The organism is Streptomyces sp. NPDC102406, assembly GCF_044765725.1.
GTDB lineage: Bacteria > Actinomycetota > Actinomycetes > Streptomycetales > Streptomycetaceae > Streptomyces.
In genome coordinates this window covers 998,733-1,228,728 of record NZ_JBIWKP010000001.1, presented here as the reverse complement: position 1 = coordinate 1,228,728, position 229,996 = coordinate 998,733, and the positions used below count along the sequence as shown (strand labels likewise).

At 71.6% G+C, this 229,996-nt stretch carries 197 protein-coding genes, 4 tRNA genes, 2 pseudogenes and 1 CRISPR repeat array (2 of these 204 only partly in view); of the genes and pseudogenes, 102 read left to right on the top strand and 101 right to left on the bottom strand.

Annotation, left to right across the window (positions count from 1 at the left end):
* The 3 genes from ACIRF8_RS05640 to ACIRF8_RS05630 all read right to left on the bottom strand — a co-directional run.
* Positions 1-378, bottom strand: the start of a protein-coding gene (locus ACIRF8_RS05640) for an MlaE family ABC transporter permease (RefSeq protein ID WP_404211149.1). The gene continues 462 nt to the left of window position 1, outside the view; the window shows 378 of its 840 coding nt (coding positions 1-378); its start codon is at positions 376-378; its stop codon lies beyond the left edge, outside the window.
* Positions 379-589: 211 nt separating this feature from the next.
* Entirely contained in the window at positions 590-1,576 is a 987-nt protein-coding gene (locus ACIRF8_RS05635; RefSeq protein WP_404211147.1) for an ABC transporter ATP-binding protein, read from the bottom strand.
* Between the two features lie 412 nt (positions 1,577-1,988).
* A complete protein-coding gene (locus tag ACIRF8_RS05630; protein ID WP_404211145.1) occupies positions 1,989-2,924 on the bottom strand; it encodes a hypothetical protein in 936 nt (311 codons plus the stop codon).
* 431 nt (positions 2,925-3,355) lie between these two features.
* Here ACIRF8_RS05630 and ACIRF8_RS05625 point away from each other — a divergent pair, with 431 nt between their 5' ends.
* From ACIRF8_RS05625 to ACIRF8_RS05615, 3 genes are all read left to right on the top strand, one after another.
* Positions 3,356-3,958, top strand: coding sequence for a hypothetical protein (locus ACIRF8_RS05625; RefSeq protein ID WP_404211143.1), 603 nt, complete (start codon positions 3,356-3,358; stop codon positions 3,956-3,958).
* A gap of 94 nt (positions 3,959-4,052) precedes the next feature.
* Positions 4,053-5,618, top strand: a complete 1,566-nt coding sequence (locus ACIRF8_RS05620; RefSeq protein ID WP_404211142.1) for a DUF6801 domain-containing protein — start codon at positions 4,053-4,055, stop codon at positions 5,616-5,618.
* A gap of 142 nt (positions 5,619-5,760) precedes the next feature.
* The gene (locus tag ACIRF8_RS05615; RefSeq protein ID WP_404211140.1) at positions 5,761-6,969 is read left to right on the top strand and encodes a helix-turn-helix domain-containing protein; all 1,209 of its coding nucleotides are present in this window, start codon (positions 5,761-5,763) and stop codon (positions 6,967-6,969) included.
* Here ACIRF8_RS05615 and ACIRF8_RS05610 read toward each other — a convergent pair.
* The 3 genes from ACIRF8_RS05610 to ACIRF8_RS05600 are packed head-to-tail and all read right to left on the bottom strand — an operon-like array spanning position 6,957 to position 10,180.
* The gene (locus ACIRF8_RS05610; protein ID WP_404211138.1) at positions 6,957-7,289 is read right to left on the bottom strand and encodes a DUF397 domain-containing protein; all 333 of its coding nucleotides are present in this window, start codon (positions 7,287-7,289) and stop codon (positions 6,957-6,959) included. The genes ACIRF8_RS05615 and ACIRF8_RS05610 overlap by 13 nt on opposite strands.
* A complete protein-coding gene (locus ACIRF8_RS05605; protein WP_404211136.1) occupies positions 7,258-8,103 on the bottom strand; it encodes a helix-turn-helix domain-containing protein in 846 nt (281 codons plus the stop codon). Before ACIRF8_RS05605 ends, ACIRF8_RS05610 begins: the two co-directional genes overlap by 32 nt.
* Positions 8,104-8,134: 31 nt before the next feature.
* Complete coding sequence (locus ACIRF8_RS05600; RefSeq protein ID WP_404211134.1) at positions 8,135-10,180, bottom strand: bifunctional glycosyltransferase 87/phosphatase PAP2 family protein; 2,046 nt, start codon at positions 10,178-10,180, stop codon at positions 8,135-8,137.
* A gap of 398 nt (positions 10,181-10,578) precedes the next feature.
* Here ACIRF8_RS05600 and ACIRF8_RS05595 point away from each other — a divergent pair, with 398 nt between their 5' ends.
* Positions 10,579-11,964, top strand: coding sequence for an MFS transporter (locus ACIRF8_RS05595; protein WP_404211132.1), 1,386 nt, complete (start codon positions 10,579-10,581; stop codon positions 11,962-11,964).
* A 26-nt stretch (positions 11,965-11,990) separates the two neighbouring features.
* A complete protein-coding gene (locus ACIRF8_RS05590) occupies positions 11,991-12,674 on the top strand; it encodes an O-methyltransferase (protein ID WP_404211130.1) in 684 nt (227 codons plus the stop codon).
* 3 nt (positions 12,675-12,677) lie between these two features.
* On the opposite strand, the gene ACIRF8_RS05585 is transcribed toward ACIRF8_RS05590, so the two are convergent.
* On the bottom strand, positions 12,678-13,079 hold the full coding sequence (locus ACIRF8_RS05585; protein WP_404211128.1) for a hypothetical protein: 402 nt from the start codon (positions 13,077-13,079) through the stop codon (positions 12,678-12,680).
* Between the two features lie 90 nt (positions 13,080-13,169).
* Here ACIRF8_RS05585 and ACIRF8_RS05580 point away from each other — a divergent pair, with 90 nt between their 5' ends.
* Positions 13,170-13,487, top strand: coding sequence for an antibiotic biosynthesis monooxygenase family protein (locus tag ACIRF8_RS05580; RefSeq protein WP_404211126.1), 318 nt, complete (start codon positions 13,170-13,172; stop codon positions 13,485-13,487).
* A gap of 55 nt (positions 13,488-13,542) precedes the next feature.
* Complete coding sequence (locus tag ACIRF8_RS05575) at positions 13,543-14,175, top strand: glyoxalase (protein ID WP_404211124.1); 633 nt, start codon at positions 13,543-13,545, stop codon at positions 14,173-14,175.
* Between the two features lie 10 nt (positions 14,176-14,185).
* On the opposite strand, the gene ACIRF8_RS05570 is transcribed toward ACIRF8_RS05575, so the two are convergent.
* On the bottom strand, positions 14,186-14,740 hold the full coding sequence (locus ACIRF8_RS05570) for a hypothetical protein (RefSeq protein ID WP_404211122.1): 555 nt from the start codon (positions 14,738-14,740) through the stop codon (positions 14,186-14,188).
* Between the two features lie 7 nt (positions 14,741-14,747).
* Positions 14,748-15,389, bottom strand: a complete 642-nt coding sequence (locus ACIRF8_RS05565) for a hypothetical protein (protein ID WP_404211120.1) — start codon at positions 15,387-15,389, stop codon at positions 14,748-14,750.
* A 163-nt stretch (positions 15,390-15,552) separates the two neighbouring features.
* On the opposite strand from ACIRF8_RS05565, the gene ACIRF8_RS05560 reads away from it, so the two are divergent.
* Entirely contained in the window at positions 15,553-16,050 is a 498-nt protein-coding gene (locus ACIRF8_RS05560) for a GNAT family N-acetyltransferase (protein WP_404211118.1), read from the top strand.
* A 13-nt stretch (positions 16,051-16,063) separates the two neighbouring features.
* Here the strand turns inward: ACIRF8_RS05560 and ACIRF8_RS05555 are convergent, their stop codons facing one another.
* Positions 16,064-18,139 (bottom strand): DHA2 family efflux MFS transporter permease subunit, encoded by a 2,076-nt coding sequence (locus ACIRF8_RS05555; RefSeq protein WP_404211116.1) that lies wholly within the window; start codon positions 18,137-18,139, stop codon positions 16,064-16,066.
* A 171-nt stretch (positions 18,140-18,310) separates the two neighbouring features.
* Between ACIRF8_RS05555 and ACIRF8_RS05550 the strand changes: the two genes are divergently transcribed.
* Positions 18,311-19,165, top strand: coding sequence for a peptidoglycan-binding protein (locus ACIRF8_RS05550; RefSeq protein ID WP_404211114.1), 855 nt, complete (start codon positions 18,311-18,313; stop codon positions 19,163-19,165).
* A gap of 69 nt (positions 19,166-19,234) precedes the next feature.
* On the opposite strand, the gene ACIRF8_RS05545 is transcribed toward ACIRF8_RS05550, so the two are convergent.
* Positions 19,235-19,903, bottom strand: a complete 669-nt coding sequence (locus tag ACIRF8_RS05545) for an HAD-IA family hydrolase (protein WP_404211112.1) — start codon at positions 19,901-19,903, stop codon at positions 19,235-19,237.
* A gap of 278 nt (positions 19,904-20,181) precedes the next feature.
* On the opposite strand from ACIRF8_RS05545, the gene ACIRF8_RS05540 reads away from it, so the two are divergent.
* The 3 genes from ACIRF8_RS05540 (at position 20,182) to ACIRF8_RS05530 (ending at position 23,200) form a co-directional block, all read left to right on the top strand.
* Positions 20,182-20,844: an HNH endonuclease family protein gene (locus ACIRF8_RS05540; RefSeq protein ID WP_404211110.1), complete on the top strand. Its 663-nt coding sequence runs from the start codon at positions 20,182-20,184 to the stop codon at positions 20,842-20,844.
* Positions 20,845-20,938: 94 nt separating this feature from the next.
* Positions 20,939-22,585: an alkaline phosphatase D family protein gene (locus tag ACIRF8_RS05535; protein ID WP_404211108.1), complete on the top strand. Its 1,647-nt coding sequence runs from the start codon at positions 20,939-20,941 to the stop codon at positions 22,583-22,585.
* A 177-nt stretch (positions 22,586-22,762) separates the two neighbouring features.
* Positions 22,763-23,200, top strand: a complete 438-nt coding sequence (locus tag ACIRF8_RS05530; protein WP_404211106.1) for a DoxX family protein — start codon at positions 22,763-22,765, stop codon at positions 23,198-23,200.
* A gap of 62 nt (positions 23,201-23,262) precedes the next feature.
* Here the strand turns inward: ACIRF8_RS05530 and ACIRF8_RS05525 are convergent, their stop codons facing one another.
* A complete protein-coding gene (locus tag ACIRF8_RS05525) occupies positions 23,263-23,796 on the bottom strand; it encodes a superoxide dismutase family protein (protein WP_404211104.1) in 534 nt (177 codons plus the stop codon).
* A gap of 219 nt (positions 23,797-24,015) precedes the next feature.
* Between ACIRF8_RS05525 and ACIRF8_RS05520 the strand changes: the two genes are divergently transcribed.
* Entirely contained in the window at positions 24,016-24,645 is a 630-nt protein-coding gene (locus ACIRF8_RS05520) for a DedA family protein (protein WP_404211102.1), read from the top strand.
* Here the strand turns inward: ACIRF8_RS05520 and ACIRF8_RS05515 are convergent.
* Positions 24,633-24,866, bottom strand: a complete 234-nt coding sequence (locus ACIRF8_RS05515; protein WP_404211100.1) for a DUF2277 domain-containing protein — start codon at positions 24,864-24,866, stop codon at positions 24,633-24,635. The two genes, ACIRF8_RS05520 and ACIRF8_RS05515, sit on opposite strands and share 13 nt — an antisense overlap.
* A 178-nt stretch (positions 24,867-25,044) precedes the next feature.
* Between ACIRF8_RS05515 and ACIRF8_RS05510 the strand changes: the two genes are divergently transcribed.
* On the top strand, positions 25,045-25,344 hold the full coding sequence (locus ACIRF8_RS05510) for a hypothetical protein (RefSeq protein WP_404212293.1): 300 nt from the start codon (positions 25,045-25,047) through the stop codon (positions 25,342-25,344).
* Positions 25,345-26,086: 742 nt separating this feature from the next.
* Here the strand turns inward: ACIRF8_RS05510 and ACIRF8_RS05505 are convergent.
* Positions 26,087-26,632, bottom strand: a complete 546-nt coding sequence (locus ACIRF8_RS05505) for a flavoprotein (RefSeq protein WP_404211098.1) — start codon at positions 26,630-26,632, stop codon at positions 26,087-26,089.
* Positions 26,633-26,764: 132 nt separating this feature from the next.
* Between ACIRF8_RS05505 and ACIRF8_RS05500 the strand changes: the two genes are divergently transcribed.
* Both ACIRF8_RS05500 and ACIRF8_RS05495 read left to right on the top strand, forming a co-directional pair.
* Complete coding sequence (locus ACIRF8_RS05500) at positions 26,765-27,943, top strand: helix-turn-helix domain-containing protein (RefSeq protein WP_404211096.1); 1,179 nt, start codon at positions 26,765-26,767, stop codon at positions 27,941-27,943.
* A 97-nt stretch (positions 27,944-28,040) separates the two neighbouring features.
* The gene (locus ACIRF8_RS05495) at positions 28,041-28,382 is read left to right on the top strand and encodes a hypothetical protein (RefSeq protein ID WP_404211095.1); all 342 of its coding nucleotides are present in this window, start codon (positions 28,041-28,043) and stop codon (positions 28,380-28,382) included.
* 401 nt (positions 28,383-28,783) lie between these two features.
* On the opposite strand, the gene ACIRF8_RS05490 is transcribed toward ACIRF8_RS05495, so the two are convergent.
* Together ACIRF8_RS05490 and ACIRF8_RS05485 are read right to left on the bottom strand one after the other, a co-directional pair.
* Entirely contained in the window at positions 28,784-28,942 is a 159-nt protein-coding gene (locus tag ACIRF8_RS05490; protein WP_404211093.1) for a helix-turn-helix transcriptional regulator, read from the bottom strand.
* Positions 28,943-29,587: 645 nt separating this feature from the next.
* A tRNA-Val gene (locus ACIRF8_RS05485) sits at positions 29,588-29,659 on the bottom strand.
* 218 nt (positions 29,660-29,877) lie between these two features.
* Between ACIRF8_RS05485 and ACIRF8_RS05480 the strand changes: the two genes are divergently transcribed.
* The 3 genes from ACIRF8_RS05480 (at position 29,878) to ACIRF8_RS05470 (ending at position 32,488) form a co-directional block, all read left to right on the top strand.
* A complete protein-coding gene (locus tag ACIRF8_RS05480; RefSeq protein WP_404211091.1) occupies positions 29,878-30,666 on the top strand; it encodes a DUF4097 family beta strand repeat-containing protein in 789 nt (262 codons plus the stop codon).
* 54 nt (positions 30,667-30,720) lie between these two features.
* Complete coding sequence (locus ACIRF8_RS05475; protein ID WP_404211089.1) at positions 30,721-32,187, top strand: hypothetical protein; 1,467 nt, start codon at positions 30,721-30,723, stop codon at positions 32,185-32,187.
* Between the two features lie 73 nt (positions 32,188-32,260).
* The gene (locus tag ACIRF8_RS05470) at positions 32,261-32,488 is read left to right on the top strand and encodes a zinc ribbon domain-containing protein (protein ID WP_404211087.1); all 228 of its coding nucleotides are present in this window, start codon (positions 32,261-32,263) and stop codon (positions 32,486-32,488) included.
* A gap of 28 nt (positions 32,489-32,516) precedes the next feature.
* On the opposite strand, the gene ACIRF8_RS05465 is transcribed toward ACIRF8_RS05470, so the two are convergent.
* The 3 genes from ACIRF8_RS05465 to ACIRF8_RS05455 form a co-directional block, all read right to left on the bottom strand.
* Positions 32,517-33,248 (bottom strand): HAD family hydrolase, encoded by a 732-nt coding sequence (locus tag ACIRF8_RS05465; RefSeq protein WP_404212291.1) that lies wholly within the window; start codon positions 33,246-33,248, stop codon positions 32,517-32,519.
* A gap of 80 nt (positions 33,249-33,328) precedes the next feature.
* Positions 33,329-35,755 carry a phosphoribosyltransferase gene (locus ACIRF8_RS05460; protein ID WP_404211085.1) on the bottom strand — a complete coding sequence of 809 codons (2,427 nt, stop codon included), beginning with the start codon at positions 35,753-35,755 and terminating at the stop codon, positions 33,329-33,331.
* Positions 35,752-36,915 carry an HpcH/HpaI aldolase/citrate lyase family protein gene (locus ACIRF8_RS05455; RefSeq protein WP_404211083.1) on the bottom strand — a complete coding sequence of 388 codons (1,164 nt, stop codon included), beginning with the start codon at positions 36,913-36,915 and terminating at the stop codon, positions 35,752-35,754. Before ACIRF8_RS05455 ends, ACIRF8_RS05460 begins: the two co-directional genes overlap by 4 nt.
* 209 nt (positions 36,916-37,124) lie before the next feature.
* Between ACIRF8_RS05455 and ACIRF8_RS05450 the strand changes: the two genes are divergently transcribed.
* Positions 37,125-37,901, top strand: a complete 777-nt coding sequence (locus ACIRF8_RS05450; RefSeq protein WP_404211081.1) for a TerD family protein — start codon at positions 37,125-37,127, stop codon at positions 37,899-37,901.
* A gap of 1 nt (position 37,902) precedes the next feature.
* Here the strand turns inward: ACIRF8_RS05450 and ACIRF8_RS05445 are convergent, their stop codons facing one another.
* The 6 genes from ACIRF8_RS05445 to ACIRF8_RS05420 all read right to left on the bottom strand — a co-directional run bounded on the left by ACIRF8_RS05445 (position 37,903) and on the right by ACIRF8_RS05420 (position 42,497).
* Complete coding sequence (locus ACIRF8_RS05445) at positions 37,903-38,649, bottom strand: Tellurium resistance (protein WP_404211079.1); 747 nt, start codon at positions 38,647-38,649, stop codon at positions 37,903-37,905.
* A 158-nt stretch (positions 38,650-38,807) separates the two neighbouring features.
* Positions 38,808-39,953: a DUF475 domain-containing protein gene (locus tag ACIRF8_RS05440; protein ID WP_404211077.1), complete on the bottom strand. Its 1,146-nt coding sequence runs from the start codon at positions 39,951-39,953 to the stop codon at positions 38,808-38,810.
* 81 nt (positions 39,954-40,034) lie between these two features.
* The gene (locus ACIRF8_RS05435) at positions 40,035-40,610 is read right to left on the bottom strand and encodes a TerD family protein (protein WP_404211075.1); all 576 of its coding nucleotides are present in this window, start codon (positions 40,608-40,610) and stop codon (positions 40,035-40,037) included.
* 105 nt (positions 40,611-40,715) lie between these two features.
* Positions 40,716-41,291 carry a TerD family protein gene (locus tag ACIRF8_RS05430; protein ID WP_404211073.1) on the bottom strand — a complete coding sequence of 192 codons (576 nt, stop codon included), beginning with the start codon at positions 41,289-41,291 and terminating at the stop codon, positions 40,716-40,718.
* A gap of 139 nt (positions 41,292-41,430) precedes the next feature.
* A complete protein-coding gene (locus ACIRF8_RS05425) occupies positions 41,431-41,889 on the bottom strand; it encodes a peroxiredoxin (RefSeq protein ID WP_404211071.1) in 459 nt (152 codons plus the stop codon).
* A 176-nt stretch (positions 41,890-42,065) separates the two neighbouring features.
* Positions 42,066-42,497: a DUF3052 domain-containing protein gene (locus ACIRF8_RS05420; protein ID WP_404212289.1), complete on the bottom strand. Its 432-nt coding sequence runs from the start codon at positions 42,495-42,497 to the stop codon at positions 42,066-42,068.
* A gap of 444 nt (positions 42,498-42,941) precedes the next feature.
* Between ACIRF8_RS05420 and aceE the strand changes: the two genes are divergently transcribed.
* Positions 42,942-45,689, top strand: coding sequence for a pyruvate dehydrogenase (acetyl-transferring), homodimeric type (gene aceE / locus ACIRF8_RS05415; RefSeq protein WP_404211069.1), 2,748 nt, complete (start codon positions 42,942-42,944; stop codon positions 45,687-45,689).
* Between the two features lie 659 nt (positions 45,690-46,348).
* Here the strand turns inward: aceE and ACIRF8_RS05410 are convergent.
* The 3 genes and pseudogenes from ACIRF8_RS05410 to ACIRF8_RS05400 all read right to left on the bottom strand — a co-directional run.
* Positions 46,349-46,657, bottom strand: a complete 309-nt coding sequence (locus ACIRF8_RS05410) for a small hydrophobic protein (protein ID WP_404211067.1) — start codon at positions 46,655-46,657, stop codon at positions 46,349-46,351.
* 83 nt (positions 46,658-46,740) lie between these two features.
* The gene (locus ACIRF8_RS05405; protein WP_404212287.1) at positions 46,741-47,118 is read right to left on the bottom strand and encodes a peptidase inhibitor family I36 protein; all 378 of its coding nucleotides are present in this window, start codon (positions 47,116-47,118) and stop codon (positions 46,741-46,743) included.
* Positions 47,119-47,393: 275 nt separating this feature from the next.
* Positions 47,394-49,056 (bottom strand): annotated as a pseudogene (locus ACIRF8_RS05400) (MFS transporter); the annotation flags it as partial.
* 109 nt (positions 49,057-49,165) lie between these two features.
* Between ACIRF8_RS05400 and ACIRF8_RS05395 the strand changes: the two are divergent.
* From ACIRF8_RS05395 to ACIRF8_RS05365, 7 genes are all read left to right on the top strand, one after another.
* Positions 49,166-49,807, top strand: a complete 642-nt coding sequence (locus ACIRF8_RS05395) for a TetR/AcrR family transcriptional regulator (RefSeq protein ID WP_404211065.1) — start codon at positions 49,166-49,168, stop codon at positions 49,805-49,807.
* Between the two features lie 182 nt (positions 49,808-49,989).
* Entirely contained in the window at positions 49,990-51,201 is a 1,212-nt protein-coding gene (locus ACIRF8_RS05390) for an alpha/beta hydrolase (RefSeq protein ID WP_404211063.1), read from the top strand.
* Positions 51,202-51,277: 76 nt separating this feature from the next.
* Positions 51,278-52,156 (top strand): DUF4429 domain-containing protein, encoded by an 879-nt coding sequence (locus ACIRF8_RS05385; RefSeq protein WP_404211061.1) that lies wholly within the window; start codon positions 51,278-51,280, stop codon positions 52,154-52,156.
* A 103-nt stretch (positions 52,157-52,259) separates the two neighbouring features.
* Positions 52,260-53,645 (top strand): sensor histidine kinase, encoded by a 1,386-nt coding sequence (locus tag ACIRF8_RS05380; RefSeq protein ID WP_404211059.1) that lies wholly within the window; start codon positions 52,260-52,262, stop codon positions 53,643-53,645.
* Between the two features lie 15 nt (positions 53,646-53,660).
* Positions 53,661-54,335, top strand: coding sequence for a response regulator (locus tag ACIRF8_RS05375; RefSeq protein ID WP_404211057.1), 675 nt, complete (start codon positions 53,661-53,663; stop codon positions 54,333-54,335).
* Positions 54,336-54,581: 246 nt separating this feature from the next.
* The gene (locus ACIRF8_RS05370; protein WP_404211055.1) at positions 54,582-55,712 is read left to right on the top strand and encodes an alpha/beta hydrolase; all 1,131 of its coding nucleotides are present in this window, start codon (positions 54,582-54,584) and stop codon (positions 55,710-55,712) included.
* Positions 55,709-56,938: an acyltransferase gene (locus ACIRF8_RS05365; protein ID WP_404211053.1), complete on the top strand. Its 1,230-nt coding sequence runs from the start codon at positions 55,709-55,711 to the stop codon at positions 56,936-56,938. The genes ACIRF8_RS05370 and ACIRF8_RS05365 overlap by 4 nt, the downstream gene beginning before the upstream one ends.
* A gap of 360 nt (positions 56,939-57,298) precedes the next feature.
* On the opposite strand, the gene ACIRF8_RS05360 is transcribed toward ACIRF8_RS05365, so the two are convergent.
* On the bottom strand, positions 57,299-58,360 hold the full coding sequence (locus ACIRF8_RS05360; RefSeq protein ID WP_404211051.1) for an aldo/keto reductase: 1,062 nt from the start codon (positions 58,358-58,360) through the stop codon (positions 57,299-57,301).
* Complete coding sequence (locus tag ACIRF8_RS05355; protein WP_404211049.1) at positions 58,357-58,878, bottom strand: MerR family transcriptional regulator; 522 nt, start codon at positions 58,876-58,878, stop codon at positions 58,357-58,359. The genes ACIRF8_RS05360 and ACIRF8_RS05355 overlap by 4 nt, the downstream gene beginning before the upstream one ends.
* Positions 58,879-58,973: 95 nt before the next feature.
* Between ACIRF8_RS05355 and ACIRF8_RS05350 the strand changes: the two genes are divergently transcribed.
* Together ACIRF8_RS05350 and ACIRF8_RS05345 are read left to right on the top strand one after the other, a co-directional pair.
* On the top strand, positions 58,974-59,459 hold the full coding sequence (locus ACIRF8_RS05350) for a GNAT family N-acetyltransferase (RefSeq protein ID WP_404211047.1): 486 nt from the start codon (positions 58,974-58,976) through the stop codon (positions 59,457-59,459).
* 10 nt (positions 59,460-59,469) lie between these two features.
* Positions 59,470-60,279, top strand: coding sequence for a serine hydrolase domain-containing protein (locus ACIRF8_RS05345; protein WP_404211045.1), 810 nt, complete (start codon positions 59,470-59,472; stop codon positions 60,277-60,279).
* 99 nt (positions 60,280-60,378) lie between these two features.
* Here ACIRF8_RS05345 and ACIRF8_RS05340 read toward each other — a convergent pair whose 3' ends face one another.
* Positions 60,379-61,068 carry a pirin family protein gene (locus ACIRF8_RS05340; RefSeq protein ID WP_404211043.1) on the bottom strand — a complete coding sequence of 230 codons (690 nt, stop codon included), beginning with the start codon at positions 61,066-61,068 and terminating at the stop codon, positions 60,379-60,381.
* A gap of 130 nt (positions 61,069-61,198) precedes the next feature.
* Between ACIRF8_RS05340 and ACIRF8_RS05335 the strand changes: the two genes are divergently transcribed.
* The 5 genes from ACIRF8_RS05335 to ACIRF8_RS05315 all read left to right on the top strand — a co-directional run bounded on the left by ACIRF8_RS05335 (position 61,199) and on the right by ACIRF8_RS05315 (position 66,198).
* Entirely contained in the window at positions 61,199-62,431 is a 1,233-nt protein-coding gene (locus ACIRF8_RS05335; RefSeq protein WP_404211042.1) for a PucR family transcriptional regulator, read from the top strand.
* An 89-nt stretch (positions 62,432-62,520) separates the two neighbouring features.
* The gene (locus ACIRF8_RS05330) at positions 62,521-63,444 is read left to right on the top strand and encodes an ACP S-malonyltransferase (RefSeq protein WP_404211040.1); all 924 of its coding nucleotides are present in this window, start codon (positions 62,521-62,523) and stop codon (positions 63,442-63,444) included.
* Positions 63,445-63,461: 17 nt separating this feature from the next.
* On the top strand, positions 63,462-64,493 hold the full coding sequence (locus tag ACIRF8_RS05325; RefSeq protein WP_404211038.1) for a ketoacyl-ACP synthase III: 1,032 nt from the start codon (positions 63,462-63,464) through the stop codon (positions 64,491-64,493).
* 96 nt (positions 64,494-64,589) lie between these two features.
* The gene (locus ACIRF8_RS05320; protein ID WP_404211036.1) at positions 64,590-64,838 is read left to right on the top strand and encodes an acyl carrier protein; all 249 of its coding nucleotides are present in this window, start codon (positions 64,590-64,592) and stop codon (positions 64,836-64,838) included.
* A gap of 88 nt (positions 64,839-64,926) precedes the next feature.
* On the top strand, positions 64,927-66,198 hold the full coding sequence (locus tag ACIRF8_RS05315) for a beta-ketoacyl-[acyl-carrier-protein] synthase family protein (protein ID WP_404211034.1): 1,272 nt from the start codon (positions 64,927-64,929) through the stop codon (positions 66,196-66,198).
* Between the two features lie 69 nt (positions 66,199-66,267).
* Here ACIRF8_RS05315 and ACIRF8_RS05310 read toward each other — a convergent pair whose 3' ends face one another.
* Positions 66,268-66,762, bottom strand: coding sequence for a DUF3145 domain-containing protein (locus ACIRF8_RS05310; RefSeq protein WP_404211032.1), 495 nt, complete (start codon positions 66,760-66,762; stop codon positions 66,268-66,270).
* A 330-nt stretch (positions 66,763-67,092) separates the two neighbouring features.
* Here ACIRF8_RS05310 and ACIRF8_RS05305 point away from each other — a divergent pair, with 330 nt between their 5' ends.
* Positions 67,093-68,010 carry an SGNH/GDSL hydrolase family protein gene (locus tag ACIRF8_RS05305; RefSeq protein ID WP_404211030.1) on the top strand — a complete coding sequence of 306 codons (918 nt, stop codon included), beginning with the start codon at positions 67,093-67,095 and terminating at the stop codon, positions 68,008-68,010.
* 31 nt (positions 68,011-68,041) lie between these two features.
* Positions 68,042-69,037 (top strand): aldose epimerase family protein, encoded by a 996-nt coding sequence (locus ACIRF8_RS05300; RefSeq protein ID WP_404211028.1) that lies wholly within the window; start codon positions 68,042-68,044, stop codon positions 69,035-69,037.
* 17 nt (positions 69,038-69,054) lie between these two features.
* On the opposite strand, the gene ACIRF8_RS05295 is transcribed toward ACIRF8_RS05300, so the two are convergent.
* The 5 genes from ACIRF8_RS05295 to ACIRF8_RS05275 form a co-directional block, all read right to left on the bottom strand.
* Positions 69,055-71,502: a beta-glucosidase gene (locus ACIRF8_RS05295; RefSeq protein ID WP_404211026.1), complete on the bottom strand. Its 2,448-nt coding sequence runs from the start codon at positions 71,500-71,502 to the stop codon at positions 69,055-69,057.
* A 218-nt stretch (positions 71,503-71,720) separates the two neighbouring features.
* A complete protein-coding gene (locus tag ACIRF8_RS05290) occupies positions 71,721-72,050 on the bottom strand; it encodes a YrdB family protein (RefSeq protein WP_404211024.1) in 330 nt (109 codons plus the stop codon).
* Positions 72,047-72,868, bottom strand: a complete 822-nt coding sequence (locus ACIRF8_RS05285; protein ID WP_404211022.1) for an EI24 domain-containing protein — start codon at positions 72,866-72,868, stop codon at positions 72,047-72,049. The genes ACIRF8_RS05290 and ACIRF8_RS05285 overlap by 4 nt, the downstream gene beginning before the upstream one ends.
* A 39-nt stretch (positions 72,869-72,907) precedes the next feature.
* Positions 72,908-73,330: an organic hydroperoxide resistance protein gene (locus ACIRF8_RS05280; RefSeq protein ID WP_404211020.1), complete on the bottom strand. Its 423-nt coding sequence runs from the start codon at positions 73,328-73,330 to the stop codon at positions 72,908-72,910.
* A 130-nt stretch (positions 73,331-73,460) separates the two neighbouring features.
* Positions 73,461-74,486 (bottom strand): NADP-dependent oxidoreductase, encoded by a 1,026-nt coding sequence (locus tag ACIRF8_RS05275; RefSeq protein ID WP_404211018.1) that lies wholly within the window; start codon positions 74,484-74,486, stop codon positions 73,461-73,463.
* 98 nt (positions 74,487-74,584) lie between these two features.
* Between ACIRF8_RS05275 and ACIRF8_RS05270 the strand changes: the two genes are divergently transcribed.
* Positions 74,585-75,022: a MarR family winged helix-turn-helix transcriptional regulator gene (locus ACIRF8_RS05270; RefSeq protein WP_404211016.1), complete on the top strand. Its 438-nt coding sequence runs from the start codon at positions 74,585-74,587 to the stop codon at positions 75,020-75,022.
* 40 nt (positions 75,023-75,062) lie between these two features.
* On the opposite strand, the gene ACIRF8_RS05265 is transcribed toward ACIRF8_RS05270, so the two are convergent.
* Complete coding sequence (locus ACIRF8_RS05265; protein ID WP_404211014.1) at positions 75,063-75,752, bottom strand: hypothetical protein; 690 nt, start codon at positions 75,750-75,752, stop codon at positions 75,063-75,065.
* A 210-nt stretch (positions 75,753-75,962) separates the two neighbouring features.
* On the opposite strand from ACIRF8_RS05265, the gene ACIRF8_RS05260 reads away from it, so the two are divergent.
* The 7 genes from ACIRF8_RS05260 to ACIRF8_RS05230 all read left to right on the top strand — a co-directional run bounded on the left by ACIRF8_RS05260 (position 75,963) and on the right by ACIRF8_RS05230 (position 84,750).
* Positions 75,963-77,120, top strand: a complete 1,158-nt coding sequence (locus tag ACIRF8_RS05260; RefSeq protein WP_404211012.1) for a mandelate racemase/muconate lactonizing enzyme family protein — start codon at positions 75,963-75,965, stop codon at positions 77,118-77,120.
* Positions 77,117-78,121 (top strand): zinc-binding dehydrogenase, encoded by a 1,005-nt coding sequence (locus tag ACIRF8_RS05255; RefSeq protein WP_404211010.1) that lies wholly within the window; start codon positions 77,117-77,119, stop codon positions 78,119-78,121. Before ACIRF8_RS05260 ends, ACIRF8_RS05255 begins: the two co-directional genes overlap by 4 nt.
* A gap of 347 nt (positions 78,122-78,468) precedes the next feature.
* Entirely contained in the window at positions 78,469-79,425 is a 957-nt protein-coding gene (locus ACIRF8_RS05250) for a hypothetical protein (RefSeq protein ID WP_404211008.1), read from the top strand.
* Positions 79,426-79,564: 139 nt separating this feature from the next.
* The gene (gene chvE, locus ACIRF8_RS05245; RefSeq protein WP_404211006.1) at positions 79,565-80,680 is read left to right on the top strand and encodes a multiple monosaccharide ABC transporter substrate-binding protein; all 1,116 of its coding nucleotides are present in this window, start codon (positions 79,565-79,567) and stop codon (positions 80,678-80,680) included.
* Positions 80,681-80,723: 43 nt separating this feature from the next.
* Entirely contained in the window at positions 80,724-82,286 is a 1,563-nt protein-coding gene (gene mmsA / locus ACIRF8_RS05240; protein ID WP_404211004.1) for a multiple monosaccharide ABC transporter ATP-binding protein, read from the top strand.
* The gene (mmsB, locus tag ACIRF8_RS05235) at positions 82,283-83,527 is read left to right on the top strand and encodes a multiple monosaccharide ABC transporter permease (RefSeq protein ID WP_404211002.1); all 1,245 of its coding nucleotides are present in this window, start codon (positions 82,283-82,285) and stop codon (positions 83,525-83,527) included. The genes mmsA and mmsB overlap by 4 nt, the downstream gene beginning before the upstream one ends.
* A gap of 71 nt (positions 83,528-83,598) precedes the next feature.
* Entirely contained in the window at positions 83,599-84,750 is a 1,152-nt protein-coding gene (locus tag ACIRF8_RS05230) for an aldose epimerase family protein (RefSeq protein WP_404211000.1), read from the top strand.
* Positions 84,751-84,825: 75 nt separating this feature from the next.
* Here the strand turns inward: ACIRF8_RS05230 and ACIRF8_RS05225 are convergent, their stop codons facing one another.
* From ACIRF8_RS05225 to ACIRF8_RS05185, 9 genes are all read right to left on the bottom strand, one after another.
* Positions 84,826-86,331 (bottom strand): alpha-N-arabinofuranosidase, encoded by a 1,506-nt coding sequence (locus ACIRF8_RS05225; protein ID WP_404210998.1) that lies wholly within the window; start codon positions 86,329-86,331, stop codon positions 84,826-84,828.
* A 25-nt stretch (positions 86,332-86,356) separates the two neighbouring features.
* Positions 86,357-87,325, bottom strand: a complete 969-nt coding sequence (locus ACIRF8_RS05220; protein WP_404210996.1) for an arabinan endo-1,5-alpha-L-arabinosidase — start codon at positions 87,323-87,325, stop codon at positions 86,357-86,359.
* On the bottom strand, positions 87,322-88,179 hold the full coding sequence (locus tag ACIRF8_RS05215; RefSeq protein ID WP_404210994.1) for a carbohydrate ABC transporter permease: 858 nt from the start codon (positions 88,177-88,179) through the stop codon (positions 87,322-87,324). Before ACIRF8_RS05215 ends, ACIRF8_RS05220 begins: the two co-directional genes overlap by 4 nt.
* The gene (locus ACIRF8_RS05210; protein ID WP_404210992.1) at positions 88,176-89,117 is read right to left on the bottom strand and encodes a carbohydrate ABC transporter permease; all 942 of its coding nucleotides are present in this window, start codon (positions 89,115-89,117) and stop codon (positions 88,176-88,178) included. The genes ACIRF8_RS05215 and ACIRF8_RS05210 overlap by 4 nt, the downstream gene beginning before the upstream one ends.
* A complete protein-coding gene (locus ACIRF8_RS05205; RefSeq protein WP_404210990.1) occupies positions 89,114-90,463 on the bottom strand; it encodes an extracellular solute-binding protein in 1,350 nt (449 codons plus the stop codon). Before ACIRF8_RS05205 ends, ACIRF8_RS05210 begins: the two co-directional genes overlap by 4 nt.
* A gap of 144 nt (positions 90,464-90,607) precedes the next feature.
* Complete coding sequence (locus ACIRF8_RS05200) at positions 90,608-91,447, bottom strand: SMP-30/gluconolactonase/LRE family protein (protein WP_404210988.1); 840 nt, start codon at positions 91,445-91,447, stop codon at positions 90,608-90,610.
* Positions 91,444-92,217: an IclR family transcriptional regulator gene (locus tag ACIRF8_RS05195; protein WP_404210986.1), complete on the bottom strand. Its 774-nt coding sequence runs from the start codon at positions 92,215-92,217 to the stop codon at positions 91,444-91,446. The genes ACIRF8_RS05200 and ACIRF8_RS05195 overlap by 4 nt, the downstream gene beginning before the upstream one ends.
* A 116-nt stretch (positions 92,218-92,333) precedes the next feature.
* A complete protein-coding gene (locus ACIRF8_RS05190) occupies positions 92,334-93,560 on the bottom strand; it encodes a PucR family transcriptional regulator (RefSeq protein WP_404210984.1) in 1,227 nt (408 codons plus the stop codon).
* Between the two features lie 3 nt (positions 93,561-93,563).
* Positions 93,564-93,716, bottom strand: a complete 153-nt coding sequence (locus ACIRF8_RS05185; RefSeq protein WP_404210982.1) for a hypothetical protein — start codon at positions 93,714-93,716, stop codon at positions 93,564-93,566.
* Between the two features lie 185 nt (positions 93,717-93,901).
* On the opposite strand from ACIRF8_RS05185, the gene ACIRF8_RS05180 reads away from it, so the two are divergent.
* The 10 genes from ACIRF8_RS05180 (at position 93,902) to ACIRF8_RS05135 (ending at position 105,758) form a co-directional block, all read left to right on the top strand.
* Entirely contained in the window at positions 93,902-94,927 is a 1,026-nt protein-coding gene (locus ACIRF8_RS05180) for a DUF3068 domain-containing protein (protein WP_404210980.1), read from the top strand.
* A 166-nt stretch (positions 94,928-95,093) separates the two neighbouring features.
* Positions 95,094-96,284 (top strand): glycosyltransferase family 4 protein, encoded by a 1,191-nt coding sequence (locus ACIRF8_RS05175; RefSeq protein WP_404210978.1) that lies wholly within the window; start codon positions 95,094-95,096, stop codon positions 96,282-96,284.
* The gene (locus tag ACIRF8_RS05170) at positions 96,281-97,018 is read left to right on the top strand and encodes a class I SAM-dependent methyltransferase (protein ID WP_404210976.1); all 738 of its coding nucleotides are present in this window, start codon (positions 96,281-96,283) and stop codon (positions 97,016-97,018) included. Before ACIRF8_RS05175 ends, ACIRF8_RS05170 begins: the two co-directional genes overlap by 4 nt.
* Positions 97,015-101,145 (top strand): alpha-(1->3)-arabinofuranosyltransferase family protein, encoded by a 4,131-nt coding sequence (locus ACIRF8_RS05165; RefSeq protein WP_404210974.1) that lies wholly within the window; start codon positions 97,015-97,017, stop codon positions 101,143-101,145. Before ACIRF8_RS05170 ends, ACIRF8_RS05165 begins: the two co-directional genes overlap by 4 nt.
* Positions 101,142-102,455 carry a condensation protein gene (locus tag ACIRF8_RS05160; protein WP_404210972.1) on the top strand — a complete coding sequence of 438 codons (1,314 nt, stop codon included), beginning with the start codon at positions 101,142-101,144 and terminating at the stop codon, positions 102,453-102,455. The genes ACIRF8_RS05165 and ACIRF8_RS05160 overlap by 4 nt, the downstream gene beginning before the upstream one ends.
* Positions 102,452-103,180, top strand: a complete 729-nt coding sequence (locus ACIRF8_RS05155) for a class I SAM-dependent methyltransferase (protein ID WP_404210970.1) — start codon at positions 102,452-102,454, stop codon at positions 103,178-103,180. The genes ACIRF8_RS05160 and ACIRF8_RS05155 overlap by 4 nt, the downstream gene beginning before the upstream one ends.
* Before the next feature lie 6 nt (positions 103,181-103,186).
* Positions 103,187-104,137, top strand: coding sequence for a hypothetical protein (locus ACIRF8_RS05150; RefSeq protein WP_404210968.1), 951 nt, complete (start codon positions 103,187-103,189; stop codon positions 104,135-104,137).
* Positions 104,127-104,354, top strand: a complete 228-nt coding sequence (locus ACIRF8_RS05145) for a Trm112 family protein (protein ID WP_404210966.1) — start codon at positions 104,127-104,129, stop codon at positions 104,352-104,354. The genes ACIRF8_RS05150 and ACIRF8_RS05145 overlap by 11 nt, the downstream gene beginning before the upstream one ends.
* Positions 104,351-105,193, top strand: coding sequence for an FkbM family methyltransferase (locus tag ACIRF8_RS05140; protein WP_404210964.1), 843 nt, complete (start codon positions 104,351-104,353; stop codon positions 105,191-105,193). The genes ACIRF8_RS05145 and ACIRF8_RS05140 overlap by 4 nt, the downstream gene beginning before the upstream one ends.
* Complete coding sequence (locus ACIRF8_RS05135; protein ID WP_404210962.1) at positions 105,162-105,758, top strand: hypothetical protein; 597 nt, start codon at positions 105,162-105,164, stop codon at positions 105,756-105,758. The genes ACIRF8_RS05140 and ACIRF8_RS05135 overlap by 32 nt, the downstream gene beginning before the upstream one ends.
* A gap of 9 nt (positions 105,759-105,767) precedes the next feature.
* Here ACIRF8_RS05135 and ACIRF8_RS05130 read toward each other — a convergent pair whose 3' ends face one another.
* The 3 genes from ACIRF8_RS05130 to ACIRF8_RS05120 all read right to left on the bottom strand — a co-directional run bounded on the left by ACIRF8_RS05130 (position 105,768) and on the right by ACIRF8_RS05120 (position 107,903).
* Positions 105,768-106,646 (bottom strand): RimK family alpha-L-glutamate ligase, encoded by an 879-nt coding sequence (locus tag ACIRF8_RS05130; protein ID WP_404210960.1) that lies wholly within the window; start codon positions 106,644-106,646, stop codon positions 105,768-105,770.
* A gap of 119 nt (positions 106,647-106,765) precedes the next feature.
* On the bottom strand, positions 106,766-107,047 hold the full coding sequence (locus ACIRF8_RS05125; RefSeq protein WP_404210958.1) for a DUF4190 domain-containing protein: 282 nt from the start codon (positions 107,045-107,047) through the stop codon (positions 106,766-106,768).
* Positions 107,048-107,180: 133 nt separating this feature from the next.
* Positions 107,181-107,903 carry a FadR/GntR family transcriptional regulator gene (locus ACIRF8_RS05120; RefSeq protein ID WP_404210956.1) on the bottom strand — a complete coding sequence of 241 codons (723 nt, stop codon included), beginning with the start codon at positions 107,901-107,903 and terminating at the stop codon, positions 107,181-107,183.
* A gap of 130 nt (positions 107,904-108,033) precedes the next feature.
* Between ACIRF8_RS05120 and ACIRF8_RS05115 the strand changes: the two genes are divergently transcribed.
* Positions 108,034-109,500, top strand: a complete 1,467-nt coding sequence (locus ACIRF8_RS05115) for an acyl-CoA synthetase (protein ID WP_404210954.1) — start codon at positions 108,034-108,036, stop codon at positions 109,498-109,500.
* On the top strand, positions 109,493-110,851 hold the full coding sequence (locus ACIRF8_RS05110; protein WP_404210952.1) for a carboxyl transferase domain-containing protein: 1,359 nt from the start codon (positions 109,493-109,495) through the stop codon (positions 110,849-110,851). Before ACIRF8_RS05115 ends, ACIRF8_RS05110 begins: the two co-directional genes overlap by 8 nt.
* Positions 110,852-111,058: 207 nt before the next feature.
* Here ACIRF8_RS05110 and ACIRF8_RS05105 read toward each other — a convergent pair whose 3' ends face one another.
* Entirely contained in the window at positions 111,059-112,000 is a 942-nt protein-coding gene (locus ACIRF8_RS05105) for an LLM class flavin-dependent oxidoreductase (protein ID WP_404210950.1), read from the bottom strand.
* Between the two features lie 413 nt (positions 112,001-112,413).
* On the bottom strand, positions 112,414-116,088 hold the full coding sequence (locus ACIRF8_RS05100; protein WP_404210948.1) for a S8 family serine peptidase: 3,675 nt from the start codon (positions 116,086-116,088) through the stop codon (positions 112,414-112,416).
* 634 nt (positions 116,089-116,722) lie between these two features.
* Between ACIRF8_RS05100 and ACIRF8_RS05095 the strand changes: the two genes are divergently transcribed.
* Complete coding sequence (locus ACIRF8_RS05095) at positions 116,723-117,763, top strand: rod shape-determining protein (protein ID WP_404210946.1); 1,041 nt, start codon at positions 116,723-116,725, stop codon at positions 117,761-117,763.
* 34 nt (positions 117,764-117,797) lie between these two features.
* Complete coding sequence (locus tag ACIRF8_RS05090; RefSeq protein ID WP_404210944.1) at positions 117,798-119,273, top strand: GAF domain-containing sensor histidine kinase; 1,476 nt, start codon at positions 117,798-117,800, stop codon at positions 119,271-119,273.
* An 812-nt stretch (positions 119,274-120,085) separates the two neighbouring features.
* A CRISPR array of direct repeats spans positions 120,086-122,004; the repeat unit is 29 nt; unit sequence GGGACCATCCCCGCAGGCGCGGGGAGCAG.
* Positions 122,005-122,098: 94 nt separating this feature from the next.
* On the opposite strand, the gene cas2e is transcribed toward ACIRF8_RS05090, so the two are convergent.
* The 4 genes and pseudogenes from cas2e to ACIRF8_RS05070 all read right to left on the bottom strand — a co-directional run bounded on the left by cas2e (position 122,099) and on the right by ACIRF8_RS05070 (position 123,874).
* Positions 122,099-122,458, bottom strand: coding sequence for a type I-E CRISPR-associated endoribonuclease Cas2e (gene cas2e / locus ACIRF8_RS05085; RefSeq protein WP_404210942.1), 360 nt, complete (start codon positions 122,456-122,458; stop codon positions 122,099-122,101).
* Positions 122,455-122,976 (bottom strand): annotated as a pseudogene (locus ACIRF8_RS05080) (type I-E CRISPR-associated endonuclease Cas1); the annotation flags it as partial. The gene cas2e and the pseudogene ACIRF8_RS05080, both read right to left, overlap by 4 nt.
* A 260-nt stretch (positions 122,977-123,236) precedes the next feature.
* Positions 123,237-123,644, bottom strand: a complete 408-nt coding sequence (locus ACIRF8_RS05075; protein WP_404210940.1) for a PIN domain nuclease — start codon at positions 123,642-123,644, stop codon at positions 123,237-123,239.
* Positions 123,641-123,874, bottom strand: a complete 234-nt coding sequence (locus tag ACIRF8_RS05070) for a type II toxin-antitoxin system VapB family antitoxin (protein ID WP_073724608.1) — start codon at positions 123,872-123,874, stop codon at positions 123,641-123,643. The genes ACIRF8_RS05075 and ACIRF8_RS05070 overlap by 4 nt, the downstream gene beginning before the upstream one ends.
* Positions 123,875-124,692: 818 nt before the next feature.
* Between ACIRF8_RS05070 and ACIRF8_RS05065 the strand changes: the two genes are divergently transcribed.
* The 6 genes from ACIRF8_RS05065 (at position 124,693) to ACIRF8_RS05040 (ending at position 134,245) form a co-directional block, all read left to right on the top strand.
* The gene (locus tag ACIRF8_RS05065) at positions 124,693-126,324 is read left to right on the top strand and encodes a type I-E CRISPR-associated protein Cse1/CasA (RefSeq protein WP_404210938.1); all 1,632 of its coding nucleotides are present in this window, start codon (positions 124,693-124,695) and stop codon (positions 126,322-126,324) included.
* Positions 126,321-126,905 (top strand): type I-E CRISPR-associated protein Cse2/CasB, encoded by a 585-nt coding sequence (gene casB, locus ACIRF8_RS05060; RefSeq protein ID WP_404210936.1) that lies wholly within the window; start codon positions 126,321-126,323, stop codon positions 126,903-126,905. The genes ACIRF8_RS05065 and casB overlap by 4 nt, the downstream gene beginning before the upstream one ends.
* A complete protein-coding gene (locus ACIRF8_RS05055) occupies positions 126,902-128,239 on the top strand; it encodes a type I-E CRISPR-associated protein Cas7/Cse4/CasC (protein WP_404210934.1) in 1,338 nt (445 codons plus the stop codon). Before casB ends, ACIRF8_RS05055 begins: the two co-directional genes overlap by 4 nt.
* A complete protein-coding gene (gene cas5e / locus ACIRF8_RS05050; protein WP_404210932.1) occupies positions 128,236-129,084 on the top strand; it encodes a type I-E CRISPR-associated protein Cas5/CasD in 849 nt (282 codons plus the stop codon). Before ACIRF8_RS05055 ends, cas5e begins: the two co-directional genes overlap by 4 nt.
* Positions 129,081-129,803, top strand: a complete 723-nt coding sequence (locus ACIRF8_RS05045; RefSeq protein ID WP_404210931.1) for a type I-E CRISPR-associated protein Cas6/Cse3/CasE — start codon at positions 129,081-129,083, stop codon at positions 129,801-129,803. Before cas5e ends, ACIRF8_RS05045 begins: the two co-directional genes overlap by 4 nt.
* Before the next feature lie 632 nt (positions 129,804-130,435).
* A complete protein-coding gene (locus ACIRF8_RS05040) occupies positions 130,436-134,245 on the top strand; it encodes a hypothetical protein (RefSeq protein ID WP_404210929.1) in 3,810 nt (1,269 codons plus the stop codon).
* A 3,705-nt stretch (positions 134,246-137,950) separates the two neighbouring features.
* Here ACIRF8_RS05040 and ACIRF8_RS05035 read toward each other — a convergent pair.
* From ACIRF8_RS05035 to ACIRF8_RS05020, 4 genes are all read right to left on the bottom strand, one after another.
* The gene (locus tag ACIRF8_RS05035; protein WP_404210927.1) at positions 137,951-138,127 is read right to left on the bottom strand and encodes a hypothetical protein; all 177 of its coding nucleotides are present in this window, start codon (positions 138,125-138,127) and stop codon (positions 137,951-137,953) included.
* A gap of 222 nt (positions 138,128-138,349) precedes the next feature.
* Positions 138,350-138,426: transfer RNA gene (locus tag ACIRF8_RS05030), tRNA-Ile, on the bottom strand.
* Positions 138,427-138,610: 184 nt separating this feature from the next.
* Positions 138,611-138,686: transfer RNA gene (locus ACIRF8_RS05025), tRNA-Asn, on the bottom strand.
* A gap of 5 nt (positions 138,687-138,691) precedes the next feature.
* Positions 138,692-138,764 (bottom strand) — tRNA-Asn (locus ACIRF8_RS05020).
* A gap of 147 nt (positions 138,765-138,911) precedes the next feature.
* On the opposite strand from ACIRF8_RS05020, the gene ACIRF8_RS05015 reads away from it, so the two are divergent.
* From ACIRF8_RS05015 to ACIRF8_RS05000, 4 genes are all read left to right on the top strand, one after another.
* On the top strand, positions 138,912-139,214 hold the full coding sequence (locus ACIRF8_RS05015) for a YtxH domain-containing protein (protein ID WP_404210925.1): 303 nt from the start codon (positions 138,912-138,914) through the stop codon (positions 139,212-139,214).
* Between the two features lie 72 nt (positions 139,215-139,286).
* The gene (locus ACIRF8_RS05010; RefSeq protein WP_404210923.1) at positions 139,287-140,717 is read left to right on the top strand and encodes an FGGY family carbohydrate kinase; all 1,431 of its coding nucleotides are present in this window, start codon (positions 139,287-139,289) and stop codon (positions 140,715-140,717) included.
* 113 nt (positions 140,718-140,830) lie between these two features.
* Positions 140,831-142,570, top strand: coding sequence for an ABC transporter ATP-binding protein (locus ACIRF8_RS05005; RefSeq protein WP_404210921.1), 1,740 nt, complete (start codon positions 140,831-140,833; stop codon positions 142,568-142,570).
* Entirely contained in the window at positions 142,570-144,498 is a 1,929-nt protein-coding gene (locus ACIRF8_RS05000) for an ABC transporter ATP-binding protein (protein WP_404210919.1), read from the top strand. Before ACIRF8_RS05005 ends, ACIRF8_RS05000 begins: the two co-directional genes overlap by 1 nt.
* Before the next feature lie 23 nt (positions 144,499-144,521).
* On the opposite strand, the gene ACIRF8_RS04995 is transcribed toward ACIRF8_RS05000, so the two are convergent.
* From ACIRF8_RS04995 to ACIRF8_RS04975, 5 genes are all read right to left on the bottom strand, one after another.
* On the bottom strand, positions 144,522-145,805 hold the full coding sequence (locus ACIRF8_RS04995; RefSeq protein WP_404210917.1) for an RNA polymerase sigma factor: 1,284 nt from the start codon (positions 145,803-145,805) through the stop codon (positions 144,522-144,524).
* A 139-nt stretch (positions 145,806-145,944) separates the two neighbouring features.
* Entirely contained in the window at positions 145,945-147,849 is a 1,905-nt protein-coding gene (gene dnaG / locus ACIRF8_RS04990) for a DNA primase (RefSeq protein ID WP_404210915.1), read from the bottom strand.
* A gap of 34 nt (positions 147,850-147,883) precedes the next feature.
* A complete protein-coding gene (locus ACIRF8_RS04985; protein WP_404210913.1) occupies positions 147,884-149,158 on the bottom strand; it encodes an NAD(P)/FAD-dependent oxidoreductase in 1,275 nt (424 codons plus the stop codon).
* A 137-nt stretch (positions 149,159-149,295) separates the two neighbouring features.
* On the bottom strand, positions 149,296-150,597 hold the full coding sequence (locus tag ACIRF8_RS04980; protein ID WP_404210911.1) for a deoxyguanosinetriphosphate triphosphohydrolase: 1,302 nt from the start codon (positions 150,595-150,597) through the stop codon (positions 149,296-149,298).
* A gap of 49 nt (positions 150,598-150,646) precedes the next feature.
* Entirely contained in the window at positions 150,647-151,513 is an 867-nt protein-coding gene (locus tag ACIRF8_RS04975) for a sirohydrochlorin chelatase (RefSeq protein WP_404210909.1), read from the bottom strand.
* A gap of 196 nt (positions 151,514-151,709) precedes the next feature.
* Between ACIRF8_RS04975 and ACIRF8_RS04970 the strand changes: the two genes are divergently transcribed.
* From ACIRF8_RS04970 to ACIRF8_RS04955, 4 genes are all read left to right on the top strand, one after another.
* Positions 151,710-152,396, top strand: coding sequence for a vancomycin high temperature exclusion protein (locus ACIRF8_RS04970; RefSeq protein ID WP_404210907.1), 687 nt, complete (start codon positions 151,710-151,712; stop codon positions 152,394-152,396).
* Between the two features lie 97 nt (positions 152,397-152,493).
* Entirely contained in the window at positions 152,494-154,605 is a 2,112-nt protein-coding gene (locus tag ACIRF8_RS04965) for a molybdopterin oxidoreductase family protein (RefSeq protein WP_404210905.1), read from the top strand.
* 175 nt (positions 154,606-154,780) lie between these two features.
* Positions 154,781-155,299, top strand: coding sequence for a hypothetical protein (locus tag ACIRF8_RS04960; protein WP_404210903.1), 519 nt, complete (start codon positions 154,781-154,783; stop codon positions 155,297-155,299).
* Between the two features lie 5 nt (positions 155,300-155,304).
* Entirely contained in the window at positions 155,305-155,940 is a 636-nt protein-coding gene (locus ACIRF8_RS04955) for a class F sortase (RefSeq protein WP_404212285.1), read from the top strand.
* Between the two features lie 36 nt (positions 155,941-155,976).
* Here the strand turns inward: ACIRF8_RS04955 and ACIRF8_RS04950 are convergent, their stop codons facing one another.
* Entirely contained in the window at positions 155,977-156,759 is a 783-nt protein-coding gene (locus ACIRF8_RS04950) for a sulfite exporter TauE/SafE family protein (RefSeq protein WP_404210901.1), read from the bottom strand.
* A 183-nt stretch (positions 156,760-156,942) separates the two neighbouring features.
* Here ACIRF8_RS04950 and ACIRF8_RS04945 point away from each other — a divergent pair, with 183 nt between their 5' ends.
* The 5 genes from ACIRF8_RS04945 (at position 156,943) to ACIRF8_RS04925 (ending at position 162,609) form a co-directional block, all read left to right on the top strand.
* Positions 156,943-158,169: an NAD(P)/FAD-dependent oxidoreductase gene (locus ACIRF8_RS04945; protein ID WP_404210899.1), complete on the top strand. Its 1,227-nt coding sequence runs from the start codon at positions 156,943-156,945 to the stop codon at positions 158,167-158,169.
* Position 158,170: 1 nt separating this feature from the next.
* Positions 158,171-160,711: a nitrite reductase large subunit NirB gene (gene nirB, locus ACIRF8_RS04940; RefSeq protein WP_404210897.1), complete on the top strand. Its 2,541-nt coding sequence runs from the start codon at positions 158,171-158,173 to the stop codon at positions 160,709-160,711.
* On the top strand, positions 160,708-161,067 hold the full coding sequence (nirD, locus tag ACIRF8_RS04935; protein ID WP_404210895.1) for a nitrite reductase small subunit NirD: 360 nt from the start codon (positions 160,708-160,710) through the stop codon (positions 161,065-161,067). Before nirB ends, nirD begins: the two co-directional genes overlap by 4 nt.
* Before the next feature lie 44 nt (positions 161,068-161,111).
* Positions 161,112-161,696, top strand: coding sequence for a TetR/AcrR family transcriptional regulator (locus ACIRF8_RS04930; protein ID WP_404210893.1), 585 nt, complete (start codon positions 161,112-161,114; stop codon positions 161,694-161,696).
* 103 nt (positions 161,697-161,799) lie between these two features.
* The gene (locus tag ACIRF8_RS04925; RefSeq protein WP_404210891.1) at positions 161,800-162,609 is read left to right on the top strand and encodes an SDR family NAD(P)-dependent oxidoreductase; all 810 of its coding nucleotides are present in this window, start codon (positions 161,800-161,802) and stop codon (positions 162,607-162,609) included.
* A 42-nt stretch (positions 162,610-162,651) separates the two neighbouring features.
* Here ACIRF8_RS04925 and ACIRF8_RS04920 read toward each other — a convergent pair whose 3' ends face one another.
* Together ACIRF8_RS04920 and ppdK are read right to left on the bottom strand one after the other, a co-directional pair.
* On the bottom strand, positions 162,652-163,578 hold the full coding sequence (locus ACIRF8_RS04920; protein ID WP_404210889.1) for an oxidoreductase: 927 nt from the start codon (positions 163,576-163,578) through the stop codon (positions 162,652-162,654).
* Positions 163,579-163,812: 234 nt separating this feature from the next.
* Complete coding sequence (gene ppdK, locus ACIRF8_RS04915) at positions 163,813-166,542, bottom strand: pyruvate, phosphate dikinase (RefSeq protein WP_404210887.1); 2,730 nt, start codon at positions 166,540-166,542, stop codon at positions 163,813-163,815.
* 508 nt (positions 166,543-167,050) lie between these two features.
* Here ppdK and ACIRF8_RS04910 point away from each other — a divergent pair.
* A complete protein-coding gene (locus ACIRF8_RS04910) occupies positions 167,051-168,430 on the top strand; it encodes an MGH1-like glycoside hydrolase domain-containing protein (RefSeq protein ID WP_404212283.1) in 1,380 nt (459 codons plus the stop codon).
* Here the strand turns inward: ACIRF8_RS04910 and dusB are convergent.
* Together dusB and ACIRF8_RS04900 are read right to left on the bottom strand one after the other, a co-directional pair.
* Complete coding sequence (gene dusB, locus ACIRF8_RS04905) at positions 168,376-169,515, bottom strand: tRNA dihydrouridine synthase DusB (RefSeq protein ID WP_404210885.1); 1,140 nt, start codon at positions 169,513-169,515, stop codon at positions 168,376-168,378. The two genes, ACIRF8_RS04910 and dusB, sit on opposite strands and share 55 nt — an antisense overlap.
* Before the next feature lie 40 nt (positions 169,516-169,555).
* The gene (locus tag ACIRF8_RS04900) at positions 169,556-170,425 is read right to left on the bottom strand and encodes a helix-turn-helix transcriptional regulator (RefSeq protein ID WP_404210883.1); all 870 of its coding nucleotides are present in this window, start codon (positions 170,423-170,425) and stop codon (positions 169,556-169,558) included.
* 148 nt (positions 170,426-170,573) lie between these two features.
* Here ACIRF8_RS04900 and ACIRF8_RS04895 point away from each other — a divergent pair, with 148 nt between their 5' ends.
* Positions 170,574-172,043, top strand: coding sequence for an MFS transporter (locus ACIRF8_RS04895; protein WP_404210881.1), 1,470 nt, complete (start codon positions 170,574-170,576; stop codon positions 172,041-172,043).
* Here ACIRF8_RS04895 and ACIRF8_RS04890 read toward each other — a convergent pair.
* Entirely contained in the window at positions 172,038-172,928 is an 891-nt protein-coding gene (locus ACIRF8_RS04890; RefSeq protein ID WP_404210879.1) for a helix-turn-helix transcriptional regulator, read from the bottom strand. The two genes, ACIRF8_RS04895 and ACIRF8_RS04890, sit on opposite strands and share 6 nt — an antisense overlap.
* Positions 172,929-173,040: 112 nt before the next feature.
* Between ACIRF8_RS04890 and ACIRF8_RS04885 the strand changes: the two genes are divergently transcribed.
* From ACIRF8_RS04885 to ACIRF8_RS04875, 3 genes are all read left to right on the top strand, one after another.
* Entirely contained in the window at positions 173,041-174,471 is a 1,431-nt protein-coding gene (locus ACIRF8_RS04885) for an MFS transporter (RefSeq protein ID WP_404210877.1), read from the top strand.
* Positions 174,472-174,570: 99 nt separating this feature from the next.
* The gene (locus tag ACIRF8_RS04880; RefSeq protein ID WP_404210875.1) at positions 174,571-175,596 is read left to right on the top strand and encodes an aldo/keto reductase; all 1,026 of its coding nucleotides are present in this window, start codon (positions 174,571-174,573) and stop codon (positions 175,594-175,596) included.
* 24 nt (positions 175,597-175,620) lie between these two features.
* Complete coding sequence (locus ACIRF8_RS04875; protein ID WP_404210873.1) at positions 175,621-176,211, top strand: TetR family transcriptional regulator; 591 nt, start codon at positions 175,621-175,623, stop codon at positions 176,209-176,211.
* 24 nt (positions 176,212-176,235) lie between these two features.
* Here ACIRF8_RS04875 and ACIRF8_RS04870 read toward each other — a convergent pair whose 3' ends face one another.
* Together ACIRF8_RS04870 and ACIRF8_RS04865 are read right to left on the bottom strand one after the other, a co-directional pair.
* Positions 176,236-176,442: a hypothetical protein gene (locus tag ACIRF8_RS04870; RefSeq protein WP_404210871.1), complete on the bottom strand. Its 207-nt coding sequence runs from the start codon at positions 176,440-176,442 to the stop codon at positions 176,236-176,238.
* A 99-nt stretch (positions 176,443-176,541) separates the two neighbouring features.
* Positions 176,542-177,924, bottom strand: coding sequence for a glycine--tRNA ligase (locus ACIRF8_RS04865; protein ID WP_404210869.1), 1,383 nt, complete (start codon positions 177,922-177,924; stop codon positions 176,542-176,544).
* Positions 177,925-178,113: 189 nt separating this feature from the next.
* Here ACIRF8_RS04865 and ACIRF8_RS04860 point away from each other — a divergent pair, with 189 nt between their 5' ends.
* The 4 genes from ACIRF8_RS04860 (at position 178,114) to ACIRF8_RS04845 (ending at position 181,288) form a co-directional block, all read left to right on the top strand.
* Entirely contained in the window at positions 178,114-179,103 is a 990-nt protein-coding gene (locus tag ACIRF8_RS04860) for a metal ABC transporter substrate-binding protein (RefSeq protein ID WP_404210867.1), read from the top strand.
* Positions 179,104-179,138: 35 nt separating this feature from the next.
* Entirely contained in the window at positions 179,139-179,915 is a 777-nt protein-coding gene (locus ACIRF8_RS04855; RefSeq protein ID WP_404210865.1) for a metal ABC transporter ATP-binding protein, read from the top strand.
* A 16-nt stretch (positions 179,916-179,931) separates the two neighbouring features.
* Positions 179,932-180,819 carry a metal ABC transporter permease gene (locus ACIRF8_RS04850; protein ID WP_404210863.1) on the top strand — a complete coding sequence of 296 codons (888 nt, stop codon included), beginning with the start codon at positions 179,932-179,934 and terminating at the stop codon, positions 180,817-180,819.
* A gap of 67 nt (positions 180,820-180,886) precedes the next feature.
* Positions 180,887-181,288: a Fur family transcriptional regulator gene (locus ACIRF8_RS04845; RefSeq protein ID WP_383494322.1), complete on the top strand. Its 402-nt coding sequence runs from the start codon at positions 180,887-180,889 to the stop codon at positions 181,286-181,288.
* A gap of 91 nt (positions 181,289-181,379) precedes the next feature.
* Here ACIRF8_RS04845 and ACIRF8_RS04840 read toward each other — a convergent pair whose 3' ends face one another.
* The 3 genes from ACIRF8_RS04840 to ACIRF8_RS04830 all read right to left on the bottom strand — a co-directional run bounded on the left by ACIRF8_RS04840 (position 181,380) and on the right by ACIRF8_RS04830 (position 183,340).
* Positions 181,380-182,210, bottom strand: coding sequence for an isoprenyl transferase (locus tag ACIRF8_RS04840; protein ID WP_404210861.1), 831 nt, complete (start codon positions 182,208-182,210; stop codon positions 181,380-181,382).
* Between the two features lie 43 nt (positions 182,211-182,253).
* The gene (gene recO / locus ACIRF8_RS04835) at positions 182,254-183,003 is read right to left on the bottom strand and encodes a DNA repair protein RecO (protein WP_404210859.1); all 750 of its coding nucleotides are present in this window, start codon (positions 183,001-183,003) and stop codon (positions 182,254-182,256) included.
* 121 nt (positions 183,004-183,124) lie between these two features.
* Positions 183,125-183,340 (bottom strand): hypothetical protein, encoded by a 216-nt coding sequence (locus ACIRF8_RS04830; RefSeq protein ID WP_404210857.1) that lies wholly within the window; start codon positions 183,338-183,340, stop codon positions 183,125-183,127.
* 287 nt (positions 183,341-183,627) lie between these two features.
* Here ACIRF8_RS04830 and ACIRF8_RS04825 point away from each other — a divergent pair, with 287 nt between their 5' ends.
* From ACIRF8_RS04825 to ACIRF8_RS04810, 4 genes are read left to right on the top strand one after another with little or no spacing between them, the layout of a single operon-like run.
* Positions 183,628-185,253, top strand: coding sequence for an ABC transporter substrate-binding protein (locus tag ACIRF8_RS04825; RefSeq protein ID WP_404210855.1), 1,626 nt, complete (start codon positions 183,628-183,630; stop codon positions 185,251-185,253).
* A gap of 30 nt (positions 185,254-185,283) precedes the next feature.
* Positions 185,284-186,243: an ABC transporter permease gene (locus ACIRF8_RS04820; protein ID WP_404210853.1), complete on the top strand. Its 960-nt coding sequence runs from the start codon at positions 185,284-185,286 to the stop codon at positions 186,241-186,243.
* On the top strand, positions 186,240-188,150 hold the full coding sequence (locus tag ACIRF8_RS04815; RefSeq protein ID WP_404210851.1) for a dipeptide/oligopeptide/nickel ABC transporter permease/ATP-binding protein: 1,911 nt from the start codon (positions 186,240-186,242) through the stop codon (positions 188,148-188,150). Before ACIRF8_RS04820 ends, ACIRF8_RS04815 begins: the two co-directional genes overlap by 4 nt.
* Positions 188,147-189,148, top strand: a complete 1,002-nt coding sequence (locus tag ACIRF8_RS04810; protein WP_404210849.1) for an oligopeptide/dipeptide ABC transporter ATP-binding protein — start codon at positions 188,147-188,149, stop codon at positions 189,146-189,148. The genes ACIRF8_RS04815 and ACIRF8_RS04810 overlap by 4 nt, the downstream gene beginning before the upstream one ends.
* Positions 189,149-189,158: 10 nt before the next feature.
* Here the strand turns inward: ACIRF8_RS04810 and ACIRF8_RS04805 are convergent, their stop codons facing one another.
* From ACIRF8_RS04805 to leuA, 3 genes are all read right to left on the bottom strand, one after another.
* Positions 189,159-189,698: a cysteine hydrolase family protein gene (locus ACIRF8_RS04805; protein ID WP_404210847.1), complete on the bottom strand. Its 540-nt coding sequence runs from the start codon at positions 189,696-189,698 to the stop codon at positions 189,159-189,161.
* A gap of 10 nt (positions 189,699-189,708) precedes the next feature.
* A complete protein-coding gene (locus ACIRF8_RS04800; protein WP_404210845.1) occupies positions 189,709-190,407 on the bottom strand; it encodes a TerB family tellurite resistance protein in 699 nt (232 codons plus the stop codon).
* Positions 190,408-190,593: 186 nt separating this feature from the next.
* Complete coding sequence (gene leuA, locus ACIRF8_RS04795) at positions 190,594-192,315, bottom strand: 2-isopropylmalate synthase (RefSeq protein WP_404210843.1); 1,722 nt, start codon at positions 192,313-192,315, stop codon at positions 190,594-190,596.
* Positions 192,316-192,603: 288 nt separating this feature from the next.
* Between leuA and ACIRF8_RS04790 the strand changes: the two genes are divergently transcribed.
* Genes ACIRF8_RS04790 through ACIRF8_RS04780 form a run of 3 tightly spaced genes read left to right on the top strand, consistent with a single transcriptional unit; the run spans position 192,604 to position 194,881 of the window.
* A complete protein-coding gene (locus ACIRF8_RS04790) occupies positions 192,604-193,689 on the top strand; it encodes a M4 family metallopeptidase (RefSeq protein ID WP_404210841.1) in 1,086 nt (361 codons plus the stop codon).
* A gap of 33 nt (positions 193,690-193,722) precedes the next feature.
* On the top strand, positions 193,723-193,989 hold the full coding sequence (locus tag ACIRF8_RS04785; RefSeq protein ID WP_404210839.1) for a protealysin inhibitor emfourin: 267 nt from the start codon (positions 193,723-193,725) through the stop codon (positions 193,987-193,989).
* A 58-nt stretch (positions 193,990-194,047) separates the two neighbouring features.
* Positions 194,048-194,881, top strand: a complete 834-nt coding sequence (locus ACIRF8_RS04780; protein ID WP_404210837.1) for a GNAT family N-acetyltransferase — start codon at positions 194,048-194,050, stop codon at positions 194,879-194,881.
* Here ACIRF8_RS04780 and era read toward each other — a convergent pair.
* Positions 194,878-195,828 carry a GTPase Era gene (gene era, locus ACIRF8_RS04775; RefSeq protein ID WP_404210835.1) on the bottom strand — a complete coding sequence of 317 codons (951 nt, stop codon included), beginning with the start codon at positions 195,826-195,828 and terminating at the stop codon, positions 194,878-194,880. The two genes, ACIRF8_RS04780 and era, sit on opposite strands and share 4 nt — an antisense overlap.
* Before the next feature lie 120 nt (positions 195,829-195,948).
* Between era and ACIRF8_RS04770 the strand changes: the two genes are divergently transcribed.
* Positions 195,949-197,268 carry an ammonium transporter gene (locus ACIRF8_RS04770; RefSeq protein ID WP_404210833.1) on the top strand — a complete coding sequence of 440 codons (1,320 nt, stop codon included), beginning with the start codon at positions 195,949-195,951 and terminating at the stop codon, positions 197,266-197,268.
* Positions 197,265-197,603, top strand: a complete 339-nt coding sequence (locus tag ACIRF8_RS04765) for a P-II family nitrogen regulator (protein ID WP_404210831.1) — start codon at positions 197,265-197,267, stop codon at positions 197,601-197,603. Before ACIRF8_RS04770 ends, ACIRF8_RS04765 begins: the two co-directional genes overlap by 4 nt.
* Before the next feature lie 6 nt (positions 197,604-197,609).
* On the opposite strand, the gene ACIRF8_RS04760 is transcribed toward ACIRF8_RS04765, so the two are convergent.
* The 8 genes from ACIRF8_RS04760 to ACIRF8_RS04725 all read right to left on the bottom strand — a co-directional run bounded on the left by ACIRF8_RS04760 (position 197,610) and on the right by ACIRF8_RS04725 (position 204,831).
* Complete coding sequence (locus ACIRF8_RS04760; protein ID WP_404210829.1) at positions 197,610-198,032, bottom strand: transglycosylase family protein; 423 nt, start codon at positions 198,030-198,032, stop codon at positions 197,610-197,612.
* Between the two features lie 332 nt (positions 198,033-198,364).
* Complete coding sequence (locus ACIRF8_RS04755) at positions 198,365-198,718, bottom strand: cytidine deaminase (RefSeq protein ID WP_404210827.1); 354 nt, start codon at positions 198,716-198,718, stop codon at positions 198,365-198,367.
* Positions 198,719-198,760: 42 nt separating this feature from the next.
* The gene (locus ACIRF8_RS04750; protein WP_404210825.1) at positions 198,761-199,117 is read right to left on the bottom strand and encodes an MmcQ/YjbR family DNA-binding protein; all 357 of its coding nucleotides are present in this window, start codon (positions 199,115-199,117) and stop codon (positions 198,761-198,763) included.
* Positions 199,114-200,409 carry a hemolysin family protein gene (locus ACIRF8_RS04745; RefSeq protein WP_404210823.1) on the bottom strand — a complete coding sequence of 432 codons (1,296 nt, stop codon included), beginning with the start codon at positions 200,407-200,409 and terminating at the stop codon, positions 199,114-199,116. Before ACIRF8_RS04745 ends, ACIRF8_RS04750 begins: the two co-directional genes overlap by 4 nt.
* Positions 200,406-200,903: an rRNA maturation RNase YbeY gene (ybeY, locus tag ACIRF8_RS04740; protein WP_404210821.1), complete on the bottom strand. Its 498-nt coding sequence runs from the start codon at positions 200,901-200,903 to the stop codon at positions 200,406-200,408. The genes ACIRF8_RS04745 and ybeY overlap by 4 nt, the downstream gene beginning before the upstream one ends.
* 12 nt (positions 200,904-200,915) lie before the next feature.
* The gene (locus tag ACIRF8_RS04735; protein WP_404210819.1) at positions 200,916-201,983 is read right to left on the bottom strand and encodes a PhoH family protein; all 1,068 of its coding nucleotides are present in this window, start codon (positions 201,981-201,983) and stop codon (positions 200,916-200,918) included.
* Between the two features lie 179 nt (positions 201,984-202,162).
* A complete protein-coding gene (locus tag ACIRF8_RS04730; protein ID WP_404210817.1) occupies positions 202,163-203,281 on the bottom strand; it encodes a carbohydrate kinase family protein in 1,119 nt (372 codons plus the stop codon).
* A 254-nt stretch (positions 203,282-203,535) separates the two neighbouring features.
* Positions 203,536-204,831 (bottom strand): glucarate dehydratase family protein, encoded by a 1,296-nt coding sequence (locus tag ACIRF8_RS04725; protein ID WP_404212281.1) that lies wholly within the window; start codon positions 204,829-204,831, stop codon positions 203,536-203,538.
* 111 nt (positions 204,832-204,942) lie between these two features.
* Between ACIRF8_RS04725 and ACIRF8_RS04720 the strand changes: the two genes are divergently transcribed.
* The gene (locus ACIRF8_RS04720; RefSeq protein WP_404210815.1) at positions 204,943-205,758 is read left to right on the top strand and encodes an IclR family transcriptional regulator; all 816 of its coding nucleotides are present in this window, start codon (positions 204,943-204,945) and stop codon (positions 205,756-205,758) included.
* Between the two features lie 235 nt (positions 205,759-205,993).
* Positions 205,994-207,337, top strand: coding sequence for an MFS transporter (locus ACIRF8_RS04715; protein WP_404210813.1), 1,344 nt, complete (start codon positions 205,994-205,996; stop codon positions 207,335-207,337).
* On the opposite strand, the gene ACIRF8_RS04710 is transcribed toward ACIRF8_RS04715, so the two are convergent.
* The 9 genes from ACIRF8_RS04710 to hrcA form a co-directional block, all read right to left on the bottom strand.
* Positions 207,289-208,320 carry an adenosine deaminase gene (locus tag ACIRF8_RS04710; protein ID WP_404210811.1) on the bottom strand — a complete coding sequence of 344 codons (1,032 nt, stop codon included), beginning with the start codon at positions 208,318-208,320 and terminating at the stop codon, positions 207,289-207,291. The genes ACIRF8_RS04715 and ACIRF8_RS04710 overlap by 49 nt on opposite strands.
* A 28-nt stretch (positions 208,321-208,348) precedes the next feature.
* Positions 208,349-209,257, bottom strand: a complete 909-nt coding sequence (locus ACIRF8_RS04705) for a ribonuclease Z (RefSeq protein WP_404210809.1) — start codon at positions 209,255-209,257, stop codon at positions 208,349-208,351.
* Positions 209,258-209,263: 6 nt separating this feature from the next.
* Positions 209,264-209,617, bottom strand: coding sequence for a histidine triad nucleotide-binding protein (locus tag ACIRF8_RS04700; protein WP_404210807.1), 354 nt, complete (start codon positions 209,615-209,617; stop codon positions 209,264-209,266).
* Between the two features lie 100 nt (positions 209,618-209,717).
* Positions 209,718-212,939, bottom strand: coding sequence for a S41 family peptidase (locus ACIRF8_RS04695; RefSeq protein WP_404210805.1), 3,222 nt, complete (start codon positions 212,937-212,939; stop codon positions 209,718-209,720).
* 45 nt (positions 212,940-212,984) lie between these two features.
* Positions 212,985-213,557: a hypothetical protein gene (locus tag ACIRF8_RS04690; protein ID WP_404210803.1), complete on the bottom strand. Its 573-nt coding sequence runs from the start codon at positions 213,555-213,557 to the stop codon at positions 212,985-212,987.
* Between the two features lie 56 nt (positions 213,558-213,613).
* Entirely contained in the window at positions 213,614-214,360 is a 747-nt protein-coding gene (locus ACIRF8_RS04685) for a 16S rRNA (uracil(1498)-N(3))-methyltransferase (RefSeq protein WP_404210801.1), read from the bottom strand.
* Positions 214,357-215,430: a nitronate monooxygenase gene (locus tag ACIRF8_RS04680; RefSeq protein ID WP_404210799.1), complete on the bottom strand. Its 1,074-nt coding sequence runs from the start codon at positions 215,428-215,430 to the stop codon at positions 214,357-214,359. Before ACIRF8_RS04680 ends, ACIRF8_RS04685 begins: the two co-directional genes overlap by 4 nt.
* Positions 215,431-215,520: 90 nt before the next feature.
* Positions 215,521-216,657 carry a molecular chaperone DnaJ gene (gene dnaJ, locus ACIRF8_RS04675; protein ID WP_404210797.1) on the bottom strand — a complete coding sequence of 379 codons (1,137 nt, stop codon included), beginning with the start codon at positions 216,655-216,657 and terminating at the stop codon, positions 215,521-215,523.
* The gene (hrcA, locus tag ACIRF8_RS04670) at positions 216,658-217,674 is read right to left on the bottom strand and encodes a heat-inducible transcriptional repressor HrcA (protein WP_404210795.1); all 1,017 of its coding nucleotides are present in this window, start codon (positions 217,672-217,674) and stop codon (positions 216,658-216,660) included.
* A gap of 138 nt (positions 217,675-217,812) precedes the next feature.
* Between hrcA and ACIRF8_RS04665 the strand changes: the two genes are divergently transcribed.
* Complete coding sequence (locus ACIRF8_RS04665; protein WP_404210793.1) at positions 217,813-218,580, top strand: MBL fold metallo-hydrolase; 768 nt, start codon at positions 217,813-217,815, stop codon at positions 218,578-218,580.
* Positions 218,581-218,614: 34 nt separating this feature from the next.
* Positions 218,615-219,439: a DUF3097 domain-containing protein gene (locus tag ACIRF8_RS04660; RefSeq protein WP_404210791.1), complete on the top strand. Its 825-nt coding sequence runs from the start codon at positions 218,615-218,617 to the stop codon at positions 219,437-219,439.
* A 113-nt stretch (positions 219,440-219,552) separates the two neighbouring features.
* On the opposite strand, the gene hemW is transcribed toward ACIRF8_RS04660, so the two are convergent.
* Together hemW and ACIRF8_RS04650 are read right to left on the bottom strand one after the other, a co-directional pair.
* Entirely contained in the window at positions 219,553-220,785 is a 1,233-nt protein-coding gene (gene hemW / locus ACIRF8_RS04655) for a radical SAM family heme chaperone HemW (RefSeq protein WP_404210789.1), read from the bottom strand.
* A gap of 27 nt (positions 220,786-220,812) precedes the next feature.
* Complete coding sequence (locus ACIRF8_RS04650; protein ID WP_404210787.1) at positions 220,813-222,774, bottom strand: SpoIIE family protein phosphatase; 1,962 nt, start codon at positions 222,772-222,774, stop codon at positions 220,813-220,815.
* Positions 222,775-222,899: 125 nt separating this feature from the next.
* Here ACIRF8_RS04650 and ACIRF8_RS04645 point away from each other — a divergent pair, with 125 nt between their 5' ends.
* Positions 222,900-227,042 (top strand): HAMP domain-containing protein, encoded by a 4,143-nt coding sequence (locus ACIRF8_RS04645; protein ID WP_404210785.1) that lies wholly within the window; start codon positions 222,900-222,902, stop codon positions 227,040-227,042.
* 12 nt (positions 227,043-227,054) lie between these two features.
* Positions 227,055-227,633, top strand: a complete 579-nt coding sequence (locus tag ACIRF8_RS04640; RefSeq protein WP_404210783.1) for a two-component system response regulator — start codon at positions 227,055-227,057, stop codon at positions 227,631-227,633.
* A 20-nt stretch (positions 227,634-227,653) separates the two neighbouring features.
* On the opposite strand, the gene ACIRF8_RS04635 is transcribed toward ACIRF8_RS04640, so the two are convergent.
* Together ACIRF8_RS04635 and lepA are read right to left on the bottom strand one after the other, a co-directional pair.
* Positions 227,654-229,543, bottom strand: coding sequence for an AMP-dependent synthetase/ligase (locus tag ACIRF8_RS04635; protein WP_404210781.1), 1,890 nt, complete (start codon positions 229,541-229,543; stop codon positions 227,654-227,656).
* A gap of 258 nt (positions 229,544-229,801) precedes the next feature.
* On the bottom strand, positions 229,802-229,996 hold the 3' end of the coding sequence (gene lepA / locus ACIRF8_RS04630) for a translation elongation factor 4 (RefSeq protein WP_404210779.1). 1,677 nt of this gene lie beyond the right edge of the window; 195 of the gene's 1,872 nt are visible here — the last part of the coding sequence; its start codon lies beyond the right edge, outside the window — the gene reads right to left on this strand; it ends in the stop codon at positions 229,802-229,804.

Genomic DNA, 229,996 nt, shown 5'->3' with positions numbered 1-229,996 from the left:
GCCCGCGCCCGCGATCAGCAGGGCGACGATGAGGGGGCTCGCCTGCTGGATGACGGCGAGCACGCTGGCGCCACCGGTGAAGGACTGCGCCCCCAACTGCTGGGTGAGCGAGCCGACTTGCAGGGCGATGACCGCGCCGAACGGGATCGAGACGAGCGCCGCGGGCAGGATGGTGACGCTCGCGATGAACCAGAACTGCTCGATGAACTCCCGGAACTGGAACGGCCGCCGAAACGTGTCCCGCGCGACCTCCAGAGCGAGCGCGAACAACTTGCCGGTCTGACGGAGCGGGCCGAGGAGGGGGGTGGGGGTGCGGGGGGCGGCGCGTCCGCCTTCGTCGACGACGGGCGGCGCGGACGGCCGAGAGTCGACACTCATACGATCACCACCGCGCCATCCCCAGCCCCTCCAGCGATCGAGAAGCGGGGTCCGTCATTTGCAGCCCCTCCGACGCTTGAGGAGCGACCTCCGCCACACCCAGCCCCTCCAGCGATCGAGAAGCGGGGTCCGTCATTTGGAGCCCCTCCGGCGATTGAGGAGCGGGGGCCGGGGCGGAGCCCCTGGGGCGCACGACAGCGCAGGGCCCCCGTCACGCGACACCGCCGGAGGCCATCGCCTCGGAGCCGTACGTCGCCAAGATCGCCGCCCGCGCCGACTCCGGCAACGTGTCGAGCATCCCGAGCACCCGAGCCCGGCGCCGAGCAACGGCGGCCCGCTCCCCCAGCCCCGGCGACGGCTGAAGCTGCGGCACAAGCGCCCGCGGCTCGACAACCGCCCGACCGCCGGAGGCCTCCGCGGCGAGCGTCGCCGCGTCCTTCTCCTCCGACATCCCGATGGGCCCCGCCTTGCTGGCGGTGAGGAACTGCGCCACGACCGGCTCCCGGCTGGTCAGCAGCACCTCGCGCGGCCCGAACGTCACCAGGTTGCGCCGGAACAGCATCCCCATGTTGTCCGGCACGGTCGCCGCGATGTCGAGGTTGTGGGTGACGATGAGCATCGTCGCGTCGATCTGCGTGTTCAGGTCGATGAGCAACTGGGAGATGAAGGCCGTGCGCACGGGGTCGAGGCCCGAGTCGGGCTCGTCGCAGAGGATGATCTGCGGGTCGAGGACGAGCGCCCGCGCGAGCCCGGCACGCTTGCGCATGCCGCCGCTGATCTCCCCGGGCAGCTTCCCCTCGGCACCGAGCAGGCCGACGACCTCGATCCGCTCCATGACGATGCGGCGGATCTCGGACTCCTTCTTCCTGGTGTGCTCGCGCAGCGGGAAGGCGATGTTGTCGAAGAGGTTCATCGAGCCGAACAGGGCGCCGTCCTGGAACATCAGCCCGAACAGCTTCCGGGCCTCCATGATGTCCCGCTCCGGGCTGCGCGCCATGTCGACACCGTCGACGAGGACGCGGCCCCGCTCGGGCTTGAGCAGGCCGATCAACGACTTGAGGAAGACGGTCTTGCCGGTGCCCGACGGGCCGAGCATGACGCTCACCTCACCGGCGGGCAGGGTGAGGCTGACGTCCTGCCAGATCCTCTGCCGGCTGAAGGACTTGGTGAGTCCCTCGACCTTCACTTCGATTCCCATCGCTTCTCACCTTCAGCGAGCGAACTCGGCAGCGCACGGTAATTCGCTTCGTACGCGCCGGACAAGATCTCGGAACGGCCGCCCCGAAACTTTCTGTGAACTTGTCATCCGGTGACAAGAGACCGGTTCTCTCCTGTCCGACGATGAGTGAAATCACTTCGAGGCGGGGCCCCGCCCCACCGGGGGTACGGCGGAAAGTCGGGGCCCCTCCCCGGTGACACCGGCCGTCAGGAGGATTCCGACCGGGTCTCCTGCAACTCCTGGCCGACGGGGGGCGTCGGCGAGGAGGGGTGGAACTTTTTTCGACGTTACGGCCGAGTAACCTTGCCTAGCAATACCGCTTCGCGAATTTCCAGGACCCGATTCAGGACGGGGAGCCGGTTTATCACTCGGCGACAAGACGGCCGCCGTGTCACTTGACCGCCGAGTGCCAGTACCGGGAGAAGACCTTGCCCTGTTCGGGCGCGGCGGCGCCCGGGTCGTTGAGGGTGCCGAGGTAGGTGGAGGTGCTGTTGAGGGTGAGGCGGTTGCTGCCCGAGGCGGCGGGGAGCCCGGACTTGAGGTTGACGGCCCAGTTGAAGGCGCCGAGCCCGAGGGGACCGCAGCCGCTGGCGCCCGGCGCGGCGAAGGTGAGGTCCTGCTGGGTCGCGCCGGTCAGCGCGAGCCGGCCGAACGGCCCGGCCGGGTCGGGTGTCCCGTCGGAGGCGGCGCTGTCCGCGCCGATGGCGGGTGCCGCGGCGTTCTGCGGACGCAGGACGACGGGGGCGGACTTGGTGCCGATGTAGCAGTTGCCGCCGATGAGCGGGTTCTGGAGGTGGATGCGGACCGGGATCGAGATGATCGGCTGCCCCTCCGAGACACCGGCGAGCAATTGGAAGTCGGAGGGTGTGCCCACGGATTCGACCGTGGCGACGACCCGGTTGAGCGAGGCGTCGGTGATCTTCCCGCAGACGGCGCTGACGACGGGGATGTCGCTCGGGCACATCAGCCCGAGCAGTCCGCCCGGCAGGTTGGCGGGGTCGGCCACGAGCGCGCCGTCCGACGGCGCGACCACCGTGTTGGTGCCGTCGGAGTGGGTGATGATGCCTGCCTGGAGGTCGGTCTTCCCCGTCGGGACGACCGAGGTGCCGATCTTGATGACGCCGCTGGACGAGCTGGAGGAGATGCATGTCGCCTGGTCGTCGATGCCGTCGGCGGCCAGCATGGCGGCGTTGTCGACCGGGCAGCGGTTGAACGGGGCCCAGTTCCCGTTCAGCTGGGTGCCGGCCGCGGAGGACGTGCCGATGGAGGCGATGGTGGCCAGGGCCGCCGTCGCGCCGAGCACGGACATACGTCTGAGAGTGGCCATGCCGGTTCTCCCTTCTCGTAGGGGAATGCGAGCCCGGACGTTACTCACGGGAAACCTTCCGCACAATGGGCCTTGCTGACAGTTCTTCCACTACTCGCGCGTTTAGCAGGAAGTGAGCATTCACGGCGCCCGGATGCGCACCGGGTGAGTATTTCTCGCGGCGCGCCGCAAAGTCGTCACTCACGGACAAGGAAAGTGGCGCGATCTGTACTCGGAGAGACAAGAAAAACTGCGCATTCTGATCCTTCCGAGGAACCTCGGACTTTCTTATTGCGGCTTCCGGTTACTGGCTCGTAACGTCCGTCTGGAAGGCGACGAGGGTCGGTCCGCGGGCCGATTCCTCGTGGCTTGCTGAAGTTGCGACACGGTCGCGTCACCGCGAAGCGGTCACGCTCCCCTCAATTCATCCTCGTTCACGCGGAGGAACCACTGTGCGCAGATTCGCCCGTAACACCGCCATCGCCGCCGCCGCGCTCGCCTCGGCCGTCGGCCTCTCGATCTCCTCGGCCTCGGCGACGGCTCTGGCCACGTACACGGTCACGCCCGGCGGGGCGTTCACGGCCAACGCCACCAATCCCAAGCTGACGGTGGGCACCACCACGCTGAACTGTGCCTCGTCGCAGGCGAAGGGCACGCTGAAGTCGGGTTCCGGCCTGGCCGGCGCCCAGCTCGGCTCCATCACCAGCCTGACCTTCGCCGGTTGCACGGTCGTCGGCATCCCGTTCACGGTCTCCAGCGCCGCGTCGACCTCCACGCCCTTCTACATCAACGCCACGGGCACGACGGCGAACCACATCGACGGCAACATCAGCAACATCAAGGCGACCATCACCGGCACCGGCTGCAACGCGACCTTCGCGGGCACCACCAACGGCTGGTACGAGAACACCACGAAGACCCTGCACGTGACCGGTGGCGGCTCCCTCGCCGCGCAGTCGGGCGCCAGTTGCCTCGGCCTGATCACCGCGGGCGCGCACGCCGACTTCGTGGCCAACTACGTACTGACCGGCCAGCAGACGATCACCTCCCCGTGACCGTGTGACACCGCTCAGCCCGCCGTCGGGTCCCCACCCGGCGGCGGGCGAGCACGTGTTTGCGGGGAGAGGCCGGCACCGGGTGGGAGAGGGCATGACTTCAGGAGGCGAGGACCGGATGGAAGCGCTCGGAAGGCGGACCGGGCTCCGCGCGCGGCGCTCGGTACGGGTGGCGTCGGTCGCCTCGGCCGCGCTGGTGGCCGGGGTGTTGTCCGGTTCCGGCTCGCGGGCCGACGAACAGCCCGCTCCGTCGGTGGAGTTGGCGTACGAGTGCAGCCTGCCCGCGGCAGCGGGTCCGCAGGCCACGGCGGCGCCGGTGAGGTCGGCCGCCACGGTGAAGGTGACCACGCGGTTGCCGACCACCGCTGTCGCGGGACGTCCGATCCAGCCGGGCCCCGTCCAGGTGGAGGCCGTGCTGTCGCGTGCCGGGCTCGCCGATCTCCTTCCCGCCGGGGCCGACGTGACGAGCGAGGCGTCCCTCGGCGTCCAGGTCCGGCGGGCCGACAAGAAGGAGGAGAAGGCGGACACGACCTGGGCCGGTCTGAGCGGCCGGGCCACGGTGCCCGCCGAGGGCGACGACCTGGTCCTGCCGCACACGGGCGAGGTCCCGACCATCACGGTCGAGGCGGCCGGGGATCTCGAACTGATCGCCCGTGATCTCACCCTGACGGTGACCCCGGCGTCCGGCACCCCCGTCACGGCTCTCTGCTCACCGGCCGACGGCGATGATCCGCTGCTGGCGCGGGTGGCCGTCCCCGGGGCCACCGAGACCGAACCGGAGGACACCCCCTCCTCGCAGGCACCGGGTGACAAGGACGGCGGGGACGGCGAGGACGCCCCCGACGGGGTCACCGTGACCCCGAGGGCGGAGCCTGAGCCGGCCGCCACGACCTGCCCCGCCGAGAGGCCCAAGGGCGAACTCGATGTCAGCCAGACACCCAAGCCGCCCGCCGCGATGGAGGTGAGCGTGTACCCGGGCTTCGGGGCGTGCGCCTACGCGATCGGCCTCGCCGGTGTGCGCAAGCAGGACGGCTCGATGATCGTCAACGATCCGAAGGGTTCGCCGGGCCTGATGAACGTGGCCGCGAACATCCAGGCGGGCAGCACCTTCTGGCCCGGGACCGACGACATCTTCCGGCGCTTCGACTCGCTGGGCGAACTCAGCCTGCCCGACGCCGAGTCGACGTTCCTGAGCTTCGGCTTCACTCCCGTGTCGGCGAAGGTCTCCTTCGAGAACACGCCCATCACCATCTCCACCGGGGACCAGCACAGCTACGGGGACCCCAAGTCGTACGCGGTGGCCACCTTCTTCCAGAGCTTGCGCATCCACGACGTCAAGGTGAACGGGACCCCTCTCGACGTCGGCCCCGACTGCCGCACCGCGAAGCGCTTCCGGGTGACGCTGCGGGCCAACGTCGGTGACGGCGGCGGTTACTCCAACGTTCTCTTCGGCGGCATCCTCTCCGGCAAGGTCGACATTCCCGCCTTCTCCGGCTGCGGGACGGGGGGCGAGGACCTCGATCCGCTGTTCACCGCGGCGATCAGCGGCCCGGACAACCTGATCACCATGAACCAGGCGCCGGTCTGCGCACCGGAGCTGTCCTTCGGCTGCCCCCCGGTCATGCCCACCTTCCCCCCGTCGAAGGTGGTCCTCCCCTGAGAACCCGGCACATCTCGGCCACATCCCGCACCACGCGATCAATCCCTGCGCAACTGATGTACAACCCACAGTAGTTGTTCTAACTTCATAGGCCCCATTGGTACGCACCCACCCGGCGCTCGGACGATCGAGGAAAGCGGCCATGCCCCTGCCCGCGCACACGACGGATGTCGAGGACCCCATGGGGCCGCTGCCCCGGGAGTTCGCCCGCATCATGCGTCCCGAACTCCCCGGTCTGATCAAGGAGATCGGGGTGGAGGTCACGCGTGCGTTCCCGGAGTACGCCGCCCTGCTGAGCGGCCCGAACGAGGCGGCGATCCGGCAGGGCGTCGAGCAGAGCCTGAAGGCCTTCGTGGACCGGGTCGCCGACCCCAAGGCGTCCACCGCGACCCGTGACGAACTGCTGCGCACGTTCGGCCGCGTGGAGGCGTACGAGGGCCGGGACCTCAACACGCTCCAGGGCGCCTACCGCCTCGGCGCCCGGGTCGCCCTGCGCCGCGCGAAGGACCTGGGCCGCCGCTTCGACCTCTCCCCCGGTCTCCTGCTGGCCTTCGCCGAGGCCCTCTTCGCCTACGTCGGCGAGCTGGAGGAGCTGTCGCACGAGGGGTACATGGAGGTGCAGTCGCGGGCGGGCGCGGCGGGGGAGGTCCTGCGAAGACGCTTACTCCACCTGCTGCTCGCCGGTACGCCGTTGACGCACACCACCATCAACAGCCTCTGCGAGCAGACCGGTTGGCCGCTGCCCGCCGAGGTGACCGTCATCGCCTTACGGGCCCCCGCCGAGCACGTCCAGGCGGGTCTGGCCATGGACGTCCTCGCGGATCTGAGCGCACCGCAACCGCACCTGCTGATCCCCGGCCCGCTCACCCCGGAGCGCCGCGCCATGCTCGCGGCGGTCGCCCCCGGCAGCTCGTACGCCATCGGCCTGACCATGCCCACCGAGCAGGCCGCCGACTCGCTGCGCTGGGCGCGGCGGGTGCTCCAGCTCGTGGACGACGGGATCGTGCCCGACACCCAGGTCATCGAGGCCGGTGACCATCTGATGACGCTGTGGCTGCTCTCCGATCCGGCCCTGGTCACCCAGCTCGCCGCGCGCGAACTCGCCCCGCTCGACAAGGCGTCCGGCGCACGCCGCGCCCGTCTCGTGGAGACGCTGCACGCCTGGCTGACGACGCGCGGCACCGCGCACGAGGTCGGCAGCATGCTGAACGTGCACGCCCAGACCGTCCGCTACCGCCTGCGCAATCTGGACGCGCACTACGGCGACTGGCTGGAGGACCCGGATCACCGCTTCGCCCTGGAGGCGGCGCTGCGCGCCCTGCACCTCCAGGGCAGGGGTCACGCGGAGTAGACCCGGACGAAGGCGCCGAACGCCTCCGGGGAGAACGTGAGGACCGGTCCCGTCTCGTCCTTGGAGTCCCGTACGGCGACGCCGGCACAGGGCGTTTCGGCGACCTCCACGCAGTCGCCGCCCTGGTCACTGCTGTACGTGGACTTCTGCCAGGCGAGCGCGCCGACGGGAGCGCACTCGACGCAAGAGCCGCCCTGGTCGCCGCTGTAGGAGGACGTGCGCCAGGCGAGCGGTCCGAGCGGCGCGCACTCCACGCAAGAGCCGCCCTGGTCACTGCTGTAACTGGACTTACGCCACTGGATGTTCGTCGACTTCGGCATAGTGCTCCTCCATCACGTACCGGATCAGCTCCGCCGAGTCCCGCACCGACAGGGCAGCGGCTTGCAGGTGATCGTAACGGAGTGAGCAGTCCTTGACGGTGGCCGGATTGGCCGTCGGATGCCCCTGCCCGTACCCCTCGGTGTAGACGATGGCCGGGTCGGAGGGAAAGCGGAACAGGTCAAACGGGCCGGTCATGCCCGCGTGCGGGCCCGTCGGGAACGGCAGTACCTGCACATTGACCCGCGGATCGTTCTCGTAGGACAGCAGGCGCTCGAACTGGCCCCGCATCACCGCCCGTTCGCCGACGCCCATGTCCTGGTACAGCACCGCCTCGCCGAGGACCAGCCACACCACCGGCGGCTCCTCCTTCTCCAGGATGCGCTGCCGGGCGAGCCGGACCTCCGTGCGGTCGTCGAGGTGCTCCTGGTCGAGTGCGCCGAGCACGGCCCGCGCGTACTCCCGCGTCTGGAGCAGCCCGTGCACCAGATGCGTGTGGAAGGCGCAGATCTCGACGGCCCGCGCCTCCAGCTCGGCCACCTGCTGGAACCAGGCGGGCAGTTGGGAGCGCAGCACGAGCCCCACGAGCCGCGAGAAGAAGCCGTCCGTGCCGAGCCCGGCGTCCAGGCGCTCGCTGAACTCCGGCGTCGGCAGCTTGCGGGCCGTCTCGATCTGGCCCACCAGGGACCCCGTGTAGTTGAGGATCGCCCCCAGCTTGTCCTGGGTCAGGCCCGCGGCCTCCCGGTGCCGACGCAGTTCGAAGCCGTAGTAGTCGAGCGGTGAGGCGCTCGGGTCGAGGACGGTGACGTTGGACATGCAGCCCCCTCAGGTCGGCTGCACAGCGTAATCAACTCGCTACGCTCGCACCCGGCTTACGGTCGGAATCCACCTGTGCGGGTGGTTGTTCCGCCGTTCTCACGCGAGGGCCCTGAAGAGCGTAGGTGATGAGGAAGCCGAGTCCGACGACGGTCGCGCCGCCCACCGCGTCGAGGATCCAGTGGTTCCCGGTGGCGACGATCGCGGAGACCGTGCACAGCGGATGGATCAGCCCGAGCGCCTTAACCCACCACCTTCTCGCCAGGACCACGACGACGATGCCGCACCACAGGGACCAGCCGAAGTGCAGCGAGGGCATCGCCGCGTACTGGTTGGTGAGTTCGGTGAGCGTGCCGTAGTCGGGCTTGGAGAAGTCCTGGGCGCCGTGGACCGTGTCGATGAAGCCGAGCCCCGGCATGAGGCGCGGCGGCGCCAGCGGGTACGCCCAGAAGCCGATCAGGGCGAGCAGCGTGGCGAAGCCGAGGGCGGAGCGGGCCCAGCGGTACTCGGCGGGGCGGCGCACGTACATGAGCGCGAGCAGGCTCAGCGGCACCACGAAGTGGAACGACGTGTAGTAGAAGTTGAAGAACTCCTTCAGCCAGGTGGCGTGGTGGAAGACCGTGTGGTTGACCCAGTGTTCGAGGTCGATGTGCAGGAACTTCTCGATCGAGTGGATCTGCCGCCCGTGGTGCTCGGCGGTGGCCCGGCCGCCGGAGATCGTGCCGCCGGTCGCGGCGAGCCGGACCTGCTGGTACGCGGAGTAGCCGACGCGGATGAGGAGCAGTTCCAGGATGAGGTTCGGGCGGGTCAGGACGCGGCGCCAGACAGGGACGAGCGGCACCCACGCCCAGCGGGCGGGCACCGGCTCGGCGTAGTCCGTCGGGAGCGGGCTTCGGTAGAGCGGTGACGTGCGCGGCAGGAAGGGGACGACGCAGGCGGCGGCGAGGGCCGCGATCAGCACCACGTTGTCCCGGACCGGCTCCATGACCGGCATGTTCGGCAGCATCATCTTCGACGGCAGGGTCAGCGCGAGGACGACGAGGACCGGCCACATGTAGCGGTCGGAGGCGCGCTTGCCGACGCGGCCGACGACCGCGAGCAGCACCCACAGGAGCTGGTGCTGCCAGGTCGTCGGCGAGACGGCGACCGCGACACAGCCGGTGATGGCGACGGCGAGCAGGAGCTGCCCGTCGCGCGCGTACGTGACGGCGCGGCGCACCCCGAGCACGGCGACGGCGGCGCCGAGGACGAGGAACAGCAGTTCTTCGAGCGGCCCCTCCAGGCCGAAGCGGAGCAGCATGCCGTGCAGCGACTGGTTGGCGCCCGCGGCCGGGTCGGTGGCCAGGCCCGCGCCCGCCAGGTGGTGCACCCAGTACGTCCACGAGTCGTGCGGCATCGCCGCCCAGGCGAGACAGGTCGCGGCGACGAAGGTGACGCCCGAGGAGAGCGCCGCGCGTCTGCGGCCGGTGAACCAGAGCAGCGGCACGAACAGCAGCACCGTCGGCTGGAGGGCGGCGGCCACGCCGATGAGCACGCCGGACGTCTTCTCGCCGCGTACGGCGAAGCAGCCGAGCAGGACGAGGAGGACCGGGAGGATGCTGGTCTGCCCGAGCGTGAACGCGTTGCGCACGGGCAGGGACAGCATGAGCAGGCTGATCGCGACCGGCGCCGCGAACAGGGACGTACGCCGGGAGACGGGCTGCGGCAGGGCGCGCGCGGCGACCAGACCGAGCGCGACGACGAGGGCGAGCGAGCCGAAGGTCCAGCCCCAGCCGAGCGCCTGCTCGGCGGCGCGGGAGAGCGGTTTGAGGACGAGGCCGGCGAAGGGCGTGCCGGTGAACCGGTCGGGCGCGTCGTACAGGGAGCCCTTGACGTGGAGGACCCCGTTCGGCCCGATCCAGGTCTCCAGATCGGTCAGGCGCTCACCGCGCGGCGTGCTCAGGACGGCGACGAGCTGACGTACGGCGAGTATGGCGGCGATCAGCCACAGGCCGACGCGCACGGCGCTCATCCGCCCTGTCGTCGGCCCCGCCGGTCCCGTCGCCGGTGCTGTCACCGGGTGCTCCACATTCGCCACGCGCTCCTGACCTCCCGCCCCTGTCGGCTCCCGGAGGAAGCCTCATGTCGTCCTGGTCGTCCCTAGTTGTCCCTAGAGGTTCGCACCGCCCCCGGTATGAGACGCACGCAACCCCCACTTCACCTGTCTGTCCACCCGGTTTTGACCGGAAGACGGCGCTGTGAGGCCACTTCGTTGTGCGGGAAACAGGCCCGGTTCCGCGACAAAGATCACAAAATCGTTCGCCGACGCCGCGCGATCCTCGTCGCATTTTCGCAGGCGGGAAGGGATTTTCGCACCGTACGCAGCAGTTTCCGTACAGTGCGTCACTTTCGCGAACGCACCTATGGTCCATATGAGGCCGTTCCCCGTGGACGGCCTCTGCCCTTGGCCCCCACGAAAGGCAGGCGAGCGGATCCTTGGCCAGCGCCACGTCCATCGCAGTCAGTACCGGCAAAGTCTCCGCGCCCGTGCGGAACCGCACGTCGTCCGACGTCACCGTCACCGACCCGTCGCTGGTCAAGCGCGCGGTCAAGGCGGCGGCACTCGGCAACGCGATGGAGTGGTTCGACTTCGGTGTCTACGGCTACCTGACCGCGACGCTCGGCCACGTCTTCTTCCCGACGGCGTCGAGCACGGCCCAGGTGCTGTCCACGCTCGGCACGTTCGCCGCCGCGTTCCTCGTTCGGCCGATCGGCGGCGCCTTCTTCGGCCCGCTCGGCGACCGCATCGGCCGTCAGCGCGTCCTCGCCATCACCATGATCATGATGGCGGCGGGCACGTTCGCGATCGGCCTGATCCCGTCGTACGCCACCATCGGCGTGTGGGCGCCCGTGCTGCTGATCGTGGCACGCATGCTCCAGGGGTTCTCGACGGGGGGTGAGTACGGCGGCGCCTGCACGTTCATCGCCGAGTACGCGCCCGACAAGCGGCGCGGCTTCTTCGGCTCGTTCCTGGAGTTCGGCACGCTCATCGGCTACGTGGCGGGCGCGGGCCTCGCGACGGCCCTGACGACCCTCCTGTCCAACGGCGACCTGTACGGCTGGGGCTGGCGCCTGCCGTTCCTGATCGCAGGTCCGATCGGCCTGGTCGGCCTGTACGTCCGGATGAAGCTGGAGGAGACCCCGGCGTTCCAGAAGCTGGCGGAGGAGGCGGAGAGCGCGCAGAAGGCGCGCCCCAAGCCGAAGCTGAAGGACATGTTCGTCGGCAACGGCAACGCCATGGCGATCTGCGTCGCCCTCGTCCTCGTCTTCAACGTCACCGACTACATGCTCCTCTCCTACATGCCCACGTTCCTGAGCGAGGAGCTGGGCTACGACGCCACGCACGGCACGCTCATCCTCATCGCCGTGATGCTGCTGATGATGTGCGTCCAGATCCCGATGGGCCGGGCCAACGACCGCTACGGCCACCGCGTCGTCATCGGCGCGGCCTGCGCCGGCTTCGTGGTCCTCTCCGTCCCCGCGGTGCTGCTGATCCGCGCGGGCTCCACCTGGGCCATCACCCTCGGCCTCGCCGCCCTCGGCCTGCTCCTGGTGGGCTTCACGTCGTCGATGCCCTCGGCGCTGCCCGCCCTCTTCCCGACGAAGGTCCGCTACGGCTCCCTGTCCGTCGGCTTCAACCTCTCCGTCTCCCTCTTCGGCGGCACCACCCCGCTCGTCGCGGCGGCCCTCATCGCGGCCACCGGCAACCTGATGATCCCGGCCTACTACATGATGGCCGCGGCACTCATCGGCGGCATCGCGGCATGGCGCATGCGCGAATCGGCGGGCCGCCCCCTCCCCGGCTCACCCCCGGCGATCTGACACCGGCCGGGCCTAGGCTGACGGCCATGACCTCTCACCCAGAGTCTCAGCCCGGCCCCGCCGCCACGGTCGACGCCTACCTCAGCGGTCTGCTCGCCCCCGCCGACGAGGCGCTGGCCGCCGCCCTCGCGGACAGCGAGGCCGCGGGCCTGCCCAGCATCAGCGTCTCCGCCACCAACGGAAAACTGCTGCACCTGATCGCCCGCATCCAGGGGGCCCGCCGCATCCTGGAGATCGGCACGCTCGGCGGCTACAGCACCATCTGGCTGGCCCGCGCCCTGCCCGCCGACGGCACCTTGATCACCCTGGAGTACAGCCCGCACCACGCCGAGGTGGCCCGCGCCAACATCGCCCGCGCCGGCCTGGACAAGGTGGTCGAGGTCCGGGTCGGCGCCGCCCTCGACTCGCTGCCCCTGCTCGCCGAGGAGGGCGGCACCTTCGACCTGGTCTTCATCGACGCGGACAAGGTCAACAACCCGAACTACCTGGACTGGGCGGTGCGGCTGACGCGCCCCGGCAGCGTGATCGTCGTCGACAACGTCGTCAGGTCGGGCCGCGTCGTCGACCCCGCCGACACCGACCCGAACGTCACCGGCACCCGCGCCGCGCTCCAACTCCTCGCCGACCACCCGCAGTTGGACGCGACGGCGATCCAGACGGTGGGCGCCAAGGGCTACGACGGCTTCGCCCTGGCCTACGTACAGGGCTGAGCGCTACGGCTCCTGGTAGAACCCCACGTTCACGCTGCGCGGCCCGCCCCGGTCGAGGACGACGACCTCACCGGAGCCGCCGCGCGGCAACCGCGCCGCCCCGCCGTACGCGAGCGGCAGACCCGGGCCCCGCTCGCCCCCGGACCGCACCCGCACCTCCGCGGCCGGATCGCCCTGGGACCCGCGCAGCCAGCAGACGCTCCACTCCCCCTCGGGCCCGCACCGGAACTCCAGATGCACCCGCGACACGAACAGCCAGTCCTGCGGTGTGACGAGCCCGCACACACGCTCGTCCCGCCCCACCCGCAGCACGGCCCCCGGCTCACTGGGCGCCTCGGCCATCGACATCCCGGCCGTGGCCCCCTCGTCACCACCCGCCACGGTGGCCATGGTCAGTTCGAGCACCGCACTCCCCCGACGTCCGTCTTCTCGTAGGGGCCGCATCCTAGTGTCCCGGTGTCCTGTCGCGGGGGCGCTGTGCGGCAGGATGAACCCATGAGCATCGTCAAGATCAACGTTCTGACCGTCCCGGCCGAACAGCGCGAGGTCCTGGAGAAGCGGTTCTCCTCCCGCGCGAGCGCGGTCGAGAACTCCGACGGCTTCGAGTGGTTCGAGCTCCTGCGCCCCGTCGAGGGCACCGACGACTACCTGGTCTACACGCGCTGGCGTGACGAGGAGTCCTTCCAGGCGTGGATGGAGGGCCCGATGAAGGCCGCGCACCAGGGCGGCGGCGACCGCCCGAAGCCCGCCTCGACCGGCTCCTCGCTGTGGTCCTTCGAGGTCGTGCAGCAGGCGGCGCCGAAGACCGCGTAGAGACGGTCAGGAATGAAGAAGCCCCGGCGGCCGGGCCGGACCTAGCGTGAGGTGCATGACCTCCCTCGCATCCGTCACCCTCCAGGTGGACGACACCACGGCCGCCGACCGCTTCTACTCCGCCGCCTTCGGCCTCGGCGGCCCCCATCTGCTGCTGCGGCCCTCCGAGGCCCCGACATCCGGCTTCCGCGGGTTCACGCTGTCGCTGACCGTCTCCCAGCCCGCCGACGTCGACGCGTTCGTCGGCGCGGCGGTCGAGGCGGGCGCCACCACGCTGAAGCCGGCCTCGAAGTCGCTCTGGGGGTACGGCGGCGTCGTCCGCGCCCCGGACGGGACGATCTGGAAGGTCGCCACCTCGGCGAAGAAGAACAGCGGCCCCGCCACCCGGGACATCGACGCGCTCGTGCTGCTGCTCGGCGTCGAGGACGTGAAGGCGAGCAAGCAGTTCTACGTCGGGCAGGGCCTGCTGGTGGGCAAGAGCTTCGGCGGCAAGTACGTCGAGTTCGACGCCGGGACCGGGCCCCTCAAGCTGGCGTTGTACAAGCGTGCCGCCCTGGCCAAGGATGCCGGTGTTCCCGCCGACGGTGCCGGTGCGCACCGGATCGTGCTGGGCGGCACCGCCGGGTCGTTCACCGACCCCGACGGTTTCGCCTGGGAAGCGGCGTCCTTGGCCAGGACGGGCGAGTAGCGGACCGGGATCAGAGGCTGAGCAGCCGCTCCGCCGTCTCCCGGTAGTCGCGCAGGGCGAGACGGAGCTGCTCCGTGTCCTCCTTCGAGTCCTGCCACGTCGTGCGCAGGGCGCTGCGGCGGCCCGCGAGGCTCTCGGTGAGGCGCGTCGTCAGGTCCTCCAGGACGTGGTCGGCCTCCTCGACGGAGGCCCGGGGCTCGTCCACGAAGGCGGCGACGGCGTGCCGCAGCCGTCCTTCCAGGTCCTCACGGGCCTCGTGCGCGACCAGGTCCGAGCGGGCACCGTGGGCCGGTCCTTCGAGGTCGTGGCGCGGCTCGAAGTGGGAGTCGCGGTGCGGGGCGCGGTGGTCGTCCCGGTGGCGGCCGACGCCCTCGTCCGGGCCGGGCCCGGCGAGCGGGTCGCCGCCGAGCGGGGCGCCCGCGCCGGGAACCTGGTTCCCTGGCTCGTGGCGGGGATCGCGCGTGCCGGGCGCCGTCCGGTCGCGCGGCGGGGTCTCCCCCGCGAGCGGACCTTGCTGCCGGTCCGGTGCCGTACCGTCCTGTCGCGTGCGGTTGATGTCGGTCATCCTCTACTCAACTCCCCTTGGCCAGGCGCCCCTTGAGGGGGCTCGTCCGCTCGTGCCGCGTCGTGCCGTCGTCCGCCGTACGGTCCCTCTCGTCCGTCCGGTCCCGGTGTGCGACATGGCCGCCCGTACCGATCAGGTCGTCGAACAGGGCGCGCGCCTCGACCATCGCGGCGCGCAGCTTCTCCGTGCCGGCCGTGCCGTCCGCGTGGTGGACGCGCCGGTAACCGTGCACGTGCGGGCCGTGGTGCACGGAGAGCGCCTCGACCTGCTCCTCGTAGCGGCTGCCGTCGGGGAAGCCGCGCTCCTTCGCGAGGTCGGCGATGAGCAGGTCGGCCTCGGCGACCGCTTCCGCGGGCGACTCGACGAACCGCTCCTGGGCGGCGGCCCAGCGTGCCTGGTACCGCTCGCGGGCGGCGGGCTCCAGTTCGCGGGTGCGCAGCGAGCCGTGTCGCCGCACCCGCTCCGTCAGTTCCCGTTCGGCGGCCTTGGTGTCGCCGTCGTGCCGGGCGACGACCCGCTCGTACTCGGGGCCGAAGCGGCGCTTGAGGCCGCGTCCCCCACGGGGCTTGGTCCGTGCGGCGAACACGCCCGCCGCGACGACGACCACGACCCCCACCACGATCAAAGCGATGATCACGCCTGTGGACATGGGTGTCTTCCCGACCTTCCCGGTATCGTCGAACTTGGGTCAACCGTGCTTACCGTGAACCGGGTTGCCCGCCCCGCCCGCCTCAAACAGTGCGGGCCGCCCGCGGCGGCCGACCGGGGAAATCCGGTTGCGGCGTCCGGCCCCACCGGCCCCACAATGCGAGGTGCGCAACTCCTGGACCATCGCCCCCGAGCCGTACGGCTCCCCCGTCGCCGCCGCCCTGTGGCGTGCGTACTACACGGAGGTGAGCGACCGCTGGTACCTGCTGCACGAGGGGCGCGTCACCGAGCCGGCGGAGCTGGAGCGCGGGATCGCGGCCGAGTCCGGCGCCGAACTCGCGCCGCCGGGCGGCCGGTTGCTCGTCGGGTGGTACGACGGTGAGCCCGCCGGGAGCGCCGGGGTGCGGCTGGTGGACGCGGGCACGGCGGAGCTGACCCGGGTCTTCGTCGTCGAGGAGCTGCGCGGCAAGGGCGGGGCGCCGCTGCTCGTGGCGGCGGCCGAGGATGCGGCGCGGGCCCTGGGCGCCGTGCGCGTCCGCCTCGACACGCGGAGCGACCTGGTCGAGGCGCGCGCCCTGTACGCGCGGCTCGGCTACGAGGAGACCGGGCCGCACAACGACGACCCGTACGCCGAGCACTGGTTCGGCAAGCGGCTGGACTGAGACCCGGGCGGCGTCAGGCGGCGAGTCGCTGGCGTGCGTCGCGTCCGTCGTGCGGTCGTTCCGCGTCCGAGCCGCACAGCTCCGCGTTGAGGTCGCGGACCAACTGGTGCAGGTCCGTGGGGCGTTCGGGGGTCCACCAGTCGCCGAGCAGTTCGGCGAGGGAGTCCTCGCGGGCCTTGCCGAGGCGGGCGGCGACCGCGCGGCCCTCGTCGGTGAGGACCAGGTCGAGGCCCTCCCGTACGGCGAGGCGCCGCTCCTCCACCTGCCGGGCCGCCTCGATGATCACCGGCAGGGGTACGGCGCTGCGTTCGGCGAGGACTGCGGGCTCGGCCCAGCCGTACCGGTTGACGCGCAGGACGAGCCAACTGGCCGCCGGTAGCAGGTCGTAGCCGGCCCGCGCGGTGATCTTCTCGTAGATCTCGCGCCGCCCCTCGCGCGTCCCGAGCGTCGACAGGGCCCGCGCCGCCTCGTCGTAGGAGGAGCGCTCCACGGGGTTGGAGGCGAGCGTCTGGGTCGTGTCGGGGGCGGTGACGGAGGCGCGCAGCTTGTCCTCGCGCAGGAACCAGGAGAGGACGAAGGCGAGCAGGGCGACGGGGACGGCGTAGAGGAAGACGTCGGTGATGGAGGTGGCGTAGGCGTGCAGCACCGGCTGGCGCAGCGCGGGCGGGAGGTCGCCGATGCCGCGCGGGTCGGCCTTGAGCGAGTCCGGGCCGACCCCGGCCGGTGCCTGCCGCCCGGCCAGGGCCGAACTCAGCTTGGTGGCGAGCCGGTTGGCGAAGACGGTGCCGAAGATCGCGACGCCGAAGGAGGCGCCGATGGAGCGGAAGAAGGTGGCGCCCGAGGTGGCGACGCCCAGGTCCTCGTAGGGCACCGCGTTCTGCACGATGAGCACGAGCACCTGCATGACGAGGCCGAGTCCGAGGCCGAAGACGAAGAAGCAGGCGCTCATCGCGGCGGTCGAGCTGGTCTCGTCGAGGTTGTGCAGCAGGAGCAGGCCGATCGTGGTGACGGCGGTGCCCGCGACGGGGAAGACCTTCCAGCGGCCGGTGCGGCTGACGATCTGCCCGGAGGCGGTGGAGGAGAGCAGCAGGCCGATGACCATGGGCAGCATGTGCACACCCGACATGGTGGGTGAGACGCCCTGGACGACCTGGAGGAACGTCGGCAGGTAGGTCATCGCGCCGAACATGGCGAAGCCGACGACGAAGCTGATGACGGCGGCGAGGGTGAAGGTGCGGACCCGGAAGAGTCGCATCGGCAGCACCGGTTCGGCCGCCCGGAGCTCGACGCGTACGAAGACCGCGGCGAGCACGACGCCCAGCACCGCGAGGCCGATGATCTGCGGCGAGCCCCAGCCCCAGGTCGTGCCGCCCAGCGAGGCGACGAGGACGAGGCAGGTGGCGACGGCCGCGATGAGGAAGGTGCCGAGGTAGTCGATGCGGTGCTTTCGCGCGTGCGCCGGGATGTGCAGGGCGGCGGCGATGACGACGAGCGCGACGACGCCGACGGGCAGGTTGACGTAGAAGACCCAGCGCCAGCTCAGATGCTCGGTGAACAGGCCCCCGAGCAGCGGTCCGAGCACGCTCGTCGCCCCGAAGACGGCGCCGAACAGGCCCTGGTACTTGCCGCGTTCGCGCGGTGACACCAGGTCGCCGACGATCGCCATGGACAGCACCATGAGCCCGCCGCCGCCGAGGCCCTGGAGGGCGCGGAAGCCGATGAGCTGGGGCATGTTCTGCGCCATGCCGCACAGCGCCGAGCCGATCAGGAAGATGACGATGGCGAGCTGGAACAGCTTCTTGCGGCCGTACTGGTCGCCGAGTTTGCCCCACAGGGGCGTCGCGGCGGTCGCGGCGAGCATGTAGGCGGTGACGACCCAGGAGAGGTGTTCGAGTCCGCCCAGGTCGCTGACGATGGTCGGCAGCGCCGTGGAGACGATGGTCTGGTCGAGTGCGGCGAGCAGCATGCCGAGCAGCAGCGCCCCGATGGAGACGAGTACGCCGCTGGTCCTGGCCTGCTCGCCGGGTCGGCCCCGATGTGCCCGGGAGCTGCCGCCCCGGCCCGCCGCGCCGATGTCCTGGCTGCTCATGGCCACCTCCGAAGGCACCCCGGGCCGGTCGCGCCGGGGGCTTGGTACTTCCCATCGTGGTGGGTGCGGCGCGGTTTGGCCTGTTGAGTGCCGGTCGAGTTCGCCGCGGCCCTGCGGGCGGGGCCCGGGGTCTGCATAATGCGCTTCAGTTCTCGGGGAGGGGAACCACACATGAGTGGTGAGGTGCGCACGTGTCCGGAGTGCGGGGCGGCGGCGGGGCCGGACGGCGGCGCGGCCTGCGGCTGCGAGGCGGAGGGTTTCGGTCCGCTCCGCGTCCGCCCCTACGTCACCCTCACCGAGCCCTCCCAGCCCCCTCCGCCGCGCGTCCCGGACCCGTACGCGCACCCGCCGCTGCCGCCGGAGCGGCGGCCGTCCGCCGGTGCGGGCCACGACCAGGGAGACGGGAGCCCCGGGGATCCGCCGCGCCGCACCCCGGTGCTGCTGCTGGCCGCGGTCGCGGGTGTCCTGAGCGTGGCGGCGCTGGTGACGGTCCTGATCTCGTCGGGTGACGACGGCACGCCCACCTCCACGCGGGGTGCCGCGGCCCCGCTGTCCACGGCCTCGGCGCCGCCGCGGCCGACCCAGGGGTCGTCGTCGCCGTCGGGGCGTGCGTCACCGCCCGTGTCGCCGTCGGCGCCCGGCTCGGTCTCGGCCGCCGCGCCCCCGGCCCCCACCCGTACGGCGTCCCCGACGCGCTCGGCGCCGAGCGCGTCCGCCTCCTCGTCGCCCTCCTCGGCGTCCCCGACACCCTCCGCGTCCCAGCAGCACACCCGCCCTCCGCGCGAGACGGTCCTGCGCCGGGGCGACCAGGGCCCGGAGGTGGCCGAACTCCAGTACCGGTTGCACGAGTTGAGCCTCTACCCGGATCACCCGGACGGCACCTTCGACGGCCGCACGGAGTACGCCGTACGCGCCTACCAGATGAATCGCGGCATCCAGGAGGACGCCCCGGGCACGTACGGCCCGGCGACGCGCCGGGCGCTGGAGGCGCAGACGCGCCGGGGCGGCGACGGGTGGCAGCGGTGACGGTCCGGGGTCACCAGCCCCGAGCGCCTGTCTTCGAACCCCCGCCGAGGTGACCGGGCCGCCGGGTGCTCACCCGATGTGCAGCAGGATCTCCCCGTCGGCCCCGGCCTCGACCCGTACGGCCGTCAGATCGGGCACGTGGACGGTGGGCCCGTGCGCCCCCGCGCGCGGCCCGACCCCGACCACCCGCATCCCCGCGGCGAGCCCGGCCGCGATCCCCGCGCCCGAGTCCTCGAACACGACGCAGTCCGCCGGGTCGACGCCCAGCTCGGCGGCGCCCTTCAGGAACCCCTCAGGGTCCGGCTTGCTGGCGCCCACGCTCTCGGCCGTCACGCGCACCGCCGGGTAGGGCAGCGCGGCGGCGGCCATCCGGCCGGTGGACAGCGCCACGTCCGCCGAGGTGACCAGGGCGTGCGGGAGCCCGGCGGAGAGAAGCGCGGCCAGGAACGCGGCGGCCCCGGGGACGGGTACGACCCCGTCCATGTCGGCGGTCTCGGCGGCGAGCATGCGGGCGTTGTCGGCGTGGTTCTCCGCCATGGGGCGCTCGGGCAGCAGCAGGGCCATCGAGGCGTGCCCCTGCCGCCCGTGCACGACGCCCATGACCTCGTCGCCGTCGAGGCCGTGGTCGGCGGCCCAGCGCCGCCAGATCCGTTCCACGACGGCGTCGGAGTTGACGAGCGTGCCGTCCATGTCGAGCAGGAGGGCGCGCGCGGAGAGAACGGTGGGCGTGGCCGTCATCGGCAGGCTCCAGAGAACGAAGGGGACAAGGCGGCCCCGCCCACCGGTCAGGGTTCGCGGGCGGGGACCACTTTGTTCCTTCACGGTACAAAACAAACCCGGGTGATCGCCACCCGGGTCCCCGCCGAACCGACGGACTCGCGCCCGCACCCTTGTCCCGCACACCAACTTGACGCGACCCTGTCACCAGCCGCACACCCGGCCGAAACCCCCGCCCCCCACGATGGCCGCACGCGGACCCCGCCCGGCCGACACCCCCACACCGCAAGGGAGTTCACATGCCCAGCCGCTACGCGCGTCACCCCCGCACCAGGACCGCCGCCGCCACCCTCACCGCGACCCTGGCCGCGCTCACCTCCCTGACCCTCCTCGGCGCCCCGCCCGCCCAGGCCGCCCCGCCCACCCCGGTCACCGCCGCCACGGCCCGCACCTACCTCGCGGAGCTGACGGTCAAGGCCGAGGGCTCCTCCGACGGCTACAGCCGCGACAAGTTCCCGCACTGGATCACCCAGTCCGGCACCTGCAACACCCGCGAGGTGGTCCTCAAGCGCGACGGCAAGAACGTGACGACCGGCTCCGACTGCGCCGCCTCGTCCGGCAGTTGGTACTCGGAGTACGACGGCGCCACCTGGACCGCCCCGGCCGACGTCGACATCGACCACGTGGTGCCCCTGTCCGAGGCGTGGAAGTCCGGCGCCAGTACGTGGACGACGGCCCGGCGCCAGTCCTTCGCCAACGACCTCACGCGGCCCCAGCTCATAGCCGTCACCGACAACGTCAACCAGTCCAAGGGCGACCAGGACCCGGCCGAGTGGATGCCGCCGCGCACCGCGTACGCCTGCACGTACCTGCGGATGTACGTCCAGGTGAAGCACTACTACGACCTGTCGGTGGACTCGGCGGAGAAGTCGGCGATCCAGTCGAGGCTGAGCGCCTGCTGACGCACCCCACCCCGCTCCCTCCCGGCGCCCGGATCCATACCGTACGGTCCGACGGGGCATACGGCCCCGAAGCAGGACGAGCGGAGGAGACAACGTGGCGAGGCTGCGCCTGGGACCGCTGTTGAGGTACGTGGACGAGGAGGCGGCGACGGTCTGGGTCGAGGCGAGCCGGCCCTGTACCGCCGAGGTGCGCTGCGCCGACGGCGCGTCGGGCAGCGCGCCGACCTTCCAGATCGACGGCCACCACTACGCGCTCGTCCCGGTCACCGGCCTGACCCCGGGCACCGCGACGGCGTACGAGGTGGCCCTGGACGGCGTCACGGTCTGGCCGGAGCCCGACTCCCGCTTCCCGGCCAGCACCATCCACGCCCCGGCGTACACCGAGGGGAAGACCGTCCGCGTCACCTTCGGCTCCTGCCGCTGGGCCGCGCCGCCCGCCGACGAGCACGACCCCGTGGGCCCCGACGCCCTCGACACGCTCGCCGCCCGGCTCGCCGCCGACCCGACGGCCGAGCGCCCCGACGTCCTCGTCCTCCTCGGCGACCAGGTGTACGCGGACGAGACGTCACCGGCGACGCGGGAGTGGCTGGCCCGCCGCCGCGACCTGACGGAGCCGCCCGGCACCCAGGTCGCGGACTACCAGGAGTACACGCACCTCTATTACGAGTCCTGGCTCGACCCGGAGATCCGCTGGCTGCTCTCCACGGTGCCCAGTTGCATGCTCTTCGACGACCACGACGTGATCGATGACTGGAACACCAGCGCGGCCTGGCTGCGGGAGATGCGCGAGACGCCCTGGTGGCGCGAGCGCATCCTCAGCGGCCTCATGTCGTACTGGGTGCACCAGCACATAGGCAACCTGCACCCGTCGGAACTGGCCGCCGACCCCGTGTACGCGGCGGTGCGCGCGACGCCCGACGGCACGGACGCCCTGCGCGAGTTCGCCGCGCGGGCCGACGCCGATCCGACCTGCGCCCGCTGGAGCTACCGCCGCGACTTCGGCCGCGTACGCCTGCTGATGATCGACACCCGGGCGGCCCGCGTCCTCGACGAACAGAACAGGGCGATGCTCGACCCGGACGAGGAGCGGTGGGTGCGCGACCAGGCCCTGGAAGGACAGGATTCCGCACCCGGCGCCTACGACCACCTCCTCGTCGGCTCGTCGCTGCCCTGGCTGCTCCCCCACCTCATCCACGACGCCGAGGGCTGGAACGCGGCGATGGCCAAGGGCGTACGCGGGGCCCGCTGGGCGCGGTTCGGCGAGAAACTGCGCAGGCGCGCCGATCTGGAGCACTGGGCGGCGTTCCCCACGTCGTTCGACGCGCTCACGGATCTGGTCGCCGAGGCGGGCACGGGCCCCGCCGCGCCCGCGACCGTCTCGGTCCTCGGCGGCGACGTGCACCACGCCTACATCGCCGAACCGACCTGGACCACGGGCGACCCCGCCCCCACCGCCCGCGTCCTGCAACTGACCTGCTCGCCCGTCCACAACACCATCCCGCGCTACATGCGCTTCGGCTTCCGCTTCGGCTGGAGCCGCACGGGACGGTTCATCGGCCGCCGCCTGGCCCGGCACGCGCGCGCCGCGGCGCCCCGCGTCAACTGGCGCAGGACCGGCGGCCCCTGGTTCGGAAACCACCTGATGACGCTCACCCTGCGCGGTCGCACGGCGGACCTCTCGCTCGACCGGGCCGACGCCCGGCGCGGCCTGGTCCGCGCGGACCACCGGACGATCACCTGAGCCGGGAAAGACCCCGAACCGGAAGATGACCATGGCTGAATGTTGAACTTGCAAGCACTGATTAGGTGCACCTAACCTGTGGACCTCCCAAGCCGATGGAGGGGCGACGGCGGCAGCGCCGGTGCCCCTCCATCGGCACATCGGTTACGTCCCCGACCGACCAAGGAGACCCCCACCATGACTGGACGTCTCAACAGCGCCCAGCCCCACGCCATCGGCTTGTTCCGCATAGTCGTCGGCCTGCTCTTCGCCTGCCACGGCGCCGCCTCGCTCTTCGGCGTCCTCGGCGGCAGCTCCGTCGAGGCCGGCACCTGGCCCGGCTGGTACGCGGCCGTCATCCAGCTCGTCGGCGGCGGCCTGGTCCTGCTCGGCCTCGGCACCCGCGCCGCGGCGCTCGTCTCGTCCGGGTCGATGGCCTACGCGTACTTCAAGGTCCACCAGCCCGAGGCCCTGTGGCCGCTCCAGAACGGCGGCGAGGGTGCCGCGATGTTCTGCTGGGCGATGCTGCTGCTCGTCTTCACCGGCTCGGGCGCGTTCGGCCTCGACCGGCTGTTCGCCGGGCGCGGCGAGCAGGCAGGACAGACGCGACCGGAGCACGCCACGGCCGCGGCCTGACCGCACATGGGCGCCCGCCCTCCCACCGGAGGACGGGCGCCCGTTCACGTCGGGACAGGCGCTCAGGGCAGCGACTCGAACGGCACCGTGAAGCAGGCCACGCGCGCCCCCGCCCCGCCCGGCGCGTCATGGATCACGACCGACTCCGCCTCGCCGGCCCGCAGGCCCCACGCCTTGCGCACCTTGACACTCGCCGCCCCGGCCGTGTCGGTGGTGAAATCGAGCCACACCTCGTTCTGGGCGTTCGCCAGTTTCGGGTCCACCACGTGCTGGTAGTGCCCGCCCGCCGCCGCGGGGTCGGCGCCGCACGCCTTCTGGTGCACATGCGCGCCGTAGGCGTGCCCGGCGACGAGACCCCGGACGCTCAGCCCCACGGTCATGCCGTTCGCGTCGCCGCGCTGGGACACCGTGATCGACGCCGCCGCGGGCACCAGCTTCATGTCGTACGTCACCGCGGGCGACGGCAGGAACGCCGTGGGGGGCGAGAAGGTCGCGTCGGCCTTCACCCAGTAGCCGTTCACACCGCCGCCGGGCCCACCGCCCCCTGCCGCCAGCACGGCCGCCGCGAGAGCGCCGGTCACCATTCCTGCCACCATCGCCAGTCCTCCGGTCTCCTCGGTACTGGGTCGTTCGTACGCGACAAGGCCGCCCGGCGCAGCCCGGAACGGTGCACTCGGGTGAACGTGACATGGGGAACATCTGTGCCCCTTGCGTCCTACGAGCCACACTCCGGGCGTACGCTGTAGAGCTGTCATACAGCCGCTCCCGCCTGGAGGAACGGTCCGGGGGAACATCCGTACGGGAGTTGGCCAGCAGTGTGGGAGAGCGTGGGGTCACTGACCGGAAGCCCATGGATCTACGTGATCGTGGCGCTCTCCGTGCTCTTCGACGTCTTCGTGCCGGTCCTGCCCAGCGGGGTCCTGGTGATCACCGCGGCCACCGCCGCCGCGGCCGGTTCGGGCGCGGCCACGGGCGCGGTCCCGCACGGCGTTCCCGACCTCCTCGCCCTGACGCTCAGCGCCGCGACCGCCTCCGTCCTCGGTGACCTCGTCGCATACCGCCTCGCCTGGCGCGGCGGCGCCCGCCTGGACCGCGCCATCGCCCGCTCCCGGCGCCTGACGACCGCGCAGGAACGTCTCGGCGGAGCGCTGGCCCGCTCCAGCGGCGGCCTGCTCGTGATCATCGCCAGGTTCGCACCCGCGGGCCGCTCGGTCGTCTCCTTCGCGGCCGGTACGGCGCACCGCAGGGTCCGCGAGTTCCTGCCCTGGTCCGCCCTGGCGGGCGTGGCCTGGGCGCTCTACAGCGTGGCGCTCGGCTACTTCGGGGCGCAGTGGCTCGGCGCGAGCTGGCTCTCCACCATCGTCTCGCTCCTCGCCCTGGTCGGCGCGGGCCTGGTGGCGGTGTACGTGATGCGCCGCCCGGCCCCCGAGTCTCAGGAAGCCTGAGCCCGGGCGGTCCCGCCCCGCACCTCGATGCCGTCGAGGAGGGCGGCGGTGGCGCGGGCGATCTCGTCCACGGCCCGCTCGAACACCTCCTGGTTGTGCGCGGCCGGCGCCCGGAACCCGGACACCTTCCGTACGTACTGGAGGGCTGCGGCCCTGATCTCCTCCTCGGTGGCTTCTTCCGGGAGGACGGGCGGGCGAAGGGTCTTGATGCTGCGGCACATACGTACAGTCTGCCGCCGCCCCGCCCCCCACCGCCGCCCAACGGCTCGATCACACGTTCGCGTGAACTACCCCGAGTCGCTCGCACCTTGAATTCGAACAGACGTACCATTGAGGGGTGGCAGCGACCGATGATTCCGACTCGATTTTCCTAGCGACCTCCGCGCCGGCCAAGAGGAGCTGCACCAGATCCGGGCCGAACTCCTGGCCCTGCTCAAGCGGCTCCCCTGGTCGGTCGCGCCCCTCGACGCGATCGACGACACCCAGGGCTGGCGCAAACTGGAACGCCCCGCCTCCCCCGGCTGGACGGAGGACGAACAGGCGGAGGTCGAGAAACTCCGCAGGCGCGAGCTGGAGCTGGCCGTCTTCGTGACGTGCCACCGCTACTGGTCGAAGCTGTCGGGCCCCGACGCCGTACGCGCACGGGCCCGCCTCAAGCACGTCCACAAGAACGACGAAGGCCCCCAGGCGATCGCCTGAGGACCTGGGGACCTGCGAGGTACTTATTTCGAACCTCGCCGAGACCCGCCGAGGGGGACATGGGGACTCCATGTGGATTCCGCCCCGCTTCGATCACGCAACGGCCCGGAGTCCACTTCCCTCGCCGCCCTCCCTCGTCAGAGCCGTACGCACACCCTCCTGCGCATACTCGCTCTCGTGGGTGTAGATCCAGGTGACCTTCCCTCCGCGCGTCTGACCGAGGAACGCCTGCGTGTCCACCTCCGCCACACCCGCATGACGCAGGCGGCTCGCGACGTCGTGCCGGTACTCGTACAGCCGCGGCCACCACTCAGTGCGCCCCGTCTCGGGATCGGTCACCCTGCGCGCCACACCGGCCTGCTCGGTCGCCTTCTTCCAGGGACGCGGAACATCACGCCGGATGGCGTCTGCATCTGCGGACCGTGGACGAAGCCCGCTACCCCTCGGTGCGGGTCCTTCTTCACCGCAGCATCCTGCGGGAACGGACGGGCAGGACGGCGTGGACGGCCGGGACGGGGCTGACGGGGCCGACGGAGCGACTCGGTGCCCGGACGGCTACTCATGGCAGGCCCCGGAGGGTGCCCCTGACGCTCCGGTGCGCCGCCGTGCGGGCGCGCCGCCGCCTGAGCAGCCGGATCCGTCGGACGATACGCACCCGCTCGCGGCGGCCCTGAACCCGACCAGACGCCAGTACGTATGAACGTGGCCTCCAGCGCCTGCGAGGGCAGTGGGGGCCGTTTCGTCATGCCCGCTCGGCCAGCTCCCGCGCGGCGGCCAGCGCTGCATCCCACGGGTAGGCCTTCGGCTTCCCAGATCCGGCCGGATTCGGGGTGAACCCACCCTCCCCATACAGCACCGTGACTCCCTGCTCGCGCAGTTCGGTGATGCTCCGGCCCAACGCCCGGTGCTGCGCGTAGGCCGCGTTCACGCACGGCATCGCCACAGTGGGGATGCCCTTGCCGATCCCCTCGGCCACGACACCCACGACGAAATTTGCGGTGAGCCCTACCGCCCACGAGTTGAGCGAGTTGAAGGTGACCGGCGCGAACATGATGACGTCCGCCTTCGGCCAGGCGTCCGCCTCACCCGGCAGCTTGTACTCGCTCCGCACTGGATGCCCGGTCAACGCCGCGAGCCCGTCGAGGCTCTCGTCGAGCCAACGCGCCGCGGTCGGCGTCAACCCGAGGCAGACGTCCCACCCCTCGGCCTGCGCCGACTCGATGACCTTGGCGATGTCGAAGACCGGCGGAGCGGCCGACCCGAACAGATACAGGGTGCGTGAGGACATGACCTCATCCCACCCCGGACGGTTGATCACACGCAACCGCCCCCCATCCAGGAGGAACGAGGGCGATCGCCGGTCCAGCGCCACGGAGCGCGGGTACCGTTCCAAGTGGTGAGCCAGGAACGGAGTTCCAGTATGCCCAGAGACGACCACGCCGGCACCCGTATCGCACACCACCGCAAGCTCGCCGGGTACACGCAAGCAGGCTTTGCCCTGATCATTCCGTACTCGTACAGCCATCTCCACAAGGTCGAGAGCGGCCACAAGAGTCCCTCGCAGGAGTTCATCGCGGCGTGCGCCAAAGCCCTGCACATCGACGTCACGGCCCTGACAGGACAGCCGTACATGACCGAGTTGCAGGAGGATCGACTCGCCGAGTTGATCCGCCCGATCCGCGAGTCCCTTGATCTCTATGACCTCGGTGCGGATCCCGCCGTCATCTCGCGGCGACCGGAGGAACTGATCGATGCTGCGGACCAGTTGTGTCAGCGTGTGCGGGAGACCCAGCTCAACACGGCCGCCCGCGCACTTCCACGACTGATTACAGAGCTGACATCGACCGCCTACGTCAACCCGACCACCGAGGGATGGCGAGCCCTGGCCAGTGCCTACCGCACCGCCCACGACGTGGCCGTGAAGCTCGGCTTCGTCGACCTGTCGACCATCGCCCTGGACCGCATGGACTGGGCCGCACAGCGCGCCTCGGACCCGCTCCTGGCCGCAGTCCGCCAGTACATGAGAGGCCTGGTCTACTTCCGCGAGGGCGAGCACACGATCGGCCTGCGTCTCGTCGCAGCCGGTCATAGAGTGCTCGGCCAGGCAGACCGCGACCGCGAAGCGTTGGCCGTCGCTGGACAGTTGCACCTGGGTGCCACGGTCATCGCGGCCAGGGCGCACGACAAGACCACCGTGGAGACACACCTGTCCGAGGCCCGGGACATCGCGCGCCGGACCGGAGACGCATCCGAGGTGCACTGGCTGTCCTTCGGACCGGCGAACGTGGCCGCGCACCAGGTATCCGCGCTCGGCGAACTACGCGAGTGGGGGCAAGCGGTGGAGAAGGCGCGCAAGGTGAAGCTGCCCAAGTCCTGGGCGGCGTCACGTCGCGCGCACTTCTTCATCGACCGAGCGCGGTCCGAGATGGAGACCGGCCGCTCGGAGGCCGCCTTGAAGTCGCTGGTCAAGGCCCGCGAGATCGCACCGCAGCAGACGCGTTACCACCCGGCCGCACGCGAGACGATCCAAGGCCTTGTGCATCACCAGCGCCGCACTCCGGAGACGCTCAGCCACATGGCTGCGTGGGTCGGGCTGTGATTGTCCCCGACTGTCCCTGAAGAGGGACAGTTGTGGCCCCTGCCGGTCGTCACTCTGGTCTCAGTACCTGATCAGCGCCGACGGCAGGGAGCACACCGTGAATACGCAGACGCCACAGGCAGAGACTCGGGTCCGGCGTGCTGCGTTACTGCAAGCAGCGTTCTCCGCCATCCGCGACCGGCCCGAGACTGCGACGCGTGACGAGCTGAACCTTGCGCTCCGTGCCGAGTTCCGGGTGTTGCTGCCCATCGTGCAGACGCAGATGGAGGCCATCACCCCTCGGACCCGCGACTGGTACGCCCGCGACATGGCCATACACGCGGCAAACGAGGAGCTGGCCAGGGGGCTCAGTCCGAGCCCGTTGGCCGCGTACCTGACGCTCGCCGAGCTTGGCCGGCGCCTGCACGTGCTTGACGTGCTCGCAGGCGGTGGGTCGTGATCCGCCAGTCCGCAGCCGCGTTCGTGCCCATTCCGGGGGTCTGCTTCATCCGTAAGCCAGGCGCGACCATGCGCTGCACGCTGCCGACGGGGCATGACGGCGACCACTTGAACGTGTACGCGGGCACCACGAACAGCGCGGGCATCCGTCCCGGTGCGACCTGGCCGCGCCGCTCAGGCGAGTCACAGGCCGATTGAGACTCCCGCCGCCTCCTCCCTTGTCCCGTTGCTGGCGGCGGGTAGCAGTCGCACTTCACAGCGACTGCGCCCGGTTCGGTACCTCGGCTCAGGACCCGAGCCGGAAGGGGGCGGCCCCGCCACCACGGGGTCGCCTCGCAGACTCCCGCGCCTTCCGGTGCGGGCGGGCGGCGGCGTAACGCGCAAGGAGCGCCGCCGCCCAACTCACACGAGGTCGCGGAGTGGAACGCCGAGCCCATCGGCGATGGAGATCAGGGTGTCAAGGACGGGGCTCTGGTGGCCCCGCCCGATGCGGTTGATCGCCTGCCGGTCAAGGCCAGCGCGCTCGGCGAGGCCTCCTGGGTGAGGTTCGCGTGCATGCATACGGCTCGGATGCGTTCGCCGATGGCTCGCTGGCGGCGAGGACTCGGGGAGACGGCGGAGCGGGTGGCACCCGGTCAATGCTGGCTGCCCCAAGAACGACTGTCTGTAGCGTCAACCGTACATTTTTTGATCACTGTTCGGCCAGGCCTGCAAGGCCCATGCGAATGCAACGCAGGTTCGAGTGAATGCGCGTCCGAAATTAAGGCGCTCGGGGCAACCGGCATACATCGCGCATATGACACACGCCCGAGCATAGACGGCCCACACCGCGAGGTGGGGGCTCGCGCCCCTCAAGATGTATGCGTCCGTCGGGGGGGGGGACGCCCCGCTCTAATTCAGTCAGAGCCGACGCCCCGCCCCCGGACCCCCGGGTGGGGCGTCTACCCCCGGGGGCCACGGCCTGGGGGCGAGGCCTCCCCGCCACGGCACCCCCGGATGTCGACGAGCGCGCATCCGGCACGCGCAGGGAGACACACCAGCCCTCGTCGGACAGCGACCGTACGTACTGTCTCGCCGCGATCGACCCTCGAACAAGTGGTACGCGAGCAAGATCGCGTGGCGTTGTGGACTTCATGGGGACTTCGATCACAGGAAGGGCCCTCCGGTGATCTCACCGGAGGGCCCTTGACCTGCTATTCAGTACCGTGGGCGCGGACGGTTTCGAACCGCCGACATCCTGCTTGTAAGGCAGGCGCTCTACCCCTGAGCTACGCACCCGGGATCCCGGGCTCTCGCGACCGGGACGAGCCGACAGCCTACCTTGCCGGTGCCCGTGCACCGCAAACCCGTAAGCGCCCCGGGCCGCGGCGGGGGTTAACCCCACCTGCGATCCGGTGGCCGGCCGCATCCCGGGCGCCGCCGCGCCGCCGTAGGTTCAGGGCGTGCCGGCCGCCGGTCCGGCGCCGCGACAGCGTTCGTAGCAGGGGGAGTTCACCATGACCGTCCGCCAGACCCGCACCGCCCGTGCCGTTCGCGGGGTGGCCGCCGTGGCGGCCGTGGCCGCTGTCGCCGCCACGGCCACGGCGTGCGGCGCCGACGCCGCCGACGACGACCACCCCGACCACCGCTCCTTCGCCCTGCACGGTGCCACGCTGACCGTCGACTCGGACGACTCGGCCCTCGAACTGGTCCCGGGCAGCGGCGACCGGGTGCGGGTCACCCGCTGGTTCCAGGGCTCCACCGTCATCGGCTCCGACCCCAGGGTGACGTGGACGTGGCAGGGCGACGAGGACCGGCTGACGTTGCGGCTGCACTGCGGCGGCTTCGTCGCCGACTGCTCGGCCCGGCACCGCGTCGAGGTGCCGCGCGGCACCGCCGTCGTGGTCCGCAGCGACGACGGCAGCGTACGGGCGAGCGGTTTCCGCGAAGGGCTCGACATCACGACGCGGGACGGGTCGGTGCACGTGAAGGACGTCTCGGGGCCGCTGCGCCTGCGCGGCGACGACGGTTCGCTGCACGCGTCCGGTGTGGACGCGCGCCAGGTCTCCGTCCGCACCAAGGACGGCGGCGCGCACATCACCCTGCGCACGGTCCCCGACCGCGTCGACGCGACCAGCGACGACGGCTCCCTGACCTTCACGCTCCCGGACACCGCCCGGTACCGGGTGACCACGCGCACCGACGACGGTGGCGTCGACGTGTCCGTCCCCCGCGACGCCCACAGCACGCACCGCGTCTCGGCCCGCAGCCAGGACGGAAAAGTCACCCTGCGAACGGCGAACTGACCGGCCCGTGTATTCGTCCTTCACCGGTGGGAGAATGGACACCGGTCAGGGCTGATGACGGCACGGGCAGCACGGGAGTGGTTGGTGACGACGGCGACGAACGAGGGCCCCGAAGGGGCGAGCCCAGCCACGGCTGAGCCGCGCGCGGTACGCGGACTCGGCCGGGCGGACGCCCGCCCGGCCGCCCACCGTCGTCGCGGCCGTCCCGTGCGCGATCTGCTGACCCTCACGCTGCTGCCCCTGCCCGTGCTCGCGGCGGCGATGAGCACCGCCTTCGCCGGCGGCGGTACGCGGAAGTGGTTCGGCGGCCGTGCCGAGTCCCAGCGCGCGGAGGCGCAGGCGGCCAAGGACGCCGCCGCCGCCGCGTTCTACGAACTGGACACCGCCCAGCGGGACCTGCGCATCTCGATAGAGACCATCACCGCGGTCGACGACTCCCCCGCGGCCCGCCGCGCCGTCGGCGACTTCGAGCAACTCGGCGCGCGCATCGACGAGGTCAGCGGCCAGTACATCACCGCCGTCGACGCCCACGACCTCGACCGTGACGACCTGGAGGCGAGCGTCGCGTCCCGCGCCCGTGCCGATCTGACGCAGGCCAAGGACCAACTGACGCGCACCAAGCAGGACCTGGACAGGTTCGCGCGGGGGCTCGGCCCGCTGCTCGGCAAGGCCGAGACGCAGCTCGCCCGCCTCGCCCCGTCCGTGGAGCGCGCCCGCCAGGCACTCCTCGCGGCGACGACCGCCCTGGACGCGGTCCGGCGGTCGGGGCTGAAGGCCGACGACCTCGCGGGCCGACTCGCCGCCCTCGGCCCCGAGCTGACCAAGCTCAACCAGGGCGCGGGGCAGCACGGCGTACCGGAGACGCTGGAGCGCGCGGAGCGGGTCGCGCGGGACGCGGAGTCGGTGCGGGCGGAGGCCGAGCGCCTGCCCGAGCGGGCCGCCGAGATCGACCGGCGCCTGGTCTCGCTGCGCACGCGCGCGCAGGCCCTGACGACCCGCGCGGGCCAGGTCGAGCCGGTCCTCAGCGAGCTGCGGCGCCGGTTCACCGCGCCGTGCTGGCAGGACCTCCAGGGCGTACCGGAACTGGCCGCGGAGAACGTGCGGCAGGCCGAGACCAAGCTCGCCGAGGCCCGCGCGGCGCGGGACGCCCAGCGCTGGCCCGACGCCACGGCGCTGCTCTCCACGGTCCGCGCCCTGCTGAATGCGACGGACGAGTCGGTCTCCGCCGCCGCCGACCGGCTGCACCGGCTGAACGCGGTGGCCGAGGACCCGCAGCAGGAGATCGACCGCACCCGGTTCGCGATCCGGGACGCCCAGCGCCTGGCGATGGCGGGCCGCAGCACGCCCGACCCGCGCCACGCCCGTCCTCTCGACGACTCGGTGGCGCGTCTGGACCGTGCCGTCGCGGGTCTGGAGGGCCGCCACCCCGACTACTGGCACTTCCTCACCGAGACGGAGGGCGTGCGGCAGACGGTGGGCCGGGTCGTGGCACAGATCCGCGAGGAGCGCGGCGGGGCCTGACCGGCGGGCCCACGGCCGCCGCCCGCCGAAGTCGCCGTGGGCGTCCGGGAGATGCGCCCCGTAACCTTGTCCCATGCCTCGCTACGAATACCGCTGCCGCACCTGCGGCGACACGTTCGAACTCAGCCGCCCCATGGCGGAGTCCGCGTCCCCGGCGACCTGCCCCGCGGGCCACCCGGACACGGTGAAACTCCTGTCGACGGTGGCGGTGACGGGCGGCGCGACGACCGCCTCGGCCCCGGCGCCCGCGGCGGGCGGTGGAGGAGGCGGCGGTTGCTGCGGGGGCGGCTGCTGCGGCTAGCCTCCGTCGTCCCGTCGCGCGGGCGGCGTCACAGCGCGCCCAGGAACCCCCTCAGCACCGCCTCTCCCGCCGTGACCCCGCGCTCGGCGAGCACCGTCACCCCGGGCGCGGTCCAGCCCGCGTCCGCCAGCTCACCGTGGCCGGGGCGCCAGCCCCGGTCCACGACGTTCAGCAGGTCCGCGTCCAGCAGGGAGTCCCCGGCGCCCAGGGTCAGCGTGGCCCCGGTCCGCCGGGCGACCTCCTCGACCGCCGCGCCCTTGGTCAACGGCTTCGGGACGGCGTACACCTTCCGGCCCTGGAGCGACACGCTCCAGCCGACCCCGTCCGCCCACTCCCCGAGCTCCTTGACCCAGTCCGGCGGCAACAACTGCCGGTCCACCACGAGGTACGCGAACAGGTCCTCGGCGACCCGCTCCTTCAGCAGCCACGCCGGATCGGCGGTCGCGACCATCCGCTCCCGCACCTCGCGCAGCGGAGCGCACTGCGCGTCGAGCCGCGTGGCGACGGCGGCGCTCCACTCCGGGTCCGACACCCCGTCGATCAGCAGGTGCCCGCCGTTGGCGCAGATCGCGTAGCGCGGCGCGGGACCGGGCAGGCGCACCCGCCCGTACTGCTCCCGGGTACGCGTGGTCGTCGGTACGAACACCGCCCGCGTCGCCACCTCCGTGAGCAGCGCCGCCGCGTCCTCGGTGACGTACGACAGGGGTCTGCCCTCGTACACCTCGACGCACAGCAGGCGCGGTGCCCGCGCGTCGGGCATGGTCAGGGCGAGGGCCCCGGCCGAGTAGATGAGCGTGCGGTCGAGATCGCTGGCGACGACCGTCACGGCACCGGGATGTGTCACTGCGCCGCCACCGCTCTGCCGTCCCCACCGGTCGCTCCGCGGGTGAACCGCGGGTGGATCAACCCGACGCAGGTGTAGGGGAGTTCGGCCACTTCCTCCACCGGCACCCCGCGCTGTTCGGCGAGCAGACGCACATGGTCGAGATCGGTGCCCGCGCCGGCCCGCGCCAGGATCTTCCACGGCACGCGCCGCAGCAGCACCCGCGTCGTCTCGCCGACCCCTGGCTTGACCAGGTTCACATCGTGGATGCCGTACTCCTCGCTGATCCGCTCGACGGCGGCCCAGCCCTCCCACGTCGGCGAACGATCCGCCCCGAGCAGTTCCTTGACGTCCGCGTCGACCGCGTCCCCGGCCGCCTCGAACCGTCCTTCGACCACGTCCAGGAAGTGCCGCGACACATCCGAACCGGCCAGTTCGGAGTAGAACTTGGCGCCGTGGAAGTCATCGGGGCCGACGAGGTCGGACCGCAGCACGGTGCGCGAGACAAGCCCGGAGACCGTGGAGTTGAGGCAGGCCGAGGGGATGAGGAAGTCCTCGCGCGTCCCGTACGTGCGCACGCACGACCCGGGGTCGGCGAGCACGGCGATCTCCGGGTCGAACCCGTCGAACTCCGCGACCGCGGCGGCCAGTTCACGCGTGATGGCGCCCTTGCCCGTCCACCCGTCGACGAAGACGACGTCCGCCGGGTCGTGGTGCGCGGCGAGCCAGCGCAGCGTGTTCGCGTCGATGCCCCGGCCGCGCACGATGGAGACCGCGTAGTGCGGCAGCTCAAGGCCGTGCCGCCACTTGGCCCAGCGCCGCATCAGCACGCCGACCGGCGTCCCCGCGCGCGCGAGGGAGACCAGGACCGGGCGCGGCGAGCGCTCGGCGAGGACCGTCTCGGTGACCACGCCGACCGCCCGCGCGATCCGGTCGGCCGAGGTGTCGAGCGCGGCGTGGAACAACTCCTGGTACTGCGCGCTCGGTTGGTACTCGACCGGCAGCGACTCGGCGTAGTGCGCGCCCCCGCTCTGGATGGCCTCCTCGCGCTCCTCGGTCGGCGCCTCCAGCGTCACGTCCGAGAGGTCCTGCAACAGCCAGCCGACCTCGTCGGGCGCGTACGAGGAGAAGGCGGGGCCGCGCAGCGGCTCGGGCAACGACATGGAGGGCCTTTCCTGAGGGACGTACGACGGGAGCACGACCACGACCACGCGCGCCGCGTGCTCGGCGACCCGCTCCAACAGACCGCCGGGGGCGGCGAGTTCGGCGCTGTCGCCGACGGAGTCGAGGACGACGACGACCGTGTCGAAGCCGCCGCCCGCCACGTTGTACGCGTACCGCTCACCGGGTCCGTCGGCAGGTGCGTCGTGCGCGGGGAAGACGAGGCGGGTGCGGATCGCGTAGCCCGGGTCGTCGACGGCGAGGACGGGCGAGCGGGTCGTGGTGGAGTACGCGACGTCGGCGCCGGTCGCCTCCAGGGCGGTGGCGAGGCGCAGCGGCGCGTACATCAACTCCTCGTTGCCCAGGACGAGTACGCGTCCGCTGACGTGCGGCGCGAGCCGTTCGGCGAGGCCGGGCAGGGCCGCTTCGAGGCGGGCGCGGTGCGCCGGGGTGAAGCCGTGCCGTCCGCCGTCCGGCACCTCGCGCGGCCAGCCGAGGTCGCCGACCCGGACGATCTCGCCACGCTCACGCCCGGCAGCGGGGACGCCGGCCGCCTCGTGCGCGGCGACGAGCGCCTGCCCCTTCTCCAGGACCCCGTCCGGCAGCCGCACGGTGCCGCGCGCCCTGACGACGAGGTCGATCCGGGCCCCCACCTCCCGCGCGAACGCGTCGAGGCGGCCCTGGTCGCCGGGTGAGCGCATGTCGACGAGCGCGACGATGACGTAGCGGTCGCGGGCGTGCAGTGCGTGCAGCGCGCGGATGGTGTTCAGAACCGTGTTGCCCGTGGAGAACTCGTCGTCGACCAGGACCAACGGGCCGTCGCCCGCGAGCAGCGCGGGGTCCTCGGGCAGCAGCAGATGGGAGGTGGCGTGCGAGTGGGACTCCTCGAAACCGCCCGCTCCCGCCACGCCCTCGACGGGGCGTCGCGTGGAGTGCAGGTACGGGGCGAGGGCGAGGCCGTCGGCGACCGAGTGGCCGAGGCCCGTCGCGGTCTCGGCGTACCCCAGGACGACGGCCCGCGCCGCCGCCTCCTCACCCAGCAACTCCCGCACGCGGACGCCCAGTTCGCGTCCCGTGTCCCAGACCACCGAGGGGCGCTGCGGCACGTGCTTGCCCAGCACGTTCGACACCAGCAGGTGCGCTCGCTTGGGGTTGCGCCGCAGGGCGAGCCCCAGGAGCCCGGTCAGCTCCCGGTCCCCGGCCAGTTCGACCCCGAGCCGCTCGGCGACCCATGTACCCGACCACACCACGTCGTTGTTCTCGTCTCTCGTCGTTCCGGTCATGCGGGCAGCCCGGCCGTCAGCAGTTCCACGAAGCCGACGTCCTCGCGGGCCACACCGAACGCCTCCGCCCGCCGCAGCGTCCGCTCGGCCCAGGCCCGGTGCGGCTTCACCTCGTTCATCTTGTTCGTGTACGCGGACCTGAGGACCCCGCCGCCGCCCCGCTCGGGCCGCAGGATGTCGCGGGCGTCGCTGTACTCCTCGTGGCTGACGACGGACAGCGCGTGCACGGGCAGCACGTGCGAGGGGTGGATGCAGGTCTTGCCGAGCAGGCCGTTGGCCCGGTCCAGCTCGATCTCGCGCAGCAGTCCGTCCATGTCGTGCCGGATCAGCGCCTCCCGCAGCGGTTCGGCGCCCTCCTCCAGGAAGGGGCTGCGGCGGAGCTGCGGCTTGAACATCCGCTCCTGGTGGCGGAAGTACTCCCAGACGGGCCCGGTCACCGTGAAACCGGTGCCGTCGGCCCGGCCCAGCAGGTTGACCACGTCGCCTATGACGGAGGCGACGATCTGCACGTCGTACGCGGTCATGTCCGGCGGCCTGCGCAGCCCGTACGCGGAACAGAAGTCGGTGACGCCGAGCCGCAGCGCGAGGACACGGTCGCGGTACTTGTCGACGGTGCGGGAGATCCCGGCGAGGGTGTCGGCGCGGGTCTCCAGGTGCAGCAGCTCGGGCGACTCCAGGACGGGCATGGCGAAAAGTCGACGCCCGGTGACGGCCTCTGCGGCGGTCAGCGCCTCCAGGAACGGGACTCCCCGCTCCTCCGTGAACTTGGGCAGGACGAATCCGGACAGCAGCTCGACGGAGGGTCCGAGGCGGTGCACGAGGTCGGTGATCTGCTCCGGGGCCCGTACGCGGACGAAGAGCAGCGGCACCTCGGCCCCGCGCGCGGAGAGGTCGGCGAACTGACGGACCAGGTTGTCCTCGGCGTCGCTCACCTCGGAGTCCTGGATGGAGTCCTCCAGGCACAGCACCATGGAGACGACTCCGCGGCGGGCCTGCTTGAGCACGTCGTCCGCGAGGCACGGCCGGGTCGCGGGGCTGTAGAGGGTGGCCCCCAGCGCCGCGGCGAGCATGCGGGGCGCGGAGTCCGAGCCGAACGGCTGCGGCTCCTGATGGAACAGGCGCTCCCGCACCTCAGGGGCGATGTGCCCGAAATGACGCATAAATCTCCCCTGTGCTGCGAGGCCGTCCGGCATGATGTGGCCGGTAATAGTACGTACAAACCTGTGTCAAAAGTTCCCGCGGGCAATGAAATCCTGGTAACCCGTGGATGTCGGGAGGCGCGTTCCGTCCCTCGTGCCCGGGGCACGATCCCCCTGGCTCCCCGTACCCCGCGTTGTCCCGGCCCACCGCGGGAAGGCAGGATGACCGCATGACGCACGCGATGCTCAAGGGGGCGAACGTCCCGCTCGACGCCACGGCGGTACGCGCCGTGCTCCGCTGGACCCCGGGACAGGGCGTGCCCGCGGTGGACGCCTCCGCGCTGCTGCTCGGAGCCGACGGCAAGGTCCGCTCCGACGAGGACTTCGTCTTCTACAACCAGCCCCGGCACCCCTCGGGGAAGGTCTGGCGGCTCGGCCAGAAGCGCGTCGCCGAGGGCATGACGGACACCCTCCAGGCGGACCTGGGCGGCATGCCGCAGGAGATCACCCGGGTCCTCTTCACGGCCTCCGCCGACGAGGTCGCGTTCGAGCACGTGCAGGCGCTGTGCCTGCTCGTCCACGACGCCGCGTCCGACGGCGCCGAACCGATCGCGCAGTTCGACATCAAGCCGGAGACCGGCGCCGAGACCGCGCTGATCTGCGGCGAGCTGTACCGGCGCGGCGACGGCTGGCGGCTGCGCGCGGTCGGCGAGGGCTATTCGAACGGCCTGATCGGCCTCGCCACGGACTTCGGCATCTCGGTCGACGAATCGGCCGGGGCGGAGCAACCCGCCCCGACGTCGCCCGCCCCGGCCCCGGCGCCCGCGGCCCCGTCGTTCCCGCTGCCGCCCCAGCAACCGCCGTCGTACGGCTATCCCGCGCAGCCCGCGACGCAGCCCGCCCCGCCGTCCCAGCCCGCGTACGGCTATCCGCAGCCGGTGGCGGCGACGGCGTACCCGGATCCGGCGTTCCGGCTGCCGCCGCAGGGGCCGCAGTTCATCCGCTGAGCTACCGGCCGCTCACCTTGGACTTGTAGCCCCGGCCCCACTGGAGCCCCCAGCCGTACAGGCGGTCCAGCTCGGCCTGGAACCCGTACACGAACTTCACCTCGCGCCGCACCACCAGGTCGCCCTTGACGTTCTCGATGGAGACGACGGCGCAGGAGCGGGCCTGCGGTGCGCGCTCGTCCAGGCTGATCTCGATGCGCGGACCGTTGCTCGGGTACAGCGTCACGATCGCGTGCGTACGGTCGAACGCCGGGGTCTGGTCGTAGATGTAGACGAAGATCAGCAGCCGCTTGATGGCCTCGCGGTGGTCGAGATTGACGTAGATGGTCTCCCCGGACGCCGAGCCGAACCGGTCGTCCCCGCTGAGCTTCACGTACGGCGGCTCGTTGAGCGCGCCGAAGAAACCGCCGAGCGGCTGTACGACGCCCTTCTCGCCGTCCATCAGCTCGTACAGGCAGCCGAGGTCCAGGTCGACGTTGACCATGGACTCGGTGTGCGCCTGGACGACGTCCGGTTTGAACATGCTGAAGGGATGCCGCAGCAGGCTGTGCTTCTCGAACCCGCCGATGTCCGAGGTCCGCATCCGCCAGGACAGGTTGACCCGCAGATTGCCGGTGGCCGCGCCCTGCTTGGAGAGCGAGACGACCGGATGTCGCTTGGTGAGTTCGATGGCGTTGGTCGCCGCGCTGCCCGAATCGAACTCGAACTGCGCGGAGCGCCCGCGCCACAGTGTGTCCCAGAAGGACATGCCGCCCCCAAATACCGTTCCCGTACTGCCCGTCCCCGCCCGATCATGCCCGTCTTCGCCGAACGGGGCGGCCGCGGGAGGCTCTGCCTCGTACGACCGCCCCGTTCAGAGGGTTCCAGGAATGGACCCCGGATCAAACACCGGGCTCCGGGTTCGGCTCAGACTCCGGAGGAGACCTCGCTCTTGTCCGTGCTTCCCGCGGTGCCCCCCTCGGCCGCGATCCGCTTGTTGCGGCGCACGGAGGAGAAGAACGACCAGGCGATCAGGACGACACCGATGAGGCCCGTGATGATCTCGTTGATCTCGTAGCGGATGGTGACGAGCAGGATCACGGCAAGGGCGCCGATCGCGTAGTGCGCGCCGTGCTCCAGGTACACGTAGTCGTCGAGGGTGCCCTGGCGGACCAGGTAGACGGTGAGCGACCTGACGTACATGGCGCCGATGCCGAGGCCGAGCGCCATGATGACGATGTCGTTGGTGATGGCGAAGGCGCCGATCACGCCGTCGAAGGAGAACGACGCGTCCAGGACCTCCAGGTAGAGGAACATGAAGAACGCGGCCTGACCGGCCAGCACGACGGCCGACTTCGGCTTGCCCTCACGGGCGGCCTTCTCCTCGGCCTCTTGCTCGCGCTCCTCCTCTTCCTCAAGACGGTTCTCGAAGAAGCTGGAGAGCCCGCCGACCACGAGATACGTGATGAGACCCGCGACGCCCGAGATGAGCACGGTGGACTGCTTGTCCGCGTGCACGCCGCCGTGCTGGTGCGCGTGGGTGGCCAGGGTCAGGGCGCAGACGAGGAGCACGATCAGCGCGATGCAGACCGACAGCATGTCGACCTTGCCGAGCTTGGCGAGCGGACGCTCCAGCCAGCCGAGCCACTTGATGTCCCGGTCCTCGAAGATGAAGTCCAGGAAGATCATCAACAGGAACATGCCACCGAACGCGGCGATGGACGGGTGCGCGTCGGTGACGAGCTGCTGATAGCGGTTCGGCTGGTTGAAGGCGAGGTCGACGGCCTCGACCGGCCCCATCTTGGCGCTGATCGCCACGATCACGACCGGGAAGACGAGGCGCATGCCGAACACCGCGATGAGCACGCCGACCGTCAGGAAGATCTTCTGCCAGAAGGCATTCATCTTCTTCAGGATCCCGGCGTTGACCACCGCGTTGTCGAAGGAGAGCGAGATCTCCATGATCGCGAGGATCGCGACGAGACCGAGCGCCGTCCATCCGTCGTAGAAGACCGCGGCGATCAATCCGAGCACGGTGATCGCGAACGACCAGCCGAAGGTTTTCAGGACCACTGACTACCCCATCGTGTGTACGGGTTTCCCCGTGCTGGTTGTACGGGGCTCCCCCGCTCCGTGCACGGCTTTAGCAACGCTTTATGAAACGTTGACTCCGAAGTCTAGAGCGATGCCACGCAGTCCGGACGCGTACCCCTGACCGACCGCACGGAACTTCCACTCCCCGCCGTACCGGTACAGCTCTCCGAAGATCATCGCGGTCTCGGTCGAGGCGTCCTCGGAGAGGTCGTACCGGGCGAGCTCCTGGCCGTCCGCCTGGTTCACCACGCGGATGAACGCGTTGCTGACCTGACCGAAGGTCTGTCCTCTGTTGTCCGCGTCATGGATCGACACCGGGAAGATGATCTTGTCGCAGGTGGCCGGCACCTTGGAGAGGTCGACGAGAAGCGACTCGTCGTCACCCTCGCCCTCACCCGTCAGGTTGTCCCCGGTGTGCTCGACCGAACCGTCGGGGCTCTTGAGCTGGTTGTAGAAGATGAACCACTCGTCACCCATGACCCGGCCGCCGCTGCACAGCAGCGCGCTGGCGTCCAGGTCGAAGTCGGCACCGGTGGTGGAACGCGCGTCCCAGCCGAGTCCGACGAGGACCTGTGTGAGGTTGGGTGCGGCCTTGGAGAGGGAGACATTGCCTCCCTTGGCGAGCGTGACGCCCATGATCGTGATCCTCCCCGCAGGTAAGGCGTTGCTGTGTCGAGCGCGTCCGGCGCCGCACTGAAGGAGTGCGGCGCCGGACGGGTGCTCGTGGTGCGACGTCTCGGCTCAGACGTTGACGCCGAAGTCCTGCGCGATGCCGCGCAGACCCGAGGCGTAGCCCTGGCCGACGGCGCGGAACTTCCACTCCGCCCCGTTCCGGTACAGCTCACCGAAGACCATGGCGGTCTCCGTCGAGGCGTCCTCGGAGAGGTCGTAGCGGGCGATCTCGGCGCCGCCCGTCTGGTTCACGACGCGGATGAACGCGTTGCGCACCTGGCCGAAGGACTGCTGACGGTTCTCGGCGTCGTAGATCGAGACCGGGAACACGATCTTGTCGACGTCGGCCGGGACCGCCGCGAGGTCGACCTTGACCTGCTCGTCGTCGCCCTCGCCCTCACCGGTGGTGTTGTCCCCGGTGTGCTCGACCGAGCCGTCCGCGCTCTTCAGGTTGTTGAAGAACACGAAGTCCTGGTCGTTGCGGACCTTGCCCTGCGCGTTGACGAGAATGGCGCTGGCGTCGAGGTCGAAGTCCGTACCGGTGGTGGTGCGGACATCCCAACCGAGGCCCACGACGACCGCCGTGAGGCCAGGGGCCTCCTTGCTCAGCGATACGTTGCCGCCCTTGCTGAGGCTGACTCCCACGAGTCCTCCCTATGGTCTGTAGGGGCGGGGAGCCCCGTAGTGCGTCTGGTATCGGATCAACGTATGGATCCTAGTGAGGGGTTCCCGCCCCCGGCGAGGCTTCCTACCGGGTGTCGTCGCCGGGAATCCCGCGGAATCCCTAGAGAGCGTCGAGCGCCTTGGCGTACTCGTTCAGGTCGCGCGCGTCCGGCAGCCCGTTGACGACGGTCCAGCGGACCACGCCCTCCTTGTCGATGATGAAGGTGCCGCGCACCGCGCAACCCTTCTCCTCGTCGAAGACGCCGTAGGCGCGCGAGACCTCGCCGTGCGGCCAGAAGTCGCTCAGCAGCGGGTACTCAAGGCCCTCCTGCTCGGCGAAGACCCGCAGGGAGAACGGGGAGTCGTTGGAGACGGCGAGCAGTTGCACGTCGTCGTTGACGAACTTGGGCAGCTCGTCGCGGAGGGCACACAGCTCGCCGGTGCAGACCCCGGTGAAAGCGAACGGGTAGAACAGCAGCACCACGTTCTTCTCACCGCGGAAGTCCGACAGCTTGACGGTCTCCCCGTGCTGATTCCTGAGTTCGAACTCCGGAGCCTTGGTTCCGGCCTCGATCGCCATGGTGAAGCTTCCCTTCGATAGGGCTGTTCGGGTGGCTTCACCCTAGTTGGCGCCGGGAAAGGCTCGCCCACCGCCATGCGGGGACACGCGGCCCGCGCGTATGCGTGAGGCCCTGCGGGCGCGCTCGCACGCCCGCAGGGCCTCACCTGGGGTATCCCGGTCCGCCGGGAGGCGGCTTACCGCTTCTTGGCGGCCGTCTTGGGCGTCACCAGCCTGCTCCCGGTCCAGTCCTTGCCCACGCTGACGCCCTTGGTCTGCGAGAGCCCGGCGGTGGTGGCGGCCTCACCGATCTCACTCGGCTCGACGTAACCCTCCCGCCCGGTCTTCGGCGTCAGGAGCAGGATGTAACCGCCGTCTTCGATGTACGTGGTGGTGTCCACCAGCGCATCAGTAAGGTCCCCGTCGTCCTCACGGAACCAGAGCACCACGGCATCAGCCACGTCGTCATAGTCCTCGTCGACGAGCTCTGTGGTGGTTGTGGCCTCGATGGCCTCACGGAGCTCCTGATCGACGTCCTCGTCGTAGCCGATCTCCTGGACCACCATGTCGGTCTGGAAACCCAGCCTCACGGCAAGGTTCGTCTCCGCGTGGTCCGCGGTCGCGCTCACGGATTGCCTCCTGATCATGTTTACGAAGTTGTCTGCAGCATCGCGCACGCGCGAAGCGTTGGCCGTAGTCCACACGTGCGCGACGGATCGCGCAAGTACCCGGCCGTCGAGACCGCCGAAACGGTGACGTTCCAGGCCGTGCCACCACAACTCCTGTCAAGGATTCCCGCAGGCCGGTGATGTACGCCACAGCATTCTGCCGGGTTTGCCCGCCCTGCCCCCACGCCGAGCGTGATCAGGGCCGAACGGCCCCACGGAACACCTGATCGTAATGGGCGCAAGGTCGCGAATTGTTCACGGCCACCCCAGGGGCTCGCTCCGCGCCCGCGTTTTACCTCTCGGTAGAGATGACGATTCCGATTCCGAGGTACACGATGGACAACGGCGTACCCGGCGGCGCACCCGTCAGGGGCACAGAGGCATCACCGACAGTGAAGGAACAGCGTGGCTTCCGGATCCGATCGCAACCCGATCATCATTGGCGGTCTTCCCAGTCAGGTCCCGGACTTCGATCCAGAAGAGACCCAGGAGTGGCTCGACTCCCTTGACGCGGCAGTCGACGAGCGCGGCCGCGAGCGAGCCCGCTATCTGATGCTCCGCCTGATCGAGCGGGCCCGCGAGAAGCGTGTGGCCGTGCCCGAGATGCGCAGCACGGACTACATCAACACGATCGCCACCAAGGACGAGCCGTTCTTCCCCGGCAACGAGGAGATCGAGCGCAAGGTCCTCAACGCCACGCGGTGGAACGCCGCGGTGATGGTCTCCCGCGCCCAACGCCCCGGTATCGGCGTCGGCGGACACATCGCCACGTTCGCCTCCTCGGCCTCGCTGTACGACGTGGGCTTCAACCACTTCTTCCGCGGCAAGGACGAGGGCGACGGCGGAGACCAGATCTTCTTCCAGGGCCACGCCTCGCCCGGCATCTACGCCCGCGCGTATCTCCTGGACCGCCTCACCGAGGACCAGCTCGACGCCTTCCGTCAGGAGAAGTCGAAGGCGCCTCACGGCCTGTCCTCGTACCCGCACCCGCGGCTCATGCCGGACTTCTGGGAGTTCCCCACCGTCTCCATGGGGCTCGGCCCGCTCGGCGCGATCTTCCAGGCCCGGATGAACCGCTACATGGAGGCCCGTGGCATCGCGGACACCTCCAAGTCGCATGTGTGGGCCTTCCTCGGCGACGGCGAGATGGACGAGCCCGAGTCCCTGGGCCAGCTCTCCATCGCGGCGCGTGAGGGCCTCGACAACCTCACCTTTGTCGTCAACTGCAACCTCCAGCGCCTCGACGGACCGGTCCGCGGCAACGGAAAGATCATCCAGGAGCTGGAGTCCCAGTTCCGCGGTGCCGGGTGGAACGTCATCAAGCTCGTCTGGGACCGCAGTTGGGACCCGCTGCTCGCCCAGGACCGCGACGGCGTCCTGGTGAACAAGCTGAACACCACGCCCGACGGCCAGTTCCAGACCTACGCCACCGAGCCCGGCTCGTACATCCGCCGGCACTTCTTCGGCGACGACCACCGGCTGCGCGCCATGGTCGAGAACATGACCGACGACCAGATCCTCCACCTGGGCCGCGGCGGTCACGACCACAAGAAGATCTTCGCCGCGTTCACGGCGGCCAAGGAGCACAAGGGCCAGCCGACGGTCATCCTCGCCCAGACCGTCAAGGGCTGGACCCTCGGCCCGAACTTCGAGGGCCGCAACGCCACGCACCAGATGAAGAAGCTGACGGTCGACGACCTGAAGGGCTTCCGCGACCGGCTCCACATCCCGATCACGGACGCCCAGCTCGAGGGCGGCGCCCCGCCGTACTACCACCCGGGCCGCGACTCCGAAGAGATCCAGTACATGCACGACCGCCGCCGCGCGCTCGGCGGCTATGTCCCGACCCGCGTCGTCCGCGCGAAACCGCTCCAGCTCCCGGACGACAAGGCGTATGCGACCGTGAAGAAGGGATCCGGTCAGCAGTCGATCGCCACCACCATGGCGTTCGTCCGGCTCCTGAAGGACCTCATGCGGGACAAGGAGATCGGCAAGCGCTTCGTGCTGATCGCGCCCGACGAGTACCGCACCTTCGGGATGGACTCCTTCTTCCCGAGCGCGAAGATCTACAACCCGCTCGGCCAGCAGTACGAGTCCGTGGACCGCGAACTCCTCCTCGCCTACAAGGAGTCCCCGACCGGCCAGATGCTCCACGACGGCATCTCGGAGGCCGGTTGCACGGCGTCCCTGATCGCCGCCGGTTCCGCTTACGCAACACATGGCGAACCCCTCGTCCCGGTCTACGTCTTCTACTCGATGTTCGGTTTCCAGCGCACCGGCGACCAGTTCTGGCAGATGGCCGACCAGTTGGCACGCGGCTTCGTTCTCGGTGCGACCGCGGGCCGCACCACACTGACCGGCGAGGGCCTCCAGCACGCCGACGGCCACTCCCAGCTACTGGCCTCGACGAACCCCGGCTGCGTCGCCTACGACCCGGCGTACGCCTACGAGATCGCGCACATCGTCAAGGACGGCCTGCGCCGCATGTACGGCCCCACGGCCGACGGCAAGCCCGGCGAGGACGTCTTCTACTACCTCACCGTCTACAACGAGCCGATCCAGCACCCCGCGGAGCCGGCCGACGTCGACGTCGAGGGCATCCTCAAGGGCATCCACCGCATCAGCACCGGCACCTCGGGCACGATCCCCGCACAGATCATGGCCTCGGGCGTCGCCGTCCCCTGGGCGCTCGAAGCCCAGCAGATCCTCGCCCAGGAGTGGAACGTACGGGCCGACGTCTGGTCCGCCACCTCCTGGAACGAACTGCGCCGCGAAGCGGTGGACGTCGAGCGCCACAACCTCCTGCACCCCGAGGAGGAGCAGCGCACGCCCTACGTCACGCGGAAGCTGTCCGGCGCGCAAGGCCCCTTCGTCGCCGTCTCCGACTGGATGCGGTCCGTGCCCGACCAGATCGCCCGCTGGGTGCCCGGCACCTACCAGTCGCTCGGCGCCGACGGCTTCGGCTTCGCCGACACCCGGGGTGCCGCGCGCCGCTTCTTCCACATCGACGCGCAGTCGATCGTGGTCGCGGTCCTCACGGAACTGGCCCGCGACGGCAAGGTCGACCGCTCGGTCCTCAAGCAGGCCATCGACCGCTACCAGTTGCTGGACGTCACTGCTGCGGATCCTGGTGCGGCGGGGGGCGACGCGTAGGGGGTGGCGGGTAGCGGGTAGCGGATTGCTTGGGGGCTCGGGTTCGGGTTTCGAGCCTGGGTCTGGGGTTCGGGTTCGGGTCCGGGCTTCGGGTCCGGGCTTTGAACTCGGGTCCGGGGTTCGGACTTCGGGTCCGGGCTTTGAGCTCGGGTCCGGGGTTCGGGCTCGGGTCCGGGCTTCGGGTTCGGGTCGGAGCTTCGGGTCCGGGCTTTGAGTTCGGGTCTGGGCTTCCGGCTCGGGTTCGGGGTTCGGGCTCGGGTCCGAGCTTCCGGTTCGGGTCGGAGCTTCGGGTCCGGGCTTCCGGCTCGGGTCCGGGGTTCGGACTTCGGGTCCGGGCTTTGAGTTCGGGTCCGGGGTTCGGGCTCGGGACCGGGCTTGCGGCTCAGGCTCCGAGGTTCGGGCGGTTGCCAAGGTGTGGGCGGTAGGACTCAGGTTTCGGCGCTCCTCCGCCCCGGGCTCACGGCGAGAGGTCGAGCCGCGTTCGGCGTTCGGGAAGCGAGACCGCGTCGGGAGGCGGAGGTCTCCTGGGCGTTCGGGCCTCCTGGGCGATCCCACCAGGTCCGCATACCGTCGTGCGGGCTTCTCGGCGACGGCCCCGGGGAGGACCCGGGGCCGCGTCGAGTCGACCGCGAAAGGCGGTCAGTCGGTCCTGTTCGGACTCAGAACAGTCCGCCCACCGGTGAGCCGGACATCGAGGCCAGCCAGACGATCGCGAGCAGCGTGTCGATCGCGCCGAGAACGACGGCTATCAGTGCCGGCACCGATTGCGTACCGGTCCAGCGTCGGCCCATGGCCAGCCAGCCGCAGACGACGGCGACCGGTCCCAGCACGATCTGCAGGACGGAGAAACCGGCGATCGCGCTGACGAGTCCGATGATCCCGAGCGTCGCGCGGTCCGGCCCGCTCCGCGATCCTGTGCGGCCGCGTGAGCGGGGGTGTTTGCGCGTGGTGTGACCGAAGCCCGCCATCATCACTCCTCGAGTTCGTCCAGACTCGGGCGATGAATCGGGTACCCCGTCTGCCTCGGTCTACCACCGGCGCCCCCGCTCGTTCATCTCTCCCACACCTTGAACGCCCGTGCCCGGTAGGGTGATTCGGGCTCCCACGTACCGCTTCCCGGGTACGTCTGGAACTCCCCGGTCTCCCCACATTTCGCGGACTGGTAGGTGGTGACGGGACGACCGGTGCGGTTCGCGATGGACGCCACGCTGCTCCCCTCCGGCAGCGCGACGCAGCTCTCGATGTCGATCCCGGCCAACTCGTAGGTCTGCCGGTGTCCTTTGAACCCGGTCTTGTCCCACAGACACAGCTCCCCCGCCGCGCAGGCGCCGAGCGTCGGTGGCGCCGCCGCGGCGAGGCCGGGTGTGAGGGCCATCGCGGCGAGCGCGGTCGCGGCGACGATGACGCTCACGGGCATGGACAGGAACATGGGTTTGGGCCTGGGTCCCGGCCTGGACTTGGCCGCGGGCAGCGGCGTGGGTGTGGGTGGTGTGAGCATGGTCGTACGCATGTGTGTGAACCCCCGTGTCGTGTCGACCAGTTGCGTTCGCGACTGATCGCTTGTCACACACTCTGGCCCGGAGGATCCGGTTCCGGGAAGGGCTGCTGATCAGCGTCACCCGGATAAGCGAAAGCCCCCGGATAGTTCCCGGGGGCTTCCCTCACACGAGCGGTTTCAGCACGGTGTGCGCGGCTGAGGAGGGTGCCGGATTCAGCCGTTGAGCTGGGCTTCGGCACGAAGTCCGTTCGCGCGTCAGATGTGTGCGGCGCCCGCTCCCGCCGCATCCGCGTTGGCGCCGCGCTTGGTCAGCATCGCGACGAGCACCGCGACGACCGCCACCCCCGAGGCCACCAGGCAGGCCAGACTCATGCCGGAGATGAAGGTGTCGTGCGCGACGCCCGTGATCTTCTCGGCGAGCGCCGCCGGCGTACCGGGCGGCACCGGGGCGGCACCGACCTGCACGGCCTCGGATGCCTGGTCCAACTGGTTCGCGGAGAGCGGCGGGAGCTTGGCGTCCGCCCAGTTGCCCGCGAGGTCGTTGTCGACCTTCGACGCCATGACGGCGCCGAGGACGGCGGTGCCGAGGCTGCCACCGATCTGCATGGCGGCCTGCTGGAGGCCGCCGGCGACGCCGGACAGCTCCATCGGCGCGTTGCCCACGATGACCTCGGTGGCGCCCACCATGACGGGCGCGAGACCGAGGCCGAGCAGTCCGAACCAGACGGACATGATGCCGCTGCCGGTGCCCGCCTCCAGCGTGGACATGCCGTACATGGCGATGGCCGTGCACGCCATACCGCCCGCCAGCGGGATGCGCGGGCCGACCTTCGTGATCATCGCGCCCGCCAGCGGTGAGGCGACGATCATCATGCCGGTCAGCGGCAGCAGGTGCAGACCGCTGTCGATCGGGCTCATGCCGTGCACGTTCTGGAGGTAGAAGGTGACGAAGAAGAGGCCACCCATGAAAGCGATGGCCATGAGCACCATCAGCACCACACCGGCCGACAGCGGCACGGAGCGGAACAAGCCCAGCGGGATGAGCGGTTCGGCGACGCGGGTCTCCCAGAGTGCGAACAGTGCGAAACAGAGCACTGCCGCGGCCAGGAACGCCCACGTCAGACCGTCGCCCCAGCCCCATGACGGCGCCTTGATGAGGGCCCAGACCAAGCAGAACATCGCGCCGGACAACAGAACGATGCCGGGGATGTCGAAGGATCGCGGCGCGTTCTTGGCGCGGTGGTCCAGGAGGATGACGAGCCCGAGGACGAGTGCGAGGACACCCACAGGAACGTTGATGAAGAAGACGGACTGCCAGCTCACGTGCTCCACGAGCACGCCGCCGAGGATGGGGCCGCCCGCCGTCGAGGCGCCGATCACCATGCCCCAGATGCCGATCGCCATGTTCAGCTTCTCGGCGGGGAAGGTGGCGCGCAGCAGGCCGAGCGCGGCGGGCATGAGCAGCGCGCCGAACAGGCCCTGGAACACGCGGAACGTGACGACGAGCGCGATGCTGTCGGACAGGCCGATAGCCCCTGAGGCCGCGGCGAAACCGACCACGCCGATGAGGAAGGTCTGTCGGTGCCCGAAGCGGTCGCCGAGCTTGCCCGCGGTGATGAGGGTGACCGCGAGGGCGAGGAAGTAGCCGTTGGTGATCCACTGGACGTCGGCGAAGCTCGCGTCGAGGTCCTTCTGAATGGCCGGGTTGGCGATGGCGACGATGGTCCCGTCGAGGGCGACCATCATCACGCCTATCGCGACGGAGAAGAGCGTCAGCCAGGGGTGGCCGCGCAGCCCCTTGGCCGGTGCCGGGACGGGGTCGGGCTCCGGAACCCGGTCCGTCTTGTCGACAGTGGTCTGACTAGTCATACCTTGAGGCTAGTGACAGTCCCTGACAGTTGACAAAGCATTTCAGTAGTCGGTGGCTGTCAGGTCCCTCACACTACGATGGGCTGCGCAAACAGCCAGAAAGAGGACCATGGCGACGCGATTGAACCTGCGTGAACTCAAGAAGCAGCGCACCCGAGACGCCTTGCTGCGCTCCGCGCTCGAACTCTTCACGTCCCAGGGTTTCGACCGCACCACGGTCGATGAGATCGCCGAGGCCTGCGAGGTCTCTCAGCGCACCTTCTTCCGTTACTTCGCGAACAAGGAAGAGGCCGCTTTCGCGGTGCAGGAGATGGTGGAGTCCCGTTTCGTCGCCGCGCTACGAGAACGCCCCGCCGAGGAGGGCCCGTTCGAGGCGCTGCGGCACACCGTCCTCGGTACGTGGGAGGCGCTGAGCCGCTCGGTGGAGGAGGTCATTCCGGTCGAACTCCACATGCGCACGTACCAGATGATCGAGTCGACACCGGTCCTGCTCGCCGCCCATCTGCGCCGCTCCAGCGAGCTGGAGGAAGAGATCGCGCGCGTGATCGCCGAGCGGGAGGGGCTCGATGTGGACGCCGATCCGCGGCCACGCGTGGCGGTGGCCGCGTTCAGCGGGGTGATGCGCATGACGGGTCGCCTGTGGGGTGCCGGGGAGGACGCGAGCGTCGACGCCATCCGCGCACTCACCGAGTCATATCTCGACCACCTGAAGCCGTCACTGGGCGAGCGATGGAGTCATGACGCGGTGTGAGCGACGCGGGCGCCCCCACGCGACACGGTCTGTCCACGCGCGCGTAGGGCGCCCAGCTTCCTCACAGAGCGTGAACGTCTGTCGAGCAACCGCGTTTACCATTACCCGATTAGGCTGCGGAAAACGTGATCTGCCTCACCCGTGGCACGGTGGTCCGTGTGCTTCTCCTAGGGTGTCCCGCAGTGACTTCCTTCGACTCTCCCCCACAGCTCAACGTCTGGCGCGCGCTGCTTGCGCTGGCCGTCGTGTTCATCATGTTGGCCACCACCGGATGGACCGCGGTGCGTCATCACCGGAACGAGGCATCGCCGCTCCGGGCCGCGCTCACCGCATGGGAGCACGGCAGCCTGAACGGACATGCCCTGCCCGCGCCCGACGGTTCCCCGACTCGCCTCGCACACTTCTTCGCCTCGCTCCCGCCCCACCAGCGCGGTCGCCTCGCCGCCCGTTACCCTCTCGCGGTCGGCAACATGAACGGCGCACCCGTCGAGCTGCGTTATCGCGCGAACAGACTCGCCCTGGACAAGGCCCGCAAGGTCGAGGCCAAACGCGTCCATGACATCCGGTTGTCCGAACGCGGCCACGCCGACGCCAAGCAGCGCATGAAGCGCTTCGCGCTCCTGAGCCGCCCCGACCGCAAGATCCTCGCCTTCGACCCCCTGGGCAACGGCCGGGTCGCCGAGGTCTTCGGTGACCTCGACACAGCGGAACGCGTCTCCGTGGTGGTGCCGGGCGTCGACACGAACGTGCTGACCTTCCAGCGCACCTTCCGCAAGTACTCGGCTCCGGTGGGCATGGCACGCTCGCTGTACGCAGCCGAGCGCGCGGTGAGCCCGCACATCCGTACCGCGGTCATCGCCTGGGCCGACTACACGGCCCCTGTCGGCCTGGGCGTGGACGCTGCCACGTCGATGCGCGCCGACGACGGTGCTGTCCGGCTCAACGCGACGCTGCGCGGTCTGCCCGGCCGCTCCCCCATCACCCTGTACTGCCACAGCTACGGGTCCGTGGTGTGCGGTGTGGCGGCGCGCCACCTGCCGTCGCGGGTCAGCGACATCACGGTCGCCGGCAGCCCCGGCATGCGGGCCGAGAACGCCGCGGACCTGGGCACCCACGCGCGCGTGTGGGCGACCCGAGACAGGGACGACTGGATCCAGGACGTGCCGTACATGGAGGTGGGCGGTCTCGGGCACGGCGCCGACCCCGTCTCCTCGGGCTTCGGAGCACGGGTCATCTCCTCGGCCGACGCCAAGGGGCACACCGGTTACTTCGCCCCGGGCACCGAGAGTCTCAGCAACTTCGCCGAGATCGGGACTGGCTCGTACCGATCGGTGCGGTGCGCGGACGCGGATCCGCACTGTCAGGAGGGTTTTTCCGGTAGCGCCTCCGCCTGACGCGCGTAGAAATCGGTGGAACAGTGGTCCGACGCAACAGGCGACGGAGGGGCGCGTGCCGCATACGATGAGCCGCATGGGTGACGTACTGGCCGGATTTCATGCCGCCTGGGAGTTCGAGTCCGACTCCGTGCTCATCCGCTTCGAACGGGGGATCCGCACGCCGAAGCTGTTCCAGGCGCTCGGCGAGCGCCGCATCCCGCTGGAAGCGATAGCGGCGGTGACGCTGACGCCCGGCAAGCGCGGCACTGTGGTGCTGCACGCCGTGCCGAGACCGGGCGCCGATCCGCTGATGGATGCCGCGGCGGGCCAGCTCAAGGAGGGCAGCGACCCTTACCGTCTGGTCCTGCCCGCCGAGCGGCAGACGCTCGCCGAGTACTACCTGGACGAATTGCGCGGCAGGCTGGTCGACGAGGGAGACGTCAGACCGGACAGGTATCTGGTGGCTCCGCCCGAGGCTCCGCTCCAGTTCAAGGCGTATGACGGCAAGGCGTCCTTCGACGGTGCCTCTGTGTCCTTCCGCTGGTTCTGGACGGGAGCCTCGTCCGCGAAGTGGAAGGCCGGGGACAAGACGTTCCCTGTCGCTGATCTGAGCGGGGTGGAGTGGCGTTCTCCGGAGCTGTTCGAGGGGCACTTGCGCCTTCTGCACCGTGAAGCGGCCGACGAGCAGCCGGGGCAGGCCGACCAGGACCCGGCCGCCGTGGTCTTCGGACTCGGGTACGGGCCGGTGCACGAGTCGCTGCCCTTCGCCGCCTCGGTCCTGGCCGCCGTACGGTCCACGAGTCCCGCGCCGTCGTCCGCCGGTCCCTTGCGCGCCGGATCCGCGTCCGTCGTCCGTCGCGATCCGGCGGACATCGCCGAGCGCATCCGCCACCTCGGTGAGCTGCATCAAGCGGGTCTGGTCACGGACGCGGAGTTCGCGACGAAGAAGACTGAGCTGCTCGCCGAGCTGTGACGGCCGGGCGTCCCCCGCGGGTGCTGATACCTGGGTATGAGGCGCGGTTGAGCACCCCGGTATGACGGCACGCCCTGGGGTCATTGCCTACGCTGATCGGGCGATGAGCACTCAACCGCCTCCTCCCGGCCATGCCCCCCGCCCTCCGGACGAAGAGTCCGGGCGTGGAGGGCGCCGCGCCGTGCCCCGGATTCTGGGCCGCGATTCTCGCGGTGTCGGAGCCCGACTGGTGGCGGCCGGATCCGCGCTCACGGTCGCCGTGGGCGGTGACCGCTCCGAGCCGCTGCTGGCCAAGGCGCCCAAGGCGTGGATGCGACTGCTGCCTTATCTGGTGGCGCTGAGCTTCGTCGCGGTGCTCATCCCGGTCACCACGCAGGTGCTCTCGAACGACTACGGGGTCAACGGCGGACTGGCCGGTGCCATCGGTGTCGCACAGTCCGCGCCCTTGCTTCTCGCGGTAAGCCGTCCCCTGGCCGCCTGGTACATCGTGATCGTCGCCGCCGTGCTGGGCACGATCCCGCTGTTCCACGGCGACGCGCACCACCCCTCGCCATGGACGCCCATGATCGTCGTCGGCTACGTGGTGCTGTGCATAGCCCTCGCGTTGCGGGAGAGCCGCCGCACTCTCATCCGCATCTGGCTGGTCACCGTTGTGGTCAGCATCGCCCTCGGCATGCTCCGCGACAGGTCCAGCCAGGACACGGGCGTCCTGCTCATCGTCCTGAGCGGCGGAGTGCTGCTGCTGGGAGCCCTGTTGAGAGAGCGAGGCGAGACCCGGCGCAAGCTCGTGGAGCAGGAGACGATCAGCGAGGCCGAGCGGACCCGCCGCACGCTGCTGGAGGAACGGGCCAGGATCGCCCGCGAGTTGCACGACGTCGTGGCACATCACATGTCGGTGATAACGGTGCAGGCCGACTCCGCGCCCTACCGGCTTCACGAGCTGACCGACGAGGCCCGCTCGGAGTTCGCGTCCATCGCCGCGGGCGCACGTGAGTCGCTGACCGAGATGCGGCGCCTCCTGGCCGTCCTCCGCAGCGAGGACACACAGGGCGATCTGGCACCGCAGCCCGGCATCGCGCATCTGCGACAACTGGTGGAGGCGACCATACGAGGCGGGGTGCCCGCCGAATTGTCCTATCCGGAGTTGGCCCTCGTGGCCCAACTGGCCGACGTGCCGCCTACGGTGGATCTTTCCGCGTACCGCATCGTGCAGGAGGCCCTCTCGAACGTGGTGCGGCATGCGCCGGGTGCGCGCACACAAATCTCGATCGGCCTGGACGAGGACGCCCTGCTGGTGATCGTGGTCAACGGGCCGGCCCCGGAGCCCGCCTCCCCTCTCGAGTCCACGGGCACGGGGCACGGGCTGGTGGGGATGCGTGAACGCGTACGGTTGGTCGGCGGCACGCTGGACGTGGGGCCGCTGCGTGCCGGGGGTTTCCGTGTCGCCGCCCGGCTTCCGCTGAGCGTGCCCGACTCCCCTCCGGCGTAAAGGAACTCCGCACGTATGACCATCCGCGTGATCATCGTCGACGACCAGAGCATGGTGCGGGCGGGCTTCGCCGCGCTTCTCTCCGCCCAGAGCGACATCGACGTCGTGGGTGACGCCTCGGACGGCAGACAGGGTGTCGAGGTCAGTCGGTCCACTCACCCCGACGTGGTCCTCATGGACGTGCGCATGCCCGAGATGGACGGACTGGCGGCCACACGCGAGCTGCTCGATCCGCCGCCAGGAGTGGTGCACCGCCCCAAGGTGCTCATGCTCACCACCTTCGACGTGGACGACTATGTGTACGCCGCGCTGCGCGCCGGCGCATCCGGCTTCCTGCTGAAGGACGCGCCGCCCGCCGATCTGATCTCCGCCGTGCGCGTCGTCGCGGCCGGGGAGGCGCTGCTCGCCCCGACCGTCACCAAGCGGCTCATCGAGGACTTCGCCAAGACCCGGCCGACGCGCAGGGACCGCTCCTCGCGGCTCAAGGGCCTGACACCCCGTGAGCTGGAGGTTCTGGAGCTGATCGCGCGCGGCCTCTCCAACCAGGAGATCGCCGGGAAGCTGGTCCTGGCCGAGCAGACCGTGAAGACCCATATCGGGCGCTTACTGGCGAAGTTGGGGCTGCGCGACCGGGCGCAGTTGGTGATCTTCGCCTACGAGTCCGGACTCATCACGCCCGGCGATCAGTAACTACTCATACCCGAGTACCGGTTCGCCGGACGTCTTCCAGCCCTCGGGGCGGCTGCCCTCAAGGCCCAACCCCCGTAGTGGCACCTCGTCGTGCCAGATCAGCGCGGCGGAAATGCACCACCCCCTACTGCGGTATGAGACACGGATACCCCAGTAGCAAGCGCGAGTTGGCTCCGCGGTGTGACGTGTCGACCTAAGCCGTCTCTCTACCTTCCCCTCGTCAAGCCAACGGAGGGGAGACGGGCGATGGGCCTGGGTTCTTGGAAACGACGTGGTCGCCGCACTTTGGTCGCCGCCGCACTCACGACGACGATCGCCGCGGGCACGACGGGCTGGGCATCGGGCCATGAGCAGCGTCCGCTCACCGGCCCGCCGCCGGGTACCGCGTCGTGGCGCGCGGACGACACGCTGGGGACGCCACTGCCCGACCCCGCGACCGCGAGCCCCGCGAGTATGGCTGCCTTCTTCCATGGGTTGAGCGCGAGGCAGCAGCACGAGCTGGCCGCCCGCCATCCGTCGGTCGTCGGCAACCTGGACGGCGCGCCGATCCCGCTGCGCTACGAGGCCAACGCCCGGGCGTTGCGGGCTCAGAAAGCCCGGGCCCGCGCCGACGCGCAGGACACGACACTGACCCCGCAGGCGCGGGCGACGGCACGCGCTCTGGCCGAGCGGTGCGCCGATCTCCTCGCTCCGGACCGGCGGATACTCGCCTTCGACCCGCGCGGTCGAGGTCAAGTGGCCGAAGTGCAAGGGGACGTGCGCACCGCCGCACACGTTTCGGTGATCGTTCCGGGATCCGACATCGACCTCAGTTCGTTCGACCGGACCAACGATGTGTACGGGACGCCCGCCGGCATGGCGGACTCCCTGTACGCGGCGGGGGGTGGGCGTACGGCCGTGGTGGCGTGGGTCGGTTACACCACGCCGGTCGGCCTGGGGCCGGACGCCGCCACGGGCCGTCTCGCCGAGGCGGGAGCGCCTCGCCTGGCCCGCTTCGTGCAGGGCCTCACCGCCGTCGGCACACCGGAGCCGACCGTCTTCTGCCACAGCTACGGGTCGGTGGTGTGCGGGCTCGCCGCGTCCCGGCTGCCCGCCTCGGACCTGGTGGTTCTCGGTTCTCCCGGCCTGCGCGCCGACAGCGTGTCCGATCTTCATACGCGGGCCCGTGTGTGGGCGGCGCGCAACGACAGCGACTGGATCTCCAGGGTGCCCCACGTCGAGTTGCTGGGGCTGGGGCACGGGACCGACCCCACCGACCCCGCGTTCGGAGCCCGACGGGTGCCCGCCGAGCGCGCCCAGGGCCACACCGGCTACTTCGCGCCCGGCACCGATTCGCTGCGCGCTTTCACCGACATCGCCACCGGAGCCTCCTCATGACCCTCGCTGCCCTGCGCTCCTCCACCGCCTCTGCTGTCGCCTCCATCGACCGGAGGACTCCCGCTCACCGTGACCGGGCGGTCGACGGGCTGCGCGCTCTGGCCCTGCTCGCCGTCCCGACCGGCCATTGGCTCCTCGGAGGCTTCACCCTGGACAGCCGAGGTGCCCTGCACAACGCGAGTCCGCTGTCCACGTTCGGCTTCTTCGCACCGCTGAGCTGGGTGTTGCAGATGCTCGGCGTCTTCTTCCTCGTGGGCGGATACGCGTCGGTCCTCTCCTACCGCCGGGCGCAGGAGCGGGGCGTGCCGACGGGACACTGGCTCCGTGGCCGACTGACCCGGCTCGGCCGACCGGTGCTGGGAGTGACGGCTGTCTGGGCCGCACTGATCCCGGTGCTGTACGCCCTCGGCGTGCCGGGGACGACGCTGCGGACTGGTTCCACACTGGTGATACAGCCGCTCTGGTTCGTCGGGGTCTACACGGTGATCACCGCGCTCACGCCTTGGTGCATACGAGCCTCCAACCGGCTCGGTGCCTGGGCCGCGGCACCGCTCCTGGCCTCGGTCGCCGCTGTCGACTTCCTTCGGTACGGGCCTTTCGCATCGGCGATGCCGTCCTGGTTGAGCCTGCTGAATCTGCTGCCGGGCTGGATGTTCGCCTACCAACTGGGCGTCTGCTGGAGCGAGAAGAGGCTCGGCAAGCGCGGTGCGTGGGTGCTGCTCGTCGGGGGGACAGCACTGTTCGCGGCGCTGCTGCTCGCCTTTCACTACCCGGCATCGATGGTCGGGGTACCGGGCGAGGCCAGGACCAACTCCCATCCGCCGTCGCTCCTGGTCCTCGCGCTGGCGGCCGCGCAGAGCGGCGCCGCGATACTGCTGCGGGACCGCATCGGCCGTCTGTTGCGTCGGCCCGCGCTGTGGGCTCCGGTCGTGGTGATCAACCTGTCGGCGATGACCATTCTGTGCTGGCACCAGACGGCGTTGCTCGCGGCGGCGGTCCCGGCATCCTTCGCCGGGTCGATACAGGGCCTGACCGCGGGTCCGAGCACGCTGGCCTGGATAGCGGCCCGTCTCGCGTGGCTGCCCCTGTTCGGGGTGCTGCTCGTCCTGATAGGGCGCCATGCGCGGGGCTTCGAATCGCCCTGGAAGCAGGTGAGCCGGGGGCGCCGGGCCCTGGCCGGGCTGCTCGCCGCCGCATTCGCGGTGTTCGCGCTGGGGCTGGCGTGACGGGGCCGGTCGTTCCGCGCGGCCTGGGTCGGACGGCCCGGGCGGAGGGAGCGGACCGGAACAGAGCCGGCGAAGCGGACCGGGTCCCGAGCCCACCCGCCGGGCCGTCGGGGCCACCCCGCAGACCCTGGGCGCCGCACCGCAGGCCGTGGGGGCCACTCGTCGGGCCGTGGGGCCACTCGTCAGGCGACCGTCGAGCAGGCCGTTGGCCGGGCGCTGGAGGCCGGTGGGGCTGGGCGGTCGGAGTCCCCCGTTCTCTCCGTCCGGACGACGGAGGGGCCGGGCGCAAGGTGTCGGTCGTCCCCCGCCCTCCGTCCAGGCGCCCGACGGCGGCCGGTAGCCGTGCGGAGGTCGCTGTGGTTATTCGCGGCCCGCCGAAGTGAAGGACATGTCGGCGTAGCGGTCACCGGACACCTGGGAGGCGATGGGTGCGAGAAGGGCCAGGTCTTCCTCGGTGAGGGTGATGCGGGTCGCCGCGGTGTTCTCCTCGACGCGGCTGCGCTTGCGGGTACCGGGGATGGGGACGACGGGAAGCCCGAAGAGTTCGGCCTGTCGCTGCAACCAGGCCAGGGCGATCTGGCCGGGGGAGGCCCCGTGTGCGTCCGCGACCTTGCGGACCGGTTCGAGGAGGGCCGCGTTGGCGGCGGCGTTGGCGCCGGTGAACCGGGGTTGTCGGCGGCGGAAGTCGTCCTCGGCCAGCTCCTTGTCGGCGCTGACGAAGGCACCGGTGAGGAACCCGCGTCCGAGCGGCGAGTAGGGGACGAGCGCGACACCGAGTTCGGCGGCGGCCGGCACCACCGACCGCTCGATGTCCCGGCTGAACAGCGACCATTCGGACTGCACGGCGGCGATCGGGTGGACGGTGTGAGCGGCGCGCAGTTCGTCGGCGGTGACCTCGCTGAGGCCGAGGTGCTTGACCTTGCCGGCGGTGACGAGTTCGGCCATCGCGCCGACCGTCTCCTCGATGGGCACCTCGGGGTCACGGCGGTGCATGTAGTACAGGTCGACCGAATCGACACCCAGCCGCTGGAGGCTGGAGTCGATGCAGGTCCTGATGTAGGCGGGGTGGTTGTTGATGACGCGCTTGTAAGGGGCGCTGGGATCAAGCCCGAGGGCGAACTTGGTGGCCAGGACGATCTCGTCCCGGTGTGCCTTGACGAAAGGAGCCAGAAACCGCTCGTTCTCTCCGGCGCCGTAGACGTCGGCGGTGTCGTACAAGGTGACACCGAGTTCCAGGGACCGCTCCAGGGTGGCTCGCGCCTCGTCGGTGTCGGTCGGACCGTAGGCCCAGCTCATGCCCATGCAGCCGAGGCCCTGAACGCCCACCACGGGCCCGTTGTTTCCCAACTCAACAGTGGCGATGCGCTCTTCGGCGGGGGCGCGTCCCTCGTCCGTCCGCGGCGTCGACTCCGTGCCGGTCATGCGGCTCCTGTCCTGTCCGGCGCCGGCTCGGCGCCCGCATAGAAGTTGATCTTGTGGTCGAGTACGGCCAAGGTGTCCTCGAGTTCGGCCATGCGGTTCAGGACGTCGCGGCGGGTCGCCTCCAGGAGTTCGCGGCGCTCCCCGAAGGTCTGGTCGCCGAGGCGGACGAGTTCGGCGTAGCGGACCATGTGGGCGACCGGCATGCCGGTGAGCCGCAGTTTGCCCACGAAGGCGAGCCAGTCCAGGTCGCGGTTGGTGTAGCGGCGCTGGCCGGTATGCGAGCGATCGACGTCGGGCATCAGGCCGATCCGCTCGTACCAGCGCAGGGTGTGCGCGGTCAGCCCGGTGAAGGCGACGACTTCACTGATCGTGTACCGGTCCTGGCCGGTCGGACGCGGGTGGGCGCCGGGCGCCGAGGCGCAGGCGTCGACCCTGGTACGACCGATCTCCGCTCGGTCGACCTGGGTACGACCGGCCGTGGTCGGGTTGGGTGCGGGCGGGGTCTCCATCACCGTCATGCCTCCCACGCTAGAACCTTGGAGTGCGCTCCAAGCAAGCGATCTCGGGGAATTCCCGGCGACAGCCGGGTGGCCTCCGCACTACGGTGCGGATCATGCCCCTCGTTCGCCGCGCCGTCCCCGGGGACGCCGAAGAGCTGGTCCGGCTGCGCGAGATCATGCTCGCCTCGATGAATCGCAGCGCCGCCGATACCCCCAGCACCGATGCGAGCTGGCAGCCGACCACGATCGCCGTTCTGCGTTCCCGCCTCGCCGACCCGGGGGGCGAGTTGGCGGCGTTCGTCATCGACGCCCCGGCGGAGGCGGGGCGTCTCGCGGCCTGCGCGACGGGAGCGATCCACCGCGGGCTGGGTGCCCCGGGCAACCCCTCCGGCACCTCCGGGCACGTCTTCAACGTGTGCACCGACCCGGAGTACCGGCGCAAGGGCTACTCGCGCGCCTGCATGGAGGCGCTTCTGGGGTGGTACCGGGAGCGCGGCGTGCGACGGATCGATCTGCACGCGACGGATCAGGGGGAGCCGCTGTACACGTCGCTCGGGTTCACCCGCACCCCCTCACCCGCGATGAGGCTGACGCTTTAGGCTCGTACGTATGCAGAGCCTCGCGTTGATCGAGAACTGGCCGGTCCCGACCGCCGCCGCAGCCGTCGTCCGGGCGGACGGCACGGTGCTGGGCACGCACGGCCCCACGGCCCACCGTTTCCCGCTGGCCTCGGTCACCAAGCCGCTCGCGGCCTACGCGGCACTCGTCGCGTACGAGGAAGGGGCGATTGAGCTCGACGATCCGGCCGGCCCCGAGGGATCGACGGTGCGGCATCTGCTGGCGCACACCAGTGGGCTCGCCTTCGACGAGCACAGGACGACCTCGGCGCCGGGGACACGGCGGTTGTACTCGAACGCGGGCTTCGAGGCGCTCGGGGACCACATCGAGAAGGCGACGGACATCCCGTTCGCCGAGTATCTGCGGCAGGCCGTGCTCGAACCCCTCGGGATGACGGCGACCACGCTCGACGGCTCGCCCGCGAAGGACGGAGTGTCGACGGTGGAGGACCTGGTGCGGTTCGCCGCGGAGGTACAGGCGCCGCGGCTGCTCGATCCGCGGACCGTGGCCGAGGCGATGACGGTGCAGTACCCGGGGACGAAGGGGGTGCTGCCGGGTTACGGGCACCAGAACCCGAACGACTGGGGGCTCGGCTTCGAGGTCCGGGACCACAAGTCGCCGCATTGGACGGGCAGTTCCTCGTCGCCGCGAACGTTCGGGCACTTCGGGCAGTCCGGCACGTTCCTGTGGATCGACCCGGCCGCCGGGGTGGCGTGTGTCGCCCTTACGGACCGGGCGTTCGGGCCCTGGGCGGCCGAGGTGTGGCCGCCGTTCACCGACGCGGTCCTCGCCGAACTCTGACGCGGCCCACCCGGGCCGGACCGGACCCGCGCCCCCTCCTCCGCCCCCCGCTCCCTCGCTCCCCCCGCTCCCCCGCTCTGCCCACATTCAGCCGCCCGTCTACCTCAGCTCCCCCCTCCCCCTCTTCTCCCCCATCTCCCTCATCTCCCAGATCAACAGGTGCGCCTCCTCGGTCGCCAGCGCCTCGGGCCCTGTCGGCTCGGTGATCCGGGCGGCGTCGCCCTGCCGCAACCGCGTGTTCCCGAGCCGGACTTCGCCGTGCACGACGTGGAGGTAGACGTACGGGGCTGTGGGCAGTTCCGTCCGTTCGCCCTCGGCCAGACGCCGGACATGGAGCATCGCGCCGGCCGCGGGGACGTCGTAGGGCGTCGAGTCGGCGATGCCGTGCACCACTTCGTACGCGGGGTCGCCGCCCGGGTCGCGCGGGGCCAGCCACATCTGGATGAAGGTGAGGGGGTCGGTCCCGTCGTTGCGTTCGACGTGGCGGACGCCGCCGCCGGAGCTGAGGTGCTGGACGTCGCCGGGCCGCACGACGGACGCATGGCCGGTGGAGTCGCGGTGGGTGAGTTCGCCGGAGACGACCCAGGTGACGATCTCGGTGTGGCTGTGGGGGTGTTCGTCGAAGCCCGCGCCGGGAGCGAGGCGTTCCTCGTTGCAGGCGAGGATCGCGCCGAAGCGCAGGTTGTCCGGGTCGTAGTGCGGGCCGAAGGAGAAGGCGTGGAAGGACTGGATCCCCGCGCCGGGTTCGCCTCCGGGATAGCGGTCGCCGGAGCGACGTACATCAATCACGCGTTACACGGTAGTCCCCGGGCACGCGCGGTGCGGCGGCCTTGGCGCAGCCCTGGTTTCCGGCCGTCCGCGGCGGTCGCCCCGGACCCTCCACTCCGCTGAGGCGTCCCGGTAAGGCAGTCTTGTCCCCGTGCCCCAATCGGAATCAGCGCAGACTTCAGCGAACGAATCAGCGGACCGCCGTCCGGGCGCCCGTGCGGATCCCCACCCGCACTCGGCGACCCTGAAGCGCCTGGAGAAGTCCTCCGGGGCGCTTGCCGCGCAGGCGATCACGCGCATGGACGAGACGCTGTCCTGGTACCGGGCCATGCCACCGGAGAACCGGTCGTGGATCGGGCTCGTGGCGCAGGCGGGTATCGCCGCGTTCACCGAGTGGTTCCGGCGCCCGGACACCCCGCAGGCCATCTCGACGGACGTGTTCGGGACGGCGCCGCGGGAACTGACCCGGGCGATCACGTTGCGCCAGACCGTGGAGATGGTGCGCACGACGATCGAGGTCATGGAGTCGGCCATCGACGAGGTGGCCGCGCCCGGCGACGAGAGCGTGCTGCGCGAGGCGCTGCTCGTGTATGCGAGGGAGATCGCGTTCGCGACCGCCCAGGTGTACGCGCAGGCGGCGGAGGCGCGGGGTGCGTGGGACGCGCGCCTGGAGTCGCTCGTGGTGAACGCGGTGCTCTCCGGGGAGGCCGACGAGGGAGCGATCAGCCGGGCGGCGGCGCTGGGCTGGAACTCGCCCGAGCATGTGTGCGTGGTCCTCGGCACGGCTCCCGACGGCGACAGCGAGCTGACCGTCGAGGCGATCCGGCGGGCGTCGCGCCACGCCAAGCTCCAGGTGCTGACCGGGGTGCTCGGGGCCCGGCTCGTGGTGATCGCGGGCGGCAGCGACAATCCGCTGGCGGTGGCGAAGTCGCTGATCGGGCCGTTCGCGGCGGGGGCCGTGGTCGCCGGTCCCGTGGTGCCCGACCTGCTGGCCGCCACCCGGTCCGCCCAGGCCGCGGCCGCCGGACTCAAGGCGTGCGGTGCCTGGCAGGACGCTCCCAGGCCGGTGCTGGCGGACGATCTGCTTCCGGAGCGCGCGATCGCGGGAGACCCCTCCGCGCGGGAGCAGTTGGTGGAGGAGATCTACAGACCGCTGGAGGAAGCGGGCTCGGCTCTTCTGGAGACGCTCAGCGTCTATCTGGAGCAGGCGAGCAGCTTGGAGGGCGCGGCGCGGATGCTCTTCGTGCACCCCAACACCGTCCGCTACCGGCTCCGACGTGTGACGGACGTCACCGGCTGGTCGCCGTCGGACGTCCGCTCGGCGTTCACGCTGCGCATCGCGCTCATCCTGGGGCGCTTGGCCGACGCCGATCCTCAGTCATAGGCTTTTGTCGGGGGTCTACAATTCCCCCTTCGGTTCTTCGTCCCTGTCCCCACGGGCGGCCCGACCCTTCCACAAGAGAGAGTGTGAGAGTGCTCGTACTCGTCGCTCCCGGCCAAGGCGCTCAGACGCCCGGCTTCCTGACTCCCTGGCTCGACCTTCCCGGCGCGGCCGACCGCCTCGCCGCCTGGTCCGACGCCATCGGACTCGACCTTGCCCACTACGGCACGCAGGCCGACGCGGACGCGATCCGTGACACGGCCGTGGCCCAGCCGCTCCTTGTCGCGGCCGGGCTTCTGTCGGCGTCGGCCCTCGGCGATGTCACGCCGGGCGCGGTGGCGGGGCACAGTGTCGGTGAGATCACCGCGGCCGCGTTCGCCGGGGTGCTCGACGACACCGCCGCTCTGCGCCTCGTGCGCGGGCGCGGACTGGCCATGGCCGAGGCCGCCGCGGTCACGCGGACCGGCATGTCGGCGCTGCTCGGCGGTGACCCCGAGGTCACCGTGGCACACCTGGAGAAGCTGGGCCTGACCCCGGCGAACGTGAACGGGGCGGGACAGATCGTGGCCGCCGGCACGCTCGAGGAGCTGGCCGCGCTGGAGGCCGACAAGCCCGAGGGGGTGCGTCGCGTGGTGCCGTTGAAGGTGGCGGGCGCGTTCCACACCCGGCACATGGGCCCGGCGGTGGCGAAGCTGGAGGAGGCGGCGAAGGGACTGGCCCCGGCCGACCCCACGGTCGCGTACGTCTCGAACAAGGACGGCAAGACGGTCGCGACCGGAGCCGAGGTGCTCTCCCGCCTGGTCGGGCAGGTCGCGAACCCGGTCCGCTGGGATCTGTGCATGGAGACGTTCAAGGAGCTCGGCGTGACCGCGCTCGTCGAGGTGTGCCCGGGCGGCACCCTCACCGGCCTCGCCAAGCGCGCGCTGCCCGGAGTGAAGACCCTCGCCCTGAAGACCCCCGACGACCTCGACGCGGCCCGCGCCCTGATCGCCGAAGCCTCCCACGCAACGGCCTGACAAGGAGACCGAGCAGCATGTCGAAGATCAAGCCCAGCAAGGGTGCCCCGTACGCGCGCATCCTCGGCGTCGGCGGTTACCGGCCGACGCGGGTCGTGCCGAACGAGGTGATCCTCGAGAAGATCGACTCGTCCGACGAGTGGATCCGTTCGCGTTCCGGTATCTCCACCCGTCACTGGGCGAACGACGAAGAGACCGTCGCGATGATGTCCGTCGACGCGTCCGGCAAGGCCATCGCCGACGCGGGCATCCGGCCCGAGCAGATCGGCGCCGTGGTCGTGTCGACGGTGTCGCACTTCGCGCAGACGCCGGCCATCGCCACGGAGATCGCGGACAAGCTGGGCACGCAGAAGGCCGCCGCGTTCGACATCTCCGCCGGCTGTGCCGGGTTCGGCTACGGGCTGACCCTGGCCAAGGGCATGATCGTCGAGGGCAGCGCGGAGTACGTGCTCGTCATCGGCGTGGAGCGGCTCTCTGACCTGACCGACCTGGAGGACCGGGCGACGGCCTTCCTGTTCGGTGACGGTGCGGGCGCCGTGGTCGTCGGTCCGTCCGACGAGCCCGCGATCGGCCCCACGGTGTGGGGTTCCGAGGGCGACAAGGCCGGGACGATCAAGCAGACCGTGCCGTGGGACCAGTTCAGGATCGGCGACGTGTCGCAGTTGCCCCTGGACTCCGAGGGCAACGTCAAGTTTCCTGCGATCACGCAGGAGGGCCAGGCGGTGTTCCGCTGGGCCGTGTTCGAGATGGCGAAGGTCGCCCAGCAGGCGCTGGACGCGGCCGGGATCAGCCCGGACGACCTGGATGTCTTCATTCCGCACCAGGCCAACGAGCGGATCATCGACTCGATGGTGAAGACTCTGAAACTGCCGGAGCATGTCACGGTCGCCCGCGACGTGCGCACCACCGGCAACACCTCGGCCGCCTCGATTCCGCTCGCGATGGAGCGGCTTCTGGCGACCGGCGAGGCGAAGAGCGGCGACACCGCGCTCGTCATCGGCTTCGGGGCGGGTCTCGTGTACGCCGCCACGGTCGTTACCCTCCCCTAGGCATCCCGTCCGGATCACCTGGTCCGTACGGTCGTCACCCCCTGCCGCTGCCGCGGCGGGCGCCACACGCTGGATACACACCGAAGGAGCGCCACAATGGCCGCCACCAAGGAAGAGATCGTCGCCGGTCTCGCCGAGATCGTGAACGAGATCGCCGGGATCCCCGTCGAGGACGTCGAGACGGACAAGTCCTTCACCGACGACCTGGACGTCGACTCGCTGTCCATGGTCGAGGTCGTCGTCGCCGCCGAAGAGCGCTTCGACGTCAAGATCCCGGACGACGATGTCAAGAACCTCAAGACCGTCGGCGACGCCACGAACTACATCCTCGAGCACCAGGCCTGAGCCACCGGCTCCAGACCGTAGGTCAGTCGCTCCGCCACCCGGCGGTGGCGCCGCTGAATCCCTCGCATCCGTTGGAGAAAGAATTCCTGTGAGCTCGACCAATCGCACCGTGGTCGTCACCGGTATCGGCGCAACCTCACCGCTGGGTGGCGACGCGACAACCACCTGGGAGGGTCTGGTCGCCGGACGTTCCGGTGTCAAGCCCCTCGACCAGGAGTGGGCCGCCGAGCAGGCGGTCCGTATCGCGGCACCGGCAGCCGTGGACCCGAGCGAGGTCATCCCTCGCCCGCAGGCCCGCAAGCTGGACCGCTCCGCGCAGTTCGCGTTGATCGCCGCCAAGGAAGCCTGGGCCGACGCCGGTTTCACCGACAAGGCGGGCGACGACCCGTCCATCGACCCCGACCGTCTGGGCGCCGTCATCGCGTCCGGTATCGGTGGCGTGACCACGCTCCTCGACCAGTACGACGTGCTGAAGGAGAAGGGCGTCCGCCGCGTCTCCCCGCACACCGTCCCCATGCTGATGCCCAACGGCCCGTCGGCCAACGTGGGCCTCGCCGTGAACGCCCGGGCGGGCGTGCACACCCCGGTCTCCGCCTGTGCGTCGGGCGCCGAGGCCATCGGCTACGGCATCGAGATGATCCGCACCGGCCGCGCCGACGTCGTCGTCTGCGGTGGCACCGAGGCGGCCATCCACCCGCTGCCCATCGCCGCGTTCGGCAACATGATGGCGATGTCGAAGAACAACGACGACCCGCAGGGTGCCTCGCGCCCCTACGACACCGCCCGGGACGGCTTCGTCCTCGGTGAGGGCGCCGGCGTCGTCGTCCTGGAGTCGGCCGAGCACGCCGCCGCGCGCGGCGCCCGCGTCTACGCGGAGGCGCTCGGCCAGGGCATCTCCGCCGACGGCCACGACATCGTGCAGCCGGAGCCGGAGGGCCGCGGTATCGCGCAGGCCCTGCGCAACCTGCTGGACAACACCGACCTGGACCCGGCCGAGGTCGTGCACGTGAACGCGCACGCGACGTCGACCCCGGCCGGGGACGTGGCCGAGCTGAAGGCGCTGCGCCTGGTGTTCGGCGACGACGCCGACCACATCGCCGTCTCCGCGACGAAGTCCATGACCGGGCACCTGCTCGGTGGCGCCGGTGGCGTCGAGACCGTGGCGTCGGTGCTGGCCCTGTACCACCGGGTGGCTCCGCCGACGATCAACGTGGAGAACCTGGACCCCGAGGCGGAGGCGTCCGCGGACATCGTCCGCAACGAGGCGCGCAAGCTGCCCGTCGAGGGCAACATCATCGCGCTGAACGACTCGTTCGGCTTCGGTGGGCACAACGTGGTGCTGGCGTTCCGTTCCGTCTGACGCCTCACGAGCGAACGTGCGTGTGGGCCCGCCCGGGATGTCCCGGGCGGGCCCACACGGCTCGGGGCGTCACACCACTTGGTGGAGCCAGCGGACCGGGGCGCCTTCCCCGGCGTAGCGGAACGGCTCCAGTTCGTCGTCCCAGGGCTTGCCGAGGAGCTTGGCGACCTCGGACTCCAGGTCACTCTCGCCGCCGACGGAGCGGGCGAGGGCGGCGCGCAGCCGGTCCTCCGGGATGAGGATGTCCCCGTGGATCCCGGTGACGGCGTGGAAGATGCCGAGTTCGGGGGTGGCGCTGTAGCGCTCGCCCTCGGCGCTGGCGCAGGGTTCGGCCGTCACCTCGAAGCGGAGCAGTTGCCAGCCGCGGAGCGCGGAGGCCAGTTTGGCGGCCGTGCCCGCCTCGCCCCGCCAGGAGAACTCGGATCTCCAGGTGCCGGGCGCCGCGGGCTGCCTGATCCAGTCGAGGCTGACGCGAACGCCTAGGACGCCCGCGACCGCCCATTCGACGTGCGGGCACAGCGCGCGCGGCGCGGAGTGCACGTACAGAACTCCACGTGTCGTCACCGGACCTCCAGTGTGGGTCGAGGGTCGCCTTCCCAGCGGCCTCGCGCCCGTGCCGAGCCTTCTTCCCTCTGTGCCCGGATCGAAAAGGTCCAGACAAAAAGGGACACATCTGACGTGTTGTAATTTAGCGGAACCGGTACAGCGGGGTCCCACCGGGTCGACCGGGGACCCCGGGGCGAGGCTATCGCGCAGCGGTACAAGGAGTGTGACGTACTGTCGGTCCTGGGGTGCGCAAACGTCGACCTTTCACCCGGCGGGGCGCAACCCCGGCCTCGCGTACGGCGGCGACGGCCGTTCACAGACGAGCTCGATCCGGGAGGGGACCACAGGATGCGGAAGCGAGACCGCCGGTCGTCCACCCGCCGGGCCGCCGTCGCCGCGGTGACGGCGGCCGTGCTCGGTGGCGCGGCACTCACCGCGTGCGACGCCTCCGGTGGCAACTCCCCGGGTCCTACGGGCTCCACGGCCGTGCGGCCGTCGCCGAGGCCCACTCCGACATGGGACACGAGCCCGCGTTCCATGGCCGCGGTGGGTGACTCGATCACACGCGGGTTCGACGCGTGCAGTGTGCTGACGGACTGCCCCGAGGTGTCGTGGGCGACGGGTTCGGACGCGCGGGTCAAGAGCCTGGCCGTACGGCTGCTCGGCAAGAGCCGTGCCGGGACGCACAGTTGGAACTACGCGCGGACCGGGGCGCGGATGGCCGATCTGCCGGGACAGATGCGGCGGGCGGGCGCGGGCGGGCCGGAGCTGGTGACGGTGATGGCCGGGGCGAACGACGCGTGCCGGCCGACGGTCGGCGCGATGACGCCGGTGGCCGCTTTCCGGGCCGATTTCGAGGAGGCGCTGCGGCAGTTGCGGCGGGCGGCCCCGAAGACGCAGGTGTACGTGATGAGCGTGCCGGACCTGAAGCGGCTCTGGTCCGAGGGGCGGACCAATGCGCTGGGCAAGCAGGTGTGGAAGCTGGGGATCTGCTCGTCGATGCTGGCCGACCCGGATGCCATGGGCAGTGCCGCGACGCGGCGGCGCGAGGCGGTGCAGGAGCGCGTCGAGGCGTACAACGAGGTGCTGAAGGACGTGTGCGCGAAGGACCGGCGGTGCCGGTCGGACGGCGGTGCGGTGTTCGAGTACCGGTTCGGGGAGAACCAGTTGAGCCCCTGGGACTGGTTCCATCCCAGCAGGGACGGGCAGGCGCGGCTCGCGGCGCTGGCCTATCGCGGGGTGACGGCGAAGGAACCGCTCGGCTGAGCGGACGGGCGGCGGGCGTAGGGTCTCGATCATGCACAGCGAACTCTTCGACGCCCTTCCCGACGGCACCGACGTCCACCGCTGGACCCTGGAACGGGACGGGGTGCGGGTACGCGTCCTGACGTACGGGGGCATCCTCCAATCGGTCGAGGTGCCCGACCGCGAGGGGGGCAGGGACACGGTCGTGCTCGGCTTCCCCGACCTGGGCGCGTACCTCTCGCACCCGGAGCCGTACCTGGGCGCGCTGGTGGGGCGGTACGCGAACCGGATCGCGGGCGGGCGGTTCCCGCTCGACGACCGGACGTACCACCTCGCGCGGAACAACGGGGCGAACTCGTTGCACGGCGGGGAGCGCGGTTTCGACAAGCGGGTGTGGGACGCGGAGGCGGTCGGGGAGCATGCGGTGCGGCTGACCCGTGTCTCCCCGCACGGCGAGGAGGGGTTCCCCGGCCGTCTCGAGGTCTCGGCGACGTACGCGCTTGCCGAGGGTGGCGCCCTGCGTCTCTCCTACGAGGCGGTGACCGACGCCCCGACGGTCGTGAACCTCACCAATCACAGTTACTGGAACCTGGGCGGGGCGGGCTCGGGGAACGCGGTGGGCGGTCACGAGCTGCGGATCGACGCCGGGCGGATGAGCGCCGTGGACGACGCGTTGATCCCGGTGGGCGAGCCGGTGGAGGTCGCGGGGACCCGCTTCGACTTCCGGGAGAGCCGGAAGGTCGACGCCGGGTACGACCACAACTACGTCCTCGACAAGGGCGTCACCACGGCCGCCGTGGACGTCGCCGAGCTGCACGACCCGGCGACGGGCCGGGTGCTGACCGTCGCCACGACCGAGCCGGGGATGCAGCTCTACACCGCGGACGGGTTCGACGGAACGCTGCCGTTCGCGCCGGGTGACGGGATCGCGCTGGAGACGCAGCACTTCCCGGACTCGCCGAACCGGCCCGACTTCCCGTCCACCGTGCTGCGGCCCGGCGAGGTGTACCGCTCGCAGACGGTGTACGGGTTCGGGGTGCGCCGGTAGACCGGCGGGGCGCGGCGTCAGGCGACGAGCGTCTCGCTGACGCGGCCGTCGGTGAGCGAGCGGCCGGCGGTCAGCAGGTAGGTGCCCGGCCGGTGTGCCCAGGCGCCCGCCTCCTCGTCCCAGGTCTCGAAGGCGCGGCGCGACAGTTCGACGACCGCCTCGACGGTCTCGCCGGGGGCGGCCGTGACGCTCGCGAAACCGGCCAGCCAGCGGGCCGGCCGGGTCGCGTCCGGTTCGCTCGGGGACAGGTAGAGCTGGACGACCTCGCGGCCGGGGCGGGGGCCGGTGTTGCGGACGCGGACCGTGGCGGTGGTGCCGGTCACGTCGATCGACTCGTACGTCCAGTCGGTGTAGCCGAGGCCGTGCCCGAAGGGGTACGAGGGAGTGGCCCCGGCCTTGTCCCAGGCGCGGTAGCCGATGAACACGCCCTCGGTGTAGATAAGTCGGCCGTCGGTCGGGGTGACCTCGGTGACCGGGGCCGCGTCGAGCGGGCCCCAGGTGGTGGGGAGCCGGCCGCCCGGTTCCTCGGTGCCGAGGAGGACGTCGGCGAGCGCGTCGCCGCCTTCCTGGCCGGGGAACCAACTGAGCAGCACGGCGGCGACGTCCTCGCGCCACGGGAGTTCCACCGGGGAGCCGGAGTTGACGACCACGACGGTGTGCGGGTTGGCGGCGGCGACGGCGCGCACCAGGTCGTCCTGGCGGCCGGGCAGGCGCAGGTCGGTGCGGTCGAAGCCCTCGGACTCGACGCGTTCGGTGGTGGCGACCACGACGACGGCGACCTCGGCGTCCCGCGCGGCCTCGACCGCTTCGGCGATGAGGGTGTCCGCGTCGCGACGGGGTTCGAGGTGGGTGAGGCTGAACATCACCGCGGGCAGTGGCAGGGCGAGGGGCGCGCCCAGGGGGTGGAGCAGGGAGACATCGACGGGTTCGCCCTCGGTGAGCGTGACCTTGCCGCGCTCCAGCGGGGCGCCGAAGAACGCCTCGAAGGGGTCGGACTCGTCGCCCATCTCCTGGACGCCGTCGTAGAGGACGGTGCCGTCGACGGTGAGGGTGAAGGCGCCGAGGCCGCGGGTGCCGAAGGCGTGGTCGCCGCTGACGCGCGGGGTGAAGGTGCCCTTGATCTCGATGCTGTGCAGCGTCTCGTGGGTGACACCGGCGGGCAGGTCGTCGCCGATCCACTGGAGCTGGCCGCTGGGCAGTGAGCCCTCGCCGATGACCGTGCCGTCGGCGTCGCGGCAGACGGCGCGCAGCTCGAACCCCTGCTCGGCGGCGGCGAGTTCGTCGCTCGGGTCGGCGCCGACGGCGTAGGTGACGGAGTCCGCGACGGCGCGCAGGCCGTCGAGCGGGGAGACGACGTGGTCGGGGAAGACGGTGGCGGAGCCGCCGCCGAGGATGCGGGCGTCGCGGGCGGCGGCGCCGATGAGGGCGATCCTGGTGTCCCCGCGCAGGGGCAGGACACCGGAGTTGCGGACGAGGACGAAGGCGCGGCGGGCGATCTCGCGGGCCAGGGCGACGCCGTCGATCTCTGCCGGTGCCTCGCGGACGGCCGGTTCTGCGCCGTCGAGGGCGCCGACGCGGGCGGCGAGGCGCAGTACGCGGCGCACGGCGTCGTCGACCTCGGACTCCTCGGCCTCGCCGGCCCGTACGGCTGCGGCGAGCGCGGGTCCGTACACGGTCTGCGGTCCCGGCATGGCGATGTCGAGGCCGCCCCGCAGGGCGCCGGTGGTGGAGCGGGCGGCCAGCCAGTCGGAGACGTTGAAGCCGTCGAAGCCCCATTCGCCGCGCAGGACCTCGTTCACGAGGTGGTGGTGCTCGGTCATCGTCGTGCCGTTGACCGTGTTGTAGGCGGTCATGATGCCCCAGGGGCGGGCGTCCGCGACGATGGTCTCGAAGGGGGCCAGGTACAGCTCGCGCAGGGCGCGGGCGGGGACGAGGTTGTCGACGGTGAAGCGGTCGGTCTCGGCGTCGTTGGCGACGAAGTGCTTGACCGTGGTGCCGACGCCGCCGGACTGTACGCCCTGGACGTAGCCGGTGCCGATGGCGCCGGTGAGGTACGGGTCCTCGCTGTACGCCTCGAAGTGGCGGCCACCGAGCGGGGAGCGGTGCAGGTTCACGGTCGGCGCGAGCAGCACGTGGACGCCCTTGCGGCGGGCCTCCTGGGCGAGGAGCGCGCCTGCCCGGCGGGCGAGCGCGGGGTCCCAGGTGGCGGCGAGCGCCGTCGGGGACGGCAGGGCGACGGAGGGGTCGGCGGCGGTCGAGCGCACTCCGCGCACCCCGATCGGGCCGTCGGACATGACCAGGGAGCGCAGGCCGATCGCGGGGATCGCGGGCAGCGACCACATGTCCTGTCCGGCGAGCAGGCGCGCCTTGGTGTCGAGGTCGAGCTTGCCGAGTGCGGCCTCGATCACCGCCTCGCGGGCCGTGGCCCCGTCGTCGCCGTCGAAACCGTCTGCCTGGGTCGCCATGCCGGCCCTCCTCGTCGAGGTCATCATGTGTGCGCGTGTACCGAGCACGTCCATCCTGCACCCGGCCGCCCGGAGCGAGGCGCGACGGGCCGCGATCCTGGGTGGGGTACGACGCGATGCGGCCCGGCGCGGGTGCGGCGCGCCGGGTACGGGGAGCGGCTGCCGAACGGGCGCACGCCGGAGCGGGCCCCGGGAGGACCGAGAGCCCGCCCGCGGACCTACTGGTTCCAGTGCACCGCGAGGGCCTTGCTCAGCGCGCAGACGACGGCGAAGAGGAGCGCCCAGACGTACGCGCCCGAGAGCGCGAGGGCCACGACGCCCGCGCCGAACCAGACGGTCTCGAAGGCCACGCGGGTCGCCCCGCGCGTGGTGTGGCGTGCCTTCGGGGAGCCGAAGAGGGCCCAGGTGGTGATCATGGCTGCGAGGCCGAGCAGGCCGTAGAGCCAGGCCAGCGGCGCCGCCACGTCGCGGGTGAAGCCGTAGGCGCCCACCGCGCCCAGGGCGAGGAGTTCGATGGCGAACAGGACGCCGAGGTTCGCCGTCTTCATGCCGTCGTCCCTTGCGGGGACTGGTCCGCCCCGTCGCTGTGGGAGGCCGGGCGCGGGTGGTCCGCGGACGGTTCCGGCGCGTCCTCGCCCTCCATGTCACGCACCATGAGCGTCGCCCCCGCCACCGCGCCCGGCATCAGGAACACCGCCACCACCGGGACCAGGAACGCCACCGCGAGCGGCGCTCCGAAGCCCCACGCCAGGCCTTTGCGCGAGCGCAACAGGGTGAGGCGGTCGCGGAGCCCGACGCCTCGGCGTTGCAGGGCCACCGCTGTCAGCTCCTCCGTGAGGAAGAAGCCGGTGACGAGGAAGCCGAGGACCGGGATGACCGTCTGGCCGACGAAGGGGAGGAAGCCGAGCGCGAAGAGCAGGAGGCCCCACAGGGCGGCCCGGACGAGGATGCGCAGGCTGTCGCGGGCCGAGATCCACAGCTCGCGCCAGAGCGGCAGGCCGGACTCCGGGGCGTGGCCGCCCTCGGCGATGTCGACCTGCTCGGAGAGGGACTCGTAGAAGGGCTGGCCGATGAGGAGGGTCACGGCCGTGAAGGTGAGGACCGCGAGCAGCAGGGCGAGGGCGAAGAGGACGGCTGTCAGCAGGCCGCGGAAGAGGCCGCCCCACGGGGACGACCAGTCGTCGGCGAAGGGGGTCGCCCAGCCGACGGCGTCGGCGCCCCAGACGGCGAGGCAGACCAGCGCCGCCGCGTACAGGACGAGGGTGATGAGGCCGGGCAGCAGGCTCCAGCCGAACTGTTTGCCGTGCTGGGCAACCCAGCGCTGCCCCTTCATCAGATAGCCGAAGCCCGCCCCGAGATCACGCATGGCGCAAACCTTACGGGACGGGCCGGGGCCGCTTTACGGTCAGACCGAGAGCGTGACCGTGATGTTGCCGCGGGTCGCCTTGGAGTACGGGCAGACCTGGTGGGCCTTCTCGATCAGGGACGTGGCGGTGGCCGTGTCCGTGTTCGGGATGGCCGCCGAGATGTCGACGATCAGGCCGAAGCCCTCGTCGTTCTTGCCGATGCCGACCTTGGCGGTGACGGTCGAGCCGGTGATGTCGATGCCCTCCTGGCGGGCGACGACGGCGAGCGCGCCCTGGAAGCAGGCGCTGTAACCGGCCGCGAACAGTTGCTCCGGGTTCGTGCCGGCACCCGAACCGCCCTGCTCCTTGGGCGGGTTGACGACGACGTCGAGCTTGCCGTCGTCGGTGGAGACGCGACCGTCGCGGCCGTTCTCCGCGGTGGCTACGGCGGTGTAGACGACGTCGGACTGCGTGATGGCCATACCCGTACTCCTCTATTCCAGTATCCGGAAACTTACATCCGTTAGATGGAAACAGCGTAGCGAATGCCGGCCGTGACGAAAGTGGCCCCCGTCACAGAGGACGAGGGCCGCTTCACGGGAAGGCCGGATGTCAGAGCTTGACGACCATCTTCCCGGTGTTGTCGCCGCGCAGGACGCCGAGGAACGCCTCCAGGTTGTTCTCGATGCCCTCGACGACCGTCTCGCGGTACTTGAGCTCGCCGGAGCGGACCCAGGCGCCGACCTCCTGCACGAACTGCGGCTGGAGGTCGTAGTGGTCGCCGACGAGGAAGCCCTCGATGCGGCCGCGGGTCTGGATGAGGCGGGAGAGGTTGCGCGGGCCGGGGGCCGGCTCGGTGTTGTTGTAGACGGAGATCGCGCCGCAGATGGCGATGCGCCCGTCGCGGTTCAGGCGAGCGATGGCGGCCTCCAGGTGGTCGCCGCCGACGTTGTCGAAGTAGGTGTCGATGCCGTCGGGGGCCGCCTCCTTCAGCAGCTCGTGGACGTTGCCCGACTTGTAGTTGAAGGCCGCGTCGAAGCCGTACTCGTCGAGGAGCAGCTTGACCTTCTCGTCCGAGCCGGCCGAACCGATGACCCGCGAGGCACCCTTGAGCTTGGCGATCTGGCCGACCTGGCCGCCGACCGCGCCGGCCGCGCCCGAGACGAAGACGCTGTCGCCCTCCTTGAAGGAGAGCGTGCGCAGCAGACCCGCGTACGCGGTGAGGCCCGTCATGCCGAGCACACCGAGGTACGTCGACAGGGGCGCGGCCTCGGGATCGACCTTCACGGCCTGCTTCGCGTCGAACGTCGCGTACTCGCGCCAGCCGAGGAAGTGCAGGACGTGGTCGCCGACCGCGACACCCTCGTCGTTCGAGGCGATGACCACGCCGACGGCACCGGCCTGCATGGCCTTGCCCAGCTCGTACGGGGCCACGTACGACTTCGCGGCGCTCATCCGGCCGCGCATGTACGGGTCGACCGACACATAGAGGTTCTTGACCAGGACCTGGCCGGGGCCGGGCTCGGCCACGGGGGCCTCACGGAGCTCGAAGTCGGAGGGCTCGGGCCAGCCGACGGGGCGGCTGAGCAGGGCCCACTCGCGGCCGGTGGCGGGGATCTGGGGGGTGTCGGCGGGCATGCGCGGATCCTTCGTCGCAGGGGCAGGTATTTCAGTACGTGAAACAACCATGCTCCTGAATATTTCAGGATGTCAAGTAACTGGGTACCCTGAATGACATGACCAGTACCCGTGTCCGCCAAACGGACCCGCTCACGCTCGAAGTGGTCGAGCTGATCGGCGCCGTCGTCGCGCGCTATCACCAGGAGTACGAGGAGGCGGCCGCGCGGCACGGACTGACCGGGGCGCAGGCGCGCGTACTGAGCCTGCTGGCGCTCGAACCGCTGCCGATGCGGCAGATCGCGCAGCGGCTGAAGTGCGAGCCGTCGAACATCACGGGGATCGTGGACCGCCTGGAGGCGCGGGGGCTCGTGGAGCGGCGTCCCTCACCGGGCGACCGGCGGGTGAAGGTGGCGGCGCCCACGGAGGAGGGGGCGCGCGTGGCGCTGAGTCTGCGGGACTCGCTCGACTTCGCGCGTGAGCCGCTGGCCGGTCTCGAACGGGATCAGCGGCTCGCGCTGCGGGACATGTTGCGGACGATGGTCGGGGCGGAGTGACTTCGCGGCCCCTTCGCCGGGGACCGTAGGCCGCGGGGTCTCAGGTGCACCACCACAGGAAGCGGTCGCACGTCTTCGTCGGGGTCGGCTCGGGGGCCGGGGACGCCGACGCCGGGGGCGCGGTCGTGCCGCTCGGGGTGGCCGTCCGAGTCGGCTGTGAGGTCGACGGGGGGACTGTGGGCGAACCGGCCCCGGGTGAGGGGGAGTTGTCCGGCGACCCGCTCGCGTCCCCCTTGCCTTCGCTTCCGTCGGCGCTCTCGGCGTCCGTCGACGGGGAGCCACTGCTCCGGGATGCGCTCGGTGACGCCGAGGCGGACGCGCCGGGCGAGGCGGAGGCCCGGGCCGCGGCGCCGGAGGGCGAGGGAGCTCCGGCCTCGACGGCGGTGTCGTCCGCCTGCGCCACGGCATCGGTGGTGTCCGGTGCGGCCTGGGCGTCGCCGCCCTTGGCGGACTCGGCGCCGAGTTCCGCGAGGCTGAGGCCGCCCGCCGCGAGGGCGAGGCCCGCCGTCGCGAGGAGGATGCGTCCGCGGCGCCTGCGGTGCGCCCGGCGCGGGCGGCGCCTGCTGCGCGGGCGGACGGGGGCGCCGTCGTCGGCGGCGTCCGGCTCGTCGGCCGCCTCGCGCGCGCCCACCGCCTCGGCGTAGGCCCGCACCGCGTCGGCGGAGGTGCCGCAGCCCGGGCAGGCCAGCGCCCCGTTGAGGTGCCTGCGGCACGGGTGGCAGTAGTCCATGACCTAGGGAGGCTAGGCGCCCGGCAGGTAACGGAAAAAGCCGGTGCTGTGAAACTTCTGTGCGGAACTGCGCGTTCCGAGGGTGCCGCGCCGACAGGAAGCCCGCGAACCTCTGCGCAGACCATTGACACCCCGGCCGGGCCGTCCTTACTGTCACGCCAGCATTTCGAACGAGTGACGAAATATCGAACGGCACAGGGGGCAACTGCCTTGCGCATCACGGGAATCAGCACGCATGTGGTCGGGACGCCGTGGCGGAACCTGACCTACGTCCAGGTGCACACCGACGAGGGGATCACCGGCGTCGGCGAGACCCGCATGCTGGGCCACACCGACGCGCTCATCGGCTACTTGAACGAGGCGTTGGCCAATCACATTGTGGGGTCGGACCCGTTCGCCGTCGAGGATCTCGTACGGCGGATGAAGTACGGCGACTACGGGCGGGCCGGCGAGATCGTCATGTCCGGCATCGCCGTCGTCGAGATGGCCTGCTGGGACATCAAGGGCAAGGCGCTCGGTGTCCCGGTCTGGCAACTGCTCGGCGGGAAGGTCACCGACAAGGTCAAGGCGTACGCCAACGGGTGGTACACCACCGAGCGCACACCGGAGGCGTACCACAAGGCCGCGCAGGCGGTCATGGAGCGCGGGTACAAGGCGCTGAAGATCGACCCGTTCGGGACCGGGCACTACGAGCTCGACCACGAACAGTCGCTGTACGCGGTGTCGTTGATCGAGGCCGTGCGCGACGCCATCGGGCCCGACGCCGAACTGATGCTGGAGATGCACGGGCGCTTCTCCCCCGCCACCGCGATCCGGCTCGCGAACGAACTGGCGCCGTTCAAGCCCGCGTGGCTGGAGGAGCCGGTGCCGCCGGAGAACCTCAAGGCGCTGGAGAAGGTCGCCGCGAAGGTGGAGATCCCGATGGCGACGGGTGAGCGGATCCACGACCGGATCGAGTTCCGGGAGCTGTTCGAGAGCCAGGCCGTCGACATCATCCAGCCCGACGTCGGCCACATCGGCGGCATCTGGGAGACCCGCAAGCTGGCCGCCACCGCCGAGACCCACTACATCCTGGTGGCGCCGCACAACGTGGGCGGTCCCGTGCTGACCGCGGCCTCGCTCCAGGTCGGGTTCACCTCTCCCAACTTCAAGATCCTGGAGCACTTCAACGACTTCGCCGACGCCGAGATCAAGAAGGTCGTCAAGGGCGCGCCGAAGGTCGTCGACGGGTACTTCGAGCTGTCGCACGAGCCCGGCCTCGGTGTCGAGCTCGACGTCGACGCGGCGGCCGAGTTCCCGCAGCAGCAGGCCCGGTTCGACCTGTGGGCCGAGGGCTGGGAGAAGCGCGCGCCCAAGGCGTCCAAGTGACCTCCGCCGTCGTCGTCGAGGCTCCGGGCGAGCACCGGATCGTGGCGCACGAACCGGTCGCGCCGGGGCCCGGCGAGGCGCGGGTGCGGGTGCACGCCGTGGGGATCTGCGGCAGCGACCGCGAGGTCTACCAGGGCAACCGGCCCGAGGGGTACGTCCGTTACCCGCTGACGCCCGGGCACGAGTGGTCCGGCGTCGTGGACGCCGTGGGCGACGGGGTGCCGGGCGGGCTCGTCGGGCGCAAGGTCGTCGGCGAGGGCTTCCGGAACTGTCAGGTGTGCGACCGGTGCCATGCCGGTGAGACCACGCTGTGCACCGCCGGGTACGAGGAGACCGGGTTCACGCGACCGGGGGCGATGGCGGCGACGCTGACGCTGCCGGCGCGGCTGCTGCACGTGCTGCCGGACGACGCCGATCTGACGGCCGCGGCGCTCCTGGAACCCGCGGCCTGTATCGCCGCCGCCGCGATCAAGGCGGAGGCGCTGCCCGGGCAGCGGGTGGCCGTGGTCGGGACCGGCACGCTCGGCATGTTCGCCGTGCAGTTCCTCGCGGCGAACTCGCCCTCGGAGCTGCTCGTGGTCGGGACCCGGGACGAACGGGCCGCGCTCTCCCGGCAGTTCGGCGCCACGGACTTCCGGCTGCGGGACTCACCGCTGCCGGACGACTTCGACGTGGTGATCGAGACCGCGGGGTCGGCCTCGGCCGCGCGGACCGCCGCGTCGCTGCTGCGGCGGGGCGGGCGGCTCGTGCTCACCGGCATTCCGGCGGCGGGGGCCGAGGGGCTCGATCCGACGGACCTGGTGGTGCGGCAGTTGGAGGTGCGGACCGTGTTCGGGGCCGCGCCGGACGCGTGGGCCCATGCGGTGCGGGTGTTCGGGGCGGGGCTGCTCGACCCGATGCCGCTCGTGACGCACGAGCTCCCGCTGGACCGGTTCGCCGAGGCCATCGAGCTGGTCGGGGCCGGAGATCCGAAGGTGGGCAAGGTGCTGCTACGGCCTTGACCGGAACGCGGCCGGATCACCGTCCGGCCACGCGACGGAACGTGGGGGGGCGCGATGCACGGGCGGAACCGAAGGGTCGGGCGGGGCGGGCGCCCGGCCCGGAGCCAGGGCGCGCCGGCCGCGACGGGCGGGAGACGAGCCGGACGTACCGGAGGCACACCCCGGCGCCTCCCGCGCGCACCCCGCGCGCCCCGCGCACGCGACCATCACCGGCACGCCGCACCCGCCCTCCGGCACCGGCACCCGACAGGTGCCCGCTCCCCGTGCCCCACCCCGCTCCACTCCGACCCCAGTACGAGATATCGAACGACACGACGCCCCCCGGCGTACGGACGCAAAGGACTAGCGTGACCGACTCACCCCGCCGACCCGGCGAACACGTCCTCTCCTCGCTCGGGCTGAACGCCCCCGACCTCGACCCGGCGGACACCTCCCCGCACACGTTCCCGGACGGGGGGTCCTGGCGGGTCGAGATCCCCTCCGTCGAGGGGCCCGAGGCCGTCGGGGTCGTCCTCAAGGAGGCCTCCCGGCTCGATGTGCCGATCCACCGGATCAGCCAGGGCAGCGGCGTCTGGATGCTGCGGGACGCCGAGATCGTCGAGATGGTCGAGGCGACCGCCGAACGCGACATCGAGCTGTGCCTGTTCACCGGGCCGCGCGGCACATGGGACACCGGCGCCTCCGTGCGCAGCGACTCGCGCGGCGCGGGGCTGCGGGCCCGCGGGCACGACGCCGTCGCCGGATGCGTCGAGGACGCCGTGCGGGCCACGGAGTTGGGGGTCAAGTGCCTGCTCGTCGCCGACGAGGGCGTGCTGTGGACGCTGCACCGGGCGCGTGTCCAGGGGCTCATCCCGGCCGACACGACGCTGAAGGTGTCCGCGCTGATCGGGCCCGTGAACCCGGCCGCGTACGCCGTCTACGAGCAGCTCGGCGCCGACTCGCTGAACGTGCCGAGCGATCTGACGCTCGCGCACCTCACCGAGATCCGGCGGGTCTCGGGCGCGCCCATGGACATGTACGTCGAGGCACCGGACGACCTCGGCGGATATGTCCGGATGTACGAGATCGCCGAACTGGTCCGCCGCGGCGCCCCGTTGTACCTGAAGTTCGGGCTGGCGAAGGCGCCTGCCATCTATCCGTACGGCGCCCACCTGCGGGACGTCACCCTCGACACCGCCCGGGAGCGGGTGCGTCGCGGGCGGCTCGCGCTCGACCTGCTGGAGCGGCACGGGGCCGGTGCCGGGATGTCGCCGCTGGGCTCCCGGCTGCCCGGTGATCTCCGGCGCTTCGACACGGCCCAATAACGTTCCGGAAACACAACTTCCCAGATTCAGACAAGGCCGCGCAGAATCCGACGCATCTTTACTCGGTCAACCTCCGCTCCAACCAAGCGACTTCGCTCCGCCGACCGAGCTCTGCACTCACACATCAAGGATGATGACCATGCGAAACCGCCGAGCCGCTCTCGCAGCGATAGCCGCCACCGCCTCCCTCGCCCTGACCCTGACCGCCTGCGGGCAGGACAGCGAGGGCGGCGCGGAAGAGGGCAAGAAGAGTGCGGAGGGATCCACTGTCGGCATCGCGATGCCGACGAAGTCCTCCGAGCGCTGGATCGCCGACGGCAACAACGTCGTCAAGTCGCTGAAGGCCAAGGGGTACAAGACCAAGCTGGTCTTCGGTGAGGACGACCCGGACCAGCAGGTCTCGCAGATCGAGAACATGATCACGCAGGGCGTCTCCGCGCTGATCATCGCCGCGATCGACAACAAGTCGCTCAACTCGGTGCTCCAGCAGGCCGCCGACGCGAACATCCCGGTCATCTCCTACGACCGGCTCATCCTCGACACCAAGAACGTCAGCTACTACGCCACCTTCGACAACGAGAAGGTCGGCAGGCTCCAGGCCACCTCCCTGGTCGACAAGCTGGGACTGAGCAAGGGCGAGAAGGGCCCGTTCAACATCGAGCTGTTCGCCGGCTCCAACGACGACAACAACACGCGGTACTTCTTCGGCGGCGCGATGAAGGTGCTCCAGCCCTACATCGACAAGAAGCAGCTCGTCGTCAAGTCCGGCCAGACCAAGCTCAACCAGGTCACCACGTTGCGCTGGGACGGCGCCACCGCCCAGAAGCGCATGGACGACCTCCTGACCTCGACGTACAAGGGCAGCAACCGGGTGGACGCGGTGCTCTCCCCGTACGACGGCATCTCGATCGGCATCCTGTCCGCCCTGAAGTCGGACGGCTACGGCTCCAAGTCCAAGCCGCTGCCGCCCATCTCCGGGCAGGACGCCGAGGTCGCCTCGGTGAAGTCGATCATCTCGGGCCAGCAGTACTCGACCGTGTACAAGGACCTCCGCAAGCTCGCCGCGGTCGCCTCGACGATGGTCGACGACGTGCTGCACGACAAGAAGCCCGAGGTCAACGACGTCAAGAGCTATGACAACGGTGCCAAGGTCGTTCCCTCGTACCTGCTCAACCCGGTCCTGGTCACCAAGGACAACTACGAGAAGGAACTCGTCGACAGCGGCTACTACACCAAGGCCGACCTGGGCCAGTGAGCAGCTCTGTCCGAACACGAACCACTAGCTGAAGGGCACGACCATGGCGGGACCCGTCCTGGAAATGCGCTCGATCGTCAAGACCTTTCCCGGTGTCAAAGCGCTCTCGGACGTCACGCTGACGGTGCGTCAGGGCGAGGTCCACGCCATCTGCGGCGAGAACGGTGCCGGGAAGTCCACCTTGATGAAGGTGCTCTCCGGTCTGCATCCGCACGGAAGTTACGAGGGGGAGATCCTCTTCGAGGGGGAACCCTGCCACTTCAAGGACATCAACGCGTCCGAGAAGCGGGGCATCGTCATCATCCACCAGGAGCTGGCGCTGGTCCCCTACCTGTCGATCGCCGAGAACATGTTCCTCGGCAATGAGCACGCCACGCGCGGGCTGATCGACTGGCGGGAGACGCTGCGCCACGCCACCCGGCAGCTTCGCCGGGTGGGCCTGGAGGAGAACCCCAACACCCGCATCGCCGACATCGGGGTCGGCAAGCAGCAGCTCGTGGAGATCGCCAAGGCGCTCGCCAAGGACGTGAAGCTGCTGATCCTGGACGAGCCGACCGCGTCGCTGAACGACGAGGACTCCGGCAAACTCCTCGACCTGATCCTTGAGTTGAAGGACCAGGGCATCACCTCCATCATCATCTCCCACAAGCTCAACGAGATCCGCCGCGTCGCCGACTCCGTGACGATCCTGCGCGACGGCCGCACCATCGAGACCCTCGACGTGCACGCCGCGGAGACCACCGAGGACCGGATCATCTCCGGGATGGTCGGCCGCGACCTGGAGAACCGCTTCCCCACGCGCACCCCGCACACGCCCGAGAAGGGGGCGGCGCCGGCCCTGGAGATCCGCAACTGGACCGTGCACCACCCCCTGGACCGTGAGCGCAAGGTCGTCGACGACGTCTCCCTGCACGTACGGCGCGGGGAGATCGTCGGGATCGCCGGCCTGATGGGCGCGGGCCGCACCGAACTCGCGATGAACGTCTTCGGGCGGACCTACGGCCGGTACGCGGCCGGCACCGTGCTCAAGGACGGCGCCGAGATCCGCACCAAGACGGTCGCGGAGGCCGTCGGGCACGGCATCGCCTACGCGACCGAGGACCGCAAGCACTACGGCCTCAACCTCCTCGACACCATCAACCGCAACATCTCCCTCGCGGCGCTGCACAAGGTCTCCAAGCGGGGCGTGGTCGACGAGCACGGGGAGCGGCAGGTCGCCGAGGAGTACCGCACGTCGATGAACATCAAGGCCCCCACGGTCTTCGAACCGGCGGGGAAGCTGTCGGGCGGCAACCAGCAGAAGGTCGTCCTCAGCAAGTGGATCTTCGCGGGTCCCGAGGTGCTGATCCTCGACGAGCCGACCCGCGGGATCGACGTCGGTGCCAAGTACGAGATCTACACGGTCATCGACAAGCTCGCGGCCGAGGGCAAGGCGGTGGTGTTCATCTCCTCCGAGCTGCCCGAGCTGCTGGGGATGTGCGACCGCATCTACACGATGAGCGCGGGACGGCTGACCGGTGAGGTCACCCGCGCGGAGGCGACGCAGGAGTCCCTGATGCGCCTGATGACCAAGGACAAGAACGGGACAGAAGAGGTAACGCGATGAGCACGGACGTGATGGACAAGTCCCCGGCCCCCGCGCCGCCGGGCAAGAGCGGGGCCACTGCCGAGAGCGGGCTGCTGCGTCTCGTGCTCGACGGGATGCGCCGCAACATGCGCCAGTACGGCATGCTGCTCGCGCTCGGCCTGCTGGTGGTCGTCTTCGCCGTCTGGACCAACGGCGACCTGATCCTGCCGCGCAACGTCTCCAACCTGGTACTCCAGAACAGCTACATCCTGATCCTCGCCATCGGCATGATGCTGGTCATCATCGCCGGTCACATCGATCTGTCGGTGGGGTCGCTGACCGCCTTCGTCGGGTCGACGGCCGCCGTCCTCATGGTCAGCCATGACGTGCCCTGGCCGGTCGCGGCGGTGATCTGCCTCGCGATGGGCGGCGCCGCGGGCTGCGTCCAGGGCTGGCTGATCGCGTACGGCGGCATACCGTCGTTCATCGTGACCCTCGCGGGCATGCTGGTGTGGCGCGGTCTCACCGAGATCCTGCTGAAGGGCCAGACCCTCGGCCCGTTCCCCGAGGGCCTGGGCAAGCTGGGCAACGGCTTCCTGCCCGAGGTCGGGCCGGACACCAACTACCACAACCTCACCCTGCTGCTCGGCGTCGTGCTCGCCGCGGCCGTCATCGTGCAGGAGCTGCGGGACCGGCGCCGCCAGCAGGAGTTCGCCCTCGACGTGCCGCCGTTCAACCTGTTCGTGCTGAAGCTGATCGCGATCGTCGCCGCCATCGCCGTGGTGACGATGCTGCTCGCCAGCTACAAGGGCGCCCCGGTCGTCCTGCTCATCCTCGGTGTCCTGGTCGTCGGCTACGGCTACCTGATGCGCAACTCGATCTTCGGCCGGCACATCTACGCCATCGGCGGCAACCTCCCGGCGGCGAAGCTCTCCGGCGTGAAGGACAAGAAGGTCTCCTTCTACGTCTTCCTCAACATGGGCGTGCTCGCGGCCCTGGCCGGTCTGGTCGTGGCCGCCCGGCTGAACGCGGCCTCGCCGAAGGCGGGCCTCAACTTCGAGCTGGAGGCCATCGCCGCCTCGTTCATCGGCGGCGCCTCCATGAGCGGCGGTGTCGGCACCGTCCTCGGCGCGATCATCGGTGGTCTCGTCCTCGGTGTGCTGAACAACGGCATGAACCTGCTCGGTGTCGGCTCCGACTGGCAGTCGGTGATCAAGGGCCTGGCCCTGCTCGCCGCGGTCGGCTTCGACGTCTGGAACAAGCGCCGCGCCGGTTCGTGACAGCTCCCGTACGTCGTCAAGAGTCGCACTTCGCACGTCATCAGGCAGTACTCCCCGCTTAGGAGCGTCAGATGGACACGAGCAGACGAACGGTTCTCGCCGCGGCAGCCGCCGCGGGCGTCGCCGCCACCACCGCGGTCGGCGGCACGGCCCAGGCCGCGTCGGGAAAGAAGCCGGTGAAGGAGCCCTTCGGGAAACTCGCCGACGGTACGCGGATCCACCGCTGGTCCCTGGCCAACGGCGGGACCCGCCTGAAGGTCCTCTCCTACGGCGGCATCGTCCAGTCGCTGGAGATACCGGACCGCCGCGGCCGGTACGTGAACGTCTCCCTCGGCTACGACACCATCGAGGACTACGTCGCGGGCACCACGTTCTTCGGCGCCACCATCGGCCGCTACGGGAACCGCATCGCGGGCGGCCGTTTCACCCTGGACGGCACGACGTACCAGCTCTCCGTGAACGACGGGGACAACTCGCTGCACGGCGGCGCGAAGGGCTTCAACACGCGGGTGTGGGACGTGGAGCCGTTCACGTCCGGCTCCGACGTGGGCCTCCACCTGCACTACACGTCCGTCGACGGCGAGATGGGCTACCCCGGCACGCTCAAGGTGCGGGTCACCTACACCCTCACCGCGCGCGGCGACTGGCGCATCGACTACACGGCGACGACGGACAAGGCGACCGTCGTGAACCTCACCAACCACACCTATTACAACCTCGCCGGTGAGGGCAGCGGCGGCATCTACGACCACGAGCTGACCCTCGCCGCGTCCCGGTACACGCCCACCGACGCGGGCCTCATCCCCACCGGCGAGCTGGCGAAGGTCGCGGGCACCCCGTTCGACTTCCGTTCCGGCAAGGCCATCGGCGACGACATCCGGGACGGGCACCCGCAGCTCGTCACGGCGAAGGGCTTCGACCACAACTGGGTGCTCGACAAGGGCGTCACGCGGCAGCCGGTGCACTTCGCGACCCTGCGCGACCCGCGCTCGGGCCGCACCCTGAAGATCGCCACGGACCAGCCCGGGGTGCAGTTCTACTCGGGCAACTTCCTCGACGGCACGCTCGTCGGCCCGTCCGGCCGCACCTACCGGCAGGGCGACGGCCTGTGCCTGGAGACGCAGCACTTCCCGGACTCGCCGAACCAGCCGGCCTTCCCCTCGACGGTGCTGCGGCCCGGCCAGACGTACCGCACGACGACGGTCCACTCCTTCAGCGCCTGACCCACCGCTCCGCCCGTATCCGTGGTGCGCGCCACGGATACGGGCGGAGTCATGTCCGGGACCGGCCGCCGGGAATCAGCCCAGCCGGATCACGTTCCACGACAGCGGTTCGAGGGTCGCCTTCAGCGTGCCTCCGGTCAGCGTCGTGCCCGTGCCGGTGTGCGGGGTGACGCGCTCCGGCTCGGCGAGCGTGTTGCGGGCGTCCGGGTCGGCGTCGGAGAGGACCGAGTGCTCGGCCACCTCGCTCAACTCCAGTCCGTGCAGCGCCACTTCGAGCGGAAGCGGCTCGGTCTGGCTGCGGTTGACCGCGAAGACCGTCACCGTGCCGTCGGCCGCGCGGACCGCCGTCGCGTGCAGCAGGTCGGCGGTGCCGTGGCGCTTCGTGTCGTAGGTCGGGCCCGACACGCGGACGTCCAGGACCTCGCCGCGGCCGTACTTCGCGGCCTGCGCGAAGGGGTAGAACGTCGTCTGGCGCCAGGCCGGGCCGCCGGGCTCGGTCATGATCGGGGCGATGACGTTGACGAGCTGGGCCAGGCAGGCGACCGTGACCCGGTCCGCGTGGCGCAGCAGGGCGATGAGGAGCGAGCCGAAGACGACCGCGTCGGTGACCGAGTAGACGTCCTCCAGGAGGCGGGGAGCCTCCGGCCAGTCGAGCGCGGAGACCTCGGCGTCGGTGCGGGACATGTACCAGACGTTCCACTCGTCGAAGGAGAGGTTGATCTTCTTCTTCGACTTGAGGCGGGCGCCGATGTGGTCGCAGGTCGCGACGACGTTCTCGATGAACGACTCCATGTCGACCGCCGAGGCGAGGAAGGAGTCCCGGTCGCCGTCGTGCTCCTCGTAGTAGGCGTGCAGCGAGATGTGGTCGACCAGGTCGTACGTCTCGGCCAGCACCTTCGCCTCCCATTCGGCGAAGGTCTCCATGGACTGGCCCGAGCTGCCGCAGGCGACCAGTTCGATGTCCTTGTCGATCTGGCGCATCGCGCGCGCCGTCTCCGCGGCGATCCGCCCGTACTCCTCGGCCGTCTTGTGGCCGGTCTGCCAGGGGCCGTCCATCTCGTTGCCCAGGCACCAGAGCCTGATGCCGAAGGGGTCCTTGTCGCCGTGGGCGATCCGCAGGTCGGAGAGGGCCGTGCCCTGGGGGTGGTTGGCGTACTCCTGGAGTTCGATGGCCTCGGCGACGCCGCGTGTGCCGAGGTTGACGGCCATCATCGGCTCGGCCTGCGGGCCGATCTTCTTCAGGAACGCGATGTACTCGGAGAGGCCGAAGCGGTTCGACTCCGTCGTGCGCCAGGCCAGGTCGAGGCGGTGCGGGCGGTCCTCGACGGGGCCGACGGAGTCCTCCCACTTGTATCCGGAGACGAAGTTGCCGCCCGGGTAGCGGATCGCCGTCACCCCGAGCTCCCGTACGAGGTCGAGGACGTCGGTGCGCAGACCCGCCTCGTCCGCCGCCGGGTGGTCCGGCTCGAAGATGCCGGTGTAGACGCAGCGGCCCAGGTGTTCCACGAAGGAGCCGAAGAGGCGGGGGTTGACCTCGCCGACGGTGAAGGCGGGGTCGAGGGTGAAGCGTGCGGTGCTCATGGTTCCCTTTCCTTGAGGAGGCCTGTCAGAGGCCGGGCCAGCCGTCCCGGCCCCACTTCAGCTCGTTCAGGCCCAATGTGGGGGTGCCGGCGTTGTCGGCGTCGTAGTAGTGGTAGGCGAGGACGTCCCGGCCCTTGTCGCGGAAGACGGACTCGCCGCCGGTGCCGGTGAACCGGCCGTGGCCGGCCAGCAGCAGCGTGCCGCCGCCCGCCAGGAGGGGCTTGCCGTCCTTGTCGACGTACGGGCCGGTCACCGAGGTGGCCCGGCCGACGCGGATCTTGTACGTCGAGTTCACGCCCTGGCAGCAGGCGTCGTAGGAGGCAAAGAGGTAGTAGTGGCGGCCGTGCCTGACGATCGCCGGGCCCTCCACCGCGTACGGGGCGTCGGGGCGGGTCGCCAGGTGGTGGACGGTCGCGTCCGTCCTCGCCTTGCCGGTGCGCCGGTCCAGCTCGACCATGCGGATGCCGGACCAGTAGGAGCCGAACGCCATCCAGAGTCTGCCGTCGGCGCGGACGACCGCCGGGTCGATGGCGTTCCAGGTGTCCGTGGTCTCGGAGGCGAAGGCCTTGCCGTGGTCGGTCCAGGTGCCGGGGAGGCCGGAGGGGGAGGTCGCGACGCCGATCGCCGAGTGGTTGGTGCCCCAGGACGAGACGGCGTAGTAGAGCCAGTACCGGCCGGAGCGGTAGGTGATGTCGGGGGCCCAGGGGTCGCCGGTGTCGTTGTACGCGTACCACCAGCTCGGGGGCGTGGCGAAGGCGTTGCCCGCGTCGTCCCAGTGGCTGCGGTCGGTGGAGAGGCGGGCGCCGATGACGCCGCCGGTCGAGTAGGCGGCGTAGCGCCCGTCCTTCAGCTTGATGACGGTCGGGTCGTGGATGACGCGCTGACCCGTGACCGGCTGCGGGTCGGGGTAGCCCCCGCTCGCCAGGGCCGTGTGGGGCAGCAGGGCGAGGAGGGCTGCGGCGGTGAGGGCGGCGAGCGGTCTGCGCGGGGTCACTGGCCCGCCAATCCGGTGTGGGCGACGCCCGCCACGATCTGCCGCTGGAAGAAGACGAAGACGACGATGAGGGGCAGGCCCGCCATCAGGCCGCCGGCCATGAGCTGGGCCCACTGGATGCCGTAGGAGTTCATGACGGTCGCGATGCCGTTCGGCATGGTCATCAGGTCGGGGTTGTTGGTGACCATGTACGGCCACAGGAAGTTGTTCCACGACGCGATGAAGGTGAAGATGCCGACGGCCGCGAGGGAGGGGCGGGCGAGGGGCACGATGATGGTGAAGAAGATCCGCCAGCGGCCCGCGCCGTCGATGAACGCGGCTTCCTCCAGCTCCTTCGGGATGCCCTGGAAGAACTTGTAGAGGATGTAGACCATGGCGGCGGGCGCGCACTGGGGCAGGATCATGCCCCAGTAGGTGTCGACCATGCCCATCTGCTGGACGGTGGTGAACAGGGGGACGCCGAGGACGGCGGGCGAGATCATCAGGCCGGCCATCACCATGCCCATCAGGACGTTCTTGCCGCGGAACTCGGTGCGGGCGAAGCCGTACCCGGCGAGCGCGGCCACGCAGAGCACCACGGTCGTCACGCACACGGAGACGACGAGGGAGTTGACGAACCAGTTGGTGATGTTGCCGCTGTCGAGGAGCGCCTTCCACGCCTGGCCCGTCCAGTCCTTCGGCAGCCAGTGCGGCGGGACCTCGACGGCCTCGGTCTCCGACTTGAGCGAGGTGAACAGCGCCCAGGCCAGCGGTGCCAGGAAGACGAGGGAGACGGCGGCCCCCAGCAGGGTCAGGACGATCTGGCTGGGCGACCAGGGACCGCGGGCCCTCAGCCGTACGTGAGCGCCGCTCATCGCGCGCCCTCCTCTCGGTTGCGCAGCAGCCACATCCGCCCGAGGGCGACGGCCGCGATGATCACGAAGAAGATGATGGAGATGGCGGAGGCGTAGCCCACGCGGTAGCTGGTGAAGCCCTCTTCGAGCGTGTACTGCACGAAGGTGCGGGTCGATCCCTCGGGGCCCGGCAGGAAGTCCATCATCGTGACGGCCTGGTCGAAGACCTGGAGCGAGGCGAGGATCTGGAGGGCGATGACGAGCCCCGTGATGTTGCGCAGCATGGGCAGCGTGATGTGGACCATGCGGTGCCAGGCGTTGGCGCCGTCCAGTTCGGCGGCCTCGTAGAGGTGCGCGGGGATGCCCTGGAGGGCGGCGAGGTAGAGCAGGAAGCTGAAGCCGACCGTCCACCACAGGGTGGTGATGACGATGGCGAGCATGGCGTACGACGTGTCGGTCAGCCAGGGCGTCTCGATGCCGAAGACGTAGTTGATCATGCCGGTGCCGGGGTTGAACAGCCACTGCCACAGGTTGCCCGCGACGGTGGAGGGCAGCAGGAACGGCAGGAAGAAGCAGAGCCGCCACAGCCATTTCCCGCGCTCGATGTGGTGGGCGAGCATCGCGAGGAGGAAGGCGAGGACGGTGATGCAGGGCACGACGAGCAGCGTGAAGAAGGCGCTGTGGCCGAGGGAGTCCCACATGACCGGGTCGTGCAGGGCCTCGCGGTAGTTGTCGAGGCCGACGAAGCCGGGGCTGTCGCCGGAGATGTTGGCGTCGGTGAAGCTGAGGTAGATGCCGCGCAGCAGCGGCCAGATCACGAAGACGCCGAAGAGGGTGAGGAACGGGGCCACGAACCAGCCGCCGTGCTGGAAGCCCTGCTTGCGGCGGACGGTGGCGCCCGCGGCGGCGGTGCGGGCCCGTGGCGCGGCGATGACGGTCTCGGCGCTGGTCGTGGTCATGCGGTGGCACCTCCCTGCGCGGCGGTCCTGCCGTCCATCGGGTTCTTCATGGCGAGGAGCTGGGCGAGGGCGTCCTTCATGCGGCGGGCCGCGGTCTGCGGGCTGGCGGAGCCCATCGTGGAGGCGACGACGATCGGGCCGACGCGCTGGGCGAGGATGCCGGTGGAGCCGGCGAACCACACCTTCGGCTCGGTGGCCTGGTGGTCCATGGCCGTCACGTACTCGTTCTGCGGGTCGAGCTTCTTGTACGCGTCGGTGGTGAGGGTCGGTGTGTAGGCGGGGATGTGGCCGCCGGCCGCCCACTGCTGGGCGTGCTTGACGACGTAGGCGGCGAGTCGGTGTGCGGCCTCGTCGGCGGCGCCGCCGCGGTCCGCCTGGTGGGGCAGCACGAACGAGTGGGACTCGGCGTGCGTGGCCTGCTTGCCGAAGACGGGCGGGAGCGGGGTCGCGCCGTACTCCAGCTTCGCGCCGGAGAAGACCGGCACCGACCAGTTGCCCTCCCAGGTGAAGGGGGCGCCGTTGAGGAACTGTTCGCCGTCGGCGGCGCCCGCGGTCGCGTAGCCGTCGGTGACGTGCTGCCGCAGGAACTCCAGGACCTGCGTCGCCTTGTCGGTGTCGAAGGTGACCTCGGTGTCGGCGGCGTCGAAGTAGGCGCCGCCGAGCTGCGCGTAGAAGGCGACGAAGAACCACCACATGAAGTTCTGGTCGTTGGCGTGCAGACCGAGGGTCTGGAGCCCCTTCTTCGTGGCCTTCTTCGCCTTCTTCAGCAGGTCGAACCACTCACCGGTCGACGTGACGGGCACGATCCGGCCGTCGTCGCCGAGCAGGTCGGCCTTCTTCAGCACGTCCTTGCGGTAGAAGCTGAGCTGGACGTGGATGTCGAGGGGCAGGGCGTAGAGCTTGCCGTCGACGACGGCGCGCTTCCACAGCGCGGGGTTGAAGTCCGCCTCCCGTACGCCGTACTTGGCGAGCAGGTCCACGTCCCAGGGGTCGAGCAGGCGGCCCGGGGAGAACCCGGTGACCCGGCCGAGGTGCATGACACCGAGGTCCGGGGCGCGGTTCCCGGCCGCCGCCATGGCGAGCTTGGTGTAGAAGGGGCTGCCCCACTGGAGGGTGGAGTCCTTGACGTCGATGCCCGGGTTCGCCGCGCGGAAGGCGTCCAGCATCGCGATCATGTTGTACCCGTCGCCGCCGCTGAAGAGGTTCCAGTAGCGCACGCGGGTGTCGGCTCCGGAGGCGAGCGCGTCGGCCCCGGTCCCGAGCGCCGCGAAGCCGAAGCTTCCGGCGACGGTCAACCCGCCGATTCCGGCGAGGAGTTGCCTGCGACTCAGGCCAGGTCGTCCCATGCCCTGCCCTTACTGTTCGTTGTTCGAGATTTCGGCTGCTGCTCGTAACTTCGAACGGGACCGTATTTTCGAAGCGCTTCAACGTCAATGGGTCGCACCGAAAATTTCGGTGCGACCCATGGATGTCGACAAAGAAGGCGGTGGCTACCCGAAGGCCCGCTGCTCCAGACCCCGGCCCGCGTCGGGGAGGACCAGAAGTGAACCCGCGAGCGGCGCGGGCGAGTCGAGACCCACCCGGGCCGTCGAGATGTACAGGTCGGTCAGGGACCGCCCGCCGAACGCGCAGGCCGTCGGGCGCCGGACCGGCAGCGGGACGATCCGGTCCAGGGCGCCGGACGGCGTGTAGCGGCGCAGGGCCGCGCCGTCCCACAGGGCCACCCAGACACAGCCGTCGGCGTCGACCGTCAGGCCGTCGGGGTACCCTGCGCCTTCCTCGACGGTCGCGAACTCCCTTCGCCCGCCGACGTGTTCGCCGTCCACGTCGAAGACGTCGATGCGCCGCGTGGTGGTGTCGACGTAGTACATGCGCGTTCCGTCAGGGCTCCATCCCGTGCCGTTGGAGACGGTGACGTCGTCCAGGACGGTCCGCACCGAGCCGTCCGGCGCGAGACGGATCAGGTTGCCGCCGCCGGGCGTCTCGTCGTACGTCATCGAACCGGCCCACAGGGCGCCGTCGGGGGCGACGGCCGCGTCGTTCCCGCGGCGGCCGGGGACGGGCTCGCGGTGCAGCCAGGTGAAGGCACCGCCGGGCGAGTAACTGCCCACGCCGTCACGGAGGTTGACGACCAGACCGCCGTCCGCCCGCGGTTTGGCGGCGCCCACGTGCTGCTCGGTGGCCAAGACCGTGCGGCGGCCGCTGTCCGGCTCGTAGGTGTGGACGCGCGAGCCGAGGATGTCCACCCAGATCAGCCGGTGCGCGGCCGGGTCCCAGGTCGGCCCCTCCCCCAGCGTCGCGAACTCCCGCACCGCCACCTCGACGCTCATGCCGCGCCCCGGTGGCCGAGCCGCTCCGACAGGTCGGCGGCGCCCTTCGCGGCGAGCTGCGCCAGCTCGTCCTCGCGGGTGTCGCTCCAGCGGATCATCGGTACGGAGATGGAGAGCGCGGCGACGACCCGGTTGGTGCGGTCGCGGACGGGGGCGGCGACACACGAGACGTCCGTGTTCGACTCGCGGCTCTCGACGGCGATGCCGCGCCGCCGGATGTCGGCCAGGTGCGCGAGCAGGGCGTCCGGGTCCGTGATGCTGTTCTCCGTCATGCCGGGCAGCTCGACGCCGGCCGGGATGCGGGTCGCGAGCTCGGACTCGGGCAGCGAGGCGAGGAGCATCTTGCCGACGGAGGTGCAGTGCGCGGGAAGGCGGCGGCCCGCGGCGGAGACCATGCGCACGGCGTGCGTGGAGTCGACCTTGGCGATGTAGATGACGTCGGTGCCCTCCAGGATCGCCACGTGGACGGTCTCGTCGCAGGTCTCGGCGACGGTCCGGGCGACCTGCTGGCCCTCGGCGGCGAGGTCGAGCTGTTCCGCGTACCGGCTGCCGAGCTGGTAGGGGCGCACCCCGAGCCGGTAGCGGCCGGGCTGGGCGGGGACCTGCACGATGTACGAACGGGCGGCCAGCGTGGTGACCAGCTCATGGACCGTGGTGCGCGGTAGCTGTAGCTTGCGGACGATGTCGGGGGCGGACAGCGTGCCGTCCCCGTCCAGGAAGAGCTCCAGGATGTCCAGAGCCCGGGTCACGGCGGGTACGAGGCGTCCCACGACCGGCCCCCTCCTATGTTCGGTATTTCAACAGACGGTCGGTATTGCGAACATAGGCTACGCACAGCGGGGTTGGCCGGGCAATGGGGTGGGTGAAAGCGCAGGTCGGATCGGTGTCAGGGGCCCAGCTCGCCCCGGAGCCGACGGGCCCGCAGCACCAGCTCCAGTTCGAAGCGGCGGTCCGGGTCGTCGACCTCGGCGCCCCACAGCTCCCGGATCTGGCGCAGGCGGTAGCGCACGGTCTGCGGGTGGACGCCGAGCCGGGCGGCGACCTCGGGGGCGCCGCCGCGCGTCTCCAGCCAGGCGAGCAGCGTCTCGGCGAGGCGCCGGGCGTGGGTGGGCCCGCAGTGGGCGAGGGGGGCGAGGGCGCGCCGGGTGAGGTCGTCGAGGAGTTCCTCGGGCTGGAGCAGGACGAGGGCCTGGGTGTGCTCGGTGCAGTGCAGGACGCCGTCGGACGGGAGCAGGCCGCGCTCCATCAGGGCCACCGCCGCCTCGGCCCAGCGCAGCGACTTCGCGGCCCGGGGCGGGGCGACGGGCGGCCCGATCGCACCGCTCCAGCCGGACAGGGCGCGGCGCAGCAGGTCGGGGCGGCCCGCCGCGTCCGGGTCGGGGACGACGAGGCGGGGGCGTTCCGCCTCCATGTCGAGCAGCACGTCGGGGCCGACGGCGGGGGCGACGGCGTCGCGCGCGGGGCGCAGCAGCAGACCGACGGCGACCCGCTCGGGCACCGGCCAGCCGATGCGGGCGGCGCGTTCGGTGAGCGCCTTCACGGGGTCGGGCGGCGTCGCGCTGCGCCCTTCGAGCAGCAGGTCCATCAACGTCCGTTGCAGGCGCAGGCGTTCACCGGCCTGGCGGGCGGCGGCCTCGGCATAGCCGCGGACCGACTGGTCGACGAGGCCGTCCAGGTACTCGTAGCCGGATTCGGCCAGTTCGTACATGGCCGGGGGCGGGATGCGCAGGCGCTGTCCGAGGGCGGCGAGGCGGCGCCAGGCGAGTCTCACGCCGAGCCGGTACATCGCCTGGAGGGAGTCGAGGCTGCGCCCGTGCAGGCTCTGGCCGCGGCCGAACTCCTGGAAGACGGACGGGGGTTGCTGCTCGGACGTGGTGTCGGTGGAGACGTCGGTCAGGCGGCGCACGAAGCCCTCGATGGCGCGGCGGATGCCGACCAGGGCCATGGGTTCGCCGGACTCGTCGAGGACGAGTGGCAGGTGGGGGAATTCGCGGCGGATCTCGTCGAGGATGTCCTGGGCGAGCCGGGGCGCCTCGTCCATGGCGAGCGCGGCGAACTGCTTCACCTGGAGGGGCGGCACGTCGCACCAGGCGGATCGGGTGGCGGCGGGCACGGCTCAGCGCCCCTGCCCCGGCGTCTCGTACGTGACGAGCGGCGTGTTCGGCTGGTCGGGTGTCGCGTTCACCAGCGCGAGCACGCCGAAGGACGCGGCGACGGCGAGCGCCGCCCCGGTGGCCGCGCAGAGTGCGGCGGCGAGCAGTCGGTTCATCGCAGGGTCAGCCTCTCGTCCGTGCTGCGTGCGGAGTGCTGAGTCGGATCCCCACCCTGTGTGTCCCGTCAAGTCCCAAGTCTCAGCAGTGGATTGACACTCCGTCAAGAGTGCGTCTACGGTTCCCGGCCCATGACCGGCCGACCACGGGCACGCCGTGGTGCCCTTCCACCGAGGAGTGCCGGATGCGCCGTACGACATCGAGGACCCTCCCCGCGAAGACTCCTTTCGTCTGCGTGGGGCTCGGCACGTTCCTGCTCGTCCTCGCGGGCATGCTCGCCTGGTACGTGGAGCCGCGCGCCGAGCGCACCAGCACCGACGTGGACGTGACGACCGTGTTCACCGGGACGGGCAGCTATTTCGACACGGACAGGATCAGAACGGTCCGCGGCCGGCACCTGACGATCACCCGGCAGGTCCGCGGCGACGTCGCCGAGAGCGAGCGCAGCGGCCGGGCGGTGTGGGACGTGACGACGTCCGTCGACACGGACCGCACGCTCCCGGCGGCCGATCCGCACGACGCCCTCCAGTGGACCCTGGAGCGCTGGGTCACCGACCGCGCCACCAACGCCCCGGTGCACTGCTGCGGCGAGCAGCCGGTGTTCGAGGGCGAGGCGTACCTGAAGTTCCCCTTCGACGTCCGCAAGCGCACGTACACCTGGTGGGACAACACACTCGGCGCGACGGTCCCGCTCCGCTACATCGGCACGACCAAGGTGCGGGGTTACGAGGGCTACCGGTTCACCGGCACCGTCGCGCCCGCCAGGACCGGCTCACGCCTGGTGCCGGGCCGCATCGTCGGGCAGCCGCTGAAGAGTCAGGTGCTGGCCGAGGAGTGGTACGCCAACCACCGCGTCGAGCTGGTCGCGGACCGGCGCACGGGCCGCATCCTGTACGCGGCGATCGGGCCCCGCAAGACGCTGCGCGCCCCGGGCACGACGAAGGACGCGGCCGTGCTCCTGGACAGTCGGAAGATCGCGTTCACCCCGGCCACCCAGCGCGCGCAGGTCGCTCTCGCCCGGGACGACAACGACCGCCTCACCCTGCTCGGCACCACGCTGCCCATCGGGGCGGGCGTGCTGGGCGCGCTCCTGGTGGCGGCCGGGGCGGTCCTGGTCGTACGGGGCGGGCGCGGTCGACGGAGGCCCGACGGGCAGGGGCGGCCCGATCCCGATTCGTCCCCGACGACCCTGGAAACATCCACGATGTGACGGTACGTCAGATGAACTCGGGCCCAAACTTGTCACCCAAGTGAGTAGCCGCGGCGAACAGTGCGGCGAAAACTGTGCCACCCCACCTTGTGCACCGTCCCCTCTCGGCAGCCCGCCCCCTGCCGAGCCGCCCCCTCGCACGCACCCGAGACGAGTTGGAGCGCCCATGCCCCAGCACGTGCCGTCGTCGCTGCGCACCGCGTCCTCGCGCGGCGCGGGGCCCCACCCGGCCGGCTCTCCGTCGCCGCGCCGCATCGTCTTCCTCGCCCACCGCGACCTCGGCAACCCGGCCGCGGGCGGCTCCGAGCTCCTCGTCGACCGGCTGGCCGACGGGCTGACCGGCCTCGGCCACCAAGTGACGCTGCTGTGCGGCGGACCGGCCGCGTACGGCGCCTTCCGGGACTACCGCGTCGTCTCGGCGGGCGGGCAGACCGCGCACTACCTGCGCGCCCGCTCGGCCTTCGCCCGCCAGGTCGGCGACTGCGATCTGCTGGTCGAGGTCTGCAACGGCATGCCCTACCTGGCCCCGCTCTGGCACCACGGCCCCACCCTCTGCCTCGTCAACCACGTCCACACGGAGCTGTGGCGGATGCGGCTGCGCGGCCCGCTGGCGCCCGCGGCCCACGTCGGCCGAAGACTCGAACAGTGGGCGCTGTCCGGCGCCCAGCGCCGCAACCTGCTCGTCGCGGTCTCCCCGTCCACCGCCGACGCCCTGCACGCCCTGGGCGTCGACCCGGCACGCGTCCGCCTCGTCCCGAACGGCGTCGAGGAGCCAGGGCCGCGCGCGGACCGTTCGGCGGAGCCCCTGTTCCTGGCGATGGGCCGCCTTGTCGAGTACAAACGGATCGACCTGCTGCTCCGCCTGTGGGAGCGGGTGCGCCCGGTGACCGGCGGCCGGCTCGTCATCGTCGGCGACGGCCCCGAGGGCCCGCGCCTGCGCCGACTGGCGGGACCCGGCGTCGAGTTCACCGGCCACGTCTCCGAGGCCGAGAAGCACCGGCTGCTCTGCGAGGCATGGCTGCTGCTGCATCCCTCGGCCGTCGAGGGCTGGGGCCTGGTCGTCACGGAGGCGGCGGCGCGCGGCACGCCCGCGGTCGGCTTCGACGTGCCCGGCGTCCGGGACTCCGTCGAGGACGGCGTCACCGGCCTGCTGGCCCACGGGGAGTCCTCGTTCGCGGCGGCCTGGTGCACGCTCGCCCTGTCCACGCACCGCCGCGAACTGATGGGCAAGGCGGCCGAGGGACGGGCCGCAGGCTTCCGGTGGGCGCGCACGGTCCGGCAGTTCGAGGCGGTCGCGGCGGAGGCGGTGCGGGGGCACGGCCCCGGCGCGGGGACCCCCGGGGGCCGCGGGTCATGACCGCGGCCGGGTTCAGGGACCCGTCGCCCGCCCGGTCCCTCGCGCTCTTCCGGGCGTTCCTGCGCGAGCAGCGCGACCCCGGCGGGTGCTACGCGCTCCTCGCCCGGGACGCCGCCGACCAGGTCGAGGCGTACGGGAAGGTCGCGGGCAAGGTCGTCGTGGACGTGGGCGGCGGCAGCGGGCACTTCACCCGCGAGTTCCGCTCGCGCGGCGCCCACGGCATCCTCTTCGAACCGGACCCCCGGGAGCTGGGACCCGCTCCCGGGGCCGCCACGGTGGTGGCCGACGGATATCTGCTGCCGCTCGCCGACGCCTCGGCGGACGTCACGTTCTCCTCGAACGTCCTGGAGCACGTCGCCGACCGCGACACCTTCCTCAGCGAACTCGTCCGCGTCACCCGGCCCGGCGGCCTCATCTACCTCTCGTTCACCAACTGGCTCTCCCCCTGGGGCGGCCACGAGTGGGCGCCCTGGCACTACCTGGGCGCCGCCCGCGCACAGGCCCGGTACCGGCGGCGGACCGGCAGGGCGCCGAAGCACACCTTCGGCGAGAACCTCTTCGCCCACCACGTCGGCCCGACGCTGCGCCACGTCCGGGCCCGCGACGACGTGGCGCTCGTCACGGCGCGCTCCCGCTACTGGCCGTTCCTCACCGAGGCCGTCGCGCGGGTGCCGGGCGTGCGCGAGTTCGCCACCTGGAACCTCCTCCTCATCCTCAGGCGGTGCCCCCGATGACGACCATGGTCCAGGCCCCACCCGCCGCGCCGACGAGCCCGGACCCCGAGCCGGGCCCGTGCTCGCGCCGCTGGCTGCTGTCCTTCTGGGCCGTGCTGTTCGTCGCGTTCTGCGCGGTCCGTCCGGGCCGGATGACGTTCGAGACGAAGCTCGGCGTCGCCCTCGACCCGTGGCAGTTCATCGCCGATCTCGGGCAGCTCTGGCACGACCGCGCCGGGTTCGGCGGGATCGCGGACCAGTACATCGGCTACGCGTTCCCGATGCTGCCCTACTACGGGCTCGCCGACCTGCTGCGGGTGCCGGTCTGGCTGGCCGAGCGGCTGTGGCTGTCGATCGTGGTGACGGTGGCCTTCTGGGGCGCGCTGCGCCTCATGGAGCGGCTCGGCGTCGGCACCCCGCGCAGCCGCCTCCTCGGCGCGGTCGCCTACGCGCTGTGGCCCACGTTCACCATCGTCATCGGCTCGACGTCGGCGGCGGCGCTGCCGGGCGCGTTCCTGCCCTGGGTGCTGCTGCCGCTGACCGACCCGGTGACGACGCCGCGGATCTCGGCGGTCCGCTCGGCGCTCCTCGTGCCGTTCATGGGCGGCGTCAACGCGGCGGCGACCCTCGCCTCGCTGCTCCCGGTCGGCCTGTACCTCCTGTCCCGGGCGCCGTCCCCGCGCAAGCGGCGCCAGATCGCCTGGTGGTTCCCCTCGGTGGTCCTCGCGACGCTCTGGTGGACGATCCCGCTCGTCCTGCTCGGCGTGTACGGGGAGAACTTCCTGCCCTACGTGGAGAGCGCGCGGACCACGACCGACACGATGGCGGCGACGGAGACCCTGCGCGGCGCCGGCAACTGGGTCGCCTATCTGCATCTCGGTGACGCCTGGCTCCCGGCCGGCTGGACCGTGGCGACCGCCGCCGTCGTCATCGTCTGCTCGGCCCTCGCCGCGGCGCTCGGCCTCGCGGGCCTGGCCCGCCGCGATCTGCCCGAACGCCGCTGGCTGGTGCTCACCGTCATGACGGCGGCGCTCATCACCCTCGCCGGGTACGGGGGAGCGCTCGGCGCCCCCTTCCACGAGACGGTGCGGTCGTGGCTGGACGGCGGCCTCGCCCCGTTCCGCAACGTCTACAAGTTCCAGACGGGTCTCGCCCTCGCGCTGGCCCTCGGCATCGCGCACCTCGTGGGCGTCGCCACCGAACCTCGCGGCGCCCGCCCCCTGCGCGGACGCCGGTACGCCCCGCTGCTGGCCGCCGTCCTGATCCTGCCGGGCCTCGCCTGGCCCTACCTCAACGGCTCGATCCTCCAGCCCGGCTCCTTCAAGAACCTGCCCGCGTACTGGCGGACGACGGCGGACTGGCTGCACACGTACTCCCCCGACTCCCGCGCGCTCGTGGTCCCCGCCACCGCCCACGGCATCTACACCTGGGGCTCCCCCATCGACCAGCCGCTCGACGTCCTCGCGGACTCCCGCTGGGCGCAGCGCGACTACGTCCCCTTCGGCACGCCGGGCAACCGCCGCACCCTGGACGCGATCGAGCAGGCCCTCATGTCGGGCGGCCAGGTCCCGGGGCTCCAGGACTACCTGAGCCGCAGCGGCCTGTATTACGTGGTGGTCCGCAACGACCTGGACCCGGACCAGTTCGGCTACGTCCCCACGGCCACCGTCAAGCGCACGCTGAGCCAGTCCGGGTTCCACCGCGTGACCGGCTTCGGCCCGGCCGTCACGGGTGGCCGGATCGCCGAGGACACCCCGGTCCAGGTCGAGGGCCTCTACCCGCGCTCGCGGGCCGTGGAGATCTACGCGCCCGACGCCGACACCCGCCGCCCCGGGCAGGCGGGACTGCTCCCGGTCCGCTCCACGGCCGAGGTCGGCGGCGGCCCCGAGTCGATCCTGCCGCTCTCCGCCGACCCGGCCTTCCGCGACCGGCCCACGGTCCTGACCGGCGACAACCATCCCGGCATCGGAACCCCCGCGCTGCGGATCGCGGGCGACGGGCTGCGCCGCGCGGACACCCGGTTCGGCCTGGTCAACACCAACACCTCGTACCCGTACACGCCGACGGAGCGCAATAGCACGGGAGCCGAGCAGAACCCGGGCGAGAAACCGAAGCAGATCCTGCCCGGGCGCGGCCTCTCCCATCAGACCACCGCCCGCATCGACGGAGCCCATGACGTCTCCGCCTCCTCCAGCGGCAACTGGCTGCTGTACCTGCCCCAGTTCGACCCCGTGAACGCCTTCGACGGCGACCCGGACACCGCCTGGGCCGAGGGCGCACCGGACTCGGCGAAGGGCGAATGGCTGCGGATCGGCTTCTCGCGCCCCACGCCGATCCCCGCGACGCTCCAGGTGACACCGCTCCCCCAGGACGAGGTACGGGCGGCGCCCACCCGCGTCCGTATCGAGACGGACCGGGGCAGCACCACCGTCGATCTCCGGCCGAACGGCGAGCGGCAGCGTGTCAAGGCACCCGAGGGCGTCGCGCGCTGGCTGCGGGTGACGATCCTGGACACCCAGGCCGCCCGCCCCTCGCTGACCGGCGCGGGCTTCGCCGACATCGCGGTGCCCGGCGTCCGGGCGAGCCGGTCGCTGCACCTGCCCACGGACTCCCCGCGGGCCGACCGGTTCACCTTCCACCGCGCGACGGGGGACGGCACCCTCACCCTCACCGACTGGGCGCCCGCGCTCGACCGGGCCTTCACCACGACCGGCTCGTCCCGCTACACGTTCGAGGCGACGGCGACCCCGACCCCGACCACCGCCCTCGACCGGCTCCTCTACGCCGTCGCGCCCGACCAGCGGCGCGCGATCACGGCCACCGCCGACTCCACGGCCCGCCTCGGCCCCAACACCTCCGCACGCAACCTGACCGACGGGGACCTGACCACGGCCTGGGTCGCGGGCAGCGAGCCGACGATCCACCTGCGCTGGCCGGACAAACAGCCCGTCTCCACCCTCGTCCTGCCCGCCGCCGGCGGCCTGTCCACCCGCCCGGAGAAGATCGAGATCAGCTCGCCCGACGGGGCCGCCGTCGCCGGTGTGGACGAGAACGGCGTGGCCCGCTTCGACCCGATCACCACGGACCGCCTCGACATCACCGTCACCGCCACCGCACCGCTCAAGGTCCACAACCCGGTCGCCGACGAGGACCTCCAGCTCCCCGTCGGCCTGACCGAGGCCTACATCCCCACGCTCGACCAGTACCGGGTCGAACAGCCCACGCCTGAGCGGAAGTTCAGCCTCCCCTGCGGCAAGGGTCCGGCGGTCACGATCGACGGCGTCCGCCACCGCACCTCCGCGACGGGCACCCTCGCCGATCTCACCGAGCGCCGCCCGGTCTCCGTCACCCTCTGCGACACGCTCCGGCTCCCGGCGGGCCCGCACACCCTCAGGACGGGGCACGACGGTCCGCTGGCGCTCACCACCGTCACCCTCACCCGCGCGGAGGCCGCCACCGAAAGCACCGCCGGAACGACCTCCCGCGACCTCACCGTCCGGGACTGGCTCGGCGACCGGCGCGAGGTGCGGGTCGGCGCGGGCGAGGCGACTTACCTGACAACGTACGAGAACGCCAACGACGGCTGGCGGGCCAGCCTGAACGGCAAGCAACTGACCGCCCTGCGCCTGGACGGCTGGCAGCAGGCATGGCTGATCCCCGAGGGGGTCTCGGGCACGGTCAAGCTCTCCTACCAGCCCGCCACCAGCTACGACGCGGCCCTGATCACCGGTGGCGCGGCGCTGCTCACCCTCATCGGCCTGGCCCTGTGGCGGCGCCGCCCGCCGGACCTCCTGGAGGAACCCGTCGGGCCACCGCCCCCCGGTCCGGTCCTCGGCACCGTGGTGCTCACCCTCGTCGGCATCGTGATCGCGGGCCCCTGGGCGGCCCTCGTCCCGGCGCTCGCCCTGCTGTCCTGGAAACGCCACACCCTCCTCGTACCGCTGGCGTTCCTGGCGATGACGGCGGCGGGCATCACGGCGGCGACCGCGGCGGGCGGACCGGTCCGTGACACCGAGGGGGCGTTCAGCGCCCCGGCCCAGCTCTTCGCACTGCTGGCGCTGTTCGCCGCGCTGGTGACGACCCTGCCCGACCACGCCCCCCGGGCGACCGGGGAGCGGGGCACGACCCTGGACAAGGGGCAGCCATGACGACCCTCGACGCCGAGCCCACCCGCACGCCCGGCGGGGAGCGCCTGCCGTTCCCCACCGTCGACGAGATCTCCCGGCACTGCCTCCAGAACGACGAGCCGGAGACGGTCCACATCGAGGTGCACCTCTCCGGCCGCCTTGAGCCGGACCGGCTGAGCGCGGCGTTCGACCGCGCCCTGCGCGCGCACCCCCGCATCCTCATGCGCGAGGCACGCCGCCGCTGGTACACCACTCGTTACGCCTGGGAGCTGACGGACGCCCCCGACGTGTGCCCGGTCTCGTTCCCCGAGCCGGGCCCCGACGCGCTGGTCCTGGCCCGCGCCCGTTCCCTCACCAAGGCCCCGCCGCTCACCGTCGCGCCCCCGGTGCGGCTGGAGTGCGTCGCGCACCCGGAGAGCGGCGACACCGTTCTCTTCCTCACCATCAACCACACGGCGCTCGACGGCCCGGCCTGCCTCCGCGTCCTCGCCACGGCCGCGGAGTTCTACGGCGGCCGGGACAACGCGCCGCCGCCCGCACCGGCCGTCGCCCCGCGCCGCCCGGCCCCGCCCGGCCCGCCCGATCTGCCCTCCTCCTGGGCGCGCCCCGCCCGGGTGGCTCCGGGGGAGCGCGAACCCCGGCCCGGCAACGGCCTCCTCGTCTGCGAACTGGCGGTGCCGCGCCGCCCCAAGGGCGCCCCGTACACGGTGAACGACCAGCTCATGGTGGCCACGGCCCGCACGGTGACCGACTGGAACGACGAACACGGAGCACACGGCGCACACGGCGCCCGCCGCCCCCTGCGCATCACGATGCCGGTCGACGACCGCCCCCGGGACGCCTCAATGCCCATCGGCAACGGCACCCGTCTCGTCGAAGTGCCGCTCACCCCGGCCGAGTTGCGTCAGCCCCTGCCCGCGCTCCTGCGCCTCACCGCCACCCGCACCACAGCCCTCAAGGCGCTCGTGCGGCCCCAACTCGGGCACGGGGCGGCCCTGTTGACCGCGCCGTACGCACCGGTGGCCTGGCGGGCCGCCGCCACTCGCGCGCTGCGTACGGCCGCCGCCCCCTGGACCTCGACGACCCTGCTCAGCAACATCGGCCGCGTCCCGTACCCGCTGGACTTCGGCGACGGGGGCCGGGCGCACGCCGTCTGGTTCTCGGCGCCGGCCCGGATGCCGCGCGGCCTCACCGTCACCACCGCGTCCACGGCGGGCCGTCTGCACCTGGCCCTGCGCTGGTCGCGCACGCTCCTGGGCCACGGCGACGGCGCCCATCTGCGCGACCTCTTCGAGCATCACCTCCACGCGACACAGGAGGAGGCGTCATGACCGCCACGCCGCCCACCCTGACCGGCCTGCGGGACTTCTACGAGGACCCCGCCGTCCCCGTCTCCTCCGGGGCGCCCCGCACGCTGCGCCAGACCCGCACCCTGGCCGCCGCGCTCGCCGGGACCCGGCACGCCACCGTCCTGGACGTGGGGTGCGGCGACGGCAGCGCCGCGGCCGTCGCGGCCCGACTGCTGCCCGGCCACCGCCTCGTCGGCGTCGACTGGTCGCAGGACGCGCTGCGCCGCGCCGCGGGCCGCCTGCCCGACGTCGTACGGGGTGAACTGAGCGGCTACGGGCTGCCGTTCCAAGACGCCGCCGTCGACGCGGTGCTGCTGTCCGAGGTGATCGAGCACCTGGTGGACCCCGACGCAGCCCTCGACGAGCTGCACCGGGTGCTGCGCCCGGGCGGCCATCTGATGCTGTCCACCCCGAACCTGGCCGCCTGGTACAACCGGGTCCTGCTCCTCGCCGGTGTGCAGCCCGTCTTCTCCGAGGTGAGCCTGCGCGCGGTGCACGGCCGCCCCGGCACCGACGTGGTGGGCCATCTGCGCCTGTACACGCGGCGCGCGCTGCGCGAGTTCGTCGCGGCCGCCGGCTTCGACGTCGTACGGGTCACGGGGGCGCCCTTCCACGGTGTGCCCCGCTCGCTGCGGCCCCTGGACCGGCTCGCCTGCGCGGCCCCCTCGCTCGCCTCGATCCTTCTCCTGCACGCCCGAAGGATGTGACGCGCGATGCCCGCCGTGGCATGGGGAGTCGGCGCGGCGCTGCTCGCCAACACCCTCTATTCCGTCGGCTTCGTCCTGGAGAAACGTGCCCTCACGAGCCTCCCCGAGGTCAGCGTGCGCCGCCCGGCCCATCTGCTGCGCCAAGTCGTCACCAGCCCCCTGTGGCTGGCCGGCTCCATCGCCCTCGCCTCGGGGTTCGGCGCCCAACTGGCCGTCTACCGCACCCTGCCCATCGCCGCGGCGCAGGGCATCTTCGTCTCCGGCCTCGTCCTGCTGCTCCTGCTCTCCTCGCGCCTGCTCGGGGAACACACGTCGGGCCGCGAGCGGTACGCCATCGCCGCGATCCTGCTGGCCCTGCTCATGGTGGTGCTGTCCCTGCGCGACACCGGCCACGACCAGGACACGGTCGGCGGCGGCGCCCCGGCCCCGCTCATCCTCACGGTCTGCGTGCCCTCGCTCGCGGCGGGCCTGTACCTGTACGCGGCGGCCGAACGCAGAAGCCGCCACCGGCACCGGATGCCCACCACGGGCGTCGAGTACGGCGTCGCGGTGGGCCTGCTGTACGGGGTCAGCTCCCTGGCCATCAAGGGCGTCTCCGGGGTGCTCCCCGACGTCCCGGCCCTGTTCAGGTCCCCGTACCCGTATCTGCTGCTGTGCACGGGCGCGTGCGGGCTCGTCATGTCGCAGGCGGCGCTCCAGCGCTGCCGGGCCTCGCTGATCGTGCCGGTGTGCACGACGGTGACCTGCCTGTTCACGGCGGTGCTCGGGACCGCCGCGTTCGGCGAGTCGCTGCCGTCCGAGCCGCTGCGCCTCGGCCTGCGCGTGGCCGGGACCGCGCTCGCCGTCGCCGTTCTCCTGCTGATGCCCAAGCACGACACGGCCCCCGCCGCCCCACCTCCGGATCCACCCACCCCACCCCCCAGGGAGTTGCTCCCCCATGCCCCCCATGAGCCCTGACGACCCGCTGCTGCGCATCCTCGCCTGCCCCCTCGACAAGGGGCCGCTGCTGCTGCTCCCGGACGGCGCCGGGCTCTACAACCCGCGCCTGCACCGCCGCTACCCGATCGTCGACGGCATCCCGCAGCTCCTGCCGTCCTCCGGCGAACAGCTCCCCGAGGACGAGCACGAGCAGGTCCTCAAACACCTGGAGCAGGCACGGCGGGCGGCGCCGTGACCACGCTCGCCGCCCGCGTCGGCCCCTACCTCCCCGCCCGCCTGACCGCCGCGACGGCCAGGGCCCTGTACCCGCGCTTCGAGCCCGAACTGGCCCGGCTCGCCGACATGCTGCCCGCGCCGGGCGGCCGGTGCGGCACCGCGGTCGACGTCGGCGGCTGGTACGGGCCCTGGACCCACCGCCTCGCGGCCCGCGCCCGGCGCGTGGTCACCCTGGAACCGGTGCCGCATCTGGCCAGGACCCTCGCCGCCGCCGCGCCCCCGAACGTACGGGTGGTGCGCGCCGCCGCCAGCGACAGACCGGGGGCGGCGCCGCTGTGGCAGCCCCCGCACGACGCGCGCGGGGAGCGCGGCGTCTCCTCCCTGGTCCGCCGGGAGGGACTGCACGCCCCGACCCCGCACCCCGTGCCCTGCGTCACCCTCGACGAACTCGCCCTGCACGACGTCGACTTCATCAAGATCGACGTGGACGGGGCGGAGCTGCCGGTGCTGCGCGGCGCCCACACCCTGCTCTCCCGCGACCGCCCGGCCCTCTTCGTCGAGCTGGAGACGCGGATCCAGCCCATCGCCCCCGTCGTCGGCCACCTGCACGCGCGGGGCTACGCGGGCTGGGTCCTGCCCGCCGACACCTGGCTGCCCCTCACCGACTTCGACCTGCCCGCGCACCAGGACAGCACGGCGCACATCGCCTCGCAGGGGCTGCTGCGCCGCGCCCTCACCCCGGCCGGCCGCCGGCCGCGCTATGTGAACTCGGTGCTGTTCCTGCCGGACGGGCGGCTGCCGGGGCAGGTGCGCGACCATGGGAGACATGCCACGCCCCACGCCCACCGGACCCGCTGAGCCCTTCACGCCGCTCCACTTCCAGCTCGTGCTGCTGCGGCGCATGGCCGACCACAACCCGGAGCTGGTGGAGACCGCCCGCGCCGACCTCGGTGTCTCGGTGGCCGACATGCGGGAGGCGAACCGCCGCTGGCAGGCGATGCTCCACGCCCGCGGCGGCCGTTCGGCGGTCTCCCGGTACCGGTCGATCCTCGGCGCCCCGGAGCGACGGCTCACCCGCACGGTGGGCGACCTGGCCTGCGAGGCCCTGCTGTGGCCGGTCCCGCTCTGGCCCCACCTGCGCTTCGAGGTCCTGCTCTCGCCGACGGGCGCGGTCTGGAACGAGTGGCTGATCCGCGCCCCCGGCACCCCGGGCCCGTCCCTGCGCACCCTCGCCGACCTGACCCCGTGGTCCTGCACGGTCGACGAGGCGGCCCGCGCCTTCGCCCCCGCGCGCCCCCTGGAGGGCTCGGCGCCCACCCGCTGGGGCCTGGCGTTCGCCGCGCCGGACGAGATCTCGGGTGAGCCGCGCCGGGTGCGGGCGGAGTTCACCTGGGGGCTGTTGCAGCGCTGGACCGAGATCTAGACCAGGCCTCTAGGTCGCGGCTTTCACGATGGCTTCGGCGACGGCGCGCACCGACCCCGGGTGCACGCTGCCGAGGAACAGGTTCGGCTCGACCAGTTCCAGCTCCATCACGCAAGGGCGCCCGTCCGCGCCGTCCACGAGGTCGACGCGTGCGTACAGGAGCTGGTCGGAGCCGCCCGGCACGGCGGCCAACGCGGCCTGCGCGACGGCGCGTTCGGCCTCCGTGGGCTGCCACGGTTCGAGCCCGGGGTGGGCGACCTTCCGCTCGTCGTAGGCGACGCCGGGGGTGAGCACGGCGCCCTTGCGGACGGAGTGCAGGAAGGCTCCGCCGTAGAAGAGCACGGCCCGTTCACCGTTCACGTCGATCCCCGAGAGGTAGGGCTGCACCATCGCGGTCAGCCCCTCGGCGTGCATCCGGGCCAGGTGCCGCAGGGCGACGTCCCGCTCGGCCGGTGTGTAGCGGGCTGCGTACCGGGCGCCCGCGCCGGACGCCGGCTTGATCACGTACTCGCCGTCGGCGGGGAGCGCCGGGATCTGGCCGGGCGCGATGTACGAGGTCGGCACGGTGGGCACCCCCGCGCGGGCCAGGTCGCCGAGGTAGCGTTTGTCGGTGTTCCAGCGGAGCACGTCGACGGGGTTGGCGAGCCGGGTGACCGAGGCGCAGTGCGCGGCCCACTCCAGGAACTCCTCGCGCCGCCAACTGTAGTCCCAGGTGGAGCGGATGACGACGAGGTCGAACGCCGCCCAGCCGACCTCGGGGTCGTCCCAGTACGCGACGGTGACGGCGGCCCCGGACCGCTCCAGTTCCGCGGCGAGCAGCGGCAGATCGCGGTCCACACTGATGTGGGGTCCTGGTCGGCAAGTGACGAGGGCGGTGCGGGACGGCATACGGGGTTTCTCCTCCAGGGATTCCGGTCCGGAACTCGAAAAGTCGGCAGGGGAATGCGTGTGGACGCATTCCCCTGCCGACGAGAATGAATTGCACCGGATTTCTCATCCGGCCGCGGTCAGCCGCCGACGTACCAACTGAATCCGCCGTTCGCGGCGACCGCGATCATGACGATGAAGAGGATCACGTCGATGACGCCAAGGATGAGGCCCGCCTTGGCCATTCCGGCACCACCGGCGGCCTTCTGGCGCAGCGCGAGCGCGCCGAAGATGATCGCGAGCGGTCCCAGGACGAAGCTGAGGAAGAACAGCCCGACGATGCCGCAGACGAGTCCGGCTATCGCGAGGCCATTCGTCCGGGAACCGGAAGAAGCAGCAGGACGACTACCGTAGGCCGACATGGTCCACACCCCTTGCAGATCGCTTTACAGGACTTCGTTACGCACCTTCGGGTGCCCCCGAATTCCCTGCACACGCGGCCGACTTATCGAATTTAAGCGGAACGCTCGCTTCACGTCCTGTCCCGACGGCATCTCACGCACCGGAGGCGTCCGGCTCCCAGGTGAGGAGCCGCACCTCGGCCACGGAACGGACGTGCCTGCGCATCGCCGCCGCCGCGCCGCGCCCCCGCCCCGCCTCGATGGCGTCGAGGATCGCCCGGTGCTGGGCGAGCGACCGGCCGGGCCTGCGCGGCTGGCGCAGTGACTCGGTGCGGGACTCCGCGACGGGCTCGTCGATCTCCCGCATGAACGCGGCGAGGAGCGCGCTGTGCGCCGCCTCGGTCACCGCCGCGTGGAACAGCCGGTCGCCCTCGATGCCGAGCCCGCCCGCCTCGATGTCCCGCTCCATGTGGCCGAGGGCCGAGCGCAGCGCCGCCAGATCGGCGTCGGTGCGGCGCTCCGCCGCCAGTTCGGCGAGCTTGGTCTCCAGCGCCTCGCGCGCCTCCAGGACGTCCGGCAGTCGCTTCTTGCGGGCGACGAGACTCTCGACCGGCTCGACGACGACGTTCTCCAGGCTGTCGCGCACGAGGTAGGTGCCGCCGCCGTGCCGCACCTCGACCAGGCCCTGCACCTCCAGGACGACGATGGCCTGCTTCACCGAGGCGCGGCTCACCCCGAGCCGGGCCGCCAGGTCGCGTTCGGTCGGCAGCCGGTCGCCCGCGCGGAGCCCGCCCTCGGCGACGTACGTACGCAGCCGGTCGAGCACCTGCTCGTACAGGCGCGGGCGTGCCGTCATCGGCCGCAGTGCGTCGCTCATCCCCGGCCCCTTCCCGCCCCGGTCGTGTCGTGTCGTGTGCCGGGCAGCGTACGTCCTTGACCTGGGCGGGTACCAGGCGGCACGCTCGGATTGGCTCAGCCACCGAACCAATCCGATCTGGAGCGTGCCCGTGTCCCGACTCCTGCCGGCCCTGGCCGACACCCCCGACCGCCCGGCGGTGCGCTTCGGCGACCGCGCCCTGACCTACGGCGAACTCGCGGCGGCGGCCACGCCGCTCGCCTCCCGGATCTCGGGCGCGTCCCGGGTCGCACTGTGGGCCACACCGACGCTGGAGACCGCCGTCGGCGTGGTCGCGGCGCTGCTCGCGGGCGTCGCCGCCGTCCCGGTCAACCCGAGGTCGGGCGACCGCGAACTGGGCCACATCGTCGCGGACAGCGCCCCCGACGCCGTCCTGGCGGCGCCCGGGGAGCACCTGCCGCCCGCACTCGCCGCGTTGGACCGCGTCTCCATCGACGTACCGACCGCACCGGCCGGTCCCGGACGCCCCGTCGCGCTTCCCGAGGAGCCCGCGGACCCCGAGGCGCCCGCCTTCGTCGTCTACACCTCCGGCACCACGGGCCCGCCCAAGGGGGCGGTGCTGCCGCGCCGCGCCGTCTCCTCGACGCTGGACGCCCTGCGGGACGCCTGGCGGTGGACGGACCGGGACACCCTGGTGCACGGGCTGCCGCTGTTCCACGTCCACGGCCTGATCCTGGGGATCGTCGGGCCGTTGCGCCAGGGCGGCGCGGTGCGGCACCTGGGCCGCTTCGACACGCAGGGCGTGGCGCGGGAACTGGCGTCCGGGGCGACGATGCTGTTCGGCGTGCCCACGATGTACCACCGCCTCGCGGAGGCGCTGCCCACCGACCCGGCGCTCGCGAAGGCCCTCTCCTCGGCGCGGCTGCTGGTCTCCGGCTCGGCGGCGCTGCCGCTCCACGACCACGAGCGGATCGCCGCGGCCACCGGGCAGCGGGTCGTGGAGCGGTACGGCATGACGGAGACGCTGATGAACACCAGCGTGCGGGCCGACGGCCGGTCGCGGCCCGGCAGCGTCGGTGTGCCGCTGCCGGGCGTGGAGCTGCGCCTGACGGAGGACGACGGTACGACCGAGGTCGCCGCCGGTGATCCGGAGGCGGTCGGCGAGATCCAGGTGCGCGGGCCCAACCTGTTCCTTGAGTATCTGAACCGGCCCGACGCGACGGCCGCCGCGTTCGCGCCGGGCGGCTGGTTCCGCACCGGCGACATGGCCGTGCGCGACCCCGACGGCTCGGTCCGCATCATCGGCCGCAGAGCCACCGACCTGATCAAGAGCGGCGGCTACAAGATCGGCGCGGGCGAGATCGAGAACGCGCTCCTGGAACATCCCGGTGTCCGGGAGGCCGCGGTCACCGGAGCCCCCGACCCCGACCTGGGCGAGCGGGTGGTGGCCTGGATCGTCCCGGTCGACGCCCAGAACCCGCCGGGTGAAGGGGAGTTGGCCGAGCACGTCGCCGCGCGGCTGGCCCCGCACAAGCGCCCCCGCACCGTCCACCACCTCGACGCGCTGCCCCGCAACGACATGGGCAAGATCCTGAAGCGGTCCCTCCCCGATGGCTGACGGCACGGGCGCGCGCGCCGTCCTGGCCATGGTCTGCGACCCCGGCACCTTCCGCGAACTCCCGCCGCCCGCGCCACCCGAGAGCCCCGATCCCCTCGGCTGGCCGGGCTACGGGGCGGCGCGGGCGCGGGCGGCGGAGCGGACCGGCGAGACGGAGTCCGTGGTCACCGGCGTCGCGGAGATCGACGGCACGGCCGCCGTCGTCATCGCCTTCGACTTCGGCTACCTGGGCGGTTCGCTCGGCAGGGAGACGGGCGACCGGATCGAGGCGGCCCACGTCCACGCCCGCGCGCACCGCCTCCCCGTGGTCCCGCTCATCGCCACGGGCGGCAGCAGGATGCAGGAGGGCATGGTCGCGCTGACCCAACTCCAGCGTGTGGCGCGCCAGGCGGCGCTGACGCGTGCCGCGGGTCTGCCGCAGATCGCCGTGGTACGTGATCCGACGACGGGCGGCGGCTGGGCCACCCTGGGCGCGGGCGCCGACCTGACGCTCGCGCTGGCGGGGGCCCAGGTCGGCTTCGCCGGGTCCCGCGTACGCCCGCAGGACGCGGACCCGGCGGCGTACACGGCGGAGGCGCAGTTCCGGGCGGGGGCGGTCGACGCGGTCGTGGCGCCGGACGCGCTGCGCGCCGCGCTCGGCCGCCGCCTTCGTCTGCTGACCCGGCCCGCCCAGGGCCCGGCGCCCGTCCCCCGCGCCCTGGGCCGCACCGACCTGCCCGCCACCGGCTGGGAGGCGGTCCAGCGGGCCCGCTCCCCCGAACGGCCGCGCGCCCGCGCCTACCTGGACGCCTACTTCACCTTCCGGGAGGAGCTGCGGGGGGACCGTGCGGGCGGCACCGACGAGGGGATGCTCTGCGGCTTCGGCGAGCGCGAGGGGCGGACGATCGCCTACGCGGCGCAGTGCGGCACGGCCACCACCCCGGCCGGATACCGCACCGCGGCCCGGCTGCTGCGGCTCGCGGGCCGTCTCCGCGTCCCGGTGCTCACCCTGGTCGACACCCCGGGGGCCGCGAGCGGAGCGGAGGCCGAGCGGGCGGGTGCGGGAGCGGCGATCGCCGAGGTGTTCCTCGCGGTCGCCGAGGCGCCGGTGCCGGTCACCACCCTGGTCATCGGTGAGGGCGGTTCGGGCGGCGCGCTGGCGCTGGCCGCGCCCGGCAACACCTGGGTGACCCCGGACGCGTACTTCTCGGTGATCGCGCCCGACCTGGCGGCGGCGATCCTCAAGCGGCCGTCCGACCAGGCCGCGCGCACGGCCGGTGAACTGCACATCCGTCCGCAGGACTTGGTGCGACTCGGTGTCGTACGCGGGGTGGCCGGAGGGAGCACCGGGGGCACGGACAAGATCGCGTAAACGAACAAGCGAGCAGTTGTTCCCGCGAACAGGTGATCGTGGCGCCAGAAATTGCATGAGGCACGGATGACCAACGATGCTTACGGGGCGCAAGCAACGGGCTGCAGACCGTAGTTGTCGCGCACCCGGTCCATGTCCCATACAGGGCCGGGGTGTTGTCCCACACACATGCACCATCGCAAGGAGAACGCGTCACCATGAACCTGCTCACCGACATCCTCGCCGGCATCGTTCACTTCGTCGGCTGGCTGGTGTAACACCGTCGGACGCCAGAGCGGCGCCGTCTCCCCCGGTCCCACGGGGAGGCGGCGCCGTCGCGTCGTCCCGGGCCCGCGCGTCCGCCAGCAGTGCCCACAGCCGCGGCGCCACCTCCTCGCCCACCCGCAGGGCGTCGTCCGGGTCCGGGCGTCCGGAGAGCACGAACTCCTCGACGCCCGAGCGACAGTACGCGTGCAGACGGCGCGCGACCTCGTCGTGGTCGCGGCCATCGGCGGGCAGCCGCAGCGCGAAGCGCAGGGCCGGGTTCCGGCCGCGCAGCCGGGCGACGCGGGCGGCGACGACGGCCGGCGGCTCCTCCGGCTCGCTCCACAGGAGGTGGACGTCGGCGCGGCGCGCGGCGAGGTCCGCGGCGGCCTCCGACACACCGCCCAGGTAGAGCGGCACCTTGTGCTCGACGGCCGGTGCGGTCAGCCGCGCGCCCTGGACCTGGACGTGCTGGCCCTGGAAGTCGATGCGCCGCCCGTCGAGGAGGTCCCGCAGGACGGCCATGACCTCGTCGGTGCGCCCGTAGCGCTGCTCGTGCGTCAACTGCTGTCCTGGAGCGTGGCGTTCGGCCGGGCCGCCGCCCGTGACGACGTTCAGTCGCAGCCGTCCGCCGGTGAACCGCCGGAAGGCGTCCGCCTGTTGGGCGAGGAGCGTGGGGCTGACGGACCCGGCGCGGACGCCGACCAGGAACCCGATGCGCTCGGTGTGACCGGCGAGCACGGAGGCGAGGTGCCACGGGTCGGCGCTCCCGGGCCCCGCGGGCGCGAACAGCGAGGCGAAACCGGCCTGTTCGGCGGCGCGTGCGACGCGCGCGGGTCTGCCGGTGTCGGCCCGGTCCTCTCCGGTGGGCAGGAACCAGTGCAGCAACGGGCGGTTCTCGGGCATGGGCACCTCGGGCCTACGACGGGGTGGCAAGGGCGGGGGCGGCACCCCGGGCGGCCGGGAGCGGCGGGGGGTGCGAGCGGCGGAGAGTCCCCTGGCACACGGCGCGGGGACCTCGGCGGGCAGGCGGGCGGGTGAGCCGGGCGCCGACGAGCGGCGGAGCGCCTCAGCGGCCTGCCGGGCGACGGTGTGCGCAGGCCCGACAGAGCATCGTCGCGACACGCAGCAGATCCACGTGACGGCGTGAGACGAGTACGGGGGCCATGCCCGCATCCTGTCCGGGCCGGGCCCGCCGCCACAACCCGCGGTCCGCATCCCGGACGACGGCGTATCACCCCTTGACACGCCGGAGCCCGGCACGGAGTCGTTCCGAGCCGGGCCCTTCCGCGAAGCCGCCGCTCAGCGGGGCCGCGCGCTCACTTCACGCCCACCGCCCTGATGATCTCCTGGGAGACGGAACCGCCCTTGTCGTCCTTGGCCGAGGCGCGCAGCGAGATGTGTTCCGCGCCGCGCGGCACGCTCAGAGCGCCCTTCCAGGAGGCGCCGCGACCGTCGAGGGCCACCTGCTTCCAGGTCCTGCCGTCGTCGTAGGACACGTCGAGCCTGCCGCCGCCGATGGTGCCGGTGCCGGACGCGTCCTTCACGTACTGGCCGTGGAGCGCGACCGGGACGCGGGTGCCGCCGCGGACATCGCCCGCGAGGTCGGTGTCGACGTCGAAGCCGAGGTTGATCAGCGGCAGGTACGTCCACCGGTCGTCGGGTGTCGCCGCCGACCTGACCGTCCACTCGGCGTGCCCCTCGGTCGACAGCTCCCAGCGCGCGGGGTCGAGCGTGGTGTCGGTGGTGACCTTGTACGTGTGCTCGGCCGGGTCGGCGTCCCACACGTACACCCCGGAACTCTTCCTCCGGTCGACCTGCACCCCGTCCACGGAGACCGACGTGTACTGGTCCATGCCGTTCGTGTCGCCGCTCCACACGTCGCCGAAGCCGGTGTGGTCGGGCCCGGAGTCGCCCCAGCCGGGCGTGTTGAACTGGAGGGTGGAGCCGGAGCGCTGCTGCCCCCAGCCGAGACCGCTGCCCAGCCACGGGTGCCAGACCGGCTTGAACCAGTTCAGCTCCTGGTGCGTACCGCCCTTGTAGGTGGTGAGGCCGCTGCGCTGTTCCAGGTCGGTCGGGCCGGTCTGGACGGATTCGTGCCACGTCTGGCCGGGGCCGGTGGAGACGTAGTCGGTGCGCTCGGCCGGGTAGGCGATCTTCTCCAGGAAGCCGAGTCCGATCGGGAAGGTGTCGGTGATCGAGTACCGGAACTCGCCGCCGTCCTGCACCTTCACCGCGTGGAACTTCGCGTCCAGGACCGCCAGTTCGCGCTGGGCGGGCCGGTACGTCAGGGCGCCCTTCGGCACGGTGCCCTTGTGCTCGTCGGTGAGGTCGTACACCCACGGCGTGTAGCGCGTGCCGGTCATCACCAGGGTCCGCCGCGCCTTGGCGAGCGCGGCCAGCCTCGCACCGTCGGCGGCGTCGACCGAGGCGATCTGGAGCGGCCGGTCGGTGCCGCCGTCCGGCCCGAACCAGGCGCTCAGCCGGCCCGGCGCGTCATCGGTGACGAACAGCGCCTTCGCGCCCGCGTCCTGCGCTGCCTCGGCGAGTTCGGCGGGGGTGAGCGCGGCGCTCCGACGCACGAGGACGGCCTTGCCGCGCACGTTCTTGCCGGTGTAGTCGGCGGGGGCGCCGTCGCCCGCGTCGACGACGCCGAGCCGTGTGCGGCCCTCGATCAGCGAGCCGCCCGCCTGCACGGTGGCCTCGCGCACCCCGTCGACCTGGAGCACCGGCTTGCCGAGGCGCCACACGGTGCGGTACTCGAAGCTGCCCTCGGCGACCTTGTGCGTGGGTGCCGCGAAGACGCTGTCGTACAGGACGGGGAGCTGCACGGCGCTGGAGTAGGCGGCGCCGCCCGCCTCACGGTCGGCCTCCATGACGAGCTGCCGGGTCTGCGTGGTGCGTCCGACGTCGGCGGTGATCTCCTGCAACCGCCGCCCGTCGAGGGTGACCTCACGGTCGCGGTCGAGCGTGATCTCGGGGTCGGCGAGGTACCCGAGGCCGAGCGAGTCCTTGCCGTGGCTGCCGCGCACGTCGAGGTAGGACTCCAGGTGGTACGAGCCGGGCTTCAGCCTCAGCTCCAGCGTGCCGGACTCGCCGACGGTGGCGGGCACCGGGTCGACGCCCGCCGCGAGCTGCTGCACCGCCAGGTAGGCGGCGGTCGGCGCGCCGGACCGGTCCTTCACATGGACGGTCAGCGTGTACCGCTCCTCTTCCTTGACGAGCCCGAACGCCGTGTGGGCGACGGTCTTCCCGCCCGTCTCGGCGACGATCTGCCCGCCGGTGTTGCCGACGGGGGCCTTCGCGCCGTCACCGGTGACGGTGGTGGAGGCGCTGCCGTGGGCGGGGACTCTCAGTGTGCTGTCGGCGAGCGTGGCGACACCGTCGGCCGCGCCCCGCACAGCGAGGCTCAACTCCACCGCCTGGTCGGAGGTGTTGGTGTACGTGAGGGTCTTCGTCACCGCCTTGTTGTCCTCGTAGGGCCATGTGTAGGAGCCGAGGTCGGCGCTGCCGGTGGCGGTGATCCGCGCGTCGATCGCGTCGGGCACGCTCACCCGCCCGGCGCCAAGGGTGTAGACGGAGGCGTCCAGTTGCTTGCTGCTGGACATCAGGGCATCCTTGAGCTGCGCGCCCGTCCAGTCCGGGTGCCGCTGGGCGAGCAGCGCGGCGACACCGGCGACGTGCGGCGTCGCCATCGACGTACCGCTCATCTCGGTGTACGACCCGTCGCCCGCGGCCAGCGAGGAGCGTGCGGCGAGGATGTGCACGCCCGGGGCGGAGACGTCGGGCTTGAGGGCGTTGTCACCGAGGCGCGGTCCCTGGCTGGTGAAGTAGGCGGCCTGGTCGGCGGAGTCGACGGCGCCGACGGTCAGCGCGGCGTCGGCGGCGCCGGGCGAGCCGATGGAGGTGGGCGCTCCGTTGTTCCCGGCGGCGATCACGAAGAGGGCACCGGTCTCGGCGGACAGGGAGTCGACGGCGGCGGCCATCGGATCGGTGCCGTCGCTGGCCTCCTGCGAGCCGAGGCTCATGGAGACGACCTTGGCCCCGATGTCCTCGGCGGCCCACTCCATACCGGCGATGATCTGCGACTCGCTGCCGGAGCCCTCGTTGTCGAGGACCTTGCCGACGGCGAGGGTCGCGTCCGGGGCGACACCCTTCTCCTTGCCGTCGGACGCGGCACCGGAGCCGCCGACGGTCGAGGTCACGTGGGTGCCGTGCCCGTCGAGGTCGGCGACCTCCTCGCCCTCGATGAAGGACTTCGACGCGGTGACGCGCGCGGCGAGATCGGGGTGCGAGGGGTCGTATCCGGTGTCGAGGACGGCGACCTTCACACCCTTGCCGGTGAGCCCGCTCTCCCAGGCCGCCGGGGTGCCGATCTGCGCGTTGCTCTCGGCCATGTCGGCTTCGACGCGCCCGTCGAGCCACACCTTGCCGAGCCCGGCGGCGAAGCCGGTCCCCTTCGGGGCGGTCACGGTGTCCCAGAAGGTCCGTCCCTTGTCGGCGGCGAGGGCGGCGCCGCCGATGCTGGTGAGCGCCCGGGTCCGTTCGGCGCCCCTGGGGACGGCGCGGGCATTGCGGGCCGCCTTGCCGTCGTAGGTCACGATGAGGGGCGTCGCGTCGGCCTCGCCGTCCGCGAGGCCCTGCCGTATCAGCGCGCTGACGTCGAACAGACGGGCGTCGAGGGTGCCCGCGGCCAGGTAGGGCCGGGCCTCGTCGGGCACGACGCTGATGTCGCCGTGCGACACCTGCGTGCGGACGGCGCCGGTCGCGCCCTTCGCCCGGTCCACGGTGACGGTCCTCTTGCCGCCGCCGAGCTCTGTCACGGTCACCTTGTCGCCGGTCACCAGGGTCACGGTGTGCGCGGCGGTCGCGGCCCTCGTCGCCTTCGGTGCGGCCGCGGGGGCGGCCTGGGCGCCGCCGCCGGGCAGCAGCGCGAACGCGATGCCGGCCGACAGCAGGGCCGCGCCGCGTCTCGCGGCAGGTCCTCTGGTCATCGTCGCCTCTCTTCGTAGGCCTCGGATCGGGGGTCACCCGAGTGCTGTGAAGAGTCTCAAGGTGCTTGTGTTGCGGGGATGTTGACGGGCGCTGGCGGGAAGCTGCCCTGGCGCGTTCCCGCCACGGCCCCCGGCGGGACCGGCGCCCGGGCGACAGCGGCCCGGTCCGGCAACCACACCCGGCGGTACCCGGCAAGCGCGGCGGCGGCCCGCACGGGCGGGAGCGCGCGCGGTCCCGGCCCGGCCACCACACCCGGCGCTACCCGGCAAGCGCGGCGGCGGCCCGCACGGGCGGGAGCGCGCGCGGGCCCGGCCCGGCCACCACACCCGGCGGTACCCGGCAAGCGCGGCGGCGGCCCGCACGGGCGGGAGCGCGCGCGGGCCCGGAGCACGGTAGAAGACGGGCCGGTACCGACGAGCAGGCACCACCTCACCCGCCGCCTCACCGCGCGGCCATGCCCGGCCCGGGCGCCCCGGCAGGACACCGGCAGGCGGCGATCATCGAACTTCTCACCCGTCCGGAGCAGCCACGGCCGGCCTATTCCAGCGCGCGCGGCCGGGACGCCGCCCGCACGATGCGAACAGGGCCGCAGTTGCGGTCCGCCCACGGTCTGTGCTCTCGGGAGGATCCGCCATGACCGTCAGTCTGGAGCAGTTGCAGCGCTGCCACTTCGCCGTCGACCTGGGTGCCGCGCGCACCCGCGTCTACGTCAAGGGCCTCGGCCTCGTCGTCGACGAGCCGAGCGCGGCGGCGGTCAACACCCGCACCGGCGCCCTGATCGCGGTCGGCGAACCCGCGGAGAAGATGACCGGCCGCACCCCCGACCACATCCGCGTCGTACGCCCCGTCTCCGGCGGCCGGGTCATCGACATCGACATGGCCCAGCGGATGCTGCGCCACCTGCTCGGCGACAAACTCCGCCGCGCCCTGCGCCGCAAGCCCCGGCTGCGCGCGGCGGTCTGCGCCCCGCACGACGCGGACCCGCTGGCCCGGCGCGCGGCGATCGAGACGCTGGTCGGCCTCGGCGCGCGCCGCGTCGAGATGGTCGACACCCTCATCGCGGCGGCCGTCGGCTGCGGCCTGCCGGTCGAGCAGCCCGAAGCCACCATGGTCATCGTGAGCGGCGCCGCCACGACCCACATCGCGGTGCTCTCCATGGGTGCGATCGTGACGGCCGTGCGGGTCCCGGTCGGCGGTGAGGCCATCGACCAGGCGGTGGTCCAGCACCTGCGCCAGCAGCACGAGCTGATGCTTCCCTCGCAGACCGTACGGCCCTTGCAGCTCGCCCTCAGCGGCAACGGCCTCACGACGCAGGGCCCGGAGCGCACCGAGATCCACGGCCGCGACGTGGTGACGGGCCGGGCGCGCTCCGTCCACGTCGACACGGCGGCGGTCCGGGACGCGATCCACACCCCGCTGACGGCGGTGCTCGACGGCATCGGCAAGGTGCTCCGCGACTGCCCGCCCGACCTGGTCGCCGACCTCGCGGACCGCGGCATCACGATGGTCGGCGGCTCGGCCCGGCTGCCCGGCCTCGACCAGATGATGAGCGACGCGACGGGCATGCCGGTGCGCATCGCCGAGCGCCCCGACGTCTGCGCCGTGCAAGGGCTCGGCGCGATGATCGAGGGCAGGATCCAGCCGATGCGCATTCCGGACCCGCTGGAGGACTGACCGGACCGCGGCGCGACCCACGAGGACGGACACGATGGCCGAGGCAGTGCGCGACCCGGGCGCCCCCTTCGGCCTGTCCGTCCTCCTGGAGGCCGCCTTGAACGTCGGCTCGGAGCTCGAACTGCGCCCCACCCTCCAGCACCTGGTGGACAGCGCGGTCGCCCTGACCGGCGCCCGGCACGGGGTCCTCGGCGTCCTCGACCCGGGCCACGGCGGCCTGGTCGAGGCGGTGGCCACCGAGGACACGCACCCGGCGCTGCCGCCGGACGAGGACCCCGGGAAGGTCCTTCACACCCCGGACCTCCTCGCCGTCCCCATCCACGTGCGGCGGACCCTGTTCGGCCGCCTGCGCCTGACGGGAAAGCCGCCGGGCGAGCGCCCCGGCGGCTTCACCGACGACGACCTGGACCTGGTGCGCATCCTCGCCACCCAGGCGGGCATCGCCCTCGGCAACGCGCGCCTGTACGAGACCACCAGGCAGCGTGAACGCTGGATCGAGGGCGCCGCCGCGGTGACCACCGCACTGCTCACCGGCCGCCCGGGCTCCGCGCTGACGACGGTCGCGGAGCGGGCCAGGCTGCTCGCCGACGCCGCCGCCGGGGTCGTCCTCCAGCCCACCGAGGCGGGCGGCATGGAGATCGTGGCGGCGGCCACGACGGACGACCCGGGGACCCTGATCGGCACGAGGATCCTGCCCGGCAGCCCGGTCCTGGCCCAACTGCTCACCGGAGAACCGGTGTTCATCGAGGACTCGGCGACGGACCCGCGGATGACGACCGAGGTACGGTCCCGTTTCGGCCCCAGCATGATGCTGCCGCTCCAGGCCGACGGCCGTCTGATCGGCACCCTGGCCCTGCCGCGCGGCCGGGGCTCGCGCCCGTACACCTCCCTCGACCACCTCCTGGCCACCCAGTTCGCCACACAGGCGGCGCTCGCCCTGGTCCTGGCGGAGGCGCAGGCGGGGCGCGAGCGGCTCGCCGTCTTCGAGGACCGCGACCGCATCGCCCGTGACCTGCACGATCTGGTCGTCCAGCGGCTGTTCGCGACGGGCATGATGCTGGAGTCGACCCGGCGCCGCACCGATGAGACGGACGTACGGGAGACGCTGGCCGGGGCGGTGGACGAACTGGAGTCGACGATCCAGGAGGTCCGCACCACGATCTTCGCGCTCCAGCAGCCGCCGGCCGACGCCCCGACGACGTTCCGCGGCAAAGTGCTGCGGGAGACGGCGGGCGCCGCGGCGCTCCTCGGCTTCACCCCGTCGGTCCACTTCACGGGCCCGGTCGAGACGGCCCTCGGCGACCCGGTCAAGACCCGGCTCCTGGCTCATCTGCGCAAGGCCCTGGCGACGGCGTCCCGCCGCCCGGCGATCTCCCGCATCGACATCACGATCGACGCCCGCGCACCCCTGCCGGACGGCCGCCCCGGGGTACGGCTGACGGTGACGGACGACGGCACCCGGCAAGGCGGCGAAGCAGCGGCCCCGACGATGTGGCACACACCACTGTGAGACGCCCCGCGCCGACCGGATGACAAGCCGACCGGATGTCAAGAGGGCCGCCACCGTTTACGTGACGGCCAATCAAATTACGTACGCCCTGGTCGCATCGTCTCTGCGCCACGATGCCGGTCTCGTACGCCTTGACCACCTCGTCGAGGACAGCGGCGCGGTTGGTCGGTGTGTGGGGCCCGCAGCAGCAGTGTGTACGTGTGGTCGCGGGCGAGACGGATCAGGAGCAGCCGCGTCGAGAACCCGGCACCTCGTCCCCATCGCGTCCCCATCAGGACTGCATCGGGGTGAACTGAGGGCCGCCGCGTTTACGTGACGGCCCATCAGGTTACAACCACGCTGGTCAGATAGTTTCTGCACAACCAACAGGTGGTGGGGCGGGTGGGACTCGCACCCAAAAGCATGAGGCATCTCACCTGCAGCTTTCTCATTTGAACGGGCAAATCCATCCGTTTCCACCCGGCTGCATCCCGCTCGATCCCGCTTGACCGGGAGTGGTGCAGCGTTCGCTGCACCACATCCTGAAGGCCTGCGTGGAGCGCAACTCTCCGAACCGGCCCGCCCAAAAGAGCCACCTCAGTGCCGCGAGAACGGCCCGAGCTGTAAACCTCGTACCCCCCAGAACGCGTTGCCGAAGACTTCGGCCGCGGTTACCCTCCGTGACACAGACGTCAACGCTCTTCGCGGAGAAACTGCAGACGATGCTGGCCTGCTTGCCGGACTCCATCCGCAGGGTGCGGCCGTATCGCCTGCAGAATGTTGACCAATCGGGCGGGGAGAAAGTAGTCGCGATCTACCTGGGCGGCGTGGTCGGGACCATCCCCGCAGGCGCGGGGAGCAGCCGAGGGCATCGAGCGTGCTCCGCACGAGTCCGCGACCATCCCCCGCAGGCGCGGGGAGCAGTTCTTGGCCCGGGACAGTGCGGTGCGCACGTAGGGACCATCCCCGCAGGCGCGGGGAGCAGGCAGCTCAGCGCGCAGCGCATGGTCCAGCTCGGGGACCATCCCCGCAGGCGCGGGGAGCAGTCGTTCACGGGCCTTCACACGCCCGTGCAGGCGGGACTATCCCCGCAGGCGCGGTGAGCAGGTGTGACCGTCGTCGTCGAGGACACCGTCGTGGGGACCATCCCCGCAGGCGCGGGGAGCAGTTCCCGCACCCCTACGTCACCGCGCGGGTACGGGGACCATCCCCGCAGGCGCGGGGAGCAGAGCGCGCAGGACTGTTTCCGGCGTTGCGAACCGGGACCATCCCCGCAGGCGCGGGGAGCAGCGGATCGTGGGCAGCCAGCCGTTCCTGGTCGCGGGACCATTCCCGCAGGCGCGGGAAGCAGGACTTCGCGTCGAGCCCGCCGAGCGTGATCTTGGGACCATCCCCGCAGGCGCGGGGAGCAGGTGTGCGCCACGCAGCGCAGCGCGCGGGGTGGGACCATCCCCGCAGGCGCGGGGAGCAGACGGAACTTGGCCATCACGGCACCTCGGGCGGGGGACCATCCCCGCAGGCGCGGGGAGCAGGCCATCGGCCAGGAGCCCGCGATCCAGTCGAGGGGACCATCCCCGCAGGCGCGGGGAGCAGTTCTGGCCGCTGCTGAGGCCGTACGTCCGCTGAGGACCATCCCCGCAAGCGCGGGGAGCAGTTCGACCTCAGCCGCACGGTGGCGCGGGACAAGGGACCACCCCCGCAGGCGCGGGGAGCAGGTCATCGTTGCTTCCCTCCCCCGCGTCGCGCAGGGACCATCCCCGCAGGCGCGGGGAGCAGGCGTTGTGCCGGTAGGTCCCGGAGTTGTTCGCGGGACCATCCCCGCAGGCGCGGGGAGCAGCCGTCCGGGAACACTCCGTGGCCGCCGCCCCAGGGACCATCCCCGCAGGCGCGGGGAGCAGCTCGGCCGGGCCTACGCCCATCCGTGGACGATGGGACCATCCCCGCAGGCGCGGGGAGCAGGAATCGCCCCCGCGGGAGCCGTACAAGCCCAGGGGACCATCCCCGCAGGCGCGGGGAGCAGACGACCGCCTCAACGGATCGCACGTTTTGGCTGGGACCATCCCCGCAGGCGCGGGGAGCAGCCGTCGGTGCGGGATGCGGTGACGATGCCGTTGGGACCATCCCCGCAGGCGCGGGGAGCAGTTCCGGTGGACTTCTGCCAGACCGGAAAGGGCGGGACCATCCCCGCAGGCGCGGGGAGCAGGTGGTCGGCGCTCATACGGCACCACCGCGGAGGGGACCATCCCCGCAGGCGCGGGGAGCAGGGGTCAGCTTGCGCGGCGCTCGGGGTGCAGCGGGGACCATCCCCGCAGGCGCGGGGAGCAGGCCCTCGGGCATGGCCCGCATCTTGGCCCACAGGGACCATCCCCGCAGGCGCGGGGAGCAGGTAGAGGTCGCCCGCGGGCGCGGGGTGGTCTAGGGACCATCCCCGCAGGCGCGGGGAGCAGATGTCCGTCCCGCCCCGGGCATGGATCGGGCTGGGACCATCCCCGCAGGCGCGGGGAGCAGTGATTCGGTCCGCTCCAGGCGGTCATCGGATCGGGACCATCCCCGCAGGCGCGGGGAGCAGACTTCCAACTTTGTGGCCAATGTTCGGGTTAAGGGACCATCCCCGCAGGCGCGGGGAGCAGGAGCGGCTGACCATCCTGGAGGAGCGGCTGAAGGGACCATCCCCGCAGGCGCGGGGAGCAGCCATCGAGGCCGCCCACGAGCGAGCACGTGAAGGGACCATCCCCGCAGGCGCGGGGAGCAGACTGAGTGACCTGGGGGTTTTCTAACCACGACCCCTGTTTTTAAGCACTTTCTTCGACCCTGACATACACACCAGAACGAACTTTTCCGCGTTATTAGCGCCCAAAGCGCCGACGCTTGGAGGCCCTGCTCCAGCCTGTCGGCGGGACGGACTGGGGAGGTGTGCTTGTGGCCGAGGGGTTCGGAGCGGGGCGATGAATGAGGGTGAGGCCCTCGTGGTCGGTCGGGTGCCAGGCGTGGTCGTGGGTGCGGAAGGTGAAGCCCTGTTCGTTGTCGGTGGTGTGGGCGAGCAGGGCGCGGCCCTGGGCGGTGTATCGCTCGACTTCATGCCAAAGAGTGTCCCGGATGCGGGCGGAGGGGTTGCCAACGAAGACGCCTGCGGAGATTTCCAGCAGCCAGCGGGTGAGGAAGCCGCGCAGGCCGGCGGGGCAGTTGGTGAGGACGATGACGGTCACCAGAGTTCGTCTCCATAATCCTCGGTTCCGTTGCCGCCGTAGTTGATGCCAGAGGGGACTTGGTGGCCGCCGTCGCTGTGGAGGGTGACCACGTCCTGGTTGGCGCCTGAAGCAGAAGCTGCAGTACTGCTGGCGGTGTCGGGGGGTAGGAGCAGGCGTTGGATGTCGCCTACGCACCGGTCGAGCAGGGACAGTTCCGTGATGCGGTCGCGTAGGGCCCGCCGGGTGCGGGGTCCGGTGTCCTCTTCGCTTTCGGCGGCTACGTCAAACGCAAGGGGAATGCCGATCTCGGTCTTGTAGAGGTCGGCGATGTCCAATACGAAAGAGAGTTCGTGGCCGGAGTGGACAAAGCCGAGGGCCGGGCTGCAGCCCAGGGAGGTGACGACGGCGTGGGCGATGCCGTACATGCACTGGGCGGCGGCGGTGATGGCCTGATTTACAGCGTCGCCGCTGGCGAAGTCGCCGGGCGTGTAGCGGCGGCCGCGCCAGCGAAGGCCGGTGCGGGGAGCACACGATCTGCCGGGCGTAGAACAGGCCACGGTCGGGATCATCCCCGCGGGCGCGGGGCCCAGCCGGTGCGCGGGTTCCAGGCGGCCAGGGTCTTAGGATCACCCCTGCGGGCGCGGGGAACAGACGACCGGCGCGTAGCCGTGGAGCATGGCCGTCGGGAACATGCCCGCGGGTGCGGGGAGCACCGCTTCGCCCTCAGAATGGCTACAGCAAGCGGGGGAACATCCCCCGCGGGCGCGGGGAGAGTCCCGAATGCTCCCGCCAGCAATCAGCGACGTACGTCGCGCTGCTGCACTTCCTTGAGCGCTGCCGCCACCGTGGCGAAGTCGTTGTCCACGTGGAGCACCGTGTGACCGTGATGGACAGCCGTCGCACATACCAAGAGATCGATGGCTCCGGCGGCGCGGTGCTGCCCTTGCTGGGTGAGCTTGTACTGCGCGGTCTCCACCCAGCGCCACGCGCTCTTGGGAACCGACGAGAACTGACAGAGAGCATCCAGCTCTTCGGCCAACTCATCGCGGTGGGCCGGACCTGTGGCCGAGTAGAGGAACTCCGCCCTCGTGGGCTCACAGATATGGAACACGCCTGCGGCGATATGCCCTTCCCAGGGCGGCAACGCCCCTGGGGTGCGAAAGAGGTGCCACAGGGCGGAAGTGTCGAGAAGGTAGGTGATCACTCGAAGGCTGCCCGCCGGGCGCGCTTCGCGGCTGCATGCGCCGCAGCCGCAGCCTCGAACTCGCCCCGCTCACCCCGCGCGGCCAACTTTTCGGCAGCCTCCAGCCGCTTGATGCGCGCCACGTAGTCCCGCAAAGCCCCGTTGACTGTCTCTTTCTTCGTCGAGACGCCCATGAGCCGCATCGCCTCAGCCAGCGCCTCGTCATCGAGATCAACCTGGGTAACAGACATATCAGCCGCCTTTCGCCAAGAGTCCACGATGTACATAACTAAGATACATCACCAACATATCTTGCGGTGTCCATCACGCAGGAGGCAGACACAACCCGATCGCTGGGAGGCCGCAAACCAAGGACGCCACAACACTCCTGGCCGGGCACCGCAACCGAAGAGACGGGACTGTCTCGCCGGGGAACCGAGACTGCGGATGCCCGGTACAGGTGAGCCCCTTACCGGAGGGGTTATGGGACTATCCCCGCGGGTGCGGGAGATACTTTCGCTTCGTGAGGTTCGTGAGGAGGGATCGGGAATCCCTGTGGGTGCGAGGAGCAAGTAACCGTTCTGGCCGTGGGCGAGGACGAGCAAGGAACATCCCCGCGGACGCGGGGATCACTACCTGCACTACGCCGCGCTTGACCTCACCCGGGGAACATCCCCGCGGGCGCGGGGAGCACGCCCTGCTTGCGCTGTCCGAGATGCCCAAGGCGGGAACATTCCCGCGGGCGTAGGAAGCACGATTCCACCCTGGCGAGTCGCGGGAACATCCCCGCGGGCGCGGGGAGCACAGCGCGAAGCGTGATCGTGGGGACCACATCCCAGCGGGTGCGGGGAACGCGCGGCGTGTGACTCGATCGCCCGCTCCCGGTGGAACCGTCCCGCAGGTTCGGTAAGGCATCTGTAAGCAGTACTTTCGAGCGTTGATACACAACCCTTCCGCTCGTCAACTCCCCTCCTCCGCACGGAATTTCACAATCTCTGCGAACCGGTCGTCTCGCATGTCCCCTCCTGCTAGCGTCCCGTCACATGCCAGAAGATAACCGTTAAGAGTAGTGAGGCGGCGACGGAACGTGCCTGACCCAAGCGCCTTACGTGCGAGACCATTTCGGCCCAGATGGGATCCGCGAGAGGTCCCGTGCATCCCGGCGCTGACGCTGGACGACCGGCTTGTCGATGTGAGCCTGGTAGACCTGCTCCACGATGCCGACGGTCTGCGGACTGTGGAAGGCGGCACGCCGGGCGAGAAGGTGGCGGTCATCGAGTTCCTGCTGGCCATCTGCTACGCGTCCGGCACGTATCCGGAGTCGGCTGCGCAGTGGCCTGAGTGGGTGGATCAAAAGGATGCTCTCCGGCCGGCTGCCGAGTGGCTCGCCCAGCGGCCCGAAAGCGAGGTCTGGGACCTCTTCCATCCTGTCGAGCCGCTGGGGCAGAACGCCTTGCTTGCCCCCTACCTTGATGAGCACGGCGCCGGGCCAGCACAACTCGTGATCGAACGCGTCGGTGACTACAACCAGTTCTTCGACCACCACCACCTGGAGCACCCCAGCCCGCTGCCGGTCGCTGCGGCCTTCCGGGCCATGCTCACCCAGCACGTATACGGGCCGGCCGGACGCGCCAGGATCTCGGGGAAGGCGACGCTGGGTGCCACGATCACTAATCTCGCTGCTGCCCGCCTGGGCACGCGCGTCCGGGTCGTCGCGCTCGGGGACACCCTGGGTGAGACGCTGCGCCTCAACCTGGCTCCGGTCAACGGGCCGTGTGGGGAGCTGAACCGTACGTGGACCGTCGGTACGAAGCGACGGGAATTCACCTCCAAGCCCAAGGGCCGGGCGGTGGCGGGCCCGGCCGATCTGCACAGCTATCTCGGCCGGTCGATCCTGCTGCGCCCGACCCCGGACGGCGAGTCCGTGGACCGGGTGCTGCTCGGTGCGGGCGAGCTCCTGTCGCTGACGGACGAGCACATGCAGGATGCGGTGTATGCCACGCGGGCAGACGGCAGCCCCAAACCGCTGTGGGCTTCGGCGACCCGGGCCGTCTGGCGGCAGGCACACGCACTCTACGCCGCGGTGGCCGAGGCCCGCTCGCAGGCCGGCAGCAACGACGGCGGCACCTTGTACCGCAGGCTGGCGCTTTTCCCGGCCGAGGATGTGGCGCCCGAGCCCGGCCAGCAGCCCGCGCGCCGCATTGACTTGTGGGCGGTCGGGCTGGTCGCCAAGCAGACGACCGCCATCGCGTGGGTCGACGGCACGTTCCCGTTCGCCCCCGGGCTGGAAGCCCGCCTGTATCTCGCGTCCTACCGGGGGTCGGAGATCGCCGAACATGTGGCAGGCGCTTTGTACAAGGCGGCGTTCGCGGCGTGGCGCGTGGCGTACCCGAACCCCAAACCGGCCGACAAGAACGGTCAGATCGCTCGGTTCGACGCGCGCGCGCAGCACTGGGCGGCGACGCAGGAGCCGTTCGACGTGCTGATGGAGGAGACGACGCTGGGCGAGGACGTGCGGGCGCTGCTGCTCGAGTATGCGGAAACCACCGCCCTCACCGCGCGGAAGTTTCTGGCCGAATGCCTTGATCCGCTGCCCAGGAGTGCGCAGGGCGCCAGGGCCCGGGCCGCCGCACTGAGGCGGTTCGACGACGAGTTGGCTTCGCCGAAGGCTCCGGCCGAACTGAGAGGGGAGTCCGCATGACCACCAGGCCCGGCGCCGACCCGGAAGCCAGCGACAGCGCCGTCGCGCTCACGGCGTGGCTCGCCAGCCTCGTCCGCAACCACGACTACGCCAGCCTCGCCGAACTCCGGCGCCCCCGCGTCCAGCGCGAACCGCACTTCAGGGCCCTGTGGTTCAGCCCGGACGAGGCGCAGCGTGAGGTCTACGCCCAGGTCGCGTTCCTGTTCGCGGTCTACCACCAGGGGCGCTCGAAGCCCGCCTACGGCTACGGCAGTCTCGGGGAAGCGGCGCGCCGGATCGGCAGCGGGGACAGGCGCGGCCCAGAGGATCCAGGCGCTGCCCGATTGATCGACCGCATCGTCTCCAGTCGCCGCATCCCGTGGCGCCATCTGCAGCATGCCGTCGCACGCCTGCGGGCCTGCGAGCGCCAGCCTCCCTCCTGGCCTCTGCTGGTCGACGACCTCAACCGGTGGCACGACCGCAAGGCCCGGGTCCCCTACGAGTGGGGCGTGGCCTTCCACATCCCCGCGGCCCGGGCTGCCGCCGCGCGTGCCACTGCCCTGCCTGCCGCCTCCTCTCCCGAGAAGGACTCCCTTACGTGAACAGCAACTCGCCTGCCACCGGCAGCCAGTTCCTCTCCCTGCACCTGCTGGAGACCCTGGTGGCCGTGCTCCCGGTGCGTGATGAGAACGGCGCACCCAAGTCCATCGTCTACGGCGGCGCCGAACGCCACATGATCACCAGTCAGGCGCGCCGCCGGGCCGAGCGGATCCACGCCCGCGACCGCGCCAACGCCGGGCGCGGCGCCCTGGCCGGGCAGACCACCGGCATCCGCACCCGCGAGTGGGCGCTACTCACCGCACGCGAGCTCACCTCCGAACACGACTGGCAGCAGGACGAAGCGATCCGCACCGCACGCGCCGTGATCGAGGCCACCGGCCTCAAGTTCGGCGACGCAGACAAGAAGACCGTCGCCAACCTGACCCGGGTTCTGCTGTTCGCGCCGGCGGACGCCGGTACTCGCATCGCCGCCCATATCGCCGAGCACGCCGAAAGTGTGCGGACGTGGAGCGAGGAGTACCTGGCGGCGCAGGCCGCGGCGACGGCCAAGAAGAAGCGGGGCCGCAAGGACACGGTGCCAGAAGAGCCGGAGGAGGACAGCGCAGCAGAGGCGAAGCTGCCCCCGGTGCCGGCCGAGACCCGCGCCGCGGTCCTCACCGCGCTCGCCCCGCGCGACGCCATCGACATCGCCCTGTACGGGCGCTTCCTCGCCGAGATCGCGGACTCCCCCAACGTCGACGGAGCGGTCCAGAGCAGCCACGCCTTCACCGTGCACGAAGCGGAACAGGTCGACGACTTCTACGCCGCAGCCGACGACGCGAAGCTGGACCGCAAGAGAAACGCGCTGGACTTCCTCGACGCGGCCGACGACGCAGGCGCCGGAATGACCGGCTACCAGTCGCTGATCTCGGGCACGTTCTACCGCCACGCGGTACTCGACCGCAGGCGGCTGCGCCGCAACCTGCAGGCGGCCGGAATGAGCGCGCGCGAAGCGGAGGAAGTTGCGGTGGCGGCGGAGGCGGAGTTCGTCACCGCCTTCGTCGAGGCATTCCCCGAGGCGAAGCGGAACTCCACCGCCTCCACCGGCTCCCTGCCCGCCCTCGTCCTCGCCTTCGAAGGCGAGCGCCCCTACAACTACGCGACCGCCTTCCAGACTCCCATCGACGAGAGCCCGCTGGACAAGAACGGCGAAGGCCCCGCCGGGCCGGCCGCGGTCAAACGGCTGCTGAAGCACCACGCCTTCGTCTGCCAGCGCCGGCCCGACATCAGCGCCGGACGCGTGCTGACCTACGACCCGCAGATCAACGAACTCCTGAACACCCTGGACGACACCAGTGTGGCGGCCGTGAATGGCATCGAGGAGCTCACGGCGTGAGCGGGCACGTCCTACTCGTCCGCCTGGCCGCCCCCCTGCAGTCCTGGGGGGTGGCCTCCCGGTTCTCACACCGCGACACCCATCCCCGCCCCACCAAGTCCGCCGTCATCGGCCTGTGCGCCGCGGCCCTCGGCCGGGACCGCACCGAGCCGGTGGACGACCTCGCCGTCCTCACCTTCGGAGTCCGCGCCGACCACCCGGGCACCCCGGTACGCGACTACCACACCGTCGGCGCCGGCCACTTCCCGCTGCGGCCACGCGACCTCATCACCGACCACCGCCGGGCCGCCGCCCTCGCCAAAAGCATGGAAAGTGCCGAGGGAGCAGAGTTCGGCCACCACGAACTCGCCCGCTGGTACGGGGCCCCAAAGAAGATCACCCAAGATCCCGTCTCCGGCACCCTCGTCTCCGCCGAGTTGGCCCGCTCTTCGATGATCACCGAACGCTGGTATCTGTCGGACGCCGCGTTCGTCGCCGCCCTGCACCACCCCGACAGGGCACTGCTGGAGGACATCGCCCACGCCCTGGAACACCCGAAAAGGCTGCTGTGGCTCGGCCGCAAATCCTGCCCACCCTCCGGCACCCTGGCCGCGGAGATCCTGCCCGGCACCATCACCGAAGCCTTCACCGCCAAACGCCTGCTGCCCTATCCGCCGGCCAACGACACCGAGGGCCGACGCCCCTGGGCATGGATCCAGGTCCCCTCCGGCACTCGCGGCGCCCTGCAGATCAACGACCAGCCCGTCAGCTTCGACCCCGGCCGCCGCACACACGCCACCCGCTGGGAGACCCGCACCCGCATCACCATCGCACCGACCGCCACCGAATGGGACATCATCCCGTGACCAGCACCCGGGCCGCCACCGCCCGCTTCGTCGCCACCCACTCCGTCCTCTGCCTCGACGCCCGCCACCCCCTGGTCGCCAAGTCCCTGATCGACGCCCAGGAGATGCACCGGACCGTCATGAGCGGCTTCCGCGGCTGGGTCGAGGACGGCGCCCCCAACCCACGCGCCGACATGGGAGTCCTGTCCACCTGGTCCGTCGACCTCGAAGCCGCCGCCCTCGTCCTCGTCGTCCAGTCCCGCGTCCCCGGCGACTGGACACGCATACCGCGCGCGGCCTTCACCACTGCACCGCACATCATCACCGTCGACCGCACCTTCACCACCGGCGAACCCGTCCCCTTCCGCACGGTCATCAACCCCACCCGCAGCAAACCGTCAGGCAAACCCGTCTCCGAAGGCGTCCGGGGCACCCGCACCGCACACACCACACCCGAGCACGTAAAACGGTGGTTCACCCGGCGCCTACAACCCGCCGGCGAACCCAAGACAGCCCCCGACGGCGTAGCCCGCATCGGCGCCACCACCGACCCCGCCACCCTTGGAATCCGCATGCTGCCGACCATCTCCAGCGCCCACCGCAACAAACCCGTTCGGATCGGCCGAGCCGAGATCCGCGGCACCCTCACCGTCACCGACCCCAACACCCTCGTCGAAGCCCTGGCCAACGGCCTCGGCCACGCCCGCGCCTACAGTTGCGGTCTCATCCTCACCCGCTGAACCCCAGCAACACCGACAACAGGCCCCGTCACGTGCGGGCACACCACGGCCTGGTTGAGGACGCGTGCGGCGGGCCGCGCTTGCGGTGGGCCGGGCCCGCGGCCCGGCGGCCATCCCCGCACACGCGGGAGGGAAAAGACGCAGTGCTCCTAACGGGAGCCATTCCCGCACATCCGCGGAAGGGCTGACGGGGGCCGAGGCTACGCCTGGCGGCCCCGCCAGGACCAGCCCGAAGCACCTCACCGGCCGCCACGGCGCCGCATCAAAATGCTCAGGGTCGCCCGGGCATCACGCCGGCGCTCCGGAGTGCGGAACAGGACAGACGAAGCCGCCACCGTCACCACCGCCGCACAGTAGGCGAACGCAGTGACAGCGGAAAGGCCAACACCCGCCCGGAAAACGGGCTCGACAACACTCAACAGCACGGACATCCAAGTCCCCCTCGGGATCAGCAGCCAGAGGTCCTCTCCCCCGGCGCGGTCCCACAGATATCCACCTATCCGAGGGCATTCAGCAGACTTCACACGGCCGGAAAACCTGCATAGAACCTCGTCAGGGGGCAGATGAAAATGCGTTCAGCGAACTCTTCCGCAGACGACGAAACCGGCGGTGACAGGCAGACACCGACGTTCATGAGCGATCTGAAGACGCTGTACCAGGCCGCGGGTGGCGGCAGCAGCCTCAACTACACGATTCTGGTCCGCGAGGCCGCGGGCTCCGGATACACCGTGGGCAAGTCCAGTCTCACGGCCTGGATGAACACGGACCCTTCGAAGGCGTACCCCCCGACCGAAGAGCGCCACGTCGAGTACGTCCTGAAGAAGCTCATCCCCGACCTGCAGGCACGAGCCGTTCGCCGTTCGCCGTGCTTCGCCTCGATCCAGGAGGGGCCTTGGGCCGCCCGGCTAGGAGCCGCACAGAGAGGCAGTCAGAGCGGCCAAGGGGGCCGCGGAAGCCGGGTTGGCGCAGCCTCAAAGGGCCGTCTGCTGTGCGGTGCCTCCCAGGTCCTGCTGGATGTCCTGCCCGTCGACTTCGTGGGACGCGAGGAGGAACTGGACAGCCTGGAGCACTTCGTCACGGCTCCGCAAGGCTCCCCCAACTACCTGTGGTGGCAGGCCGGGCCCTGGGCCGGGAAGACGGCGCTGCTGTCCTGGTTTGCCGCCCGCTGCCGGCCCGCCGGAGTCGACGTCGCGCACTACTTCATCGCCGGCCGTCTGGGCACCGACCGCCGTGACGGCTTCGTCCGCACCGTCAGTAACCAGCTGGCTGCCGCGGCCGAAGGCAAGCGGCATCCGCCCATCGACCTGCAGCAACCGAACCTCGGCCCGCTCTACGAAGCAGCAGCCCAGGCCTGCGCCGCGCGTCATCGCCGTCTCATCCTCATCGTCGACGGACTCGACGAAGATGCCGATGCCGGTTCCGACTCGGCTGGTATCGCCGGGCTCCTGCCCAAGGACCCGCCCGCCGGGATGCGCGTCATCGTCGCCGGACGGCCCCACCCGCACGTGCCCCAGAAGTTGGCGACGGATCACCCCCTGCGCGACCCTGCCGTCGTCCGGCCACTGGCCGACTCCCCCGCCGCGCGCATCATCCGCGATGCCGCCCTGACCGAGTTACGGACTCTGCTGACTGACCCCGTCGGACAACACCTGCTGGGCCTGCTGGTCACGGCGCGCGGCGCCCTCACCGGCGCGGACCTCGCCGAACTCGCCGAGGTCACCCCTTTGGAGGTGCGCGACAAACTCTCCGGTGTCACCGGCCGTTCCCTGGCCCCCACCCGCACCGATCTGCTGTCCCTGGACGTGCGCACCGAGGCAGAAGCGGACGCGGGACGCCAGACCTTCGTGCTCGCCCACCAAGAACTCCATGTCGCCGCGTATGAGGCACTCGGCCGGCCGTTCCGTGCCGGCTGTGTCACCGCCCTGCACAACTGGGCCCGCCAGTTCGAGGACGAGGGCTGGCCTGAGGACACCCCGAACTACCTGCTCACCGGTTACGCCCGTCTCCTGCAGGCGGAGGGCGACACCGAACGGCTCACCGCCCTGGCTCTCGACGCGCGCCGCCAGCTTTTGCTTGTTGAGCGCGCCGGGGCGGATGTCGCCCTGCGCCACCTTGACTGGGCCGCATCAGCCCAGCCGAACCCCGCACTGGCGCTGGGCACGACTGCGGCGCTCGCCGCCTCCCGGGACATGCTGCTGCCCCACGTGCGACCGCTGGCCCCGGCGGTGGCGCAGACCATCGCCCGGCTCGGCGACGCCCCCCGGGCCCGCGCCCTGACCAGTGCTGCCGGGCTCGCCGCCGACAAGGCGCTGAACCTGGCCGGCGTGGCACGCGTCCTGCACACCACAGGCGACACCCAAGCGGCTGTCACCGCCCGGGAAGCAGCCACGTGGGCACAGCACGCCCTGCGCGAGGCGGGCCGATTCGGCGCCGACGTCGACGAGGCGGAAGGCGCCGCCGGGCACGCGGCTCTCGCCCTGCTGGAAACAGCCCTGGCGAACGACGGTGGTACACGCGAAGGAAGCATGCCTCGCCGACGGCCGGCAGAGTACTGGAACGAGCCCGCCGCCCCGGGCCGGGCTGCACGCGAAGACCGCGAGCGCCAGGCCCTTCTCGAGGAAGGCCTGGCGCTGCTGCGCTACACCCGCGGGACGGGAACAGCCCGCCTGGAAGCCTGGGCGCAGGCCGCCCGCCTCCTGGCAGCGGACCACCCCGAGCGGGCCGCCGAACTCCTGAACACCCTGGAAGAACAAGCCGAAGACCTCGCTTGCGAGGAGCCAACCGAAACAGACGCCGCAATCTGCGCGATCCAGCTCTGGCACACAGCAGCCGGTGCGGCCCCCGACCGCGCAGGCCGCCTCACCGACCGCATCCTGGCCCACGCGCACGAGGTCTTCACCGACGCGCCCACCCTGGAAAACGTCTCCGCCCTCGCGCTCGCCGCCCGCTATGCCGCGCGCCTTCGGCCCGAGCCGGCTGCACGCCTGGTGAGCACCGCCTGCCGCCACCTCGAACACGTCCTGGGCCCGACCGCAGCCCCCCTGACGCCATCTGACGCCTTCCACCTCGAAGTCGGCTTCCCCCACACCCCCGCCCTCCTCGCCGAGGCGCTCCACGCCGTCGGCGCACCGCCCGAGCAGAGCACCCGCGTACGGCACCTCGCCGACCGCCACCTGCCGGCGGAGCCGCACGAGCACGCGGAGCACCCCACCCCGGCCGGGGAGAGGTATCCTGCGGAAGCCATCGAGCTCACCGAGGAGGCCTACCGCCTGGCCGAGACGGCCCGCGGTGACGAGGCCGAGCAGCGGCTGGAGCAGGCGCTGGCGCTCATGCCCGCCAGCATCCCCGGCGGCGGCCGCAGCCCCCTCTGGCTCCCCGACCTGGCAGCCGCCCTCGTCCGCACCGACCCCGACACAAACACCCAGCCCCTCACCGACCTGGCCCAGCACCCCACCGACCGGGCCCGCATCCACGCCGCTCTCGCCCTGGCCTACAGCGACACCCACCAGCCCGCCCTCGCACGCCGCCACGCCCACCAAGCCGCCCACGCCGCCACCAACAGCCCCAACTGGCCGCACGCGGCACAGGCACTGGCCGGCGCCGGCGAGGCACAGGCCGCCATCCGCCTCATCGGACAACACCCACGCTCCCGCGGCGCCGCCGCACGAGCTGCCTGGCGCACCACCGACCGCGCAGCACGCATCACCGTCGCCACGGAACTCGCCCCCCACGCCCCCGAACAGGCCGAGACCCTGCTCCTGCCCCTCCTCGAACGCCTCCACGCCGCCAGCCGCACCATCCGCAGCACCGGCCTGCTCTCCTCACTGGCCGAACTCCTGCCCGCCGCAGACCACCTACCAACAGCCCCCAGACAGCTCCTTGAGACGCTGCTGGAACAAGCCCGCGACCAGACCTCCCGCCACAGCCCCCACTCCTGGCTCCCCGAAGACGTCCTCGTCCACGCACTCCTGCGCCTCAAAGCCGGCGACCACCCCGACCTGCAACTGACCTGGCTGACCCGCGACCTCGCCAGCCGCGGACCCGAACACTTCCCCACCCCCGCCCTCGCCGTCCTCCACGCAACCCTCGGCGACCCCCACACCGCCCTCCACACAGCACAACAACCCACCAACCCGCTCCAACGCGCCCTGGCCCTCACCGCAGTCGCAGCCCACCACGCCCGCCTCCCCCTCCGCCCCCACCCCACCACCGACCCCACCGGACACAGCCACTACACGCGCGCCATTCAGCACCTGGCACACACCGCCACAACCCTGCCCCCCGACCACCAAGCCGCCGCCCAAGCCCTCCACCACGTCCTGACCAGCCCCGCCTGGCACCACGCCATCCACCCCCTGCACAAACTCTCCCCCGAAACACTCACCACCATCCGCAACATCACCATCACCCACCTCCACACACCACCCACACAACCCAACTGAACCGAGAAGCGAAGTCGACGCCACACACCCTTACGCATTCGCGGAGATGGTCCCGACGCCCGGGCCCTGCAGGTGCTCCTCGGAGAATCCCTGTCCACGCCCATGGCACCCGCTCTGAACGACCTGCTTCCCTCACGCGTGAGAATGGTCCCGATACCCGCCCCGGCGGCATCGCCGCCGCAGTCTGTTCCCCGCACGCGCGGGGATGGTCCCGCCCCGGACGTGTTCGGCTGGATTCGCGGGTGCTGCTCCCCGCACCCGCGGGGATGGTCCCCCGATCACCCCCGGACCGTGGCATGCGTTCCCCTGCTCCCCGCACACGCGGGAATGGTCCTGCCGAATTCGAAGCCGCGGCGTTCGGCACCGACTGCTCCCCGCACCCGCGGGGATGGTCCCTGCCAACAACACGGTGGAGTACTCGTTGAAGGTCTGCTCCCCACCCCCCGGGGATGGTCCCGTGCCGCCGACGACGGCGAAGAGGTTCCAGGTCTGCTCCCCACACGCGCGGGGATGGTCCCACGCCGTGCGAGGGCACCACCATCCGGGACTGCTGCTCCCCGCACCCGCGGGGATGGCCCCGCGTCCGCGGCATGCTCCTTTGGTGTCGGCGTCTGCTCCCGCACGCGCGGGAATGGCCCCCCGCCGCATGAGCTGCGGACTTGGGGCGCTCCCTGCCCCCCGCACGCGCGTGGATGGCCCCACCTGGGTGCCGTTGTTGGAGATGGCGCGCGGCTACTTCCGCACGCGCGGGGATGGCCCCCCCCGACGCCCCATGCACGAAACAATCGCCGACTGCTCCCCGCACGCACGGGGATGGTCCCACCATGGCCGACGCCATGTTCGACGCTGGGAACTGCTCCCCGCACCCGCGGGGATGGCCCCCGACAGGGAGACGACCGTTCGACCGGTCGCCGCTGCTCCCCGCACCCGCGGGAATGGCCCCGCTGCGGTACAGCTCCACCGCGCCCTCCCAACCTGCTCCCCGCACGCGCGGGGATGGTCCCGGGCCATGGTCCGACCGGCTCGGCCTCCAGGCGTGCTCCCCGCATCCGCGGTGATGTTCCCGACTACCGGCAGTTCGTCACCCGCGTCGCCGAGTGCTCCCCGCGCATGCGGGAATGGTCCCTTCGGCCTGACCTTCACCGCGCTCGCCGCGCCCTGCTCCCCGCACGCACGAGGATGGTCCCGTCAGACCGTCGTCGGTCGTGTACCCCACCGGCTGCTCCGCGCATCCGCGGGGATGGCCCCTCGGCAAGCCGCTCCTCAACCTTGAGGTGCTGCTGTCCGCACCTGCGGGGATGGCCCCTGGCCCCGCAGCGCTCTGCCACGTAGGCTTCCCTGCTCCCCGCACACGCGGGGATGGTCCCTGCGGGTCCGGGGCGAGAAGGCTCTGCGCCATCTGCTCCCCGCCCCCGCGGGGATGGTCCCCCGATCCCGAAGATTCGCGCCATGGGTGGTCCCTGCTCCCCGCACCCGCGGGGATAGTCCCCGGCAGACCGTCCACGACGACGTGGCGGGGCTGCTGCTCCCCGCACGCGCGGGGGATGGTCCCTTCATCGCGACGATGGCGGCGGCGATCGAGAGCTGCTCCCTGCATGCGCGGGATGGTCCCACGACACGGTTCCTCGACGTCTACTCTCAGGGCTGCTCCGCCGCACGCGGGGAGTTGGTCTCGTCGGCGGCCCGGCCTCGCTCGTGCTCCCCGCACGCGCGGGGATGGTCCCGCTGGGTGGCGCGGTGAGCAGCTCGTCATCGCCTGCTCCCCGCACACGCAGGGATGGCCCCCGGCAGCCACGCTGAATGGGGCGTTGGCACCCTACTCCCCGTGCGGGAATGATCCTGGGTCGTTCTCGGCGTAGACGAACGTCACATGTTGCTCCCTGCACGCGGGGGGATGGTCCCCCATCGAGATCCTTGCCGAACACCTTGGTGAGCTGCTCCCTGCACGCGCGGGGATGGTCTTACCCGCCGTTTCGTGTCGGACCCAGCCGCTACCTGCTCCCCGCACGCGCGGGGATGGTCCCTCGCTGGGGGTCTCGGCCCCGGCGGCACGGACCTGCTCCCGCACACGCGGGGATGGTCCCTCCATCGGGTGCGTCGGCCTCTGGCAGATCAACTGCTCCCCGTGCACGCGGGGATGGCCCCAGCCACAGGCCGCGGGGATACTCTCCGAGGATCTGCTTGCCGCACTCGCGGGGATGGTCCCCTGGCCGCCCGGGTGCCGTCACGGGGCTGACGCTGCTCCCCGCACCCGCGGGGATGATCCCTTATGACGCTGGATGCCGAACTGCCGTGGATCTGCTCCCCGCGCGGGGATGGTCCCGGCCGTCACCCAGACGGTGACTTCCGCGGCACCTGCTCCCCCGCACGCGCGGGGATGGCCCCGCGGCCGCCGTCGCCCTGTACGAGAACCTGCCCCCGGCCCCCGCACGCGCGGGGATGATCCCGAGGGCGGCGTGACCATTACCCCGTCCATCGACTGCTCCCGCACGCGCGGGGATGGTCCCACCACCTTCTCCGGCGAGGCGAACAGCATGTCCTGCTTCCCCGCACGCGCGGGGATGGTCCCTGCTCGGCGGGATGGGTGGCCCCGTTGGTGAGCTGCTCCCCGCACGCGCGGGGATGGTCCCAACTTCGGCCGCATGGTCAAGGGGGTCCCGATCTGCTCCCCGCACGCGCGGGGGATGGTCCCCTCATCGACCGCTACGACGCCATGAACGACAACTGCTCCCCGCGCCCGCGGGGATGGTCCCACCCCGCAGTTAGAGCGACCTTCACCATGATCCTGCTCCCCGCGCCCGCGGGGATGGTCCCTCCACGCCCAGCAGCTCGTAGGTGACCGGCTCCTGCTCCCCGCGCCCGCGGGGATGGTCCCGAGGTTGATCACGCTGTGATCCATCGTCGGGTCTGCTCCCCGCACCCGCGGGGATGGTCCCCCCGTCCGACGGGACCGTGGGCAAGGTGAACCCTGCTCCCCGCACCCGCGGGGATGGTCCCCCGAAGCTGGAGCGCCTTTCCCGACTCTCCGGCTGCTCCCCGCACCCGCGGGGATGGTCCCGCCTCGATGTGCGGACGGGCCCGGCCGGTGAGCTGCTCCCCGCACCCGCGGGGATGGTCCCCACCAGCCCACCGTCGACGGCAAGCCCAACATCTGCTCCCCGCACCCGCGGGGATGGTCCCCGCCCTGGTCATCGACACCCAGGACCCGGAGTCTGCTCCCCGCATCCGCGGGGATGGTCCCTTCGTATTCGTCAAGGCGACCGAGGGAACGTCCTGCTCCCCGCACCCATAGACAAACACGCGGAGCTCCTGGCGGACACGGGTGATCTTGGTCTGAAACCCGGCTGCCAAGAACTTCGTCCTTGAGCAGGGCTGGCCAACTCACGGCCAGGAACGCCAGCTTGGCAACGGCTCGCTGGATGCACCGGTCATGTGGCTCGACCTGGATCAACGTCATGCGCGAATGGACGGCTGACTCCATCGCGGAGGCGAAGGCCGACGGCCGGGCCCTACCGCCAAAGCCGAAGCCGAAGCCGAAGCGCTACCGGGCGACGTGCCAGCACCTTGGGCAGGCGATCGAAGAGAGTCCCGACGACGAGTAGATGTGTCAGCCGAGGACTGCCGTGCAGTCTCAGCCCATCGCATCGATTTCATTCAAGGCCACAGCATCCGCACGCGACCACTGCCCACTCGTAGAGCCTGTGACTATGCAGCGGCCTGCGTCATCTGCGGCCGGCTCCCCAGGGTCTGCCCGAGCGCCCGGTCGACCGAGATCCAGATGACCACCCGCTCAGGGTCCGGGGCGGGCGTGCGACCATATCGCGCTCCGTAGCGGACAACCGCATCCTGCACGGTGGCGTCATCCCTGCGCACCTGCGCCACGCCTTCGAGTGTGGCCCAACGGCCACCGTCAACTCTGCCCCGTACGAGAGCCACCAGTCCGCCACATCACCGTGTAAGAGGGGTCGCCGCTGAGCCGTTCGTTGGTCCTGACGTAAGCCATATGAAGGAGACTACGACGAGTCGGTGCAGCGTTCGTGCAGCGAAGGGTAGTGTCCGACTAGCCTCGAAATGGCGTTTCCGCAGGTCACGACGTTTCTGCAATGGTGGGGCGGGTGGGACTCGAACCCACGGCCGACGGATTATGAGTCCGCTGCTCTAACCGGCTGAGCTACCGCCCCGTACGGCGTGCCGCGCACAAGTGTGCGCGCCTTCTGCCGCAGCATAGCCGCTCATACGATCTCCTGCCTCGAATGGTCCGGCTCTGCACGACCATGAGGACTCCGCGGGCGCGCACACGGTTCCACCAGGCACGCAACCCGTACGAAAAAGCCCTCCGGAGGGTTCTCCGAAGGGCTTGTTCCGTGGCTCTCCCGACTGGACTCGAACCAGTAACCTGCCGGTTAACAGCCGGCTGCTCTGCCAATTGAGCTACAGGAGATCGAGCTCCCCCGACTGGACTCGAACCAGTAACCTGCCGGTTAACAGCCGGCTGCTCTGCCAATTGAGCTACAGGGGAATGCTTCATCTGCTTCGAACGCACCTACCTGGGTACTTGCCAGGCGGCGGGCGCTCGCTGCGACACATACATTAGCGCAAGCAGGGGGGTGCTCCGCCAATCGGTATCCCCTCAGTGATCACGACTAGCTACGGAAGGGTGGCCGCCATGCGCTACCGGCTCACATTCATCGCCGGTCTGGCCCTCGGTTACGTGCTGGGCACGCGCGCCGGGCGCGAGAGGTACGAGAAGCTGAAGAAGACCGCCCGTGAGGTCGCCCAGAACCCCGCCGTGCGCAACACCGCGGAGTCGGCGGCGCAGCAGACGCGGACCTACGCGGGCAAGGCGTTCCAGACGGTGAGCGAGAAGGTCGAGCACAAGGTGCCGGAGTCGGTGGCCGGCCGGGTCCGTTCGCTGCGGGAGCGCGGCGGCACGGGCGAGAGCGACGACTGGGGCACCAGCAACACCTGACGGGGCCCGCCGCGCGCGGCGGAGCGGAAGCCGCGGTACGGGAGTGTCCGGCGGTGCGGCAGAATTTCTGTCATGGGGATAGTCGCCGGGCTGGACAGTTCGCCCGATTTCACGCGCATTGTGGTTTGTGACTCCGACACCGGGGCTGTGCTGCGGCAGGGCTACGCGCCGCATCCGCTGGACCCGGTGGAGGGTGGCGGGCGCCCCTCCGACGTCGACCCACAGGCCTGGCTGCTGTCGCTGGGCGAGGCCGCGGGCGGCGGGCTGCTCGAAGGCGTGCAGGCCATCGGGGTCTCCGCGCAGCAGAACGCGCTGGTGCCGCTCGACCATCATGGCAACACGGTGCGTCCCGCGCTGGTCGGCGGCGACAAGCGGGCGCAGGCCGCCGCCGCGGAGCTGATCGACCGGCTCGGCTCGCGCGAGGCGTGGGCCGACGCCGTCGGATGCGTGCCGCAGGCGGCCCAGCCCGTGGCCAAGCTGCGCTGGCTCGCGCGCACCGAACCGGAGAACGCCCAGCGCGTGGCGCTTCTCATGCAGGCTCACGACTGGCTCGTGTGGCAGCTCCTGGGGCGGCCCGCGCGGCGGACGACGGACCGGGGCGGCGCCTCGGGCACCGGGTACTGGTCCGCCGCCACCGGTTCCTGGCGGCCCGACCTCGTGGAGCTGGCCCTCGGGCGCCAGGCGATGCTGCCCGAGGTGCTCGGTCCGGGCGACGCGGCCGGGACGACCCCCGAGGGCCTGATCATCTCGGCCGGGACCGGCGAGACCATGGCCGCCGCCTTCGGGCTCGGGATGCGGGCCGGGGACGCCGTGGTCTCCCTCGGCGCCTCGGGGTCCGTGATGGCCGTGCACCATGAGGCGCTCGTCGACTCCAGTGGCGCCATCACCTCGCTCGCCGACGCGACGGGGCTGCACCTGCCGGTCGTGCATACGTCGAACGCCGTGCGCGTCCTGCGCGGAACCGCCGAGATGCTGGGGCTCGACGGCGGCCTCGAAGAACTGTCCGAGCTGGCCATGAAGTCGACGCCGGGCGCCCACGGACTCGTACTCCTGCCGTATCTGGAGGGCGAGAAGACGCCGAATCTGCCGCACACCGCCGGGACGCTGAGCGGGCTGCGCCGGGAGTCGATGCGGCCCGAGCACCTGGCGCGGGCCGCGTTCGAGGGCATGGTGTGCGGTCTCGCCGACGCCATGGACGTACTGCGCGGGCGGGGTGTGGAGATCCGGCGGGTCTTCCTGCTCGGCGCCGCCGCCGAGCTGCACACCGTGCAGGCCGTGGCCCCGATGCTGTTCGGCACGCAGGTCGTGGTCCCGCAGCCCGCGGACTACGCGGCGATCGGCGCGGCGCGGCAGGCCGCGTGGGCGCTGAACGGGCAGTTGCCGCAGTGGCAGGGCGCTGCCGCGCAGGTCTTCGAGCCGGGCGAGGAGGCGGCCGTGGGCCAGGCGGTGCGCCAGCAGTACCGGGCCGTGCGCGAGCAGATCCACCCCGGGGCATTCTCGTAGGGAGCAGCCTGTCTTTGGGTGTTCTTGGGTTAATCGGTTGAGGTAACACCGGTGGAGTGTCGGACGATGTGGGTCCATGCGTCCTCAAGACCGCCGACACCGAGAGACCGAGCGTGCTCATACGACTTCTGCGGACCTATCTCGCTCCGTACAAGAAACCCATCGGGCTGCTGGTGCTGCTCCAGTTCCTGCAGACCTGTGCCTCGCTGTACCTGCCCACCCTGAACGCGGACATCATCGACAACGGTGTCGTCAACGGCGACACCGGCTACATCCTCGAGTTCGGCGCCCTGATGCTCGGCATCACGGTCGTCCAGGTCGTCTGCAACACCGGCGCCGTGTACTTCGGCGCCCGGACCGCCGCCGCTCTCGGGCGTGATGTGCGCGGCACCGTCTTCGACCGTGTGCAGTCCTTCTCGGCGCGGGAGGTCGGCCAGTTCGGGGCGCCCTCGCTGATCACCCGGACCACGAACGACGTGCAGCAGGTCCAGATGCTGGCGCTGCTCTCCTTCACGCTCATGGTGTCGGCGCCGATCATGTGCGTCGGCGGTGTCGTCATGGCTCTCGGGCTCGACGTGCCGCTGTCGGGCGTGCTCCTCGCCGTGCTGCCCGTCATGGCGATCGTGCTGTCGCTGATCATCCGCAGGATGCGGCCGCTGTTCCGGTCCATGCAGGTCAAGCTGGACACCGTGAACCGGGTGCTGCGTGAGCAGATCACCGGCAACCGCGTCATCCGCGCCTTCGTCCGCGACGACTTCGAGAAGGGTCGGTTCGGTGAGGCGAACCGCGATCTGACGGAGACGTCGCTCGCGACCGGGCGGATCATGGCACTGATGTTCCCGTTCGTCATGACGATCGTGAACGTCGCCTCGATCGCCGTCGTCTGGTTCGGCGCCCACCGTATCGACGGCGGGGCCATGCAGATCGGCGACCTGACGGCCTTCCTCGCGTACCTCATGCAGATCGTGATGAGCGTGATGATGGCCACCTTCATGTTCATGCAGGTGCCGCGCGCGGAGGTGTGCGCCGAGCGCATCCAGGAAGTGCTCGACACCGAGTCGAGCGTCGTGCCGCCGGCCCCCGAGGCGTCCGTACGCGCACTGCGGCGCCACGGACATCTGGAGATCCGCGGCGCCGACTTCGGCTACCCGGGCGCCGAGGAGCCGGTGCTGCGCGGTGTCGACCTCGTCGCGCGGCCCGGGGAGACCACGGCGATCATCGGCTCGACGGGCAGCGGCAAGTCGACGCTGCTCGGGCTCGTGCCGCGGCTGTACGACACCACCGCCGGTGTCGTGTACGTCGACGGGGAGGACGTCCGCGAGATCGATCCCGAGCTCATGGCGCGGACCGTGGGGCTCGTGCCGCAGAAGCCGTACCTCTTCTCCGGGACGGTCGCGTCGAACCTGCGCTACGGGCGTCCCGAGGCGAGCGACGAGGAGCTGTGGCACGCGCTGGAGGTGGCGCAGGCCAAGGAGTTCGTCAGCAAGCTGGAGGGCGGGCTCGAAGCGCCTGTCGCGCAGGGCGGGACGAACGTCTCCGGTGGTCAGCGCCAGCGCCTGGCCATCGCGCGCACCCTGGTGCAGCGGCCGGAGATCTATCTGTTCGACGACTCCTTCTCGGCGCTCGACTACGCCACCGACGCCGCGCTGCGCCGGGCGCTCGGCGCCGAGACGGCGGAGGCGACCGTGGTGATCGTCGCCCAGCGGGTGTCGACGATCCGCGACGCGGACCGGATCATCGTCCTCGACGAGGGCCGGGTCGTCGGAGAGGGCCGCCATCACGAACTGATGGCCGACAACGAGACCTACCGGGAGATCGTTCTCTCCCAGCTCACGGAAGCGGAGGCCGCCTGATGAGCGGGCCGATGGCGGCGCGGATGGCGGCCGGTGCGCCCGGTTCGCGGTCGATGGATTTCAAAGGGTCGGGCAAGCGGCTGCTGAAGCGGATGGCGGCGCACCGCTCGGCGGTGTTCGCGGTGCTCGGCGCGGTCATGGTCAGCGTCGGGCTCTCGGTCGTCGGGCCGAAGATCCTCGGCCATGCCACCGACCTGTTGTTCGGCGGGATCATCGGCGGGCGGCTGCCTGCCGGGCAGACCAAGGAACAGGTCATCGAGGGCCTGCGGGCCAAGGGCGACGGCGGCATGGCCGACATGCTCGGCAGCGTCGACTTCACCCCCGGCCAGGGCGTGGACTTCGACGCGATCGGACGGGTGCTGCTGATCGCGCTCGCGGTGTTCGCGGTGGCGGGCCTCGCGATGATGCTCGGCACCCGCCTCGCCAACCGGGTCATCAACCTCGCGGTCTCCCAGCTCCGCAAGGAGATGCAGGGCAAGCTGGCGCGGCTGCCGCTGTCGTACTACGACCGGCAGAAGCGCGGCGAGGTGCTGAGCCGGGCCACCAACGACATCGACAACATCGGGCAGACGCTCCAGCAGACGATGGGGCAGATGCTCAACTCGCTGCTGACCATCGTCGGTGTCCTCGCGATGATGTTCTGGATCTCCTGGCTGCTCGCGCTGGTCGCGCTGGTGACGGTGCCGTTGTCGGTGGTCGTCGCGGCGAAGGTCGGCAAGCGTTCGCAGCCGCAGTTCGTGCAGCAGTGGCGGACCACCGGCAAGCTGAACGCGCACATCGAGGAGATGTACACCGGCCACAACCTGGTGAAGGTGTTCGGGCGGCAGAAGGAGTCGGCGGAGCAGTTCGCCGAGCAGAACGAGGCGCTGTACGAGGCGTCGTTCAAGGCGCAGTTCAACAGCGGCATCATGCAGCCGCTGATGTTCTTCATCTCGAACCTGAACTATGTGCTGGTGGCCGTGGTCGGCGGGTTGCGGGTGGCGTCCGGGTCGCTGTCCATCGGCGACGTGCAGGCGTTCATCCAGTACTCGCGGCAGTTCTCGATGCCGCTGACGCAGGTCGCGTCGATGGCGAACCTGGTGCAGTCGGGGGTCGCCTCGGCCGAGCGCATCTTCGAACTGCTCGATGCCGAGGAGCAGTCGGCGGACCCCGTGCCCGGGCAGAAGCCGGCCGACCTGCGCGGGCACGTCGAGTTCGAGCACGTCGCCTTCCGCTACGAGAAGGACAAGCCGCTCATCGAGGACCTGTCGCTCACCGCGGAGCCGGGCCACACGGTCGCGATCGTCGGGCCGACGGGCGCGGGCAAGACCACGCTCGTCAACCTGCTCCTGCGGTTCTACGAGGTCACCGGCGGGCGGATCACGCTCGACGGGGTCGACATCGCGACGATGGAGCGCGACGAGCTGCGGACCGGGATCGGCATGGTGCTCCAGGACACCTGGCTGTTCGGCGGGACCATCGCGGACAACATCGCCTACGGCGCCGCGAAGGACGTCAACCGCGAGGAGGTCGAGGCCGCGGCGAAGGCCGCGCACGCGGACCGGTTCATCCGCACGCTGCCCGACGGTTACGACACCGTGATCGACGACGAGGGCACCGGGGTCAGCGCCGGTGAGAAGCAGCTCATCACCATCGCGCGGGCCTTCCTGTCCGACCCGGTGATCCTGGTGCTCGACGAGGCGACCAGCTCCGTCGACACCCGTACCGAGGTGCTGATCCAGAAGGCCATGGCGCGGCTCGCGGCGGGGCGGACCTCGTTCGTCATCGCGCACCGCCTCTCGACGATCCGCGATGCCGACACGATCCTGGTCATGGAGGACGGTGCCATCGTGGAGCAGGGCTCGCACGACGACCTGGTCGACGCCGGTGGGGCGTACCAGCGTCTGTACGAGGCCCAGTTCGCGCAGGCGGTGGCCGAGGTCGACTAGGCCGACCACCTCGACCAGGTCGCCTAGTCGAGGTAGCCCCGGAGCTGGTCCGCGAAGGCGTGGTCCCTGAGCTTGTTCAGGGTCTTCGACTCGATCTGGCGGATCCGCTCGCGGGTGACGCCGAAGATGCGGCCGATCTCCTCCAGCGTGCGGGGTCGGCCGTCGGCGAGGCCGTAGCGGAGCTGGACCACCTTGCGCTCGCGCTCGCCGAGGGTGGAGAGCACGGCCTCCAGGTGTTCCCTGAGCAGGAGGAACGCCGCCGATTCGACGGGGCTCGTCGCGTCGCCGTCCTCGATGAGGTCGCCGAGCGCGACGTCGTCCTCCTCGCCGACCGGGGCGTGCAGCGAGACCGGCTCCTGGGCGAGCCGCAGGACCTCGCTGACGCGCTCGTGCGGAAGGTCCAGGTGGGCCCCCACCTCCTGCGGGGTCGGCTCGTAGCCGCGCTCCTGGAGCATCCGACGCTGCACCCGGACGACCCGGTTGATGAGTTCGACGACGTGGACGGGGACGCGGATGGTGCGGGCCTGGTCGGCGAGGGCGCGGCTCATGGCCTGCCGGATCCACCAGGTCGCGTACGTGGAGAACTTGTAGCCGCGGGCGTAGTCGAACTTCTCGACCGCCCTGATGAGGCCCAGGTTTCCTTCCTGGACCAGGTCGAGCATGGTCAGGCCGCGGCCCACGTACCGCTTGGCCACCGACACCACCAGGCGCAGGTTCGCCTCGATCAGGCGGCGCTTGGCCATCCGGCCCATGACGACCAACTTGTCGAGGTCGAGGGCGAGTTGGGAGTCCAGGTCGGGGGCGTGGGCCAGCTTCTCCTCGGCGAACAGACCGGCCTCGACGCGGCGGGCCAGGTCCACCTCCTCGACCGCGGTGAGCAGCGGGATGCGGCCGATCTCGCGCAGGTACTGGCGGAACAGGTCGGAGGACGGGCTGCCGGTGTCCGTGCGGGCACCGCGCACCGGCTCGGGCGGCTCGACCGTCTCGCGTGGCTCGGGTTCGTCCGGCGTCTCGGCCGCGGTGGCCGCCTCGGGGTGGTGCGCCGCGCGGCTCTGCGGCGGCACCGTGGGAAGAGCCTCGCCGTCGGTGGAACCTCCGGGATCGGCGAGGGCCTGCGCTGTGCTGTCGCTCTGACTGAGGGTCTGGGTCTGCACGGGGGCGACCTCCAAGGTGATCGCTGCTGAGACGTGCGGCAGGGGGGCGGGAGCGGCGGCCGCGCCGCTGTCCGTCCCGTACGCGATGAGCGGAACCGCGGGGGTGTCGGACCCGGTGTCCGGGTTCCGGCCGCGCTCCGAGGACTCAGGCACCGCAACCCAGTGTGGAGTACGACACAGTGCCGCCACGAGGGGCGTGCGTTGACTTTTTGAGTCCGGTGCGTGACCGCACGGTTACCGTGCTGGAGGAGCTCCCCGCCCCGAGGGGGTCGACCGGGGACCGGCGCGGAGGTCAGAGTGCGTCCGCGCCGTGCTCGCGCAGCGCCTGGTCGTACTGCTGGAGTACCCACAACTCGTTCTGCACGGACGCCAGTTGAGCCGGGTCGCCGCCGGAGCCGAGGCGGGTGAAGGTGCCCTGGACGTCGCGGATGCGGCGCTCGACGGCCCGTCTGCGCACAGTGACGAGCTGTTCGCCCGCGTACGCCTCGTCGACGGTCTTGCGGTGGATGGCCTCGACGGCCAGCTCGGTCACCATGGCGCGCACCGCGTCGTCCGGCGCCGCGTCGCGCACCCGGACGAGGTAGGCGTGCGGGTCACCCAGGCCTTGCTCGGCGCCGCCCGCCTCCATGATCGCCTGGCGCACGGCGGCGTAGGGGGCGGCCGTGAACTCGTCGATCCCGTACGCGTCGAAGGCCGGGGAGACCAGGTGCGGGTGCTGGAGGGCAAGTTTCAGCAGCTCGCGCTCGGTGGCGTAGACCGGGTTGCGCAGGGTGAGCGCGGGGCCGCCGAAGGCGCGGGCGGGCGCGGCGGCCTCGGGCAGCGGGCGGCCCCGGCCCGCGGCGGGGGCGGGGCCCTTGCCGCCGCGGTCCCTGGCCCAGCGGGCGAGTTGGGCGACGCGCTTGACGACGAACTGGGTGTCGAGGATGCCGAGCATGCCGGCGAGCTGGACGGCGACCTCGTGCTGCGAGGCGCTGTTCTTGATGCGGGCGACGATCGGCGCGGCCTCGTCGAGGGCGGCGGCGCGGCCCGCGGGGGTCTCCAGGTCGTAGCGCGAGACGATCTGGCGCAGCGCGAACTCGAAGAGCGGCGTACGCGGCTCGACCAGCTCGGCGACCGCCTCGTCCCCCTTGGCGAGGCGCAGGTCGCACGGGTCCATGTTGTCCGGCGCGATGGCGATGTAGGTCTCGGCGGCGAACTTCTGGTCGTCCTCGAAGGCGCGCAGGGCCGCCTTCTGGCCCGCCGCGTCACCGTCGAAGGTGAAGATCACGCGGGCCGATCCGTTGTCCATGAGGAGGCGGCGCAGGATCTTGATGTGGTCGCCGCCGAACGCGGTGCCGCAGGTCGCGATGGCGGTGGTGATCCCGGCCAGGTGGCAGGCCATGACGTCCGTGTAGCCCTCGACCACGACGGCGCGGGAGGTCTTGGCGATCTCCTTCTTCGCGAGGTCGATGCCGTACAGGACCTGGGACTTCTTGTAGATCGGCGTATCGGGCGTGTTCAGGTACTTCGGCCCGTTGTCGTCGTCGCGCAGGCGGCGGGCGCCGAAGCCGACGACGTCGCCGCCGATGTCGCGGATCGGCCACATGAGGCGCCCGCGGAACCGGTCGATGGGGCCGCGCCGCCCGTCCTGGGAGAGGCCGGACTGGATGAGTTCCTTGTCGCTGAAGCCCTTGCCGCGCAGGAAGCGGGTCAGGTGGTCCCAGCCGGCCGGGCTGTAGCCGACGCCGAAGTGGGCGGCGGCGGCCTGGTCGAAGCCGCGTTCGGCGAGGAACGTGCGGCCGATCTCCGCTTCGGGGGATTCGAGCTGTTCGGCGTAGAACTGGGCGGCCACCTTGTGCGCCTCGACCAGGCGGATGCGCTCGCCGCGCTGGTGGGAGGGGTTGTAGCCGCCCTCTTCGTAGCGCAGGGTGATGCCGGCCTGGGCGGCCAGCCGCTCCACCGCCTCGGAGAACGTGAGGTGGTCGACCTTCATCACGAACGTGATGGTGTCGCCGCCCTCCTGGCAGCCGAAGCAGTGGAAGAACCCCTTGCTCGGGCTGACCTGGAAGGACGGCGACTTCTCGTCGTGGAAGGGGCACAGGCCCTTCAGGTTGCCGCCGCCCGCGTTGCGCAGTTGCAGGTACTCGGAGACCACGGCGTCGATCGGGACCGCGTCCCGAACAGCCTTCACGTCCTCGTCGTTGATCCTGCCTGCCACGCGGCAAGTCTACGGTGGCCCACCGACACTCCCGTCACTCCTCCAGGAGCTCGCCGAGCGGGACGGCCGGATCCGAGAGCCGCTCGGTGCCGGGCCGCGCCCCCGAGCGGATCAGCCGCTGGATCTGGTCCGTGACGTCCCACACGTTCACGTTCATCCCGGCGAGGACCTGCCCGTCCTTCAGCCAGAAGGCGATGAACTCGCGCTTGCCCACATTGCCGCGGAGCACCACCTGGTCGTAGCTGCCGGGGGGCGCCCAGCCCGAGTACTCCAGGCCCAGGTCGTACTGGTCGGAGAAGAAGTAGGGCACGCGGTCGTAGGTGATGTCCTTGCCGAGCATGGCGCGGGCCGCCGCCGGGCCGCCGTTCAGCGCGTTGGCCCAGTGCTCGACGCGCAGGCTGCCGAGGGCGGGTGAGAACAGCGGGTGCCGCAGGGCGGCGACGTCCCCCGCGGCGTAGATGTCGGGGTCGCAGGTGCGCAGCGACTCGTCGACGGCGATGCCGCCGCCGTGCTCCCGGCCGGCCAGGGTGAGCCCGGCGGCCTCGGCGAGTCCGGTGCGCGGGGCTGCGCCGATCGCGGCGAGCACGTCGTGTGCCGGGTGCTCCTCGCCGTCGTCGGTGTGGGCGGCGAGGACCATGCCGTCCTGGCCCGAGATCTCGGTGAGCCGGGCGCCGAAGTGGAAGCGGACGCCGTGGTCGCTGTGGAGCTCGGTGAAGATCTGGCCGACCTCGGGGCCGAGCACCGCGTACAGGGGTGTCGTCTCCGGCTCGACGACGGTGACCTCCGCGCCGTACTGGCGGGCTGCGGCGGCGATCTCCAGGCCGATCCAGCCGGCGCCCGCGACGACCAGGTGGCCGTTGTCGCGGCCGAGCGCGGCCAGCACGTTCTTCAGGCGGTCGGCGTGGGCCAGGCGGCGCAGGTGGTGGACGCCGACGAGGTCGGTGCCGGGGATGTCGAGGCGGCGCGGTTCGGCGCCGGTGGCCAGCAGGAGCTTGTCGTAGCTGATGGTGGTGGAGTCGCCGAGCCGCACCGTCCGCGCGGCCCGGTCGATCGCGGTCACCGTCTGGCCGAGGTGCAGCTCGATGTCGTTGCTCGCGTACCAGGCCGGTTCGTGGACGAAGACGCTGTCCCGTTCCTCCTTGCCCTGGAGGTAGCCCTTCGACAAGGGCGGGCGCTCGTACGGGTGGTCCCGTTCGTCACCGATGAGGATCACCCGCCCGGTGAAGCCCTCCGCGCGGAACGTCTCGGCGGCCTTGGCGCCGGCGAGCCCTCCTCCGACGATGACGAACGTCTGGTCCGCGTCGACCACTTGATGCCTCCTCGTTGCGCTGCCGTCATATGCGAGCGTCCCGCACGCAGCGTGATGGGGGAAGGGGGCATGGCCCGAACAGGGCACCTTTTCCCTGCTTCTTCCCCGCTTCTCCCCTGCGTGTCGGGGGTCTGTCGTCACGCCGAGTGGTCGGCCGAGAGGTGTGCGTGCAGGGAACGGGCCGAGGCGTCGGTCAGGGAGGCGATCTGGTCGACGATGACGCGCTTCCTCGTACGGTCGTCGGGCGCGTCGTCGAACAGGGCGCGGAACTGGGGGTCGAGGCCGTCCGGGGCGCGGGCCGTCAGCGCCTGCGCCAGCTCCGCCACGACGATCCGCTGGTCGGCACGGAGCCGCTCCTGCTGCGGGCGCTGCATCACGTACCGGTCGGCGACGGCCTTGAGGACGGCGCACTCCAGGCGGGCGGACCGCGGGACGACGAGTTCCGCCGCGTAGCGGGTGAGGGGCCCGGCGCCGTACCGGGCGCGGGTCGCGGTCTCCGCGGCCAGGCAGAAACGGCCGATGAGCTGGCTGGTGGCGTCCTTGAGGCGGGCCTGGGCGACGGCTGTGCCGTCGTAGCCGTGCGGCCACCACGGCTGGTCGAGGAGACGGTCGAGGGCGGCGGCGAGTTCGGCCGGATCGGTGTCCGCGGGCACGTATCTGCCGACGGCGACGGTGAAGACGTCGGCGCGCTCGGGTTCGGCGTGCAGCACGTTGGGGTCCAGGTGCCCGGCGTGCAGGCCGTCCTCCAGATCGTGCACCGAGTACGCGACGTCGTCGGACCAGTCCATCACCTGCGCCTCGAAGCAGGTGCGGCGCTCGGGCGCCTCTTTCCTGACCCAGTCGAAGACGGGCCGGTCGTCCTCGTAGACCCCGAACTTCGTGGAGGCCGGGTCGCTCGGGTGCTCGCCGCGCGGCCAGGGGTACTTGGTGGCGGCGTCGAGGGCGGCCCGGGTCAGGTTGAGTCCCACGCTGACCAGGTCGCCGCTCTCCCGCGACCGCACGAACCGCTTCGGCTCGATGCGGGTGAGGAGCCGCAACGACTGCGCGTTCCCCTCGAACCCGCCGCAGTCCTGCGCCACTTCGTTGAGCGCCTGCTCCCCGTTGTGCCCGAACGGCGGGTGCCCCATGTCGTGCGCGAGGCAGGCCGTCTCCACGAGATCGGGGTCGCAGCCGAGCGCCGCGCCCAGTTCGCGCCCCACCTGGGCGCATTCCAGGGAGTGCGTGAGGCGGGTGCGGGGGCTGGCGTCCCAGTGCCGGCTGCGGGTGCCGGGGGTGACGACCTGCGTCTTGCCGGCGAGCCTGCGCAGCGCGGAGGAGTGCAGGACGCGGGCCCGGTCACGCTGGAACGCGGTGCGGCCGGGACGCTTGTCGGGCTCGGGGGCCCAGCGCTCGACGTCCGCGTCGTCGTACGTGCCGGAGCCTTCGTCCGTGGTGTTCATGCACCGACACTAAAGCCAGGCACCGACAAAAGGGGCGCGGCGGGTGGGGTCAGGCGGACGCCAGGTGCCGGCCGGTCGCGGCCGGGGTGAGCAGGGCGCTGTCGTAGCGGTGCAGGGCGAGGCGGGCGAGTGCCGGGTGGGCGCCGAGCGGGGCGGCGACGATGCCGGGCCCGTCGGTGAACGCCGCCGCCGACTCGGTGGCGAACCGGCCCGGTGCCGTGAAGTACGAGGCGAGCGCCGTTTGGTGGCGGCCCCGGGCGGCGAGGGCGCGGACCGCGGTGGCGACGTCGGGGCCGGAGCCGGAGGCGTAGGCGGGGACGACCGGGACGCCGAGGCGCAGGGCGAGGTGGGCGGCGGCGCGGCGGGTGTCGACGGCGGCCTCCGGATCGCGGGACCCGGACGCGGCGAGCACGACCCCGGCGCGCCGCCGTGCACGCTCGCTGAGCGGTCCGGGCCAGCCCGCCTCCCGCAGCCGCTCGTGCAGGACGTCGACGAGGAGGGGGTGCGGGCCGAGCGGGTCGGCGACGCGGGTGAGCAGGTGCGGGGCGGCCTCGGCGGCGCGGGGCAGGTCCTGCTTGACGTGGTAGCCGCGGGACAGCAGCAGCGGTACGAGGACGGCCCGGCCGCCCTGCTCCAGCGCGGCCAGGACGTCGGACAGGAGCGGTTCGTTCAGCTCGATGTGCGCGAGCCGGACGGTCAGTCCCGGGCGCTGTTCCCGGATCCGCTCGACGAGTTCGCCGACGGTGGCCAGGGCGCGCGGGTCGCGGCTGCCGTGCGCCACGAGGACGAGCGCCGGTCCTGTCCGGAGGACGGGCCTGGCCACGTGGCCGAGCCGGCTGCCGAGCTGTTCGCTGATCATGGTGAAGAGTCCCGCCGTGCTTGCCGTGTCGTCGAGGTGTGCCGACTCGTCCGTCATGGAGCGATCCTGCCGGGCGGGGATTGCCGACCCGTTGCGCCGGGATGACGACTCGTTGCGGACGCTTCACGAGGCGGTCCCGGCGTGAGTGAGGGGGCGGGTGGGGGTGGTGTGCGTCGAACCGTCCGCCCGGTTCCGGCGTCCTTTCCCTGCGTGAGCACGCCGCCTCACCGTCTGTCGTCCGCCGGGGGTCCTCATGCGCCTGTCCCGTCCGCGCCCGCTTCGGCTTCCGCGTACCCGCCGGGGCCGCCGGCGCGCGGTGCAGGGGGTCATGGCGGCCTGTGTGCTGGCGCTGCTGCCCGCGACGTGGCTGTTCGTGTCGACCGGGGACCGGCTGCGTCCGGTGGCCGACGTGCCGCGCACCGACGTGGCGGTGGTGTTCGGGGCGGGGCTGTGGCAGGGGGAGCCCTCCCCGTACCTGGCGCACCGCCTCGACGCGGCGGCCGGTCTGTACCGCGCGGGGCGGGTCCGCGCGGTGCTGGTCACCGGGGACAACAGCCGCACCGACTACGACGAGCCGGACGCCATGCGCACCTACCTGACCCGGCACGGCGTACCGGGCCGTGCCGTGGTGAGCGACTATGCCGGGTTCGACACCTGGGACTCGTGCGTGCGCGCCCGGAAGATCTTCGGGGTGGACCGGGCGGTCCTGATCAGCCAGGGCTTCCACATCCGGCGGGCGGTGGCCCTGTGCGAGGCGGCCGGCGTGTCGTCGTACGGGGTCGGGGTGGCCGAGCGGCACGACGTGACCTGGTACGCGGGCGGGGCCCGGGAGGTGCTGGCGGCGGGCAAGGCGGCGCTCGACGCGCTGGTCCGGCCAGACCCGCGTTTCCTGGGCGCGCGCGAGGACGGCGTGCGCCGGGCGCTGGAAGGGCCCCGCTGACCTCACAGCCGCCGCCCGGGCACTGCGAGATGTGCGTACCGCCCGCGTAACCACGCCCGTCCGCGCCGCGTAACAGAAGCCGCGCACCCTTGCGGTCATGCACGCACACTCCCTGCCCTCGGTGTCTTCGGCGCCCACGCCCACGCACTGCCCGTACTGCGCCCTCCAGTGCGGGATGACGCTCACGCCGGACGCGTCGGCCGAGGGCGTGGCGGTCACGGGCCGGGCGGAGTTCCCCGTCAACCGGGGGGCGTTGTGCGGCAAGGGGCAGAGCGCGGCGGCTGTCCTCTCCTCGGGGGCCCGGCTGACCACCCCGCTGATCCGGTCGGCCGCCGGTGACCTGGAGCCGGCCACCTGGGAGGCGGCCCTGGACGCGATCGCCGGGGGCCTGGCCCGCACCCGCGACGACCACGGCGCGGACGCCTGCGCGATCTTCGGCGGCGGCGGACTCACCAACGAGAAGGCGTACGCGCTGGGCAAGTTCGCCCGCACGGTGCTGCGCACGTCGCAGATCGACTACAACGGGCGGTTCTGCATGTCGTCGGCGGCGGCAGCGGGCCAGAAGGCGTTCGGCCTCGACCGGGGCCTGCCCTTCCCCCTGGAGGACATCCCGCGCACGGGCTGCGTCATCCTGGTCGGCTCGAACCTGGCCGAGACGATGCCGCCCGCGCTGCGCTACCTGACGGAGCTGAAGGAGCGCGGCGGCAAGCTGATCGTCATCGACCCCCGGCGCACCCGCACCGCCGACCAGGCCGACCTGCACCTGGCGCCGCGCCCCGGCACCGACCTGGCCCTCGCGCTCGGCATGCTGCACCTGGTGGTCGCGGAGGGCCGGGTCGACGAGGAGTACGTACGCGACCGCACCCGGGGGTGGGAGACCGCGCGGGCCGCGGTGATGGCGCACTGGCCGGAGTACGTGGAGCGGGTCACGGGCGTGCCGCTGCCCCAGCTCCGGGAGGCGGTGCGGCTGTTCACCGAGCCCGAGCACGCCATGGTGCTCACGGCCCGCGGACCCGAGCAGCAGTCCAAGGGCACGGACACGGTGGGCGCCTGGATCAACCTGGCCCTGGCCACCGGCCGCCCCGGGCGGCCCCTGTCCGGCTACGGCTGCCTGACCGGCCAGGGCAACGGACAGGGTGGCCGTGAACACGGCCAGAAGGCGGACCAGCTCCCCGGCTACCGCAAGCTGACGGACCCGGCGGCCCGCGCCCACGTCGCCGGGGTCTGGGGGGTGGACCCGGACTCGCTCCCCGGCCCGGGACGCTCGGCCTACGAACTCCTGGACGCGCTCGGCGGGGACATCCGCTCCCTGCTGCTCATGGGGTCGAACCCGGTGGTGTCGGCGCCCCGCGCCGCGCACGTGGAGGAGCGGCTGCGCTCGCTCGACTTCCTGGCGGTGGCGGACGTCGTCCTGTCCGAGACGGCCGAACTCGCCGACGTGGTGCTGCCGGTGATGCAGTGGGCGGAGGAGACGGGGACGACGACGAGCCTCGAAGGCCGCGTCCTGCTGCGCCGCCGGGCGCTCGCCCCGCCGCCGGGGGTCCGCTCCGACCTCGACGTGCTGCGCGACCTGACGACGCGTCTCGCGCCCGAGCTGGAGAAGGGCTTCCCCACCGACCCGGAGGAGGTCTTCGACGAGCTCCGCCGCGCCTCGGCCGGTGGCCCCGCCGACTACGCGGGCATCTCCTACCCCCGTCTCGCCCGGGACGAGGCCCTGCACTGGCCCTGCCCCGGCACCGACCACCCGGGCACGCCCCGCCTCTTCCTCGACCGGTTCGAGACGCAGGACGGCAGGGCCCGCTTCGTCCCGGTGGCGCACCGGCCCGCGGCCGAGGAGCCCGACACGGAGTACCCGCTGTACCTGACGACGGGCCGAGTCGTGGCGCAGTACCAGTCGGGGGCGCAGACCCGCCGCGTCGCCGAGCTGAACAAGGCGGCCCCGGGCCCGTTCGTGGAGCTGCACCCGCGCCTGGCCGCACGGCTGGGCATCGCGGAGGGCGACGCCGTCACGGTCACCTCGCGGCGCGGTGCGGCCGAGGCACCGGCCCGGATCACCGCCACGATCCGCCCGGACACGGTGTTCATGCCGTTCCACTGGCCCGGCCGGGGCCGCGCCAACACCTTGACCAACCCGGCCCTCGATCCGACGTCACGGATGCCGGAGTTCAAGGTGTGCGCGGTGCGACTGGCCCGCGCGACCGCGGGGTAGCCGGCGTTCACCCGCCCGGCGGCCCCCCGCGACCATCTCCCCGCAACCTATTCTGACCTGCACGAATGTTGTCGACGGAGCGTCAGGAACCGTCGTATCGGCAGGCGTGCCGATGCGGGAGGGACTTATCTCGTGCTTGCAGGACGCACCCGGCGTCCGCGAAGGAGCGAGCACGATGCGCACAGGCCGATCCCTGACCGCCGCCGCGTTCACCGTGGCAGCCACCGGCTTCGCGGCGGTGCCCGCCCTCGCGGCACAGGGCGGCCTCGAGGTGTACCCGGCGACGGCGGCCCCGGGCGCCACGGTCACCCTGACCACCACCGCCTGCGGCGCCCGGGGCACCGCTTCCGTCGACGCGGGGGCGGTCGGTCCCGGTCCCTTCACGCTGGCGCCGGTCCAGGACTCCGCGCGGGCCGGGGGCCGGTTCGCGGTGCCGGTGTCGGCGCAGCCGGGGACGTACGAGATCGTCGCCCGCTGTTCCGGCGGCGCCCGGGTGACGGGCGATCTGATCGTGTCGTTCGCGCAGGCGGGCGCGACGGGTCCGCGGATGCCGCGGGGCCTCGTGCGGTCGGGGCTCGGGGGCGCGCTCGGCCCGGACCCCGTACAGATCGCGGCGGGGGTGGCGGCGCTGGCTGCCGCCGCGGCGTGCGGGACGTGGCTGTTGCACCGCAGGGCGCGGGGCGGCGGGCTCTGACCGGCGTGCGGAGCACCGCCACGACCGCGCCCGCCAATCTGGCCGTAGGGGCGTTCACGCTGCTCGCCCTGGGCCTGGGTGCCTGGCTGCTGGCCAGCGGCTCCGAGGGGCGCCCGCCGCCGCAGCCGTCCGCCGCCCAGGCCCGTCCGGGCACGGGCCGCGGCGCAGCGGAGGCGGCGCCGATGGCCCCTGCGCCGCCGGACCGCATCCGCATCCCGTCACTGCGGGTGGACGCGCCCCTGACGGGGCTCGGTCTGGCACGGAACGGCAGCCTGGACGTGCCGCCGCCGGAGCGGAAGAACCTGGCCGGCTGGTACGAGGACGGGACCAGGCCGGGTGAGCGGGGCACGGCGGTGGTCGCGGGCCACGTGGACAACGCGGTCGGCCCGGCCGTCTTCTACGACCTGGGGTCCCTGCGGCGGGGCCGGACCGTCGAGATCGACCGGCGGGACGGTTCGGTGGCGGTGTTCACGGTCGACGCCGTGCGGGTGTACCCGGCGAAGGGCTTCCCGGACGAGCGGGTGTACGGGGCGGCGCCGCGGGCGGAGCTGCGGGTGATCACGTGCGGGGGGCCGTACTCGCGGCGGACCGGGTACCAGGGCAACGTGGTGGTGTTCGCACACCTGACGGGCGCCCGCTGAGGCGCCCTGGCGGGGCCCGGCCGCGACGAGCGGCGCTCAGGCCACCCACTGCTCATAGGCCATCTTCAGGACGAGCGCGCAGACCACGGTGAGCAGGACGATCCGCACGAACCCCGCTCCCCGCTTCAAGGCGGTACGCGCGCCCACCATCCCGCCCGCCAGGTTGAAGACGGCCATGAGTGCGGCGAGCTGCCAGTAGACGGTGCCCTTGAGGGAGAACATCGCGAGGGCGCCCGCGTTGGTGCAGCAGTTGACGATCTTCGCGGTGGCGGAGGCCGTGACGAGGTCGAGGTGGAGGAGGGCGGTGAGGGCGAGGACCAGGAACGTGCCCGTGCCGGGGCCGATGAGACCGTCGTAGAAGCCGATGCCGAGGCCCGCGAAGCCGATCGCGGCGAGGACCCGGCGCGGTGCGACGGGCTCCGCCGCCGGGGCCGTGCCGAAGGAGGGCCGGAAGATCACGAAGGCGCCGACGGCGACGAGCACCACCATCACGATCGGTTTGAGGACCTCCGTGCTCAGGCCCGCGGCGAGCAGCGCCCCGCCCGTCGAGCCCGCGAGGGCGGCGACGCCGATGCGGACGGCCAGCCGCACGTCGACGGGTGCCTTGCGGGCGTAGGTGACGGCGGCGCCGGTGGTGCCGACGAGGGCGACGGCCTTGTTGGTGCCGAGCGCGTACCCGGCCGGGGCGGTGTTCGGCAGGCCGAGCAGCAGCGCGGGCAGCAGGAGGAGGCCGCCGCCGCCCACCACCGCGTCGACCCAACCGGCCGCGAGCGCGGCCAGGCACAGCACGACGACGGAGGTCAGGGAGATGTCAGGCATGTACACGACCCTATGGACGGGATACGTGTGCCGTCCACGGATGCCGGAAAGGTTGAGGCTCCCCTGAGCTTGCCGCGGGCCGCGCGCCCTCACAGCGGCCCCCGCCCCTCGCTGAGCCCACCGTTCCCCCCGGGAAACCGACGGGACGCCACCGAGAAACACCCGCCCCGCAGGCTACGAGACATGAATCGTGTCGTCGTCATCGGAACCGGCCTGGCCGGCACCCACCTCGCCCGCCGCCTGGGCGAGCGGGCGGTGCTGATCGGGGAGGAGCCGCATGCCCCGTACAACCGGGTGCTGCTCGCCGAGGTCCTGGCCGGCAGCTACGGCCCCGATGTCATCGAACTGCCCGCCACCCCGGGGACACGGCTGCGCACCCGGGCCGTCCGCCTCGACCGCGCCCGGCGCGTGGTGCAGTGCGAGGACGGGGCCGAGGTGGCGTACGACACACTGGTCCTGGCCACCGGGTCGAACCCGGTGCTGCCGCCGCTGCGCGGCCTGTTCGAGCCCGGGGCGACCGAACTGCCCGGCGGCGTCCACGCGTTCCGCACGATGGACGACTGCCTGGCGCTGTCCCGGGCCGTGCGGGAGGAGGGCGGCACCCGCGCGGTCGTCGTGGGAGGCGGCCTCCTGGGCGTCTCGGCGGCCCGCGCGCTCGCCCGGCGCGGCGCCCAGGTGGTGCTCGTGCAGCAGGCCGAGCGGCTGATGGAGCGTCAGCTCGACCCCGGCTCCTCCGCGCTGGTGCACCGGCACCTCACCTCGCTCGGCGTCGAGATCCACACCGAGTGCCGGGTGCGGGCCGTCGGCGTCGTCGACGGGCGCGTACGCCGCGTGGAACTGCACGACGGATACGTGCTCGGCACCGATGTCACGGTCCTCGCCTGCGGCGCACGGCCCAGGACGGGCCTCGCGGGCGCGGCCGGCCTGGACGTGCGCAAGGGCATCGTCGTCGACGACGAGCTGCGCACCAGCGACCCGCACATCCACGCGATCGGCGACTGCGCCCAGCACGACGGCACGGTCTACGGTCTCGCCACCCCGGCCATGGACCAGGCCGACGCCCTGGCCGACCTGCTCACCGCGGAGGGGACCACGGGCCCCACGCGGAAGTACACCGGAACCCGCGTCCTGACCCGGCTCACGCTGCCGCACACGGCGGACCCGCTCGACCTCGCCGCGTTCGGCGAGACGGAACCGCTGCCCGGGGACGACGTCGTCCAGCTCGCGGACGCGACACGCGGCACCTACCGCAGGGTCGTCGTGCGCGGCGACCGGCTGGTCGGCGGGGTGCTGGTCGGCGCCCTCGGCGGTGTCGGCGCGCTGGCGCACGCCTGGGAGTCCGACGAAGCGCTGCCCGCCGACGACGGCGCGCCGCTGCTCCACCTGCTCACCAACGACGGAGGCCACTGACATGGCGACCTCAGCCCCCACTCTCGTCCTCGTCGGCCACGGCATGGTCGGCCAGCGCTTCCTCGAAGCGGCGGCCGAGCGCGGCCTCACGCAGACGCACCGTGTGGTCGTCCTGTGCGAGGAGCCCCGGCCCGCCTACGACCGCGTCCACCTCACCTCGTACTTCTCGGGCACGACACCCGAGGAGCTGTCCATGACGGACCCGGAGTTCATCGAGAAGCACGGCATCGAGCTGCACCTCGGCGACCCGGCCGTGACCGTCGACCGCGCCGCCCGCACCGTGACCGCCCGCTCGGGCCTCACGGTCGGCTACGACGCGCTGGTGCTGGCCACGGGCTCGTACCCGTTCGTGCCGCCGGTCCCCGGCAAGGACGCGACGGGCTGCTTCGTGTACCGCACGATCGAGGACCTGTACGCGATCGAGGAGTACGCGAAGAACCACGCGACCGTCGGCGCCGTCGTCGGCGGCGGCCTGCTCGGCCTGGAGGCGGCGGGCGCGCTCCAGGGTCTCGGCCTGACGACCCACATCGTGGAGTTCGCGCCCCGCCTGATGCCCGTCCAGGTCGACGAGGGCGGCGGCGCGGCGCTGCTGCGAACCATCACCGACATGGGCCTGTCCGTCCACACCGGGGTCGGCACGCAGGAGATCGTGGCCGATCCGGAGCGCGGCGACGCGGTGTCGGGCATGAAGCTGTCGGACGGCTCGGAGCTCGCGACCGACCTCGTCGTCTTCTCGGCGGGTGTCAGGCCGCGCGACCAGCTCGCCCGCGACATGGGCCTGACGGTGGGCGAGCGCGGCGGTGTCGCCGTCGACGAGCACTGCCGCACCAGCGACCCGGCGGTCTTCGCGATCGGTGAGTGCGCGCTGGCCGCCGACGGCCGGGTGTACGGCCTGGTGGCGCCCGGCTACGAGATGGCTGTCACGGCCGCCGCCGCCATCGCCGAGGAGGAGTCCGCCGGGTTCGACGGCGCCGACCTCTCCACCAAGCTGAAGCTGCTCGGCGTCGACGTGGCCTCCTTCGGCGACGCCCACGGCACGGCCGAGGGCTGCCTCGACGTCGTCTACTCCGACTCGCGTTCGGGCACATACAAGAAGCTGGTCATCGGCAGTGAGGGCGAGCTGCTCGGCGGCATCCTCGTCGGCGACGCCGAGGCGTACGGGACGCTGCGCGCGCTGACCGGCACCGTGCCGCCGCTCGCCCCGGAGCAACTGGTGCTGCCCGCGGGCGCGGGCGCCCCGGCGCAGCTCGGCCCGGAGGCGCTGCCCGCCGACGCCGTCATCTGCTCGTGCCACAACGTCACCAAGGGCGAGATCTGCGAGCACACCTCGCTGCCCGAGGTGAAGAAGTGCACCAAGGCCGGTACGGGCTGCGGCAGTTGCGTCAAGCTCATCGGTCAGCTCCTGCCGAAGTCCGGTGACGAGGGGCTGTGCGGCTGCTTCGGGCTCACCCGCCAGGAGCTGTACGAGATCGTGCGCGTCAAGCGGATCACGACGTACGCGCGGCTGCTCGACGAGCACGGGCGCGAGGAGGCGCGCGGCGGTGAGGGCTGCGAGGTCTGCAAGCCGACCGTCGGCTCCATCATCGCCTCGCTGGCCCCGACGATCGGAGCGGACGGCTACGTCCTGGAGGGCGAGCAGTCGGCGCTCCAGGACACCAACGACCACTTCCTCGCCAACCTCCAGAAGAACGGCTCGTACTCGGTCGTGCCGCGTATCCCGGGCGGCGAGATCACCCCGGAGAAGCTCATCGTGATCGGCGAGGTCGCCCGGGACTTCAACCTGTACACGAAGATCACGGGTGGTCAGCGCATCGACCTCTTCGGGGCGCGCGTCGACCAACTGCCCCTGATCTGGGCGCGTCTGGTGGACGCAGGCTTCGAGTCCGGGCACGCGTACGGCAAGTCGCTGCGCACCGTGAAGTCGTGCGTAGGGCAGACGTGGTGCCGCTACGGCGTGCAGGACTCGGTGCGCATGGCGATCGATCTGGAGCTGCGCTACCGCGGTCTGCGGGCACCCCACAAGCTGAAGTCGGCGGTCTCCGGGTGCGCCCGCGAGTGCGCCGAGGCCCAGTCGAAGGACTTCGGCGTCATCGCCACCGCCAACGGCTGGAACCTGTACGTGGGCGGCAACGGCGGCATGACGCCCCGTCACGCCGACCTGCTGGCACAGGACTTGAGCGACGCCGAGCTGATCCGGCTGATCGACCGGTTCCTGATGTTCTACATCCGCACCGCCGACCGGCTGGAGCGCACGGCGGCCTGGATCGACCGGATCGACGGCGGCCTCGACCACGTGCGGGACGTCGTCGTGCGCGACTCGCTCGGCCTCTGCGACGAGCTGGAGGCCCTGATGGCGGCGCACGTCGCGCACTACCGCGACGAGTGGTCCGAGACCATCGAGGACCCGGAGCGCCTGGCCCGCTTCGTCTCCTTCGTCAACGCCCCCGACACCCCCGACCCGACGGTCCGCTTCGTCCCCGAGCGCGACCAGATCAAGCCCGAACTCCCGCTGATCCCCCTGGAAGGACTGGCTGTCCGATGACTATGACGACGATCGCCCCCGAGAAGGCTTCCCTCCTGGTCCAACTCGCCGTGGACGGCGACTGGTTCACGGTCTGCGGCCTGGAGCGCCTGACCCCGGGGCGCGGGGTGGGGGCCCTGCTCCCGGACGGCCGGCAGGCGGCGGTCTTCCTCGACCGCGCGGGCCGCTTGTACGCGGTGGACAACACGGACCCGTTCACCGGGGCGGCGGTGCTCTCACGCGGGCTGCTCGGTTCGGCGCAGGGCCGCCCGTTCGTGGCGTCCCCCCTGCTGAAGCAGCGTTTCGACCTGGAGACAGGGCGCTGCCTCGACGACGAGACGGTCACGATCGGGGTCCACGAGGTGCGGGCCGCCTAGGAACGATATTGACCGAGCGTTCTGGAACGACGTAGATTCACCGCGTGGCCAGGACCAAGGAATTCGATCCGGACACCGCGCTGCAAGCAGCCCTGGAGCTGTTCCACCGGCGCGGTTACGAGGCGACCTCGATGGCGGACCTCGTGGACCACCTCGGCATCGGGCGCGCCAGCATCTACGCGACGTTCGGCAACAAGCACGAGCTGTACCTCAAGGCGCTCGACCGCTACACCGACTCCGCCGACCTCCAGGTCCTCGCCGAGCTGTCGGCCGGCGGGCCCGCGCTGCCCGCCGTGCGCGCGCTGGTCCGCCGGTTCGCCGCCGAGGCGTCCGCGGACGACCGGCGCCTGCTCGGCTGCCTCGTCACGAACACCGCGACGGAGTTGGGCCCGCACGACGCGCAGGCCGCCCGCCGGGTGGAGCGGAGCTGGGAGCAGATCGAGACCGTCCTGCACAGCGCGCTCCTGCGGGCCCGCGCCCAGGGCGAGCTGCCGGCCGACCGCGACCCGCGCGCCCTCGCCCGCCTCCTGCTCGTCCTCATGCAGGGCATCCGCGTGGTCGGCAAGGCCTCGCGGGACACCGCGCGCGTCCGGGACGCGGCGGAACAGGCGCTGACCCTGCTGGACTGACCGACCACCCCGGGCCGGGGTCTCGGCACGCACGCCCAGACACTTCGGCATGCCCAGATATTGAACCGTTCGTTCAAAAAAGCCGCGCGAACAAGGAGCCTCCATGCCCTCCCCCGCCCCCGTCCCCGCCCCGTCCCCCTCCCCCGTACGTCAACGCTTCACCGGCCAGACGGCCCTCGTCACCGGCGCCGGCTCCGGCCTGGGCCGGGCCGTCGCGCTCGCTCTCGCCGCCGAGGGCGCGCGGGTGGTCGCCGCCGGGCGCACGGCCGCCACCCTGGAGGAGACCGTCGCGCTCGTCGCGGCGGCGGGCGGCACCGCGCTCGCCCACGTGGCCGACGTGTCCCGCGCCGAGGACGCCGAGGCCGCCGTGCGGGCGGCGGTCGACCGGTTCGGCTCGCTCGACGTCGCCGTCAACGCGGCCGGCATCCTGCGCGGCGCGGGCACGCCCGTCGGCGATCTCTCCCCGGACGACTGGCACGCGCTGCTCGACACCAACGTCACGGGCGTCCTGCACTGCCTCCGGGCGGAGATCGCGCAGATGCGCGGCCAGGCCGACGGCGGCGCCGTCGTCAACGTCTCCTCGAACCTCGGCCCCCACAAGTCCCTCGCGGGCCTGACCGGTTACGCCGTCTCGAAGGCGGCCGTCTCCGCGCTGACCCGCGGCGCCGCCCTCGACCACATCGCCGAGGGCGTACGGATCAACGCGGTCAGCCCGGGCCCCGTCGCCACCACCATGTCGCTGCGGCCCGGCGAGAGCCCGGCCGAGCGGGCCGTGCGCATGAAGGACGAATCGCCGCTGGGCCGTGTCTCGACGACCGAGGAGGCCGCCGCGGCCGTGCTGTACCTGGCCTCCGCCGACGCGGCCTCGGTGGTCGGCGCGGACCTGGTCGTCGACGGCGGGGCGTCGGCCTGAGCCGGGAAGGCCCCCGCCGCCTCACCTCCCGCGGAAGGGGGCTCAGCCCTTGAGGCCGCCGTACTCCACGCCGGTCAACTGCTCCGACGCCACCCACAGCCGCTCCCCCGCCACGTCGTTGCGGGCCCACGACGCGCGCCAGGACCGGGCGGGCGCCCCGCGCCACATGAGCACCCGCGGCCCGTAGAAGTCGTCGGGGCGCACCTCCGGGGCGGTCGCCGCGTACAGCGTGGGCAGCGCCCCCGCCTCGGCGGACTGCGCGAAGACCCGGTTGCCCACCTCGACGAAGCGCTCGGCGCCCTTGCGCCCCTCCATCCGGACGCCGCGCGTCTGCAACGACGTGGCCGCGTACCCGGGGTGCGCGGCGACGGCCACGAGGGGGGCGCCGACGGTGGCGGCGCGCCGCGCCAGTTCGTGCACGAACAGCAGGTTGGCGGTCTTGGAGCGGCCGTACGCCACCCAACGCCGGTACCGCTTCTCGCTGTTGAGGTCGCCGATGTCGATGTTGGCGAGGGCGTGCAGTCCGCTGGCGACGGAGACGACGCGGGCGGCGGGCGCGGCGAGCAGACCGGGCAGCAGCAGTCCGGTCAGCGCGAAGTGGCCGAGGTGGTTGACGCCGAACTGCGTCTCGAACCCGTCGGCCGTGTGCCCGAACGGCAGCGCCATGACCCCGGCGTTGTTGACGAGCAGATCGAGGCGCCGACCCTGGCGGCCGGCCGCGAAGGCGCGTACGGAGTCGAGGCTGCCGAGGTCCAGGGGCTCGAACTCGGCCTGCGCGCGCGGCACTTCGGAGCGGAGGCGGGCGAGGGCGGCCTCCCCCCGTTCCGCGCTGCGGCAGGCGAGCACGGTGTGGGCGCCCGCGCGGGCCAGTTCGCGGGCGGTGACGTAGCCGATGCCGCTGTTGGCGCCGGTGACCACGGCCGTGCGGCCGCTCAGGTCGGGGATGTCGCTGACGTTCCAGCCGCTCATGGCTGTGCTCCCTGGACGCGGTCGGTCATGGCGGCGGGCTGGTCCCACCGCGGATCCGGATGGCTCGCCCGCCAGTAAAGTGACCGGCCAGGTTCCGCTCAACCCCGCCTCGGCGGGAGCACGCCGGGAGGGCGGCACCCCCCGCACAGGGGCGCCGCCCTCCCGCTTTCGTACCGGAGCCACCGCGGATCGGTGAGGGTCGGGGACCTACGGCGGCTCCGGGGTCCGAGGCGCCTACCGGTGGTCGCTGCCCGCCGACGTGGAGGCGGCGCGGCCCGCTTCGAGACGGGCGACCGGGATACGGAACGGCGAGCAGGAGACGTAGTCGAGGCCGACCTCGTGGAAGAAGTGGACCGACTCCGGGTCGCCGCCGTGCTCACCGCAGACGCCGAGCTTCAGGTCGGGGCGCGTGGCCCGGCCCGCCTCGACGGCGCTCCGCACCAGGGAGCCCACGCCGTCCTTGTCGATCGTCTCGAACGGCGACACCCCGAAGATGCCCTTCTCCAGGTACGCGGTGAAGAACGAGGCCTCGACGTCGTCGCGGCTGAAGCCCCAGACGGTCTGCGTCAGGTCGTTCGTGCCGAAAGAGAAGAACTGCGCGGCCTCGGCGATCTGTCCCGCCGTGAGGGCGGCGCGGGGCAGCTCGATCATGGTGCCGATGGCGAGCCCCAGCCGGACGCCGGTCTGCTCCTGGACCTCGGCGATGACCCGGTCTGCCTCCTCGCGGACGATCTCCAGCTCCTGCACGGTGCCGACCAGCGGAATCATGATCTCGGCACGCGGGTCGCCCTTGGCGTTCTTGCGCGCGGCGGCGGCTTCGGCGATGGCGCGCACCTGCATGGCGAACAGGCCGGGGATGACCAGGCCGAGGCGGACGCCGCGCAGACCGAGCATCGGGTTCTGCTCGTGCAGCCGGTGCACGGCCTGGAGGAGACGCAGGTCGTTCTCGTTCTTGTCCTGGCGGGACTCGGCGAGTGCGACGCGCACCGACAGTTCGGTGATGTCGGGCAGGAACTCGTGCAGCGGCGGGTCGAGCAGGCGGACGGTGACCGGCAGGCCGTCCATCGCCTCGAACAGCTCGATGAAGTCCTGCTTCTGGAGCGGCAGGAGCTGCTTGAGGGACTCCTCGCGCTCGGCGTCGGTGTCGGCGAGGATCAGCTTCTCGACCATCTCGCGGCGCTCGCCGAGGAACATGTGCTCGGTGCGGCACAGGCCGATGCCCTGGGCGCCGAACCGGCGGGCGCGCAGGGCGTCCTCGGCGTTGTCGGCGTTGGCCCGTACGCGCAGGCGGCGTACCCGGTCCGCGTAGGCCATGATCCGGTGGACGGCGCCGACCAGTTCGTCGGCGTCGTCGGCGCCGGCGTGCATGCGGCCCTCGAAGTACTCGACCACCGGGGACGGCACGACGGGCACCTCGCCGAGGTACACCTTGCCGGTGGAGCCGTCGATGGAGATCGTGTCACCCTCCTCGACCACCACGTCGCCGACGGTCAGCCGCCGCCGCTTGGTGTCGACGTCGAGCTCCTCGGCGCCGCAGACACAGGTCTTGCCCATGCCGCGCGCGACGACGGCCGCGTGCGAGGTCTTGCCGCCGCGCGAGGTCAGGATGCCCTCGGCGGCGATCATGCCGTCGAGGTCGTCGGGGTTGGTCTCGCGGCGGACCAGGATGACCTTCTCGCCGGAGCGCGACCACTTGATCGCGGTGTACGTGTCGAAGACGGCCTTGCCGACGGCGGCGCCCGGCGACGCGGCGATGCCGCGGCCCAACTGCTCGACCTTCGCGTCCTCGTCGAACTTCGGGAACATCAACTGGGCGAGCTGGGCGCCGGTGACGCGTTGCAGGGCCTCGGCCTCGTCGATCAGGCCCTGGTCGACGAGCTGGGTCGCGATGCGGAAGGCGGCGCCCGCGGTCCGCTTGCCGACGCGGGTCTGGAGCATCCACAACTGGCCGCGTTCGATGGTGAACTCGATGTCGCAGAGATCCTTGTAGTGGTTCTCCAGGGTCGCCATGATCTGCATGAGCTGGTCGTACGACGTCTTGTCGATCTGCTCCAGGTCGGCGAGCGGCACCGTGTTGCGGATACCGGCGACGACGTCCTCGCCCTGCGCGTTCTGGAGGTAGTCGCCGTAGACGCCCTGGTGGCCCGAGGCCGGGTCGCGGGTGAAGGCGACACCGGTGCCCGAGTCGGGTCCGAGGTTGCCGAAGACCATGGAACAGACGTTGACGGCGGTGCCGAGGTCGTGCGGGATGCGCTCCTGGCGGCGGTAGAGCTTGGCCCGGTCGGTGTTCCAGGAGTCGAAGACCGCGTGGATGGCGAGGTCCATCTGCTCGCGCGGGTCCTGCGGGAAGTCGCGCCCGGCCTCGGTCTTGACGATCTTCTTGAAGCGGGCGACGAGCTTCTTCAGGTCGGCCGCGTCGAGGTCGGTGTCGACCGTGACCTTCTTGGCCTGCTTGGCCTTCTCCAGGGCGTCCTCGAAGAGGTCGCCGTCGACGTCGAGCACGGTCTTGCCGAACATCTGGATGAGGCGGCGGTAGGAGTCCCAGGCGAACCGCTCGTCGCCGGCCTGCTGGGCGAGGCCCTGCACGGACTTGTCGGAGAGGCCGATGTTGAGGACGGTGTCCATCATGCCGGGCATGGAGAACTTCGCGCCCGAACGGACCGACACCAGAAGAGGGTTGTCCGGCTGGCCGAGCTTCTTGCCCATCTTCTTCTCAAGGGCGTCGAGGTGCGCACCGACCTCGTCACGCAGTGCCACCGGCTCCTCGCCGCTGTCGAGGTAGACCTTGCACGCCTCGGTGGTGATGGTGAAGCCGGGAGGGACGGGAAGACCCAGGTTGGTCATCTCGGCGAGGTTGGCGCCCTTGCCACCGAGAAGGTCCTTGAGGTCCTTGTTCCCTTCGGTGAAGTCGTAGACGAACTTCGCGCCTTGATCGGCTACCTGAGGATCTTTGTTTTCCGACACGGGCTCGACTCCTCGAGGCTCGGTGGCTGCCCTGACGGCGAGGAACATACCCAGATCCAAGGCTCCTGGGTACGTCCACTTTGCCGTCATGCGGACGTAACCGCCCGTCGGCCAGGAGATCGAAAGTGACCGACGGGTAGGAGCGGTGACCCACATGTGTTCACTTCCTGAAGCATCAACCCCCGTAGACCCGCAGTATCGCTCACATGAGCAGCCTCCGCTCGCATGTGCGTTCAGGTCGTAAATGATCGAGCAGTGGCACTGAGTGCCACGTCTTGAGGAAGTGCACCCACTCATAAATCGCTCATCTGAGCGCCAGAGCTATCAGGGGTGGCGAGAATCACGCCGCGCGCGCCGGGTCCCGGACGGTCCGATGTCACCATGCGGACAGGGTGGCCGGACGAAACAGGCCTGTCATACTTCCCGCAGGCCGTCCGCCGCCCGACCGGCAGTCCCGGGAGACCATGTGGAGCACACCCCCGAGCGGTCCCGGGCCTTCGTCCCCGCCATGCGGGCCAAGCTCCTGCGGGACCGCGCCGTCCGCGTCCTCGACACGAACTGGACGGGCGCCTCCACCGTCCCCTCGCGCACCCTGTACCCGCACCAGTGGTCGTGGGACTCCGCGTTCATCGCCATCGGCCTGCGCCACGTCTCGCCGCCGCGCGCCCAACAGGAACTGGAGACACTGCTGAGCGCCCAGTGGGGCGACGGCCGCGTCCCGCACATCGTCTTCAACCCGGCCGTCGAGCCGGCCGCGTACTTCCCGAGCCCCGACTTCTGGCGCTCCAGCACCGCCGGCCTCGCCGCCGGGGCGCCGTCCACCGTGCAGACGTCGGGCATCGTGCAGCCGCCCGTGCACGCGCTCGCCGCCTGGCTGGTGCACCGCGCGGACCCGGAGCTCTCCCGCTCCCGCGGCTTCCTGCCGCGCCTCTTCCCCAAGCTCGCCGCCTGGCACGACTACCTGCTGCGCCGCCGCGACCTGCACGGCGCGGGCCTCGTCCCCGTCGTCCACCCCTGGGAGCAGGGCATGGACAACAGCCCCTGCTGGGACGCCCCGCTGAGCCGGGTGACGCCCGCTCCCCCGGGCACGTTCCGCCGTGCCGACCTGGCGCACAGCGCGGCGGACGACCGGCCGACGGACACCGACTACGGGCGGTACGTGCGGCTCGCCGCCGACTACCGGGACGGCGCCTACGCCGACGGGCCGGGCGAGTTCGCCGTCGAAGACCCGTCCTTCAACGCCCTGCTGGCCGCGTCCGAGCACGCGTTGGCGCAGATCGCCGCGGAGACCGGGGTGGCCGGGGCGGCGTGGCACACCCGCGCCGAGCGGCTGACGGCGGCCCTCGTGCGGCGGCTGTTCGATCCGGCGGCGGGCATGTTCTTCTGCCGTGACCTGCGCGACGGCGCCCTCGTGCCCGAGTTCGGCGTCTCGGGGCTGATCCCGCTGATCCTGCCCACGCTGCCGCGCGAGGTGGCGGCGGCGCTGGTGCGCACCGCGCACGGCCCGCACTTCGGGCTCGGCGGCGCGGTGCGGCTCGTCCCCAGCCACGACCTGCGGGGAGCCGCCTTCGACCCGCGCCGGTACTGGCGCGGCCCCGCCTGGTTCAACACCAACTGGCTCGTGGAGCGCGGGCTGCGGCAGCACGGGGAGCACGCGCGGGCGGCGCGGCTGCGGGCGGCGCTGCTCGATACGGCCGGGGCCACGGACTTCGCCGAGTACGTCGATCCGTACACGGGCGCGGGGTACGGGGCGCGCGGGTTCGGCTGGACGGCGGCGCTGACGCTCGACCTGCTGAGCGGCGCCCGGCACGAGGACGCGCCGGAGGCGGTGCCTCAGCCGCCGGACGTGTCGAGTTCCGCGTCCTCGGAGAGCCCCGCGCAGTCGTAGGGGTCCCGCAGCCAGCCGTCCGGCAGCACCACCCGGTTGTTGCCCGACGTGCGGCCACGGGGCCCGTCCGCGCCGTCGGGCCACTCCTGGTCCAGGTCCAACTCGTCGAGGCCGCCGCGCAGTTCGGCGAGGGAGGAGGTGATCGCGAGGCGCTTGCGCATCTCGGAGCCGACCGCGAAGCCCTTCAGGTACCAGGCCACGTGCTTGCGGAAGTCGATGACGCCGCGCGCCTCGTCGCCGATCCACTCGCCGAGCAGCGTCGCGTGCCGCACCATCGCGTCGGCGACGACCCGCAGCGTGGGACGGGCCCGCTCGGGCCTGCCCTCGAACGCCGCGACCAGGTCGGCGAAGAGCCACGGCCGGCCGAGGCAGCCCCGGCCCACGACGACGCCGTCGCAGCCGGTCTCGCGGACCATGCGCAGCGCGTCGTCCGCCGACCAGATGTCGCCGTTGCCGAGCACGGGGATCTCGGGGACGTGCTCCTTGAGCCGGGCGATGGCGTCCCAGTCGGCCGTGCCGCCGTAGTGCTGGGCGGCGGTGCGCCCGTGCAGGGCGATCGCCGTCACCCCTTCCTCGACGGCGATCCGGCCGGCGTCGAGGAACGTGATGTGGTCGTCGTCGATGCCCTTGCGCATCTTCATCGTGACCGGCAGGTTCCCCGCCCCGGACACGGCCTCGCGCAGGATCGCCCGCAGCAGGGGGCGCTTGTAGGGGAGCGCGGAGCCGCCGCCCTTGCGCGTGACCTTCGGGACGGGGCAGCCGAAGTTCAGGTCGATGTGGTCGGCGAGGTCCTCCTCCGCGATCATGCGGACTGCCTTGCCGACGGTGGCCGGGTCGACCCCGTACAACTGGATCGAGCGGGGCTTCTCGCTCGCGTCGAAGTGGATCAGTTGCATGGTCTTCTCGTTGCGCTCGACCAGCGCCCGCGTCGTGATCATCTCGCTGACGAAGAGCCCCTTGCCGCCGGAGAACTCGCGGCACAGGGTGCGGAACGGCGCGTTCGTGATCCCCGCCATGGGTGCGAGGACCACGGGCGGGACGACGGTGTGCGGTCCGATGGTGAGGGGCGTGGTCGAAGCGGTCATGCCCCCATTGTCGCGTACGCCGAACGGGGGTCCGTACGGGTCAGACCCCGGCGGCGAGGCTCCCCAGGCGCTCCAGGCGCTCCTCGGTCTCGTCGTCCGCGGGCACGTAGGCGACGACGCGGTACGCGCCGGTCTCCGGCGACAGCCACATGTGGCGGTGCTCCAGACGCAGCAGGCCGATCTCCGGGTCCGGGTGCAGATAGCGCTTGACGTGCGAGACCATCGGCGCGACCTCGCGCCGCTCCCACAGCTCGCGGAACTCGGGCGAGGCCGCGAGGAGCGCGTCGACGGGCGCCTTCCAGGCGGCGTCGCCGATGTGCCCGGCCATCGCCTTGCGGTACTTGGCGATGATCTCGGGCAGCATCGCGTCGCGGTCGAGCAGCCGCACGCGCCAGCGGTCGTTCATGAACATCAGCCACAGGGCGTTGGGGTGCTCCGGGTCGAGTTCGGTGGGGTCGCCGAAGACGTCGGCGTAGGCGCGGTTCCAGGCGAGGATGTCGTAGCGGGCGCTCTTGAGGGCGGCCGGATAGGGCTCCAGGCGCTTCAGCAGGCGCAGGACGGTCGGGGTGACGGCCGGGCGGACGGTCTCGGCGCGCGGATCGGCGGTCCCGGCGAGGGCGAAGGCGTGGGCCCGCTCGGTGGGGTCCATGAGCAGCGCCCGGGCGATGGCGTCGAGGACGCCGGCGGAGACGTTGATGGCGCGGCCCTGTTCCAGCCACGTGTACCAGGTGATGCCGACGGAGGCGAGGTGGGCGACCTCCTCGCGGCGCAGCCCGGGGGTGCGGCGGCGGGCGGTGCCCGGCAGGCCGACCTGGTCCGGGGTGATGCGCTCGCGGCGGCTGCGCAGGAACGCGGCCAGTTCGGTGCGGCGCGCCTCGGCCCTCGGCACGGTCGGCGTTCCAGCGGTCATGCGTCCAGCATGCCCGTGCCCGCATCCTGGTGCCAGGTACTGCCTGTAACACGATAGGGAGACTCTGGTACCGGCCTGGGCGGGCGACGACGCTGGGGCCATGACCTCACGTGCCCGTCCCCTCACCTCTCCGGTTACCGTCGAAAGCATGTCCGACGCACCTTCGTCCCTGACGCACCGCAGGCGCCTGCTCGTCCTGGCGATCTGCTGCATGAGCCTGCTGATCGTCAGCCTCGACAACACCGTCCTGAACGTGGCGCTGCCCTCGATGGCCAGGGACTTCGGCGCCAGCCTCTCGGGCATGCAGTGGACGATCGACGCCTACACCCTGGTCCTCGCCGCGCTCCTGATGCTGGCCGGCTCGACCGCCGACCGGATCGGGCGGCGCAAGGTGTTCAAGGCCGGGCTCATCGTGTTCACGGCCGCCTCGGTGGCCTGCTCGCTCGCGCCGAACCTGGAGACCCTCGTCGCGTTCCGCACGATGCAGGCCGTCGGCGGCTCGATGCTCAACCCCGTCGCGATGTCGATCATCACCAACACCTTCACCGACCCGCGCGAGCGGGCCCGCGCCATCGGGGTGTGGGGCGGCGTCGTCGGCATCTCCATGGCCGCGGGCCCGCTGGTGGGCGGTCTGCTCGTGGACTCGGTCGGCTGGCGCTCGATCTTCTGGGTCAACCTGCCCGTCGGCCTCGCCGCGCTCCTGCTCACCGTCCGCTACGTCCCCGAGTCCCGCGCCCCCAAGGCCCGCCGCCCCGACCCGGTCGGCCAGCTGCTGGTCATCGCCCTGCTCGGCTCACTGACCTACGCGATCATCGAGGCGCCGTCGGCGGGCTGGACGTCGGTGCGGATCATCGCCTGCGCGGCGGTCGCGGTCGCCGCGCTCGCCGGCCTCCTGCGGTACGAGCCGCGCCGCACCGATCCCCTCATCGACCTGCGGTTCTTCCGCTCCGCGCCGTTCAGCGGTGCCACCCTCATCGCGATCTGCGGGTTCGCCGCGCTCGGTGGCTTCCTGCTGCTGTCGACGCTCTACCTCCAGAACGTACGCGGCCTGGACGCGCTGCACGCGGGTCTGTGGATGCTGCCGATGGCGGCGATGACGCTGGTCTGCGCGCCGCTGTCCGGACGGCTCGTCGGCGCGCGGGGACCGCGGCTGCCGCTGCTCGTCGCGGGCGTCATGATGACGGCGAGCGGCGTCCTGTTCGCCGCGTTCGACGCCGAGACGTCGGACGGGACGCTGTTCCTCGGCTACGTCCTGTTCGGCATCGGCTTCGGCTTCGTCAACGCGCCCATCACCAACACCGCCGTCTCCGGCATGCCGCGCGCCCAGGCCGGTGTCGCGGCGGCCGTCGCCTCCACCAGCCGCCAGATCGGCCAGACCCTCGGTGTCGCCGTCATCGGCGCCGTCCTCGCCTCGGGCATCGCCGATTCCGGTTACGCGCACGCCTTCGTCGGCGCCGGCCGCCCCTGCTGGTGGATCATCGCGGGGTGCGGACTCGCGGTGCTCCTGCTGGGCGCGCTGAGCAGCGGCCGGTGGGCCAGGGAGACGGCGCGGCGGACCGCGGAGCGGCTGGCGGAGCCAGAGGACGCGGCGGCGGCGCGGGCGTCCACCGGGTCATGACGGGGCCGGGCTCCCGACGCGGGCGCGCCCGAGCGCCAGCTCCTGGAGCCGGTCGAGGCGCGCGCGGGTCGTCTCGTCCGCCGGGGTGTACGTCACCAGGCGCGCCCCGCCGCCCCGGCCCAGCCACAGGTCGGTGTGGACGACGGCGAGCGGGCCGACGTAGGCGTTGTCGAAGTGCTTGAGTTTGCTGGGCAGCGACTGCACCACCTCGTGCCGCTCCCACACCTCGCGGAACTCGGCGGACTCGTCCAGGAGCCGCTTCAGGACCGTCTTCCAGGCGGGCTCGGCGAGATGGTCGGCCATGCCCGCGCGGAACTTGGCGGCCATGATGCGCAGCACGTCGTCGAGGTGGACGATCGAGGACCGCCACCGTTCGTTGGTGAACGCGAGGAACATGCAGTTGCGGTCCTCGGGCGGGATGTCGTCGAGGTCGCACAGGAGCAGCCCGTAGGTGCGGTTGTGGGCGAGGATGTCGTAGCGGCTGTTCTGCACACAGGCGGGCAGCGGCTCCAACTGCGTGAGCATCTGCCGCAGTTCGGGCGTCAGCGTGGCGCAGCTCGCGGCCGGTGTCGGGTCGATCGCGCCGGCCAGTGCGAACAGGTGGGCGCGCTCGCTCGCGTCGAGGCGCAGGGCGCGGGCCAGCGCGTCGAGGACCTGCGCCGAGACCTGGATGTCGCGGCCCTGCTCCAGCCATGTGTACCAGGTGACGCCGACCGCGGAGAGCTGCGCGACCTCCTCGCGGCGCAGGCCCGGGGTGCGACGGCGCCGCCCGCGCGGCAGGCCCACGTCCTCGGGCATGATGCGCTCGCGGCGGCTGCGCAGGAACCCGGCCAGCTCGTGCCGCCGGATCTCGGTGGGCCGCGCCTCCTGCTGCATCGTGGTCATCCCCCCAGCCTGCACCGGCGCCGCCCGGGCGGCCATCCTGTTTCCGGGTAGAGCTTCTACCAGGATAAGAAGACTCTGGTACCAGCCTGGTGGGCGGGCCAGGCTCGACGCCATGACCACCCACACGCAGTCCCCGCCGGTCGCGCCCGCCGCGGCGCCCGGTTTCTCGCTCAGCTCTCCGGGTCTGTTCACCGTGCTGCTCGGCGCGGCCCTGCCGCTCATCGACTTCTTCATCGTCAACGTCGCCCTGCCCACCATCGACCGCGACCTCGCGGCGAGCGAGCCGGTCCTCGAACTCGTCGTCGCCGGATACGGCATCGCGTACGCCGTGCTGCTCGTCCTGGGCGGCCGGCTCGGCGATCAGCTCGGGCGCCGCCGGCTGTTCCTCGCCGGTATGGCGGCCTTCGGCCTCACCTCGCTGGCCTGCGGTCTCGCCCCGACGGCCGGGACGCTGGTCGCGGCGCGGGTCGCGCAGGGCGCGGCGGCGGCCCTGATGCTGCCGCAGGTGCTCGCCACGATCCAGGCGACGACGGCCGGGCAGCGCCGGGCGAAGGCGATGAGCATGTACGGGGCGACGGCGGGTCTGTCGATGGTGGCGGGGCAGGTCCTGGGCGGCGTACTCGTCTCGGCCGACCTGTTCGGCTCCGGCTGGCGCTCGGTGTTCCTGGTCAACGTGCCGGTGGTCGTCGTGGCCCTCGTTCTCGCGGCGCGCGCGGTCCCCGAGACCCGCTCGGCGCGCCCCGAACCGGTCGACGCGCCCGGTACCGTGCTGCTCGCCCTCGCCCTGATCGCGCTGCTCGCGCCGCTGACCGAGGGCCGGGCGGCGGGCTGGCCGCTGTGGACGTGGCTGTCGCTGGCCGCCTTCCCGTTCCTCGGGTACGCCTTCTACGCGGTGGAGCGCCGGGTGGACCGGGCGGGCGGTACGCCGCTGATCCCGCCGTCCCTGTTCCGGCTCGTCCCCCTGCGCCGGGGTCTCGCGCTCGTGCTGCCGTTCTCCGTGGGGTTCAGCGGGTTCATGTTCGTGATCGCGGTGGCGTTGCAGCAGGGCGAGCGGTTGAGCGCGACCGCGGCGGGCCTGGCCCTCGCCCCGATGGCGGCGGTCTTCTTCGCGGTGTCGCTCGCCGGTCCGCGCCTGGTGGCCCGCTGGGGCACGCGCGTCGTCACGGCGGGCGGCCTGGTGCAGGCGGCGGGGGTGGCGCTGATCGCGCTCGCGGCCTGGCGGACCTGGCCGGGGCTCGGGGTGCTCCAGATGCTGCCGGGCGCGGCGCTGGCCGGCGCCGGGCAGGCGCTCCAGCTCCCCATCCTCTTCCGGATCATCCTGTCCGAGGTGCCCGCGGCGCGGGCCGGGGTCGGCGGCGGCGTGATGACGACGATCCAGCAGGCGGCCCTCGCCCTCGGCGTGGCCACGCTCGGCACGCTGTTCCTCTCCCTGGCGCCCACGCTCGGCATACGGGACGCCCTGGTGACGACGCTGCTCGTGCAGCTCGGGTTGATCGCGCTGACCGTGGCACTGAGCCTGCGACTGCCCAGGGCGGTCAGGTAACAGGTGACAGATAACAGGTGACAGGTAACAGATGACAGATATTGAAATCTGTCATCCGTCATGCGAAGGTGGGAGCACCCCGACCCCCAAGGAGTTCCCATGAGCACCGCCCTCCCCACCCGTACCCTCGGCACGACCGGCCCCCGCGTCTCCGCGCTCGGCCTCGGCTGCATGGGGATGTCCGCGTTGTACGGCGAGGCCGACCGCGCCGAGTCGATCGCCACCGTCCACGCCGCGCTCGACGCCGGGGTGACGCTCCTCGACACCGGGGACTTCTACGGGATGGGCCACAACGAGATGCTGATCGGCGAAGCCCTGCGCACGGCCCCGGCCGCCTCCCGCGAGGCGGCGCTGACCAGCGTCAAGTTCGGCGCGCTCCGCGACCCGGACGGCGGCTGGAGCGGCTACGACGGCCGGCCCGCCGCCGTGCGGAACTTCGCGGCGTACAGCCTCCAGCGCCTCGGCGTCGACCACATCGACGTCTACCGGATCGCCCGCGTCGACCCCGACGTGCCGATCGAGGAGACGGTCGGCGCCATCGCCGAACTGGTCGAGCAAGGGCACGTCCGCCACATCGGCCTGTCCGAGGTGGGCGCGGAGACGATCCGCCGGGCCGCCGCGACCGCCCCGATCTCCGACCTCCAGATCGAGTACTCCCTCATCTCCCGCGGCATCGAGGAGTCGATCCTGCCGACCACCCGCGAACTGGGCATCGGCGTCACCGCGTACGGCGTCCTGTCGCGCGGCCTGATCTCCGGCCACTTCACCCAGGACCGCACGCTCGCCGCGAACGACTTCCGCGGCATGAGCCCCCGCTTCCAGGGCGAGAACCTGCGCCACAACCTCGACCTCGTGGAGCGGCTTCGCAAGATCGCCGAGCAGAAGGGCGTGAGCGTCGCACAAATCGCCATCGCCTGGGTGCTGGCCCAGGGCGCCCGGCACGACGACATCGTGCCGCTCGTCGGCGCCCGCACCCGCGCCCGCCTGACCGAGGCGCTCGGCGCCCTCGACGTCGCCCTCGACCCCGCCGACCTCGCCGCGATCGAGGAGGCCGTCCCCGCCGGCGCCGCGGCCGGCGAGCGCTACCCGGCGGCCCAGATGGCACACCTCGACAGCGAGCACTGAGACCGGCCCGGTACGGTCACTGACATGGCACCGACCACCGAGACCCTGACCCCCGAGCGCATCCTCGCCGCGACCGAGGAGGTGCTGCGCCGGCACGGCGCCGCCAAGGCCACCGTGGTCGACGTGGCGCGCGCGCTCGGGGTGAGCCACGGCTCGGTGTACCGGCACTTCCGCACCAAGGCGGAGCTGCGCGGGGCGGTCACCGAGCGCTGGCTGGAGCGCACGACCGGCGTCCTCGCCGAGGTCGTCGCGGGCCGGGAGGAGCCCGGGGCCAAGCTGCGGCACTGGCTGGCGGCCCTGTTCGAGGCGAAGCAGCACAAGGCGGGCGACGACCCCGAGCTGTTCGCCACGTACACGGTCCTGGTGGGCGAGAGCAGCGACGTGGTCGACGCCCATCTCGCCGAGCTCCTGCGCCAGGTCGCCGCGATCGTGCGCGAGGGCGTGGAGCGGGGCGAGTTCCTGACGTCCGACGTGACCGCGACGGCCCGCGCCGTCCTCCAGGCCACCGCCCACTTCCACGACCCGGTGTACGCCGCCGAGTGGTCGCTGCCGGGCAGCCAGGAGGCGTTCGAGGCGGTCGTGGACCTGGTGATGCGCGGCCTCGCGGCGCGCTGAGCTTGTCTTCGAACCCCCGCCGGGTCAGTCGCCGCCCGGATCGACGGTCGCCTGGTGTTCCCGTTCCAGGTGCTCCTGCGCCTTGAGCCACGGCAGGAACTGCGCCGACCGCCGCCATCCGCACGTCTCGCACGTCAACTGCCGCTGGAGCCCGGACTTCTCGACCCGTACGACGTGACCGCGGCCGTGCTGGTCCCAGCGGCTCACCTTGCTCCGCGTCATCTGCGGCATCTCGCCTCCCCGGCTTCGAGGGCAGTGTGCAGCAAAAGGCCCCGGCCCGCCGACGAAACGGCGGACCGGGGCTCTCGCGTTCGAAGACAGGCCCTTACGTCAGCAGCCGATCAGGCGGGCGGCCAGGTAGCCCTCGATCTGGTCGAGGGAGACGCGCTCCTGCTTCATGGTGTCGCGCTCGCGCACCGTCACCGCGTTGTCCTCCAGGGTGTCGAAGTCGACGGTGACGCAGAACGGCGTGCCGATCTCGTCCTGGCGGCGGTAGCGTCGGCCGATGGCACCGGCGTCGTCGAAGTCGATGTTCCAGTGCTGGCGCAGCGCCTGGGCGAGCCCCTTGGCCTTCGGGGACAGCTCGGGGTTGCGGGACAGCGGGAGCACCGCGACCTTCACCGGGGCGATGCGCGGGTCGAAGCGCATGACCGTGCGCTTCTCCATCTTGCCCTTGGCGTTGGGCGCCTCGTCCTCGAAGTAGGAGTCGAGCATGAAGGCGAGCATGGTGCGGCCGACACCGGCCGCGGGCTCGATGACGTACGGCGTGTAGCGCTCGCCCTTCTCCTGGTCGAAGTAGGAGAGGTCCTGGCCGGAGGCCTTGGAGTGTGCGGACAGGTCGTAGTCCGTGCGGTTGGCGACGCCCTCCAGCTCGCCCCACTCACTGCCCCCGAAGCGGAAGCGGTACTCGATGTCGGCGGTGCGCTTCGAGTAGTGAGAGAGCTTCTCCTTCGGGTGCTCGAACCAGCGCATGTTCTCCTCGCGCAGGCCCAGGCCGGTGTACCAGTTCCAGCGCTGCTCCATCCAGTACTCCTGCCACTTCTCGTCCTCGCCCGGCTTGACGAAGAACTCCATCTCCATCTGCTCGAACTCGCGGGTGCGGAAGATGAAGTTGCCGGGCGTGATCTCGTTGCGGAAGCTCTTGCCCATCTGGGCGATGCCGAACGGCGGCTTGCGGCGCGAAGTCGTCTGGACCTGGCTGAAGTTGGTGAAGATGCCCTGCGCGGTCTCGGGACGCAGGTAGGCGACGGAGCCGCTGTCCTGGGTCGGGCCGAGGTGCGTGGAGAGCAGTCCGGAGAACTGCTTGGGCTCGGTGAACGTGCCCTTGTTGCCGCAGTTGGGGCAGGTGAGGTCGGCGAGGCCGTTCTCGGGCGCGCGACCCTTCTTCTCCTCGTACGCCTCCTCCAGGTGGTCCGCGCGGTAGCGCTTGTGGCAGGAGGTGCACTCGGTCAGCGGGTCGGTGAACGTGGCGACGTGGCCCGACGCCTGCCAGACCTCCGTGGCCAGGATCACGGAGGAGTCGATACCGACGACGTCCTCGCGCGAAGTGACCATGTAGCGCCACCACTGGCGCTTGAGGTTCTCCTTCAGCTCCACACCCAGCGGACCGTAGTCCCAGGCAGCGCGCTGACCACCGTAGATCTCGCTGCAGGGGTAGACGAAGCCACGGCGCTTGCTGAGGCTGACGATGGTGTCGATCTTGTCGGCGGCCACGGTGCTCTCTTCATTACGACGACGATGAAGCACGCTGGATACGCGCTCCGGGAGCGAATGCCTCAGGTTACCGGCGGGCCCACCCCCGCGACCAAATCGGTTCCGGGTACAGAGCGGGACCGAGCGTGACGAAGGCCGTGACGAAAGCCTTGTTGACAATCGTTTCCAGTTTTGTTGAAAATGACTGTCATGAACGTACGCCCGGCCCGTCGCCCCCGCCGCCTCATACCCACCGTCGCCGTCACCGCCGCCACGGCGCTCGGTCTCGTCGGACTGTCCGCCTGCTCCTCGTCGGACGCGGCGGACGGCAAGAACGGCGGGAAGCTCGACGTCGTCGCGTCGTTCTACCCGATGCAGTACCTCGCGGAGCAGATCGGCGGCGCCCACGTCCAGGTCCGCAACCTCACCGAGCCGGGCCAGGAGCCGCACGATCTCGAGGTCAGCGCCCAGCAGCGCGGTCAGATCGAGGAGTCCGACGTCGCCCTCTACCTCAAGGGCCTCCAGCCCGCCGTCGACGAGGCCATCGACCAGTCCGGCACGAGGACGAAGATCGACGCGGCGTCCCTGACCAGTCTGGAGAAGCACGGCGACGAGGTCGGCGGGCACGGCGACGACCACGAACACGGCGACGAGCACGGGCACGACCACGACAGCGAGGGCGCCGACCCGCACATCTGGCTCGACCCGGTGAAGTACGCCGAGGTCGCCCGGGGTGTCGGCAAGGCCCTTGAGAAGGCCGACCCGGACCACGCGGCGGACTACAAGAAGAACACCGCCGCCCTGGTGAAGAAGCTGGACGGTCTCGACGCCGAGTTCCGGGACGGCCTGAAGAACACCGGCTCCAAGGTCTTCATCACCACGCACGCCGCCTTCGGCTACCTCGCCGAGCGCTACGGCCTCACCGAGGAGGCCATCAGCGGCCTCGACCCGGAGAGCGAGCCCAGCGCCGCCCGCGTCAAGGACCTCCAGACGATGGCGAAGGCCGACGGCGTCACCACCGTCTTCTACGAGACCCTCGTCAGCGACAAGACGGCCAGGACCCTCGCGAACGACACGAAGCTGCGCACGGACGTGCTCGACCCGATCGAGGGCATCACCGACAAGTCCAGGGGCACGGACTACCTCCAGGTCATGAAGTCGAACCTGGCGGCGCTCAAGAAGGCACTCGACGCCAAGTGACGTACGAGACAAGAGACTTGAAGGGCGGCTCCGAGATGAGCGACCCCACGCAACCCGTCATCGCCCTGCGCAGGGTGTCGGCCGAGCTGGGCTCACGCCCGGTGCTGCGCGGCATCGACCTGACCGTGGGCCGCGGCGAGGTCGTCGCCCTGCTCGGTGCCAACGGCTCGGGCAAGTCGACCGCCGTGCGCAGCATCATCGGCCAAGTGCCGCTCACCGGCGGCGAGATCGAGCTGTTCGGCGCCCCGCGCCGCCGCTTCAGGCAGTGGGCGCGCGTCGGCTACGTACCGCAGCGCACGACCGCGGCGGGCGGCGTGCCCGCGACGGTCGCCGAGGTCGTCTCCTCAGGAAGGCTCTCCCGGGCCCGCTTCGGCGTCCTGCGGGCGGCCGACCGGGACGCGGTGCGCCGCGCCCTGGAGCTGGTCGGACTCGCCGACCGCGCCAAGGACTCGGTCAACGCCCTCTCCGGCGGCCAGCACCAGCGGGTGCTCATCGCCCGTGCCCTGGCCGCCGAACCCGAGCTGCTGATCATGGACGAGCCGATGGCGGGCGTCGACCTGGCCAGCCAGGAAATCCTCGCCGCGACCCTGCGCGAGCAGGTCGCGCAGGGCGCCTCCGTCCTCCTCGTCCTGCACGAACTCGGCCCGCTGGAGCCGCTGATCGACCGCGCGGTGGTACTGCGCGACGGCTGCGTCCTGCACGACGGGCCGCCCCCCAAGGCCGTCGGGCAGCACGCCCTGCCGGGCCACGACCACGTCCACCCGCATGCCGCGGCGGACGCCGAACCGCTCCGCACAGGTCTGTTGAGCTGAGGAGCAGAAGACGACCATGGACTTCCTCGACTACGCCTTCATGCAGCGGGCTCTGCTCGCCGCCGTCCTCATCGGCGTCACCGCCCCGGCCATCGGCATCTACCTGGTCCAGCGCCGCCAGGCCCTCATGGGCGACGGCATCGGCCACGTGGCGATGACCGGTGTCGGCCTCGGCTTCCTTTTCTCGATGTCCCCGGTGTGGACCGCGATGCTCGTCTCCGTCCTCGGCGCGCTCCTCATGGAGCTGATCCGCTGGTACGGCAAGACCCGCGGCGACATCGCGCTCGCCATGCTGTTCTACGGCGGCATGGCCGCGGGCGTGATGTTCATCAACCTGGCCCCGGGCGGCTCGACCGCCAACCTCACCTCGTACCTCTTCGGCTCGCTCACCACGGTGTCGCAGGAGGACGTCGTCACGATCTGCCTGCTCGCCGCCTTCGTGGTCCTGGTGACGGTGGGGCTGCGCCGGCAACTGTTCGCGGTCAGCCAGGACGAGGAGTTCGCGCGGGTCACGGGCCTGCCGGTGCGCGCCCTCAACCTGCTGATCGCGGTCACCGCGGCGGTCACGGTGACGGTCGCGATGCGCGTCGTCGGCCTGCTCCTGGTGTCGGCGCTGATGGTCGTCCCGGTGGCGGCGGCCCAGCAACTGACCCGCAGCTTCAAGGCCACGTTCGCCATCGCGGTCGCCATCGGCGTCGTGGTGACGCTCGGCGGCACCGTCACCTCGTACTACCAGGACGTGCCGCCCGGAGCGACGATCGTGCTCCTGACCATCGGCGTCTTCATCGCCCTGACGCTGCTGGCCACCCCGCTGGCCAGGCGCCGGGCCCGGGCGGCGGCGGCCTCGGCCCCGGTCGACCCGGCGGAGTGCTCGATCCCGGGTCAGGCCCCCGCCGAAGTCTGACCCGCTCCTGGCGCCGCCTGGCACAATGGCGGCCGTACGTACGTGGCAGGGATGTGAGGAGAAACCCGTGGCAGCCCCGGTTCGAGGCAGGTCGACCCGCCAGCGCGCGGCCGTGGCTGCGGCGCTCGACGAGGTGGACGAGTTCCGCAGCGCCCAGGAGCTGCACGACGTCCTCAAGCACAAGGGCGACTCGGTCGGCCTGACCACGGTCTACCGCACCCTCCAGTCCCTCGCCGACGCCGGCGAGGTCGACGTCCTGCGCACCTCGGAGGGCGAGGCGGTGTACCGGCGGTGCTCCTCCGGCGACCACCATCACCACCTGGTCTGCCGGATGTGCGGCAAGGCCGTCGAGGTCGAGGGCCCCGCGGTGGAGAAGTGGGCGGAGGCCATCGCCTCCGAGCACGGGTATGTGAACGTGGCGCACACGGTGGAGATCTTCGGCACCTGCGCGGAGTGCTCCGCGGGTTGACCGGTTCCGCGTCTCCTCGCCGGCTGCCGCCCGGTGGGGGCTGGTCGCGCGGTTCCCCGCGCCCCTGGCGGGGCGCGGGCGCAGCTCGCGTCTACCCCTCCGCCTCCAGTCGCAGCAGCACCTCGTTCGGGGTCGCACCGCCGAAGCGGCGGTCGCGGGAGGCGTACTCCACGCACGCGCGCCACAGGTCCCGCCGGTCGAAGTCCGGCCACAGCACGTCCTGGAAGACCATCTCGGCGTAAGCGCTCTGCCAGAGAAGGTAGTTGGAGGTGCGCTGCTCGCCGCTGGGCCGCAGGAACAGGTCGACGTCCGGCATGTCCGGGTAGTACAGGTACTTGGCGAAGGTCTTCTCGCCGATCTTCGACGGGTCGAGGCGCCCGGCCCTCACGTCCTCGGCGATGGCCTGCGCGGCGTCGGCGATCTCGGCCCGGCCGCCGTAGTTCATGCAGAAGTACAGGGTCAGCCGGTCGTTGTCCTTGGTCTGCTCCTGGGAGATCTCCAGCTCCTTGGCGACCGACTTCCACAGCTTGGGCATGCGCCCGACCCAGCGCACCCGGATGCCCAGCTCGTCGAGCTGGTCGCGGGTCTTGCGGATGAAGTCCCGGTTGAAGTTCATGAGGAAGCGGACCTCGTCGGGCGACCGCTTCCAGTTCTCCGTCGAGAACGCGTACAGCGAGATGGCGCCCACCCCCATCTCGACGGCGCCCTGGAGGACGTCGAGGACGCGCTCGGCGCCGACCTTGTGGCCCTCCGTGCGGGGCAGCCCGCGCTCCTTGGCCCACCGTCCGTTGCCGTCCATGACGATGGCGACGTGTTTCGGCACCAGTTCGCCCGGGATCTTCGGCGGTCGCGCGCCCGAAGGGTGCGGTTCGGGCGTGCTGTACTCACGGCGGGACCGTCCGAGGATTCCGCGACGTGCCATGTTCCGGCCTCTCCCCTAGCTCAGTTGCAGCTTCTAGCTCTCGCTAGCTTTTCTCTACGTAGCGCAAGGAACGCAGTCCGCGCTCCAGGTGCCAGTGCAGGTAGGCCGACACCAGGCCGCTGCCCTCCCGCACGAAGCGTGCCTCGCTCGCGTCGGCCGTCTCCCAGTCGCCGGTCAGCAGCGCGCCGAGCAGGGTGAGGGCCTGCGGTGAGGGTACGACGCTGCCCGGTACCCGGCAGTCGACGCAGACCGAGCCGCCCGCGCCGACCGAGAAGAACCGGTTGGGACCGGGCATTCCGCACTTCGCGCAGTCGCCGAAGGTGGGCGCGTACCCGTTGACGGCGAGGGAGCGGAGCAGGAACGCGTCGAGGATGAGGTGCGCCTCGTGCTCGCCGCGGGAGAGGGTCCGCAGGGCGCCGACGAGCAGCAGGTACTGCTGTACGGCCGGTTCGCCCTCGTGGTCGGTGAACCGCTCCGCCGTCTCCAGCATGGCGGTGCCGGCGGTGTAGCGGGCGTAGTCGGTGACGATGCCGCTGCCGTACGCGGCGATGGTCTCGCTCTGCGTGCACAGCGGCAGGCCGCGCCCGACCAGTTCACTGTTGCGGGCGAAGAACTGCACGTCGACGTGGGAGAACGGCTCCAGCCGCGCCCCGAACTTGGACTTGGTGCGGCGTACGCCGCGGGCCACGGCGCGGACCCGGCCGTGGCCGCGCGTGAGGAGGGTGATGATGCGGTCGGCCTCGCCGAGTTTCTGGGTCCGCAGGACGATCCCGTCGTCGCGGAAGAGACTCATCGCACACCCCCACGGGCGGCGGCGTCGTCTTCACGGAGCAGGGTCATGCACCCATTGTGCCCTTCGCCGCGCGCGGGCCGGCGCGCGCGGCCCCGACCCGCGGCGGGAGCCGCCGGGCCCCTCAGGGGACCTCGCCGCGGCTCCTCCTGTTCGCGTACGCCGTGGCCGCGCGCAGCCGCTCCGTCGTGGTCGCCTCCCGCACCATGTCGGGCACGCAGTCCCACTCCCGTCCGCCGCCGAAGGGGCGCAGTTGCACGTACGGGCCCTCGTGCCCCATCACGCGTCCCACCCGGCCGGTGCTCATGTCGACCGCGTAGGAACCGATCGCTGGCTTCATCGGGTGGTGCTCCTGTCGGGTAGTGCGTCCTGCCGCGCGGGAGACGGGGCGGCCGGGCGGGCCGCCGCGTCAACCGGACAACGCCGGGTTCGACCGATGGACACGGGGCGTCCGCGGGGCGGGGGCTCCCGGTCGGCGCTCCGGCGTCGTGCGTGCGCTCTTGACCGGCCTTCCGGGGCCTCTTATGGTCGCGTCGCTACCAAGACGTAGGACGTTGGATCTCCAAGGTCCCGGCGCCGCCGCGCCGGGCCGTTCCCGCACGGAGTCACCGAAGTCATGGAGGCACCATGAGCGACCACGCCGCGACCGGCCGCCGTTCCTTCCTCAAGCACACCGGCGCCCTGGGAGCGGCAGCCGCCGTCTCCGCGTCGCTGGCCGCCTGCTCGTCGGGGCCGAAGTCCACCAACGACACGGACGGCGACGGCGAGGGCGGCTCGTCGTCCCTGACGGCCGTCATCGGTTACGGCAACGACGGGAGCTGGGACCCGACCCAGACGGCGTCCGCGTTCGCGATGGCCGCCAACCAGCACCTGTACGAAGGGCTCGTCGACACCGACCCCATCACCCGCGCCCCCTACGCGGCGCTGGCCGACAAGGTGCCGGACGCCGCCCAGCTCAAGGGCACCACCTGGCGGTTCACCCTGCGCCAGGGCGCGAAGTGGCACGACGGGCAGCCGGTGACCGCCGACGACGTGGTCTTCGTCTTCGACCGCATCCTCGACCCGGGGACCCAGACGCTCGCCAAGGGGTTCTTCGAGAGCTGGCTGAAGGAGGCCAGGAAGGTCGGCGACTCCTCGGTGGAGCTGATTCTCAAGTTCCCCTTCCCCGAGGGGATCGCCCGGCTGACCCTCGCCAAGATCATGCCCAAGCACGTGTTCTCGCGGCCCGGCGCGTGGGACGAGGCGATGAAGGGCAAGGCCGTCGGCTCGGGACCGTACCGGCAGCTCTCGCACCAGCCGAAGACGAACACCACCTTCGCCGCGTTCGACGACTACAACGGCCCCCGCAAGCCCGCCTTCAGGAAGATGAACTGGCTGACCATCGTCGACGCCGCGCCGCGCGTCGCCAAGATCTCCGGGGGCAGCGCCGACGCGCAGATCTCCGACAACATCCCGTACGCCAACATCCAGCGCCTGCGGCAGGACGGGCTCACCGTCGAGGGCGGGGCCGGGATGAACAACCTGTTCCTGATGTTCAACACGGCCCACGAGCCGTTCGACGACGTGGCGGTGCGGCAGGCGCTGCACTACGCGATCGACAAGAAGAAGATGATCGAGGTAGCGCTCAAGGGCCACGGCACGGCGGCGAGTTCGTTCCTCGACGAGGGCAACCCGACCCACCGCCGCGCGAGGACCGTCTACGACCACGACCCGGAGAAGGCCAGGCGGCTGCTGAAGGAGGCGGGGGTCAGCGGCCTCGCCGTCGACCTCACGGCCGTGAACGTGTCGTGGATCGTCGACTGCCTGCCGACCATCAAGGCGTCGTGGGACGCGATCGGCGTGCGGACGACCCTCGATCCGCAGGAGACGACGGCCGTCTTCACGAAGCTGGACCAGAAGAAGGACTACCAAGTGGTGGCCGCCGCCTCGAACCCGAACCAGTTCGGCCTCGACGCCGACCTGATCATGCACTACAACTACGGCCCGTCCAACCTGTGGATGGGCTACGCCCGCTGGGCCGACGACCCCACCGCCAAACAGCTCTTCCGGCAGATGGACCGGGCCACCCGGGAACCCGACCCGGCCAGGAAGAAGACGATGATCCAGGACTACCTCGACATCGTCGCCGAGCAGGCCGTCATCTACCCCGTCGTCCACAACGAGCTGATGACCGCGTGGGACGCGCGGAAGATCACCGGGATACGGGCCCAGCCCTACCCGGGGATCAACGTCCTCAAGGCCCACCCCGCGTAGGAAGCAATCCCAGCAAGGGAGTTCGCGCCCGTGGCCGTGATCGCCAGAATCCTCGCCAGGCGGCTCGTGCTGCTCGTTCCGCTGCTTCTCGGCATCGTCCTGTTCGTCTTCGTCGTGATGCGCTTCGCCGACATCGACCCGGCGTCCGCGTACTTCCAGGGCGCCAACCCGACCCCGGAGCAACTGCACGACTTCCGCGAACGCAACGGCCTGCTCGACCCGATGCCGCTGCGCTACCTCCACTTCGTCGGTGACCTGCTCCACGGCGACATGGGCATCAGCGTGCTGACCCGGCAGCCGGTCGTCGAGCAGATCACCACGGCGCTGCCGCTCACCCTCCAGTTGACGTTCCTCGGGCTCGGTGTCGCCGTGGTCGTCTCGCTGACCCTCGGCATCAGCGCGGCCGTCCACCGCGACCGGACCTGGGACCAGGTCGTCCGCGTCCTCTCGCTGACCGGCGTCGCGGCGCCCGGCTTCTGGCTGGCGCTCCTGATGATCCAGTACCTCGCGGTGGACCTGGGCTGGTTCCCGACCGGCGGCTACGTCAATCCGGCCGACTCGCTCACCGGCTGGCTCAGATCCATGACGCTGCCCGCGCTCGCCCTGTCGCTGCCGGTGGCCGCTCAGCTCACCCGGATCGTACGGACCGCCGTCGTGGAGGAACTCGACAAGGACTACGTGCGCACGGCCGTCGGCAGCGGACTGCCGCCCCTCGTCGTGGTCGGCCGCAACGTCCTGCGCAACGCCCTGATCAACCCGCTCACCGTGCTCGGTCTGCGCGTGGGCTATCTGCTGGGCGGAGCGGTGGTCGTCGAGACGATCTTCTCGCTGCCCGGGATGGGGAAGCTGATGATCGACGCGGTGAAGAACGGGGACCCGGCGGTGGTCCAGGGCGTCGTCCTGACCACGGCCGTCGGGTTCGTCGTCGTCAACCTGGCGATCGACGTGCTGTACCTGCTGGTCAACCCCCGGCTGCGGGGCGGCTCATGAGGAACTGGCCGGTCCGGATCTCCCTCGGCGTCCTCACGGTCGTCGTCCTCATGGCCGTGTTCGCCCCGCTGCTCGCACCGCACGACCCCCTCGACCAGCAGCCGCAGGTGGACGGCACGGGCCACCCCTCCGCCGGGCACTGGATGGGGCAGGACAGTCTCGGCCGCGACATCCTCAGCCGGCTGATGTACGGGGCGCGCTGGTCCCTGGCGATCGGGCTGGGGGCGACGCTGCTGGCGCTCGCCGCGGGCGCGATCGTCGGCGCGGTCGCCGCGACCTCCCGCAAGGCCGTCGACGAGACGCTCATGCGCTGCCTCGACGTCGTCATGGCGTTCCCCGGCATCGCCCTCGCGGCCGTCCTCGTCACCGTGTTCGGCGGCGGTGTCCCGGTGCTGATCTGCGCGCTCGCGTTCCTGTTCACACCGCCGATCGCCCGGGTCGTCCGCGCCAACGTCCTCGACCAGTACGGCGAGGACTACGTCACGGCCGAGCAGGTCATCGGGGCCCGCACCCCGCACATCGTGCTCCGGCACGTCGCCGTCAACTGCGCGGCCCCCGTCCTCGTCTTCTGCACCGTGCAGGTCGCGGAGGCCATCGTCTTCGAGGCGTCCCTGTCCTTCATCGGCGCGGGCGTGCGCCCCCCAGCCCCGTCCTGGGGCAGCGTCATCGCCGACGGCAAGAACATGGTGCTGATCGGCGGCTGGTGGGCGACCGTCTTCCCCGGCCTGCTGATGCTGTTCACCGTGCTGTCCCTGAACGTCCTCAGCGAAGGCGTCTCCGACGCGTGGGCGGCGCCCACCGCGCGGGACGTGCCCGCGAAGGAGCCGGACCGACTGGAGGCCGCGGCGCCCGGCACCGGCCAGGTCCTCGAACTGCCCGGGCTCACCGAGGCGGCGGCCCGGCTGCGCTCCCGCGCCCGGCCCCTGCCCGACCGGCCACCGGTCCTCTCCGTACGCGACCTCGCCATCGGCTTCGAGGGGCGGCACGGCGGGGTCGACATCGTCGACGGCATCGGCTTCGACGTGCGCCCCGGCGAAGTGCTCGGCCTGGTCGGCGAGTCCGGCTGCGGCAAGTCGCTGACCGCGCTGACCGTGATGGGCCTGCACCCCGCGGGGGCCCGCGTCCGCGGTCACGTCACCTTCGACGGCCGTGAGCTGACCGGCCTGCCGATGAGCGCGCGGCGCCGTCTCCTCGGCCACGACATGGCGATGATCTACCAGGACGCGCTGTCCTCCCTCAACCCGGCGATGACCGTACGGGCCCAGCTCAGACAGGTCGTCCGGCGCGGCGGCCGGCGCTCCCCCGCCGCACTGCTCGAACGCGTCGGCCTCGACCCGGACCGCACCCTGCGCAGCTATCCGCACGAGCTGTCCGGGGGCCAGCGCCAGCGCGTCCTCATCGCCATGGCGCTGTCCAGGGAACCGAAGCTGATCATCGCCGACGAGCCGACGACGGCGCTGGACGTCACCGTGCAGGCGCAGGTCGTCGAACTGCTGCTGCGGCTACGTGCCGAGCTGGGCTTCGCGCTCGTCCTCGTCTCGCACGACCTGGCCCTGGTCGCCGACGTCACGGACCGCGTCGTCGTCATGTACGGCGGTCAGATCGTGGAGACGGGCGTGACGGCCGACCTGGTCGAGGCCCCGCGACACCACTACACGCGCGGCCTGCTGGGCGCGGTGCTGTCCCTGGAGACGTCGGCCCAGCGCCTCACCCAGATCCGGGGCGTCGTCCCCTCCCCGGCCGACTTCCCGCCGGGCTGCCGCTTCGCGGACCGCTGCCCGCTGGCGTCACGGATGTGCCGGGAGACGGCCCCCCGGCTGACGGGCCCCCGCACCCACACGGCCGCCTGCCACCATCCGGCGGCGCTCGTGCCCGCCGCCCGTCGCACGCCGCAGGAGCCGACATGACGACGCCCCTGGTGGAGCTGCGGAACGTGCACGTCGTGCACCGGGCCCGCTCGGGCGGCCTCTTCACCCGCGACCACGTGTACGCCCTCACCGGCGCCGAGCTGGCCGTCGCCCCGGGCGAGACGGTCGGCGTCGTCGGCGAGTCGGGCTGCGGCAAGTCGACCCTCGCCAAGGTGCTCGTCGGGGTGGAGCGCCCGACCGCCGGTTCCGTGCGGCACCGCGGCACCGACCTGTGGACCATGGGCCCCGCCGAGCGCCGCGCCGTGCTCGGCGGAGGCGTCGGCATGATCTTCCAGGACCCGTCGACGGCCCTGAACCGGCGGCTGACCGTACGCCGCATCGTCCGCGACCCGATGGACGTGCACCGGCGCGGCACCCCAGCCGAGCGTCAGGCGCGGGTGACCGAGCTGCTGGGCCTGGTCGGGCTGCCGAAGGCGCTGGCCGACGTGCTCCCGGGCCAGCTCTCCGGAGGGCAGCGGCAGCGGGTCGCGATCGCGCGGGCACTGGCACTGGAGCCGGACCTCGTGGTGGCCGACGAGCCGACGAGCGCCCTGGACGTGTCGGTGCGCGCCCAGATCCTCAACCTCCTCCTCGACCTCAAGGAGCGGCTGGGTCTCGCCCTGGTCTTCGTCTCCCACGACATCCGGACGGTGCGCCGGATGAGCGACCGGGTGATCACCATGTATCTGGGCCGGATCGTGGAGGAGACCCCGGCCGCCGACGTGCTGACCCGGGCCCGGCACCCCTACACGCGGGCCCTGTTCTCGGCGACGCCGGGGCTGCTCGACCCGATCGACCCGATCCCGCTGCACGGCCCGGTGCCGTCGGCCACGCGTCCGCCGTCGGGCTGCCCGTTCCGTACGCGGTGCTGGCGGGCGGACGTCACGTGCGCGGCGTCGATGCCGGAGCCCGAGGGGGCCGGGGGCCATGTCTTCCGCTGCCACCACCCCGTGGACGAGGACCGGTCCACGCACGACCTCGTCCAGGAGGTGCCCTGACGGTCCGCGCTCAGGGCGCGGAGAAGGCAGAGAAGTCGATCTCCGCCGCCGGCGTCACGCGGATGTGCCGGTCGGGGAAGTCGAGGTGCCGGTAGATCTCGTTGTGGTGGGCGATCGAGAGGTCGGCCGGGGCGAAGTCCGTCGTCGGCGGGCGCACGGACGTCGTGTGTCCGTCCGCCACGAGCACCAGGTCGTAGCCGCGGCTGAGGGCCTGGCGGGCGGTCGTCTCGACGCAGTTCTCGGTAGCGAACCCGGTGACCAGCAGCTCCGTCACGCCCAGTCCCCGCAAGGCCGCGTCGAGTTCGGTCCGCAGGAACGCGTCCGCCGTCGACTTGGTCACCGTCGACTCGTCGGACGAGGGGACGAGTTCGGGCACGACGGGACCGGCGCCGCCCTGCTGGACCGTGACGACGGGGACGCCCGCCGCCCGCGCCCGGGAGCGCAGTGCCGCGATGACGCCGATGGTCTCGGCGGGGCGGTGCATGATCGGCAGCATGTCGTGCTGCATGTCGATGACGAGCAGGGCGGGCCGGTGCGAAGGAAGGGACACGCCCCGATTATCAGCTCGGCGTGCGGGCGGCGACCGCCAGCAGCCGGTTCACCTCGTCCGTGCACATCGTCAGGGCGGCGCCCACCGTGCCGAGCACGTCCCGTTCGGCCGCCGAGTACGGTCCGTCGGCCAGGGCGATCCGCGCGCCGTGCAGCAGGATCGACTCCCGTCCGGCCGGGGCGAGGTGCTGGGCGAGCGGGTCGAGGGCCTCGTGCAGCTCTATGGCGAGCCCGGTCCCGGTCCCGCAGTGCTCCGGCAGGCGGCCGGTGTCCATCATCAACGCCTCGACCAGCGCGGCCAGTTGCACCTCGGAGCAGTCGTCGAAGCCGGCCCCGCGCAGGGTGCCCACGGCGCATTCGAGGGACGTACGGGAGGAGGAGCCGCCCGCCGAGAGCACCGCGAGGACCACCGTGTGCACGGCGTCGCGCAGCATCCCGGAGAAACGATGCGTCGTCGGGTGGTCGAGCGCGTCCATGCCGAACCGGCCCTCGCAGGCGGCGCAGCGGACGACGGGCCCGGTCTCGCCGCGCGGCACCACCGGCACGCCGAGCACGGTGAAGCGGCGCCGGCCCGTGCACCGCTGGTAGTTGCGGTCGCCGCCGCAGCCGGGGCAGAAGAACTCCCCGTCGCCCACGGCGCTCCATGTGGTGTGCACGCCCAGGACCCGCGAGATCCCGGTCCGTCGCATACGTCCCCAATTCGGCAGCACGTCGCACACCTCCGTAACGGCACCGCAACATCGCGGCGTTGGCGTGATGTTAGCCACATTGTTGATGCGGCGTCAGTACCTTGGTCACGCCCAGGTCACGGCAGGGCCCCGTGATGGCCGAGACGCGACGCGGCCCCGCACACCCACAAAAGGTGTACGGGGCCGCGGAAGTGCAGCTCAGCCGGGTCAGCGGGCCGCCCGGTTGACCGCGGAGACGACCGCCTTCAGCGAGGCACGTGTCGTATTCGCGTCGATGCCGATTCCCCACAGGACCTTGTCGCCGATCGCGACCTCGATGTACGAGGCGGCGACGGCGGAGGCGCCCTCGCTCATCGTGTGCTCCTGGTAGTCCAGCAGGCGGGCGTCGATGCCGATGCCCTGGAGCGCGTGGAAGAACGCGGAGATCGGACCGTTGCCGGTGCCGACCAGGACCTGCTCGACGCCGTCGACCTCGGCCTCGACCGTCAGGGTGTCGACGCCGTCGGTGTCGGTGGTCGTCTGGCCCGCCTTGACCTGGATACGGCCCCAGGGGTTCTCGGGGTTGGGCAGGTACTCGTCCCGGAAGACGTTCCAGATGTCCTTGGGCGTGACCTCGCCGCCCTCGGCGTCCGTCTTGACCTGGATGACCTTGGAGAACTCGACCTGCATCCGGCGCGGCAGGTCCAGGTTGTGGTCGTTCTTCAGGACGTAGGCGATACCGCCCTTGCCGGACTGCGAGTTGACGCGGATGACGGCCTCGTAGGAGCGGCCGACGTCCTTCGGGTCGATCGGCAGGTACGGGACGGCCCACTCGATGTCGTCGACGGTCTTGCCGGCCTTCGCGGCGCGGTTCTCCATCGCCTCGAAGCCCTTCTTGATGGCGTCCTGGTGGGAGCCGGAGAAGGCGGTGTAGACCAGATCGCCCGCGTAGGGGTGGCGCGGGTGGACCTCCATCTGCGTGCAGTACTCGGCGGTGCGACGGATCTCGTCGATCTCCGAGAAGTCGATCTGCGGGTCGACGCCCTGCGAGAAGAGGTTCATGCCCAGCGTCACCAGGTCGACGTTGCCGGTGCGCTCGCCCTGGCCGAACAGGCAGCCCTCGATGCGGTCGGCCCCCGCCATGATCGCCAGTTCGGCGGCGGCGACGGCCGTGCCCCGGTCGTTGTGCGGGTGGACGGAGAGGCACACGTACTCGCGGCGCGTCAGGTTGCGGGACATCCACTCGAAACGGTCCGCGTGCGTGGAGGGGGTCGAACGCTCCACCGTGGCGGGCAGGTTGAGGATGATCTCGCGGTCCGGCCCCGGCTGCCACTCGTCGCAGACGGCCTCGCAGACCTCCAGGGCGAAGTCCAGCTCGGTGTCGGTGAAGATCTCGGGGCTGTACTGGTAGCCGAAGACCGTCTCGGGGCCCAGCAGCTTCTCCGCGTACTCCATGACCAGGCGCGTGCCGTCGACGGCGATCTGCTTGACCGCGTCCTTGGAGCCGCGGAAGACGACCTCGCGCCAGACGGGCGCGGTGGCGTTGTACAGGTGGACCGTGGCGCGCTTGGCGCCGACCAGGGACTCCACGGTCCGCGCGATCAGCTCCTCACGCGCCTGCGTCAGTACGGAGATCGTCACGTCGTCCGGGATCGCGTCCGGGTCCTCGATGATCGACCGTACGAAGTCGAAGTCCGTCTGCCCCGACGAGGGGAAGCCGACCTCGATCTCCTTGTAGCCCATCCTGACCAGCAGGTCGAACATCTCGCGCTTGCGGGCCGGGGACATCGGGTCGATCAGCGCCTGGTTGCCGTCGCGCAGGTCGGTGGAGAGCCAGCGGGGCGCGACCGTGATCCGGTTGTCCGGCCAGGTGCGGTCGGCGATGTCCACCTGCTCGTACTGGCCGTACTTGTGGATCGGCATCGACGTGGGGCGCTGGAAGTTCGGCATGATGCGGGGGCTCCTCGGAGGTGGCCGGTAAGGCGGCCGACGGCGCAACGCCAAACTCCGCGGGGAGGGGGTCGGCCTCGACTACAGGCCCTCGCCGCGGCAGCTAAGGAGAAGCAGCCCGTATCGCATGATGCATCGCACTGTAGCCGAGTCCCCTGAGCCGTGGAGGGCCGTATCAGTATGCGGGACCGGCGACAGGTAACGGGTAAGGGGTGATCAATACCTCTATTTCACTAATCATGGTGGCAGGTAGTGACAGCGGCATGACGCAGTGCCACATTGCCTGGCATGACCACCACGCAAACGGGGAACCCGAGCGGGTTCGAGCCCGTGTTCTGCACCATCGTGCCGCCCCACGTCCTCGACAAGGTCGCTCAGGCCGAGGACTCCGCGATCGCCGCCAAGGCCCGCAAGAGCCTGGAGCGGGACGCCTTCGAGCGCACCCACCGCCGGATGACGACCGTCATCGGCGCCCCCTCCGTCGCCCCGCCGCCCGGCGCCACGGACCAGAAGCCGCACCGCACCATCTACGACGCCCGGCACCGCACGGAGCTGCCGGGCCGCAAGGTCCGCGGCGAGGGCGACAAGCCCGGCAAGGACGCGACCGTCAACCGCGCGTACGCGGGCCTCGGCGCCACCTTCGAGCTGTACCTGGAGAAGTTCGCCCGCCTGTCCATCGACGGCGGGGGCCTGCCGCTGAACGCGACGGTGCACTACTCCGAGGACTACAACAACGCCTTCTGGAACGGCGAGCAGATGGTGTTCGGCGACGGTGACGGCGAGATCTTCCTCGACTTCACCCTCCCCGTCGACGTCATCGGCCACGAGCTGACCCACGGCGTGACGCAGTACACGGCGAACCTGACGTACTTCGGGCAGCCCGGCGCCCTGAACGAGTCGATGTCGGACGTCTTCGGCTCGCTCATCAAGCAGTACACGCTCGGCCAGACCTCCGCCGAGGCCGACTGGCTGATCGGCGCGGGCCTGCTCGCACCGCGCGTCACCGGTGTCGCCCTGCGCTCCATGAAGGCCCCGGGCACGGCCTACGACGACGACGTGCTCGGCAAGGACCCGCAACCCGCCGACATGGCCCACTTCGTGAAGACCGGCCGGGACAACGGCGGCGTCCACATCAACTCCGGCATCCCCAACCACGCCTTCTACATCCTCGCCGAGACGCTCGGCGGGCACGCGTGGGAGCGGGCCGGGCGGATCTGGTACGACACCCTCACCGGCGGCGAACTCGCGCAGGACGCCCTCTTCACCGACTTCGCGAAGCTGACGGTGAAGGCCGCGCAGGCCAGGTTCGGCGGCGGCGAGGAGTACCAGGCCGTACTGAAGGCCTGGGAGCAGGTCGGAGTGCCGACCACCTGACCGGGACGCCCGGAAGGGAGTAGACAGGGACCCATGCGTATTCACGTCACACGCACGGGCGGGTTCGCCGGCATCGACCGGCACGCGGAGGTCGACACGACAGGTCGTGCCGACGCCCATGAGTGGCATGCCCTGGCGGAGAAAGCGGTCGCCGCGGGCCGGGGCACGCCACCCATCGGGGTACCCGACGGCTTCAGCTACACCATCACCGTGGACGGGAAGAGCGTGTACTGCGCGGACCCCCGGCTCACCGAGGAACAGCGCAGGCTCATCACACGCGTCCTGAAGGAAGGGGCGTGACGGGGGCCCGGCGAAAAGGGGTCGGCGGATCGACCGCCCTCGCGTAACGTCCGCCCCCATGACCGCTGTCGACGCCTCCTCCGCCCTCCTCGGCCGCATCGAGCGGTACTACGACGCCGTGCCGCGCGGCACCGCTCGCGTCGAGGAGTACGGCTCGCTCACGCTGTTCGTCCGCGAGGGCCCGGGCTGGCCGTACTACGCGCGGCCCGCGCTGCGCCCCGACGCCCCGCCGCCGAACGCCTCCGACGTACGGGACGTCCGCGCGCGGCAGAGGGAGTTGGGCGCGCCCGAGGCGTTCGAGTGGGTCGCGGAGACGACACCGGGGATGCGGGCGGCCGTCGAGGCGGCCGGGCTGCGGGTCAGCGAGCACCCGTTGATGGCGCGGGACGCGTCGGCTCCGACGCCCGCACCGCACCCCCTGGTCCGGGTCCTGGACGCCGACGACCCCTTCCTGGCCGGGGCGCTGGCGCTGCCGCACGTGGCGTTCGCGCACCCCGGGACCGCGGTGGGCCGGGCGGGCGCCGCCGAACTCACCGCGGAGATCACGGCGCGGGCCGCGGACGGCACCGTACCGGAGTACCAGGACCGGATCAGATCGGGCCGTACGGTCCTCGCGGCGGCCGTCGAGGACGGGGTGGTCGTCTGTTCCGGCATGCATCTGCCCGTCGGCGACGTCACGGAGGTCGCCGGGGTCGGCACGCTGCCCGCGGCGCGGCGGCGGGGGCTCGGCCTCGCGGTGACGGGGGCGCTGGTCACCGACGCCGTGGCCGCCGGCGTCTCCACGGTGTTCCTGTCGGCCGGGGACGACGATGTCGCCCGGGTCTACGCGCGGCTGGGGTTCCGCCCGGTGGGGACGGCTCTCATCGCGAGCCCGGCCGCGGACGAACGCTAGAAGCCGAGCTTGCGGAGCTGGCGCGGGTCGCGCTGCCAGTCCTTGGCGACCTTCACGTGCAGGTCGAGGTAGACCGGCGTGCCGAGCAGCGCCTCGATCTGCTTGCGGGACTTGATGCCGACGTCCTTGAGGCGCTTGCCCTTCGGGCCGATGATGATGCCCTTCTGGCTGGGGCGCTCGATGTAGACGAAGGCGTGGATGTCCAGGAGCGGCTTGTCGGCGGGGCGGTCCTCGCGCGGCAGCATCTCCTCCACGACGACGGCGATGGAGTGCGGCAGCTCGTCCCGGACGCCTTCGAGCGCGGCCTCGCGGATCAGCTCCGCGACCATGACCTGCTCGGGCTCGTCGGTGAGGTCGCCCTCGGGGTAGAGCGCGGGGCCCTCGGGGAGCAGCGGCACGATGAGATCGGCGAGCAGGCCGATCTGCTGGTCGCCGACGGCGGAGACCGGGATGATCTCGGCCCACTCGAAGCCGAGTTCCTTGCCGAGCTGGTCGATGGCGATGAGCTGTTCGGCGAGGGCCTTGCTGTCGACGAGGTCGGTCTTGGTGACAATCGCGATCTTCGGCGTCTTCTTGATGGACGCGAGTTCCTTGGCGATGAACCGGTCGCCGGGGCCGAGCTTCTCGTTCGCGGGCAGGCAGAAGCCGATGACGTCGACCTCGGCCCAGGTGGTGCGGACCACGTCGTTGAGGCGCTCGCCGAGCAGGGTGCGCGGCTTGTGCAGGCCCGGGGTGTCGACCAGGATGAGCTGGGCGTCGGGCCGGTGCACGATGCCCCGCACGGTGTGCCGCGTGGTCTGCGGCTGGTCGGCGGTGATCGCCACCTTCTTGCCGACCAGAGCGTTCGTCAGGGTGGACTTGCCCGTGTTGGGGCGGCCGACGAAGCAGGCGAAGCCGGCGCGGTGGGCGGATCCGGCGGCGGGGGTGTGAACGCTCATGGCGCCCATTGTCCCTGATCCGGGAGGCCCCCGAGCACCGTGAGGTTCCGGTAACCCCTCGGCAACACGAAACACGGCGGAAACGCGGGGGTACGAATTCGGAAACCCGGACCGGTGACGCTGATGCCCATGCCTGCCACGACCTCCCCCCTCGCGGCCCCCGCCCTGGACACCGGCGACACCGCCTGGCTGCTGGCCGCCACCGCCCTCGTCCTGCTGATGACGCCCGGTCTCGCCCTGTTCTACGGCGGCATGGTGCGCTCCAAGAGCGTCCTCAACATGCTGATGATGAGTTTCGTCTCGATCGCCCTGGTGACGGTGGTGTGGCTGGTGGCGGGATACTCGCTCGCCTTCGGCGACGACTCCTTCGCGGGTCTGATCGGCGGCCTGGACCACGTGGGCATGGCGGGGATCGGCCCGCGGTCGCTCACCGGCACGGTCCCCACGTTCCTCTTCACCACCTTCCAGCTCACCTTCGCGATCATCACGGCGGCGCTGATCAGCGGTGCCGTCGCGGACCGCACGAAGTTCGGCGCGTGGCTCGTCTTCGTCCCCGTGTGGGCGCTGCTCGTATACGTTCCCGTGGCGCACTGGGTCTGGGGCCCCGGCGGCTGGATCGCCCACCACCTGGGCGCCCTGGACTTCGCGGGCGGCCTGGTCGTGGAGATCGCCTCCGGCGCGTCGGGTCTCGCCCTGTGCCTGGTCCTCGGCCCGCGGGTCGGCTTCAAGAAGGACGCGATGCGCCCGCACAACCTGCCGATGGTGGTCATGGGCGCGGGTCTGCTCTGGTTCGGCTGGCTCGGCTTCAACGGCGGTTCGGCCCTCGGCGCGAACGGGCTGGCAGCGGCCTCCCTGTTCAACACGCTGATCGCGGGCTGCACGGGACTGCTCGGCTGGCTGTTCGTGGAGCAGCGGCGCGACGGGCACCCGACGACGTTCGGCGCCGCTTCGGGCGCCGTGGCGGGGCTTGTCGCGATCACACCGGCCTGCGGTGTCGTGGGGGTGGTCGGCGCGGCGGTGGTCGGGCTCGCGGCCGGTGTCGTCTGCTCGTACGCCGTCGCCTGGAAGTTCAGGTTCGACTACGACGACTCGCTGGACGTCGTCGGGGTGCACTTCGTCGGCGGCGTCGTCGGCACGCTCCTGATCGGCCTGTTCGCCACGTCGGCGATGACCGGGTCCGCCGCGAAGCAGGGGCTGTTCTACGGGGGCGGCTTCGGGCAGCTCGGGAAGCAGGCGCTGGCGGTGGCGGTCGTGGCCGCGTACACGTTCCTCGTGACGTACGGGATCGGAAAGGTCATCGACAAGGTGCTGGGCTTCCGGGCGTCGCCCGAGGAGGAGTTGACGGGCCTGGACCAGACGGTGCACGCGGAGAGTGCGTACGATCACGGCGTCCTGGGCGCCACGGTCCACCCGGCGCCCGCCCCCGTCGCCCGAAAGGTCGCGCCATGAAGCTGATCACCGCGGTCGTCAAGCCCTACCGCCTCGACGAGGTCAAGACGGCGCTCCAGGAACTGGGCGTGCACGGCCTGACGGTGACGGAGGCCAGCGGCTACGGGCGGCAGCGCGGCCACACCGAGGTGTACCGGGGCGCCGAGTACCAGGTCGATCTCGTGCCCAAGGTGCGGATCGAGGTCGTCGTCGGCGACGCGGACGCGGAACCGGCGATGGAGGCCATCGTCCGCGCCGCCCGCACCGGGAAGATCGGCGACGGCAAGGTGTGGGCGGTGCCGGTGGACGACGTGGTGCGGGTCCGGACGGGCGAACGCGGCCCGGACGCGGTCTGAGCGGTTCTAGAGCCTGGCGCCGCAGTGCGGCCAGGCGCTCGTGCCCTGCGCGGCCAGCACCTTGTTCGCGACGGCGATCTGCTCGCTCCTGGACGCGAGGTGGGCGTTGGGGGCGTACTGCTTGCCGCCGTACGCGGCCCAGGTGGACGGCGTGAACTGAAGGCCGCCGTAGAAGCCGTTGCCGGTGTTGGCCGACCAGTTGCCGCCCGCCTCGCACTGGGCGACCGCGTCCCAGCCGCTCGTCGCGGAGGTGGAGCCCGCCGCGGAGGCGGAGCCGGTGCCCGCGATCACCATGACGCCCGCGGCGCCGGTGAGAAGACCGGCGGCGGCGAGACGGCGGACCCGGGGCGTGCGCGCGCCGGTGTCGTGGGGAGCGGTCGCGCGGTCGGCGGTCAGGTGGTCGGCGGTCTTGCTGGCGGAGGAGAACACGTAGGACACCTTCGTTCGGGAGCAAGGACAGCCGCGCGGCGCTCCCATGACGGGACGCGGTCGAGCGCGATCAGCGCCGGGCGACTGATCCACCATGACCCACGCAACGGGCCCCGACCCAGGGGGCGTAGGCCACTCGGACGGGACGTGCGTCCCCTCTTCCGCCCGCCGCCGCGCCGGGTCCCGGGCCCCGGGCCGAAGGTCCCGCCGCCTTCGCGCGAGTACTGCTTCACGCCTTCGGCGGCCACTCGTCCGGCCGAGGCGAAGGCCCCGGCCGGACCACGGTGTGACTGTCCTCACAGTCGGGCGCACCGGGCGCGTGCGGCGCGGTTTCAGCCCGCCTCGACGACCGCCCGCACCGTCCCGTCGGCCGCCGCGAGGAACACCGGGGTGCCCGCGCCGCCCAGGTCCCGTACGGCGGCCAGGTCCTCCGCGGGCAGCGCCTCCGCCGCGGAGACGACGGCCGCCGCCTCCAGCGACCGCGCGCCGGACGCCACGGCCATGGCGACGGCCGTCCGCAGCGCGCTCAGCCTCAGGGAGTCCAGGGCGACGGTGCCCGCGACGTACGTACGCCCGGTCTCGTCGCGCACGGCCGCGCCCTCGGGCACGCCGTTGCGGGCCCGCGCGGAACGGGCCAGGGTGACGATCTTGCGGTCCTCGGGGCCGAGGTCGGTGCTCTCAGTCATGGGGCGAGCATAAGAGCCGCGCCGCAGCGGTTCGTCAGCGCCTCAGGGCCGGTCGAGCCGGAGCCGCTCGGCGCGCGGCAGACCCGCCACGACCAGGTCGTAGGAGTCCTCGACGAGTTCCCGGACGAAGCGGTCGGGGAGCCCGCCCACGCGCACGGTGTTCCAGTGCCGCTTGTTCATGTGCCAGCCGGGCACGATGACGCCCTCGTACTCCTCGCGCAGCCGCACCGCGTCCTCGGGGTCGCACTTGAGGTTGACGGTCAGGGGCCGCCCGTCGAGGGAGCTGAGCGCGAACATCTTGCCGAGCACCTTGAAGACGGAGATCTCCGGGTTGAACGGGAAGTCCTCCACCGCCGCGTTGAACGACAGGCACAGAGCGCGCAGCTCCTCCGGTGTCATCCGGCCTTCGCCTCCTGTGCCGGTTCGACCGGCTCCACAAGCACCGTCACGATCTTGTTCCGGCGGCCGGCCGCGGCCTCCGCGGTGAGCCGCAGCCGACGCCCGTCCGGCAGGGTCACCGCCGACGAGGCCCCGGCGATCGGCACCCGCCCGAGAGCCTTGGCGAGGAGCCCGCCGACGGTCTCCACGTCCTCGTCGTCGTACTCCTCGATGCCGTACAGCTCGCCGAGGTCGCCGATGTCGAGCCGCGCGGTGATCCGGAAGCGGTCGTCGCCGAGCTCCTCCACGGGCGGCAGCTCGCGGTCGTACTCGTCGGTGATCTCGCCGACGATCTCCTCCAGGATGTCCTCGATCGTGACGATGCCCGCCGTCCCGCCGTACTCGTCGATGACGACGGCCACGTGGTTGCGCATCTGCTGCATCTCGCGCAGCAGATCACCGGCGTTCTTGGTGTCCGGCACGAACGTGGCGGGCCGCATGGCCGACGACACCAGCTCGGCCTCGGAGTCCCGGTTGATGTGGGTCTTGCGGACGAGGTCCTTCAGATACACGATCCCCACGACGTCGTCCTCGCTCTCGCCGACGACCGGGATCCGCGAGAACCCGGACCTGAGCGCGAGCGTGAGGGCCTGCCGGATGGTCTTGTACCGCTCGATGACGACGAGGTCGGTGCGGGGCACCATGACCTCGCGCACGAGGGTGTCCCCGAGCTCGAAGACGGAGTGCACCATGCGGCGCTCCTCGTCCTCGATGAGGGACTCCTTCTCGGCGAGGTCGACCATGGCGCGCAGCTCGGCCTCGGAGGCGAACGGCCCGCGCCGGAACCCCTTGCCCGGGGTCAGGGCGTTGCCGATGAGGATGAGCAGCGGCGGGATCGGCCCCATGATCCGGGCCAGCGGCAGCAGTACGTACGAGGCGGCCGTGGCGGTGTTCAGCGGGTGCTGGCGTCCGATGGTGCGCGGCGAGACCCCCACCGCCACGTAGGAGACGAGCACCATCACGCCGATGGCGACGAGCAGCGCCTGCCACGTGGCGGCGAACTCCTCCAGGCACGCGTACGTGACCAGGGCGGCGGCGGCCATCTCACAGGCGACGCGCACCAGCAGCGCCACGTTCAGATAGCGGGTCGGGTCGGCGGCGACCTGGGCGAGCTTGGCGCTGCCGCGCCGCCCGGACCTGACGGCCTCCTCGGCACGGAAGCTGGACGTCCGGGCGATACCGGCCTCGGCGCACGCGGCGAGCCAGGCGACGACGACCAGGGCGACGGCGCCGGCGATCAGCGAAGGACTCATGACACGGTGGGCGCCGGGGACGGCCCGCTCAGCCCCTTCTCCGCACGCCACCCGTCGACGATGGCCGCCTGGAGCCCGAACATCTCGGCCTTCTCGTCGGGCTCCTCGTGGTCGTACCCCAGCAGGTGCAGCACGCCGTGGACGGTGAGCAATTGGAGCTCCTCGTCCATGGAGTGCTGCGTGGGCGCGTCCGCGCCCTGCTGGGTCGCGACCTCGGGGCAGAGCACGATGTCCCCGAGGAGGCCCTGCGGCGGCTCGTCGTCGTCCTTCGTCGGCGGGCGCAGCTCGTCCATGGGGAACGACATGACGTCCGTCGGTCCCGGCAGGTCCATCCACTGGACGTGCAGTTGCTCCATGGCGGCGGCGTCCACGACGATCACCGACAGCTCGGAGAGCGGGTGGATGCGCATGCGCGCGAGCGCGTAGCGGGCGATGTCGAGGATCGCCTGCTCGTCGACCTCGGTTCCGGACTCGTTGTTGACGTCGATCGACATGGCGCTCTCGTACTACTTTCCTTGGGTCCCTCTGGGACGGCCCTTGTGGGAGCCGTTCTCCGTACCGTTCTCGGTGTCGTACTTCTCGTACGCGTCGACGATACGGCCGACCAGCTTGTGCCGGACGACATCCTGGGACGACAGCCGCGAGAAGTGCACGTCGTCGAGGCCTTCGAGGATGTCCTGCACCTGCCGCAACCCGCTCTTCGTGCCGTTCGGCAGGTCGACCTGGGTCACGTCACCGGTAATGACGATCTTCGAGTCGAAGCCGAGCCGGGTCAGGAACATCTTCATCTGCTCGGGGCTCGTGTTCTGCGCCTCGTCGAGGATGATGAAGGCGTCATTCAACGTTCTGCCCCTCATGTAAGCCAGCGGCGCCACCTCGATCGTCCCGGCGGCCATCAGCCGTGGGATGGAATCGGGGTCGAGCATGTCGTGCAGGGCGTCGTACAGGGGGCGCAGATAGGGGTCGATCTTCTCGTACAACGTCCCCGGCAGGAACCCGAGCCGCTCGCCCGCCTCGACCGCGGGCCGGGTCAGGATGATGCGGTTGACCTGCTTGGACTGGAGCGCCTGCACGGCCTTGGCCATGGCCAGATAGGTCTTGCCGGTACCGGCGGGCCCGATCCCGAAGACGATGGTGTGCTTGTCGATCGCGTCGACGTACCGCTTCTGGTTCAGCGTCTTGGGGCGGATCGTGCGCCCGCGCGACGACAGGATGTTCTGCGTGAGCACCTGGGCCGGGGTCTCCGTGCCGTCGCCCTCCCCGTTCTGCGTCGCCTTGAGCATGGCGATGGAGCGCTCCACGGCGTCCTCTGTCATCGGTGCCCCTGTCCTCAGAACCAGCATCATCTCGTCGAACAGGCGCTGGACGAGGGCGACTTCCCTCGGCTCCCCGGTCGCGCTGATCTCATTGCCCCGGACATGGATATCGGCCTCCGGGAAGGCCGCCTCGATCACACGCAACAGGGCGTCACCGGAGCCGAGGACCTCGACCATGGGGTGCTTGGCCGGAACGGTGAACTGCGCACGTGCCTGTTCCTGCCCTGCGCTGCGGGCGCTGGATGGTGTCTGCGTCATGGGCGGGCTCTGAGGGCCGCATTCTCCTTGTGACAGCCGGTGTCTGACGCCTTCCAGCGTACGACGCCCCGCTGACATCCCCGAAGTGTTTTCGCGCCGCCTCCTCACCCCGGGGCTCCGCCCCGCACCCCGCTCCTCAATCAGACGCACACCGGACGACCACCCTCCCTTCCGGCGGTTCAGAGAGAGCCGCCCCCGAAGCCGATCGTCGGTACGGCCCGTCGCAAGGGCCAGGGGCGCGCGGCCTCCGGCAGCAGTGGCTCCAGGAAGGCGTATCGCTCCAGCGCCGCGGGATCCTGCTGCCCGCGCTCCTCGTACGCGTGGATCTGCCGCCACCACGCCGCGACCTCCGACCACCCGGGCGCCGACAACGACCCGCCGAACTCCTGCACGGACAGCGCCGCCGTGAGCCCCGCGAACGCCAGCCGGTCGGCGAGCGGCCATCCCGCGAGCGTGCCGGTCACGAACCCGGCCACGAAGACGTCCCCCGCGCCGGTCGGGTCGAGCGCCGCCACCTCGATGGCCGGCACGGACGCGGTCTCCCCGGTCCGCCCGTCCACGGCGTACGCCCCCTCCGCCCCCAAGGTCACCACGGCCAGCGGCACGTACTCCGTGAGGGCGTGCGCCGCCGCCCGCGGGCACGACGTACGGGTGTACCGCATGGCTTCCTCGGCGTTGGGCAGGAACGCCTCGCACTGCGTGAGGTCCCCGAGCGCGGCGAGGTCCCATCGTCCGGTCTCGTCCCAGCCGACGTCGGCGAAGATGCGGGTCCCCTGACGCGCCGCCTCGCCGACCCAGGGCGCCTCCACGCCGGGGGCGAGCGAGGCCACGGCGGCCCGCGCGGGTGGCGGGCAGCGGGGCGCGGGCTCCTGCGGCGGCGGCTCGTGCCCGTGGCTCACCATGGTGCGTTCGCCTTCGTACGCCATGGAGACGGTGACGGGCGAGTGCCAGCCGGGGACGGTCCGCGAGTGGCTCAGGTCGATGCCCTCGCCGCGCGCCAGCGTGTCCCAGCAGTACGCGCCGTAGTGGTCGTCACCGAAGGCGGCGGCCAGCGATGTGCGAAGGCCGAGCCGGGCGAGCGCCGCCGCCATGTTGGCGACGCCGCCGGGGCTCGATCCCATGCCGCGGGCCCACGACTCGGTGCCGCGCACGGGCGCGCTGTCGAGCCCGGTGAAGACGATGTCGAGGAAGACGGTGCCGGTGAGGTAGACGTCGCAGGCCGGGTCCCCGGGCGCGCGGAGCGCCGCGAGAGGGTCCGTGTGGGCCGGTTCGGTGGGGGCCGGTTCGGGGTGGGTCACGTCCTTCTCCCTCAGTGGTACGGGTCCGGACAGTGTGCATGAGCGGGGCCCGTACCACGGAGGTTGCCATCAGTCGTTCACGTGGCGGCGGCCTCAGGCCCGGCGATCACCGGCGCGCGCCCGATGGCGGCGAGGCCGACGGGGCCGACGAGGCCGCCCTCGGTGGAGCCGGTGGCGTCCTCGATGCGGACCCGAGCGGCTCCGGTCGTGGGCAGGAGGGGGCGCGAGTGGGGCGGTGGGGGCGGTGGGGGTGGTCACCAGCGCGGTACGGACGGTGTGACCCAGTCGGGGTCCAGGACCCGCATGGCGGCGGCGTCGTCGCGGTCGCGCAGGGCGGCGTAGTCGTCGTCGAGCCAGCGCCGGTGCAGCGCCGCCAGCTTGTCGCGGTCGAGGGTGACGCCGAGGCCGGGCGCGTCGGGGACGGCGACCCGTCCGCCGTCGAACGTCAGCCGCTCGGTGAGCACGTCCTCGGACTGCCACGGGTAGTGGGAGTCGCAGGCGTGGTGCAGGTTGGGCACGGTGGACGCGACGTGTGTCATGGCGGCGAGGCTGATGCCCAGGTGGGTGTTGGAGTGCATGGAGATGCCGACGCCGAAGGTGCGGCAGAGCGCGGCGAGTCGCTGCGTGTTGCGCAGGCCGCCCCAGTAGTGGTGGTCGGAGAGGACGACCTGGACGGCGCCGGTCGTGAACGCCTCGGGTATCTCGGCGAAGGTGGTCACGCACATGTTGGTGGCGAGCGGGACACCGGTCCTGGCGGCGACCTCGGCCATGGCGGGGGTGCCGAGCGCCGGGTCCTCCAGGTACTCCAGTACGTCACCGAGTTCGGCGGCGACCTTGAGCGAGGTCTCCACGGACCAGGCGCCGTTGGGGTCCAGGCGCAGGGGTTTGCCGGGGAAGGCCTCGGCGAGCGCGCGGATCGCCGCGATCTCCTCGTCCGGCGCGAAGCAGCCGCCCTTGAGCTTGAAGGACTCGAAGCCGTGGCGCTCGTGGAAGAGGCGGGCCTGCGCGACGACCCCGGCGGGGTCGAGCGCGGCGCCCCAGTCGTCCTGCTCGGCGGCGACGCCCTCGGGGTGGGCGCCGTACTTGTAGAAGAGGTAGGCGCTGTATTCGACGGAGTCGCGGAGCTTGCCGCCGAGCAGGGCGTGGACGGGCAGGCCGAGCGCTTTGCCGAGGGCGTCGAGGCAGGCCACCTCGAAGCCGGAGACGACGGACAGGCGGAGTTTGTCGGCGGTCTGGACGCCGCGCAGGCCGCCGACGTCGACCTGGTTCCGGATGCGTGTGTCGTCGACGGAGACCTGGTCGGCGATGGTGAACAGGCCGTTCAGGTCCGAGACGTGACGGCCCTTCAGCTTCTCCGCGAAGGGGCGGGCGAGTTCCAGGTACTTGGCGTCGCCGTAGGTCTCGCCGACGCCGGTGACGCCGTCGGCGGTGACCACCTCGACGATGAGCCGGGGCGTGTACGGCTGGTGCACGCCCTGGGTGTTCAGCAGGGGCGGGTCGGCGACGAGGATCGGGGTGAGGCGCACCTCGGCGATGGTCAGATCGGTCACTGCTGTCACTACCGTCTCCGTACGTAGATGCCATCCACAGATGTAGATGGAGGTTAGATACGCGGACGAAGACCGTCAATGCCCCCGCGACGCCCCGCTTACGATCTCCCCATGCCGGACCAGCACCCAGAGCAGCAGAGCGCGCCGCCCCGCGACGGCGTCCGCGAGGTGAAGTCGGCGGCCCGCACCGTCGACCTGCTCGAAGTGCTGGCAGCCCGCGGCGACCGCCCGGCCCGCCTCCAGGAGCTCGCCGACGAACTGGCCGTGCCGCGCAGCTCCATGTACGCGCTGCTCCAGACGCTCGTCGCGCGCGGCTGGGTCCGCACCGACGCCACCGGCTCCCTCTACGGCATCGGCATCCACGCCCTGCTGACCGGCACCAGCTATCTCGACACCGACCCGTACGTACGGACCGCGCGCCCGCACCTCGACGAGGCGTCCGAGGCGCTGGGCGAGACGATCCACCTGGGCCGCCTCGACGGCTTCGACGTGGCCTACCTGGCGACCCGTGAGTCGCACGAGTACCTGCGCACGATCAGCAGGGTCGGCCGCCGGCTGCCCGCGCACGTCGGCGCCCTCGGCAAGGCGCTGCTCGCGGAGCGCCCCGACGCGCAGCTCCCGCCCGGCCCCTATCCCCGGATCACCGGCAACACGCACACCACCCGCGAAGCGCTCGCCGCCGATCTCGCGCTGACCCGCGCCCGCGGCTACGCGATCGACCGCGAGGAGGGCGTCACCGGCATCGTCGGCTTCGGTTTCGCCCTGCGCTACGCGGCCCCGGCACACGACGCGGTGAGCTGTTCGGTGCCGGTCGCGCGGCTGACCGCGGAGCACGAGGAGCGGATCGTGGCGGTGCTGCGGGAGACCCGCGCGCGCATCGAGACGGCCGCCCGCCGAGGCCCCGCGGGCACCCCCGACTGGCGCTGATCCGGCGCCGAAACGCACCACGGCTACCCGGCCGAGGAACCCCCAAACCGGATGTGCCGCAGGTCACATGGCCCTGGCTTCTGTGGGGACCCCGCGGCTTGATACAAATTGGCCGCGCCCCGACGTCCCCGGTTCGGTCCCGTTCGCAAAGACGTCGCGCCCCCAACCCCCTTTCCTCACCACCCCCTTGCCCAAAACAGCGTCCAAGGCCGGGGGTCCGTCTTCAGGAACGCCCGTGTCTTCGCGCACCCCGCGGCCCGCGCTCACCGCCCTCTTCACGGCCGGTTACCTCGCCGCCTATCTGCTTCCCACGCTCGTCGGCCGGCTCGCCGACAGCCTGCGGCTTTCCCCCACCCAGGCCGGTCTGGCCGGCAGCGCGCTCCTGTTGAGCTCGGCCACCGCCGGCTTCAGTCTCGCGGCCCGCGTCGAACGGCTCGGCCCCCGTAAGGCCGCCCGCGCCGGGCTCCTCCTCGCCGCCGTCGGCTACGGCACGGCGGCGCTGTCCTCCTCCGTCCCCCTGGTCGTCGCGGGTGCGATGATCGGCGGCTTCGGCTCGGGCACGGCGACCGCCGTCGCCGCCACCGGGATCGCCGCCCAGAAGGACCCGCACCGCGCGTCCACCCTCGGTCTGCTCAGCGTCTCGGCGCTCGCGGGCGCCCTCTATCTGACGATCCCCCGCCTCAGCCCGTCGGGGCACGCCCTGCCGTTCGCCGCGCTCGCCGTCACCGCGCTCGCCGTCTGGCCCGCCACGCGCCGGTTCGCCGACCCGGCGGGGCCCGACAACAGTCCCGCGCGGGCCGCCTCGGCTCTCAAGACGCCGCTGCCCCACGCCCGTTCGGGCGCGGCCCTGGCCGCGGTCATCGTCGTCTGGTCGATGGCGCAGAACTCCCTGTGGGGCGTCAGCAGCAGCATCGGCACGGTCCAGGCCGGGCTCAGCGAGGTCACTGTAGGCAGCGTGTTCGCGGTGGCGCTCGGCGCGGGTCTGCTCGGTGTGATCGGCGCGGGCGCGCTCGGCACCCGCGTGGACCGCGCCCTGCCGATCGGCGCGGGCACGGCGGCCATCGCCTGCTGCATCGCGCTCAGCGCCCGCGCCGACGGTCTCGGCACCTTCGCGTCGGGCGAGATCGCCTGGAACACCCTCTACCCGGTGGTGCTCTCCTACCTGCTGGGCCTCGCCGCCTCCCTCGACCCGCGCGGTCGCTGGGCGGTCCTGGTCGGCTCGGCATCCTCGCTCGGCACAGCCTGCGGCCCGCTGGTCGGCAGCTCGCTCGCGCAGGGCGTCGGCTACCCGGCGATGGGCGCGGCGCTGGCCACCACGCTGCTCCTGCTCGCGGTGCCGCTGACCGCGGTGGCCCTGCACACCGGGGGCCGCCCGCTCTTCGCGGGTGCGGCGCGGCGCCGCAGCGGCGCCCCCGTCGGCGCGATCGTGCCGCCGTCGGGCCTGCTGGAGCAGCCGGTCGTGGAGATCTTCCCGCTTGAGGTGCCCGCCGTCGCCGCGGAGGCGTTCACGACGGCGGGCCCGGACGGGGTTCAGCCCGAGATGTCGTCCAGCGGGTACGCCTCGACCTCGGCGAGGTAGCGGGCGCGCCGCGCCTCGTCCTCCTCGCTGCCGTCGAGGAACGACGCCACGAACGAGTTGCGGGCGAGCTCCCGCAGCCGTTCGTGGTCCACGGCCAGCGCCTCGTGCACGGCGTGGAACGTGTCGCCCGCGTAGCCGCCGAAGTAGGCCGGGTCGTCGGAGTTGACGGTGCAGAGCAGCCCGGCGTCCATCATGGCGACGAGCGGGTGCTCCTCCAGTACGTCGATGGCGCGCAGCCGCACGTTCGACAGCGGGCAGAGCGTCAGCGGGATCCGGTCGCGGACGAGGCGCGCGACGAGTTCCGGGTCCTCCATCGAGCGCAGCCCGTGGTCGACGCGCTCGACGCCGAGGATGTCCAGCACCTCCCAGACATACGACGGGTCGCCCTCCTCGCCCGCGTGCGCGACCTTGCGAAGGCCGAGCGCGCCCGCGGCCTCGTAGACGTCGCGGAACTTCGAGGCGGGGTTGCCGACCTCGGCCGAGTCGAGCCCGACGCCCACGATGTGGTCCAGGTAGGGCTTCGCGGCCTCCAGCGTCTCCATCGCCGACTCGGCGGACAGGTCGCGCAGGAAGCACATGATGAGCTTGGTGGAGACGCCGTGCCGCTCCTCGCTGCGCGCGAGCGCTCGCCCGAGGCCCTCGATCACGGTGCCGATGTCGACACCGCGCGCCGTGTGGGCCTGCGGGTCGAAGAAGATCTCGGCGTGCCGCACGCCCTGCTCGGCGGCGCGGGCCAGGTAGGCGTCGGCGAGCGCCTCGAAGTCGTCCTGTGTGACGAGGACGGCCATGAGCTCGTAGTACAGGTTCAGGAAGGACTGGAGGTCGTCGAAGAGGTACGCCTTGCGCAGCGCCTCGGTGTCGGCGTACGGCAGGGTGATGCCGTTGCGGTCGGCGAGAGCGAAGGCCAGCTCGGGTTCGAGGGTGCCTTCGATGTGCAGGTGCAGCTCGGCCTTGGGGATGCGAGCGAGTGGTGCGAGGGACATCAGAGCATCGTACGCAGCGTGCGGGGCGTCAGCGGCGTTTGGGCACCGGCACGCGGTCGAGGTCGCGGGCGACCGTCAGCTCGCCCTCGAATCCGGCGGCCCGCGCCTGTCGCGCGAACTCCTCCGGGTCGCCGTAGCGCTGGCTGAAGTGGGTGAGCACGAGGTGGCGCACGTCCCCGTCGCGGGCGACACGCGCGGCCTGCCCGGCGGTCAGGTGCCCGTGGTCGGCGGCGAGTTGCCGGTCCTCGTCCAGGAACGTCGACTCGATGACGAGCAGATCGCAGCCCTCGGCCAGTTCGGTCACCCCTGCGCACAACCGGGTGTCCATGACGAACGCGACACGCTGCCCGCGCCGCACCTCGCTGACGTCGTCGAGGGTGACCCCGCCGATCCTGCCCTCGCGCTGGAGCCGGCCCACATCGGGCCCGGCGATGCCGTGCGCGGCGAGCCGTTCGGGCAGCATGCGGCGCCCGTCCGGCTCGACGAGGCGGTATCCGTACGACTCCACGGGGTGCGAGAGCCTGCGCGCCTCCAGGCGGTAGGCGGGCGTGTCGGCGAGCACCGCACCCTCCCCGGCGACCGGCTCCTCGGCGATGTCGACGGTCTCCCGGTAGGCGGTGGCGTACCGCAGCCGGTCGAAGAACCGCTGCCCGGACGCCGGGTAGTGGGCGGTCACCGGATGCGGTACGCGGTCCAGGTTGATGCGCTGGACGACACCGGCGAGCCCGAGGGAGTGGTCGCCGTGGAAGTGGGTGACGCAGATCCGGTTGAGGTCGTGCGCGGCGACCCCTGCGCGCAGCATCTGGCGCTGGGTGCCCTCGCCGGGGTCGAAGAGGATGCCTTCGGCGTCCCAGCGCAGCAGGTAGCCGTTGTGGTTGCGGTGGCGCGTCGGCACCTGGCTCGCGGTGCCGAGCACGACGAATTCACGGACGGACACGCCGGGTCAGCCGGGGGGCCACTGGAGGCCGCGGCCCCCGAGGACGTGCAGGTGGGCGTGGAAGACGGTCTGGCCCGCGCCGCTGCCCGTGTTGAACACCAGGCGGTAGCTGTCCAGCTTCTCCTCGGCGGCGATCTCGCCGGCCTCGCGCAGCACGTCCGCGGCGATCTCCGGTTCGGCGGCGGCCAGGGAGGCGGCGTCCGGGTGGTGGACGCGCGGGATGACCAGGATGTGGGTGGGCGCCTGCGGGTTGATGTCCCGGAACGCGACCGTGGTCGGGGTCTCGCGGACGAGGGTGGCGGGCACGTCCCCCGCGACGATCTTGCAGAACAGGCAGTCGGCCTGCGGTTCGCCGGTCACGTCGGGTCTCCTTTGCGGGGGCGTCTTCCGTACGGCGGCATCGTATCGATCAACCCCGCGGGCGGGGTACCGGCGGGCGCCGGTACCCCGGCCTCCGGTGCTACGGCAGCACCGGTGGCACCTTCGCCGGGTTCTCGTCCAGCGCGGCCAGCGCGATCCGTACCGCCTCGTCCAGTTGCGGGTCCCGGCCCGCGGCCGCGTCCTGGGGCGTGGCCACCACCTCCACGTCGGGGTCGACGCCGTGGTTCTCCAGCCCCCAGCCGTGCCCCTCCATCCAGGTCGCGTACTTCGGCTGCGTCACCAGCGTCCCGTCCACGAGGCGGTAGCGGCTGTCGATCCCGATGACGCCGCCCCAGGTGCGGACGCCCACCACGGGTCCGATGCCGAGCGCCTTGATCGCCGCGTTGACGATGTCGCCGTCGGACCCGGAGAACTCGTCGGCGACGGCGACGACGGGGCCCCGCGGCGCGTCCATCGGGTAGCTGAACGGGCGGCTGCCGCGCGGGACGTCCCAGCCGACGACGCGCCGCGCCAGTTTCTCGACGACGAGCTGCGAGGTGTGTCCGCCGCGGTTCTCGCGGACGTCCACGATCAGGCCCTCGCGGGCGACCTCCGTGGCCAGGTCGCGGTGGATCTGCGCCCAGCCGGGCGCCTGCATGTCGGGGACGTGGAGATAGCCGAGCCGGCCGCCCGACCTCTCGTGGACGTACGCGCGCCGGTCCGCGACCCAGGCGTGGTAGCGCAGCGGCTCCTCGTCGGCGACCGGCACCACGACCACGTGCCGCGGCTCGCCGCCCCCGGCGGGCGAGACGGTCAGCTCGACCGGCTTGTCGGCGGTGCCGACGAGCAGCGGCCCCGGCCCGGTCACCGGGTCGACGGGCCGCCCGCCCACCGCCACGATCGCGTCCCCGGCGCGTACCGCGACGCCCGGTGCGGTGAGCGGGGAGCGGGCGCGCGGGTCGGACGTCTCCGAGGGCAGGATGCGGTCGACGCGCCATCGCGGCGTTCCGTGGGGGCCGTCCTCGTGGCGGGAGATGTCGGCGCCGAGCAGGCCCTGGCGGCGTGCGGGGGCGCCGCCCCGGCCGGCGGGGACGACGTAGGCGTGGGAGGTGCCGAGTTCGCCCTGCACCTCCCAGAGCAGGTCGACGAGGTCGTCGTGGGTGGTGACGCGGTCGAGCAGCGGCCGGTAGCGCTCCAGGACGCCGGTCCAGTCGACGCCGTTCATGTCGGGGCGCCAGAAGTTGTCGCGCATGAGGCGGCCGGTCTCGTCGTACATCTGCCGCCACTCGGCGGCCGGGTCGACGCGCTGGCTGACGCGGGCCAGGTCGACGGTGATGTTGGTGTCGCTGTCGTCGTCGTGGGCCGGGCGCCGGTCGCTCGGTACGACCTTCAGCACCTCGCCGGTCCACAGCAGGACCCGCTTGCCGTCGCCGGTGACCTCGAAGTGACCGGCATCGGCGCCGAGTTCCTCCAGGCGCTGCTGGGCGAGGTCGTAGCGTTCGAGCCGGGTCTTCGGCTCGGGGTCGTTGCGGTCGGCCCGTGCGTCGCCGAGGACGCCGCGCACCGGGTGCCGCAGCCACAGCACGCCGTCCTTGGCGGCCCGCAGCGTCGAGTACCGGGCGGCCTCGACGGGAAAGGGCACGATGCGGTCGGCGAGCCCTTCCAGGTCGACGCGGGTGGCGGGTGTGCCCTCGCTGTCGGGTGTCTCGGCGCCGGGGGCGTCCGCCGGTTCGAAGGGCCGCCCGTGCCGCTGCGGCCCGAAGGGTGACGGGGTCGTCGCGGCCAGGACGAGCAGATGCGGGCGTGCGCCGCTGACGAACGCCAGGTCGAAGGCGTGCTCGTCGTAGACGGGGTCGAAGGAGCGGGCCGACAGGAACGCCAGGTGCTTGCCGTCGAGGGTGAACGCGGGCGCGTAGTCCCGGAAGCGCAGCGGGGTCGCCTCGGTGACGGCGAGGTCGGCGGTGTTGGCGAGCTTGAGCTGCCGCAGCCCGTGCGGGCCGGGGTGCGACCAGGCGAGCCACGCCGAGTCGGGCGAGAAGGTGAGTCCGCTCGCTTGCCCGTCCTCGCTGCTGTCCACTTCGCGTACGTCGCCGCTGTCCCGTTCGACGAGCAGGACCCGGCCGTCGTGCGAGGCGACGGCGACCCGGCCGCCGTCCGGCGCGACGGTGAGCCCGAGCACCCGGCCGAGCCGTCCGGCGCCGAGCCGGCGGGGTGTGCCGCCGGGCACGGCCCCGGTGGCGGGGGCGAACTCCAGCGCGTCATCGCCCTCGGCGTCGGTCGCCCACACGACGTGTTCCTCACCGTCGACGCGGAACGTGTGCGGGAGCCTGGCCCGTACGCCGGGCTCGGCGGCGAGCGCGCGGGCGGGTCCCGCGCGGTGGGTCACCCAGTGCACGGCGCCGCGCACGGCGATCGCGCTGCCGCGGCCGGTGTGGTCGGGCGAGGCGGCCCCGAACCAGTGCGCGGCGTGGAGGGGCCACGGCCGCAATTGGGTGCGCGGCCCGCCGAGCCGTACGTCCAGGGGGCGCGGTCCGGCTGTCTCCAGGTCGTCGACGACGTGGAGTTCACCGGCGCTCGCGTACACGACGCGGGTTCCGTCGGTGGCGGCGTGCCGGGCGTAGAACGCGTCCTCGACCGGTGTGTGCCGGCGCAGTCCCGCCCCGTCGGCGCGGGACGAGTAAAGCGCCCCGACCCCCTCGTGGTCGGAGAGGAACGCGATCCGCTGCCCCACCCACAGCGGGCACTCGATGTTGCCGTCGAGGTCTTCGTGCAGCCGGACGAAGTCGCCGTCGCCGTCCCGGTCGATCCACAGCTTCCCCGCCGTGCCGCCCCGGTACCGCTTCCACCAGGCGGCCTCCCGTCCCATCGGCGCGGACAGCAGCAGCACCGCGGCGTCCGGCCCGTGCGCGACGCCGCCGACGGGCCCGTAGGGCAGGAGTTCGGCGGGGCCGCCGTCGAGCGGCAGGGCCCAGGCCCAGCTCCGGCGCAGCGTGGCCTGGCCGTGGGTGCTGGTGGCGAGGACCCGCCCGTCGGGTGTCCAGCCGCGGACGGTGGTGGTCCAGCTCCCCCAGTACGTCAGCCGGTCGGCGGCCCCGCCGTCGAGCGGGGCGACATGCACCTCGGGGGCGCCGTCGCGCCGTGACGTCCAGGCGACGGTCGAGCCGTCCGGGGAGATCCGTGGGTGGCTGACGGGTACGTTGTCGGCACTGACGCGCCAGGCTCGGCCGCCGTCGAGGGGTGCGGCCCACACGTCGTCCTCGGCGGTGAAGACCACCGAGTCGCCGTGCGGGTGCGGGAACCGGAGGTAGGCAGGGTTCGTCACCCCGTCCACCTTAAATTCGCGGCGTGCCGCGCGTCAGCCCTCGCGTCATTTCCCCTCGAAGCAGGAGCAGTTGGGGTCGGGTTCGCGGACGGTGACGGTCTCGGTCACGGTGCGGGTGGCGCCGGGCTGCGGTTCCTGGTGCGCGGGTTCCTCGGGCGGGGGCGCGGGCGGGTACGTGGTGGTGTTCGTCGCCGCGCAGTTGCCGAGGACCTGGACGCGGAACCAGACCTTGTTGTCGACCCGGGCGATCACGTCGCCGCGCACGCACTTGTCGGGCACGACCCCGTACACCTGCCCCTTGACGGTGATGTCCTTGCCGTCCTTGGTCTTGCCCCGGCAGTCCACGCTCACCTCGCTGGGTGAGGAGCTGCTGGGCGTGGAGCTTGTGCTGTAGGTGCCGGTGCAGCTCAGCCAGGCGACCTCGGCGTGGGTCCGGGTCAGCTCCTGGGTGGCCTGGCTGTCGGTGGTGGCGGCGACCGTGACCGTGTTCAGCTCGCCGTCGACCGGCTGGCACGCGACCGCGCCGGTGACCACGAGGGCCGCGACACCGCCCGCTGCCAGCACCCGCGAGGTGCGCGACCTTCGCAATTGCCTGCTGATCCGTCGCAATTCCCCCATGCCCGGCAGGATGCCACTCTCTTCACCGGCCCGGTAGAGCGCTTGCGGCCAGAGTGTCAGCCCCAGCGGCCGGTGCGGCCCAGCAGCAGGGCCACCGCCGCCGTCCCCGCCGTCGACGTCCGCAGCACGCTGCGCCCGAGCCGGAACGCCCGGGCCCCGGCCGCCTCGAACACCTCCAGCTCCTGCGGTGACACCCCGCCCTCGGGCCCGACGACCAGCACGATCTCCCCGCTCGTGGGGAGCTTCGCGGAGGCCAGGGCGGCGCTGGGCGCGTCACGGTCCTCGTGCAGCACCACGGCGAGGTCCGCCGCGGCGAGCAGCGCCGCGACCTCCTTCGTGGACGCCGCCTGCGCGATCTCGGGGAAGCGGACCCGGCGCGACTGCTTGCCCGCCTCGCGCGCGGTGGCCCGCCACTTGGCCAGGGCCTTGGTGCCGCGCTCACCGCGCCACTGCGTGATGCACCGCGCGGCGGCCCACGGCACGATCGCGTCGACGCCCGTCTCGGTCATGGTCTCCACGGCGAGTTCACCGCGATCGCCCTTGGGCAGGGCCTGCACCACGGTGATCCGGGGCTGCTCGGGCTCCTCGACGCGGGCCGGTCCGGCCTCGACGACCAGCCGGTCCTTGCCCTCGGCCGCGGTGACGACCGCCTCGCTCCACGCCCCGCGCCCGTCCGTCAGCACCAGGGCCTCCCCGGCCCGCAGCCGCTTCACGGAGACGGCGTGCCGCCCCTCGGCCCCGTCCAGGACGTAGGTGCGGTCGTCCGGCACCGGGCCGTCGACCACGAACACCGGCGCGGTCACGCGGCACCGCCCTGGGCGAGCGCGGCCTTGGCGGCGAGGAGTTCGGCGGCGAGGACCTCGACGAGCTGCCCGGCCGGCAGCTCCCGGGCGAGCCGGTGCCCCTGCCCCGCCCACAACGCCATGGCCTGCGGATCACCGGCCTTGGCGGCGGCCTTGCGGATCGGCGACGTCATGTGGTGCACCTCCGGGTACGCGGCGGGCGCGTACGGCCCGTGCTCGCGCATGAAGCGGTTGACGAGCCCGCGCGCGGGCCGCCCCGAGAAGGCCCGGGTCAGCTCCGTCCGGGTGAACAGCGGATCGGTCATGGCCTGTTTGTGCGGTGCGGGCGCGCCCGACTCGGGTGTCACGAGGAACGCCGTGCCGAGCTGGGCGAGATCGGCCCCGGCGGCGAGCACGGCGGCGATCTGGGCGCCCCGCATGATCCCGCCCGCCGCGATGATGGGCAGCTCCACCGCTTCCCGTACCTGGGCGATCAGCGCGAGGAGGCCGACGCCGCTGCCGTCGGCCTCGGGGTTGTCGCGGTGCGTGCCCTGGTGGCCGCCGGCCTCGATGCCCTGGACGCAGACGGCGTCGGCGCCGGAGCGCCGGGCGGCGAGCGCCTCCTCCACGGTCGTCACGGTGACGGCGGTGCGGGTGCCCACGCCGCGCAGCGCCTCGGTCACCTCGCGCGTGGGGCAGCCGAAGGTGAAGGAGACCAGGGGGACCGGGTCGTCGAGAAGGATGGCGAGCTTGGCGTCGTACCCGTCGTCGCGTCCGCTGTCGGGGTCGCCGAGCCGCGTCTGGTACCACCCGGCCTCACCGGCGAGCTGATGGCGGTAGACGTCGACCGCGGCCGGGTCCGCGTGCTCGGGCTGCGGCATGAACAGGTTGACGCCGAACGGCCGCCCGGTCAGCCCCCGCACCTGCTTGATCTCCTGGTACATCCCGTCGGCCGTCTTGTACCCGGCGGCGAGGAACCCGAGCCCGCCCGACTCGGACACGGCGGCCACGAGTTCGGGGCAGGACGCGCCCCCCGCCATGGGGGCCTGCACGATCGGACAGGGGCAGAGATCGGTCACCGCGGAGGACATACCGGCATCGTGCCACGGAGTCCCCGGACGACCGAATCGCCGCGAAGGGGCCCGGGAAGACCCCGGACCCCTTCGCGGCGACCTACGGGCTCACCGCCCGTTGAACGCGTCCTTCAGCCGTGAGAACAGGCCCTGCTGGCCGGGCTGGAACTGCCCCGTGGGCCGCTCCTCCCCGCGCAGCTTCGCCAGCTCCCGCAACAGCCGCTCCTGCTCGGGGTCGAGCTTCTGCGGCGTCAGCACCTCGACGTGCACGATGAGGTCGCCGCGACCGCCGCCGCGCAGGTGCGTGATGCCGCGCCCGTGCAGCGGGACCGACTGCCCGGACTGGGTGCCGGGCCGGATGTCGACCTCCTCCATGCCGTCGAGCGTCTCCAGCGGCACCTTCGTGCCGAGGGACGCCGCCGTCATCGGGATGGTCACGGTGCAGTGCAGGTCGTCGCCGCGCCGCTGGAAGACGGGGTGCGGCAGCTCGTGGATCTCCACGTACAGGTCACCGGCGGGGCCGCCGCCGGGGCCGACCTCACCCTCGCCCGCGAGCTGGATCCGCGTCCCGTTGTCCACACCGGCCGGGATCTTCACCGTCAGTGTGCGCCGCGACCGGATGCGGCCGTCACCGGCGCACTCGGGGCACGGCGTCGGCACGACGGTGCCGAAGCCCTGGCACTGCGGGCACGGCCGGCTCGTCATGACCTGGCCGAGGAAGGACCGGGTGACCTGCGAGACCTCACCGCGCCCGCGACACATGTCGCAGGTCTGCGCGGAGGTCCCTGGGGCCGCGCCCTCGCCGCTGCACGTCGTGCAGACGACGGCCGTGTCGACCTGGATGTCCTTGGTGGTGCCGAAGGCGGCCTCGTCCAGCTCGATCTCCAGCCGGATCATGGCGTCCTGGCCGCGGCGCGTACGCGACCGGGGGCCACGCTGCGACGCGGTCCCGAAGAACGCGTCCATGATGTCCGAGAAGTTCCCGAAGCCACCGGCTCCGAAGCCGCCCGCGCCGCCCCCGCCGGAACCCGAGAGGGGGTCACCGCCGAGGTCGTAGACCTGCTTCTTCTGCGGGTCGGAGAGCACCTCGTAGGCGGCGTTGATCTCCTTGAACCGCTCCTGCGTCTTCGGGTCCGGATTCACGTCCGGGTGAAGCTCACGGGCCAGCCTGCGGAAGGCCTTCTTGATCTCGTCCTGGGAAGCGTCGCGGCGCACGCCGAGTACGGCGTAGTAGTCCGTGGCCACTTACGACTCCGCCAGGATCTGTCCGACGTAACGTGCCACTGCGCGTACTGCTCCCATCGTTCCCGGGTAATCCATGCGGGTCGGTCCGACCACGCCGAGCTTGGCGACTGCCTCGCCGCCCGAACCGTAGCCGACCGACACGACGGACGTGGAGTTGAGTCCCTCGTGGGCGTTCTCGTGACCGATCCGTACGGCCATGCCCGAATCACCCACCTCACCAAGCAACTTGAGGAGCACGACCTGCTCCTCAAGGGCCTCGAGGACGGGCCGGATGGTGAGGGGAAAGTCATGCCCGAAGCGGGTGAGATTGGCGGTTCCGCCGATCATCAGCCGCTCCTCGGTCTCCTCGACGAGCGTCTCCAGAAGGGTGGAGAGCACCGTCGAGACCGTGCCGCGATCCTCCGTCTCGAAGGCCTCCGGCAGGTCCTGCACCAACTGCGGTACGTCGGTGAACCGGCGCCCCGCCACGCGCGCGTTGAGCCGCGCCCGCAGGTCGGCCAGGGACGCCTCACCGAACGGCGCCGGACAGTCGATCATCCGCTGCTCGACGCGCCCGGTGTCCGTGATCAGGACGAGCATGAGCCGGGCGGGCGCGAGCGCGAGCAGTTCGACATGGCGCACGGTCGACCGCGTGAGGGACGGGTACTGGACGACCGCGACCTGCCGTGTGAGCTGCGCGAGCAGCCGCACGGTACGTCCGACGACGTCGTCGAGGTCGACGGCGCCCTCCAGGAAGTTCTGGATGGCGCGCCGCTCGGGCGCGGTCATCGGCTTCACCGCGGTGAGCTTGTCGACGAAGAGGCGGTACCCCTTGTCGGTGGGGATGCGCCCGGCACTGGTGTGCGGCTGGGCGATGAACCCCTCGTCCTCCAGGGCAGCCATGTCGTTGCGCACCGTCGCCGGTGAGACGCCCAGGCTGTGCCGCTCGGTCAGCGCCTTGGAACCGACCGGCTCCTCGGTGCCGACGTAGTCCTGGACGATGGCGCGCAGCACTTCGAGCCTGCGTTCACTGAGCATCGGCGCACACCTCCAGCAACTGTCCCGCTGCGATCGATCTTTCTCGTTTTGGCACTCGCTGCGCGCGAGTGCCAATCGTCCCCGGCTCAGTGTACGGCCGGTGGGTACGGACCCGGCAAGGCCGCTAGCGTCAGCCCCATGAAAAGCGGGACGAACGCGCGGAGCTCGGCGGGTATCGACTGGAAGTCGGCGTTTTGGGAGGAGCTGGCGCCCCGGGTGGGGCGGGTGCGGCTGCCCGGCTGGGACTGCACGACGGGGCTCGTCGTGGGCGAGGACGCCGCCCTGCTGATCGACACGGGATCCTCACTTCGGGAGGGCGTCCGGCTGCGGCAGGACACCCGTCGCCTCCTGGGCGCGCACGGACGTGTGACGCACGTCGCACTCACCCATCCGCACTTCGACCACGTCTTCGGGACGGCGGCGTTCGCCGGCGTCGAGAGCTACGGGGCCGCGGGCATCGACACCGTGTTCGCGCAGGGCGCCGACGCGCTCCGCGCCGACGCCGTGCGGCACGGCCTCGACCCCGATCTGGCGGCCGAGGCGGCGGACCTCCTCGTCGTCCCGCGCCATCGCGTCTGCGGCGAGCGCACGCTGGACCTGGGCGGCGGCGTCCAGGTGCTGCTCGCCAACGTCGGGCCCGCCCACAGCGGCCACGACCTCGCGGTCCTGGTCTCCGAACCCTCCCCGGGCCCGGAGATCGTCTTCTGCGGCGACCTGGTCGAGGAATCGGGCGAACCCCAGGCGGGACCGGACGCGGCCGGGCGGCGGTGGCCCGCGGCGCTCGACCGGCTGCTCTCCCTCGGCGGCGAGGACGCCTGTTACGTACCGGGGCACGGTTCGACGGTGAATGCGGAGTTCGTCCGCGAGCAACGCGCCACACTGGCGGCCCGCTTCGGCGTGTCGTAGGACCGGCGAGGACGCTTCTCCTATCGTCAGCCGAATGCGCCAGTACACCCCCGACCTCACTCCCCCCTGGAAGCGGAACAAGCCCGCGCCCGAGATCCCGGCCGAGCCGGACCTCGTCGTGGAGGAGGTCAGCACGGGCTTCTGCGGCGCGGTCGTCCGCGTCGAGAAGACGGCGCAGGGCCCGACGGTGACCCTGGAGGACCGCTTCGGCAAGCACCGCGCGTTCCCGATGGAGCCGCGCGGCTTCCTGCTGGAGGGCAAGGTCGTCACGCTGGTACGCCCCGCCACCGGCGGCCCGGTGCGCCCCACCCGCACGGCGTCCGGCTCCCTCGCGGTCCCCGGCGCCCGCGCCCGGGTCGCGCGCGCGGGCCGCATCTACGTGGAGGGCAAGCACGACGCGCAGCTCATCGAGCGGGTCTGGGGCGACGACCTGCGCATCGAGGGTGTGGCGGTGGAGTTCCTTGAGGGTGTCGACGACCTCCCGGCGATCGTGGCGGAGTTCGCCCCGGGCCCCGACGCGCGGCTCGGCGTCCTGGTCGACCATCTGGTCCCGGGTACGAAGGAGTGGCGCATCGCGCAGTCGGTGACGAGCGAGCACGCGCTGGTGGTCGGCCACCCGTACATCGACATCTGGGAGGCGGTGAAGCCGTCCTCGCTCGGCATCGAGTCCTGGCCCCGCGTCCCGCACGGCCAGGACTGGAAGACGGGCGTGTGCCGCGCCCTCGGCTGGCGCGTGGCCAACACCGGCGAGGCGTGGCAGCACATCCTGTCCCGGGTCCACTCCTACCGCGACCTGGAGCCCGAACTCCTGGGCAGGGTCGAGGAGCTGATCGACTTCGTGACGACCCCGGAAGCCTGAGCCCCGAGAAGGACCGCCCCGCCAGGGCCGCGGGGAACCGCGCGAGCAACCACCCACGACCCGCGCGCCGGGACGGGACCGTACCCCCTACGGCGCTGCGGCGGCGGCTCCCCTCAGTCGACCAGGTCCCGGACGACCCCGTCGGCCAGCAACCGCCCCCGCAGGGTCAACACGGCCCGCCCCTCGGCGAACGGCCCAGCCTCCAGCAACCCGTCCCCGACCGCCTTCCGCGCAGCAGCGAGCCCGGCGGGCCGGAGCAACGACAACGGACACCCCTCCCGGAGCCGCAGCTCCAACAGGATCCGCTCGACCCGCCGGTCCTCGTCGGCCAGCACCTCACGCCCCGCCCCGGGTGACGTCCCGGCCGCCAGCGCGGCGGCGTACGCCCCGGGGTGCTTCACGTTCCACCAGCGCACCCCGCCGACGTGGGAGTGGGCTCCGGGCCCTGCGCCCCACCAGTCGGCCCCGCGCCAGTACAGCTCGTTGTGCAGGCAGCGGGCCGCCTCGGACGTCGCCCAGTTCGACACCTCGTACCAGTCGAACCCGGCCGCCGCCATCGCCTCGTCGGCGATCAGATACCGGTCGGCGTGCACGTCGTCGTCGGTCATCGGCACCTCGCCGCGCCGGATCCGCCGGGCGAGCTGCGTGCCCTCCTCGACGATCAGCGCGTACGCGGAGATGTGGTCCGGGCCCGCGGCGAGGGCGGCGTCCAGCGAGGCCCGCCAGTCGTCGTCGCTCTCGCCGGGCGTGCCGTAGATCAGGTCCAGGTTGACGTGCTCGAACCCGGCCGCCCGCGCCTCGGCGACGCACGCCTCGGGGCGTCCGGGCGTGTGCGTACGGTCGAGGATCTTGAGCACGTGCTGCCGGGCGCTCTGCATGCCGAACGAGACCCGGTTGAAGCCGCCGGCCCGCAGCTCCGCCAGATAGGCCGGGTCGACGGACTCCGGGTTCGCCTCGGTGGTCACCTCCGCGTCGTCCGCGAGCCCGAACTCGTCCCGGACCGCCGCCAGCATCGCCACGAGGTCGGAGGCGGCCAGCAGCGTGGGCGTACCGCCGCCGACGAACACGGTCCGCACCGGCCGCGGGTCGTCCCCGAGCACCTTGCGCGCGAGCCGGATCTCCTCGACGAGGGTCCGCGCGTAGTTGTCCCGGGAGGCGAGCACGCCGCCGGAGCCGCGCAGCTCGGTCGCCGTGTACGTGTTGAAGTCGCAGTAGCCGCAGCGCGTGGCGCAGTACGGGACGTGCAGATAGAAACCGAGGGGCCGGTCGGCGGCGCCGGCGAGCGCGGAGGCGGGCAGCGCCCCGTCGTCGGGGACGGGCTCGCCGTCGGGGAGTGCGGAAGGCATGCCCCCATTGTCCCGCCTGCCGAACCGTCACAGCGCCTGGAGGACCAGGAGCGCCAGATCGTCGTCCGGCGGAGCGTCCGCGAAGGCGTGCACCAGACGCCGGATGCGCTCGGCGAGCAACTGCGCGGTCAGTCCCGCGCACCCGGCGAGGGCCTGCGCGAGGCCGTCCCCGTCGTCGAACTGGCGGTGGCCGCAGCGCCGCTCGGTCACGCCGTCCGTGACACACAGCAGGGTGTCGCCGGTCAGCAGCTCGAACGTCTCGCTCGTGTAGTCCGGGTCGTCGACGACGCCGAGCAGCACCTGCGGTGAGGCGGCCGTGGCGACCTCGCCGCCGGGGCGCATCAACAGCGGCAGCGGATGCCCCGCGGAGGCGAGGGTGCAGACGACCCCGACCCCGTTGTCGGCCGGTGTCAGTTCGCCGTAGAGGAGGGAGAGGAAGCGGGAGCTGGAACCTTCCGGCGGGATGCCCTGGCCGCCGGCCGCGGCGAGAGCGCGGGCGGCGGCGTCGGCGGCCTCGGTGGCGTCGTCGAGCAGCAGCCGGTTGAGCCGGTCCAGGACCTGGGCGACGGGGTACCCCTCGCGGGCGAGGAGCCGCAGCCAGGGCCGGACGAGTCCGATCACGACGGCGGCCTCGGGCCCCTTGCCCTGGATGTCGCCGAGCGCGAAGCACCAGCGGCCGTCCCCGGCGGGGAAGACGTCGTAGAAGTCGCCGCCGGGGCCGCCCGCCTCCTTGGGCTCGTAGACGAGGGCGCTGCGCATGCCGGGGATCTCGGCGATGGAGGTGGGCAGCAGGCCGCGCTGGAGGATGCGGCTGATGGTGGCCTGTCGGGTGAAGCGGCGGGCCGCGCTGACGGCGAGGGCGACCCGGCGGCTGAAGTCCTCCACGAGCCCGGTGATCTCGTCGGGGAAGCGGAGCAGGTTGGCGCGGCCGATGAGCAGGACGCCGAGGCTGCGCCCGCCGACCATGAGCCGGTAGGCGAGGGCGGAGCCGCTCTGGTCGGATCCTGTGCCACCGCGGGACTCGAAGGGCCAGGGCATGGGGACGGGCGCGGTGCGGGCGGCATCGGGCAGGCGCGGTGGTTCCTTCTCCAGAATGCGCCGTAGTTCCTCGGTGCGGTTCTCGTGGGAGTGCCAGACGCGGGCGAGCCGGGGCGCGGGCATGGGGTCGGCGCCGCCCCGCAGATCGTGGTCGGCGGTGCCGGGCAGGCCGCGGCCCTCCTCGTCGTAGAACCAGATCGCGCACCAGTCGGCGAGCCGGGGCACGAGGAGCTGGCCGACGATCGCGGCGACCATGTCCTCGTCGAGCTGTCCCGCGAGGAGGTCGGAGGCCTCGGCGAGGAAGGAGAGGGCGCCGCGGTTGACCCACTCCCGGTCGTCCGACAGGCGCCCGGTGTCGGACGGGAGGAGCTCGGAGGCGCGCAGGCCGCGCTCGAGGGCGCGTACGGCGGAGTGCACGGCCGGGTCGCTCCCGACGTCCTCCAGGGCGTCCGGGACCAGCCGGGCCCACACCGTCTTGACGCCGGGCCGGTAGGTGATGCCCCACGCCTCGGCCAGCGATGCGACGAGCTGGAGGCCGCGGCCGAACTCCCGGGTCTCGGCGGAGCCGAAGTTCTGGTGGCTGCGCACGGGGCGGGCCGGGTGGTGGTCGGTGACCTCGACGACGAGCCCGGCGGGGGCGCCGTGGGCGGTCGCCTCGTCCAGGCGGCACAGCAGGTCCACGCTGGTCCCGGCGTGGACCACGGCGTTGGTGACGAGTTCGCTCAGGACGACGACCGCGTCGCCGGCCAGCCGCTCGCCGAGCCCGGCGGCGGCGGGCAGGGCCCGGTGGGTCCAGTCGGCGAGGGCCGCCTCGAGGAAGCGGCGGGCGGCCGCGGGCGCGAGGGGGTTGCCCGGCAGCGACGTGCGCACCAGGACCGGTCCCTCGTACGGATGGTCCGCTACGTCCCCGTCGCTGAAGGTGGTTTCCCGCTGGGTAGGAATGGACCCCACGTTCGGCTCCTGAGCAGTTCGGGCAAAGACGCCTCAGTCGACACGAACAGAGTGACAGACTGACCACGCTCATAAGCATCGAGTTACCGAAGCGGGCCGCAATGAGTGAGAACAATGCTATGCGTATGCATCGGAACGGGCTTGAGGGCGACGTGATCCGGCCTCCTGATCTCCGTCCCTTGCTGGCCGCTCTCTCGGCCGCCCGCGACGGCAACTTCACCCGCCTCCCCGACGGCGGGGAAGGCATGGTCGGCGAGCTGGTCGCCGTCTTCAACCAGCTCATCGACCGGAGTGTGCACTACAGCGCGGAGCTCACCCGGGTGCGCCGGGAGATCGTCCGGCACGGCCGGCTCGACGAGCGCCTGGAGGCGAGTCCGGGCCAGGGGGCGTGGGCCACCCGCATCCACGACGTGAACACGATCATCGGCGCCCTGGTCGCCCCGGCGGCCAACGCCACGCGCGTGCTCGACGCGGTGGCGGGCGGCGACCTGACGCAACGCGTCGACCTGCACGACGGCAACCGGCAGCTCCGGGGCGATCTGCGCCGTCTCGGCCGCGCCGTCAACAAGATGGTGGATCAACTGTCCCTCTTCACGGGGGAGGTGACCCGGGTGGCCCGCGAGGTCGGCACGGAGGGCCGGCTCGGTGGCCGTGCGAAGGTGCAGGGTCTGTCGGGCAGTTGGCGGGACGTGACCGAGGCGGTCAACACGATGGCGTCCCGGCTGACGGCCCAGGTGCGGGACATCGCGCTGGTGACGACGGCGGTGGCGCGGGGCGACCTGACCCGTACGGTCACGATCGAGGCGACGGGCGAACTGCTCGAACTGAAGCTGACCGTGAACACGATGGTGGACCAGCTCTCCGCCTTCGCCGACGAGGTCACCCGCGTCGCCCGCGAGGTCGGCACCGAAGGGCAGCTCGGCGGACGCGCCCAGGTCCGCGGCGTCTCCGGCGTCTGGAAGGACCTCACCGACAACGTCAACTTCATGGCGTCGAACCTGACCTCGCAGGTCCGCAACATCGCGCAGGTCACCACCGCGGTGGCCAACGGCGACCTGAGCCAGAAGATCACGGTCGACGCGCAGGGCGAGATCCTGGAACTCAAGTCGACGATCAACACGATGGTCGACCAGCTCTCCGCCTTCGCCGACGAGGTCACCCGCGTCGCCCGCGAGGTCGGCACCGAGGGGCAGCTCGGCGGACGCGCCCAGGTCCGCGGCGTCTCCGGCGTCTGGAAGGACCTCACCGACAACGTCAACTTCATGGCGGACAACCTGACCTCGCAGGTCCGCAACATCGCCCTGGTCTCCACGGCGGTGGCCCAGGGCGACCTGGGCAAGAAGATCACGGTCGAGGCGAAGGGCGAGATCCTGGAGCTCAAGTCGACGATCAACACGATGGTCGACCAGCTCTCCGCCTTCGCCGACGAGGTCACCCGCGTCGCCCGCGAGGTCGGCACCGAAGGGAACCTGGGCGGTCAGGCCCAGGTCCGCGGCGTCGCCGGCGTGTGGAACGACCTCACGGCGAACGTGAACTTCATGGCGTCGAACCTGACCTCGCAGGTCCGCAACATCGCCCAGGTCACCACCGCGGTGGCGCAGGGCGACCTCTCCAAGAAGATCTCGGTCGACGCGCGCGGCGAGATCCTGGAGCTGAAGGACACCGTCAACACGATGGTGGAGCAGTTGCGCGGCTTCGCCGACGAGGTGACGCGCGTGGCCCGCGAGGTCGGCACCGACGGGCGGCTCGGCGGTCGCGCGACGGTGCACGGCGTCTCCGGCGTCTGGAAGGACCTCACCGACAACGTCAACTACATGGCGGACAACCTGACCTCGCAGGTCCGCAACATCGCGCAGGTCGCCACGGCGGTGGCGCAGGGTGACCTCTCCAAGAAGATCGACGTCGACGCGCGCGGCGAGATCCTGGAGCTGAAGACGACCATCAACACGATGGTGGACACCCTGTCCTCCTTCTCCTCCGAGGTCACCCGCGTGGCCCGCGAGGTCGGCTCGGAGGGCCGGCTCGGCGGCCAGGCGCGCGTCGAGGGCGTCTACGGCACCTGGAAGCGCCTGACGACGAACGTGAACGAGCTGGCGTCGAACCTGACCACGCAGGTCCGCGCCATCGCCGAGGTGGCGTCCGCGGTGACCCAGGGCGACATGTCGCGCTCCATCGCGGTGGAGACGCAGGGCGAGGTCGCCGAGTTGAAGGACAACATCAACCTGATGGTGGCCAACCTCCGCGAGACGACCCGCGCGAAGGACTGGCTGGAGTCGAACCTGGCGCGGCTCGCGGCGCTGATGCAGGGCCACCGGGACCTGATGGAGGTCGCGGACCTGATCCTGCGCGAGCTGACCCCGCTGGTGAACGCGCAGTACGGCGCCTTCTTCCTGGCCGAGCCGGACGAGGGCGACACCCCGATCCGTACGTCCATCCCGACCAAGGGGCTCGCCTACATCGCGGGGTACGGATCGGCGGCGGCGCTGGTCGTGGACACCGGGGGGATGCCGGTCCACGGACTCGTACGGCAGGCGGCACTGGAGAAGAAGCGCATCCTGGTGGAGGAGGCACCGCCGGACTACATCAAGATCAACAGTGGTCTGGGGGAAGCGGCCCCGGCCTCCGTCGTCATCATCCCGATCCTCTTCGAGGACAAGCTGCTCGGCGTCATCGAGCTGGCGTCCTTCTCCCGCTTCTCCGATGTCCACCTGGCCTTCTTCGACCAGTTCGTGAACACGATCGGCGTCGCGATCAACACCATCATCGCCAACTCCCGCACCGAGTCCCTGCTCGGCGAGTCCCAGCGCCTGGCGACGCAGTTGCAGGAGCGATCGGACGAACTCCAGCGTCAGCAGGCCGAGTTGCAGCGCTCGAACGCCGAGCTGGAGGAGAAGGCGGCCCTGTTGGCGACCAGCTCCCAGTACAAGTCGGAGTTCCTGGCCAACATGTCGCACGAGCTGCGTACCCCGCTCAACTCCCTGCTCATCCTGGCGCGGTTGCTCTCCGACAACCCGGACGGCCACCTCAACGACCAGGAGGTCCAGTTCGCGACGACCATCCACCGCTCCGGCTCGGACCTGCTCCAGCTCATCAACGACATCCTCGACCTGTCGAAGATCGAGGCCGGCCGGATGGACGTACGCCCCAAGAAGCTGCCCCTCATCAAGCTGCTCGACTACGTGCACGCCACGTTCCGCCCCATCACCCTCGACCGCGGGCTCGCCTTCGAGGTGGCGGTCGGCGAGGACGTGCCGCGCGAGGTCTTCTCCGACGAGCAGCGTCTCCAGCAGATCCTGCGCAACCTCCTGTCGAACGCGATCAAGTTCACGGCGAACGGCAAGGTCGAGCTGCGGGTCAAGCGGATCAAGGACCCGGAGCGCCAGTTCGTGCGCGAGAGCGAGGACCTGATCGCCTTCGCCGTCTCCGACACGGGCATCGGCATCGCCCGCGACAAGCTGCCCGTCATCTTCGAGGCGTTCCAGCAGGCCGACGGCACCACCAACCGCAAGTACGGCGGCACGGGCCTCGGTCTCTCCATCAGCCGGGAGATCGCCGGTCTGCTCGGCGGCCGGATCATCGCCGAGAGCGAACCGGGCGAGGGTTCCACGTTCACGCTGTACGTTCCTGTGGTCCATCCCGGGCACGAGCCGGTGGCCGACACCCCGGAGGCCGATCCGGCGCCGCTGCCCCCCGCGCGCATCCCCGCGCAGGTGGACGACTCCGCGGACTCGTACACGATCCACGAGCAGGAGGACAACTGGCCGGCGCCGACGAAGCTGGAGCGGTGGAAGACCGGCCTCGCGGGCGAGGTGCTGCCGGGGCGCCGCGTGCTCATCGTCGACGACGACATCCGTAACGTCTTCGCGCTCACCCATGTGCTCGGCCGCGTCGGCATGCCCGTCCTCTACGCGGAGAACGGGCGGGAGGGCATCGAGACCCTGGAGCGCAACCCGGACATCGAGCTCGTCCTGATGGACATCATGATGCCCGAGATGGACGGCTACGAGACGATCTCCGTCATCCGCGGGACCACCCGGTGGGCGGGACTGCCCATCGTGGCCCTCACCGCGAAGGCCATGCCCGGCGACCGCGAGAAATCGATCGCCAAGGGCGCCAACGACTACGTTCCCAAACCGGTGGACGTCGACCAGTTGCTGACTGTCGTGTGCGCTCTCCTGGCCCCTGAGGGCGCCGACACGGGCGAACCCACCGCTCCGCCGAGGCAGGAGAGCGGGAACGAACCCGCCGTCCCGCCGACGATCGAATGAGGGACCCGCATCATGACCACTGCACCTCAGGCTTCGGACGCTCGGGCGAGCATCCTCCTGGTCGATGACATGGAAGACAATCTGGTCGCGCTCGAAGCCGTCCTCGGATCGCTCAACGAACCGCTGGTCAAGGCCCGCTCGGGCGAGGAGGCGATGAAGGCGCTGCTGCGCCGCCGCTTCGCCGTCGTCCTGCTCGACATCCGGATGCCGGGCATGGACGGCTTCGAGACGGCGACGAACATCAAGCGCCTGGACCAGACGAAGGACGTCCCGATCATCTTCCTCACGGGCACGGACTCCGACGCCGGGTACGCCTTCCGCGGTTACGCGACGGGCGCGGCCGACTACCTGACCAAGCCGTTCGACCCCTGGGTGCTGCGGGCGAAGGTCACGGTCTTCCTGGATCTGCACCGCAAGACCCAGCAGTTGGAGCATCTGCTGGCCCGCGAGCAGAAGCAGTTCGAGGCGCTGACGTCCCGGATGACCTCGATCGAGCACCAGTTGTCGGAGGCCTCCGACCCCGACGTCCGGGAACTGCGCCACCACCTGACGCGGATGGAGGAGACCCTGCGCACGATGAGGCGCCCCTGACCGGGGCGCCCCGCGCGTGCTCAGCCCTCGCGGGTCCCGGCGTACATCTCGTCGAGCAGCTCCTTGTACTCCCTTTCGACGACGGGCCGCTTCAGCTTCAGGCTCGGCGTCAGCTCGCCGTGCTCCACGTCGAGGTCGCGCGGCAGCAGCTTGAACTTCTTGATGGTCTGCCAGCGCTGGAGGCCCTCGTTCAGCTCGCGTACGTAGCCCTCGATGAGCTGCACGGTCGCGGGGGCGGCGACGACGTCCGCGTAGGACCTGCCGCTGAGCCCGTTCTCCTTGGCCCACTCCAGGATGGCAGGCTCGTCGAGCGCGATGAGCGCGGTGCAGAAGTTCCGGTCGGCGCCGTGCACCAGGATGTTGGACACGTACGGGCAGACGGCCTTGAACTGGCCCTCGACCTCGGCCGGCGCGATGTACTTGCCGCCCGACGTCTTGATGAGGTCCTTCTTGCGGTCGGTGATCCGCAGATAGCCGTCGACGGACAGCTCGCCGATGTCGCCGGTGTGGAACCAGCCGTCGCTCTCCAGCACCTCGGCGGTCTTGTCGGGCAGCCGGTGGTAGCCCTCCATGATGCCGGGGCCGCGCAGCAGGATCTCCCCGTCGTCCGCGATCCGCACCTCGGTGCCGGGCAGCGGCTTGCCGACGGTGCCGGTCCGGTACGCCTCACCCGGGTTGACGAAGGACGCGGCCGACGACTCGGTCAGCCCGTACCCCTCCAGGATGTGCACGCCCGCGCCGGCGAAGAAGTAGCCGATCTCGGGGGCGAGCGCCGCGGAGCCGGAGACACAGGCGCGCAGCCGCCCGCCGAACGCCTCGCGCAGCTTGCTGTAGACGAGCGCGTCGGCGACCTTGTGCTTCGAGGCGAGCCCGAACGGCACGGAGGCGACACCCGTACGGCGGAAGTTGTCCTGGCTGACCTTCGCGTACTCGCGGGCGACACCGACCGCCCACCGGAAGATCTTGTACTTGGCGTTGCCACCGGCCCGGGCCTTGGCCGCGACCCCGTTGTAGACCTTCTCGAAGATGCGCGGCACGGCCGCCATGTACGTCGGCTGCACGATCGGCAGATTCTCGATGATCTTGTCGACCCGGCCGTCGACCGCCGTCACGTGCCCGACCTCGATCTGGCCGCTGGTCAGCACCTTGCCGAAGACGTGCGCGAGCGGCAGCCACAGGTACTGCACGTCCTCGCTGGTGATCAGCCCGGTCGCGACGGTCGCCTTGGCCATGTACGACCAGTTGTCGTGCGGCAGCCGGACGCCCTTGGGCCGGCCGGTCGTCCCGGACGTGTAGATGAGGGTGGCGAGCTGGTCCTTGGCGATCGCCGCGACCCGCTCGGTGACGACGTCCGGGTTCTTCTCCAGGTACGCGGCGCCGCGCGCCTCCAGCTCCGCCAGGGTGAGCAGCCAGCCGTCGGGGTCGGCGGCGTCGGGCTCGACCCCGGTCGCGTCGATCACCACGACGTGCCTCAGCTCGGGCAGCTCGGCCCGCTTCTCCCGCGCCTTGGCGAGCTGCGCGGCGTCCTCGGCGACCAGCACCTTCGACTCGGAGTCGGCGAGGATGAACGCGGACTCCTCGGCGTTGGTCTGCGGGTAGATGGTCGTCGTCGCCGCGCCCGCGCACATGATGCCGAGGTCGGCGAGGATCCACTCGACCCGCGTCGAGGAGGCGAGCGCCACCCGCTCCTCGGGCCGCAGACCCAGCTCGACGAGGCCGGCGGCGATGGCGTGGACCCGCTCGGCGGCCTGGGCCCAGCTCAGGGACTTCCAGTCGTCGGGGCCCGCGCCGGAGGGGCTGGGCACCGGATAGCGGTAGGCCTCGGCATCCGGTGTGGCCGCCACGCGCTCGAGGAAGAGGGTCGCCACGGAGGGCGGCCGGTTCTCGATCAGGGTCTGTGTGTCGCTCACGACGTCCTCCGGGGCCCGCGACTGTTGAAACGCGGCTTGTTTAACTGGCGAGTAACCATTGAGCAGTGATCAGCGTAAGGGGCGCTCGCCCGCCGCGTAAGAGGCTCCGGCCGTGAACTTCCCCCGGGTGGTCCCAGCGGCCCCGGCGCACACAGGGCCCACACAAAAGCGGTGGACCCGCCGCGTGTGTGCGCGCCGGAGCCACCGCTTCCGTGGTGTCACGATGATCGCTCAGGGCCTGATCACAGGCCCGGGGCGTTACTTCTTGCCCTTGCCGCCACCGTTGTCGTCGCTGGAGAGCACGGCGATGAAGGCTTCCTGCGGCACCTCGACGGAGCCGACCATCTTCATCCGCTTCTTGCCCTCCTTCTGCTTCTCCAGCAGCTTCCGCTTACGGGAGATGTCACCGCCGTAGCACTTGGCGAGGACGTCCTTGCGGATGGCGCGGATGGT

Coding starts and splice junctions, on each gene's coding strand:
- ACIRF8_RS05155 (WP_404210970.1), top strand. CDS start 102,452: ATGACCGCCACGCCGCCCACCCTGACCGGCCTGCGGGACTTCTACGAG.
- ACIRF8_RS04960 (WP_404210903.1), top strand. CDS start 154,781: ATGCGCACAGGCCGATCCCTGACCGCCGCCGCGTTCACCGTGGCAGCC.
- ACIRF8_RS04900 (WP_404210883.1), bottom strand. CDS start 170,425: ATGACCGCTGGAACGCCGACCGTGCCGAGGGCCGAGGCGCGCCGCACC.
- ACIRF8_RS05580 (WP_404211126.1), top strand. CDS start 13,170: ATGAGCATCGTCAAGATCAACGTTCTGACCGTCCCGGCCGAACAGCGC.
- ACIRF8_RS05395 (WP_404211065.1), top strand. CDS start 49,166: ATGGCGACGCGATTGAACCTGCGTGAACTCAAGAAGCAGCGCACCCGA.
- ACIRF8_RS05355 (WP_404211049.1), bottom strand. CDS start 58,878: ATGACGGTGATGGAGACCCCGCCCGCACCCAACCCGACCACGGCCGGT.
- ACIRF8_RS05305 (WP_404211030.1), top strand. CDS start 67,093: ATGCGGAAGCGAGACCGCCGGTCGTCCACCCGCCGGGCCGCCGTCGCC.
- ybeY (WP_404210821.1), bottom strand. CDS start 200,903: ATGTCGATCGACGTCAACAACGAGTCCGGAACCGAGGTCGACGAGCAG.
- ACIRF8_RS05405 (WP_404212287.1), bottom strand. CDS start 47,118: ATGTTCCTGTCCATGCCCGTGAGCGTCATCGTCGCCGCGACCGCGCTC.
- ACIRF8_RS04925 (WP_404210891.1), top strand. CDS start 161,800: ATGCCCTCCCCCGCCCCCGTCCCCGCCCCGTCCCCCTCCCCCGTACGT.
- ACIRF8_RS05380 (WP_404211059.1), top strand. CDS start 52,260: ATGAGCACTCAACCGCCTCCTCCCGGCCATGCCCCCCGCCCTCCGGAC.
- ACIRF8_RS05630 (WP_404211145.1), bottom strand. CDS start 2,924: ATGGCCACTCTCAGACGTATGTCCGTGCTCGGCGCGACGGCGGCCCTG.
- ACIRF8_RS05185 (WP_404210982.1), bottom strand. CDS start 93,716: ATGAACCGACTGCTCGCCGCCGCACTCTGCGCGGCCACCGGGGCGGCG.
- ACIRF8_RS05125 (WP_404210958.1), bottom strand. CDS start 107,047: ATGTCGGCCTACGGTAGTCGTCCTGCTGCTTCTTCCGGTTCCCGGACG.
- ACIRF8_RS05455 (WP_404211083.1), bottom strand. CDS start 36,915: ATGCGTCATTTCGGGCACATCGCCCCTGAGGTGCGGGAGCGCCTGTTC.
- ACIRF8_RS04830 (WP_404210857.1), bottom strand. CDS start 183,340: ATGAAGCCAGCGATCGGTTCCTACGCGGTCGACATGAGCACCGGCCGG.
- ACIRF8_RS04825 (WP_404210855.1), top strand. CDS start 183,628: ATGAGCGACCACGCCGCGACCGGCCGCCGTTCCTTCCTCAAGCACACC.
- ACIRF8_RS04850 (WP_404210863.1), top strand. CDS start 179,932: ATGGACTTCCTCGACTACGCCTTCATGCAGCGGGCTCTGCTCGCCGCC.
- ACIRF8_RS04970 (WP_404210907.1), top strand. CDS start 151,710: ATGCGCCTGTCCCGTCCGCGCCCGCTTCGGCTTCCGCGTACCCGCCGG.
- chvE (WP_404211006.1), top strand. CDS start 79,565: ATGCGAAACCGCCGAGCCGCTCTCGCAGCGATAGCCGCCACCGCCTCC.
- ACIRF8_RS04745 (WP_404210823.1), bottom strand. CDS start 200,409: ATGAGTCCTTCGCTGATCGCCGGCGCCGTCGCCCTGGTCGTCGTCGCC.
- ACIRF8_RS04770 (WP_404210833.1), top strand. CDS start 195,949: ATGCCTGCCACGACCTCCCCCCTCGCGGCCCCCGCCCTGGACACCGGC.
- ACIRF8_RS04690 (WP_404210803.1), bottom strand. CDS start 213,557: ATGGGGGAATTGCGACGGATCAGCAGGCAATTGCGAAGGTCGCGCACC.
- ACIRF8_RS05160 (WP_404210972.1), top strand. CDS start 101,142: ATGACGACCCTCGACGCCGAGCCCACCCGCACGCCCGGCGGGGAGCGC.
- ACIRF8_RS04645 (WP_404210785.1), top strand. CDS start 222,900: ATGCATCGGAACGGGCTTGAGGGCGACGTGATCCGGCCTCCTGATCTC.
- ACIRF8_RS04785 (WP_404210839.1), top strand. CDS start 193,723: ATGCGTATTCACGTCACACGCACGGGCGGGTTCGCCGGCATCGACCGG.
- ACIRF8_RS05285 (WP_404211022.1), bottom strand. CDS start 72,868: ATGCGTGATCTCGGGGCGGGCTTCGGCTATCTGATGAAGGGGCAGCGC.
- ACIRF8_RS04885 (WP_404210877.1), top strand. CDS start 173,041: ATGACCACCCACACGCAGTCCCCGCCGGTCGCGCCCGCCGCGGCGCCC.
- recO (WP_404210859.1), bottom strand. CDS start 183,003: ATGAGTCTCTTCCGCGACGACGGGATCGTCCTGCGGACCCAGAAACTC.
- ACIRF8_RS05170 (WP_404210976.1), top strand. CDS start 96,281: ATGACCGCGGCCGGGTTCAGGGACCCGTCGCCCGCCCGGTCCCTCGCG.
- ACIRF8_RS05095 (WP_404210946.1), top strand. CDS start 116,723: ATGACCGTCAGTCTGGAGCAGTTGCAGCGCTGCCACTTCGCCGTCGAC.
- ACIRF8_RS05575 (WP_404211124.1), top strand. CDS start 13,543: ATGACCTCCCTCGCATCCGTCACCCTCCAGGTGGACGACACCACGGCC.
- ACIRF8_RS05590 (WP_404211130.1), top strand. CDS start 11,991: ATGACCTCTCACCCAGAGTCTCAGCCCGGCCCCGCCGCCACGGTCGAC.
- ACIRF8_RS05300 (WP_404211028.1), top strand. CDS start 68,042: ATGCACAGCGAACTCTTCGACGCCCTTCCCGACGGCACCGACGTCCAC.
- ACIRF8_RS05545 (WP_404211112.1), bottom strand. CDS start 19,903: ATGACGGCCACGCCCACCGTTCTCTCCGCGCGCGCCCTCCTGCTCGAC.
- ACIRF8_RS05605 (WP_404211136.1), bottom strand. CDS start 8,103: ATGTCCAACGTCACCGTCCTCGACCCGAGCGCCTCACCGCTCGACTAC.
- ACIRF8_RS05445 (WP_404211079.1), bottom strand. CDS start 38,649: ATGTCCTTCTGGGACACACTGTGGCGCGGGCGCTCCGCGCAGTTCGAG.
- ACIRF8_RS05475 (WP_404211089.1), top strand. CDS start 30,721: ATGACGGCACGGGCAGCACGGGAGTGGTTGGTGACGACGGCGACGAAC.
- ACIRF8_RS04875 (WP_404210873.1), top strand. CDS start 175,621: ATGGCACCGACCACCGAGACCCTGACCCCCGAGCGCATCCTCGCCGCG.
- ACIRF8_RS04720 (WP_404210815.1), top strand. CDS start 204,943: ATGCCGGACCAGCACCCAGAGCAGCAGAGCGCGCCGCCCCGCGACGGC.
- ACIRF8_RS05000 (WP_404210919.1), top strand. CDS start 142,570: ATGAGCGGGCCGATGGCGGCGCGGATGGCGGCCGGTGCGCCCGGTTCG.
- hemW (WP_404210789.1), bottom strand. CDS start 220,785: ATGCCTTCCGCACTCCCCGACGGCGAGCCCGTCCCCGACGACGGGGCG.
- era (WP_404210835.1), bottom strand. CDS start 195,828: ATGGGCGCCATGAGCGTTCACACCCCCGCCGCCGGATCCGCCCACCGC.
- ACIRF8_RS05275 (WP_404211018.1), bottom strand. CDS start 74,486: ATGCCCGCCGACACCCCCCAGATCCCCGCCACCGGCCGCGAGTGGGCC.
- nirB (WP_404210897.1), top strand. CDS start 158,171: ATGGCGACCTCAGCCCCCACTCTCGTCCTCGTCGGCCACGGCATGGTC.
- ACIRF8_RS05515 (WP_404211100.1), bottom strand. CDS start 24,866: ATGTGCCGCAGCATCAAGACCCTTCGCCCGCCCGTCCTCCCGGAAGAA.
- ACIRF8_RS05450 (WP_404211081.1), top strand. CDS start 37,125: ATGACGCACGCGATGCTCAAGGGGGCGAACGTCCCGCTCGACGCCACG.
- ACIRF8_RS05290 (WP_404211024.1), bottom strand. CDS start 72,050: ATGAAGACGGCGAACCTCGGCGTCCTGTTCGCCATCGAACTCCTCGCC.
- ACIRF8_RS05145 (WP_404210966.1), top strand. CDS start 104,127: ATGAGCCCTGACGACCCGCTGCTGCGCATCCTCGCCTGCCCCCTCGAC.
- ACIRF8_RS05505 (WP_404211098.1), bottom strand. CDS start 26,632: ATGTCCTCACGCACCCTGTATCTGTTCGGGTCGGCCGCTCCGCCGGTC.
- ACIRF8_RS05070 (WP_073724608.1), bottom strand. CDS start 123,874: ATGTCTGTTACCCAGGTTGATCTCGATGACGAGGCGCTGGCTGAGGCG.
- ACIRF8_RS05435 (WP_404211075.1), bottom strand. CDS start 40,610: ATGGGCGTCACGCTCGCCAAGGGAGGCAATGTCTCCCTCTCCAAGGCC.
- ACIRF8_RS04980 (WP_404210911.1), bottom strand. CDS start 150,597: ATGAACACCACGGACGAAGGCTCCGGCACGTACGACGACGCGGACGTC.
- ACIRF8_RS05525 (WP_404211104.1), bottom strand. CDS start 23,796: ATGGTGGCAGGAATGGTGACCGGCGCTCTCGCGGCGGCCGTGCTGGCG.
- ACIRF8_RS04735 (WP_404210819.1), bottom strand. CDS start 201,983: ATGACGCAGACACCATCCAGCGCCCGCAGCGCAGGGCAGGAACAGGCA.
- ACIRF8_RS05270 (WP_404211016.1), top strand. CDS start 74,585: ATGACCAGTACCCGTGTCCGCCAAACGGACCCGCTCACGCTCGAAGTG.
- mmsA (WP_404211004.1), top strand. CDS start 80,724: ATGGCGGGACCCGTCCTGGAAATGCGCTCGATCGTCAAGACCTTTCCC.
- ACIRF8_RS05470 (WP_404211087.1), top strand. CDS start 32,261: ATGCCTCGCTACGAATACCGCTGCCGCACCTGCGGCGACACGTTCGAA.
- ACIRF8_RS05230 (WP_404211000.1), top strand. CDS start 83,599: ATGGACACGAGCAGACGAACGGTTCTCGCCGCGGCAGCCGCCGCGGGC.
- ACIRF8_RS05135 (WP_404210962.1), top strand. CDS start 105,162: ATGCCACGCCCCACGCCCACCGGACCCGCTGAGCCCTTCACGCCGCTC.
- ACIRF8_RS05610 (WP_404211138.1), bottom strand. CDS start 7,289: ATGCCGAAGTCGACGAACATCCAGTGGCGTAAGTCCAGTTACAGCAGT.
- ACIRF8_RS04765 (WP_404210831.1), top strand. CDS start 197,265: ATGAAGCTGATCACCGCGGTCGTCAAGCCCTACCGCCTCGACGAGGTC.
- ACIRF8_RS05175 (WP_404210978.1), top strand. CDS start 95,094: ATGCCCCAGCACGTGCCGTCGTCGCTGCGCACCGCGTCCTCGCGCGGC.
- ACIRF8_RS05180 (WP_404210980.1), top strand. CDS start 93,902: ATGCGCCGTACGACATCGAGGACCCTCCCCGCGAAGACTCCTTTCGTC.
- ACIRF8_RS05615 (WP_404211140.1), top strand. CDS start 5,761: ATGCCCCTGCCCGCGCACACGACGGATGTCGAGGACCCCATGGGGCCG.
- ACIRF8_RS05165 (WP_404210974.1), top strand. CDS start 97,015: ATGACGACCATGGTCCAGGCCCCACCCGCCGCGCCGACGAGCCCGGAC.
- ACIRF8_RS05210 (WP_404210992.1), bottom strand. CDS start 89,117: ATGACCACGACCAGCGCCGAGACCGTCATCGCCGCGCCACGGGCCCGC.
- ACIRF8_RS05350 (WP_404211047.1), top strand. CDS start 58,974: ATGCCCCTCGTTCGCCGCGCCGTCCCCGGGGACGCCGAAGAGCTGGTC.
- ACIRF8_RS04950 (WP_404210901.1), bottom strand. CDS start 156,759: ATGCCTGACATCTCCCTGACCTCCGTCGTCGTGCTGTGCCTGGCCGCG.
- ACIRF8_RS04975 (WP_404210909.1), bottom strand. CDS start 151,513: ATGACGGACGAGTCGGCACACCTCGACGACACGGCAAGCACGGCGGGA.
- ACIRF8_RS05365 (WP_404211053.1), top strand. CDS start 55,709: ATGACCCTCGCTGCCCTGCGCTCCTCCACCGCCTCTGCTGTCGCCTCC.
- ACIRF8_RS04945 (WP_404210899.1), top strand. CDS start 156,943: ATGAATCGTGTCGTCGTCATCGGAACCGGCCTGGCCGGCACCCACCTC.
- ACIRF8_RS05325 (WP_404211038.1), top strand. CDS start 63,462: ATGTCGAAGATCAAGCCCAGCAAGGGTGCCCCGTACGCGCGCATCCTC.
- ACIRF8_RS05225 (WP_404210998.1), bottom strand. CDS start 86,331: ATGAGCACCGCACGCTTCACCCTCGACCCCGCCTTCACCGTCGGCGAG.
- ACIRF8_RS05110 (WP_404210952.1), top strand. CDS start 109,493: ATGGCTGACGGCACGGGCGCGCGCGCCGTCCTGGCCATGGTCTGCGAC.
- casB (WP_404210936.1), top strand. CDS start 126,321: ATGACCACCAGGCCCGGCGCCGACCCGGAAGCCAGCGACAGCGCCGTC.
- ACIRF8_RS04910 (WP_404212283.1), top strand. CDS start 167,051: ATGCGGGCCAAGCTCCTGCGGGACCGCGCCGTCCGCGTCCTCGACACG.
- ACIRF8_RS05410 (WP_404211067.1), bottom strand. CDS start 46,657: ATGGCGGGCTTCGGTCACACCACGCGCAAACACCCCCGCTCACGCGGC.
- ACIRF8_RS05530 (WP_404211106.1), top strand. CDS start 22,763: ATGACTGGACGTCTCAACAGCGCCCAGCCCCACGCCATCGGCTTGTTC.
- ACIRF8_RS05130 (WP_404210960.1), bottom strand. CDS start 106,646: ATGCCGTCCCGCACCGCCCTCGTCACTTGCCGACCAGGACCCCACATC.
- ACIRF8_RS04860 (WP_404210867.1), top strand. CDS start 178,114: ATGAACGTACGCCCGGCCCGTCGCCCCCGCCGCCTCATACCCACCGTC.
- ACIRF8_RS05425 (WP_404211071.1), bottom strand. CDS start 41,889: ATGGCGATCGAGGCCGGAACCAAGGCTCCGGAGTTCGAACTCAGGAAT.
- ACIRF8_RS05490 (WP_404211093.1), bottom strand. CDS start 28,942: ATGCATGCACGCGAACCTCACCCAGGAGGCCTCGCCGAGCGCGCTGGC.
- ACIRF8_RS05280 (WP_404211020.1), bottom strand. CDS start 73,330: ATGGCCATCACGCAGTCCGACGTCGTCTACACCGCCGTAGCCACCGCG.
- ACIRF8_RS04750 (WP_404210825.1), bottom strand. CDS start 199,117: ATGACACCGGAGGAGCTGCGCGCTCTGTGCCTGTCGTTCAACGCGGCG.
- ACIRF8_RS05015 (WP_404210925.1), top strand. CDS start 138,912: ATGCGCTACCGGCTCACATTCATCGCCGGTCTGGCCCTCGGTTACGTG.
- ACIRF8_RS05375 (WP_404211057.1), top strand. CDS start 53,661: ATGACCATCCGCGTGATCATCGTCGACGACCAGAGCATGGTGCGGGCG.
- ACIRF8_RS05500 (WP_404211096.1), top strand. CDS start 26,765: ATGCCCAGAGACGACCACGCCGGCACCCGTATCGCACACCACCGCAAG.
- hrcA (WP_404210795.1), bottom strand. CDS start 217,674: ATGCTCAGTGAACGCAGGCTCGAAGTGCTGCGCGCCATCGTCCAGGAC.
- ACIRF8_RS05360 (WP_404211051.1), bottom strand. CDS start 58,360: ATGACCGGCACGGAGTCGACGCCGCGGACGGACGAGGGACGCGCCCCC.
- ACIRF8_RS05465 (WP_404212291.1), bottom strand. CDS start 33,248: ATGCCCGACGCGCGGGCACCGCGCCTGCTGTGCGTCGAGGTGTACGAG.
- ACIRF8_RS04890 (WP_404210879.1), bottom strand. CDS start 172,928: ATGACCACGATGCAGCAGGAGGCGCGGCCCACCGAGATCCGGCGGCAC.
- ACIRF8_RS04895 (WP_404210881.1), top strand. CDS start 170,574: ATGTCCGACGCACCTTCGTCCCTGACGCACCGCAGGCGCCTGCTCGTC.
- ACIRF8_RS05215 (WP_404210994.1), bottom strand. CDS start 88,179: ATGAGCGGCGCTCACGTACGGCTGAGGGCCCGCGGTCCCTGGTCGCCC.
- ACIRF8_RS05120 (WP_404210956.1), bottom strand. CDS start 107,903: ATGAGCGACGCACTGCGGCCGATGACGGCACGCCCGCGCCTGTACGAG.
- ACIRF8_RS05555 (WP_404211116.1), bottom strand. CDS start 18,139: ATGAGCAGCCAGGACATCGGCGCGGCGGGCCGGGGCGGCAGCTCCCGG.
- ACIRF8_RS04965 (WP_404210905.1), top strand. CDS start 152,494: ATGCACGCACACTCCCTGCCCTCGGTGTCTTCGGCGCCCACGCCCACG.
- nirD (WP_404210895.1), top strand. CDS start 160,708: ATGACTATGACGACGATCGCCCCCGAGAAGGCTTCCCTCCTGGTCCAA.
- ACIRF8_RS04790 (WP_404210841.1), top strand. CDS start 192,604: ATGACCACCACGCAAACGGGGAACCCGAGCGGGTTCGAGCCCGTGTTC.
- ACIRF8_RS05540 (WP_404211110.1), top strand. CDS start 20,182: ATGCCCAGCCGCTACGCGCGTCACCCCCGCACCAGGACCGCCGCCGCC.
- ACIRF8_RS04815 (WP_404210851.1), top strand. CDS start 186,240: ATGAGGAACTGGCCGGTCCGGATCTCCCTCGGCGTCCTCACGGTCGTC.
- ACIRF8_RS05570 (WP_404211122.1), bottom strand. CDS start 14,740: ATGACCGACATCAACCGCACGCGACAGGACGGTACGGCACCGGACCGG.
- ACIRF8_RS04640 (WP_404210783.1), top strand. CDS start 227,055: ATGACCACTGCACCTCAGGCTTCGGACGCTCGGGCGAGCATCCTCCTG.
- ACIRF8_RS05090 (WP_404210944.1), top strand. CDS start 117,798: ATGGCCGAGGCAGTGCGCGACCCGGGCGCCCCCTTCGGCCTGTCCGTC.
- ACIRF8_RS05345 (WP_404211045.1), top strand. CDS start 59,470: ATGCAGAGCCTCGCGTTGATCGAGAACTGGCCGGTCCCGACCGCCGCC.
- ACIRF8_RS05550 (WP_404211114.1), top strand. CDS start 18,311: ATGAGTGGTGAGGTGCGCACGTGTCCGGAGTGCGGGGCGGCGGCGGGG.
- ACIRF8_RS05370 (WP_404211055.1), top strand. CDS start 54,582: ATGGGCCTGGGTTCTTGGAAACGACGTGGTCGCCGCACTTTGGTCGCC.
- ACIRF8_RS05205 (WP_404210990.1), bottom strand. CDS start 90,463: ATGGGACGACCTGGCCTGAGTCGCAGGCAACTCCTCGCCGGAATCGGC.
- ACIRF8_RS05635 (WP_404211147.1), bottom strand. CDS start 1,576: ATGGGAATCGAAGTGAAGGTCGAGGGACTCACCAAGTCCTTCAGCCGG.
- ACIRF8_RS05565 (WP_404211120.1), bottom strand. CDS start 15,389: ATGTCCACAGGCGTGATCATCGCTTTGATCGTGGTGGGGGTCGTGGTC.
- ACIRF8_RS04920 (WP_404210889.1), bottom strand. CDS start 163,578: ATGAGCGGCTGGAACGTCAGCGACATCCCCGACCTGAGCGGCCGCACG.
- ACIRF8_RS04870 (WP_404210871.1), bottom strand. CDS start 176,442: ATGCCGCAGATGACGCGGAGCAAGGTGAGCCGCTGGGACCAGCACGGC.
- ACIRF8_RS04665 (WP_404210793.1), top strand. CDS start 217,813: ATGAAAAGCGGGACGAACGCGCGGAGCTCGGCGGGTATCGACTGGAAG.
- ACIRF8_RS05040 (WP_404210929.1), top strand. CDS start 130,436: ATGAGCGATCTGAAGACGCTGTACCAGGCCGCGGGTGGCGGCAGCAGC.
- ACIRF8_RS05385 (WP_404211061.1), top strand. CDS start 51,278: ATGGGTGACGTACTGGCCGGATTTCATGCCGCCTGGGAGTTCGAGTCC.
- mmsB (WP_404211002.1), top strand. CDS start 82,283: ATGAGCACGGACGTGATGGACAAGTCCCCGGCCCCCGCGCCGCCGGGC.
- ACIRF8_RS04855 (WP_404210865.1), top strand. CDS start 179,139: ATGAGCGACCCCACGCAACCCGTCATCGCCCTGCGCAGGGTGTCGGCC.
- dusB (WP_404210885.1), bottom strand. CDS start 169,515: ATGACCGCTTCGACCACGCCCCTCACCATCGGACCGCACACCGTCGTC.
- ACIRF8_RS05100 (WP_404210948.1), bottom strand. CDS start 116,088: ATGACCAGAGGACCTGCCGCGAGACGCGGCGCGGCCCTGCTGTCGGCC.
- ACIRF8_RS05200 (WP_404210988.1), bottom strand. CDS start 91,447: ATGAGCGTCGAGGTGGCGGTGCGGGAGTTCGCGACGCTGGGGGAGGGG.
- ACIRF8_RS04660 (WP_404210791.1), top strand. CDS start 218,615: ATGCGCCAGTACACCCCCGACCTCACTCCCCCCTGGAAGCGGAACAAG.
- ACIRF8_RS05265 (WP_404211014.1), bottom strand. CDS start 75,752: ATGGACTACTGCCACCCGTGCCGCAGGCACCTCAACGGGGCGCTGGCC.
- ACIRF8_RS04755 (WP_404210827.1), bottom strand. CDS start 198,718: ATGACTGAGAGCACCGACCTCGGCCCCGAGGACCGCAAGATCGTCACC.
- ACIRF8_RS05620 (WP_404211142.1), top strand. CDS start 4,053: ATGACTTCAGGAGGCGAGGACCGGATGGAAGCGCTCGGAAGGCGGACC.
- ACIRF8_RS04880 (WP_404210875.1), top strand. CDS start 174,571: ATGAGCACCGCCCTCCCCACCCGTACCCTCGGCACGACCGGCCCCCGC.
- ACIRF8_RS05105 (WP_404210950.1), bottom strand. CDS start 112,000: ATGCCCGAGAACCGCCCGTTGCTGCACTGGTTCCTGCCCACCGGAGAG.
- ACIRF8_RS04680 (WP_404210799.1), bottom strand. CDS start 215,430: ATGTCCTCCGCGGTGACCGATCTCTGCCCCTGTCCGATCGTGCAGGCC.
- ACIRF8_RS05010 (WP_404210923.1), top strand. CDS start 139,287: ATGGGGATAGTCGCCGGGCTGGACAGTTCGCCCGATTTCACGCGCATT.
- ACIRF8_RS05480 (WP_404211091.1), top strand. CDS start 29,878: ATGACCGTCCGCCAGACCCGCACCGCCCGTGCCGTTCGCGGGGTGGCC.
- ACIRF8_RS04810 (WP_404210849.1), top strand. CDS start 188,147: ATGACGACGCCCCTGGTGGAGCTGCGGAACGTGCACGTCGTGCACCGG.
- ACIRF8_RS04780 (WP_404210837.1), top strand. CDS start 194,048: ATGACCGCTGTCGACGCCTCCTCCGCCCTCCTCGGCCGCATCGAGCGG.
- ACIRF8_RS04710 (WP_404210811.1), bottom strand. CDS start 208,320: ATGTCCCTCGCACCACTCGCTCGCATCCCCAAGGCCGAGCTGCACCTG.
- ACIRF8_RS05320 (WP_404211036.1), top strand. CDS start 64,590: ATGGCCGCCACCAAGGAAGAGATCGTCGCCGGTCTCGCCGAGATCGTG.
- ACIRF8_RS05460 (WP_404211085.1), bottom strand. CDS start 35,755: ATGACCGGAACGACGAGAGACGAGAACAACGACGTGGTGTGGTCGGGT.
- ACIRF8_RS05150 (WP_404210968.1), top strand. CDS start 103,187: ATGCCCGCCGTGGCATGGGGAGTCGGCGCGGCGCTGCTCGCCAACACC.
- ACIRF8_RS04840 (WP_404210861.1), bottom strand. CDS start 182,210: ATGGCACGTCGCGGAATCCTCGGACGGTCCCGCCGTGAGTACAGCACG.
- leuA (WP_404210843.1), bottom strand. CDS start 192,315: ATGCCGAACTTCCAGCGCCCCACGTCGATGCCGATCCACAAGTACGGC.
- ACIRF8_RS05295 (WP_404211026.1), bottom strand. CDS start 71,502: ATGGCGACCCAGGCAGACGGTTTCGACGGCGACGACGGGGCCACGGCC.